The sequence below is a fragment of the Streptomyces sp. NPDC019937 genome (assembly GCF_040631655.1).
Classification (GTDB): Bacteria; Actinomycetota; Actinomycetes; order Streptomycetales; family Streptomycetaceae; genus Streptomyces.
The window spans coordinates 1-225,565 of sequence record NZ_JBEYAL010000003.1; the positions used below are offsets into that span (position 1 = coordinate 1).

At 71.6% G+C, this 225,565-nt stretch carries 214 protein-coding genes, 2 tRNA genes, 4 pseudogenes and 1 riboswitch (1 of these 221 cut by a window edge); of the genes and pseudogenes, 93 read left to right on the plus strand and 127 right to left on the minus strand.

The features are described from left to right. Nucleotides 1-182: 182 nt before the first annotated feature. Nucleotides 183-3,500 carry a molecular chaperone Hsp90 gene (locus ABZ562_RS03195; protein ID WP_361474013.1) on the minus strand — a complete coding sequence of 1,106 codons (3,318 nt, stop codon included), beginning with the start codon at nt 3,498-3,500 and terminating at the stop codon, nt 183-185. A 253-nt stretch (nt 3,501-3,753) separates the two neighbouring features. Further along, entirely contained in the window at nt 3,754-4,671 is a 918-nt protein-coding gene (locus ABZ562_RS03200) for a DUF3027 domain-containing protein (RefSeq protein ID WP_361473280.1), read from the minus strand. Nucleotides 4,672-5,062: 391 nt separating this feature from the next. Between ABZ562_RS03200 and ABZ562_RS03205 the strand changes: the two genes are divergently transcribed. The 4 genes from ABZ562_RS03205 to ABZ562_RS03220 all read left to right on the plus strand — a co-directional run bounded on the left by ABZ562_RS03205 (nt 5,063) and on the right by ABZ562_RS03220 (nt 9,054). Then, nucleotides 5,063-6,703 carry an MFS transporter gene (locus ABZ562_RS03205; RefSeq protein WP_361473282.1) on the plus strand — a complete coding sequence of 547 codons (1,641 nt, stop codon included), beginning with the start codon at nt 5,063-5,065 and terminating at the stop codon, nt 6,701-6,703. A gap of 137 nt (nt 6,704-6,840) precedes the next feature. Further along, entirely contained in the window at nt 6,841-7,347 is a 507-nt protein-coding gene (locus ABZ562_RS03210; RefSeq protein ID WP_361473285.1) for a hypothetical protein, read from the plus strand. 52 nt (nt 7,348-7,399) lie between these two features. Continuing rightward, on the plus strand, nt 7,400-8,179 hold the full coding sequence (locus ABZ562_RS03215) for a futalosine hydrolase (RefSeq protein WP_361473287.1): 780 nt from the start codon (nt 7,400-7,402) through the stop codon (nt 8,177-8,179). Next, nucleotides 8,176-9,054: a 1,4-dihydroxy-6-naphthoate synthase gene (locus ABZ562_RS03220; RefSeq protein ID WP_361473289.1), complete on the plus strand. Its 879-nt coding sequence runs from the start codon at nt 8,176-8,178 to the stop codon at nt 9,052-9,054. Before ABZ562_RS03215 ends, ABZ562_RS03220 begins: the two co-directional genes overlap by 4 nt. Before the next feature lie 37 nt (nt 9,055-9,091). On the opposite strand, the gene ABZ562_RS03225 is transcribed toward ABZ562_RS03220, so the two are convergent. After that, complete coding sequence (locus tag ABZ562_RS03225) at nt 9,092-9,475, minus strand: cold-shock protein (protein ID WP_361473292.1); 384 nt, start codon at nt 9,473-9,475, stop codon at nt 9,092-9,094. Nucleotides 9,476-9,620: 145 nt separating this feature from the next. Between ABZ562_RS03225 and ABZ562_RS03230 the strand changes: the two genes are divergently transcribed. After that, nucleotides 9,621-9,941, plus strand: a complete 321-nt coding sequence (locus ABZ562_RS03230) for a hypothetical protein (protein ID WP_361473295.1) — start codon at nt 9,621-9,623, stop codon at nt 9,939-9,941. Nucleotides 9,942-9,957: 16 nt separating this feature from the next. On the opposite strand, the gene ABZ562_RS03235 is transcribed toward ABZ562_RS03230, so the two are convergent. Further along, on the minus strand, nt 9,958-10,677 hold the full coding sequence (locus ABZ562_RS03235; RefSeq protein WP_361473297.1) for an HAD family hydrolase: 720 nt from the start codon (nt 10,675-10,677) through the stop codon (nt 9,958-9,960). A 91-nt stretch (nt 10,678-10,768) separates the two neighbouring features. Between ABZ562_RS03235 and ABZ562_RS03240 the strand changes: the two genes are divergently transcribed. Genes ABZ562_RS03240 through ABZ562_RS03250 form a run of 3 tightly spaced genes read left to right on the plus strand, consistent with a single transcriptional unit; the run spans nt 10,769 to nt 13,931 of the window. Continuing rightward, the gene (locus ABZ562_RS03240; RefSeq protein WP_361473299.1) at nt 10,769-11,803 is read left to right on the plus strand and encodes an iron ABC transporter permease; all 1,035 of its coding nucleotides are present in this window, start codon (nt 10,769-10,771) and stop codon (nt 11,801-11,803) included. Beyond that, nucleotides 11,800-12,948 carry an iron ABC transporter permease gene (locus ABZ562_RS03245; protein WP_361473302.1) on the plus strand — a complete coding sequence of 383 codons (1,149 nt, stop codon included), beginning with the start codon at nt 11,800-11,802 and terminating at the stop codon, nt 12,946-12,948. Before ABZ562_RS03240 ends, ABZ562_RS03245 begins: the two co-directional genes overlap by 4 nt. After that, entirely contained in the window at nt 12,945-13,931 is a 987-nt protein-coding gene (locus ABZ562_RS03250; RefSeq protein WP_361473305.1) for an ABC transporter ATP-binding protein, read from the plus strand. Before ABZ562_RS03245 ends, ABZ562_RS03250 begins: the two co-directional genes overlap by 4 nt. Nucleotides 13,932-14,009: 78 nt before the next feature. On the opposite strand, the gene ABZ562_RS03255 is transcribed toward ABZ562_RS03250, so the two are convergent. After that, nucleotides 14,010-15,308 (minus strand): hypothetical protein, encoded by a 1,299-nt coding sequence (locus ABZ562_RS03255; RefSeq protein WP_361473308.1) that lies wholly within the window; start codon nt 15,306-15,308, stop codon nt 14,010-14,012. Between the two features lie 113 nt (nt 15,309-15,421). Between ABZ562_RS03255 and ABZ562_RS03260 the strand changes: the two genes are divergently transcribed. Next, on the plus strand, nt 15,422-18,133 hold the full coding sequence (locus ABZ562_RS03260) for a helicase C-terminal domain-containing protein (RefSeq protein ID WP_361473311.1): 2,712 nt from the start codon (nt 15,422-15,424) through the stop codon (nt 18,131-18,133). A gap of 27 nt (nt 18,134-18,160) precedes the next feature. On the opposite strand, the gene ABZ562_RS03265 is transcribed toward ABZ562_RS03260, so the two are convergent. After that, nucleotides 18,161-18,907, minus strand: coding sequence for a VanZ family protein (locus tag ABZ562_RS03265; RefSeq protein WP_361473314.1), 747 nt, complete (start codon nt 18,905-18,907; stop codon nt 18,161-18,163). A gap of 262 nt (nt 18,908-19,169) precedes the next feature. Between ABZ562_RS03265 and ABZ562_RS03270 the strand changes: the two genes are divergently transcribed. Together ABZ562_RS03270 and ABZ562_RS03275 are read left to right on the plus strand one after the other, a co-directional pair. Further along, nucleotides 19,170-20,819, plus strand: a complete 1,650-nt coding sequence (locus ABZ562_RS03270; protein WP_055546617.1) for a DNA repair helicase XPB — start codon at nt 19,170-19,172, stop codon at nt 20,817-20,819. A gap of 411 nt (nt 20,820-21,230) precedes the next feature. Further along, nucleotides 21,231-23,345, plus strand: a complete 2,115-nt coding sequence (locus tag ABZ562_RS03275; RefSeq protein ID WP_361474015.1) for an ATP-binding domain-containing protein — start codon at nt 21,231-21,233, stop codon at nt 23,343-23,345. A gap of 112 nt (nt 23,346-23,457) precedes the next feature. On the opposite strand, the gene ABZ562_RS03280 is transcribed toward ABZ562_RS03275, so the two are convergent. Further along, nucleotides 23,458-24,186 carry a copper homeostasis protein CutC gene (locus ABZ562_RS03280; RefSeq protein ID WP_361473318.1) on the minus strand — a complete coding sequence of 243 codons (729 nt, stop codon included), beginning with the start codon at nt 24,184-24,186 and terminating at the stop codon, nt 23,458-23,460. A gap of 68 nt (nt 24,187-24,254) precedes the next feature. Here ABZ562_RS03280 and ABZ562_RS03285 point away from each other — a divergent pair, with 68 nt between their 5' ends. Continuing rightward, nucleotides 24,255-24,902: a hypothetical protein gene (locus ABZ562_RS03285; protein ID WP_361473321.1), complete on the plus strand. Its 648-nt coding sequence runs from the start codon at nt 24,255-24,257 to the stop codon at nt 24,900-24,902. 320 nt (nt 24,903-25,222) lie between these two features. Further along, entirely contained in the window at nt 25,223-25,588 is a 366-nt protein-coding gene (locus tag ABZ562_RS03290; protein WP_361473324.1) for a pyridoxamine 5'-phosphate oxidase family protein, read from the plus strand. Between the two features lie 99 nt (nt 25,589-25,687). Here the strand turns inward: ABZ562_RS03290 and ABZ562_RS03295 are convergent, their stop codons facing one another. Both ABZ562_RS03295 and ABZ562_RS03300 read right to left on the minus strand, forming a co-directional pair. After that, complete coding sequence (locus ABZ562_RS03295; protein ID WP_361473327.1) at nt 25,688-25,912, minus strand: DUF397 domain-containing protein; 225 nt, start codon at nt 25,910-25,912, stop codon at nt 25,688-25,690. Beyond that, entirely contained in the window at nt 25,909-26,739 is an 831-nt protein-coding gene (locus tag ABZ562_RS03300) for a helix-turn-helix transcriptional regulator (protein WP_361473330.1), read from the minus strand. The genes ABZ562_RS03295 and ABZ562_RS03300 overlap by 4 nt, the downstream gene beginning before the upstream one ends. A 171-nt stretch (nt 26,740-26,910) precedes the next feature. Here ABZ562_RS03300 and ABZ562_RS03305 point away from each other — a divergent pair, with 171 nt between their 5' ends. Then, the gene (locus ABZ562_RS03305; protein WP_361473332.1) at nt 26,911-27,249 is read left to right on the plus strand and encodes a hypothetical protein; all 339 of its coding nucleotides are present in this window, start codon (nt 26,911-26,913) and stop codon (nt 27,247-27,249) included. Here the strand turns inward: ABZ562_RS03305 and ABZ562_RS03310 are convergent. Continuing rightward, nucleotides 27,225-27,473 carry a hypothetical protein gene (locus ABZ562_RS03310; RefSeq protein WP_361473335.1) on the minus strand — a complete coding sequence of 83 codons (249 nt, stop codon included), beginning with the start codon at nt 27,471-27,473 and terminating at the stop codon, nt 27,225-27,227. The two genes, ABZ562_RS03305 and ABZ562_RS03310, sit on opposite strands and share 25 nt — an antisense overlap. A 9-nt stretch (nt 27,474-27,482) precedes the next feature. Beyond that, nucleotides 27,483-28,871: a DUF222 domain-containing protein gene (locus tag ABZ562_RS03315; protein ID WP_361473338.1), complete on the minus strand. Its 1,389-nt coding sequence runs from the start codon at nt 28,869-28,871 to the stop codon at nt 27,483-27,485. A 187-nt stretch (nt 28,872-29,058) separates the two neighbouring features. On the opposite strand from ABZ562_RS03315, the gene ABZ562_RS03320 reads away from it, so the two are divergent. Further along, nucleotides 29,059-30,300 (plus strand): Cmx/CmrA family chloramphenicol efflux MFS transporter, encoded by a 1,242-nt coding sequence (locus tag ABZ562_RS03320; protein WP_361473341.1) that lies wholly within the window; start codon nt 29,059-29,061, stop codon nt 30,298-30,300. A 61-nt stretch (nt 30,301-30,361) separates the two neighbouring features. On the opposite strand, the gene ABZ562_RS03325 is transcribed toward ABZ562_RS03320, so the two are convergent. Together ABZ562_RS03325 and ABZ562_RS03330 are read right to left on the minus strand one after the other, a co-directional pair. Further along, nucleotides 30,362-31,711 carry a cation:proton antiporter gene (locus ABZ562_RS03325; protein ID WP_361473344.1) on the minus strand — a complete coding sequence of 450 codons (1,350 nt, stop codon included), beginning with the start codon at nt 31,709-31,711 and terminating at the stop codon, nt 30,362-30,364. 252 nt (nt 31,712-31,963) lie between these two features. Further along, on the minus strand, nt 31,964-32,161 hold the full coding sequence (locus ABZ562_RS03330; protein WP_361473347.1) for a hypothetical protein: 198 nt from the start codon (nt 32,159-32,161) through the stop codon (nt 31,964-31,966). Between the two features lie 428 nt (nt 32,162-32,589). Here ABZ562_RS03330 and ABZ562_RS03335 point away from each other — a divergent pair, with 428 nt between their 5' ends. Both ABZ562_RS03335 and ABZ562_RS03340 read left to right on the plus strand, forming a co-directional pair. Next, entirely contained in the window at nt 32,590-33,567 is a 978-nt protein-coding gene (locus ABZ562_RS03335; RefSeq protein ID WP_361473349.1) for a histidine kinase, read from the plus strand. An 11-nt stretch (nt 33,568-33,578) separates the two neighbouring features. After that, nucleotides 33,579-34,238, plus strand: coding sequence for a response regulator transcription factor (locus tag ABZ562_RS03340; protein WP_361473352.1), 660 nt, complete (start codon nt 33,579-33,581; stop codon nt 34,236-34,238). A gap of 29 nt (nt 34,239-34,267) precedes the next feature. Here the strand turns inward: ABZ562_RS03340 and ABZ562_RS03345 are convergent, their stop codons facing one another. Both ABZ562_RS03345 and ABZ562_RS03350 read right to left on the minus strand, forming a co-directional pair. After that, on the minus strand, nt 34,268-34,558 hold the full coding sequence (locus ABZ562_RS03345) for a DUF4031 domain-containing protein (protein ID WP_361473355.1): 291 nt from the start codon (nt 34,556-34,558) through the stop codon (nt 34,268-34,270). Further along, nucleotides 34,558-34,914 carry a hypothetical protein gene (locus ABZ562_RS03350; RefSeq protein WP_361473357.1) on the minus strand — a complete coding sequence of 119 codons (357 nt, stop codon included), beginning with the start codon at nt 34,912-34,914 and terminating at the stop codon, nt 34,558-34,560. The genes ABZ562_RS03345 and ABZ562_RS03350 overlap by 1 nt, the downstream gene beginning before the upstream one ends. Nucleotides 34,915-35,027: 113 nt before the next feature. Between ABZ562_RS03350 and ABZ562_RS03355 the strand changes: the two genes are divergently transcribed. Together ABZ562_RS03355 and murQ are read left to right on the plus strand one after the other, a co-directional pair. Beyond that, nucleotides 35,028-35,960 (plus strand): MurR/RpiR family transcriptional regulator, encoded by a 933-nt coding sequence (locus ABZ562_RS03355; RefSeq protein WP_361473360.1) that lies wholly within the window; start codon nt 35,028-35,030, stop codon nt 35,958-35,960. Nucleotides 35,961-36,050: 90 nt separating this feature from the next. Continuing rightward, nucleotides 36,051-37,049, plus strand: a complete 999-nt coding sequence (murQ, locus tag ABZ562_RS03360) for an N-acetylmuramic acid 6-phosphate etherase (RefSeq protein WP_361473363.1) — start codon at nt 36,051-36,053, stop codon at nt 37,047-37,049. A 184-nt stretch (nt 37,050-37,233) separates the two neighbouring features. Here murQ and groL read toward each other — a convergent pair whose 3' ends face one another. The 4 genes from groL to thrC form a co-directional block, all read right to left on the minus strand. Next, entirely contained in the window at nt 37,234-38,859 is a 1,626-nt protein-coding gene (groL, locus tag ABZ562_RS03365; RefSeq protein WP_179935138.1) for a chaperonin GroEL, read from the minus strand. 319 nt (nt 38,860-39,178) lie between these two features. After that, nucleotides 39,179-39,385 carry a cold-shock protein gene (locus tag ABZ562_RS03370; protein ID WP_009716982.1) on the minus strand — a complete coding sequence of 69 codons (207 nt, stop codon included), beginning with the start codon at nt 39,383-39,385 and terminating at the stop codon, nt 39,179-39,181. Nucleotides 39,386-39,816: 431 nt separating this feature from the next. Beyond that, nucleotides 39,817-40,095 (minus strand): MoaD/ThiS family protein, encoded by a 279-nt coding sequence (locus ABZ562_RS03375; RefSeq protein WP_009716981.1) that lies wholly within the window; start codon nt 40,093-40,095, stop codon nt 39,817-39,819. Further along, nucleotides 40,092-41,408, minus strand: coding sequence for a threonine synthase (thrC, locus tag ABZ562_RS03380; protein ID WP_361473368.1), 1,317 nt, complete (start codon nt 41,406-41,408; stop codon nt 40,092-40,094). Before thrC ends, ABZ562_RS03375 begins: the two co-directional genes overlap by 4 nt. A gap of 17 nt (nt 41,409-41,425) precedes the next feature. Further along, nucleotides 41,426-41,567: riboswitch (SAM riboswitch) on the minus strand. Nucleotides 41,568-41,742: 175 nt separating this feature from the next. Here thrC and ABZ562_RS03385 point away from each other — a divergent pair. Both ABZ562_RS03385 and ABZ562_RS03390 read left to right on the plus strand, forming a co-directional pair. After that, a complete protein-coding gene (locus ABZ562_RS03385; protein ID WP_361473371.1) occupies nt 41,743-42,699 on the plus strand; it encodes a glucosyl-3-phosphoglycerate synthase in 957 nt (318 codons plus the stop codon). A 158-nt stretch (nt 42,700-42,857) separates the two neighbouring features. Then, nucleotides 42,858-44,321 (plus strand): trehalose-6-phosphate synthase, encoded by a 1,464-nt coding sequence (locus ABZ562_RS03390; RefSeq protein ID WP_361473374.1) that lies wholly within the window; start codon nt 42,858-42,860, stop codon nt 44,319-44,321. A gap of 13 nt (nt 44,322-44,334) precedes the next feature. Here ABZ562_RS03390 and otsB read toward each other — a convergent pair whose 3' ends face one another. The 3 genes from otsB to ABZ562_RS03405 form a co-directional block, all read right to left on the minus strand. Then, nucleotides 44,335-45,174, minus strand: a complete 840-nt coding sequence (gene otsB, locus ABZ562_RS03395) for a trehalose-phosphatase (protein ID WP_361473377.1) — start codon at nt 45,172-45,174, stop codon at nt 44,335-44,337. Between the two features lie 84 nt (nt 45,175-45,258). After that, nucleotides 45,259-45,492, minus strand: a complete 234-nt coding sequence (locus ABZ562_RS03400; RefSeq protein ID WP_055546588.1) for a DUF3263 domain-containing protein — start codon at nt 45,490-45,492, stop codon at nt 45,259-45,261. Next, the gene (locus ABZ562_RS03405; protein ID WP_361473380.1) at nt 45,489-46,769 is read right to left on the minus strand and encodes an extracellular solute-binding protein; all 1,281 of its coding nucleotides are present in this window, start codon (nt 46,767-46,769) and stop codon (nt 45,489-45,491) included. The genes ABZ562_RS03400 and ABZ562_RS03405 overlap by 4 nt, the downstream gene beginning before the upstream one ends. 258 nt (nt 46,770-47,027) lie before the next feature. Here ABZ562_RS03405 and ABZ562_RS03410 point away from each other — a divergent pair, with 258 nt between their 5' ends. The 3 genes from ABZ562_RS03410 to ABZ562_RS03420 all read left to right on the plus strand — a co-directional run bounded on the left by ABZ562_RS03410 (nt 47,028) and on the right by ABZ562_RS03420 (nt 50,479). Beyond that, nucleotides 47,028-48,098, plus strand: a complete 1,071-nt coding sequence (locus ABZ562_RS03410) for an ROK family protein (RefSeq protein WP_361473383.1) — start codon at nt 47,028-47,030, stop codon at nt 48,096-48,098. Next, nucleotides 48,098-49,261: an N-acetylglucosamine-6-phosphate deacetylase gene (gene nagA / locus ABZ562_RS03415; protein WP_361473386.1), complete on the plus strand. Its 1,164-nt coding sequence runs from the start codon at nt 48,098-48,100 to the stop codon at nt 49,259-49,261. Before ABZ562_RS03410 ends, nagA begins: the two co-directional genes overlap by 1 nt. A gap of 255 nt (nt 49,262-49,516) precedes the next feature. After that, the gene (locus ABZ562_RS03420) at nt 49,517-50,479 is read left to right on the plus strand and encodes a 1-phosphofructokinase family hexose kinase (protein ID WP_361473388.1); all 963 of its coding nucleotides are present in this window, start codon (nt 49,517-49,519) and stop codon (nt 50,477-50,479) included. Between the two features lie 54 nt (nt 50,480-50,533). Here ABZ562_RS03420 and ABZ562_RS03425 read toward each other — a convergent pair whose 3' ends face one another. After that, nucleotides 50,534-51,538, minus strand: coding sequence for a carbohydrate-binding protein (locus ABZ562_RS03425; RefSeq protein WP_361473391.1), 1,005 nt, complete (start codon nt 51,536-51,538; stop codon nt 50,534-50,536). 221 nt (nt 51,539-51,759) lie between these two features. Next, nucleotides 51,760-53,451 (minus strand): diguanylate cyclase CdgB, encoded by a 1,692-nt coding sequence (gene cdgB / locus ABZ562_RS03430; RefSeq protein ID WP_361473394.1) that lies wholly within the window; start codon nt 53,449-53,451, stop codon nt 51,760-51,762. 293 nt (nt 53,452-53,744) lie between these two features. Here cdgB and ABZ562_RS03435 point away from each other — a divergent pair, with 293 nt between their 5' ends. Then, nucleotides 53,745-54,320 (plus strand): flavin reductase family protein, encoded by a 576-nt coding sequence (locus ABZ562_RS03435; RefSeq protein ID WP_361473397.1) that lies wholly within the window; start codon nt 53,745-53,747, stop codon nt 54,318-54,320. Between the two features lie 90 nt (nt 54,321-54,410). Here ABZ562_RS03435 and arfB read toward each other — a convergent pair whose 3' ends face one another. Then, entirely contained in the window at nt 54,411-54,839 is a 429-nt protein-coding gene (gene arfB, locus ABZ562_RS03440; protein WP_055546576.1) for an alternative ribosome rescue aminoacyl-tRNA hydrolase ArfB, read from the minus strand. 219 nt (nt 54,840-55,058) lie between these two features. On the opposite strand from arfB, the gene ABZ562_RS03445 reads away from it, so the two are divergent. The 6 genes from ABZ562_RS03445 (at nt 55,059) to ABZ562_RS03470 (ending at nt 61,223) form a co-directional block, all read left to right on the plus strand. Beyond that, nucleotides 55,059-55,634 carry a TerD family protein gene (locus ABZ562_RS03445; protein WP_361473401.1) on the plus strand — a complete coding sequence of 192 codons (576 nt, stop codon included), beginning with the start codon at nt 55,059-55,061 and terminating at the stop codon, nt 55,632-55,634. Nucleotides 55,635-56,008: 374 nt separating this feature from the next. After that, the gene (locus ABZ562_RS03450; RefSeq protein WP_361473404.1) at nt 56,009-57,628 is read left to right on the plus strand and encodes a M4 family metallopeptidase; all 1,620 of its coding nucleotides are present in this window, start codon (nt 56,009-56,011) and stop codon (nt 57,626-57,628) included. Between the two features lie 120 nt (nt 57,629-57,748). Beyond that, entirely contained in the window at nt 57,749-58,834 is a 1,086-nt protein-coding gene (locus tag ABZ562_RS03455) for an S-(hydroxymethyl)mycothiol dehydrogenase (RefSeq protein ID WP_055546570.1), read from the plus strand. A 23-nt stretch (nt 58,835-58,857) separates the two neighbouring features. Continuing rightward, the gene (locus ABZ562_RS03460; RefSeq protein WP_361473407.1) at nt 58,858-59,496 is read left to right on the plus strand and encodes an MBL fold metallo-hydrolase; all 639 of its coding nucleotides are present in this window, start codon (nt 58,858-58,860) and stop codon (nt 59,494-59,496) included. 94 nt (nt 59,497-59,590) lie between these two features. Then, nucleotides 59,591-60,088 (plus strand): hypothetical protein, encoded by a 498-nt coding sequence (locus tag ABZ562_RS03465; RefSeq protein ID WP_361473410.1) that lies wholly within the window; start codon nt 59,591-59,593, stop codon nt 60,086-60,088. Nucleotides 60,089-60,203: 115 nt separating this feature from the next. Further along, complete coding sequence (locus ABZ562_RS03470; RefSeq protein WP_361473413.1) at nt 60,204-61,223, plus strand: zinc-binding dehydrogenase; 1,020 nt, start codon at nt 60,204-60,206, stop codon at nt 61,221-61,223. Between the two features lie 21 nt (nt 61,224-61,244). Here ABZ562_RS03470 and ABZ562_RS03475 read toward each other — a convergent pair whose 3' ends face one another. Together ABZ562_RS03475 and ABZ562_RS03480 are read right to left on the minus strand one after the other, a co-directional pair. After that, nucleotides 61,245-61,940, minus strand: coding sequence for a DUF4142 domain-containing protein (locus ABZ562_RS03475; protein ID WP_361473416.1), 696 nt, complete (start codon nt 61,938-61,940; stop codon nt 61,245-61,247). 176 nt (nt 61,941-62,116) lie between these two features. Then, complete coding sequence (locus ABZ562_RS03480; protein WP_361473419.1) at nt 62,117-62,482, minus strand: DUF6247 family protein; 366 nt, start codon at nt 62,480-62,482, stop codon at nt 62,117-62,119. A 347-nt stretch (nt 62,483-62,829) separates the two neighbouring features. Between ABZ562_RS03480 and ABZ562_RS03485 the strand changes: the two genes are divergently transcribed. Next, on the plus strand, nt 62,830-64,035 hold the full coding sequence (locus tag ABZ562_RS03485) for an acyltransferase (RefSeq protein ID WP_361473422.1): 1,206 nt from the start codon (nt 62,830-62,832) through the stop codon (nt 64,033-64,035). A 12-nt stretch (nt 64,036-64,047) separates the two neighbouring features. On the opposite strand, the gene ABZ562_RS03490 is transcribed toward ABZ562_RS03485, so the two are convergent. Then, entirely contained in the window at nt 64,048-64,932 is an 885-nt protein-coding gene (locus ABZ562_RS03490) for an NAD(P)-binding domain-containing protein (RefSeq protein WP_361473425.1), read from the minus strand. A gap of 96 nt (nt 64,933-65,028) precedes the next feature. On the opposite strand from ABZ562_RS03490, the gene ABZ562_RS03495 reads away from it, so the two are divergent. Then, the gene (locus ABZ562_RS03495; protein ID WP_361473428.1) at nt 65,029-65,370 is read left to right on the plus strand and encodes a helix-turn-helix domain-containing protein; all 342 of its coding nucleotides are present in this window, start codon (nt 65,029-65,031) and stop codon (nt 65,368-65,370) included. Nucleotides 65,371-65,390: 20 nt separating this feature from the next. Here ABZ562_RS03495 and ABZ562_RS03500 read toward each other — a convergent pair whose 3' ends face one another. Next, nucleotides 65,391-65,585, minus strand: coding sequence for a hypothetical protein (locus tag ABZ562_RS03500; RefSeq protein ID WP_361473431.1), 195 nt, complete (start codon nt 65,583-65,585; stop codon nt 65,391-65,393). A gap of 110 nt (nt 65,586-65,695) precedes the next feature. Continuing rightward, complete coding sequence (locus ABZ562_RS03505; protein ID WP_361473434.1) at nt 65,696-66,514, minus strand: helix-turn-helix transcriptional regulator; 819 nt, start codon at nt 66,512-66,514, stop codon at nt 65,696-65,698. A gap of 132 nt (nt 66,515-66,646) precedes the next feature. Between ABZ562_RS03505 and ABZ562_RS03510 the strand changes: the two genes are divergently transcribed. Next, nucleotides 66,647-67,381 carry an alpha/beta hydrolase gene (locus ABZ562_RS03510; RefSeq protein WP_361473436.1) on the plus strand — a complete coding sequence of 245 codons (735 nt, stop codon included), beginning with the start codon at nt 66,647-66,649 and terminating at the stop codon, nt 67,379-67,381. Between the two features lie 193 nt (nt 67,382-67,574). Here the strand turns inward: ABZ562_RS03510 and ABZ562_RS03515 are convergent, their stop codons facing one another. Continuing rightward, nucleotides 67,575-68,615 carry a hypothetical protein gene (locus tag ABZ562_RS03515; protein ID WP_361473439.1) on the minus strand — a complete coding sequence of 347 codons (1,041 nt, stop codon included), beginning with the start codon at nt 68,613-68,615 and terminating at the stop codon, nt 67,575-67,577. Nucleotides 68,616-68,795: 180 nt separating this feature from the next. Continuing rightward, nucleotides 68,796-69,266: an ArsI/CadI family heavy metal resistance metalloenzyme gene (locus ABZ562_RS03520; protein WP_361473442.1), complete on the minus strand. Its 471-nt coding sequence runs from the start codon at nt 69,264-69,266 to the stop codon at nt 68,796-68,798. A 78-nt stretch (nt 69,267-69,344) separates the two neighbouring features. Between ABZ562_RS03520 and ABZ562_RS03525 the strand changes: the two genes are divergently transcribed. The 3 genes from ABZ562_RS03525 to ABZ562_RS03535 are packed head-to-tail and all read left to right on the plus strand — an operon-like array spanning nt 69,345 to nt 71,279. Further along, nucleotides 69,345-69,746, plus strand: coding sequence for a metalloregulator ArsR/SmtB family transcription factor (locus ABZ562_RS03525; protein ID WP_361473445.1), 402 nt, complete (start codon nt 69,345-69,347; stop codon nt 69,744-69,746). Next, complete coding sequence (gene arsB, locus ABZ562_RS03530) at nt 69,746-70,858, plus strand: ACR3 family arsenite efflux transporter (RefSeq protein ID WP_361473448.1); 1,113 nt, start codon at nt 69,746-69,748, stop codon at nt 70,856-70,858. Before ABZ562_RS03525 ends, arsB begins: the two co-directional genes overlap by 1 nt. Continuing rightward, nucleotides 70,851-71,279 carry an arsenate reductase ArsC gene (locus ABZ562_RS03535; protein ID WP_361473451.1) on the plus strand — a complete coding sequence of 143 codons (429 nt, stop codon included), beginning with the start codon at nt 70,851-70,853 and terminating at the stop codon, nt 71,277-71,279. Before arsB ends, ABZ562_RS03535 begins: the two co-directional genes overlap by 8 nt. A 383-nt stretch (nt 71,280-71,662) precedes the next feature. Here the strand turns inward: ABZ562_RS03535 and ABZ562_RS03540 are convergent, their stop codons facing one another. From ABZ562_RS03540 to ABZ562_RS03550, 3 genes are all read right to left on the minus strand, one after another. Then, entirely contained in the window at nt 71,663-71,902 is a 240-nt protein-coding gene (locus ABZ562_RS03540; protein ID WP_361473454.1) for a hypothetical protein, read from the minus strand. Between the two features lie 373 nt (nt 71,903-72,275). Continuing rightward, nucleotides 72,276-73,022, minus strand: a complete 747-nt coding sequence (locus ABZ562_RS03545) for a hypothetical protein (RefSeq protein WP_361473457.1) — start codon at nt 73,020-73,022, stop codon at nt 72,276-72,278. After that, nucleotides 73,019-73,423 carry a hypothetical protein gene (locus ABZ562_RS03550; protein ID WP_361473460.1) on the minus strand — a complete coding sequence of 135 codons (405 nt, stop codon included), beginning with the start codon at nt 73,421-73,423 and terminating at the stop codon, nt 73,019-73,021. The genes ABZ562_RS03545 and ABZ562_RS03550 overlap by 4 nt, the downstream gene beginning before the upstream one ends. 489 nt (nt 73,424-73,912) lie before the next feature. Between ABZ562_RS03550 and ABZ562_RS03555 the strand changes: the two genes are divergently transcribed. Beyond that, nucleotides 73,913-74,311, plus strand: a complete 399-nt coding sequence (locus ABZ562_RS03555; protein WP_361473462.1) for a hypothetical protein — start codon at nt 73,913-73,915, stop codon at nt 74,309-74,311. A 239-nt stretch (nt 74,312-74,550) separates the two neighbouring features. Here ABZ562_RS03555 and ABZ562_RS03560 read toward each other — a convergent pair whose 3' ends face one another. From ABZ562_RS03560 to ABZ562_RS03570, 3 genes are all read right to left on the minus strand, one after another. Further along, nucleotides 74,551-74,889, minus strand: a complete 339-nt coding sequence (locus tag ABZ562_RS03560) for a hypothetical protein (RefSeq protein ID WP_361473465.1) — start codon at nt 74,887-74,889, stop codon at nt 74,551-74,553. 644 nt (nt 74,890-75,533) lie between these two features. Next, nucleotides 75,534-76,058 carry a hypothetical protein gene (locus ABZ562_RS03565; protein ID WP_361473468.1) on the minus strand — a complete coding sequence of 175 codons (525 nt, stop codon included), beginning with the start codon at nt 76,056-76,058 and terminating at the stop codon, nt 75,534-75,536. A gap of 342 nt (nt 76,059-76,400) precedes the next feature. Next, nucleotides 76,401-76,844 (minus strand): ATP-binding protein, encoded by a 444-nt coding sequence (locus tag ABZ562_RS03570; protein WP_361473471.1) that lies wholly within the window; start codon nt 76,842-76,844, stop codon nt 76,401-76,403. A 162-nt stretch (nt 76,845-77,006) separates the two neighbouring features. On the opposite strand from ABZ562_RS03570, the gene ABZ562_RS03575 reads away from it, so the two are divergent. Then, nucleotides 77,007-77,642: a hypothetical protein gene (locus ABZ562_RS03575; protein WP_361473474.1), complete on the plus strand. Its 636-nt coding sequence runs from the start codon at nt 77,007-77,009 to the stop codon at nt 77,640-77,642. Nucleotides 77,643-77,725: 83 nt separating this feature from the next. Here ABZ562_RS03575 and ABZ562_RS03580 read toward each other — a convergent pair whose 3' ends face one another. Then, nucleotides 77,726-78,667 carry a LysR family transcriptional regulator gene (locus ABZ562_RS03580; RefSeq protein WP_361473477.1) on the minus strand — a complete coding sequence of 314 codons (942 nt, stop codon included), beginning with the start codon at nt 78,665-78,667 and terminating at the stop codon, nt 77,726-77,728. Between the two features lie 103 nt (nt 78,668-78,770). On the opposite strand from ABZ562_RS03580, the gene ABZ562_RS03585 reads away from it, so the two are divergent. Then, complete coding sequence (locus tag ABZ562_RS03585; protein ID WP_361473480.1) at nt 78,771-79,214, plus strand: nuclear transport factor 2 family protein; 444 nt, start codon at nt 78,771-78,773, stop codon at nt 79,212-79,214. A 14-nt stretch (nt 79,215-79,228) separates the two neighbouring features. Then, complete coding sequence (locus ABZ562_RS03590; RefSeq protein WP_361473483.1) at nt 79,229-79,822, plus strand: short chain dehydrogenase; 594 nt, start codon at nt 79,229-79,231, stop codon at nt 79,820-79,822. 257 nt (nt 79,823-80,079) lie between these two features. Here ABZ562_RS03590 and ABZ562_RS03595 read toward each other — a convergent pair whose 3' ends face one another. From ABZ562_RS03595 to ABZ562_RS03605, 3 genes are read right to left on the minus strand one after another with little or no spacing between them, the layout of a single operon-like run. Beyond that, nucleotides 80,080-80,634: a DUF6262 family protein gene (locus ABZ562_RS03595; RefSeq protein WP_361473486.1), complete on the minus strand. Its 555-nt coding sequence runs from the start codon at nt 80,632-80,634 to the stop codon at nt 80,080-80,082. Beyond that, on the minus strand, nt 80,631-83,153 hold the full coding sequence (locus ABZ562_RS03600; RefSeq protein ID WP_361473489.1) for a site-specific integrase: 2,523 nt from the start codon (nt 83,151-83,153) through the stop codon (nt 80,631-80,633). The genes ABZ562_RS03595 and ABZ562_RS03600 overlap by 4 nt, the downstream gene beginning before the upstream one ends. Continuing rightward, entirely contained in the window at nt 83,150-84,238 is a 1,089-nt protein-coding gene (locus ABZ562_RS03605) for a tyrosine-type recombinase/integrase (protein ID WP_361473492.1), read from the minus strand. The genes ABZ562_RS03600 and ABZ562_RS03605 overlap by 4 nt, the downstream gene beginning before the upstream one ends. 268 nt (nt 84,239-84,506) lie before the next feature. On the opposite strand from ABZ562_RS03605, the gene ABZ562_RS03610 reads away from it, so the two are divergent. Further along, nucleotides 84,507-85,115, plus strand: a complete 609-nt coding sequence (locus ABZ562_RS03610) for a hypothetical protein (RefSeq protein ID WP_361473495.1) — start codon at nt 84,507-84,509, stop codon at nt 85,113-85,115. On the opposite strand, the gene ABZ562_RS03615 is transcribed toward ABZ562_RS03610, so the two are convergent. Together ABZ562_RS03615 and ABZ562_RS03620 are read right to left on the minus strand one after the other, a co-directional pair. Beyond that, a complete protein-coding gene (locus ABZ562_RS03615; RefSeq protein WP_361473497.1) occupies nt 85,112-85,654 on the minus strand; it encodes an NUDIX hydrolase in 543 nt (180 codons plus the stop codon). The genes ABZ562_RS03610 and ABZ562_RS03615 overlap by 4 nt on opposite strands. A 118-nt stretch (nt 85,655-85,772) precedes the next feature. Continuing rightward, nucleotides 85,773-85,845, minus strand: a tRNA-Thr gene (locus ABZ562_RS03620). A gap of 178 nt (nt 85,846-86,023) precedes the next feature. On the opposite strand from ABZ562_RS03620, the gene ugpC reads away from it, so the two are divergent. The 3 genes from ugpC to ABZ562_RS03635 all read left to right on the plus strand — a co-directional run bounded on the left by ugpC (nt 86,024) and on the right by ABZ562_RS03635 (nt 88,719). Further along, nucleotides 86,024-87,160, plus strand: a complete 1,137-nt coding sequence (ugpC, locus tag ABZ562_RS03625) for a sn-glycerol-3-phosphate ABC transporter ATP-binding protein UgpC (RefSeq protein WP_361473500.1) — start codon at nt 86,024-86,026, stop codon at nt 87,158-87,160. Between the two features lie 225 nt (nt 87,161-87,385). After that, a complete protein-coding gene (locus tag ABZ562_RS03630; RefSeq protein WP_361473503.1) occupies nt 87,386-87,805 on the plus strand; it encodes a hypothetical protein in 420 nt (139 codons plus the stop codon). Nucleotides 87,806-87,906: 101 nt separating this feature from the next. After that, on the plus strand, nt 87,907-88,719 hold the full coding sequence (locus ABZ562_RS03635; protein WP_361473505.1) for a nucleotidyltransferase family protein: 813 nt from the start codon (nt 87,907-87,909) through the stop codon (nt 88,717-88,719). A 71-nt stretch (nt 88,720-88,790) separates the two neighbouring features. On the opposite strand, the gene ABZ562_RS03640 is transcribed toward ABZ562_RS03635, so the two are convergent. From ABZ562_RS03640 to ABZ562_RS03670, 7 genes are all read right to left on the minus strand, one after another. Beyond that, on the minus strand, nt 88,791-90,407 hold the full coding sequence (locus tag ABZ562_RS03640; protein ID WP_361474018.1) for a DoxX family membrane protein: 1,617 nt from the start codon (nt 90,405-90,407) through the stop codon (nt 88,791-88,793). A 287-nt stretch (nt 90,408-90,694) separates the two neighbouring features. Further along, nucleotides 90,695-91,648, minus strand: coding sequence for a 23S rRNA (guanosine(2251)-2'-O)-methyltransferase RlmB (gene rlmB, locus ABZ562_RS03645; protein ID WP_361473508.1), 954 nt, complete (start codon nt 91,646-91,648; stop codon nt 90,695-90,697). A gap of 148 nt (nt 91,649-91,796) precedes the next feature. Further along, on the minus strand, nt 91,797-93,194 hold the full coding sequence (gene cysS, locus ABZ562_RS03650) for a cysteine--tRNA ligase (RefSeq protein ID WP_361473511.1): 1,398 nt from the start codon (nt 93,192-93,194) through the stop codon (nt 91,797-91,799). Nucleotides 93,195-93,300: 106 nt separating this feature from the next. Then, nucleotides 93,301-93,705: a PPOX class F420-dependent oxidoreductase gene (locus ABZ562_RS03655; protein ID WP_361473514.1), complete on the minus strand. Its 405-nt coding sequence runs from the start codon at nt 93,703-93,705 to the stop codon at nt 93,301-93,303. A 255-nt stretch (nt 93,706-93,960) separates the two neighbouring features. Beyond that, nucleotides 93,961-94,455 carry a 2-C-methyl-D-erythritol 2,4-cyclodiphosphate synthase gene (gene ispF, locus ABZ562_RS03660; RefSeq protein ID WP_055546539.1) on the minus strand — a complete coding sequence of 165 codons (495 nt, stop codon included), beginning with the start codon at nt 94,453-94,455 and terminating at the stop codon, nt 93,961-93,963. Then, on the minus strand, nt 94,445-95,218 hold the full coding sequence (ispD, locus tag ABZ562_RS03665; protein ID WP_361473517.1) for a 2-C-methyl-D-erythritol 4-phosphate cytidylyltransferase: 774 nt from the start codon (nt 95,216-95,218) through the stop codon (nt 94,445-94,447). The genes ispF and ispD overlap by 11 nt, the downstream gene beginning before the upstream one ends. 275 nt (nt 95,219-95,493) lie before the next feature. Then, entirely contained in the window at nt 95,494-95,976 is a 483-nt protein-coding gene (locus ABZ562_RS03670) for a CarD family transcriptional regulator (RefSeq protein WP_009716930.1), read from the minus strand. Nucleotides 95,977-96,554: 578 nt separating this feature from the next. On the opposite strand from ABZ562_RS03670, the gene ABZ562_RS03675 reads away from it, so the two are divergent. After that, on the plus strand, nt 96,555-97,256 hold the full coding sequence (locus ABZ562_RS03675) for a DUF461 domain-containing protein (protein WP_361473520.1): 702 nt from the start codon (nt 96,555-96,557) through the stop codon (nt 97,254-97,256). Nucleotides 97,257-97,421: 165 nt separating this feature from the next. Here ABZ562_RS03675 and ABZ562_RS03680 read toward each other — a convergent pair whose 3' ends face one another. Both ABZ562_RS03680 and ABZ562_RS03685 read right to left on the minus strand, forming a co-directional pair. Next, on the minus strand, nt 97,422-98,102 hold the full coding sequence (locus tag ABZ562_RS03680) for a response regulator transcription factor (RefSeq protein WP_009716928.1): 681 nt from the start codon (nt 98,100-98,102) through the stop codon (nt 97,422-97,424). Then, nucleotides 98,099-99,385 carry an ATP-binding protein gene (locus tag ABZ562_RS03685; protein WP_361473523.1) on the minus strand — a complete coding sequence of 429 codons (1,287 nt, stop codon included), beginning with the start codon at nt 99,383-99,385 and terminating at the stop codon, nt 98,099-98,101. The genes ABZ562_RS03680 and ABZ562_RS03685 overlap by 4 nt, the downstream gene beginning before the upstream one ends. Before the next feature lie 289 nt (nt 99,386-99,674). Here ABZ562_RS03685 and phoU point away from each other — a divergent pair, with 289 nt between their 5' ends. From phoU to ABZ562_RS03700, 3 genes are all read left to right on the plus strand, one after another. Next, the gene (gene phoU, locus ABZ562_RS03690) at nt 99,675-100,349 is read left to right on the plus strand and encodes a phosphate signaling complex protein PhoU (protein ID WP_361473525.1); all 675 of its coding nucleotides are present in this window, start codon (nt 99,675-99,677) and stop codon (nt 100,347-100,349) included. A gap of 115 nt (nt 100,350-100,464) precedes the next feature. After that, nucleotides 100,465-100,590: a hypothetical protein gene (locus ABZ562_RS03695; RefSeq protein ID WP_267892774.1), complete on the plus strand. Its 126-nt coding sequence runs from the start codon at nt 100,465-100,467 to the stop codon at nt 100,588-100,590. Between the two features lie 110 nt (nt 100,591-100,700). Next, nucleotides 100,701-100,925, plus strand: coding sequence for a hypothetical protein (locus tag ABZ562_RS03700; RefSeq protein WP_361473528.1), 225 nt, complete (start codon nt 100,701-100,703; stop codon nt 100,923-100,925). 28 nt (nt 100,926-100,953) lie between these two features. On the opposite strand, the gene ABZ562_RS03705 is transcribed toward ABZ562_RS03700, so the two are convergent. The 4 genes and pseudogenes from ABZ562_RS03705 to ABZ562_RS03720 form a co-directional block, all read right to left on the minus strand. After that, a complete protein-coding gene (locus ABZ562_RS03705) occupies nt 100,954-101,928 on the minus strand; it encodes a glycosyltransferase family A protein (RefSeq protein ID WP_361473531.1) in 975 nt (324 codons plus the stop codon). 137 nt (nt 101,929-102,065) lie between these two features. Beyond that, complete coding sequence (locus ABZ562_RS03710) at nt 102,066-102,488, minus strand: hypothetical protein (RefSeq protein WP_361473534.1); 423 nt, start codon at nt 102,486-102,488, stop codon at nt 102,066-102,068. A gap of 109 nt (nt 102,489-102,597) precedes the next feature. Then, the gene (locus ABZ562_RS03715) at nt 102,598-105,033 is read right to left on the minus strand and encodes a glycosyltransferase (protein WP_361473537.1); all 2,436 of its coding nucleotides are present in this window, start codon (nt 105,031-105,033) and stop codon (nt 102,598-102,600) included. Nucleotides 105,034-105,593: 560 nt separating this feature from the next. Beyond that, nucleotides 105,594-106,137, minus strand: a pseudogene (locus tag ABZ562_RS03720) (GNAT family N-acetyltransferase); the annotation flags it as partial. A gap of 244 nt (nt 106,138-106,381) precedes the next feature. On the opposite strand from ABZ562_RS03720, the gene ABZ562_RS03725 reads away from it, so the two are divergent. After that, nucleotides 106,382-106,900 (plus strand): HAD domain-containing protein, encoded by a 519-nt coding sequence (locus tag ABZ562_RS03725; protein WP_361473540.1) that lies wholly within the window; start codon nt 106,382-106,384, stop codon nt 106,898-106,900. A gap of 311 nt (nt 106,901-107,211) precedes the next feature. On the opposite strand, the gene ABZ562_RS03730 is transcribed toward ABZ562_RS03725, so the two are convergent. Continuing rightward, the gene (locus ABZ562_RS03730; protein ID WP_361473542.1) at nt 107,212-108,111 is read right to left on the minus strand and encodes a hypothetical protein; all 900 of its coding nucleotides are present in this window, start codon (nt 108,109-108,111) and stop codon (nt 107,212-107,214) included. A 505-nt stretch (nt 108,112-108,616) separates the two neighbouring features. Here ABZ562_RS03730 and ABZ562_RS03735 point away from each other — a divergent pair. Continuing rightward, complete coding sequence (locus ABZ562_RS03735; RefSeq protein WP_361473545.1) at nt 108,617-109,195, plus strand: hypothetical protein; 579 nt, start codon at nt 108,617-108,619, stop codon at nt 109,193-109,195. A gap of 970 nt (nt 109,196-110,165) precedes the next feature. Here the strand turns inward: ABZ562_RS03735 and ABZ562_RS03740 are convergent. Continuing rightward, nucleotides 110,166-110,654 carry a hypothetical protein gene (locus tag ABZ562_RS03740; protein ID WP_361473547.1) on the minus strand — a complete coding sequence of 163 codons (489 nt, stop codon included), beginning with the start codon at nt 110,652-110,654 and terminating at the stop codon, nt 110,166-110,168. A gap of 13 nt (nt 110,655-110,667) precedes the next feature. After that, a complete protein-coding gene (locus ABZ562_RS03745) occupies nt 110,668-112,125 on the minus strand; it encodes a helix-turn-helix domain-containing protein (RefSeq protein ID WP_361473550.1) in 1,458 nt (485 codons plus the stop codon). A gap of 164 nt (nt 112,126-112,289) precedes the next feature. Here ABZ562_RS03745 and ABZ562_RS03750 point away from each other — a divergent pair, with 164 nt between their 5' ends. The 4 genes from ABZ562_RS03750 (at nt 112,290) to ABZ562_RS03765 (ending at nt 113,611) form a co-directional block, all read left to right on the plus strand. Then, entirely contained in the window at nt 112,290-112,712 is a 423-nt protein-coding gene (locus ABZ562_RS03750) for a hypothetical protein (RefSeq protein ID WP_361473553.1), read from the plus strand. Then, entirely contained in the window at nt 112,712-112,903 is a 192-nt protein-coding gene (locus ABZ562_RS03755; RefSeq protein WP_361473556.1) for a hypothetical protein, read from the plus strand. Before ABZ562_RS03750 ends, ABZ562_RS03755 begins: the two co-directional genes overlap by 1 nt. A 322-nt stretch (nt 112,904-113,225) precedes the next feature. Next, nucleotides 113,226-113,438 (plus strand): hypothetical protein, encoded by a 213-nt coding sequence (locus tag ABZ562_RS03760; protein WP_361473559.1) that lies wholly within the window; start codon nt 113,226-113,228, stop codon nt 113,436-113,438. Between the two features lie 2 nt (nt 113,439-113,440). Continuing rightward, complete coding sequence (locus ABZ562_RS03765; protein WP_361473562.1) at nt 113,441-113,611, plus strand: hypothetical protein; 171 nt, start codon at nt 113,441-113,443, stop codon at nt 113,609-113,611. An 84-nt stretch (nt 113,612-113,695) separates the two neighbouring features. On the opposite strand, the gene ABZ562_RS03770 is transcribed toward ABZ562_RS03765, so the two are convergent. Beyond that, entirely contained in the window at nt 113,696-114,457 is a 762-nt protein-coding gene (locus ABZ562_RS03770; RefSeq protein ID WP_055546516.1) for a phosphoglyceromutase, read from the minus strand. Nucleotides 114,458-114,600: 143 nt separating this feature from the next. On the opposite strand from ABZ562_RS03770, the gene ABZ562_RS03775 reads away from it, so the two are divergent. Then, a complete protein-coding gene (locus tag ABZ562_RS03775; RefSeq protein WP_361473565.1) occupies nt 114,601-115,878 on the plus strand; it encodes an MFS transporter in 1,278 nt (425 codons plus the stop codon). Between the two features lie 17 nt (nt 115,879-115,895). On the opposite strand, the gene ABZ562_RS03780 is transcribed toward ABZ562_RS03775, so the two are convergent. From ABZ562_RS03780 to mshA, 7 genes are all read right to left on the minus strand, one after another. Beyond that, entirely contained in the window at nt 115,896-117,920 is a 2,025-nt protein-coding gene (locus tag ABZ562_RS03780; protein WP_361473567.1) for a M48 family metallopeptidase, read from the minus strand. Continuing rightward, nucleotides 117,917-118,582: a SigE family RNA polymerase sigma factor gene (locus ABZ562_RS03785; protein WP_361473570.1), complete on the minus strand. Its 666-nt coding sequence runs from the start codon at nt 118,580-118,582 to the stop codon at nt 117,917-117,919. Before ABZ562_RS03785 ends, ABZ562_RS03780 begins: the two co-directional genes overlap by 4 nt. After that, entirely contained in the window at nt 118,575-118,736 is a 162-nt protein-coding gene (locus tag ABZ562_RS03790; protein WP_361473573.1) for a hypothetical protein, read from the minus strand. Before ABZ562_RS03790 ends, ABZ562_RS03785 begins: the two co-directional genes overlap by 8 nt. A 181-nt stretch (nt 118,737-118,917) precedes the next feature. After that, a complete protein-coding gene (locus ABZ562_RS03795) occupies nt 118,918-120,630 on the minus strand; it encodes a glycoside hydrolase family 55 protein (protein ID WP_361473576.1) in 1,713 nt (570 codons plus the stop codon). 85 nt (nt 120,631-120,715) lie between these two features. Further along, nucleotides 120,716-120,850, minus strand: a complete 135-nt coding sequence (locus ABZ562_RS03800) for a hypothetical protein (RefSeq protein WP_361473579.1) — start codon at nt 120,848-120,850, stop codon at nt 120,716-120,718. Between the two features lie 76 nt (nt 120,851-120,926). Continuing rightward, the gene (locus ABZ562_RS03805) at nt 120,927-121,439 is read right to left on the minus strand and encodes a YbjN domain-containing protein (protein WP_361473582.1); all 513 of its coding nucleotides are present in this window, start codon (nt 121,437-121,439) and stop codon (nt 120,927-120,929) included. A 96-nt stretch (nt 121,440-121,535) separates the two neighbouring features. After that, nucleotides 121,536-122,900 (minus strand): D-inositol-3-phosphate glycosyltransferase, encoded by a 1,365-nt coding sequence (mshA, locus tag ABZ562_RS03810; RefSeq protein ID WP_361473585.1) that lies wholly within the window; start codon nt 122,898-122,900, stop codon nt 121,536-121,538. 185 nt (nt 122,901-123,085) lie between these two features. Between mshA and ABZ562_RS03815 the strand changes: the two genes are divergently transcribed. Continuing rightward, complete coding sequence (locus tag ABZ562_RS03815) at nt 123,086-123,898, plus strand: class I SAM-dependent methyltransferase (protein WP_361473587.1); 813 nt, start codon at nt 123,086-123,088, stop codon at nt 123,896-123,898. Between the two features lie 109 nt (nt 123,899-124,007). Here ABZ562_RS03815 and ABZ562_RS03820 read toward each other — a convergent pair whose 3' ends face one another. Then, nucleotides 124,008-125,231: an ROK family transcriptional regulator gene (locus ABZ562_RS03820; RefSeq protein ID WP_361473590.1), complete on the minus strand. Its 1,224-nt coding sequence runs from the start codon at nt 125,229-125,231 to the stop codon at nt 124,008-124,010. Between the two features lie 97 nt (nt 125,232-125,328). Between ABZ562_RS03820 and ABZ562_RS03825 the strand changes: the two genes are divergently transcribed. After that, nucleotides 125,329-126,807, plus strand: a complete 1,479-nt coding sequence (locus ABZ562_RS03825; RefSeq protein WP_361473593.1) for an APC family permease — start codon at nt 125,329-125,331, stop codon at nt 126,805-126,807. A gap of 16 nt (nt 126,808-126,823) precedes the next feature. Here ABZ562_RS03825 and ABZ562_RS03830 read toward each other — a convergent pair whose 3' ends face one another. Beyond that, on the minus strand, nt 126,824-127,429 hold the full coding sequence (locus ABZ562_RS03830; RefSeq protein WP_361473595.1) for a hypothetical protein: 606 nt from the start codon (nt 127,427-127,429) through the stop codon (nt 126,824-126,826). A 158-nt stretch (nt 127,430-127,587) separates the two neighbouring features. Between ABZ562_RS03830 and ABZ562_RS03835 the strand changes: the two are divergent. After that, nucleotides 127,588-127,695 (plus strand): annotated as a pseudogene (locus ABZ562_RS03835) (aldo/keto reductase); the annotation flags it as partial. Between the two features lie 10 nt (nt 127,696-127,705). Here ABZ562_RS03835 and ABZ562_RS03840 read toward each other — a convergent pair. The 4 genes from ABZ562_RS03840 to mshD all read right to left on the minus strand — a co-directional run bounded on the left by ABZ562_RS03840 (nt 127,706) and on the right by mshD (nt 133,345). Next, complete coding sequence (locus ABZ562_RS03840; protein WP_361473598.1) at nt 127,706-128,146, minus strand: NUDIX hydrolase; 441 nt, start codon at nt 128,144-128,146, stop codon at nt 127,706-127,708. Nucleotides 128,147-128,195: 49 nt separating this feature from the next. Further along, entirely contained in the window at nt 128,196-129,320 is a 1,125-nt protein-coding gene (locus tag ABZ562_RS03845) for a CHAD domain-containing protein (protein WP_361474021.1), read from the minus strand. Between the two features lie 643 nt (nt 129,321-129,963). Continuing rightward, complete coding sequence (locus ABZ562_RS03850; protein WP_361473601.1) at nt 129,964-132,219, minus strand: RNA degradosome polyphosphate kinase; 2,256 nt, start codon at nt 132,217-132,219, stop codon at nt 129,964-129,966. Between the two features lie 214 nt (nt 132,220-132,433). Then, a complete protein-coding gene (gene mshD, locus ABZ562_RS03855; protein ID WP_361474024.1) occupies nt 132,434-133,345 on the minus strand; it encodes a mycothiol synthase in 912 nt (303 codons plus the stop codon). A gap of 197 nt (nt 133,346-133,542) precedes the next feature. On the opposite strand from mshD, the gene ABZ562_RS03860 reads away from it, so the two are divergent. Beyond that, a complete protein-coding gene (locus ABZ562_RS03860) occupies nt 133,543-135,366 on the plus strand; it encodes a bifunctional metallophosphatase/5'-nucleotidase (protein ID WP_361473604.1) in 1,824 nt (607 codons plus the stop codon). A gap of 66 nt (nt 135,367-135,432) precedes the next feature. Here ABZ562_RS03860 and ABZ562_RS03865 read toward each other — a convergent pair whose 3' ends face one another. Further along, nucleotides 135,433-136,617: a macrolide family glycosyltransferase gene (locus tag ABZ562_RS03865; protein ID WP_361473606.1), complete on the minus strand. Its 1,185-nt coding sequence runs from the start codon at nt 136,615-136,617 to the stop codon at nt 135,433-135,435. Nucleotides 136,618-137,090: 473 nt separating this feature from the next. Beyond that, nucleotides 137,091-139,613, minus strand: a complete 2,523-nt coding sequence (locus ABZ562_RS03870; RefSeq protein WP_055546488.1) for an ATP-dependent Clp protease ATP-binding subunit — start codon at nt 139,611-139,613, stop codon at nt 137,091-137,093. 476 nt (nt 139,614-140,089) lie between these two features. Between ABZ562_RS03870 and ABZ562_RS03875 the strand changes: the two genes are divergently transcribed. After that, a complete protein-coding gene (locus tag ABZ562_RS03875) occupies nt 140,090-140,719 on the plus strand; it encodes an SCO3374 family protein (RefSeq protein WP_361473609.1) in 630 nt (209 codons plus the stop codon). 5 nt (nt 140,720-140,724) lie between these two features. On the opposite strand, the gene ABZ562_RS03880 is transcribed toward ABZ562_RS03875, so the two are convergent. From ABZ562_RS03880 to ABZ562_RS03925, 10 genes are all read right to left on the minus strand, one after another. Further along, nucleotides 140,725-141,060, minus strand: coding sequence for an Lsr2 family protein (locus ABZ562_RS03880; RefSeq protein ID WP_361473612.1), 336 nt, complete (start codon nt 141,058-141,060; stop codon nt 140,725-140,727). A 220-nt stretch (nt 141,061-141,280) separates the two neighbouring features. Beyond that, nucleotides 141,281-141,802, minus strand: a complete 522-nt coding sequence (locus ABZ562_RS03885; protein WP_055546482.1) for an amino-acid N-acetyltransferase — start codon at nt 141,800-141,802, stop codon at nt 141,281-141,283. 22 nt (nt 141,803-141,824) lie between these two features. Continuing rightward, nucleotides 141,825-142,301 carry a BlaI/MecI/CopY family transcriptional regulator gene (locus ABZ562_RS03890; protein ID WP_361473616.1) on the minus strand — a complete coding sequence of 159 codons (477 nt, stop codon included), beginning with the start codon at nt 142,299-142,301 and terminating at the stop codon, nt 141,825-141,827. 56 nt (nt 142,302-142,357) lie between these two features. Then, complete coding sequence (locus ABZ562_RS03895; RefSeq protein ID WP_361473619.1) at nt 142,358-142,552, minus strand: hypothetical protein; 195 nt, start codon at nt 142,550-142,552, stop codon at nt 142,358-142,360. A gap of 34 nt (nt 142,553-142,586) precedes the next feature. Then, nucleotides 142,587-143,462, minus strand: coding sequence for a hypothetical protein (locus tag ABZ562_RS03900; RefSeq protein WP_361473621.1), 876 nt, complete (start codon nt 143,460-143,462; stop codon nt 142,587-142,589). A 403-nt stretch (nt 143,463-143,865) separates the two neighbouring features. Further along, nucleotides 143,866-144,663: a type III pantothenate kinase gene (locus ABZ562_RS03905; protein WP_055546476.1), complete on the minus strand. Its 798-nt coding sequence runs from the start codon at nt 144,661-144,663 to the stop codon at nt 143,866-143,868. Nucleotides 144,664-144,747: 84 nt separating this feature from the next. Then, on the minus strand, nt 144,748-145,758 hold the full coding sequence (gene nadC, locus ABZ562_RS03910; protein ID WP_361474026.1) for a carboxylating nicotinate-nucleotide diphosphorylase: 1,011 nt from the start codon (nt 145,756-145,758) through the stop codon (nt 144,748-144,750). A 41-nt stretch (nt 145,759-145,799) separates the two neighbouring features. Next, a complete protein-coding gene (locus ABZ562_RS03915) occupies nt 145,800-147,530 on the minus strand; it encodes an L-aspartate oxidase (RefSeq protein WP_361474029.1) in 1,731 nt (576 codons plus the stop codon). A gap of 62 nt (nt 147,531-147,592) precedes the next feature. Continuing rightward, nucleotides 147,593-148,570 (minus strand): pantoate--beta-alanine ligase, encoded by a 978-nt coding sequence (gene panC / locus ABZ562_RS03920; RefSeq protein ID WP_361473624.1) that lies wholly within the window; start codon nt 148,568-148,570, stop codon nt 147,593-147,595. Further along, nucleotides 148,567-149,502: a DUF2520 domain-containing protein gene (locus ABZ562_RS03925; RefSeq protein WP_361473627.1), complete on the minus strand. Its 936-nt coding sequence runs from the start codon at nt 149,500-149,502 to the stop codon at nt 148,567-148,569. The genes panC and ABZ562_RS03925 overlap by 4 nt, the downstream gene beginning before the upstream one ends. Before the next feature lie 223 nt (nt 149,503-149,725). Between ABZ562_RS03925 and ABZ562_RS03930 the strand changes: the two genes are divergently transcribed. Then, nucleotides 149,726-150,922, plus strand: a complete 1,197-nt coding sequence (locus ABZ562_RS03930) for a beta-eliminating lyase-related protein (RefSeq protein ID WP_361473630.1) — start codon at nt 149,726-149,728, stop codon at nt 150,920-150,922. 69 nt (nt 150,923-150,991) lie between these two features. Here the strand turns inward: ABZ562_RS03930 and ABZ562_RS03935 are convergent, their stop codons facing one another. Further along, nucleotides 150,992-151,339: a hypothetical protein gene (locus ABZ562_RS03935; protein ID WP_361473633.1), complete on the minus strand. Its 348-nt coding sequence runs from the start codon at nt 151,337-151,339 to the stop codon at nt 150,992-150,994. A gap of 99 nt (nt 151,340-151,438) precedes the next feature. Between ABZ562_RS03935 and ABZ562_RS03940 the strand changes: the two genes are divergently transcribed. Beyond that, nucleotides 151,439-152,530 carry a DUF5937 family protein gene (locus ABZ562_RS03940; protein ID WP_361473636.1) on the plus strand — a complete coding sequence of 364 codons (1,092 nt, stop codon included), beginning with the start codon at nt 151,439-151,441 and terminating at the stop codon, nt 152,528-152,530. A gap of 16 nt (nt 152,531-152,546) precedes the next feature. Here ABZ562_RS03940 and ABZ562_RS03945 read toward each other — a convergent pair whose 3' ends face one another. Together ABZ562_RS03945 and ABZ562_RS03950 are read right to left on the minus strand one after the other, a co-directional pair. Beyond that, complete coding sequence (locus ABZ562_RS03945) at nt 152,547-153,242, minus strand: response regulator transcription factor (protein ID WP_361473639.1); 696 nt, start codon at nt 153,240-153,242, stop codon at nt 152,547-152,549. A 101-nt stretch (nt 153,243-153,343) separates the two neighbouring features. Then, nucleotides 153,344-154,540, minus strand: a complete 1,197-nt coding sequence (locus ABZ562_RS03950) for a sensor histidine kinase (protein WP_361473642.1) — start codon at nt 154,538-154,540, stop codon at nt 153,344-153,346. Between the two features lie 110 nt (nt 154,541-154,650). On the opposite strand from ABZ562_RS03950, the gene ABZ562_RS03955 reads away from it, so the two are divergent. Both ABZ562_RS03955 and ABZ562_RS03960 read left to right on the plus strand, forming a co-directional pair. Then, a complete protein-coding gene (locus ABZ562_RS03955; RefSeq protein WP_361473645.1) occupies nt 154,651-155,661 on the plus strand; it encodes an SAM-dependent methyltransferase in 1,011 nt (336 codons plus the stop codon). Nucleotides 155,662-155,724: 63 nt separating this feature from the next. Further along, on the plus strand, nt 155,725-156,867 hold the full coding sequence (locus tag ABZ562_RS03960; RefSeq protein ID WP_361473648.1) for an NADH-quinone oxidoreductase subunit D: 1,143 nt from the start codon (nt 155,725-155,727) through the stop codon (nt 156,865-156,867). 18 nt (nt 156,868-156,885) lie between these two features. Here the strand turns inward: ABZ562_RS03960 and ABZ562_RS03965 are convergent, their stop codons facing one another. From ABZ562_RS03965 to ABZ562_RS03980, 4 genes are all read right to left on the minus strand, one after another. Further along, nucleotides 156,886-157,992: a hypothetical protein gene (locus ABZ562_RS03965; protein ID WP_361473651.1), complete on the minus strand. Its 1,107-nt coding sequence runs from the start codon at nt 157,990-157,992 to the stop codon at nt 156,886-156,888. Between the two features lie 74 nt (nt 157,993-158,066). Next, on the minus strand, nt 158,067-159,026 hold the full coding sequence (locus ABZ562_RS03970) for an ABC transporter substrate-binding protein (RefSeq protein WP_361473654.1): 960 nt from the start codon (nt 159,024-159,026) through the stop codon (nt 158,067-158,069). A gap of 87 nt (nt 159,027-159,113) precedes the next feature. Then, a complete protein-coding gene (locus tag ABZ562_RS03975; protein WP_361473656.1) occupies nt 159,114-159,851 on the minus strand; it encodes an ABC transporter permease in 738 nt (245 codons plus the stop codon). Then, nucleotides 159,851-160,528: an ABC transporter permease gene (locus ABZ562_RS03980; protein WP_055546450.1), complete on the minus strand. Its 678-nt coding sequence runs from the start codon at nt 160,526-160,528 to the stop codon at nt 159,851-159,853. Before ABZ562_RS03980 ends, ABZ562_RS03975 begins: the two co-directional genes overlap by 1 nt. 129 nt (nt 160,529-160,657) lie before the next feature. On the opposite strand from ABZ562_RS03980, the gene ABZ562_RS03985 reads away from it, so the two are divergent. Next, nucleotides 160,658-161,824, plus strand: a complete 1,167-nt coding sequence (locus tag ABZ562_RS03985; RefSeq protein ID WP_361473659.1) for a betaine/proline/choline family ABC transporter ATP-binding protein — start codon at nt 160,658-160,660, stop codon at nt 161,822-161,824. 241 nt (nt 161,825-162,065) lie between these two features. Here ABZ562_RS03985 and ABZ562_RS03990 read toward each other — a convergent pair whose 3' ends face one another. Continuing rightward, complete coding sequence (locus tag ABZ562_RS03990; RefSeq protein WP_361473662.1) at nt 162,066-163,196, minus strand: alpha/beta hydrolase-fold protein; 1,131 nt, start codon at nt 163,194-163,196, stop codon at nt 162,066-162,068. 166 nt (nt 163,197-163,362) lie between these two features. Here ABZ562_RS03990 and ABZ562_RS03995 point away from each other — a divergent pair, with 166 nt between their 5' ends. From ABZ562_RS03995 to ABZ562_RS04020, 6 genes are all read left to right on the plus strand, one after another. Then, the gene (locus tag ABZ562_RS03995; protein WP_361473665.1) at nt 163,363-165,195 is read left to right on the plus strand and encodes a phosphatidylglycerol lysyltransferase domain-containing protein; all 1,833 of its coding nucleotides are present in this window, start codon (nt 163,363-163,365) and stop codon (nt 165,193-165,195) included. Nucleotides 165,196-165,266: 71 nt separating this feature from the next. Beyond that, entirely contained in the window at nt 165,267-166,169 is a 903-nt protein-coding gene (gene folP, locus ABZ562_RS04000) for a dihydropteroate synthase (RefSeq protein WP_361473667.1), read from the plus strand. Next, complete coding sequence (locus ABZ562_RS04005) at nt 166,166-166,645, plus strand: nuclear transport factor 2 family protein (RefSeq protein ID WP_055546441.1); 480 nt, start codon at nt 166,166-166,168, stop codon at nt 166,643-166,645. The genes folP and ABZ562_RS04005 overlap by 4 nt, the downstream gene beginning before the upstream one ends. Nucleotides 166,646-166,911: 266 nt before the next feature. Then, entirely contained in the window at nt 166,912-167,280 is a 369-nt protein-coding gene (folB, locus tag ABZ562_RS04010; protein ID WP_078510390.1) for a dihydroneopterin aldolase, read from the plus strand. Further along, nucleotides 167,277-167,870, plus strand: a complete 594-nt coding sequence (gene folK, locus ABZ562_RS04015) for a 2-amino-4-hydroxy-6-hydroxymethyldihydropteridine diphosphokinase (protein WP_361473671.1) — start codon at nt 167,277-167,279, stop codon at nt 167,868-167,870. The genes folB and folK overlap by 4 nt, the downstream gene beginning before the upstream one ends. Before the next feature lie 64 nt (nt 167,871-167,934). Further along, on the plus strand, nt 167,935-168,432 hold the full coding sequence (locus tag ABZ562_RS04020) for a DUF3180 domain-containing protein (RefSeq protein WP_361473674.1): 498 nt from the start codon (nt 167,935-167,937) through the stop codon (nt 168,430-168,432). Between the two features lie 19 nt (nt 168,433-168,451). On the opposite strand, the gene folE is transcribed toward ABZ562_RS04020, so the two are convergent. The 6 genes from folE to dacB form a co-directional block, all read right to left on the minus strand. Beyond that, nucleotides 168,452-169,057 (minus strand): GTP cyclohydrolase I FolE, encoded by a 606-nt coding sequence (gene folE / locus ABZ562_RS04025; protein ID WP_361473677.1) that lies wholly within the window; start codon nt 169,055-169,057, stop codon nt 168,452-168,454. Nucleotides 169,058-169,179: 122 nt separating this feature from the next. After that, nucleotides 169,180-171,222: an ATP-dependent zinc metalloprotease FtsH gene (gene ftsH / locus ABZ562_RS04030; RefSeq protein WP_361473680.1), complete on the minus strand. Its 2,043-nt coding sequence runs from the start codon at nt 171,220-171,222 to the stop codon at nt 169,180-169,182. A gap of 245 nt (nt 171,223-171,467) precedes the next feature. Next, a complete protein-coding gene (gene hpt / locus ABZ562_RS04035; protein WP_055547184.1) occupies nt 171,468-172,007 on the minus strand; it encodes a hypoxanthine phosphoribosyltransferase in 540 nt (179 codons plus the stop codon). 62 nt (nt 172,008-172,069) lie between these two features. After that, a complete protein-coding gene (tilS, locus tag ABZ562_RS04040; RefSeq protein ID WP_361473682.1) occupies nt 172,070-173,191 on the minus strand; it encodes a tRNA lysidine(34) synthetase TilS in 1,122 nt (373 codons plus the stop codon). Between the two features lie 201 nt (nt 173,192-173,392). Then, the gene (locus ABZ562_RS04045) at nt 173,393-174,532 is read right to left on the minus strand and encodes a zinc-dependent metalloprotease (protein ID WP_361473685.1); all 1,140 of its coding nucleotides are present in this window, start codon (nt 174,530-174,532) and stop codon (nt 173,393-173,395) included. A 106-nt stretch (nt 174,533-174,638) separates the two neighbouring features. Further along, the gene (gene dacB, locus ABZ562_RS04050) at nt 174,639-176,051 is read right to left on the minus strand and encodes a D-alanyl-D-alanine carboxypeptidase/D-alanyl-D-alanine-endopeptidase (protein WP_361474032.1); all 1,413 of its coding nucleotides are present in this window, start codon (nt 176,049-176,051) and stop codon (nt 174,639-174,641) included. Nucleotides 176,052-176,419: 368 nt separating this feature from the next. On the opposite strand from dacB, the gene ABZ562_RS04055 reads away from it, so the two are divergent. Beyond that, nucleotides 176,420-176,911: an inorganic diphosphatase gene (locus tag ABZ562_RS04055; protein ID WP_009716864.1), complete on the plus strand. Its 492-nt coding sequence runs from the start codon at nt 176,420-176,422 to the stop codon at nt 176,909-176,911. A 78-nt stretch (nt 176,912-176,989) separates the two neighbouring features. Here ABZ562_RS04055 and ABZ562_RS04060 read toward each other — a convergent pair whose 3' ends face one another. The 3 genes from ABZ562_RS04060 to ABZ562_RS04070 all read right to left on the minus strand — a co-directional run bounded on the left by ABZ562_RS04060 (nt 176,990) and on the right by ABZ562_RS04070 (nt 180,574). Beyond that, nucleotides 176,990-178,690 carry a threonine/serine exporter family protein gene (locus ABZ562_RS04060; protein WP_361473687.1) on the minus strand — a complete coding sequence of 567 codons (1,701 nt, stop codon included), beginning with the start codon at nt 178,688-178,690 and terminating at the stop codon, nt 176,990-176,992. Between the two features lie 251 nt (nt 178,691-178,941). Next, complete coding sequence (locus ABZ562_RS04065; RefSeq protein ID WP_361473690.1) at nt 178,942-179,637, minus strand: VTT domain-containing protein; 696 nt, start codon at nt 179,635-179,637, stop codon at nt 178,942-178,944. Between the two features lie 181 nt (nt 179,638-179,818). Continuing rightward, nucleotides 179,819-180,574 (minus strand): MerR family transcriptional regulator, encoded by a 756-nt coding sequence (locus ABZ562_RS04070; protein WP_361473693.1) that lies wholly within the window; start codon nt 180,572-180,574, stop codon nt 179,819-179,821. 125 nt (nt 180,575-180,699) lie between these two features. Here ABZ562_RS04070 and leuE point away from each other — a divergent pair, with 125 nt between their 5' ends. Next, complete coding sequence (gene leuE, locus ABZ562_RS04075; RefSeq protein WP_361473696.1) at nt 180,700-181,419, plus strand: leucine efflux protein LeuE; 720 nt, start codon at nt 180,700-180,702, stop codon at nt 181,417-181,419. A 64-nt stretch (nt 181,420-181,483) separates the two neighbouring features. Next, the gene (locus ABZ562_RS04080; RefSeq protein ID WP_361473699.1) at nt 181,484-182,896 is read left to right on the plus strand and encodes a glutamate decarboxylase; all 1,413 of its coding nucleotides are present in this window, start codon (nt 181,484-181,486) and stop codon (nt 182,894-182,896) included. 15 nt (nt 182,897-182,911) lie between these two features. On the opposite strand, the gene ABZ562_RS04085 is transcribed toward ABZ562_RS04080, so the two are convergent. The 7 genes and pseudogenes from ABZ562_RS04085 to ABZ562_RS04115 form a co-directional block, all read right to left on the minus strand. After that, complete coding sequence (locus ABZ562_RS04085) at nt 182,912-184,291, minus strand: hypothetical protein (protein ID WP_361473702.1); 1,380 nt, start codon at nt 184,289-184,291, stop codon at nt 182,912-182,914. A 77-nt stretch (nt 184,292-184,368) separates the two neighbouring features. Then, on the minus strand, nt 184,369-185,154 hold the full coding sequence (locus ABZ562_RS04090; RefSeq protein ID WP_361473705.1) for an ABC transporter permease: 786 nt from the start codon (nt 185,152-185,154) through the stop codon (nt 184,369-184,371). Continuing rightward, a pseudogene (locus ABZ562_RS04095) lies at nt 185,151-185,783 on the minus strand (ATP-binding cassette domain-containing protein); the annotation flags it as partial. The gene ABZ562_RS04090 and the pseudogene ABZ562_RS04095, both read right to left, overlap by 4 nt. Before the next feature lie 87 nt (nt 185,784-185,870). After that, complete coding sequence (locus tag ABZ562_RS04100; protein WP_361473708.1) at nt 185,871-186,500, minus strand: PadR family transcriptional regulator; 630 nt, start codon at nt 186,498-186,500, stop codon at nt 185,871-185,873. A 58-nt stretch (nt 186,501-186,558) separates the two neighbouring features. Further along, the gene (locus ABZ562_RS04105) at nt 186,559-187,131 is read right to left on the minus strand and encodes a DinB family protein (protein WP_361473711.1); all 573 of its coding nucleotides are present in this window, start codon (nt 187,129-187,131) and stop codon (nt 186,559-186,561) included. Nucleotides 187,132-187,267: 136 nt separating this feature from the next. After that, complete coding sequence (locus ABZ562_RS04110; RefSeq protein WP_361473713.1) at nt 187,268-188,725, minus strand: aldehyde dehydrogenase family protein; 1,458 nt, start codon at nt 188,723-188,725, stop codon at nt 187,268-187,270. A gap of 90 nt (nt 188,726-188,815) precedes the next feature. Further along, entirely contained in the window at nt 188,816-189,679 is an 864-nt protein-coding gene (locus ABZ562_RS04115; protein ID WP_361473716.1) for a helix-turn-helix transcriptional regulator, read from the minus strand. 308 nt (nt 189,680-189,987) lie between these two features. Between ABZ562_RS04115 and ABZ562_RS04120 the strand changes: the two genes are divergently transcribed. After that, the gene (locus ABZ562_RS04120) at nt 189,988-190,491 is read left to right on the plus strand and encodes an ATP-binding protein (protein ID WP_361473719.1); all 504 of its coding nucleotides are present in this window, start codon (nt 189,988-189,990) and stop codon (nt 190,489-190,491) included. 179 nt (nt 190,492-190,670) lie between these two features. On the opposite strand, the gene ABZ562_RS04125 is transcribed toward ABZ562_RS04120, so the two are convergent. Together ABZ562_RS04125 and ABZ562_RS04130 are read right to left on the minus strand one after the other, a co-directional pair. Beyond that, nucleotides 190,671-191,822 carry a site-2 protease family protein gene (locus ABZ562_RS04125; protein WP_361473722.1) on the minus strand — a complete coding sequence of 384 codons (1,152 nt, stop codon included), beginning with the start codon at nt 191,820-191,822 and terminating at the stop codon, nt 190,671-190,673. 55 nt (nt 191,823-191,877) lie between these two features. After that, nucleotides 191,878-192,111, minus strand: coding sequence for a DUF397 domain-containing protein (locus tag ABZ562_RS04130; RefSeq protein WP_361474036.1), 234 nt, complete (start codon nt 192,109-192,111; stop codon nt 191,878-191,880). Between the two features lie 395 nt (nt 192,112-192,506). Here ABZ562_RS04130 and ABZ562_RS04135 point away from each other — a divergent pair, with 395 nt between their 5' ends. The 6 genes and pseudogenes from ABZ562_RS04135 to ABZ562_RS04160 form a co-directional block, all read left to right on the plus strand. Beyond that, nucleotides 192,507-194,303 (plus strand): bifunctional 3'-5' exonuclease/DNA polymerase, encoded by a 1,797-nt coding sequence (locus ABZ562_RS04135; RefSeq protein WP_361473725.1) that lies wholly within the window; start codon nt 192,507-192,509, stop codon nt 194,301-194,303. Next, on the plus strand, nt 194,287-195,315 hold the full coding sequence (locus ABZ562_RS04140; RefSeq protein WP_361473728.1) for a rod shape-determining protein: 1,029 nt from the start codon (nt 194,287-194,289) through the stop codon (nt 195,313-195,315). The genes ABZ562_RS04135 and ABZ562_RS04140 overlap by 17 nt, the downstream gene beginning before the upstream one ends. 161 nt (nt 195,316-195,476) lie before the next feature. Then, on the plus strand, nt 195,477-196,073 hold the full coding sequence (locus ABZ562_RS04145; RefSeq protein WP_050799946.1) for a sigma-70 family RNA polymerase sigma factor: 597 nt from the start codon (nt 195,477-195,479) through the stop codon (nt 196,071-196,073). Then, nucleotides 196,070-196,885, plus strand: a complete 816-nt coding sequence (locus tag ABZ562_RS04150; RefSeq protein WP_361473731.1) for a zf-HC2 domain-containing protein — start codon at nt 196,070-196,072, stop codon at nt 196,883-196,885. Before ABZ562_RS04145 ends, ABZ562_RS04150 begins: the two co-directional genes overlap by 4 nt. Before the next feature lie 142 nt (nt 196,886-197,027). Then, on the plus strand, nt 197,028-197,582 hold the full coding sequence (locus ABZ562_RS04155) for an RNA polymerase sigma factor (RefSeq protein ID WP_361473734.1): 555 nt from the start codon (nt 197,028-197,030) through the stop codon (nt 197,580-197,582). 65 nt (nt 197,583-197,647) lie between these two features. Continuing rightward, nucleotides 197,648-197,722 (plus strand): annotated as a pseudogene (locus ABZ562_RS04160) (zf-HC2 domain-containing protein); the annotation flags it as partial. Between the two features lie 37 nt (nt 197,723-197,759). On the opposite strand, the gene ABZ562_RS04165 reads toward ABZ562_RS04160, so the two are convergent. The 5 genes from ABZ562_RS04165 to ABZ562_RS04185 all read right to left on the minus strand — a co-directional run bounded on the left by ABZ562_RS04165 (nt 197,760) and on the right by ABZ562_RS04185 (nt 202,818). Continuing rightward, nucleotides 197,760-198,416: a signal peptidase II gene (locus ABZ562_RS04165; RefSeq protein ID WP_361473737.1), complete on the minus strand. Its 657-nt coding sequence runs from the start codon at nt 198,414-198,416 to the stop codon at nt 197,760-197,762. Nucleotides 198,417-198,637: 221 nt separating this feature from the next. Then, the gene (locus tag ABZ562_RS04170; RefSeq protein ID WP_361473740.1) at nt 198,638-199,924 is read right to left on the minus strand and encodes a glycoside hydrolase family 5 protein; all 1,287 of its coding nucleotides are present in this window, start codon (nt 199,922-199,924) and stop codon (nt 198,638-198,640) included. Then, a complete protein-coding gene (locus ABZ562_RS04175) occupies nt 199,921-200,250 on the minus strand; it encodes a DNA-binding response regulator (RefSeq protein WP_361473742.1) in 330 nt (109 codons plus the stop codon). The genes ABZ562_RS04170 and ABZ562_RS04175 overlap by 4 nt, the downstream gene beginning before the upstream one ends. 321 nt (nt 200,251-200,571) lie before the next feature. After that, the gene (locus ABZ562_RS04180; protein ID WP_361473745.1) at nt 200,572-201,645 is read right to left on the minus strand and encodes a glycoside hydrolase family 6 protein; all 1,074 of its coding nucleotides are present in this window, start codon (nt 201,643-201,645) and stop codon (nt 200,572-200,574) included. Between the two features lie 15 nt (nt 201,646-201,660). Beyond that, nucleotides 201,661-202,818, minus strand: a complete 1,158-nt coding sequence (locus ABZ562_RS04185) for a S8 family serine peptidase (RefSeq protein WP_361473747.1) — start codon at nt 202,816-202,818, stop codon at nt 201,661-201,663. Nucleotides 202,819-203,199: 381 nt separating this feature from the next. Here ABZ562_RS04185 and ABZ562_RS04190 point away from each other — a divergent pair, with 381 nt between their 5' ends. The 10 genes from ABZ562_RS04190 (at nt 203,200) to ABZ562_RS04235 (ending at nt 214,603) form a co-directional block, all read left to right on the plus strand. After that, nucleotides 203,200-203,613 carry a GtrA family protein gene (locus ABZ562_RS04190; protein ID WP_361473750.1) on the plus strand — a complete coding sequence of 138 codons (414 nt, stop codon included), beginning with the start codon at nt 203,200-203,202 and terminating at the stop codon, nt 203,611-203,613. Beyond that, nucleotides 203,610-204,905 (plus strand): glycosyltransferase, encoded by a 1,296-nt coding sequence (locus ABZ562_RS04195; protein ID WP_361473752.1) that lies wholly within the window; start codon nt 203,610-203,612, stop codon nt 204,903-204,905. The genes ABZ562_RS04190 and ABZ562_RS04195 overlap by 4 nt, the downstream gene beginning before the upstream one ends. Continuing rightward, a complete protein-coding gene (locus ABZ562_RS04200) occupies nt 204,895-206,604 on the plus strand; it encodes a glycosyltransferase family 39 protein (RefSeq protein ID WP_361473755.1) in 1,710 nt (569 codons plus the stop codon). The genes ABZ562_RS04195 and ABZ562_RS04200 overlap by 11 nt, the downstream gene beginning before the upstream one ends. 24 nt (nt 206,605-206,628) lie before the next feature. Continuing rightward, a complete protein-coding gene (locus ABZ562_RS04205) occupies nt 206,629-208,074 on the plus strand; it encodes a hypothetical protein (protein WP_361473757.1) in 1,446 nt (481 codons plus the stop codon). 140 nt (nt 208,075-208,214) lie between these two features. Next, nucleotides 208,215-208,646 carry a hypothetical protein gene (locus tag ABZ562_RS04210; RefSeq protein WP_361473760.1) on the plus strand — a complete coding sequence of 144 codons (432 nt, stop codon included), beginning with the start codon at nt 208,215-208,217 and terminating at the stop codon, nt 208,644-208,646. Nucleotides 208,647-208,648: 2 nt separating this feature from the next. Beyond that, the gene (locus tag ABZ562_RS04215; RefSeq protein ID WP_361473763.1) at nt 208,649-210,568 is read left to right on the plus strand and encodes a PAS domain S-box protein; all 1,920 of its coding nucleotides are present in this window, start codon (nt 208,649-208,651) and stop codon (nt 210,566-210,568) included. Beyond that, on the plus strand, nt 210,565-211,242 hold the full coding sequence (locus tag ABZ562_RS04220) for a response regulator transcription factor (protein WP_361473766.1): 678 nt from the start codon (nt 210,565-210,567) through the stop codon (nt 211,240-211,242). Before ABZ562_RS04215 ends, ABZ562_RS04220 begins: the two co-directional genes overlap by 4 nt. A 162-nt stretch (nt 211,243-211,404) precedes the next feature. Next, a complete protein-coding gene (locus ABZ562_RS04225) occupies nt 211,405-212,094 on the plus strand; it encodes a response regulator transcription factor (protein ID WP_009716830.1) in 690 nt (229 codons plus the stop codon). An 83-nt stretch (nt 212,095-212,177) separates the two neighbouring features. Then, a complete protein-coding gene (locus tag ABZ562_RS04230) occupies nt 212,178-213,734 on the plus strand; it encodes a GAF domain-containing sensor histidine kinase (protein ID WP_361473769.1) in 1,557 nt (518 codons plus the stop codon). Between the two features lie 68 nt (nt 213,735-213,802). Next, a complete protein-coding gene (locus ABZ562_RS04235) occupies nt 213,803-214,603 on the plus strand; it encodes a polyprenyl synthetase family protein (RefSeq protein ID WP_361473772.1) in 801 nt (266 codons plus the stop codon). 37 nt (nt 214,604-214,640) lie between these two features. Here ABZ562_RS04235 and ABZ562_RS04240 read toward each other — a convergent pair whose 3' ends face one another. From ABZ562_RS04240 to ABZ562_RS04255, 4 genes are read right to left on the minus strand one after another with little or no spacing between them, the layout of a single operon-like run. Next, entirely contained in the window at nt 214,641-214,925 is a 285-nt protein-coding gene (locus ABZ562_RS04240; RefSeq protein WP_361473775.1) for a hypothetical protein, read from the minus strand. Further along, nucleotides 214,913-216,055 (minus strand): glycosyl hydrolase family 8, encoded by a 1,143-nt coding sequence (locus tag ABZ562_RS04245; RefSeq protein WP_361473778.1) that lies wholly within the window; start codon nt 216,053-216,055, stop codon nt 214,913-214,915. Before ABZ562_RS04245 ends, ABZ562_RS04240 begins: the two co-directional genes overlap by 13 nt. After that, complete coding sequence (locus tag ABZ562_RS04250; RefSeq protein WP_361473781.1) at nt 216,052-216,222, minus strand: hypothetical protein; 171 nt, start codon at nt 216,220-216,222, stop codon at nt 216,052-216,054. Before ABZ562_RS04250 ends, ABZ562_RS04245 begins: the two co-directional genes overlap by 4 nt. A gap of 39 nt (nt 216,223-216,261) precedes the next feature. Beyond that, complete coding sequence (locus ABZ562_RS04255) at nt 216,262-216,618, minus strand: PRC-barrel domain-containing protein (RefSeq protein WP_361473784.1); 357 nt, start codon at nt 216,616-216,618, stop codon at nt 216,262-216,264. 141 nt (nt 216,619-216,759) lie between these two features. Between ABZ562_RS04255 and ABZ562_RS04260 the strand changes: the two genes are divergently transcribed. Further along, nucleotides 216,760-216,927 carry a hypothetical protein gene (locus ABZ562_RS04260; protein ID WP_055547167.1) on the plus strand — a complete coding sequence of 56 codons (168 nt, stop codon included), beginning with the start codon at nt 216,760-216,762 and terminating at the stop codon, nt 216,925-216,927. A gap of 174 nt (nt 216,928-217,101) precedes the next feature. On the opposite strand, the gene ABZ562_RS04265 is transcribed toward ABZ562_RS04260, so the two are convergent. From ABZ562_RS04265 to topA, 6 genes are all read right to left on the minus strand, one after another. Further along, entirely contained in the window at nt 217,102-217,941 is an 840-nt protein-coding gene (locus tag ABZ562_RS04265; protein WP_361474039.1) for an RNA polymerase sigma factor SigF, read from the minus strand. 506 nt (nt 217,942-218,447) lie between these two features. After that, nucleotides 218,448-218,521 (minus strand) — tRNA-Thr (locus ABZ562_RS04270). A 96-nt stretch (nt 218,522-218,617) separates the two neighbouring features. Continuing rightward, a complete protein-coding gene (locus ABZ562_RS04275; protein ID WP_361473787.1) occupies nt 218,618-220,162 on the minus strand; it encodes an alpha/beta hydrolase in 1,545 nt (514 codons plus the stop codon). A gap of 143 nt (nt 220,163-220,305) precedes the next feature. Next, on the minus strand, nt 220,306-221,526 hold the full coding sequence (locus tag ABZ562_RS04280) for a DNA polymerase III subunit delta' (protein ID WP_361473790.1): 1,221 nt from the start codon (nt 221,524-221,526) through the stop codon (nt 220,306-220,308). Nucleotides 221,527-221,592: 66 nt separating this feature from the next. Further along, the gene (gene tmk, locus ABZ562_RS04285) at nt 221,593-224,805 is read right to left on the minus strand and encodes a dTMP kinase (protein ID WP_361473793.1); all 3,213 of its coding nucleotides are present in this window, start codon (nt 224,803-224,805) and stop codon (nt 221,593-221,595) included. 92 nt (nt 224,806-224,897) lie between these two features. Then, a protein-coding gene (gene topA / locus ABZ562_RS04290; RefSeq protein WP_361473796.1) for a type I DNA topoisomerase crosses the window boundary here: on the minus strand, nt 224,898-225,565 show its final stretch. The gene runs 2,266 nt beyond the window's last position; only the last 668 of its 2,934 coding nucleotides appear in the window; its start codon lies off the right edge, out of view; the stop codon is at nt 224,898-224,900.

The window sequence follows — 225,565 nt, forward strand, 5'->3', positions numbered from 1 at the left end:
AGCGAGCGGCGTCTGGTGCAGGGGGCACCTCCCAGCGGTAGCTGGGGGAGCCTCGCAACCCGCGTGAGGAGAGCGCGGCGGCGCTGCGTGCGACGCCGCCGCCGCCGCGAGGTGCCGCCCGCCGCGGCAGCGGCTGATGTCACAGCGGCGTCGGGAGCCCGGCATGATCCACACGACACCCCCTAGTCGAACCAGCGGGCCCGGGCCAGTTCCTCGGTGCGGGTGAGGTCCTCCAGGAGGGCCGCCACCTCGAAGCGGCGGGCCCAGTGGCCCGCCGCCCAGGACAGGCCCGCCGCCACGCCCTCCACCGTCGAGGCGTGCAGCGTGCTGTTCACATAGCGCCAGTCCAGCTCGGTGCCGCCCTCGATCAGCAGCTCCTCGTGCTCGACGTACGACAGCGGCGCGTCCGGAAGCAGCTCCCGGACCGCCGCCGGGACGTCGTGGGTCTCGCCCCGCGAGGTCACCGGGGCCGGGTACGCCTCGCTCAGCCGCCGCACCTGGAACAGCTCTGCCAGCTCCGCCGCCCGCGCCGGGCGCACCGGCAGCAGGGCGCGGCCGTCCGCCTCGGCCAGCGGCATCAGGTCCGGCGCGTCGGCGACCAGCACCCCGTCCGCGTCGACCACCCGCGGCTCGCCGTCCACCACGGCGCGCAGCTCGTCCGGCAGGGTCACCTGCTCGGGGTCGAGGTCCGCCAGCAGGCCGTAGAGCGCGTGCAGCTGGGCCGGGGTCACCGGGCGGTCCGGGTCGGCCAGCCGCGCCAGCAGCTCGGCCGCGCCGCCCGGCTCGTCCAGCAGCGCCGCCACGGAGGTCCGTACGCCGAGCGCCCGCAGCACCTGCTCGTCCTCGAACCCGGCCGCGTCCACCGCCTCGTACAGCCCGGCCAGCAGCGGATCGCCGCCGGCCGCGCGCAGCCCGGCGGGGCGGCGGCCGTCCAGCACCGGGTGGCCGCGCAGCCACCACGCGGTGTACGAGCGCACCGACTCCGTCGTGCCGTCCGGCAGCAGCACGCGCACCGGCGCGGTCAGGGCATCACGCAGCGGCGGCTGGGCGAGCATCGCCAGCGCGCGCGGCCAGGCGTCGTCGTCCACCAGGTCAAGGTCACGCACGGCGACGATCTCGGTGGCCACCGGCGGCACCGGGGTCTCCGGCAGCCGGTCCAGCGCGTCCTCGCACCACACGTCCACGGCGTCCAGCACGCCGACGTCGTCCGGCTCGGCGAAGTCACCCTCGCGCGGTTCCAGTTCGTCCGGGTCCAGCACCACGTCGGCCGCCCGGACCAGGGTGAAACCGGCCAGCACGCCCACCGCGGCCAGCGGCTCCTCGCCCCAGCGCTCGGCGAGGTCCGCGTCGCACGCGGCCAGCTCGCCCTCCCGCATCACCTGTTCGAAGGCACCACCGGGAAAGACCAGCTCACCTGCGGGCGCCAGCTCGCCGTCCTCGTCCGGCAGCGCGAGCGCGGCCAGCCACGGCTCGTCGCCGGGCGCCAGCCGGGCCTGCTGGACGAGCCCGAGCACCGTGTCGGCCAGGGTGTCCGGATCCAGCGCGGCGCCGGGCGCCGCGCCCTCCTCCAGATACGGGTCGTAGTCGTCCTCCGCCTCCAGCGAATGCGCGACGGCCGCCCGCACCTGCGGGGTGGTCAGCACCGCGCGCGGGGTGGCGGGGGTCGCGCCCAGCTTCTCCAGCAGCGGATGCGCGGCCTCCGGATGCGCGACCTTCAGGCCGAGGCGGGCCAGGGTGCGGTGGGTCTCGCCCGCCGAGCCCTCGCCGGTCTCGCCGCCTTCCGTGCGGGTCTCGCCGTCGACGTCGCCCGGCAGCGGCAGCAGCACCTGCCGGGGCCCGATCGTCGTCCGGCCGTCCGCCAGCGGCACCGGCAGCCCGCTCAGCCGGTCCGGGTCCGTACCGGCCAGCGCGTCGTACAGCCGCCGCCACCAGACCGGGGCGCGCTCGACGCCCGCCAGCCGGTCGATCACCTCGCCCAGCGGCACCCGGGCCACGTCCAGCACCCGCAGCTCCTGCCGCCGCTCGAGCCCGGCGGGCAGCAGCGTCGGGAACAGCTCGGCCAGCACCTCCACGGTCTCCGCGCCCGCACCCTCCACGATCTCCGCGTCCCGGGGGCGCAGCGCGTACGGCTCGCCCTCGAAGGTGCCGCGCGCGAGGATCGCGGCGTCCCGGCCGAGGCCCGCGTCCGCGTCCGGAGCCGCCGCCTCCGGTTCGAGCGTGTCCGGCGCGGCCGCGCTCGGCAGGAACGGCACCCGCGGCAGCCGCTCCAGCACCCGCGCCCGCAGCTCCCCGTCCAGCTCGCCCTTGCCCAGCGGGCCCGGGACCAGGCCGATCGTGCCCGTCCCCACCGGATGCCAGTCGCGCAGCAGGGTCGCGTACGCCTCGGCCGCGCGCTCCACCAGGAACGCGGTGAGCGGGCCGGGCGCGGTGTGACGGCGGGTCGGCTCCAGCGGGAACGAGGCGATCAGCAGCGCGGGCAGCCCCAGCGGCTCGTCGGTCGGCGTCGGCGCGTGCACGACCGGCGCCGTCGCGGGCCGCACCGGCGCGCCCTCCGCGTCCACCGGCACCGCCCAGGTCACCGACCACACCGGGCGCAGCCGCTCCTCCACCGGGCGGTCGGCGAGCAGTTCCGGGTCCAGCCGGCCGCTCGCGCGCTCGGTGCGCCAGCGCGTCGTACGGCGGCCGGTCTGGCCGGTCTGGCCGGTCTGGTCCCTCTGGTCGGTCTCGTCCTCGATGACCGCGTACGGGCCCTCCTCGCGGCGCCGCAGCGTCCGTACGCCCTCGGCCGTCTCGACCACGACCTCGGCCAGCCCCGGCAGGGTCAGCAGCAGCGCGTCGTCCACCGCCGCCAGCAGCCGCTCCGCCACGTCCAGCGCGGCGCCGTCGCGCAACGGCAGCACCACGACCGTGTCGTACCCCTCGGGCGCGGAGCCCTCGGCGGGCAGCGGCAGCCGCAGCAGCGGTACGTGACCGTCGCGGCGGCGCAATTCGTCGGCGAGGCCGGGGCTGCGCAGCGCCGCCTTGTGGGCCAGTTCGCGGGCCTCCGCCAGCGACCAGCGCACCCCGCCCGAACGGCCCACGACCGCGGGCTCGTCGCTCACCGCGAGCACCGCCGCGAAGCCGACGCCGAACCGGCCCACGGCCCGCCCCGGGTCCTCGTCCCGCTTGGCGGACGCGCGCAGCGTGGACAGCGACTCGGCCCCGGCGGCGTCCAGCGAGGCGCCGGTGTTGGCGGCGACCAGCACGGCCGGTTCGCCGTCGGTCGCCGGGCGCAGCGTCAGCCGCAGCCGCCCGGGGGCGCCGATGCGGGCGGCGGCGTCGGCCGCGTTCTGGGCCAGCTCCACGACCAGCCGGTCGCGGTGGCCGCCGAGCGCCAGGTCCTCCTCCGCGTTGGCGTCCTCCCGGAAGCGGGCGGGCGACGCGGCCCAGGCGTCCAGCACGCCGCGCCGCAGCCGCGCGGTCCCGAAGGGGTCCACGTCCTCGGTCGCGCCTCGCACCATCGCCGTGCTGCTCACGTATCGCCTCCGGGTCCTGTGGGTGCCCCCACATTCCACATTGCTAGACCGCGAACGTACCCCTATCGCGGGCACGCACGCGTTCCGCCCTCCCGCGGCGAACGCGACCAACGCCGCGACCATGGCCAATGCGGCGGGGCGGGCGGGGCGGGGCAGGTGTGACGGGCGCGACGGGCGCGACGGGCGCGACCGGTACGACCGGCGCGACCGGCGCGGGCGCCGGTCGTCCCGGGAGGGCTCAGGAGTGGCCCAGCTCCTCCGCCGGGGCGTCCGGCTCCACGGAGCCGCCGGTGCGGTCCGGGTGGAGGGGCATCGGTTCGACGACCGTCTCGTCGACCACCGGCGCGGCCGGACGCGGGGGCTTGGGCATGACGGCCGCCTCGGAGTGGGCGCCGCAGCCGTACGCCAGGGAGACGACCCGGCCGTCCGCCGGGCTGAACTCATTGGCGCACACACCGAACGCCTGCTTCAGCGAGCCCGCGAGGGGCATCAGGAAGCCGCAGCTCACGCACGTGCCGGGGGCCGCCTGCGCCATCGAGGACTTGGCGCCGTACGCCTCGTCCCAGCGGTCGGCGGCGACGTGCAGCCCGTAGCGGGACAGCACCCGGGCGCGGCGCATGCCCAGCTCCTCGGCGAGGGCCGCGATGGTGCCGGTGCGGGGCACGGCCGACTGGGCGGACGGCGGACCGGCCGTCACATCGGCCTCCTCCACCGCCGCGAGCTGCTGCATCTCCTCGGATACGGCGGAGTTGGGCGGCGGGACGTCCTCGCCCGAGTAGCCGGGCTCCAGGCGCAGGTCGTCGGCCTCGGTGGGGAGCAGATCCCCCGGGCCCATGTCGCCGGGGCGCAGCCGCTCGCTCCACGGCACCCACTCCGGCGCGAGCAGCGCGTCGGGGCCGGGGAGCAGCACGGTCTCGGCCAAGGTGACGATCTTCGCGCGGGAGGCGCGGGTGACGGTGACCGCCCAGCGCCAGCCGCGATAGCCCGCCTCGGCGCTCTCGAAGAAATGCGTGACGACGCGGTCGCCCTCGGCGACCGCGCCCACGTGCTCGCCGACCGTCCCCGGGTGGGCCGCTTCCGCCGCCGCCTCGCGGGCGAGTTCGACCGCCTCGGCGCACAGGCGGTCGGGGGTACGGCTCCGCATCGCAGCACTCACAGGATCGATTCTCTCTTCCACGCCGTCTCAGCCGTCGTCTGACGAGTGCGCCAGCCGTACGGCCGGACGGCGGGACTGCGGACGGAGCGGACCGTAGGACCGCGTCGACGTCCGCACCCGATCCGGCCTCGGGCGCACCTTGTACGTCCCATTCTGCGGGATGGCGACTCGGCGCATGGCCAGGAACGACCGTGGATGGCGCGTAACGCACGCTACCTTGTCCGGCCGCGCCGCCCCCACCCCCGTCTCATGTCCGGCGTTCGTGCACCCACCCGCCGGATGGTCGTTTCCGCTGGCCAGAAGGGTTTGCGCGGGTGGGAGAAGAGGGAGTCATGGCCGGAAAGCCGTCGTAGGTCTCACGTTGCGGGCGGCTTGGCGGCACCATGGTCGGGTGGCAGGCATGCGGTTCCACGACGGCGGTCCGATCAGACGATCGGGCCGCCTGCTCGGCCGCGCCCTCCATCTGCCGTTCACCGCGACCGGCCGCGGCATCCGGCGGGCCACCCACGCCCACGGGGCGGGTGAGTCCGGGCTCGGCAAGCTGATCGAGCTGCACGCGGTCAACTCGGCCGGTGACATGCTGATCACGGTCGCGCTCGCCTCGACGGTCTTCTTCTCGGTGCCGACGGACGAGGCGCGCGGCCGGGTCGCCCTCTACCTGGCGATCACGCTGGCCCCGTTCGCCGTGCTCGCGCCCGTGGTCGGCCCGCTGCTGGACCGTATCCCGCACGGCCGCCGCGCGGCGATGGCGGGCTCGATGCTGACCCGCGCGCTGCTCGCGCTGACCATGGCGGGCGCGGTGGTGGGCGGCGGCCTGGAGCTGTATCCGGCGGCGCTGGGCGTGCTGGTGGCGTCCAAGGGGTACGGGGTCGTCAGATCGGCCGTCGTGCCGCGGCTGCTGCCGCCCCGCTTCTCGCTGGTCAAGGCGAACTCCCGGGTGACCCTGGCCGGGCTGCTGGCGACCGGCGCGGCGGCCCCGGTGGGCGCCGGGCTGCATCAGGTGGGACCGGGCTGGCCGCTGTACGGGGCGTTCGTGATCTTCATGGGCGGGGCGTTCCTGTCCTTCACCCTGCCGCACAAGGTGGATTCGTCGAAGGGCGAGGCCAAGGCGCGGCTGACATCGGGCGAGCACCACTTCGGGCACCGCGCGGCGGCGCCGGAGGCGGTGCCCGCGAAGGCGCCGACGGTGGTGACGGTCGCCGACCCGAAACCGGGCGGCACCGCGAGCCCGGGCCCGGGTGGTGGGCGGTTCTGCGGCGCCGGGCGGTTCGCCGGTGCCGGGCGGTTCGCCGGTGCCGAGCGGCGGTCCGGCGGCGGGCGGCGGTCCGGCGGCGGGCGGCGGTCCGGCGGCGGGCGGTGGTTCGGCCGGGGATTCGGCGGGATGTTCGGCTTCGGCCGGGGGATCGCCGGGGGGTGGGCCGGGCGCGGCAAGAAGCCCGGGCTGCGGACGGTCGGCCCGTCCGTCCTGCACGCCCTCCAGGCCTGCGCCTCGCTGAAGGCGCTGTCCGGATTCCTCACCCTCTACCTCGCGTTCCTGCTCCGCGAGCATCCGGTGGGCGGGCTGTCCCCCGAGTTCTCGCTCGGCCTGGTCGCGGTCGCGGCGGGCGGCGGCAACGCGCTGGGCACGGCGATCGGCGCCTGGCTGCGGGCGCGCGGCCCGGAGCGGATCATCGCCGTGGTGCTGACCTCGGCCCTCGGCGTGGCCGTCTTCGCGGCGGTGCTGTACGGCACGGTGACGGTCGCCGCCGTGGCCGCGGCCGCGGGCATCTCGCTGGCGCTGGGCAAGCTGTCGCTGGACGCGCTGATCCAGCGGGACGTACCGGAAGAGGTCCGCACGTCGGCGTTCTCCCGCTCCGAGACCACCCTGCAGATGGCGTGGGTGGTCGGCGGCGCGGTGGGCATCTCGCTGCCCCTGAGCGGGGTGGTGGGCATGGCGGCCGCCGCGGCGATGATCGCCCTGGGCGCGGCCGTGAGCGTCCGGGGGCTGCTGTCCGCGGCCCGGGGCACCGCCGCGCGCCCCCGGGTGGCGTGACCCCCGGTTCCGTACGGGCGGCGTGACGTCCCCGGTCCGTACGGACGGGCGTGGGTCCGTGCAGGCGGGCGAGGCCGGGCGCCGCGAATGCGCCACCCCGGCGCCGGGCGGCCGGAAGGGCCCGATAGCCTGCCCGCATGACCGCTGCGCTGTTTTCCAGGGGCAAGGGCCGCCGCGCCACCACCGCCGCCTGCGCCGTTGCCCTCGGGCTCATCGCCCTCTCCGCCTGCGACAAGCCGACTCCGCTCGCGACGGTGACGGTCGGTTCGAGCACCGTGACGGCGGAAGCGAGCAAGGGCTGCTTCGGCGACGGAAAGAACCTCGGCTCCGGCACGTTCAAGAAGTGCCTGTCCGCCAAGCCCGCCGAGACCGTCAAGGTGGGCGCCGGGGACAAGGTGCGGATCGGGGTGGACCCGGAGATCGCCGACTCCAGCTGGGGTCTGATCGCCAACAACCCGGTCATGGCCGAGGCGAGCAAGGAGACGTACCGCAGCTTCGACAGCGACACGCTCTTCGCGCAGCAGAACCCGCAGACCGGGCAGACCACCATGTCCAAGAGCGTCACCATCACCGTCGCCCAGCTCGGCGACGGCACCCAGGGCGTGAAGGGCATCTGGCGCTTCAAGCTCGAACGGGACAGCTGACGTCACCTCGCCTCGTTCACTCGGTTCGCGGCACGACAGCCGGGAGGCGCTGATGCGCGTACTCATCGTCACCGCCGTACCCGCGGAACGGGACGCCGTGGTGCGCGGTACGGCTGATCCCGCCGAGGTGGCCGAAGTCGCCGTGCCGGGCGGGGTGCTGCACCGGCTGGAGGTGGGCGGCCCCGACGGGCCGCCGCTCACCGTCGACGTGCTGGCCGCCGGGGTCGGCCCGGCCGCGGCGGCGGCCGGGACCGCCACCGCGCTGACCGTCGCCGCCGTCCGAGGGGCCCCGTACGACCTCGCCGTATCGGCCGGTATCGGCGGCGGTTTCGCGCCCCGCTCCCCGCTGGGCTCCGTCGTGGTCGCCGAGGCCGTCGCCGCCGCCGACCTGGGGGCCGAGACCCCCGACGGCTTCGCCGCCGTCACCGAACTCGGCTTCGGAACCGCCGAACACCGGCCGCCGCCCGCGCTCGTCGCCGCCGTCGCCGCGGCGACCGGGGCCGTACGCGGCACCGTGCTCACCGTGTCGACCGTGACCGGCAGCGCCGAGCGGGCCGACGCGCTGATGCGGCGCCATCCGCACGCCGCCGCCGAGGCGATGGAGGGCTTCGGGGTGGCCGAGGCGGCCGCCGCCCAGGCCGTGCCCGTACTGGAGGTGCGGGCCGTCTCCAACCCGGTCGGCCCGCGCGACCGGGCGGCCTGGCGCATCGGCGAGGCCCTGGACGCCCTGGCGGAGGCGTTCGCACGGGCCGTGCCCGCCCTCGTCACCGCCCTCCGCACCCCGCACCCGGACGCCGCCCCGGACTTGGATCTGGAAGGAAGTCAGCAGTGACCCCGTCGGCAGAAACCCAGTCGGCAGCCCAGCCGCTCACCATCTCCTACTCGCCCTGCCCGAACGACACCTTCGTCTTCGACGCCTGGGCGCACGGCCGGATCCCGGGCGCCCCCGCACCGGACGTCACGTTCGCCGACATCGACATCACCAACGGGATGGCCGAGCGCGGCGAGTCCGACGTGCTGAAGGTGTCGTACGCGGTGCTGCCCTGGGTGCTGGAGGAGTACGCGCTGCTGCCGTGCGGCGGGGCGCTCGGGCGCGGCTGCGGCCCGCTCGTACTCACCAGGGAGCCGGGCGCGGCGAAGGACCTCGCGGGGAAGACGGTCGCGGTGCCGAGCGAGCGTTCGACCGCGTATCTGCTCTTCCGGCTGTGGGCCGCCGACGAGGTGCCGGGCGGGGTCGGGGAGATTCGGGTGCTGCCGTTCCACGAGATCATGCCCGCGGTACGGGACGGCCTGGTCGACGCCGGACTCGTCATCCACGAAGCCCGGTTCACCTACCAGAATTACGGGCTGCACTGCCTCGCTGACATGGGCGAGCACTGGGAGCTGACCACCGGGCTGCCCATCCCGCTCGGCGCGATCATCGCCAAGCGCTCGCTGGGCGCGGAGCGGCTGCGGGAGCTGGCCGAGACCATTCGTACGTCGGTCCGGATGGCGTGGGACGACCCGGAGGCGTCGCGTCCGTATGTCCTGGAGCACGCCCAGGAGATGGACCCGCGCGTCGCGGACCAGCACATCGGGCTGTACGTGAACGAGTTCACCGCGGACCTGGGCGAGGACGGTTACGCGGCGGTGCGCGGTCTGCTCACGCGCGCGGCGGCCGAGGGACTCGTACCGCCCCTCGGCCCGGACGCGCTGGAATTCGCGTAATTCGCTTTTACGTTCGCTTATGGGAGCGGCTTATGCCTCAGACATCGAGCTGATCGGCCACCGCCCGCAGCATCCCCGCGATCTTGTGGCCGTGCGCCTTGTCGGGATAACGGCCCCGCTCCAACTGCTGCGCCACGTTCTCCAGCAGCGTGGTCAAATCCTGGACGATCGAGGCCAGCTCATCCGGCTTACGCCGCTGAGCGGCCGCCACGGACGGCGCCGGGTCGAGAAGCGTCACCGAAAGTGCCTGGTCACCGCGGTTTCCCGCCACGACACCGAATTCAACGCGCTGCCCCGGCTTCAGCGCGTCCACGCCGTCCGGAAGCACCGACGAGTGCACGAAGACGTCACCGCCGTCATCGCGGGAGAGAAAGCCGAAGCCCTTCTCACTGTTGAACCACTTGACCTTGCCGGTAGGCACGTCTGTCCTCGTCCTCGTCGCTCGTCGGAAAACACGGAAAACAGCTCTGGATAGCACTACAGCGGGTCGTAAGACCCGCCACCACCAAGGCTAATGGTCCCGAGCCTGGTGACAAGACGTACCCGGGTGGTTCCGGGTGGTTGGTATGCGCGCTCTGGCACCGATCTACCCTGGAGCGGTGAGCAACGAAACCCCGCACCGTGGAACCGGTGAGAGCGCGCCCGGCGACCGGCTCGTACGCATCGGCGTGATCGTCTTCGCCGTCGGCGCGGTCGCCACCCTCGCCACCGTCGCGCCCCTGTTCCTGGGCGCCGATCCGCTGCCGTCGGTGGCGTACTTCGTGTGCATGCTGATGGGCGTCGGCTTCGCGCTCGCGGCGGCCGGGATGCTGCGGTCGATCGCGGCGCAGCGGCGGGAGGCCGCGCGGGTCGCGCAGATCGCGCGGGCCGCGCGTAACGGTTCATAACTCCCCCGGCGCGGGGTCAGGCGGCGGTGTGGGCCTCCAGCCACGCCGGGAACGCGGTCAGGTCGTCCAGCACGACATCCGCCCCCGCCTCGCGCAGTTCCTCCGCGGCGCACGGCCCGGTGGCGACCGCCACCGACAGCGCCTCCGCCGTCCGCGCGCCCCGTACGTCACCGGTGTGGTCCCCGACGTACACCGACGCCCCGTACTCGCGCAGCGCCTCCGCCTTGGCCTCCGCCCACAGCCAGCCGATGACCGCGTCCGCCTCGATGCCCAGATGGCTCAGGTGCAGCTTGGCGTTCGGCTCGTGCTTCGCCGTGACGACGATGGCGCGCCCGCCGGCCCGTCGCACCGCCGCCATCGCCTCCCGGGCGCCGGGCATGGCGAGGGTCGGGGCGATCGCGAACTCCGGGTACAGCTCCCGGTACAGATCGCCCATCTCCTCGATCCGCTCGTCCGGGAACCAGTGCGCCAGCTCCTGTTCCAGCGGCGGGCCGAGCCGGGTGATGGCGAGTTCGGCGTCGATGGGGGTTCCGGTCCGGGCGGACAGCTCCTCGTAGGCGGCCTTGATGCCGGGGCGCGAGTCGATGAGCGTCATGTCGAGGTCGAAGCCGACGGTCAGCGTCTGCGTGCTCGGTGCGGTGGTTGTTGCGGCGCTTGTTGCGGTGCTCGGTGCGGTGGTTGTTGCGGTAGCTGCTGCGGTGCCCGGTGCGAGGTGCGAAGCGGTGTGCGAAGCCATGCCCGTCATTGTGCCTGGCCCTTGCATACACTTAGCCTCGCCTAACCTACGACGACCTCACGCGCGAGAACCGAACGAGCGAACGGAAGCGATGTCTGCCGACCGGACCAGCAGCCGAAGTCCCAGAGCCGCGTTGGTCCGGCGCCGTATCGGCTGGACGACCGCGGCCGTCGTCGCCCTCCTCTTCGCGGTGCTGCTCAGCCTCGCCCTCGGCAGCCGCCAGATCGCGCCGAGCCAGGTCCTGGACGCGCTGCTGCACGGGGGCACGAGCGACGCGGCCGACATCGTGCGGTCGCTGCGGCTGCCGCGTACCGTCGTCGGCCTGATGGTCGGCGCGGCGCTCGCCCTGGCGGGCACCGTGATGCAGGGCGTCACCCGCAACCCGATCGCCGACCCCGGGGTGCTCGGCATCAGCCAGGGCGCCTCGGTGGGGGTCGTCCTCGCGATCGCCTTCGCCGGGGTGCACACGCTCACCGGGTACGTGTGGTTCGCGTTCGCGGGCGCGGGCCTCGCCTCGGTCGCCGTCTACGCCATCGCCGCCGGCGGGCGGGGCGGCGCGAGCCCGGTCAAGCTCGCGCTCTCCGGGGCCGCCGTCAACGCCCTGCTGGTGTCCATCACCTCGGGCGTGCTGACGACGAAGGCCGCGGCGCTGGACGAGTTCCGGTTCTGGCAGATCGGTTCACTCGCGGGGCGCGACGCCGAGATCGTCGGCCAGATCTGGCCGTTCCTGCTGGTGGGCACGGTGCTGGTGGCCGCGGTCGCCCGCGGCCTGGACGCGCTGGCGCTCGGCGAGGACGTCGCGAAGGGGCTCGGCCAGAACATCGCCGTCGTCCGCGTCCTCGCGGGCCTCGGCGCCACGGTCCTCACCGGCGTCGGCGTGGCCGCCGCGGGCCCGATCGCCTTCGTCGGCCTCGCCGTCCCGCACCTCGCGCGCGCGGTGGTGGGGACGGACCACCGCTGGGTGCTCCCGATGGCCGCCCTGATCGGCCCGGTGATGCTGCTGATATCGGACGTGGTGGGCCGCCTCGTCTTCCCCCCGAGCGAGGTCCCGGCGGGCGTCATGACGGCCCTGATCGGCGTCCCGTTCCTGGTCACGCTGGTGCGGCGCAGGACGGTGACGGCATGAGCCCGGTCGAGAGCGGCGTGGTGGAACGAACCGCCCGCCCTGGCCGTCCCGCCCGCCCCGTCGCCCGTCCCGTCGGCTACGGCCTGCTGCGCACCGGCCGCCGCGCCTCGTTCCTGCTGCACCGCCGCGCCGCCGTCGTCGCGCTCACGCTGGCCGCCGCCACGGCGGCCGTGAGCGTCGCGTACCTGTGCCTCGGCGAAAGCCTCATCGGCCCCGCCGACGCCGTGAAGGCCGTCCTGCACACCCAGTACGGCATCGGGCAGCCCACCCCGAACGACCTCGTCGTCGGCACCCTCCGGCTCCCCCGCATGACCCTCGGCCTCCTGGTCGGCGCGGCCTTCGGCATCGCGGGCGCGCTCATCCAGACCGTGGCCCGCAACCCGCTCGCCAGCCCCGACATCATCGGCGTCACCCAGGGCGCGAGCGCGGTCACCGTCGGGGCGATGACGTACGGCGTGACGGCCTTCAGCGTGCTGCCGTACGTCTCCGTCGCGGGCGGCCTGGCCGCCGCCGCCCTCGTCTACGCCTTCGCCTGGCGCGGCGGTCTCCAGGCCACCCGCTTCGTCCTCATCGGCATCGGGTTCGCCGTCGCGCTGCGCTCCATCACCCAGCTCTTCCTCACCAAGGGCGACTATCTCGTCGCCCAGCAGGCCAAGGTGTGGATGACCGGTTCCCTCAACGGGCGCGGCTGGGACGAGGCCACCCCGCTCGGCTGGGCGCTGCTGGTCCTGCTGCCCGCCGTCCTGTGGGCGGCGCGGGCACAGCGCATCGTCTCGATGGACGACGACACCGCGACCGCGCTGGGCGTACGGCTCGGGCGGGTACGGCTCGGGCTCGCCACCCTCGGCATCGTCCTCGCCGCGATGGCGACGGGCGCGGCGGGCCCGGTCGACTTCGTGGCGCTGCTCGCCCCGCAGATCGCCCGCCGCATGACCCGTACCGCGCAGATCCCGCTCCTGTGCTCGGCGCTGACCGGCGCGTTCATCGTCGTCGCCGCCGATCTGCTGGCGCGCAAGCTGTTCGCGCCGACCGAACTGCCGGTGGGGGTGCTGACCGCCGCGGTCGGCGCCCCGTATCTGATCCACCTGCTGCTGACGTCCGGGGGACGTGGCCGCAGCGGCCGCAACGGAGGCACCACGGCATGACCGCATCACCATCCACGTCCGGGGCCACCTCTGGCCGGCTCGCCGCCCGCGAACTGACCCTCGCCTACGAGGACCGGACCGTCGTGGACGGCCTCGACCTGGTGATACCCGACGGCGAGGTCACGGTCATCGTCGGCCCCAACGCCTGCGGCAAATCCACCCTGCTGCGCGCCCTCGGCCGTCTCCTCAAGCCGCGCGGCGGCGCCGTCCTCCTCGACGGGACGGATCTCGCCCGCATCCCCACCAAGAAGATCGCCCAGTCGGTCGGCCTCCTCCCGCAGACCCCGGTCGCCCCCGACGCGATCACCGTCGCCGACCTCGTCTCGCGCGGCCGCCAGCCACATCAGCACTGGTGGCAGCAGTGGTCCGACGAGGACGAGCGCGCGGTCGGCGACGCGATGGAGCGTACGGACGTGACGGCGCTCGCCGACCGGCTGGTGGACGAGCTGTCCGGCGGCCAGCGGCAGCGCGTCTGGATCGCGATGGCGCTCGCGCAGGAGACCGGCCTCCTGCTGCTGGACGAGCCGACGACGTACCTGGACATCTCCCACCAGGTGGAGGTGCTGGACCTGGTCCGCCAGCTCAACCACGAGCGCGGCCGCACGGTGGTGGCCGTCCTGCACGACCTCAACCAGGCGGCGCGGTACGCGGACCACCTGATCGCGATGAAGGCGGGGCGCGTCGTCGCCCGCGGGCGCCCGTCGGAGGTGGTCACGGCGGAGCTGGTGCGGGAGGTGTTCGGGCTGGAGTCGGTCGTCGTACCGGACCCGGTGGCGGGCAGCCCCCTCGTCGTCCCGGGCGCGCCCTGGCAGCCGGAACGGCCGGCGGACGACGCGGCGGGGGACGATCGTGCGGGGGACGGCGCGGCGGCGGGCGCGGGGACGGACAACGCGGCGGCGGGGGACGGCACGGCAGCGGACAACGCGGCGGCGGGGGACAACGCGGCGGCAGACGGCACGGCGGTAGGGGCGGAGCGCGGCTAGGGAGCTGCCGCGACGGTCAGGGCCGAGCGCGGCTAGGGGGCTGCCGCGGGGAGGGGCTGCCGCGGCAGCCGAGCGCCGCTAGCCGGTTCCGCCGCGGCGGCGCGCCCGCCACAACAGGAAGAGCACCGTGGCGACGGCCGCGCCGCGCACGACCACCGGCCAGGTCTCGGTGAGCACGTCCTTCATCCCGTCCTCCGGGATCGGGTCGCCCCACTTGCCGCTGGTCCGGCCCCACAGCCAGACCATCGCCCCGGCCGCCACGAGACCGGGCATGCCCATCACCGCCCACTTCGCCTCGGCGCGGGACAGCTTGCCGGTGCTGTACGTGAGCACCCAGCCGAAGGCGAGCAGGACGATGTTGCCGATCACGGCGCCCGCGACGAGCAGCGCGATCGCGAGCAGCAGCACCGGGCTGAGTCCCGCCGCCCAACCGGCCCGGGCGCCCGCCGTGCCGGTGCCGCCCTCCGCCCCGGCGGACTTGCCGGGGCCGAGCAGGGTACGGCGCACCAGGCCGCGTCGGCGCGGCCCCTTCCCTCCGGTGTCCGCCCCGGCGTCCTCGACCGCCTCGGCCGCTTCGGCCTCGGCCGCCTCCTCCGCCGCGCGCTTCTCGGCCTCCCGCTTCTCCCGCTGCTCCTGCTCGGCCGTCTTGCCGTTGCCGAGCAGTTCGGGCAGTTCGATACCGCCGACGAATCCCTCGACGAAGCCGAACTGGCCGTCCGGGTGCTCGGGCTGGGCGAACGGGCCGGGCTCCACGTGCCACCAGTCGGGGTTGGACTCGCGCGGGCCCAACTCGTCCTCACCCGCCAGATGAGGCGGGGACGCGGCGGCGGGCGAGCGGCCGGGGGGCTTCGCCCGGGTCGTTTCCGGCGCCTCGGGGGTCACGGGCATGTGCTTGGCGAGGGAGAGCGGGGTGTCACCGCCCGATGTGCCGCCCGACGTGCCGTTCGGCTCGCGCGGCGAGGGCACCTTGTTGCTGAGGCCGGTGCGTTCGGCGAGCCCGGCCAACTTGTCGCGGGCCGCCCGCGCCGCACCCGACGTACGCGTACTCTCCCCAGCCAGCCCGCCACCGGAGCCACCGGAACCGCCGGAGCCACCGGAACCGGCCGCCGTGCCGGACCCACCTGCCCCACCGGAGCCGCCCGCCCCACCGGAACCGCCCGCGGCGGCGACCACCTCGGCGGGCGTGCCCAGCTTGGCCAGAATCCGCTTCACCCCGGCCGGGCTGTCCGTACCGCCCGTCGACCGCCGGTGGTCGATATCGGCCCGCAGTCCGGAGACCAGCCGCATCCGTTCGCCGGACGGCAGACCCTGCTGCTGAGCCAGGTCCCCGACACGGCTCAGATAGTCGTAGACGAGCTTTTCGCTCTCGATCCCCACCAAGACCCCTGAGAATGCGCATGGTCGGCGTGCCAGACGGCACGACGGTACCGTGCGGAGGCTGGATTCCGCCGCACCCCCGACGCCCGGCACCCCCGGGTAGTGTGGATCGAATGAGCAGCTCGCGTAATCGGGAGGCATGCGTGACCGCAGGGACCGGCCCAGACGCCAGCGGCCGCGCGGCGCCCCGCACGCTGGCCGAGGAGCTGCGCACGCGCCCCGACGAAGCCCTCGCCGCGCTGCTGCGCGCCCGCCCCGACCTGCTGTCCCCCGTCCCGGGCGACCTCACCCAGCTCGCCACCCGGGCGGGCACCCGCGCCTCGGCCGTACGGGCGGTCGAACGGCTCGACCGCTTCGCCCTCCAGACCGCCGAGGCCCTGGCGGTCGCGCCGGACCCGTGCCCGTACGAGACGTTGAGCGCCCTGATGACGGGGGACGACGCCGCCGCTGCCCCCGCTACCGCTGCCCCTGCCGTAGATGACCCCGCTGCCGCTGCCCCCGCTGCCGCTGCCCCCGCCGCCGACGACCCCGAGCCCGCTGCCCCCGCCGCCGCGCTCCGCGACCGGGTCGCCGCCGAGCTGCCGCGCGCCGTCGCCACGCTGCGCGCGCAGGCGCTGGTCTGGGGCGGGGACGACCGGCTCCGCCTGGTCCGTACCGCCCGCGAACTGCTCGCCCCCTCCCCCGCCTCCCCCTCCCCGACCGGGCTCGGGCCCACCGTGCACGAGGCCACGGCCGGGATGTCACCGGGTCGGCTTCAGGAACTGCTGGCGGCGGCCGGGCTTCCGGCCACCCACGATCCGGTGACGGCCGTCGCCTCGTTGACCGAGCTGTTCGACGACCGCGACCGGATGGCGGCGCTGCTCGCCGGGGCACCCGACGACGCTGCGGCCGTGCTCGCCAAGCTGACCTGGGGCCCGCCGTACGGGGAGGTGTCCGTCGCCTCCCCCACCCCGCCCGTCGCCTGGCTGCTGGACCGCGGTCTGCTGCTGCCGTCCGGGCCGCGCAACGTCGTCCTGCCCCGCGAGGTCGCCCTGCATCTGCGCGGCGGCCGCGCCCACCGCGTCCCCGAGCCGGTGGCCCCGCCGCTGGCGTCCACCGCCCAGCACGATCCACAGGCTGTGGACAAAGCGGCGGCCGGGCAGGCGTTCACCGCCCTGGCCACCGTCGAGGAGCTGCTGGGCGAATGGGAGAGCGCCGGGCCGCCGGTGCTGCGCGCGGGCGGGCTGAGCGTGCGCGACCTCAAGCGGACCGCCGTCGCGCTCGACGTCTCCGAGCCGGTGGCCGCCTTCTGGATCGAGCTGGCGTACGCGGCCGGACTGCTGGCCTCCGACGGTGAGACCGACGAGCGGTACGCGCCCACCCCCGCGTACGACGACTGGCTGCGGCTCCCCGCCGAACAGCGCTGGGCCGCGCTCGCCACCGCCTGGCTCGCCGCGACCCGTACGTCGGGCCTGGTCGGCGGGCGTGACTCCAGGGGCCGTACGTTCTCCGCCCTCGGCACCGACCTGGACCGCTCCCCGGCCCCCGAGGTCCGCCGCCGGGTCCTCGAACTCCTCGCCACCCTCCCACCCGGCGCCGCCCCCGACCCCGACACGCTGCTGGCCCGGCTCCGCTGGGAACGGCCGGCCCACCGAGCCCCGGCCGGAGCGGCGGCCTCTGCGGGGGCCGCGGGGCTGACCGCCCCCTCCCCCGCCCCCAGAAACGATCTACGGTCGCGGCTGGCGCGCTGGACCCTCGGCGAGGCCGAACTGCTCGGCGTCACGGGCCGCGCCGCGCTCTCCGCCCACGGCCGCGCGCTCCTCGGCCCGGCGGCCGGGACGGCCGAAGCGACCACGACCCCCGCCGAGGCCGCCGCGCTCGCCGCCGAGGCGGGACGGCTCCTCGCCCCGCTGCTCCCCGAACCCCTCGACCACGTGCTCCTCCAGGCCGACCTGACCGCAGTCGCCCCCGGCCCGCTGGAGCGGCCGCTCGCCGACGCGCTCGGCATCCTCGCCGAGGTCGAGTCCAAGGGCGGCGCGACGGTCTACCGCTTCACGCCCGCCTCCGTACGCCGCGCGCTCGACGCCGGGCAGGCCGCCGACGACCTGCACACCTTCCTCGCCGCGCACTCCCGCACCCCGGTGCCGCAGCCCCTCACGTACCTGATCGACGACATCGCCCGTAAGCACGGACACCTCCGCATCGGCGCGGCCTCCGCCTATCTGCGCTGCGACGACGAGGCCCTGCTCGCCGAGATCCTGGCCGACCGCCGCTCCTCGGGGCTGCGGCTGCGCCGCCTCGCCCCCACCGTGCTGGCCGCCCAGGCACCGCCGGACGCGCTGCTGGAGGGGTTGCGCGCCATGGGGTACGCACCGGCCGCCGAATCCGCCGAGGGCGATGTCCTGGTCACCCGCGCCGAGGCCCAGCGCACCCCGCCCCGTACGCCCCCCGCGCCGGTCCCGGACGGCCCGCCCGTCCCCGACGCCACCCTGCTGGGCGCGGCGGTACGCGCCATCCGCGCCGGCGACCTCGCCGCGACCGCGCCCCACAAGCCCCCGGCTACCGCGGATGCCACGGCCGCCACCTCTGCTCCTGCAACCGGCGGCCGTCTCCCCCGCACCACCTCCGCCGACACCCTCGCCACCATGCAGGCCGCCGCCCTCACCGGCTCCGCCGTCTGGATCGGCTACGTCAACGCGGATGGCGCCGCCAGCCAGCGCGTAATCGCGCCGGTTCGCGTCGAGGGCGGCTACGTCACGGCGTACGACCACACCGCCGACGAGGTCCGCACGTACCCCCTCCACCGCATCACCGGCGTCGCGGAACTGGCCGACGAACCGGGCTAGGCGAAGCGGGCCAAGGAGACCGCCGGGTCAGGCGGAGCTGTCCCGCCGCTGCCACCAGTGCCGACGGCGCGGGTGAAGGGCATGACCGAGGCGGCGGCCGATGAGGACGTAGCCGAGCAGGGCGCCCGAGGTGTTCAGGATGACGTCATCGACGTCGAAGGCCCGGCCCTCGACGATCGCGCCCTGTGCGGTCTCGACCAGCACCATCACCAACGACGTCACCAACACCACCCGCACCGCGCCCCGCGCCTTCGGCACGAGCATCGGCAGCAGCACCCCGAAGGGCGCGCCGAGCAGCACGTTGCCGCCGATCTGCTTCACGGTGTCCCGGAAGGCGGGCTGGTCGAGGTAGGCGCGCAGTGAATCACCCGGGCGCAGATTGGTGTGCACGAGGTCGCTGGACCCCGGCGACGGTACGAGGGTGGCCTTGGCGAGCGCCGCCGCGAACCCGACCATGCAGACGAACGCCAGCAGCAGCACCAGCACCCGCCCGGCGCGGGAACCGAACGAATCGCGCTGCAGGGGCGGGGACGCCGAGGGCGCGGAGGGGGCGGGTGAGCCCTGCGGCTTACGGCCGGCAGCCTTGGCGGCCGCCGCGCCGGTCTTCTTGGCGGGCGCGCCGAACGGCTTCTTCTTCGCCGCCCCGGCCGCCGCGCCACCCGGCTTCTTCTTCGCGCCCGGCAACTTCGCGTCGGCCGACGCCCCGGCCTTCCCCTTCGAAGTGCCCGTCGCACCCTTCGCACCCGTCGCACTCTTCGTCGGCGCGCCCTTCATAGACGCACTCTTCGTAGACGCGCTCTTCGTAGACGCGCTCTTCGTCGGCGTCCGCTTCATCGTCCGCCGGATCTCCCACCCAGCGATGCTGATCACAGGGACCTACCTCCCACCCTCGTTCCGGCCCTCTTCTGTGTCCCCGCTTGCCCCTAGCCGTGCGGAGTATCCCTGTGGCCCTCCGCCTTGCCCGGCCGATGAGGGACACTGGGGCTTTGGCCCCGGCGACCCGAAGGCCCCCGGCGACACGAAAGGACTCAGGCGCGTGAACGGACCGCTCATCGTCCAGAGCGACAAGACGCTCCTGCTCGAGGTCGACCACGAGCAGGCGGAAGCGTGCCGCCGCGCCATCGCTCCCTTCGCCGAGCTGGAGCGCGCCCCCGAGCACATCCACACCTATCGGGTGACCCCGCTCGGCCTGTGGAACGCGCGCGCCGCCGGGCACGACGCCGAGCAGGTCGTGGACGCGCTCGTGGAGTTCTCGCGCTACCCCGTACCGCACGCCCTGCTCGTCGACGTCGCCGAGACGATGGCCCGCTACGGGCGGCTGCGCCTGCTCAAGCACCCCACGCACGGGCTGGTCCTGGAGACCAGCGACCGCCCAGTGCTGGAGGAGATCCTGCGGTCGAAGCGGGTCCAGCCGCTGGTCGGGGCGCGTATCGACCCGGACACGGTCGTCGTGCACCCCTCCGAGCGCGGCCAGATCAAGCAGACGCTGCTCAAGCTGGGCTGGCCCGCCGAGGACCTGGCCGGTTACGTGGACGGCGAGGCGCACGCCATCGAGCTGCGCGAGGACGGCTGGGCGCTGCGCCCATACCAGACGCAGGCCGTCGAGGGGTTCTGGCACGGCGGCTCGGGTGTCGTCGTCCTGCCCTGCGGGGCCGGGAAGACGCTGGTCGGGGCGGGTGCGATGGCCACCGCGAAGTCGACCACGCTGATCCTGGTCACCAACACCGTCTCGGCCCGCCAGTGGAAGCACGAGCTGATGCGCCGCACCTCCCTCACCGAGGAGGAGATCGGCGAGTACAGCGGTACGAGGAAGGAGATCCGCCCGATCACCATCGCCACGTACCAGGTGCTCACCACCAAGCGGAAGGGCATCTATCCGCACCTGGAGCTGTTCGACTCCCGCGACTGGGGTCTGATCATCTACGACGAGGTGCATCTGCTGCCCGCGCCGGTCTTCAAGTTCACGGCGGACCTGCAGGCCCGCCGCCGCCTCGGCCTGACCGCCACGCTCGTACGGGAGGACGGCCGCGAGTCCGACGTCTTCTCGCTCATCGGCCCCAAGCGCTTCGACGCGCCCTGGAAGGAGATCGAGGCGCAGGGCTACATCGCGCCCGCCGACTGCGTCGAGGTCCGCGTGAACCTCACCGAGACCGAGCGGCTGGCGTACGCGACCGCCGAGACCGAGGAGAAGTACCGCTACTGCGCCACCACCGCCTCCAAGCAGCGGATCACGGAGGCGCTGGTGGCCAAGCACAAAGGGCAGCAGACGCTGGTCATCGGCCAGTACATCGACCAGCTGGACGAGCTGGGCGAGCATCTGGACGCGCCCGTGATCAAGGGCGAGACGACCAACGCGCAGCGCGAGAAGCTGTTCAACGCCTTCCGGGAGGGCGAGCTGTCCGTCCTCGTCGTCTCGAAGGTCGCCAACTTCTCCATCGACCTCCCCGAGGCCACCGTCGCCATCCAGGTCTCCGGCACGTTCGGCTCCCGCCAGGAGGAGGCCCAGCGGCTCGGCCGGGTGCTGCGGCCGAAGGCCGACGGCCACCCCGCGGTCTTCTACTCGGTCGTCGCGCGCGACACCATCGACCAGGACTTCGCGGCGCACCGCCAGCGTTTCCTGGCCGAGCAGGGGTACGCGTACCGGATCGTGGACGCGAGCGCGCTGCTCGCCGACGAGGACGTCTGAAGATGCCGCCCGCGCCCATGACGTGTGTCATGGGCGACTGGTGATGACCGACCCTGCCCCCAGCGGCCCCCGCCCGGAAGAATCCGAAGCCGGAAGACACATGGCAGTGGCAGGCGTGGCCGCGTCATAAACCGTTCGCGCACCGTCCACGCCCTGGCTACAATCCCCCGTCTGCCGCCTCCCGCCGGGGAGAGCCGCCGCCCGGACGGAAACCGGTCGGCATCTCGTCGGTACGTACCGACGTACGCGCTGACGTACGTGCCGACGTACGCACCGCCGTGCCGCAACCCGCTTCGTGTACCCGCCGGAGGCTACGCCGTGCCCTCGCACGCCCCTGACCAGCCAGGACCCCTGCCAGGACCCCTGCCAGACCCGCTGCCGGAACCGCTGCCGGACCAGCTGACCGACCAGCTGCCAGACCCCCCGCCCGACCCGCTGTCAGACCCGCTCGCGAACCCCCTGGCGCGGGAACGCGCCCATCTCGCCGCCTCCCGCGCCGCCCTGCGCGCCATGCGCGCCGACGTGGAGGCCCTCGACCTCCGGGACGTCGCCGCCAACTGGGTCAACGCCGCGGCCCTGCACCACCAGGTCGCCGAGCGCATCAAGGCCCTCGCCGACCTCTCCCACACCCCGCTCTTCTTCGGCCGCCTCGACTATCTGCACGCACCGGGCGCGGAAGCGGCGGAGGGGGCCGACGGCGAGCCCGCCGCCGGAGGCGGCTCGACGGACACTTTCTACATCGGCCGACGCCATGTGCACGACGCCGACGGCGACCCCATGGTCATCGACTGGCGCGCCCCCGTCTCGCAGCCCTTCTACCAGGCGTCCAAGAAGACGCCCATGGACATCGCACTGCGCCGCCGCTTCGGCTACACCGGCGGCGAGTTGACCGCGTACGAGGACGAAAGGCTCTCCGACCCCGCCGAGGAAGAGCAGACCAGCAAGCTGCTCCAGTCCGAGATCGAACGGCCGCGCGTCGGCCCCATGCGGGACATCGTCGCGACGATCCAGCCCGAACAGGACGAGATCGTCCGCGCCGGAATCGGCGGCACCGTCTGCGTCCAAGGGGCGCCGGGCACCGGGAAGACGGCGGTCGGACTGCACCGCGTCGCCTATCTGCTCTACGCCCACCGCGAGCGGCTGGCCCGCTCCGGCACCCTCGTGGTGGGCCCGAACCGCTCCTTCCTCCACTACATCGAGCAAGTGCTGCCCGCGCTGGGCGAGTTGCAGGTCGCCCAGGCCACCGTCGAGGACCTGGTGGCGCGCCCCGCCACGGGCGTCGAGGTGCGCGGCGCCGACCCCGCCGACGTGGCCCGCATCAAGGGCGACGCCCGCATGGCCGAGGTGCTGCGCCGGGCCCTGCGTTCGCACGTCACCCCGCCCACCGAACCGTGCGTCGTGGTCCGCGGCTCGCGCCGCTGGCGGGTACCGGCGTATGAGATCGAGGAGATCGTGGCGGAACTGCTGGCCCGTGACATCCGCTACGGCGCGGCCCGCGACGCCCTGCCGCAGCGCATCGCCCACGCCGTCCTCGTCCGCATGGAGCAGGCGGGCGAGGCCCCCGACGACCGCGTGCAGGACGCGGTGGCCCGCAACCCCGCCGTGAAGGCGGCCGTCAAGACCATCTGGCCGCCCGTCGACCCGGCCAAACTCGTGCTGCGGCTGCTCTCCGACGCCGACTTCCTCGCCGCTCACGCCGACGGCATCCTCACCGACGACGAGCAGAAGGCCCTCCTGTGGGCCAAGCCGCCGCGCAGCGTGAAGTCCGCGAAGTGGTCCCCGCCGGACGCGGTGCTCGTCGACGAAGCCGCCGACCTTATCGAACGCACGCATTCCCTCGGCCACGTGGTCCTGGACGAGGCGCAGGACCTGTCCCCCATGCAGTACCGCGCCGTCGGCCGCCGCTGCACCACCGGCTCCGCCACCATCCTCGGCGACCTCGCCCAGGGCACCACCCCGTGGGCCACGGACAGCTGGGAGGAGGCCCTCACCCACCTGGGCAAGCCCGGCTCCGCCGTCGAGGAGCTGACCCAGGGCTTCCGGGTGCCGCGCGAGGTGATCGCGTACGCGTCGCGGCTGCTGCCCGCCATCGCGCCCGGCCTGTCGGAGGCCACCTCGATCCGCGAGGCGGCGGGCGACTTCGCCGTACGGGCCGTGGATCCGGCGGAACTCGACGCGGCCGTGATCGCCGCCTGCCACGAGGCGCTGACGCACGAGGGCTCCATCGGCCTCATCGCGGCCGACGCCCGCATCCCGGCCCTGGCCGCCGCCCTCGCGGCGGAGGGCCTGACCCACCTCGCACCCGGCGAGGAGACCAGCCCCGAGGCCCGGCTGACCCTGGTGCCCGCGACGCTGGCGAAGGGTCTGGAGTACGACTACGTGGTGCTGGACGAACCGGCCGCCGTAGTCGACGGCGAACCCGACGAACGCACCGGCCTGCGCCGCCTGTACGTCGCCCTGACCCGAGCCGTCTCGGGCCTGACGGTGATCCACGCGGCGCCCCTGCCGGAGCGCCTGGCGCCGTAGCCCCCGCGGTGGGCGGGGATGGGCGCGGGCCCGAAACGGGCCGCTCAGCACACCAGCACCGGGCCGCTCAACCCCCGGCACCGGACCGCTCAGCCCACCGGCACCGGGTCGCTCAGCCCACCGGCACCGGGGCGTCGAGCGCGAGGCGCCACTGCCCGACGGCGACCGCGTCCACCGAGCCGTGCCATCCGCCGGGCCGGGCCGCGCTGCCGATGTGGAAGGCGGTGATGCCCGCGGCGCGCAGCTCGGGGAGGTGGTCGAGGCGAAGCCCTCCCCCGACCATGATCCGCGCCTCGTACCCCGGCGCCCCGCCACGCGCGGCCTCGGCCCGGAGGGTCGGCAGCCCGTGGTCGACGCCATGGGCGGAACCGGCAGTGAGGTACGTATCCAGACCAGGCAGCCCGGCCAACTGCCGACGGAGCACGTCGCGGTCGGCGGCACGGTCGATGGCCCGGTGGAAGGTCCAGCGGCTCTCGTCCACGCCCGGCCCGGCGCCGATGACCTCGACCAGGGTGGCAATGGCGTTCAGGTCCGCCAGACCGTCGGCATCGAGAAAGCCGAGCACGAACTCGTCCGCACCCTCGGCGTGCAGCGCGGCGGCCTTGCGGCACAGCGCGTCGACGGCCGCGGGGTCCCCTGCCGCGAACCCGTCGCAGGCGCGGAGCATCACCCGCACCGGCAGATCCACCGCCGAACGGACGGCGGCGAAGGTCTCCCGGGACGGCGTCAGCCCATCGGCGGCCATATCGGTGACCAGCTCAAGACGGTCCGCCCCTCCGGCCTCCGCCGCGATCGCGTCCTCCGGGTGGAGGGCGATAACCTCGAGAATTGGTCTAGACATGCCGCATAGCTTGCCACACCCCCCACCGCCCGCAACCCCGCACCCCCGCACCCCCGCACAATGGGGCCATGTCCGACCACCCCGCGCTCCTCAACCGCTGGACGCTCCTCCTCAACAGCGCCCGCGACACCACCACCCCCGACCCGGACCCTTACGGCCGCGACCTCCTCTCCCGCTGGGCCGAACCCCAGCGCCGCTACCACACCACCGACCACCTGATCGCCGTGCTGGACCGCGTGGACGAGCTGCTGGAACACACCGAGGCGCCCGACCCCGACGCGATCCGCCTGGCCGCCTGGTTCCACGACGCGGTCTACCTCCCCGACCGCTCGACCAACGAGGAACGCAGCGCCCGCCTCGCCGAACGCGCCCTCCCGGAAGCGGGCGTCCCGGAGGCCCGCGTGACCGAAACCGCCCGCCTCGTCCGCCTGACCACCGACCACGACCCCGCCGAGGGCGACACCAACGGCGAAGTGCTCTGCGACGCCGACCTGGCCGTGCTGGCGGGCTCGCCCGAGGCCTACAGCGCGTACGCGGCAGCGGTTCGCGAGGAGTACGCCTTCGTCCCCGACGACACCTTCCGCGAGGGCCGCGCCAACGTCCTCCGCCACCTCCTGGGCCTGCCCTGCCTGTTCCGCACCCGGATCGGCCACGACCGCTGGGAACCGGCGGCCCGCCGCAACATGACCACGGAGCTGGAGCTGCTGGGCGCGTAGCCATTTCGGCGATCAGCGGGCGGCGGGCCAGACGTACAAGGCTATGAGTCGCGTTCATGGCCGGACGCTAAGCCTTGACCCATGGGTCAAGGGCAAGGCTCAGCGCTACATTGGCATTGACGAGTCGACGCCGGCGACTTCAGTCTGCCGCTCATACGCGTCGCAGGAATGACGGTTGCAACCCAAGCTAAGCGGTCGTTTCTATTGGCTGCTGAGACCTAGGACGTTGGTCCGCGCTACAGCCCGATGTGCTTCATCGGGAGTATTGGTCGAATGGACGGGTGAATGATCTTGCGAGTGTGCCAGGGTCAGCCGTCCGCATGCGCTTGGCCAAGGAGAGGAACGTCTGGCTGTGCACTGTTCGTCCGGATGGATCTGCGCATGTGACGCCCGTCTGGTTCGTCTACGACACCTCCAGATGGTGGATCGGTGTCGATCAGAACTCAATCAAGGTCAGGAATGTCCAGACCGAACCGCGCGTCTCCCTCGCCTTGGAGGACGGCCGGTTCCCGGTCGTCGCCGAAGGCGACGTATCGCTGATCGGCGACCGGTTCCCGCCTGAGGTCGTGACCGCGTTCAAGGAGAAGTACGGGTGGGACGTAACCGCTCCCACTCGCCCAGGAGGTACACGGATGCTACTGGAGGTGCGTGTACGTCGTTGGTTGCTGACCGGCACGGCCCAGTGACTGCGACAACGGCTGCCTCAAACAACCGGGTCGCCAAGTCCGCCGTACACCGATGAACGAACTACAGCACCATGACAAGCAACGTCTAAGACACCTGAGTCAAGCGGCGACAAACACTTCGCGTATGAGGCCGGAGACGAACGACGACCAGCCCTCTGCCGGGAAGGTCAACACCGGGCCGTGCGGGGCCTTGGAGTCGCGGACCGGGACGGTGCCGTGGGTCTGGGCGAAGGTGCGGGAGAACTCCACGCACTGGCCGCCACTGGCGTCGCTGTAGGAGGACTTGCTCCACTCGGCAGCGGTGAGATCCAAGTCGGCACTCATGCGCGGTACTCCTTCGCCAAGGTCTTGATCAGGGTGAGTGATCGGTCCGGGGATAGCGCATGCGCCCTGAGCAGATCATAGTCATCCAGGGCTGATGTGATCGCCTGAGGAGAGTCGTGCATCCTGCCTCCTACCCGGGTCTCGGTGTAGAGCACCGTGGGAGAGTCCGTGAAGCGCAACACAGTGAAGGGTTTCGCGTGTGCTGCTGGAGCGCCTGCCGAGAACGGCAGGACCTGAAGCGTGATGTGCGGTGACGCGGCAGCCGTCAGCAGGTACTCAAGCTGCCCGCTCATGACGTCGGCACCGCCTACCACCGTTCGTAGGCACGCCTCGTTGAGGATGACCCACAGGAGCGGCGGGGTTTCCAGTTCGAACACTTCCCGCCGACTCAGTCGCGCCGCGACCTTGCCCTCGATCACCTCGGCCTCTTCCTGCGAGAAGTACGCGCGGAAGATCGCCTCTGCGTAGTCCTTCGTCTGAAGGATGCCGATCACGAGGTTCGCCGAGTAGTCCAGCACCCGTGACGCCTTGCGCTCCAGGTTGAGATACGGGGTGAACCACGAGGGGTGGTCGCCCTCGTCGATCCTCCGGAGCATGTCCGCGAACAACTGCCCCGTGCCGAATGCGGTGTCGCAGCCCTTCGCGAACTTCTCGCTCGGTCTGGGCAGAAGCTTCCCGGCCTCCACCCTGCTGACGTACGCCTCCGAGTAGCCGGCGGCCTGCCCCAGGCGCTTCTGCGTGAGCTTGCGTGCGAGACGCACCTGCTTGACGTCGCGGCCGAAGCGCTGGAGCGGATTCAAGTGAGCGGGTGGGGTGGTCTCGTCCACTGCTGTGACCTCTCGCTATCTGATCACGGCCAGCATCACAGCAGGTCACAGACTTGCGCACGGCCGTTCAAGGCGTTTCATTCTATTGGCTACCGCGTTGCCCTGGTCACCAATTGACTACACACGGTGCCCATCTGGGGCTTCCGGAAACAGCTGAGTGGAGCTGATGTCATGGACGGCCTACGCCTCCTGCCGTGGTCCAGCCCTGAGGGCAAGCCCTGTTACTTGTCGACTGACGACGACAACAGCCGGTTGAGCCGGAGGGCAGACGAGATCGAGGCACTGCAACTCGACATGGGTGCCCAACTCCTCAGCCACGCCAAGGTGCTGCTCGACGACGAGAAGGTGGGCATCGGGGAACTTCGCTTCCTGGCCCGCCGACTGGTCGAAGCTTTGACGGACGCGTTGCGGGTCGCCGAGAGCAGGGGTGGACGACTCCTCGCATATGTCGAGGACGGTGCCCATGAACATGAAGTGGACACGAGTCATCCCGAACGGCGGCCCGGGTAGCGGATCGGCTGGCGGCAGTCCGGGGCGGCGGTGGGCGGCAGCTGGCCGTCGAGCGCGTAGCACAGGGCCGCGTGCAGGTGCTCCGCCGCGGTGGGGGTCAGCCGCAGCTCGGCGGTGCCGAGGCGCTGATCGCCTCTGCTGATGTGGAGCGGGAGGGCAAGGCCGCCGTCCTCGATGCGCCGCACCTTCCACTCCGGGGCGTGGTTGATCTGCCATTCCGTCATGCTGGTCCCTCACCGGTAATCGTGCGGGTGGTTGGTGTAGGTGTGGCCGGTGGGGGCGGTCCACGTGGTGGTGCCGGATTCGGAGTCGCGTTTCAGAGCCCAGCCGGGGTGGTGGGTTTTCATCAGGTGGTGGCGTCTGCACAGGGTGGTGAGGTTGTCGGGGGTGGTTTGGCCTCCTGCGGTGGGGTCGGTGTGGTTGAAGGGTGCGACGTGGTCGAGGTCGCAGCGGTGGGCGGGCATGTTGCAGGTGGGAAAGGTGCAGTGGGCGTCGCGGGCGACGACGTGGCGCTCGACTTCGGCGGTGGGCTTGTAGGTGGTGGGGTCGGTTTTGATCAGCATCCCGGTGGTGGGATGGGTGATCAGGCGACGCCAGACGGTGCCTTCTGCGAAGGCGACCCCGCGGGCCTGACCGGCGGTGATGTACCCATGGCCCTTGAGGTGGGCGGGGTCGTCGGTGTCGCCGATCAGGACGTCCAGGGGAACGGTCACCTGGACCACCGCCGCTGAGCGACCGCCCGAGGGTTCGGGGGTGCTTGCGGTGCTGCGATTGACGACGAGGTCGTAGAGGGCGTCGACCCGCTTCTGCTCGAGGGTGCGACCCTCGTCGGGGAGGGTGGCGGCGTGGCTGTCCACGGCGGCGGTCATGGCCGCGGCCTGTTCGGCCGGGAGGACCGCGCCCCACATGGCCATGCCGTCGTCCTGCGGGTAGTGGACCATCTGCCGCTGTCGCTTGCGCGCTTGGTGGCGCTCCTCGGCGCCGTCGGGATCGGCCCGGACGATCTCGCGGGCCAAGGCGCGGCGGGTCTGGCCGGTGGTCATGGCCGGCAGCTTGTGCAGCACGGCCGCCTCGACCTGCTCCGCGACCTCGGGAGCGAGGACGGCGCAGGCCTCGGTGACCGCTGCGGCCTGGAGGTAGGAGATCTCACCCTGGGCCAGGAGGGCGCGTGTGGGCGGGTAACGGCCGGCCAGCTGGCGCGCCACTTCCAGGCGCTTGGCGGCCGTCGTGCCGGACAGCTTCAGGGCACAGGCCACTTCCTCACAGGTGAAGTTCCACGCGGCCTCGGTATTGCGATCCCATCCTGCCGGTGGCATCGAGGTCCAGGCGTCGGATTCCAGCGCGGCGAGAATGTCCGCCTGCTGGGCCTGGATCCAGGCGGCGTGGCGTTCCAGTGCCTTCAGGGCATCGATGCGGCCGGTGTGCGACAGCTCCTCCGCGCGCAGGACCGGCAGAACCGATGCGGTGTGCGGGCCCGGCGCGGTGGCGGCGAGGTGGGCGGCCCATTCGTCCAGGCGGTCTGGGCCGGCGGCCCATTCGTCCAGGCGGTCTGGGCCGTTCAATTCGTTGGTCGTGTTCTCGGTCGCGTCCTCAGTGATGTCCTCGGCCATGGCGGTCGGCATGGCGATCGCTCCCCCCGTAATGCCTCAACACCCACCTCCCCTCGGCGGGTTCACATCTCGATTCTTCATCACTCTCCGTGATGTCACCAGCTCATAGCCGCCCTACCATCACTTCGAGTGAATGTTCGGGAGATGCGGAACGCTCCAGCCGAGGAATGGCCAACAACCCAGCGGTGTTGACGTCGGCATGCCCATCGCCGTTTATGTACTTGGCCTGTCCGTCTTCGCCCTCGGGACCTCCGAATTCATGCTGTCCGGGCTGCTGCAACCTGTCGCAGCAGACATGGGGGTGTCGATCCCCACGGCCGGGCTGCTGATATCGGCGTTCGCGGTCGGGATGGTGGTCGGGGCGCCGGTGCTGGCGGCGGCCACCCTGCGGCTGCCGCGGCGGACGACACTGATCGCGCTGCTCGCCGTCTTCGGGCTCGGGCAGGTCGCGGGCGCGGTGGCGCCGTCGTACGGGGTGTTGTTCGCGTCACGGGTGGTGAGCGCGCTCGCGTGTGCCGGGTTCTGGGCCGTGGGGGCCTCGGTGGCCGTGTCGTTGGTGCCGGTCAACGCGCGGGCGCGGGCCATGGCGGTGATGGTCGGCGGGCTCAGCATCGCGAACATCGCCGGGGTTCCGGCCGGGGCGTTCCTGGGGCAGCACGCCGGGTGGCGGGCGGCCTTCTGGGCGGTGGCCGGGCTGTCGGTGGTCGGGCTGATCGGGGTGATCGCGCTCGTACCGCGGACCGAGGCACCGACCGGGGAGGACCAGCCGCGGCTGCGGGCCGAATTGCGGATCTACCGGGACCGGCAGGTCTGGCTCGCGCTGGTCACCACCGCGCTGAGCGGAGGCGCGGTCTTCTGCCTGTTCTCGTACCTCGGGCCGCTGCTCACCGACGTGGCGGGGCTGGACGAGGGCTGGGTGCCGACCGTGCTGGCCCTGTTCGGGGTCGGCGCGCTGATCGGCACGATGGTCGGTGGGCGGATCGCGGACGCGCACCTGTTCGGGACGATGTACGGCGGCATCACCGCCTCCACGGTGGTGCTGAGCGTCCTGGCGCTGACCGCGCACAGCCCGGTCGCGGCCGTGGGCCTGGCGCTGCTGCTCGGCTTCACCGCCTTCTTCACCGCGCCCGCGCTCAACGCCCGCATGTTCAACGTCGCGAACGCCGCCCCGACGCTCGCGGGCGCGACCACCACGTCCGCGTTCAACATCGGCAACACGCTGGGCCCCTGGCTCGGCGGCCTGGTCATCGACGCGGGCTGGGGCTATCCGGCGGTGGCCTGGACGGGCGCCGCGCTGGCCGGCACGGGCATCGTGACGACGGCGTTCGCGGCGCGGCTGCACCAGAGCCGGGGCGCGTCCCGCGTCATCGTGACCTCGCCACCGGCCGACTCCTCGACCACCGCGGAGTCCTTGCCGTCGTCGCCGTCGCGGACCCGGTAGGTCCCATCGCCCCCCCCACAGGCCCCGCGGGCCCCCGCAGCGGCCCCGTGCCCGGTCCAGGTCACCCCGGCGGCCGGGCCTCGGCGCCGGGGGCCCCGCGGCCGGTGGCGCAGGGCGCGTCCGGTGCCGCGGGGACGGCCGCCGGATCGCTGCGCCGGGCAGCGGCAGCGTACGGGTCGCTGCGCGGGGCGGCGTACGACCCGTCGGCCGTGGGAGTGAGGGCTGGACGACGGCCGGGCAGGGCCGCGCGCGCCGACCGCAGGCCGCGGGCGAGCAGGTGCGCGCGCCCGGCGACGACCGGGCCGAGGACCGCGAGGACGAGGACGTAACCGGCGATGAACGGGGCCAGCCGGGCGTCGAGTCCGGCGCTGGTCGCCATGGAGGCCAGGATCAGGGCGAACTCCCCGCGCGCCAGGAGCGTGGTGGCGATCTCGGCGGCGGGCTCGGGCCCGTAGCGGTACAGGCGCGCCACGAGCAGTCCGGCAACGACGTTCATCACGATGGTCAGCGCCGCCGCGGCGGCCACCGGGGCGGCGACGGACGCGATGTCCCCGGGGTCGATGGCCAGCCCGAAGGCGAAGAAGAAGATGGCGGCGAAGGCGTCGCGCAGCGGGTGCACCAGTTCGCGGATGCGCGGTCCGGAGGGGGTTCCCGCCAGGATCAGCCCGGCCATGAAGGCGCCGATGGCGTCCGCGACCCCGAGGACTTCCGAGACCCCTGCGACGAGGACCGCGGTGCCGAGAAAACTGATGACCAGCAGTTCGTTGTCGCGGACCATGATCATACGACCGACCAGCCGGGTGCCGTAGCGGGCCGCGGCCGCCAGCGCCAGCAGGAACGCGAAGGCCTTGCCCGCCTGCAGGACCGTCTCCTGGACGCCCTGGGCGCCGCTGATGACAGGCTGGAGCGTGGCCAGGTAGAGCGCCAGAAAGATGTCCTCCACGACGATGACGCCCAGGATCAGGCGCGTCTCGGGATGGGAGATACGGCCCAGGTCGATCAAGATCTTGGTGACGATCGCGGAGGACGAGATGCCCAGCACGCCCGCGAGCACCAGGGCTTCCCGGGCGCCCCAGCCAAGGGCGAATCCGAACCCGAGGCCGGCGCCGACGTTCAGCAGCAAGTAGATACCGCCCGCGGCCAGCAGACGCCGACCGCCGCTCCTGAGGTCGTCGAGGTGGAACTCCAGCCCCAGGTAGAACAGCAGCAGCACCAGCCCCAGGGACGAGAGCATTTCGAAGTCATGCGCGTTCTCGACCAGGACGAGCCCCGGGGTGTGCGGGCCCAGCAGAATCCCAGCGAGCATGAACAGCGGGATGGTCGGAAGCCCGATCCGGCTGCCCAGGCGGGCGAGGAAGGCGGCGGCGAGGAAGGCGCCGCCGAGGGCGAGCAGGGTGTCAGCGTGTCCCACGGGTCACCACCTTCGTCGGCGGACGGAAGGCCGGGGTGTCGCGTCGAGCGGGGTGGATGCGTCCTCCTTCGTCAAGGGGCGGTCGACTTCATCAAGGGGCGGTCAACTTCGTCGAAGAGCGGTCATTCTTCGTCAAGGGACGGTCATTGGTGTCCGGCGTGACGGGGAGCGCCGCTTCGGACGCCCGCCGCCGCGGGTGGGGGCGTGGCGGGGAGCACCGCTTCGCACGCCCGCCGCGGCGGTGGGGCCCGGTCACCGTCGCCCGTCGTCGCCCTCCGGGCGCAGCGGCAACCGGGGCCAGAGCCGGCCCGGCCGGTGGCCGTGCGGGGTCACGAACAGCCGCGTGACCGTACCCGCCATGACCAGGCCCGCCGCGAGCAGCAGGCCCTCGGGCAGCAGCATCCCCGCCACCTGCATCACCAGGGAGACGACCAGCAGCGACCACGCCACCGCACGCCGGTACTCCCGAGGCCGACGTGGCCAACGTGACCGACGTGACCGACGTGACCGACGTGGCCAACATGACCAACGTGACCGACAACGTGACCGACGTGGCCGTCCCGCCCCCAGGCCATGGGCGAAGCGCGGTTCGCGGCGCGCCGTCCGCTCCTCGAGTTCGTGCAGCGGGGGGTCTCCGGGCTCTGCCATCGCTCCTCCTCCCACCGGGTGGCGGCTTTCCGGGGTGTCGCTGCCAACGATCACATTGCACGCGTACGCCCCACCATCGGTGCCGACACCCATTTCCGCCGGTGACCAACCCTCATCCCGGGCCCGGCCAGGACAAACCCGCCCCACCGGCCGGGCGGGGCCGGCCGGGGTGGTGATAGAGAAGAGGCGGCCACCGGGCCACAGGACCAGCGGGAGGGAGGCGGCACGGAGTGTCCTTGTTCTGGCGGATCTTCCTGCTCAACGCCGTGGTACTGATCGCGGCCGCCGCGCTGCTGCTCGGACCGGTCACCGTCTCCACCCCGGTCCTGCTCACCGAGGCCGCCGTCCTCACCGGAGGGCTGGGCGTGATGCTGATCGCCAACGGCGTGCTGGTGCGCATCGGCCTCACTCCGCTGAAGCGGCTCACCCGGGCCATGACCACCACCGACCTGCTGCGCCCCGGACAGCGGCCCGCCGTGGGCGGGCAAGGCGATGTCGCCGAGCTGATCATGACGTTCAACGCCATGCTCGACCGGTTGGAGGCCGAACGCGCCACCAGCGCCGCCCGCGCCCTGTCCGCCCAGGAGGCCGAACGCCACCGGATCGCCCAGGAACTCCACGACGAGATCGGCCAGACCCTCACCGCCGTCCTGCTCGAACTCAAACGCGTCGCGGGTCACGCGCCGCCCGGCCTACGCGATGACCTGCGTCAGGTCCAGGAGACCACGCGCACCAGCCTGGACGAGATCCGCCGCATCGCCCGACGGCTACGCCCGGGCGTCCTGGAGGAACTGGGCCTGACCAGCGCCCTGAAGGCGCTCACCAACGAGTTCACCAGCGCCACCTTGGTCGTACGCCACCGCATCGCCGGCGATCTGCCGCCGCTGGACGACAAGACCGAACTCGTCCTCTACCGCGTCGCCCAGGAAAGCCTGACCAACGCCGCGCGCCACGCCGACGCCCGCCGCGTGGACGTCGCTCTCACCCGCACCCCCGCGGGTATCGAACTGCGCGTCCGCGACGACGGTCGGGGCCTGGGCACCACCGAGGGCGCCGGCATCCGCGGCATGCGCGAACGCGCCCTGCTCATCGGCGCCGAGCTCGCCCTCGGGCCCGCCCCCGGAGGCGGCACCACCGTGACCCTGACGGTCCCCGCCCCCACCGGAGCCAGTGCCCCTGACCGTCCCCGCGCCCACCGGAGCCAGTGACCATGCCCGACATGCCCGAGGCGCACCCCACCCGCATCCTCCTCGCCGACGACCACGCGCTGGTCCGCCGCGGGGTCCGCCTCATCCTCGAGGGCGAGCCCGGCCTCACCGTCGTCGCCGAGGCCGGAGACGGCGCCGAAGCGGTCGAGGCCGCCCGCGCACACCGGCCGGACCTGGCGATCCTCGACATCGCCATGCCCCGGCTGACCGGGCTCCAGGCCGCCCGTGAACTGGCCCGCAGCCGACCGGAGACGCGCATCCTGATCCTGACCATGTACGACAACGAGCAGTACTTCTTCGAGGCGCTGGCGGCCGGGGCCTCCGGCTACGTCCTGAAGTCCGTCGCCGACCGCGACCTCGTCGAGGCCTGCCGCGCCACCATGCGGGGCGAGCCCTTCCTCTATCCCGGCGCCGTCAACGCCCTCATCCGCAACTACCTGGGCCGGCTCCGGGAGGGCGAGGACATCCCCGAACGGCCCATCACCAGCCGCGAGGAGGAGATCCTCAAGCTGGTCGCCGAGGGGCACAGCTCACAGCAGATCGCCGAACTGCTCGTCATCAGCGTCAAGACCGTCGAACGCCACCGCGCCAACCTGTTGCAGAAACTCGGCCTGAAGGACCGGCTGGAGCTGACCCGTTACGCGATCCGCGTCGGTCTGATCGAACCGTAGCCCGCCGTAGCCCGGCCGTGCCGGAGCACTCACTCCCCCGCCCGGTCCCTGTGGTCCGCCCCGCGCGCCCGGCGGCGGCGCAGGCCCGCCGCCGTGAGCCTGCGCAGCAGCTCCTTGCTGCCGACCTCCTCAGCGCCCGCCCGCACCGCCCGCGCGTAGAGGTCGCTGGGGACGTCGTAGTGGTCGCGGTCGAAGCCGCGGCGCGGGGCGCCGATGCGGGTGGCGAAGGCGTGGAGTTCGTCGTACGAGACGTCGCTCACCAGGTGGGACCACATGCGGCCATGGCCCGGCCACGAGGGCGGGTCGATCAGTACGGCCATCAGAGGGTGGTCCCCAACGAGCCCACGGGGGCCACCGCGACCGCGGTCTTGCCGCAGACCCAGTGCGGGTCGGGGCCCAGTTCGGGTTCCACATCGAGGGCGTGGAGATCGCCGCCCCGGGTGCAGACCGGGCACAGGGGCCAGCGGCCGTAGCGCTCCAGCAGGGCGTCCTGGACGTCCTGGGCGACCAGACCGGCGACGTACGCCACGCCTTCCGGCCATTGCTCGACCCACCAGCGGCGGTGCGTGATGGCGTCCTCGACGAGCGAGACGATGTCGGCGTGGGCGACGTCTCCCGCCGCGAGGTCGGCCAGGACGAGCGCCCGTGCCGCGTGCAGTGCGTGTTCGAGCTTCATGGGTCCCATTGTCACCTTTGCTTCGTCGCGCCGCCTTCCCGCGCGGGGGAGGCGCATGAAAGCCCTCCGCGCGCAGTCTTGACGGGCCTCCTGGCCGGAAATAGTTTTCAGATGTGAGTAGCAAGTTGAAGGAAACTTTCACTCCCCTCACCGACCCCGCCGTGCCCGCCCCCTCCGCGCTCGCGGCGAAGGTCCGCACCCTGGGCCCCTCCATGACCCGCTCGATGCAGCGGGTCGCCGAGGCCGTCGCGGGCGACCCGGCGGGCTGCGCGGCGCTCACCGTCACCGGGCTCGCCGAGCGCACCGGTACCAGCGAAGCCACCGTCGTGCGCACCTCCCGGCTGCTCGGCTACCCCGGATACCGCGATCTGCGCCTGGCGCTCGCCGCGCTCGCCGCGCAGCAGGCCGCGGGCCGGGCCCCGGCCGTCACGGCGGACATCGCGGTCGACGACCCGATCGGTGACGTCATCGCCAAGCTCGCGCAGGAGGAGCAGCAGTGTCTGGCCGACACCGCCGCCGGGCTCGACACCGGCCAGGTCGAGGCCGCGGTCGCCGCGGTCGCCGCCGCCCGCCGGATCGACGTGTACGGCATCGGCGCGTCGAACCTGGTCGCCCAGGACCTGGTCCAGAAGCTGCTGCGGATCGGCCTCATCGCGCACGCGCACGCCGATCCCCACCTGGCCGTCACCAACGCCGTACAGCTCCACTCCCGCGACGTCGCGCTCGCGATCACCCATTCGGGGCGGACCACGGACGTCATCGAGCCACTGCGCGTCGCCTTCGAGCGCGGCGCGACCACCATCGCGATCACCGGCCGTCCCGACGGCGAGATCGCGCAGTACGCGGACCTCGTCCTCACCACCTCCACCGCGCGCGAGAGCGAGCTGCGCCCGGCGGCCATGTCCAGCCGCACCAGCCAGCTGCTGGTGGTGGACTGCCTGTTCATAGGCGTGGCGCAGCGCACGTACGAGAGCGCGGCGCCCGCCCTGTCCGCCTCGTACGAGGCGCTCGCGCACCGGCACGACCCCCGCCCGCGCCACCGCTGAAAAGCCACCGCTGAGACCGACCGGCGCTCGCGCGCCGTCGCCACCACCCCCCCCACCGTCACGCTCACGTAGGGAAAGAGCCGCTTCGCCATGACGTCCGCCGCCGAGCAGCAACCTCAACAACACCAACCTCAACAACCGCGACCTCAACAACCGCAGCAACAGCTCCGCGCCCAGCTGGAGACCCTCACCACCGAGGCCTTCCGCCCCGAACTCGCCGAGATCGACCGGCTCGACACGGTCGAGATCGCCCGGGTCATGAACGCCGAGGACGCCGGGGTCCCCGCCGCCGTCGCCGCCCAGCTCCCCCGGATCGCCGCCGCCATCGACGGCATCGCCGCGCGCATGGCGGGCGGCGGGCGGCTGGTCTACGCGGGCGCGGGCACCGCCGGGCGGCTCGGGGTGCTCGACGCGAGCGAGTGCCCGCCCACCTTCAACGCCCGGCCGGACCGGGTGGTCGGGCTGATCGCGGGCGGGGAGACCGCCGTGGTGTCGTCCGTGGAGGGCGCGGAGGACAGCGCGGAGCTGGCCGCCGAGGACCTGGACCGGATCGGGATCGGGCCGGACGACGCGGTCGTGGGCGTCTCGGCCTCCGGCCGCACCCCGTACGCCGTGGGCGCCGTCGAGCACGCCCGCCGCCGCGGGGCGCTCACGGTCGGGCTGTCGTGCAACGCGGGCTCGGCGCTCGCCGCGGCCGCCGACCACGGCGTCGAGGTGGTCGTCGGACCGGAGCTGCTCACCGGCTCCACCCGGCTCAAGGCGGGTACGGCGCAGAAGCTCGTGCTCAACATGATCTCGACCATCACCATGATCCGGCTGGGCAAGACCTTCGGGAATCTGATGGTCGACGTGCGCGCCTCGAACGAGAAGCTGCGGGCGCGCACCCGCCGGATCGTTTCGCTGGCGACCGGCGCCCCGGACGAGCGGATCGAGGGCGCGCTGGCGGCCACCGGCTGGGAGGCCAAGAACGCCATCCTCACGATCCTCGGCGGCGTGGACGCGCCCACCGCCGAGAAGCTGCTCGGCGAGGCGAACGGCCATCTGCGGGCCGCCCTCGAAGCGGCGGGGTACGACGACAAGAAGCCGTAACGACAAGAAGCCGTAACGGCAAGAAGCCATAGCCACACAAAGCCACAACGGCAAAAGGCCACAGCAGCAGAAAACACAGCAGCGGAAAACACGGCGGCGGGGCGGCACCCCTGGGAGAAAGGGTGCCGCCCCGCCGTCGTCAGTGGACGGTATGACCGACCGGCGCGCGGGGCGCCGAAGCCGATCAGAAGTCCATGTCACCGCCCGGCATGCCGCCCGGGGCGCCCGCCGGAGCGGCCTTCTCCGGCTTGTCGGCGATGACGGCCTCGGTGGTGAGGAACAGCGCGGCGATCGACGCGGCGTTCTGCAGCGCGGAGCGCGTGACCTTGGCCGGGTCGATGATGCCCTCGGCGATCAGGTCGATGTACTCGCCGGTCGCGGCGTTGAGGCCGTGGCCGGGGGTCAGGTTGCGCACCTTCTCCACCACGACGCCGCCCTCGAGGCCGGCGTTGACGGCGATCTGCTTCAGCGGGGCCTCCAGGGCCAGGCGCACGGCCTGGGCACCGGTGGCCTCGTCGCCCTCGAGCTCCAGCTTCTCGAAGACCGAGACGGTCTGCAGCAGGGCCACGCCACCACCGGCGACGATGCCCTCCTCGACGGCGGCCTTGGCGTTGCGCACCGCGTCCTCGATGCGGTGCTTGCGCTCCTTCAGCTCGACCTCGGTCGCGGCACCGGCCTTGATGACGGCCACGCCGCCGGCCAGCTTCGCCAGGCGCTCCTGGAGCTTCTCGCGGTCGTAGTCCGAGTCGGAGGACTCGATCTCGGCGCGGATCTGGTTGACGCGGCCCTGCACCTGGTCGGTGTCGCCGGCGCCGTCCACGATGGTGGTCTCGTCCTTGGTGACGGTGACCTTGCGGGCGCGGCCGAGCAGGTCGATGCCCGCGTTCTCCAGCTTGAGGCCGACCTCCTCGGAGATGACGGTGCCACCGGTGAGGATGGCGATGTCACCGAGCATGGCCTTGCGGCGGTCACCGAAGCCCGGGGCCTTGACGGCGACGGACTTGAAGGTGCCACGGATCTTGTTGACGACCAGGGTCGCCAGCGCCTCGCCCTCGATGTCCTCGGCGATGATCAGCAGCGGCTTGCCGGACTGCATGACCTTCTCGAGCAGCGGGAGGAGGTCCTTCACGCTGGTGATCTTCGAGTTGACGATCAGGATGTACGGGTCGTCGAGCGACGCCTCCATACGCTCCATGTCCGTCGCGAAGTACGGGGAGATGTAGCCCTTGTCGAAGCGCATGCCCTCGGTGAGCTCGAGCTCGAGCCCGAAGGTCTGCGACTCCTCGACGGTGATGACGCCTTCCTTGCCGACCTTGTCCATGGCCTCGGCGATGAGCTCGCCGATCTGGGTGTCGGCGGCGGAGATGGAGGCGGTGGAGGCGATCTGCTCCTTGGTCTCCACGTCCTTGGCCTGCTCGAGCAGCTGGGCGGAGACGGCCTCGACGGCCTTCTCGATGCCGCGCTTGAGGGCCATCGGGTTGGCGCCCGCGGCAACGTTCCGCAGACCCTCCTTGACCAGCGCCTGGGCGAGGACGGTCGCGGTCGTCGTGCCGTCACCGGCGACGTCGTCCGTCTTCTTCGCGACCTCCTTGACCAGCTCGGCGCCGATCTTCTCGTACGCGTCCTCGAGTTCGATCTCCTTGGCGATGGACACACCATCGTTGGTGATCGTGGGGGCGCCCCACTTCTTCTCGAGGACGACGTTACGGCCCTTGGGGCCGAGGGTGACCTTGACGGCGTCGGCGAGCTGGTTCATCCCGCGCTCGAGGCCGCGCCGCGCCTCCTCGTCGAACGCGATGATCTTGGCCATGTGAAGTGGTCCTCCCAAGACGGGGTGGATTGCTCCGGACCGCGCCTGGCGCCCGCGACGGACGGCCTGCCTACCGTGCGGTTCCTTGCCCCGCGCGGCGTCGGCGAGCCTCACCGACCCGATCCTTCTGTCACTCTCACCTTCAGAGTGCTAACGCAATAATTAGCACTCGCCCCATGAGAGTGCAAGCGCCCGACGGGCGTCAAGGGAGCCACGGGAGAGCCCGGGGGCCGGACTCCCGCGGACATGCCAGAGGGCCCGCCCCCTCGCGGGGTACGGGCCCTCCGGCATTTCAGTCAGCTGCCTCGCGTTCGGCGCGTCAGCCTACGGCCACGCGGACCATGTCCGCCTGCGGGCCCTTCTGGCCCTGCGAGATCTCGAACTCGACCCGCTGGCCTTCCTCGAGGGTGCGGTAACCGTCCATCTGGATCGCACTGTAGTGGACGAACACGTCCGCACCACCGTCGACCGCGATGAAGCCGTACCCCTTCTCCGCGTTGAACCACTTGACGGTGCCCTGAGCCATTCCTAACTCCCCTATTGCTGGCCCTTGCGCAGGACCGCACTCCGCGGACCCGGGTCAGACCTCACCCCCCGAGTCGAGGGGGGTGTGCGCCGGAACGCGTCGACCGCCGCTGAATGTATCCGTCCCAACGCCCTCTGCAACAGGTCAATTGGACGAGAATTCTGGGCACGGCCGATCGGTAATAAGTGGAGAATTCTTGTGAAGTTCGGGCAAACCCGGCGGGACATAGGGTACCAACCCGACAAATCGCGCACACAGTTTGCGCACAAGTTGACGAGTTCTCATATGCGGTTCCGGCGCCGGGGCCGATGGGGAAGCCCGCGCCCCTTGGTCGGGGCGGGGCAACTCTATCGCGATTCCACACGCGGAATCGCCCCGTCCGTTTCTTCCCGGACGGGGCGATTTCCAGAGGTGAGAGGGGTGATGGGGCGTCAGCAGCCACCCGCGACGGCGGGGATGATCGACACCCCGGCGCCGTCCGGCGTGGCCGTGCCCAGGCCCTCGGCGAACCGCACGTCGTCGTCGTTGACGTAGACGTTCACGAAGCGGCGCAGCTTGCCGGTGTCGTCCAGGACGCGGGCGGAGATGCCCGCGTGGTTCTTCTCCAGGTCCGCCAGGACCTCGGCGAGGGTCGCGCCCTCGGCGCTGACCTCGGCCTGGCCGCCGGTGTAGGTACGCAGGATGGTCGGGATTCGGACGTTGACGCTCATGCGAGGCCAGCCTCTCGGAACGAGTCAAGGGTGGGTCGGATGATGGCGGAGGGGCCCGTGGTGGGGGCCACCGCGTCGAGGGTCTTGAGGCCGTCGCCGGTGTTCAGGACGACGGTCGTCAGGGACGGGTCGAGCAGTCCGTCCTCGATCAGCTTCCTGGTCACGCCGACGGTCACACCGCCCGCGGTCTCCGCGAAGATCCCCTCGGTGCGGGCGAGCAGCTTGATCGCGTCGACCACCTGCTCGTCGGTGACGTCCTCCACCGCCCCGCCGGTGCGGCGCGCGATGTCCAGGACGTACGGGCCGTCCGCCGGGTTGCCGATGGCCAGCGACTTGGCGATGGTGTTCGGCTTCTGCGGGCGCACCACGTCGTGGCCCGCCTTGAAGGCGGTGGAGACCGGGGAGCAGCCCTCGGCCTGGGCGCCGAAGATCTTGTACGGCTTGTCCTCGACCAGACCGAGCGCGATCAGCTCCTTGAGCCCCTTGTCGATCTTGGTGAGCTGGGAGCCGGAGGCGATCGGGATGACGATCTGGTCCGGCAGCCGCCAGCCGAGCTGCTCGCAGATCTCGTACGCCAGGGTCTTGGAGCCCTCGCCGTAGTACGGCCGCAGGTTGACGTTGACGAAGCCCCAGCCCTCGCCCACCGGGTCGCCGATCAGCTCGCTGCAGAAGCGGTTGACGTCGTCGTACGTGCCCTCGATGCCGACCAGGTCACCGCCGTAGACGGCGGCCATGACGACCTTGCCCGCCTCCAGGTCGTGCGGGATGAAGACGCACGAGCGGAAGCCGGAACGGGCGGCCGCGGCGCCCACCGCGCCGGCCAGGTTGCCGGTGGAGGAGCAGGACAGGGTGGTGAAGCCGAAGGTGCGGGCCGCCTGGACGGCGATGGCGACGACCCGGTCCTTGAAGGAGTGGGTCGGGTTGCCGGAGTCGTCCTTGACGTGCAGCTCACCGGTGATGCCCAGCTCACGGGCGAGCCGGTCGGCCTTGACGAGCTGGGTGAAGCCCGGGCTCAGGCTGGGGAGCGTGGCCACGTCGGCGGGGACGGGCAGCAGCGGCGCGTAGCGCCAGATGTTGTCGGGACCGGCCTCGATCTGCCGCCGCAGCCCCTCGGGGTCGCCGCTCGGAAGGTCGTACGCGACCTCCAGCGGCCCGAAACACGACGCGCACGCGAAGATGGGACCGAGGTCGAAGCGCTCACCGCACTCGCGGCAGGACAGGGCGACGGCGGGACCGAAGGCGGCGGAAGCGGAGGACGCCGGGGAATCAGCGGCGGCGGAGTTGGTTGAGCTTTCTACGGATTGCACAGCCATGGAGGCGAGGCCCTTTCTCCTCATCTTCCTCGGGACGCATTTCGCCACGAGACGGAATTGGCACCTTCCCGAGCTGGGAGCCTCGCCGCAGTGAACGAGACCAGCTGGAGGGTTGCCGGGGCTTCAACGGGCCGTTCCCTCTGCCCCTCTGGATGAGCGGTATGGCCGCCGGGCCGGACCCGGGGCGTTTGTCCGCACGGTGCCCCCGACATACGAAGGTCATGTGCGCTGTTCAAGACTGTAACCGACGGCCCGGAGGGTTGAGCCAGCCGTCCGAACCGCGAGATGGATCACAACGATCACGGCAAGCGATCACAGCAGGGAGACGAAACAGGTGCTGGATGAGGTGGAGCGCTGGCTGGAGCACCGCTCCTGGTCGGCCGACGACCGTCCGCTGGACCACCTGCTGGCCGCGAAGCGCCACACGGCGACCAGCGTCAGCGTGGTGCTGCCCGCGCTGAACGAGGAGGCGACCGTCGGCGAGATCGTCGCCGCGATCCGCCGCGAGCTGATGACCGAGGACATGCCGCTCGTCGACGAGCTGCTGGTGCTGGACTCCGGCTCCACGGACCGCACCGCCGAGGTCGCCGCCGCGGCCGGGGCGACCGTGGTGCACCGCGACACGCTGCTGCCCCGGCTGCCCGCGCTGCCCGGCAAGGGCGAGGTGCTGTGGCGTTCGCTGCTGGCGACCAGCGGCGACATCGTCTGCTTCATCGACGCCGACCTGCGCGAATTCGACGCCCGCTTCGTCTCCGGGATCGTCGGGCCACTGCTCACCGACCCCGGGGTGCAGCTGGTCAAGGGCATGTACGACCGTCCGCTGCGCGACACCGCCGGCCAGGGCGGACGGGTCACCGAGCTGGTCGCCCGGCCGCTGCTGAACCTGCACTGGCCGCGGCTGGCCGGGTTCGTCCAGCCGCTGGGCGGCGAGTACGCGGCCCGGCGCTCGCTGCTGGAGCGGCTGCCGTTCCCCGTCGGGTACGGGGTCGAGCTGGGCCTGCTCGTCGACGCGCTGCACACGGTCGGGCTCGACGCCCTCGCCCAGGTCGACATCGGCGTGCGCAAGCACCGCCACCAGGACGGCAAGGCGCTCGGCAGGATGGCCGCCGCGATCTACCGCACCGCCCAGCTGCGGCTGGCCCGCGGCCATCTGGTGCGGCCGCGGCTGACGCAGTTCGAGCGCGGCGAGAACGGCTTCGAGCCGCGCACGACGGCGGTCGACACGGAGGAGCGGCCGCCGATGGTCGAGATCCCGGAGTACGCGGAGCGCGGGCGGCACAGCGTCGCGTAACGCTCAGGGGCACAAGAAGGCGCCGTAACCTCCCGGGCAGAAGAAACCGCACGAACACCTCCCCCGGACGCACAGCCCGACGCGGGCGCCGTAACCCTCCCGGGCAGAAGAAACCGTACGTACGTTTGCGCACGGTGCCCGATGGCTAGGCTCGCGACATGGCCGTTGAACGCAGCGCACCGATCCTCGTCGCGTCCAACCGCGGCCCGGTCTCGTACGCGCTGGACCAGGACGGTTCGCTCGTCCCCAAGCGCGGGGGCGGCGGGCTGGTCTCCGGGCTGAGCGCGATCGGGCCCGACGCCGGTGCCGTATGGGTGTGCGCCGCCCTCGGCGACGGCGACCGCGAGGCGGCGCGCCGCGCCGGGGCCGGGCACCTCGACCCGGACCACACCGGCGGGCAGCAGGTGCGGATGCTCGACATCGCGCCGGACGTGTTCGCCGCGGCGTACAACGGCGTCGCGAACTCGGTGCTGTGGTTCGTCCACCACCTGCTCTACCAGACCCCCGTCGAGCCGGTCTTCGACGCGGAGTTCCGCGCCCAGTGGGCGGCGTACGAGACGTACAACGCGGCGTTCGCCGACGCGCTCGCCCAGGAGGCGGCCGAGGGCGCGGTCGTGCTGGTGCAGGACTACCACTTGGCGCTGGTCCCCGGGCTGCTGCGGGCGCGCCGCCCCGATCTGCGGATCGGCCACTTCTCGCACACGCCCTGGGCACCCCCGGACTACTACCGGCTGCTGCCGGACGATGTCGCGGCGGGCGTGCTGCGCGGCATCCTCGGCGGCGACCGCGCCGCCTTCCTCACCGGGCGCTGGGCCGCCGCGTTCGCCGACTGCTGTGCGGCGGTGCTGGGCGCGGAGGTCGTCCGGGGGACGGACGGCTCCGCGACCGCCGTGCGCTTCGAGGGCCGGGAGACCCGGCTCGGGGTGCACGGCCTCGGCGCCGACGCGGACTTCCTGCGGGAGCGGTCGCGGGCGGCCGATGTCGACGAGCGGCTGGCGGCGCTGCGCGAGCAGATCGGCCCCGGCCGGAAGACGATCGTCCGGGTGGATCGCACGGAGCTGTCGAAGAACATCGTGCGCGGGCTGCTGGCCTACCGCCGCCTGCTGGAGACCCGCCCCGAGTGGCGCGAGCGCGTCGTCCACGTTGCCTTCGCCTATCCGTCCCGCCAGGACCTCGCCGTCTACCGCGACTACACCGAGCGGGTGCGGGTGCTCGCCGAGGAGATCAACGCGGAGTACGGGACGGAGGGCTGGCAGCCGGTCGCGCTCCATGTGAAGGACGACTTCGCCCGCTCCCTGGCCGCCTACCGGCTGGCCGACGTGGCGCTCGTCAACCCGATCCGGGACGGGATGAACCTGGTCGCCAAGGAGGTGCCGGTCGTCTCCGAGCGGGGCTGCGCGCTGGTGCTGTCGCGGGAGGCGGGGGCGTACGAGGAGCTGGGCGCGGACGCGGTCGTGGTGAACCCGTACGACGTGGAGGGCACGGCGCGGGCGCTGGACGAGGCGCTGCGGACGCCGGAGGACGAGCGGGCGGACCGCACCAAGCACCTGGCCGCAGCGGCGACGGCGCTGCCGCCCCGCGACTGGTTCCTGGCGCAGCTGCGAGCGCTGCAAGAGGGGTAAGGCCCGGGGGCCCTCAGCCGATCGCCCCGGCCAGCGCCTCCAGCAGGGCCACCACCCCGGCCGGGCCGTCGACCACCACGTCCGCGCGCTCGGCCAGCTCGGTCACCTCCGTGCTGCCGCTGCACACCAGCAGCCCCGGCACCCCTTCCTTCCGCAGCCGCTCCACGGCGGCGAACGCGGCCAGGTCGCCGAGGTCGTCGCCCGCGTAGAGCACCGCGCCCGCGGACGTCTCGCGGACGTACTCCCGCAGCGCGACGCCCTTGTCCATGCCCGGCGGGCGCAGTTCCAGGACGAGCCGGCCCGGTTCGACGATCAGGCCGTGGCGCTCGGCCAGCGCGTGCAGCGGGGCGCGGAGCTGGTCGAATGCGGCCTGGGGGTCCTCGGTGCGGCGGGTGTGGACGGCGACGGCACGGCCCTTGTCCTCGGTCCAGGTGCCCTGCCAGGCACCGTTCGCCTCCAGCACGCCCGGCAGTTCGGACCGGACGGCGGCGATGCCCGGGTGGGGTTCGGGGGCGCGGACGGTACGGCTGGACGCGTCCCAGCGCTCGGCGCCGTAGAGGCCGAGGACGACGAGGTTGGCCGGGGCGCCGCTGTCCGCGAAGCCGCCGTAGCGCACGGCGACCTCGGCCGGGCGGCCGGTGATCACCGCGAGGGAGCGCAGTCGGGGGCCGAGCGCGGAGAGGGCCGGGACGGCGCCGGGGTGGGCGCGGGCCTGGTCGGGGTCGGGCACGATGTCGGCGAGGGTGCCGTCGAAGTCGACACCGACGACGGCCCGGTCGGGCCGGTCCAGGAGGGCGGCAAGGCCCTCGCGGCCGGCGGCGGTGACGGGTACGGGAAGGGGGTGGCTGCCCATGCGGCGACCCTACCCGCCCCCGTCCACCGGCATCCGTAGCGGCGACCGGCGTCGGCCACCCGGGGACACCGATATGAGCGACCCTCAGCGGCGTTCGCGCCGCTCGTCGCGCAGGCGGCGCAGCCGGTTGACCGTCACCGGGTCGTGCTCCAGCGCGCGCGGGTCGTCCAGCAGGGCGTTGAGCAGCTGGTAGTAGCGGGTCGGGGTGATGCCGAGCCGTTCCCGTATGGCCCGCTCCTTGGCGCCAGGCCCCGGCCAGCCGCCGCGCTCCACGGCGAGCACGGCCAGGTCCTGTTCGGAGAGTTCCTCGGCGGTCACGGCTTGGCCGTCTCCATGGCGTCCGCCGCGCGCTGGATCTCGCCCAGGACGCTCGCCGGGTCGCCGCCGCTGTCCACCGTCGAGCCGATCTTCTCCTTGATCATCTTGCTGATGGTCGCCCAGGAGGTCTTGTCCGCCGGGTAGAACTGGGCCCGGTCCATCTGGTCGAGGAAGCGCCACAGCTTCTTGTGCTCCTTCTCGTGGCGCATCGTCGCGGAGACGGACGTGGTGACCGGCAGCAGGTCGTACTGGTCGGCGAAGTCCAGTACGTTCTTGTCCTGGTAGAGGAAGTCGAGGAAGTCGCCGATCTGCTTGCGCTTGCCGTTCGCCTTGAAGGCCATCAGCCAGTCGGCGACGCCCATCGTCGAGGACGACTTGCCGTTGCGGCCGGGCAGCGGGGCGGTAGCGTAGTCGATGTCGTGGCCGGACGCCTGCTGCATGAGGGTGGGGTGGCCGTTGAGCATGCCGACCTCGCCGCGGGTGAAGGCGTCGAAGACGTCCTGGCGGTTGGTGCGGCCCGGGGAGCGCGGCCCGGTCAGGCCCTCGCCGACCAGCTCGTCCCGCAGCCATTCGAACGTCTCGATGTTGGCGGTGGAGTCGATGGTGTAGCTGCCGTTGGAGTCGGTGTAGCCGCCCCCGCCGCCGAGCATCCACATCAGGGTCTCGGCCTGCGACTCCTCGGGGCCGAGCGGAAGCCCGTACGGGATCTTCACCCCGGCCGACTTGAGCTGCCGCGCCGCGTCCTTCAACTCCGCCCAGCTGGTGGGGGCGGAGGATATGCCCGCGTTGTCGAACAGCTTCTTGTTGTAGAAGAGCAGCCGGGCGCTGGAGACGAAGGGCAGCCCGTACTGCACCCGGCTGACCTCGCCCGCCTGGGCGATCGAGGTGATGAAGGAGGCCTGGGTGGGGATGGAGAGCATCTGGTCGGCGCGGTAGAGCTTGCCCGCGGCGGCGTAGTCGGCGTACGCGCCGATCTGCGCGATGTCCGGGCTGTCACCGTCCTTGACCATGTCGGCGACCTTCTTGTCGACTTCGGTCCAGCTGTAGACCTTGGCGTCGACCGTGATGCCGCTGTTCTTGGCCTCGAAGGCCCGGGCCAGCTTGTCCCAGTACTTCTGGGAGGTGTTCTCGGCGTTGTCGCCGTAGTCCGCCGCGATCACCTTCAGGACGTTCCCGTCCGATCCGGAGCTGTCACTGCCGCACGCCGACAGCGTGGGCAACGCCACCGCCGTCGCGGCCCCAGCCGTCGTCAGACTCAAGAACCGTCGCCGCTGCACTGCCTTTTCCCACCCTATGGCTTGATTCATCCTCCGCGGGTGCTTCTCGCGAAGGTCGAGCGAGTCTGCCTTGCAAACCTCCACAAGGTCTACACCATGGGCGTATCGCTTCGGTATCGGACCTCTCCTTACCAGGTCAGACGTATCGCACACCCCGACGTGTGATGTGTCACGTCGTCACAACTCGCTTACCCGCACGCGAGAACCTCCCGGCGAGTGGACTAGACCTCTCATGGTGGATCGCGGGAGACTGTCCCCGTGAAACACGTCATCGCCCTCGATGTGGGCGGCACCGGCATGAAGGCCGCCCTGGTCGGGGCGGACCGCACACTCCTGCACGAGGCTAGGCGGCCCACCGGGCGGGAGCACGGGCCCGAGGCCGTCGTCGCCGCGATCCTCGACTTCGCCGCCGAGCTGCGCGCCATCGGCGAGCGGCGGTTCGGCGAACCCGCCGCGGCCGCCGGGATCGGCGTGCCCGGCCTGCTGGACCACGACCGCGGCGTCGCCGTCTTCGCCACCAACCTCGGCTGGCGCGACGTACCGCTGCGCGCGCTGCTGTCCGAGCGGCTGAGCGGCGTCCCGGTCGCCCTCGGGCACGACGTACGGACCGGCGGCCTGGCCGAGGGGCGGCTGGGGGCGGGCCGGGGCGCCGACCGGTTCCTGTTCGTGTCGGTGGGCACCGGGATCGCGGGCGCCATCGGCATCGAGGGCCGCCTCGAACCGGGGGCCCACGGCGACTCCGGCGAGATCGGCCACATCGTCGTACGGCCCGGCGGGGCCCCGTGCGCCTGCGGCCAGTCCGGCTGCCTGGAGACGCTGGCCTCGGCCGCCGCGGTGGGCCGCGCCTGGGCGGCGGCCGGCGGCGGGCCCGGCGCGGACGCGGCCGACTGCGCCAAGGCCGTCGAGTCCGGCGACCCGCGGGCGGCAGTGGTGTGGCACGAGGCGACCGGCGCCCTCGCCGACGGCCTGGTGACCGCCCTCACCCTGCTGGACCCCGAGCTGCTGATCATCGGCGGCGGGCTCGCCGAGGCCGGGGAGACGCTGCTCACCCCGCTGCGCGCGGCGGTCGAGGAGCGGATCACCTTCCAGAAGCTCCCCCGCGTCGTCCCCGCGGCCCTCGGTGACGCCGCCGGCTGCCTGGGCGCGGGACTGCTCGCCTGGGATCTCATCGCCACGCCGTCGCCGCACCCCGAGCAGACGTCACAGACCGAGCAGACGTCACAGACCGAGCAGACGTCACACCCGGAACAGACGTCACACCCCGAGCAGTCCTCCACGTCCCCCTCTCCCCACGCGCGGTCCGCGCAGTCCACGGAGGTATCCGGCTGATGGTCCAGCGAACGGTTCTCACAGGCGCCCGGGTGGTGCTGCCGACCGGCGTGGTCACCGACGGACGGCTGACGGTCGAGGGCACCCGCATCGCCGGGACGGCCGCCGGGGCGCCGGCGGACGCGGGCGACGCCGTACGGGATCTGTCCGGCTGCTGGATCGTCCCCGGCTTCGTCGACCTGCACCTCCACGGCGGCGGCGGCGCCTCGTTCTCCACGGGCACCGCCGAGGAGGCGCTGACCGTCATCCGGACCCACCGCGCGCACGGCACCACCACGATGCTCGCCTCCACCGTCACCGGCGACCTCGACGACCTCGCCCGGCAGGCCGCGGTGCTCTCCGAGCTGGCCGAGGAGGGCGAGCTGGCGGGCATCCACTTCGAGGGCCCGTTCATCTCCCCGCACCGCTGCGGCGCCCACCAGCCGTCGCTGCTGCGCGACCCCGACCCGGCGGACGTGCGCAAGCTCCTCGACGCGGCGCGCGGCACCGCGCGCATGATGACGCTCGCGCCCGAGCTGCCGGGCGGTCTTGAGTCCGTGGCGCTGCTGGCCGACAGCGGCGTCCTGGCGGCAGTCGGCCACACCGACTCGACGTACGAGGCGACCCGGGACGCCGTGGAGGCGGGCGCGACCGTGGCGACCCACCTGTTCAACGCCATGCCGTCGCTGCTGCACCGCGAGCCAGGACCGGTGGCCGCGCTGCTGGAGGACGAGCGGATCACCGTCGAGCTGATCAACGACGGGACGCATCTGCACCCCGCCGTGCTCCAGCTGGCCTTCCGGCGCGCGGGCGCGGACCGGGTCGCCTTCATCACCGACGCGATGAGCGCGGCGGGCATGAGCGACGGCAGCTACGCGCTCGGTCCGATGGAGGTCGAGGTCGAGAACGGCGTGGCGCGGATCAGCGACGGCCCCACGGCCGGGTCCATCGCGGGCTCCACCCTCACCCTCGACCACGCCTTCCGGCGGGCCGTCACGGTCGACGGGCTCGGCGTGGACGAGGCGGTCCGGGCGCTGTCCACGACCCCCGCGAGGGTGCTGGGCCTCGAGGACCGGGTGGGGGCGCTGGAGGCGGGCAAGGACGCGGACCTCGTCGTCCTCGACGCCGACTTCCACCTGCGGGGCGTCATGCGGCGCGGCACCTGGGTGGTCGACCCGGGCTAGGGGTGTCTTGTGGATCAGGCCCGGCATGATCCACAGGGCACCCCCTGGACCCGCCGTTCCCGCTCGCTGGTGCCCCGTCGACCCCGAATTGGCCGATTCCGCGCCATGATTGGGCGTCCCGGTCACCCCAAAAGGGTGGGCCGGGCGCCGCGCCTTTGGCATGATCGCTCACGCGCGGGGCGCCGCTCGGCACCCGGCCACACGCTTCAGCACAGGAATCTCCGTCCGGCGGGGGGACGGGAAGGGAGATGCCGGGTGATCCTGACGGTCACGCTCAACACCGCCCTCGACATCACCTACCGGGTGCCTCGGCTGCGTCCCCACGCCAGCCACCGCGTGACCGAGGTCACCGAGCGGCCCGGCGGCAAGGGCATCAACGTCGCGCGCGTCCTCGCCGCCCTCGGCCACCACACCGCCGTCACCGGATTCGCCGGAGGGGTGACCGGCACGGTGGTCCGTGAGCTGCTGGCCGCGGAGCCCGAAGCGGATCCGGACGCGGGCACCGGCGGCGGGCGGATCACCGACGCGCTGGTGCCGATCGCCGGTACCACCCGGCGCACCCTCGGCGTCGTCGACACCACGTCGGGCGACACCACCCAGCTCAACGAGGCCGGACCGGCCGTCACCGCCGCCGAATGGGCCGCCTTCATGGACGCCTACGCCCGGCTGCTGCCCGAGGCCTCGGCGGTCGCCCTGTGCGGCAGCCTCCCGCCCGGCGTGCCCGTAGGTACGTACGCCCAGCTCATCCGCGAGGCCCGGGCCGCGGGCGTCCCCACCCTGCTGGACACCAGCGGCGAACCGCTGCGCCGCGGCGTCGCCGCCCGCCCGGACATCGTCAAACCCAACGCCGAGGAGCTGGCCGGGCTCACCGGCTCCACCGAGCCGCTGCGCGCCGCGCGCGACGCCCGGCGGCGCGGCGCGCGCGCCGTGGCCGCCTCGCTCGGCGCGGACGGGCTGCTCGCGATCACCGCCCAGGGCGCCTGGCGGGCGGCCCCGCCGGAGCGCCTGACGGGCAATCCGACGGGCGCCGGGGACGCGGCGGTGGCGGGGCTGCTGTCCGGGCTGGTGGACGAGGTGCCCTGGCCCGAGCGGATCGCCCGCGCGGTGGCCCTGTCGGCGGCGGCCGTACGGGCACCGGCGGCGGGCGAGTTCGACCGGGCGCTCTACGCGGAGCTGCTGGACCGGATCGAGGTCACCGAGCACCCGACGGCGGCCTGAGGCGGCGGGACGGACCCGCCGCCGGGTCTGCCTCAGCCCTGGCTGAGCCCTGCCTCAGTCCCTCTTCAGCCACATCTGGTCGAGGTTGACGTCACACTTGTCGCCCTCGCCGCACGACAGGGTGATCGTGTTGCTGCCCTGGCTGAGCTGCACGATGGACCACGAGTACGTCCAGCCCTTCTCGTAGTCGCCCTTGGGCGCGTTGGAGAAGTTCTTCATGCTGATCGGCCGGTCCGACTTCTTGCCGTTGACCGTCAGCGACAGGCTCTGGTCCTCGCCGGGCACGCCGTAGCGCACGTACAGCTTGTACGCCTTGGCCCGGTCGACGTCCACGTTCCAGGTCGCCGAGGAGCCCGGGCTGTTGAGGCCGCCGACGTAGGTGCCGCCCTTGCCCTTGGCGCCCTTGACGTCGCTCGCCGGGGCGGCGCCGCCGCCGAGCTGCATGCTGGCCGCGTCCTCCTTGGGCAGCTTCCCGGCGGGCTTCTTGGAGGACTCCGGCTTGCCGCTGGGCTCGACGCTGGACGCCGCCGTGGGCTTCCCGCCCGCCTGGTCGCCCTGGTCCTTCTTGTCGTCACCATTGGTGAGCATCGCGACGCCGATGCCGACGACGACCACCGCCACCACGGCGACGGCGCCGATCAGCAGCCCCCGGTTGTTGGGGCCCCGGCCGCCACCGCCACCGCGCGGGGCGGCGGACTGGCGGGGGCCGTTGCCGCCGGGCAGCGTCTCGGGGGCGGCGTAGTGGGCGTTCTGCTGGCCGTACCCCTGCTGACCGTAGCCCTGCTGACCCTGCTGACCGTAACCCTGCGGCTGCTGGTTCGGGATCTGCTGGCCGTAGTTGCGCTCGCCGACCGCGCGGACGTGGTTGTACGAGGTGCGGGGCACCCCCGGCTGCTGCTGCCGACCGGCCGGGCCCGGGTAGCCGTACCCACCGGTACGGGCGGAACCCGGCTGACCCGACTGGCCACCCTGTCCGCCCTGATCGCCCTCCGAGCGGTACAGATAGGCGAACGGGTCGTCGTTCTCCGGTGTGTCCGAGCCGTTGTTGCCGGCCGTCATCCCTGGTCACTCCCCTATGCATATGGCCATCGGCGCTCAGGTGTGCGTACGCGCCACGACAGCTCATATCAGGGCCGACAGGGCCTCAACAGGGCGTGGGCTATCCGGATGGCCAATATTCATGATCGGTTCACTGTCGGCGGCAGGGCCGCATCGACGCAGCGTACCTCGATCGGAGCGGGCCGGGCTCCCGCCCGTCCCGGACGCGCCCCGCACGGACCTCACCCGGCCCGTCTGCGCTCCTTCGAACGGGCCCGCTTCTCGACGTACATGCGCTGGTCGGCGGAGTGCAGAACCTCCTCGGCCGACATGCCGCAGCCCGCCCAGCCGATCCCGAAACTGGCCCCCACGCGCACGGCACGGCCGTCGACCCGGATGGGCGGCAGGATCGCGTTGCGCAGCCGGACGGCCAGGTCCTGGGCGTCCGCCCGGCCGAGGCCGTCGGCGAGGACGACGAACTCGTCACCGCCGAGCCGGGCGACGGTGTCGCCGTCCCGCACCCCGCTGGTGAGCCGGCGGGCGACCTCGATGAGGACCGCGTCACCCGCGTGGTGACCGAACCGGTCGTTGATCGACTTGAAGCCGTCGAGGTCGCAGAAGAGGACCGCGAGCCCCTTGTGGCCGTCGTCGACGTCGTCGTCCTCATGGGGCGCGAAGGTGTGCACATGGTGGTCGAACTGGACGCCGCCCGCGGCGAGCGGGGGCCGGGAGCCGAAGCTCTCGTACTGGTCGAAGCCGCGCGGGAAGCCGTCGGCGGCGGACGCCGCCCCCTCACCGCCGTCCGCGGGTCGCGGCCCGTCGGCGAACTCCGCCCGGCCCCCCGGCGGCGGATGGGCGCACAGCCTGCTGCCGAGGCGGGCGCGCAGCTCGGCGCTGTTGGGCAGGCCGGTCAGCGAGTCATGGCTGGCGCGGTGGGCGAGGGCCAGCTCATGGCGCTTGCGCTCCTCGATGTCCTCGACGTGGGTGAGCAGGAAGCGCGGGCCGTCGGCGGCGTCGGCGACCACCGAGTTGCGCAGCGACACCCAGACGTACGTGCCGTCGCGGCGGGCGAGCCGCAGCTCGGAGCGGCCGCCCTCGTGGGAGGTGCGCAGCAGGGTGCCGATGTCCTCGGGGTGGACGAGGTCGGCGAAGGAGTAGCGGCGCATCGCCGAGGCGGGGCGGCCCAGCAGGCGGCAGAGGGCGTCGTTGGTGCGCAGCAGATGGCCGTTCTGGTCGCCGCCCATCTCGGCGATGGCCATGCCGCTGGGCGCGTATTCGAACGCCTGCCGGAAGGATTCCTCACTGGCCCGGAGGGCCTGCTGCTCGCGCTCCAGGCGCAGCAGGGCGCGCTGCATGTTGCCGCGCAGCCGGGCGTTGCCGATCGCGATGGCGGCGTGGAAGGCGTACATCTGCAGCGCCTCGCGCCCCCATGCGCCGGGGCGGCGCCCGTTGCGCGGCTTGTCGACGGAGAGGACCCCGATCAGCTCGCCGCCGGAGGCGCCCGCCGCGTGCAGGGGGGCGAACAGGCGGTCCCTGGAGTGCCACTCGTCGGCGAAGCGGGGCTCGGGGCCGGTGGTGTGCCACTGCGGCACGTCGTCGTCGTCGAGGACCCAGCCCTCGGTGTGCGGGATGAAGCGCAGATCGCCCCAGCGGTCGCCCATCGACAGCCGGCGGTCCCAGGAGGCGCGGGAGCCGACCCGCCCGGCCATCAGCGCCTCGGCGCCCGCGCTGCCGCCCACGGCGGCGACCACGAGGTCACCGTCCGGACGGACCAGATTGACGGCCGACAGCTCGTAGCCGAGCCCGGCTATGACGCCGTCGGCGACGGTCTGCACGGTGTCGGCGAGGCTGCGCGCGGTGTTCAGGTCGGCGACCACCTGATGCAGCTGCCGCAGGGTCGCAAGGCGGATATAGGGCTCCGACTCGGCCTCCATCGCTCGCACTCCCCCGAGACCTCGACAGCAACTCCTGGCTTCCTTTGTCGTCCGATTGCCAACGGCCACTGAATCACAGCGAGCTGCCCACCCGGTACACAGGGTCAACAATTACCGGCTGCTGTGACTCATGTCACAGACCGTGTTCGCGCCCCGTCAGAACCGCATGGGAGCGCTCCTCTTTTTTCTGAAAGCAAATTCCGCAAGCGGGCCGCCTACGGCCGCAGACCTACGTCCGGACTGGTCCGGCGGCCCGATGCGGAGGGCGGCCGGACCTGACTAGCGTGGAGAACGTGTTCCAGACGACGCCTTCCGCCCCCGCCCCCGCCCCGACCCCGGCCGGGCCCGCCGTCCCGCATGCTGGTGGGGTGAGTGAGGACGACTTCCGCGCCGCCCTGTCGCGACTCGCGGCGGGCGTGGTGCTGGTGACGGCGCACGACCCGGAAGAGGGGCCGAGCGGTGAGGACGTCGGCATGACGGCCACCGCGTTCATGTCGGTGTCACTTGACCCGCCGCTCGCGATGGTGAGCGTTCGCAACGGCTCCCGGCTGGACGAGCTGCTCGAACGACAGCCGCTCTGGGCGGTGTCGGTCCTGTCGGAGAGTCAGCGGACCACAGCGGGACGATTCGCCATGAAGGGGCGCATCAGCGACAGGCTGTTGTTCGCGGACATGGCCGTGACGCGCGGCGCGGAGTCCGGCGCTCCGCTGGTGTCCGGGGCGCTGGCGACGATCGAGTGCCGCACCGAGCAGCGGGTGCCGGCCGGGGACCACACCCTGGTGATCGGCCGGGTGCTGGCGGCGGCGACGCCGAGCACGGAGGGCGGCCCGCTGACGTACTTCCGCGGCCGCTACCGCACCCTCGAATAGCCGCTGCCGCGCTCTGGGGCTACCGCGCCCTCGCGCTACGACGCCCTCGCGCCTTCGCCTCCTCGAACAGGGGGAACCGTCCCCGTCCCCTCAGTCCCAGCCGCGTCCCGAGCGACCGCGCTTGGTGTCGCTCCGCTTCTTCTTCTCCCGCAGCCGGCGCTCGTTGATGCCGCGCGGGATCCGGGTCGGGCGGCGCGGCTTGGGCGGCGGCGCGCTCGCCTCCGCGAGCAGCGAGGCGAGCCGGACGGCGGCCGTCTCGCGGTTGCGCCACTGGGAACGGTGCTCGGACGCCCGTACGGTGAGCACCCCGTCGGCCAGCCGCCCGGCCAGCCGCCGCAGCGCGCGCTCCTTCCATACGGGCGGCAGCGCGTCGGTGGCGGCCAGGTCGAAGCGCAGCTCGACGGAGGTGTCACTGGTGTTGACGTGCTGTCCGCCGGGCCCGGACGACCGGGAGAAACGCCACATCAGCTCGGCCTCCGGCAGGGAGACCGCACCACGGATGACATAGGGCCCGGACATGGCTCCATGGTCACCCGCCGACCCCCGCGCCGTCATCCCGTTTTGGCGGAGCGCGGGACGGGGCCCACGGACCCCCATCAGAGTTTGGCAAAGAAAGTAAAGGTATCTGGAACCTGCCGGTGCCCTGATGGCGTTGTGGAGGGTGACGGCGGCTTCGCCCGGAGCCTTGAGGACGAAGCCCGCCGACTCGAACCATCGAGACCACGAAAGGGACTCCCCATGGCTGTAAGCCTGTCCAAGGGCGGCAACGTCTCGCTCACCAAGGAGGCACCGGGCCTGACCGCCGTCACGGTCGGCCTCGGCTGGGACGTCCGCACCACCACGGGCACCGATTTCGACCTGGACGCGAGCGCCATCGCCGTGAACGCGAACGGCAAGGTCTACTCCGACCAGCACTTCGTGTTCTTCAACAACAAGGCCACCCCGGACCAGACCATCGTCCACACCGGTGACAACGTCACCGGTCAGGGCGAGGGCGACGACGAGCAGATCAACGTCAACCTGGCGGGTCTGCCCGCCGACATCGACAAGATCGTCTTCCCGGTCTCGATCTACGACGCCGAGTCCCGCAGCCAGAACTTCGGCCAGGTGCGGAACGCGTTCATCCGCATCGTCAACCAGGCCGGCGGCACCGAGATCGCCCGCTACGACCTGAGCGAGGACGCCGCCACCGAGACCGCCATGGTCTTCGGCGAGCTGTACCGCAACGGCGCCGAGTGGAAGTTCCGCGCCGTCGGCCAGGGCTACGCCTCGGGCCTGGTCGGCATCGCGCAGGACTTCGGCGTCAACGTCTGAGGTTCCCAGCGCGCAGGGTTCCCAGCGTTCCCAGCGCTTCACGCGGCGAGGGCCGCCCCCACCCCAGGGGGCGGCCCTCGCCGTATTTGCGGACACGTACGCATCAACCGGGCATTGCCACGCCATGCCTGACTGACCGAAATTTGCCCTGCTTGAATAACGAACGGTCAAATTCTTGTTACGCACCTGTCAGAACAGATCGTTCGATGACAATCTCTGCTCGGCTCGCCGCGCGTCGCTCCTGACTCCGCGGTAGCCCTGGTTTGCATTTGGCACCTCACGCACCACTCCTGCTCGACCGGGCAGTCCACCCACGGCTGTCCGCACCCCCTACGCAGGGCCGCGATCCCGCGGCCCCTCAGCAAGGAGACCGAGTGAGACCTCACGCTTCCTCCCCCCGCAAGCAGGCCATCCGCGCGGCAGCGTTCGTCGCCTCCGCCGCCATGGTCGTCATCGGCGTCCAGACCGGCTCGGCCACCGCCCAGCCGGACAACTCCCGCGAGGCAGGCGCGACCGCGCTGCAGCTGTCCCCCGCGGAGCGCACCGCCTCCATCAAGGCGGCGCAGGCCGATGCCTCCGCCCAGGCCGACCACCTGGGGCTCGGGGCCAAGGAGAAGCTCCTCGTCCGCGACGTCATCAAGGACGCCGACGGCACCGTGCACACCCGCTACGAGCGCACCTACGACGGGCTGCCCGTCCTCGGCGGCGACCTGGTCGTCCACGAGAAGCCCAGTGGCGCGCGCACCGTCACCAAGGCGACCAGCGCGACGATAACCGTGCCCGGCACGGACGCCGCGGTGTCCGCCTCCGCCGCCTCCAAGGCGGCGCTGAAGGCCGCGACCGCGTCCGACTCCGGCGAGAAGGCCAAGGCGCCGCGCAAGGTGGTCTGGGCCGAGTCGGGCAAGCCCGTCCTCGCCTGGGAGACCGTCGTCACCGGCACCCAGAAGGACGGCACGCCCAGCGAGCTGCACGTCATCACCGACGCCGCCACCGGCAAGAAGCTGGCCGAGAACGAGGCCGTCGAGACCGGCACCGGAACCAGCAAGTACAGCGGCACGGTCACCCTCGGCACCACCAAGAGCGGTTCCACGTACAGCCTCACCGACTCCACCCGCGGCAACCACAAGACCTACGACCTCAACCAGGGGTCGTCGGGCACCGGCACGCTCTACACCGACGCCGATGACGTCTGGGGCGGCGGCCGCCAGACCGCCGGGGTGGACGCGCACTACGGCGCGGCCGAGACCTGGGACTTCTACAAGAACGTCCTGGGCCGCAACGGCATCAAGAACAACGGCGTGGGCTCGTACTCCCGCGTCCACTATGGCAACAGCTATGTGAACGCCTTCTGGCAGGACTCCTGCTTCTGCATGACCTACGGCGACGGCTCCGGCAACTCCAACCCGCTCACCTCGATGGACGTGGCGGGCCACGAGATGTCCCACGGCGTCACCGCCGCCACCGCCAACCTCAACTACAGCGGCGAGTCCGGCGGCCTCAACGAGGCCACCTCGGACATCATGGCCACCGCGGTGGAGTTCTACTCGGGCAACTCCTCCGACCCCGGTGACTACCTCATCGGCGAGAAGATCAACATCAACGGTGACGGCACCCCGCTGCGCTACCAGGACAAGCCGAGCAAGGACGGCGCGTCCAAGGACTACTGGTCCTCGACGCTCGGCAACGTCGACGTCCACTACTCCTCCGGGCCCGCCAACCACTTCTTCTACCTGCTGTCCGAGGGCAGCGGCGCGAAGACCATCAACGGCGTGAGCTACAACAGCCCGACGTACGACGGCTCGACGATCACCGGCATCGGCCGGGACAAGGCCATCAAGATCTGGTACAAGGCCCTGACCACGTACCTGACCTCCACCAGCAAGTACGCGCAGGCCCGCACCGCCACCCTCAACGCCGCGCGCGACCTCTACGGGGCGAGCAGCACCGAGTACAACACGGTGGCCGCCGCCTGGACCGCGATCAACGTGAAGTGATGTACGACGCGAAGTAAGCGGAACGGGCCGCACCGGTGATTCCGGTGCGGCCCGATGCGCGTCTCATGCGGTCGCCCTGAGTTCCTGTCGTAGCCGCTGATCGGCCCTTACGCTGCTTCCATGACTCAACACGTACGCGGCGTGGTGGCCCCCGGCAAAGGCGAACGGGTCCGCATCGAGACGATCGTGGTGCCGGACCCCGGCCCCGGCGAGGCGGTGGTGAAGGTCCAGGCGTGCGGCGTCTGCCACACCGATCTGCACTACCGGGAAGGCGGCATCAACGACGACTTCCCGTTCCTCCTCGGGCACGAGGCGGCGGGCGTCGTGGAGTCCGTCGGCGACGGCGTCACCGAGGTGGCCCCCGGCGACTACGTCATCCTCAACTGGCGTGCGGTGTGCGGCCAGTGCCGGGCCTGCCGCCGCGGCCGCCCCTGGTACTGCTTCGCCACCCACAACGCGTCCCAGCCCATGACGCTCACCGACGGCACCGCCCTGACCCCCGCCCTCGGCATCGGCGCGTTCGCCGAGAAGACGCTCGTCGCGGCGGGCCAGTGCACCAAGGTCGACCCCGCCGCCTCCCCGGCCGCCGCCGGGCTGCTCGGCTGCGGAGTGATGGCCGGCATCGGCGCCGCCATCAACACCGGCAACGTCGGGCGCGGCGACGCGGTCGCGGTCATCGGCTGCGGCGGAGTCGGCGGCGCCGCGATCGCCGGGTCCCGGCTCGCCGGCGCCGCGAAGATCATCGCGGTGGACGTGGACGACCGGAAGCTGGAGCAGGCCCGCTCCCTCGGCGCCACCCACACCATCAACGGCAAGACCGCCGACGTCGTCGAGGCCGTCCGCGAACTGACCGACGGCAACGGCGCGGACGTGGTGATCGAGGCCGTCGGCCGCCCCGAGACGTACCAGCAGGCGTTCTACGCCCGCGACCTGGCCGGGACCGTCGTCCTGGTCGGCGTGCCCACCCCGGAGATGAAGCTGGAACTGCCGCTGATCGACGTCTTCGGACGCGGCGGCGCCCTCAAGTCCTCCTGGTACGGGGACTGCCTGCCCTCCCGCGACTTCCCCCTGCTGATCGACCTCTACCAGCAGGGACGGCTCGACCTGGACGCCTTCGTCAGCGAGACCATCGGGCTCGACGACATCGAGGCGGCGTTCGACAAGATGCACCGAGGCGACGTCCTGCGCTCGGTGGTGATGCTCTGATGATCCCTGGTGGTGACTCCGCGATGACCCCTCCGCCCGTACGCATCGACCATCTGGTCACCTCCGGCACCTTCTCGCTGGACGGCGGCACCTGGGACGTCGACAACAACGTCTGGCTCATCGGCGACGACCACGAGGTGTACGTCATCGACGCCGCCCACGACGCGGACGCGATCGTCGAGGCCATCGGCGACCGCCGGCTGCTCGGCGTCATCTGTACGCACGGCCACGACGACCACATCGACGCGGCCCCGGACGTCGCCGACCGCACCGGCGCCCCGATCCTGCTGCACCCGGACGACGAGGTGCTGTGGCGGATGCGCCACCCCGACCGCGCCCCGGACAAGCCGCTGGCCGACGGCGACGTGCTCACCGTCGGCGGTGCGCAGCTGCGCGTCCTGCACACCCCCGGCCACTCCCCCGGCGCGGTCTGCCTGCACGCCCCCGCCCTGACCACCGTGTTCTCCGGGGACACCCTCTTCCAGGGCGGGCCGGGCGCCACCGGGCGCTCGTACTCCTCGTTCGACACGATCATCGAGTCCATCCGGGAGCGGCTGTTCGCCCTGCCGCCCCAGACCGTCGTCCGCACCGGGCACGGCGACCCGACCCTGATCGCGGACGAGGCGCCGCACCTGGAGGAGTGGATCGCGCGCGGCCACTGAGGCAACGAGACGACGTCGCCGAGGGCGCCCGGCCCCACCACCCGGGCGCCCCTGCCGCCGTAACGGCCAGGCCCCGCATGACACCATCAACCCCGTGATCGACCTGGGCTACTCCCTCTCCCGCCGCTTCCCGGACCCGCCGCAGACGGACTACCGGAGCGCGGACACCCACGCACTGCGCCACGACCTGTTCTGCGGCGACGTCTATCTCGCCGACACCGTGGCCGACCGCGAACTGTCCACAGCCTGGGGATGGGTTCCGGTGCTCGACTTCGCGTGGGCCCTGTGCGACATCGTGGAACGGCTGGACCGCGACCCGCGCGGCAGCCGGTCCGCCCGCCGCATCCACGAGGAGCTGGACTTCACCGAATCCGCCGACCGCATGCTCTTCGAGCGCCGCTTCGGCTGGGTGGACATCACCGCCGACTGGGTACCGCTCGAAGAGGCGCCGCTGACCTTCCAGCACTCCGCGCTGCGCCGCGAGGCCCGCGACTTCCTCCAGGACCTGATCGCCGACCTCGTCGACATGCACGAGGGGCTGGGCGACAACCCGGCGATCTGGGACCTTCAAGCCCGCTTCCCCCGCGTCTGAGCCCCCGCGCCCCTGCCCCACGAACCCCTTGACCTGAACCAAGGTTGAAGTCGGAGGCTGACGGCATGCCGCGCACCACCACCGCACGGTGCGCCTCAAGCCTCCGGGAGACACCATGCACGCCGTACGCCTGCACGCCTTCGGCCCCGCCGCGAACCTGACGTACGAGCGGACCGACGACCCCGAGCCCGGCCCCGGCCAGGTGCGCGTCGCGGTCGCCGCCGCCGGGGTGCATCTGCTGGACACCGCGCTGCGCGAGGGCCTGAACACCGCCGTCCACGCCGCCCCGGAGCTGCCCACCATCCCCGGCCGCGAGGTCGCGGGCACCGTGGACGCCCTGGGCGAGGGCACCGACCCGGCGTGGCTCGGCAGACGCGTCGTCGCCCACCTCGGCATGGTCCCCGGCGGCTACGCCGAACTGGCCGTCACGCATGCCGCCAAGCTGCACGCCATACCGGAAGCACTGGACGCGGCCCAGGCCGTCGCCATGATCGGTACCGGGCGCACGGCCATGGGCATCCTGCAGTTCGCCGAGCTGACGGCCGGCGACGTGGTCCTGGTGACCTCGGCGGCGGGCGGCGTCGGCCAGCTCCTGGTCCAGTACGCGAAGCACGCGGGCGCCACCGTCGTGGGGCTCGCGGGCGGCCCGGCGAAGCTGGCGCGCGTGCGCGAACTGGGCGCGGATCTCGCCGTGGACTACGACGACCCGGCCTGGCCGCGGCACGTACGCACCGCGCTCGGCACCGCGCTTGACGCGGACCGTCCCGCCACCGTCCTGTTCGACGGGGTGGGCGGCGAACCGGGCCGCGCGGCCGTGGACCTGCTCGCTCCCGGCGGCCGCCATCTCGTCTTCGGCTGGTCGTCGGGCGGCCCGCACGGCGGCGGACCGCTGGAGTTCACCGAGGCGGAACTGGCGGCGCGCGGCATCACCTCGCGGTCCGTCCTCGGCCCCCCGATGCTGGAGAAGGCGGGCGGTCCGGACCCCATGCGCACTCTGGAGGAGCGCTCGCTCGCGGAGGCGGCGGCCGGCCGCCTCGTACCCTCCGTACACCGCTTCCCCCTCGCCGAGGCGGCCGAGGCGCACCGCGCGCTGGAGACGCGGGCGACGATGGGGAAGGTGGTACTGATCCCCTGAGCCGAGCGGCTCACCGGGGCCCTACTTCGGCACGCTGGCCCCGACGTCGTCCAGCACCGCGTCCGTCACCAGCCCGGTGTCCTCCAGCACCGTCATGTGGTCCATCACGGTGTCGTTGGTCACCTGGGCCAGCCGCCGGATCAGATGGTTCTTGGTGGCGGCGCGGACCTCGCCGATGGTGATGAAGATCTTCCCGTGCGAGGCGCGCAGCAGATCCACGAAGAGCTGGTCGAACTTCTCGCCGTCGGCGGCCTTCAACTGCTCGACCCATTCCTGCTGTTCGGCCGAGGCCTCGTCCGGTATGGGCGACGACAGCGCCTTCGCGTCCTCCCGCACCAGCTGGTCGAGCTTGCTGTGCCCGTCGAGCAGATGCGTCCCGGCCCGCTTGATCGCCTCGCTCGACGCCTGGGTCTGCGCCATCCGCCCGGCCGGGATCTCCCACAGCCCGGCCTGCCGGACCTTGACCAGGAACGTTTTGTCCAGCTCGCTCATCGGCCCGGAGTTGGCGGCCTCCGCCCCCGACGCGGCGGCCGCCCCGGCCCCGGCCCCACCGTGCGCGGACGGCATGCCGCTGTCCGTCACCGACTGGCTCCCCCCGTCATCCGCCTGGGAGACCCAGATCCCCGCCCCCGCGACCACCGCCGCCAGGGCGACACCGCCGGCCATCATGCGGCTGCGGTTCGATGCTGCGCGGCTGCCACGCCCGTGAGTCGTCATCGTGCCTCCTGGTGGGGGGTGCTGGAGTACGCGAAACACTAAACTTTGCCTGCTGCAAAAAACTGCGTTCGTCAGGAGTGCACAAAGGCACCCACACCGCGCCCGGCTTCCCCCTACACTCCCCACGCCCCCAGGGGGGCGCCATGGCCGACACCCCTCGGCCATGCGCGAGGCGGCTATCGCCCCACCGCGGGCGTCTCCCGGTGCGCCGCGTCCATGATCTGCCGCATCTCGGCCAGCGCCGACCCCAGCGCCTCCCGGTTGGTCGCCTCCTCCGCCACGGCCTCCAGCTCCCGCAGCCGCGCGGCCCGGGCCGGATACCGCTGAATCGCGACGAACTCGCCCCACCACTGGAGGAAGGTACGCAGCGGAGAGATCGTGCCGTTCCGCGCGGCCTGCTCGACGGCCCGGTCCAGATGCTCGACGAAGGTCGGCAGCTCCCCGGGCGCGATCTGGGCGACCGCCGCCCGCAGGGCCGAGGGGGTGAGGACCGGCATCGGGATCAGGGGCCCGTCCTGGGCGGAGGAGGACTGCTCGGTCATCACCAAATCTCCTGACACACCATCAAGCGATCGCCGTTCGCGAGCCTACGCCCGCGTCCCATCCGCCACACGCCTCTGACCTCTATTGATCGTTTCCCCTCGCCCCGGAAGCGGAAATTGAACGCCCCGGACGACCTTTGTCCGCCTCGCGAACCGCTGGGCGGATGAAACGTCGGCGAACACTGCGCGGCGCATCCACGAGGGTTTCTGGAACGACGGCTCCGCGCCATCCGAATTGCCGCCGTCTGTCCGGGCTGGGCGGGCTTCGACGGCCGTAGCGTGAGCCGCCCGTGGCCGTTGAGCCCGAGGTTCCGTCGGTTCCCCCTCGTGAGGATGACGCAGGTCTGATGCAGGTCAGGTTTCAGCAGCCGCTTCCCCCGGCCGTCGACTCGCCCGGACGCGGTGGGACCGCCGTGGCCGGGCGCACCGGCAGCGACTCCCCACCGCGGACGGCCCCGACGCGAAAGGTGGCCACCGTCGGGCGGGCCCGGCCCCGGCTGTACGTCGTCGACGGCATCCGCCTGGTCGCCGCGCTCATGGTGGCCCTGCACCACTACGCGGGCACCAACCGGGCCAACCAGCCGGGCAACGCGATCTGGGGCCGCCCCGCGTCCGAGATCATGCCCACGCTGTTCCACTTCGCGTCCTTCGGCTGGATCGGCGTGGAGATCTTCTTCGTGATCAGCGGCTTCGTCATCTGCATGTCGTGCTGGGGCCGCACGCCGAAGGACTTCTTCGTCTCCCGCGTGATCCGCCTCTACCCGGCGTACTGGGTCGGCGTGGCCTTCACCACGGTCTCCATGATCGTCCTGCCGGGCGTATGGGACCGGCCGCCGGGGCGGGACATCCTGCTCAACTTCACCATGCTGCAGTCGGGTTCCGACGTGCCCGACGTCGACCTCGTCTACTGGACCCTCTGGTCGGAGCTGCGCTTCTACCTGCTCTTCATGGTCGTGGTCGCCATGGGCCTGACCTACCGCAGGGTCGTCGTCTTCTGCTGCGTATGGGGCGCGGCCGCGATGCTCGCCCCCGTGTCCAAGTTCCCGCTGCTGGTCCTGGCGGCCGACCCCAGCGGCGCCTGGTACTTCATCGCGGGCCTCGCCCTCTACCTCATGCACCGCTTCGGCCAGGACCTACTGCTCTGGGGCATCCTCGCCATGGCGTGGCTGATGGGCCAGCGCGAACTGGCGATGCGGGTCGCGTTCGAAGACGTCTCCAGCTGGCGCGGCTCCGTCCTGATCTTCACCGTCTTCCTGCTCGTCATGGTGGCCGTCGCCCTCGGCTTCACCGACCGCATCCGCTGGAAGTGGCTGGTCACCGCGGGCTGCCTGACCTACCCGCTCTACCTGATGCACTACGTCGCCGGCGTGTCCCTGCTCAACCGCCTGCACGACACCATGGACCCCCGCCTGCTCCTCGCCCTCGTCATCTCCGGCTTCCTGGGCCTGAGCTGGCTGGTGCACCGCTTCGTGGAACGCCCGGCGGCGCGGCTGCTGAAGCGCGGGCTGGAGTCCTCCTTCACCAGACTCCGCTCCTTCGGCCGCGCGGCCTGACCCGCTTCCGTCTCAGCGAAGCAGCAGGTCGATCACCCCGGTCGTCCCCTCGTCGCCGTGTCCCGCGGCGAGACGGCGTTCCATCAGCGCCATGAACGGGCTCAGCAGCTCCGGGCTCACGCCCTGCTCCTCGGCGGTGCGCAGCAGTGTGCCGTTGCCCTCCACCATCATGGCGAGGTTCGACGTCACGCCGAGGGTGTAGTCGCCGGTCTCCAGGTGCGTGGCGACCCCGTTCGCGTACGGGGCCATGGCGGTGAGCCACTCGATGAGCAGCGCCGCGAACTCCCGCGGGGCGGCCTCCGTCCCCCTGGCGCCTTCGCGCATCAGCGCGAAGGCGTGCGACACCCCGGCGAACATGCCGGTCATGGCGCTCAGCAGCGCCACGTCGTGCAGAGCGGCCGAGCCGGGGTCCACGCCGACGTACCGGGTGGCCGCCGGGACGGCCAGCGCGTCGCGGTGCGCCGCGAACAGCTCCGACGACCCGCTGTAGAAGACGTACGCGCCGGAATCCGGGACCCCGATCATCGGCGGGACGGCCATGATCCCGCCGTCCAGATAGCGGGCGCCGCGTCCCTCCACCCACGCGGCTCGCTCACGGGCCTGGCCGGGGGTGCTCGTGGTGATGTTGACCAGGTCCTTGCCCCTCAGCTCGGCACCGTCGAGCACGACCTCGACCGAATCGTCATCGAGCAGGCAGACGACCACCAGCCCACCCGCGTCCACCGCCTCGCGGGCCGTCGCCGCGACCGCCGCCCCCTCGGCGGCAAGCGGCTCGGCACGGCTCGCGGTGCGGTTCCACACCGTCACCTCGTACCCCGCGCCCAGCCACGCCCGAGCGATCGCGGCGCCCATCGCGCCGAGTCCGAGCACGGTGATCTTCTTTCCGTCATCTCTCATGCGGCTCAGGCTCGTCGCTGGGCGCTGGGATACTCAAGTACCCACTGTGGAGTGGGTGGTTACTCTGGGGTGAGCGACGAGGTGGAGGGGTTGGGCATGCGGACCACGCGGCGGCCGGGCTCGTACGAATGCGGGATCGACGCGGCGATGGACGTGATCGGCGGCAAGTGGAAGGTCCTGATCCTCTGGGCCCTCGAGGTCCGCCCGCACCGCTTCGGCGAGCTGCGCAGAGGGCTGCCCGGGGTGACCGAGAAGGTCCTCACCGACCAGCTACGGGAACTGGAGCTGGACGGCATCGTGCACCGCGAGGTCTACGACGAGGTGCCGCCGCGCGTCGAGTACTCGCTGACCGCGCTCGGCACCTCGCTCAACGAGGCCCTGGCCCCCCTCGGCGCCTGGGGCCGCGAGAACATCCTCGACGGCGCCCGCCACGACTGACTCCGGCTTCTCCGTGGCCCTCAGCTGCCCGGGCCCACCGCCGCGCCATCCGCTTGCTGCGGCTCCACCGCCCTCCCCGGCACCAGGACGGCAAGGGTGCTGCGCGCTTCACGCCGCAGCGAGCGGCGCCGCGCGAAGGTCGCGGTGAGAGCGAGAATCGAGATCGTGGCCCCGTAGAAGACGGCAACGATCGTGGAGAGGAGCCCGATCGTCATCGGGCACGCACCTTTCTTCCCCCGCTCGGCCCGCCCAACTCACGCTTCGGGGCGGGGCGTTGATGCGTTTCCCCTCCACCATACGTCCGCCGTCAACCGGTCGGTACCCGTTACTGGATGGAGGAAGCCAGGAGCGCCAGCTTCTCCGCGCTGTCGGTGCCGGGGTCCGGGTGGTGGACGACGAGCATCTGGCCATCCGCGCCACCGATGCCCAGCCGCTCCCGGTTGAGCAGCAGGCCACCGACCTGAGGGTGGTCGATGCGCATGGGCGCGCCTTCGCATACGTGCACGTCGTGGCGGGCCCAGAGCCGGCTGAAGCGGGGGCTGGCGAGGGAGAGTTCGCCGACCAGCTCGATGAACCGGGGGTCGTCCGTGTCGGTGCCGACGGACTCGCGGAAACCGGCGACCAGTCCCGTGGTGGCGTTCTCCCAGTCCGGATAGAGGGCCTGCTCGGCGGGGTCGAGGAACAGGTCCCGCAGCCGGTTGGCCCCCGCCACGAGGCGCGGTGACAGCGCCGTCGCCAGGGCGTTGGCGGCGAGGACGTCGAAGCAGCGGCCCTCGACGTACGCGGGCAGCGGGAGCGTGGCGACGAGCTTGGCGGTGCCCGGAGGGACGGCCTCCGCCGGCGGCCGGGCCCGACGCCGACGGGGCCTGCCGGCGCCCAGCCGCAACAGATGCGCCGTAGCGTCGTCGTCGAGCAGCAGTACCCGGGCAAGGGACTCCAGGACCTGCACGGAGGGGTTGCGGTCGCGGCCCTGCTCCAGGCGCAGGTAGTAGTCGGCGCTGATGCCCGCGAGCATCGCGACCTCTTCCCGGCGCAGCCCCGGCACGCGCCGCGGCCCCAGGGCGGGGATACCGGCCTGTTCAGGGGTGACGAGCTCGCGGCGGGCACGCACGTAGTCGCCCAGCAGATTCGGTTCGCCGGTCATGCCCCGACCGTAATGCGTCTTCTCGCGCAGTGCCTGGCCCTGTCACCCCCAGGACCACGGGGACCCTGGCCCGCCCGGAGCCCGGGCACCAGCCTGATCAGCGACCCGGACATCCACGGCGAGGAGCAGCCCATGTCCACGTATCTACTGATCCACGGCGCCTGGCACAGCGGCCGATGCTGGGAGCGGGTGGTTCCGCTGCTGACATCGGCCGGCCACCGGGTGCTCACGCCGTCGCTGACGGGCTACGGCGACAAGGCGCATCTGCTCGGCCCCGAGGTAGGGCTCGACACACATGTCGACGACATCGTCGGCCTGATCACCGAGGAGGACCTGACCGAGGTGATACTCGTCGGCCACAGCTACGCCGGGCTCGTCATCTCCTCGGTGGCCAACCAGCTCCCGGACCGGATCGCGCGCTTGGTCTACCTCGACGCGATGGTCCCGGAGGACGGCGAGAGCGCGGCCGACATCATGCCCGTCACCCAGGGCCTGATCGACCTCGCCGTCGCGTCCGACAGCGGCTGGCGGGTCCCGCCACTCCCCGAGCTGCCGCCACCCGCGGGCCTGTTCGGGGTCACCGACCCGGCGGACGTGGCGTGGCTGCGTACCCTGCTCTCGGATCAGCCCGTGCGCTGCCTCCAGCAACCGGTCCGCCTGGACAACCCGGCCGCGCGCGCGATCCCCCGGACACACATCCACTGCGTCGCCGGCAAGCCGGAAGGCTACACCCGGCGCCCGGTCCCCCCGATACAGCCCAACGGCACCCCGGCCCAGGTGTGGGAACTGCCGACCGGCCACGACTGCATGATCACGATGCCGGTAGAGCTGACCGAGCTGCTGCTCAGGCTCGCCCGGCGTCGGTAGCGCCGAGAACGCCGCTGACCGCGCCCCCGTCCAAGGCGCGGTCGGCGAGCGTACGCGTCACGGGCGCGGACCTCTCGACCAGCGGCTCAATGAGCAGCCGGACGCGCGCAGAAGGGCAGGACCCGGTGAGTGGGCCCCGCCCTTCTGCGTCGTTGTGGTCAGGAGCTCATGGCCGCGGTTCGGATCAGGCGGCTCACTTGGGGTCTTCGACGTCGTCGTCGGACCGGAGACCTTGCTTGGGGGGCAGGTCAAGAGTCCCGGTGGGGTTGGTGCATCCGGGGACGCTGCCTTCGGGGGCGCAGTTGTCCGGGGTGTTGTTGACGACCTTGGTGCGGGTGAGCGTCACCTGCCCGCCCGACTGGTTGTCGATGCCGCCGCCAGCGGTGATCGCCGTGTTACGTGTGATCAGGCTGTCGACCAATGTCGCGGTGGCGTTGGGGCCGAGGTTTGAGAGGCCCGCGCCTCTCACGGCGATGTTGTCCTTGAGGGTGGTCGACTTCAGGTTCAGGGTGGAGGTGTTCACGTTGCGGATGCCACCACCCTCAATGCCGGTGTTGCCCCTGATCGATACGGACTCCAGGGTCGCGGTGCCCAGTTGGTTCTCCAGACCGCCACCATTGCTGGTGACGGCTCGGTTCTTGATCAGGGCCCCGCCCTTCATCGTCATGGTGCCGTTGCCGGTGGGTGTGCCGTTACCGGTGTTGAGGACTCCGCCACCGAAGCTGGCCGCGGTATTGCGTTCGACGGTGGTGCGGTCGAGGTGGAGCTGTCCACCGTTGTTGGAGACGCCACCACCGGTAACCGCGAAATTATCCTTGAAGACGGTGTTGTTCAGATTCAGCGTGCCCTGCTCGTTGAGGGCTCCGCCGCCAGAGTCGCTGCTGACGCCGCCGCTGACCGTGAGCGACTTCAGGGTGAGCGTGCCACCGGACACCACATGGAAGATGCGGAAGCTGTCCGTGGCGTCCGGGTCGCGTCGGATGGTGGAACCGTTGCCGGAGATGGTGACATCACCGGTGATCTCGGGAAGCCCATCGTCCGGGTTGTCCGGCGTGGTCAGTGTGTAGGTGCAGCGGGATGCAAGCGTGATGCGACCACCGTTGGCGTTGGCCTGGTTGATCGCATTCACCAGGCCGGGGATGTCGTTGCACCGCACTCGAATGTCTTGGGCGGCACTGGCCGACCCGGTCTGCAGGACCACGAGGGAGAGCCCCGCACCGACCGCGACGGTCATGGCGCCGGACCGCGAAATGAACCTCATCGCTACGCCTTCCTCAGCGCTGGAGTGAAGCGGCGCATCACCGGCAGCAAGCAGCCACGCTGGTCAACCGGGATGGCTAGATGACGTTCTCTTTCTAACGACAGGTGATCGCGCCCTCACCTGGTGTGCCGCCAAACGGGTCCGGTCGTTGCCTCAGTGTTCGCTGCTCGTGGCGGCCTGAGGGCCCTCCGTCGGGGCAGGCTCGCCGGCGCAGCATGCGTCGGCGGTGTCGAGCGCGGCGCTCTTGCCCATCTGGTCGGCATCGCCCTTGACGACGTAGACCTCCCACGGCTCCTTACCGGGGCCGTGGACCCAGACCTTGCCCTGGAGGGCGTAGCAGCAGGAGGTGTCGTTCTCCTCGAAGGTGGCGAGCCCTGCGCCCTTGAGGCGATCGGTGGCGGCGCTGACCTGGTCGGTGGAGGTGACCTCGACGCCGAGGTGGTCCAGCCGGGTTTCCTGGCCCGCCTCGCCCTCGATCAGGACCAGCTTCAGCGGCGGCTCGGTGATCGCGAAGTTGGCGTACCCGGGGCGGCGCTTAACTGGCTCCACACCGAAGAGCCTCGAGTAGAACTCCACCGAAGCGTCGAGGTCGGGCACGTTAAGGGCGAGCTGCACGCGAGACATGACCGTCCCCCATCTCATTACATCGATGTTCTTCGATTCAAGATTGCACCTTGGATCGAAAGACGTCAACATAGAAGCATGTCGAAACAAGACCTCACGGTGGTGGGCCAGGACAGCGTCGACGGATGCTGCCCAGGACTGCTGACCGCCCCCCTGGACGAGGCGCAGTCGGTCGAGCTGGCCAAGGTGTTCAAGGCGCTGGGCGACCCGATCCGGCTCCGGCTGCTGTCGATGATCGCCTCCCGGGCCGGGGGCGAGGTGTGCGTGTGTGACCTCACTCCCGCCTTCGACCTGTCGCAGCCGACGATCTCCCATCACCTGAAGCTGCTGCGGCAGGCCGGGCTGATCGACTGCGAACGCCGGGGCACCTGGGTCTACTACTGGCTGCTGCCGGAGATGACCGACCGGCTCGCCGGCATCCTCACCCGCCCCACCGGGCAGCCGCTGCCCGACCGTGCCGGGACGGCGGTGGACGCCTGATGACCGCCGAATCCATGACGGCGCCGGTTGCCGCGCGCCTGTCCTTCGTCGACCGCTTCCTCGCGGTGTGGATCCTGCTGGCGATGGCCGCCGGTCTGGGCCTGGGACGGCTCGTTCCCGGGCTCGGTGACGCCCTGGCGAAGGTGACCGTCACCGGCGTCTCCCTGCCGATCGCGCTCGGCCTGCTGGTGATGATGTACCCGGTCCTGGCCAAGGTCCGCTACGACCGCCTCGACACGGTCACCCGGGACCGACGCCTGCTGATCCCCTCGCTCGTACTGAACTGGGTCCTCGGCCCGGCGATCATGTTCACGCTCGCCTGGCTCCTCCTGCCGGACCTGCCGGAGTACCGCACGGGCCTGATCATCGTCGGCCTGGCCCGCTGTATCGCCATGGTCATCATCTGGAACGACCTGGCCTGCGGCGACCGTGAAGCCGCCGCCGTCCTCGTCGCCCTGAACTCCGTCTTCCAGGTCATCGCCTTCTCCGCGCTCGGCTGGTTCTACCTCACCGTGCTGCCCGGCTGGCTCGGCCTGGAACAGACCGGTCTCGACGTCAGCGTGTGGGATATCGCCCGCAGCGTGCTGATCTTCCTCGGCATCCCACTGGCGGCCGGCTTCCTCACCCGGCGCCTCGGCGAGAAGGCCAAGGGCCGGGCCTGGTACGAGACCGAACTCATCCCCAGGATCGGCCCGTTCGCGCTCTACGGGCTGCTGTTCACGATCGTCGTGCTGTTCGCCCTCCAAGGGGACGCGATCACCTCCCAGCCGATGGACGTAGTCCGGATCGCGCTACCGCTCCTGATCTATTTCGCCGTGATGTGGGCCGGATCCATGGCACTGGGCAAGGCCGTGGGCCTGGACTATCCCCGCTCGACCACGCTGGCCTTCACCGCCGCGGGCAACAACTTCGAACTCGCCATCGCCGTCGCCATCGCCACCTTCGGCGCCTCCTCCGGGCAGGCCCTGGCCGGAGTCGTCGGCCCGCTCATCGAGGTCCCCGTCCTGATCGGCCTCGTCTACGTCGCCCTGGCCGCCCGCCGCCACTTCCCCCACCCCACCGCCGCGACCGCCGAGCACACGCCCAACGAGGAAGGCGCCGCCCATGTCTGACCCCTTGAAGCACGGGAAGCCGTCCGTGCTGTTCGTCTGCGTCCACAACGCGGGCCGCTCCCAGATGGCCGCCGCCTTCCTCATCCACCTCGCGGGCGACCACATCGAAGTCCGCTCCGCCGGCTCGGCACCCGCCGAGCACGTCAACCCCGCCGTGGTCGAGGCGATGGCGGAAATCGGCATCGACATCGCGGCGGAGATCCCAAAGGTCCTGACCGCCGAAGCGGTCCAAGCCTCCGATGTCGTCATCACGATGGGCTGCGGCGACGCCTGCCCGTACTTCCCCGGGAAGACCTACCTGGACTGGAACCTCGAAGACCCGGCCGGCCAGGGCGTCGCGGCGGTACGGCCGATCCGCGACGAGATCCGCACCCGCGTCCAAAGCCTGATCGGCGAGATCGTCGCCGGAGACCCCCGGTGACCGGCATACGGAGTCGACCATGAGCTGCGCACGGCCATGAGGGCCGCGGTCTCAGCCCACCCACCCTCCACGCTTGTCCGTTGCGGATGCGCTCGACGCCGGGCACCCTCACAGCCACACCGACCGCTCGCGGATATCGAACGCCCCGGACGGGAGGCCGTCCGGGGCGCAGTCCACAGCCCGTTCGAGCCGGGCCAGTGAGGGGAGTTTCATCGACTAGCCGTACCCCCTGCTACAGGCCCTGAGCTTGGGAAGCTAAGGCATTTAGGGCTGACTCCGGAGTTGACCTGCTGCGGAGGGATGCAGACGCCTGGTGGAGGGTCGGCTGATTCCCCGCTATTCCCTGTGGTTCCCCGGACGATCTGGCGCGCGTCCGGCCCGAGTCATTCGTCGTCGCACCTCTCCAGGATCAGGCTTGCTGAGCCCTCTTCAAGTCCGTTGTTCTCTTCCAAGTGGAGGTGAACGCCGTCCGGTGTGCCGTCCTGGGCGAGTGTGAGAAGGTGGCTGGCCAGGGTCTTCAGCCCAGCGGCGTTGGCCTCGATGACGATCTCTCCGCCGAGGTTGCGAACCTCGATGCGTGCGCCCTCCTCCCACCTGAAGTCTCTGGTGGTTCCATCAGCCACGACACTTACGTGAGTGGTCGTCGGCGGAACAGTGCTGAGTTCAGGGGCCATACCCAAGCATCTCGTACCTCAGCGACCCTCAGGTGCCGAGGGCGCACGCTTTCCAACTGTGGTGGTGGGGTGGCGGGGTGCGCGCGGGGGCGTTCATCTGCGTTCATGGGCGGTTGGTCGGTGTGCAGGAATGGGCCTCTGGTCTCGCCTGAACGTCCACGAACGGTGTTGAATGAGACGGAAACTGAGACCGTGGCGATCTGGCTGAGTGCTTACTCCTGCCCAGGTGGGCGTCTCCGGGATAAGATCTTCTCCCAGGTTTCTCCCAGCGACTTGGGTCCCATGATCGAGACCACAAGTGAGTCCGTCACGGCCCTTCGCGCTACGAGTAGGTCGCGACCACGATCGATATGGCGATCCCAAAAAGGACGCCTATGCCAAGCCAACGCCACCGCCCTTCCCAGTCGGGCAGAACCACCGGCGGGGGTGGGGTAACCCTTGCCTCTACGCGCCTCGCAATCTCAGCGAGCGACATGGTCACCTGCTCTAGCTTGCCCGTCTGAGGGCTGCGTCCCTTCAGATTTCCAACCCGGTGCGTTTCCTCGCTGAGCTCGCTCAGACTGCCCTCCAACCGGGTGGCAACCCTGTGCAGATTGTTGCCGCCTTGAGGGCCGAGAAGCCCTTCCAGACGCCTGACCATGTGGTCGAGCTTGTCAAGGTCGAGCTTCTTGGAGGCGCTGGACAGCTGTTCCGCGGCGAGACTCAGTTGGTAGGCGACGTCTTCGTTGATGCTCTTGCTTGCATGACCGAGTAGGCCAGCGACGTCTTCGTTGATACTCCGGGAAGCGCGCGAGATCTGGCCGGCGACGTCCTCGTTGATACTCCGGGCGGCCAATGAGAGCTGGCTTGCCGTTTCAGGGGAGATGACGCCGTCTCGCAGGGCCTGTTCGAGCATCTGGGACAGCCCAGGCGCGATCCTCCCAATTTTCGTGAGCGTGACCCTGGTTTGCGGGTCGATCTCGTGATGGATATTAATGTCACCGTGGTGGTCGCGGCCGACAAAGGCCCCGTCGCCGGAGTTGATCTGGACGTGGCGTTGTTCTGGAGGCGCCGCGTCGTCGGTGGTCATCGGCCGTCTCGGGTGTTGATGTTGATGTCGCCGTAGTGGTCGCTGCCGATGAAGGCCCCAGAACCGTGGTTGTGCTGTGAGCCGATGTTGACCGTCTTCGTCGGTGCCGTCGTTTTGAGTTCCTCGATGTCGGCTCGGGCGTCGGGGTGAGCCTGGAGAAAGGCGGCAAGCAGTTCGGTCCAGGCGTCTGTGACAGTGCGCCCCGTGATTTCATGCCGGGCCAGGGCTTCCACCTGCTCGTTCAGTACCTGTAGGGCAGCGGTCTCCTCTTGAGGGTTGCCACCGCGACGGAAGATAGCCGAGATCCGAGTGCGCAAAGCGTCGGCCTGGCCTTGGAGCAGGTAGGAGAGGACTCCGCTGGCAGCTCCTGTACTCACGGCCATGACTGCTTCTTCGTACATAAGCTGCTTCCCCCTTCGGCTGGCGGATGGCGCGCTCGTGCGGGTCGGTGCGACCTAGTTGGGGTCGTTGCGCGCGCCAGAACCGATTGACTGTACTGGCCATGCCATAGCAGGGGCTGGGCAATGCAGGGCGCTGACCGAAAACCGCTGTTGAAGGCGTGTTCGCAGCTAGACGGTTGCCCCCGGCCGCTTCGACTCCTTCGTCCCGAAGCAACTTGGGCGAGTGCTCGGCCTTGGGCTGGTGTGCCGCTTACCCGCGCTGAGGGTCCAATGGCGTTCGCGTCCGTCCGTCGTTGTCCGCTGGCGTTGTCACGCAGTTAGACCCTCACCTGAGGGCGGCGCGGACTCCCGCGGGGCCTGCCCTCAGGAACCGAGCATGTTAAGCGCGTCGAGTGTGAGGCATGCGGCACCGAAGAGGAAGAAGACTTGATCGGGCGATGTCTGACGATTGCCTGACAAGTAGGGGAGGGGTCCGGTAGATGTGTGCGGGTGAAAGACTCCACGCTCAGCGAGCCCACCTCCGAGGAAGGCGAGCCCACCTCCTTCGTCGAGAAGACGAAGAACTGGTACGGGAAGCACAGGACGACGATCCGCGCCGTGGGCGGCGCAGTCGGCGGCATGGCCGTGGCCGTGGCAATCGTGGTCGCCAGGCAGGCCATGGAGCAGAAGGACACTGAGGACACTGAGGGTGCCGAGGACATCGGGTCGGCCGCCGACTCTGTGGAGGAGGACGAGCAGCGGAAACCGCCCGTCAGGCACTCGGTGTCCGGATACACGAGGAGGCTCGCTGACGGCCGCGAAATTCCTGTTTCGGGTTATGAGCGCGGCGGCTCCTCGGAAGACGAGGACGAAAACGAGGACGAGGGCCCCGACGAAGCCGCAGCCTGAGCGCGGACGAAGGTCACACCGTCTTCGGTTGCGGCGCTGTCCACCGAGCCGTAGGTGCAAGCGATCTTGAAAACCGTCGTGGCGGCGATGTCACCGTGGGTTCAAATCCCACACCCACCGCAGGTGAGCGGCCCCTGACCAGGAACATCGGTCGGGGGCCTTCACCATGCGTGGTGCCTGCTAGTGACCGTGATCCCCCGTGAGTTCCCGGTCGATCGGGCACGGATGGGGCACGAACTTCAGTCGCCCTGGAACCACAGATAGCTGCCTGGAGTGCCGGCGCAATGCTCCAGCAACCTTGCAAGATCGTCCAAGGCAGCGAGCTGACGCTCATCGGTGCACCGTTGCCGTAGATCGGGGATCTCACCGAGAGCAGCGGCGGACTCTTGCTCGTTCATCAGAGCATCCCCGTACGGATCCACGGCGGTCAGCCGCCCAGGCACTCCGAGCAGCCGGAGCGAGCCGATCGCATCGGCCAACGCGTCCCCGCGCCCGTACGAACTCTGCAGCAGCGTCGCTCGGGACTTGCGCCAGTTACGCGTTGGCCGTGCTGAGTGCAGCTCCACGTCGATCCCCACGGGCCCATGATGCCCTGCTGCAGAGGCTCAGCATCTGATCCGTAGCTCTATGTGGATCGGTCGACTGCGGTCATACCGGTTGCGCTACGGCCGTACAGAGACGCCGTCGGCCGGAGTCGGTTGCTGTACCTGGCTGCTGTACTGCTGGTGCATCCGCCGGAGGCAAAGACCGCTTCGTCCCGAAGCAACTTGGGTGGGGGTGCCGCCTTGGGTCGGTGCGCTCCTCACCTGCGCTGACGGTCCGCAGGCATTCGCCCATGTTCGCCGCTGTTCGTGGCCCACTCCACCAGCCAGTACCTGGCTGCAACGTGCATCCGAAGGCACATCCCACCGGTGTTCCAGCCGCATGGCCGACCACCGCCCCGAATCCGGGGACTTCCGTGTTCCATCCCAGCCGCTCGTCGAAGCGCTCCACACTGTGGAACTCATCGCCCAGCCGATCCGCGTACACGGACAACAGTTCCGAGCAGACCTCTGCGAGCCCAGCAGCGTCACGGCACTCGATCGTCAGGCCTTCCATGTCACCCCTCCATGCCGCGTCCGCTGTAAAAAGTCCGCTGCCGCTGATATGCGTTGCTGTCGGCCGATCGCACGTCGCAGGTCCACGAACCTGTCCCGTACGCGTTCGCTTCGCACCCGATCATTCATGGCAGAAGCTCGGGAAACCTCCGAAACGGCTTGTTCAAGACTCGGAGGCCGACCGCCACCAGCCACCGACCCCGGGCGCATCTGAGGGTGGCACGAGTGGCTGTGACCTGCGATGTCAGGCTCAGGCTGCGGCGTGCAACGGCGAGGAACTCCGCCTTGAACGGCTCCAGGCGCTCGGCCAGGCTCGTCCCGTCGCCCTCCTGCCAGACCGCCTGGTTCAAGGCACGAGCGTAAGCGGTCGTCGATGAGTGAAGGCCGGCCGGGCACAGCAGTTGGACGCCGTTCTCGGCTATACGCAGACCGTCCATCGCTGGCCTGGCCGTCCGGTACCACTCATCACCGACCTCCCACAGGGACGGTCGTGCATGAGCCACACCTTCGGCCTCCAAGGCGAAACGAATGAACTCCAGCACGGTCCTGATCTGCTCGGCACGTCGCTCCTCCGCCAGCGCCGCAGCCCGTCGTTGTTCCTCAGCCCGGTCGGCCGCCCGCTGCGTCGTGCGCTGGGTCAGATACCTCATTGCCCCTCCCACACCCACGCCCACCATCGAAACCACCGGCGTCCACAGGTCGAACGCCGTGCCGCGCCGATATCCGTTTCCAAAGCACGCTCTAGCGGGCCAACTGGGCGCGTGGATCTGGCCGTGCTGCTACGTCGGAGTGTCCGCTGTGCGGGAGGGGGCGCCTCAGCGAGGCGGTTTGAGTTGCTGACTGCACCTGACGGGCCACTGCTTCGGATTGCGCGCCGAGTGTCACGGGGGGGCGCTGAGCGGGGCGGTAGGCAGGAGCACAGGCCCGGCCGGGGCCGGGCCGCGCGGCGGGTGCGGAGGGTCGCCGCCGGTGAGGAGAGAGCAGCCGTTAGTTCATAGGTTGGGCTCCTCCTCCGGCGTATCCAGGACGAGGCGGGCCCAGACGGTCTTGCCGATCGGGTCTCGGGGGTGGTGGCCGACTTCCTCGGACAAGGCCAGAACGAGTTCGAGGCCGCGGCCGTGCTCGTCGTCCTCGTCGGCCTTCACGCAGTGGGGCAGACGGCGACTTGCCGCGTCGGAGACCTGGACGAGGCAACTGGCGCCCTCGTCGTGGAGACGGACTTCGAAGAGGTGACCGCGCTCGTGGCCATGGCGTACGGCGTTGGTGGCCAGCTCGCTGCACACCAGGAGCAGCCGGTCGATGGCTTCCTGCGCGTAGCCCCAATCGTGGAGCGTTCTGCCTGCCTGATCACGGGCGAGGCGGACGGATCTGGGCGTGGACGGCAACTGCACCTTCCATTGCCGCGCAGCAGGCTGCTGTGGAGTACGGATGGTCATCGGGAGCATGGCGTCCCCTTGTCACGTGGTGGTTCAAGGGGGCCAGCCCACCGCAACGGAGACTACGGAAACAGGCCATGGTGATTACCCAGCGTGGGTAAAATCGTCAGCGGTTCACTGCCCGGATTGCCCGCTGTCGCGGGACGAGGAAGAGGGGCCCGAGTGCCCGATTCGCAGCCTCACCCTGCGCTTCCAGCAGCGTTGTTGGCCAGCCCGGAGTGGCAGGACGCATGCCGGAGGCGTGATTTCGCGCGTATCTTCCGGCTCGTCAAGCTGAAAGCTGGGATTTACCCTTCGCGGATCGCCGCCCGGTGCGGGATGACGCCGAGCAGGGTGGGCGAGATCATGGCCGGACGGCGCGCCTTGGCCCACATCGATGTGATCGAGCGGGTATCCGACGGGCTTCGTATCCCCGGAGGGATGTTGGGCCTCGCTCACCGACCGTGGGAGATTCCCTCCTCAGCTCCTGAACCCGCGACCGACCAGCCCGACCAGAGGCCCGAGCCGGCGTCGTGGCCCGCTGACGAACATCCGTCGGCCACCTCCACGCCCGGCGATGGCCTCGACGAGGTCCTGGCGCTGGCCGATGGGCGGGTCGGTCCCTCCACCATCGTCGCGCTGAGGTCCGCCGTGGAGGACTACTGGCGCCACGACGACGAACACGGCGGGACATCTCTACGGCCCGCCGTTCTGGGCCACCTCAGGTACGTCACCCAGATGTTGCGCTCGGCCTGCGACGCGCTGAGGCCGCAGCTTCAGACTCTCGCCGCCGAGTTGGCCCGCCTCGCGGTTATCTAGAGTTGTAAGGGATCCTGGCAGGTCAAGGCGCTGTATCGGTAGTAGGCACGTAAGTCACGTTGTGCTGTGGTCCCATGATGTTGTCACTGTGGAGGGTGAGTCTCGTCTGAGGACCACCGGTCTGCGAGGCGGCCGCCGTTGCATACGGCGCGGCAGCTGAGGACGAAGGCATCGGCGGTGTCGTCAACCGGTTGGGTGCGGGGCCAGGCGACACCGATCTGGCTGGGGCTGACGCCCGTCACGGGTCGGTAAACGACGTCGGGGCGCTGGTAGAAGCGGGCGGTCGCTTCGGGGGTGAGGCTGACGCATTGGCCGTGGGCGATCGCGTTGAGCCATTCGTCGGGGTGGTGTGCGACCGCGCCGATACGAACTGGGTGGCCTTCGCGCTCATCGGTCGCGAGCCAGTAGTCGCGCCATGCCCCCGATTCAGCGGGGGTCGCCACGAACGGTTCGTCGTACACATCCTGGAACCTGATGTGGTCCTTCGCCGCAAGGTGATGGCCTGCAGGCAAGGCGATCCAGCGTGGCTCGGTCAGCAGAACTTCGAGGTTGAGGTCGCTCTTCTCGGGCACTGGCAGGCGGAGCAGCGCCACGTCGGCCTCGCCGGTGGCCAGCCCGGCGGTGGGGTCGGTCCATTCGGCCTGCCGCATCTGGACCCGCCAACCAGGTCGGCGTCGTGCGAAGTCGGCGATGATCAGCTGGGTGTGCTCATTGGCGGCGCTGGCGACGAAGCCGACCCGTAGCGTGCGTGCGGCCCGGGTCGTGGCGGCTCGCGTGACCCGCAGAGCATGTTCCCAAGCGGTCAGCACGGCGGCGGCGTGTGCGGCTAGAGCCTCCCCGGTCTCGGTGGGGGTCATCCCGGCGCGGGAACGGACGAACAGGCCCACGCCAAGCTGGGCTTCCAGTCGCCGGATCTGCTTCGTCAGCGCGGGTTGCGAGACGTAGAGCCGTTCAGCGGCCCGCGTGAGGTTGCCTTCCTCGACCACTGCGGCGAAGTAGCGCAGCAGACGGGTGTCGATATCCATGCCGCCAGGTTATGGAAGCAGGTATTGGACGACTGCGGCGGACTGGCGGGATCGTTGATCACGCGACCGGGCAGCCGGTACAAACCCATCGGGGAGCATCCAGGTGACGACGAGTAAAGCCGTGTCCGACCCCAAGGTCGAGGCCATCAACCACTTCTTCTCTGCCTACGCGGCCAATGACGTCAAGGCGATGAGCGCGATTCTGGCTCCGGGCATCGAGTGGAGCATCCCGGGTCACCACCCGCTCTCGGGCACCAAGCGCGGACTGGACGAGGTGGTCAGCTTCTTCGACCAGCTCGGTAAGGCGGGCTTTCAGGCCGAGCCCGTGTTCCTGGGCAGCAACGGTGATTACGTCGTCGACGTCCACCGAGGTTGGACGACCCAAGGCGTGGGCCAGGTCGACACGATGTGGGCATTGGTGTGGCATTTCGACGCCGACGGCCAGGTCGATCGAGTGGTCAACCTCAGCGGTGACCAGCACCAGATGGACACCTACGTCTGGGCCAACTTCCCGCTGGCGCCCCTTCCAGCCTGCCTCGCCCGATAACGGGCGGAATCGACGTGAAGGTCATTGTTATCGGGGCGACAGGCACCATCGGCCGCGCGGTCGCCGACGCGTTGGAGACCAAGCATGAGGTGATACGGGCTTCACGCAACGGCAGCACACGGGTAGACCTGGAAATACCGGGCTCCATCGACACCCTCTTCGACACTGTCGGCGAGGTGGACGCGGTCATCTGCTGCGCGGCCAGCGGTCAGCTGACGCCGCTCGCATCCCCTTCCGACGAAGAGTTCACTCTCGGTCTGAAAGGCAAGCTGCTGGGGCAGGTGATGCTGCTGCGCCGGGCTTTGAACCACTTGCGGGATGGCGGTTCCGTCACACTCACCAGCGGCGTCTTCAAGGAGCCGACGCGAGGCGGCTCGTTCGGTGCTCTCGTCAATGCCGGCTTGGAGGCCTTCGTCCAGGCTGCGGCCATCGAGATGCCCCGCGGGCTGAGAGTGAACGTCGTCAGCCCAGGCTGGGTTAAGGAGACCCTCGAGAAGCTCGGCATGGACAGCCAGGGAGGCACGCTGCTGAGCGATGTCGTCCATGCCTATCTCCAGGTGGTCACAGGATCGATGCAGGGGCAGACCTTGACCCCGTCGCCCCGCTGACACTCGGAGAGTCGGCAGTCAAAGGTGACGTCGCTACCGACGCTCAGGAGGTCCCCGCCCCATGAGCAGGGCAGTTAGGACAAGGCCTCCGGGGGCGAGACGGATGGTGCGCGGTTGCCGTGTCCGGAGGCGTGTGGGCCTGGGCTTGTTGTCCGTCGCGGCCTGTTCGACGGGATGCGGTGCGGCACGCGGTGGCCGGGGCCTGACCAGCATGGAAAGCTGCTGGCCAGGCCCCGGCGCAGAGGCGGATGTGTGGGTCAGGCGTTCTCCGCGCGGATCATTTTGCGCAGACTGCTGCGGGCAGCTGCCAGGTCCTTCGCGAGTTCGTCGACTCGCTCCTGCAACGGCTGAAGCTGGGCGATCTCCTGTTCAAGTCGCCTGTTGGTACTGGTGAGTTCGGAGATGCGCGCGGTCAGCTGCTGGTTGCCGACCTGGTCGAGTTGCCGACCGAGTTGCTGGCGGACGGCTTCGCGAAGGCGGTCACGTTCCTGGCGGAGGGCGGTGATCTCCTCGCGGGCCATGAGCAGGTCGGACTTCAGGCTGGCCGGGCTGGCCTGGCGACCGTCTGATCGTGCGACGACAGGTTCGTGTTCCTGCTGGCGGATGGCCGCTTCAACGTGCTCGCGCACGCCTTCGGCATAGACGAGCCAGGTGGAGACCTTCGCGGTGCGGGCGACTGTGGTGAAGGTGATGGGCTCGCCGTCGGCGAGCATTCTCTGGACGACGTCCAGGGCTCGCTGCCGTTTTTGGAGGCTGTCGGCCCTGCGGGAAGCCGCGAGGACCTCGGTCGGGGTACGTGCTGCGGCGCTCACTTCTTGCCCTGCTGAATCACGGTGAGGGGCAGCAACTTGCGGCTTTCGCCTGCCCGCAGACGACGCAGGACCGCGGCCGCTTCTTCCAGTTCTGCGCGTTCTTCGTCCGGCATGCTCGCCATCCGCTGGCGCATCCTCTCCGTGACCTCCTCGTAGGAGACGATCTGGGCGGTGAGGTTGTCGACGACGAAGTCGGCCGCGTCCATGGCCAGCGCGGTCTCGCGGTCGGCTCGCAGGCTGTTGATGTGGTCCTCGATGGTCGGGAGGTAGGACGGGTCGGGGCGGTAGAACCCGCAGCCAGAGCACTGGAAACGGATCGGGCATGCCTGGCCGCCGGCCTTGACATTGGATGGCTCGGTGCAGCCGCCGAACGGGACGGCCACCGATCTTTGTTCATAGGCCAGCGGCGAGCACGGAGAGGCGGCTCCGCGCCGGTCGACGACCTGGAGGCTGAGTGTCTTGACGGCCTCGCGCTTCCGCTTCAGGGAGACGCGGTAGTAGCCGAGCGTGGTGCGGGGATCGTCGTGATCCATGAGGTCCCGCAGCACGTCGAGCGGGGTGCCGGCGTCCGCGTGCCGTTGGGCGAACGAGTGCCGGAACGCGTAGGGAAAGATCAGCGATTTGTCGAACGGCAGCGGATTGCCGTCGGTGTCGAAGGTTCCGCTGCCCAACTCGGGCAGCGAGTCGACCCACTTGCGCAACGTCGCTCCCAGAGTGATCCAGCTCAGGTGCGGCAGACCGGCCACGTCGGTGGCCGCCGGGAAAAGGTGGGCTTCGCTGTGGGAAGGTGCGTCGACCTGGTCGCGGATCTTCTGCCATCGCTCGATCGTCTGCACTGTCTCAGTGACGATCGGCAGGCGCCGTCGCATCCGGCGGCCCTTGTTGTTGTTCCAGATCAAGGACACCTCATCGCCCTCGCGCTCCAGGCAGTTCCTGGGCAGGGAGGCCACTTCGGTCGGGCGGCGGCCGCAGTCACGCAGGACGACGTAGACGGCGCGGAACATCGCCCGCACCTCTTCGGGATCAAGGTCTCCGTAGTGGGCGTCGACGGGGAAGGAGTCGAGCTGGGCGTCGAGCTGGCGGATGACGTGCTCCGGGATGGCCCGGCCGATCTCGTCTTCGTTGGTGTCCTCCTGGGGGATACGGTGCGAGGAGTGGCGGGCGAACATCCCCGGAGCTTCTTCGAGTTGACCCGTGAGCCGACCGAAGTCCAGCAAGGCGAAGAAGCAGCTGAGCATCTTGGTGCGGTAGCTGGTCGCGCAAAGCTTTCCGGTCCTGCTGTTGCGGGCCGCCGCGATCTCCTCGAAGGCGGCCTGGATGTGGGTGAAGTCGAGTTCGGAAATTTCGGCTCCGCCGCCGGGCAGTCGGTTCATGCCCTGGGCGGCCAGCACGGTACCTCGATGCCATCGGTTGAACTCGTTGCTGGAAGGGCGCTCGGCCTCGGTCCACCGTCGTAGCAGTTGCCGCAGCCATCCCTGCGGGATTCCGGTCAGATCAGCGGTCCCGGCCTGCTTCCGGCGCCCGGTCCTGGTCCGCGATTTCAGCCCTGCGGCCCGCAGGTCGATGACGGTGTCTGCCCACGGGTCGTCGCCGGAGAAGGCGACGAAGCCGCGGCGGACCGACCAGGCCAGCTGACGGAACACCGCGTGCGGGCTGAGCTGTGTCTCGTAGAGGCCGCCGAGATGGTCATCGCGGAGCACCAGACTGGTGTCTCTGATGACCAGACCGGCAACGATCTGGCGAATGGTGCGGGGATCGAGGTTGTGCCCCAACTCGTCCCGGTGCTGCATCGCGTAGGCGATCTCCAGCCGTAGCAGCGGCGGCAGCTCGATCAGCGAGAAGCGGTGGGAACTCAGAAACGGTGGCTGGTTCGCGGACCAGGCCAGCATCTCGCGTGTGGCGGTGTTCCCGAGGCCGCTTGCCTTCTTCCAGCGGCGTAGGTGGTAGATGCACAAGGGTGTCCGTTCATGCAGGGCCTTGTTGCCGCAAGCCCCCACCGAGCAGGATGGCGGAACGGGAAAGGGAGTGGCGCCGCCCTGGCGCCCCCAGTCAATGGCGCTGTCCCACCCCTTGGGTCGGTAGACGTCACGCCAGAGTTGCAGATGGGTCAGGCAGACGCCGTTCGACAGCGCCGTGCGTCCACACCGCTCGCCGTCCCGCGTGACAGCGCAGTCCTCGGGATCGTCGCCGCGGCGCTGGCCGCGCTCGGGAATGAACGAAGCGTCGAACTCGTCCCAGCTTTGCCCGCTGGCGCGGTGGTCGCGTGTGCAGGGTGCGCAGCGGCTGCGTCGTCCGTAGAGACCGCTGGGGCAGGCCGGCGTGAGGCACTTCCAGACCGTGGTCCGCGGGTTGGCGAAGTCCCCGGTGAACAACCACTGTTGCGCATTCCACTCCCCGGGGCGCCAGTGAGGATCAAGCTGATCGCCCAACCAACGTCGCCAGCCGACCCAGTCGACGGAGAACGGCAGCGGACGGGACGCGTGGACATCCGTTACGGAGCCGATCGGGGCGGCGGTCATCGCGCTCCCGCCGCAACGCGTTCGACGGCTTCCCGCTTCCGCTTGTCGCTGGTGTGCAGGTAGGGCTTGAGCGAAGACGGTGAGACCTGACCAAGGAGGGCCTGTACGACGTCGGGCGGGACGCCTTCGGCGACCCATTCAGTCGCTGCCGTGTGACGGAGCATGTGCGGCCTGGCGACGATCTCAGCCCATTTGCCCAGCCGGTCGAACATCTGCTTCGCATTGGGGTAGCTCATCGGCCGGCCCAGCGGGGCCCGGTAGAGGTTCACGAAGACCATGTCGCTCTCGGCGGCGGCCTCCCCGACGCCGTCGCGTTCCCACTGGTATTCGCGGTAATGGTCGGCAACCTCGTCCGTGACGGGGATGACTCGTGACCTGTGCGACTTGGCGAGTGCCCCGTTGACGTTGTCGCGGCGTCGATGGACATGAACGTGCGGACCGCGAACGTGGCAGCCCAGCACGCGGGAGTCGGCCAGCAGATGGATGTCCTCGCGGCGCATGCCGAGGGTCTCGCCGATGCGCATTCCTGTCGCGCGCATCAGCACGACCATGAACCGGTCCCGGGCATTGCGCGCCAGCCGGATCATCAGTTGGACCTGTTCGGGAGTAAAGCACTCGATGCCCGGATCGGCGGTCTTGAACCTCAGCGTTCGCGTCTGGACCTGGCGGAAGCGCCCGCCCTCGCCCGTCTCGAAGTCGGCCGGGAGAAACCGCAGACGACGCGGCTGGGACAGCGAATCGGCGACCCCCGCCGGCACCCAGTTCCGACCGACACCGAAGCGGAGGAACTCCGTCATCGTGACAAGTACGGCGTCCGCGCTGGAGTCCTTGCGGAACCGGGGACGGACTGGGGGTTTCGCTCCACGAGGCGGAAGCGGGGTGCTGACAAGCCAGTCCCGGAATCTCAGCAGATTCTCGAATCCCGGGTCGGCCCAGTCCAGTCCTCGCTCGTCGCACCAGGTCAGGTACAGGGCAAGGCGGCTGGCGTAGGTGCGTTCGGTGTTCACCGAGCGGCTCTGCCCCCGTAGAGCCTCCAGGTAGGTACTCGCCTCCTCTTGCAGTTGATACAGCTCATCGACGACCACCCAGGCCACTCCAGGTACAGCTCCGGGCAGCACGGCCTTCTCCGCATGAAACTTCACGGACGGCCTAACGAGCCAGACGTACCAACGACCTATCAGATATTGATGAGCCACACGGAAGAGTGAGTCCTGCCCGAATGTCCCTCACGCCAAGACCCACCTCTAGATAACCGCGAGCTGGGCGTACTTCGATGCGCGTCAGTACAGCACCGCCCGGCTCTACTTCGCCCAAGCTCTGACGCTCTCCCACGGGCAGGAGGATCGCCTTTTCATGGCGAACGTACTCTCCTGCATGAGCTTGCAGGCGACCTACGACGGCAACCCCCTGGATGCGGTGGCCCTGGCGTGCAGGGCTCAGGACGCCGTGCGAGCCGTTGGTGACCAGCCGTTGGTGATGTCTATGCTCCACATGCGCGAGGCGTTCGGCCACGCGGCCCTGGACGACGCCGCCGCCTGCCACGAGGCGATCGGCCGCTCCCGCGCCGCGTACGAGCTCGCCCGGGGCTGTGAAGACGAAGCGCCCTCCTGGGTTCAGTACTTCGACGAAGCCAAACTTCTGGTTGACGCGGGTATCGCCCTGGCCCGGCTCGGCGAGGCACAGCAAGCCGAACCTCTGATCGCCGAGGGGCTGCGCCGGGAGACGGCGTCCCGGCAGCGCGGCCGGGCGCTCCACGCTTTCTGGCTGGCCAGCGCTCAGCTCCAGCAGGGAAAGCTCGACGACGCCTGCGGCAGCGCGGGGCTCGCGCTCGACCTCACCGCCGTCATCGACTCACCCCGGGTCGTGCGACACATCCACGAGTTCCACCGTCGGCTGACGCCCTACTCCCGCGAAACATCGGTCATCAGGTTCGAGCAGCGCATGCGTGAGGTGCTGGGCTAGACAGCGGGCTGGGTGGCCTCGTCCAGGAGCAGGTACAGCAGGCCGACCAGGCTGCCGCTGCTGACGATCTCGCGGCGGTCGATCATTCCGCGGATCTCCGAGAGCGGGATCCACTCGATGCGGTCCGATTCGTTTTGCTCGGTCGGCGGGCCGATGTACGTCGCGCCGTCGGCGCGAAAGACGTGGTGTTCGGAGTCGGTGATGCCGTTCGCGGGCTGGGCGTACACCAATGGCTTGACCGCCTCCACCCGCCAGCCCGTCTCCTCCTCGACCTCGCGCGCGGCAGCCTGCTCCGGAGTCTCGCCGGGCTCGATGAGGCCCATGGGCAGTTCCCAGCCCCAGGCGTCGGTGATGAAGCGATGCCGCCACATCATCAGCACCCGCTTGTGCTCATCGACCACAGCGGCGACGGCCAGGTGCCGCATCCGCACCACGTGGTGCTCCCAGCGCCGCCCATCGGGCTGCTGGACGTCCACGAGCCACAGGTTCACCCACGGGTTGCTGTAGATCTGCCGCTCGCCATGGACAGTCCACCGCATGAGCCCACCCCTCTTCGACGACACAGGGCTCAGCATGTCACCGCCGCTGATGTCGGCTGGAAATGTCAGAAGCCCCGGACGGGAGGCCGTCCGGGGCGTTCGCGCAGCTCTCGCGCAGAGCCGACTGTCGGGTTCGAACCGACGACCTTCGCTTTACAAGAGCGGTGCTCTACCAGCTGAGCTAAGTCGGCGTCCCCAGCAGTGTACCCACCACACCGGGGTGCTCCGTTCGAAAATTGTGGTGTCCGGAGTAGAGACAGGGTGGGGGTGGGCGGTATAGCGTCACGCCAATCCACTTCAAGTGGACTAGACCCCTACCTTTACTCGGATCGTCCGGCACGTTCCTGCCGGTGAAGGGACCAGATCACCATGGCCACTGTCACGTACGACAAGGCGACCCGGATCTACCCGGGCACCGAGAAGCCCGCTGTCGATCAGCTCGACATCGCCATCGAGGACGGGGAGTTCCTCGTACTCGTCGGTCCCTCCGGGTGTGGGAAGTCCACGTCGCTGCGGATGCTCGCGGGGCTGGAGGACGTCAACGGCGGGGCGATCCGGATCGGGGACCGGGACGTGACGCACCTGCCGCCGAAGGACCGGGACATCGCCATGGTGTTCCAGAACTACGCGCTGTACCCGCACATGACCGTCGCGCAGAACATGGGCTTCGCGCTCAAGATCGCCGGGGTCAACAAGACCGAGATCCGGCAGAAGGTCGAGGACGCGGCGAAGATCCTGGACCTCACCGAGTACCTGGAGCGCAAGCCGAAGGCGCTGTCCGGTGGTCAGCGGCAGCGGGTGGCGATGGGGCGGGCCATCGTACGGGAGCCGCAGGTGTTCCTCATGGACGAGCCGCTGTCGAACCTGGACGCCAAGCTGCGTGTGCAGACCCGTACGCAGATCGCGAGCCTGCAGCGGCGGCTGGGGATCACGACGGTGTACGTCACGCACGACCAGGTCGAGGCCATGACCATGGGCGACCGGGTGGCCGTCCTCAAGGACGGGCTGCTGCAGCAGGTCGACACGCCGCGCAACATGTACGACCGGCCGGCGAACCTCTTCGTGGCGGGCTTCATCGGGTCCCCCGCGATGAACCTGGTCGAGGTGCCGATCATCGACGGCGGTGTGAAGTTCGGCAACAGCGTGGTGCCGGTGAACCGGGACGCGCTGTCCGCCGCGGCCGACAAGGGAGACCGTACGGTCACCGTGGGTGTCCGGCCCGAGCACTTCGACGTGGTGGAGGCGGGTGGCGGCGCGGCGAAGACGCTGTCCAAGGCCGCCGACGACGCCCCGGCCGGTCTCGCGATCACCGTCAACGTGGTCGAGGAGACGGGCGCGGACGCGTACGTCTTCGGTTCGGCCGAGGTCGGCGGCGAGAGCAAGGACCTGGTGATCCGGGTCGGCAGCCGCCAGGTGCCGGAGAAGGGCGCGCAGCTGCACGTCGTGCCGCAGCCGGGTGAGGCCCACGTCTTCTCCACCTCCACCGGGGAGCGGCTCAGCGACTGAGCCGGGGCTTGAGGGAAGGCGTCGTCCACCGCGGTGTGCGGGGGCGGCGCCTTTCTCGTGCGGGGAAGCCAGACACATGGCGTTGTGGTGTTGTCGATAAATTCCTCGACATTTCGGTCTTTTCGATCGTGTTCGTCAACACGTCTGCGACCGACTACGGGTTTCCATCACCCGGCACGGTGACTCAATGTCGCCAAATCATCGCTCCTCGCTACGATCCCTCCCGTGAACACCGCAGCCCGCCGTATCGGCAGAACCCTCGCGCTCGTCCTCCCCGTCGTGCTCGTCCTCTCCGGAACGCTCGCCGTCACCCGCGTCCCGTGGGCCTCGCCGAGCGCCGAGTCGCAGATCCTCACCGCCTCCTCCGACCGCGCCTCCACCCGCGCCGTCCACCGCGCCCCGCACGAGCTGCTGCGCGACCGGCTGCTCGCGGAGTTGCAGGAGAAGGACCCGGCGGTGGCCCTCACCCACCTCCAGGTCGCCACGAACGAACGGCCCTCGCTGGCCAGGCACTGCGCGGACATCGCCCGTGCGCTCGGCCGCGCCGCGGTCGCCAAGTACGGGGGGACGAAGCAGGCGCAGGCGTACGCCCGTCCCGTCTGCGACACCTCGTTCGCGTCCGGCATCACCCAGGCGTACCGCTGACCAGACCGCCGGGCACCGGATCACCGCGCACCACACCTCCGCCGGCCACACCCGGCTCCACTCCCCGTGCGGTCACCGCGCCACCGCATATGGTGCGATCCATGACCGATGACCTCCACAGGCCGGGGCACCACGCTCACCACCCGCACCCCCCGCGCCCCACACAGGCCGTCGTCCTGGCCGGAGGCCAGGGCTCGCGGCTGCGTCCGTACACCGACGACCGCCCCAAGCCGATGGTCGAGATCCCGGGCACCGGGACCCCGATCATCGGCCATCAGCTGGCCTGGCTGGCCGCCGAGGGGGTCACCGACGCCGTCGTCTCCTGCGGCCATCTCGCCGCCGTCCTCCAGGACTGGCTGGAGTCGGCGGAGCTGCCGCTGCGCGTCACGACCGTCGTCGAGAAGGAACCGCTCGGCCGCGGCGGTGGCCTGAAGTTCGCCGCCGCCCGGCTCCCTCACCCCGATCAGCCCTGGTACGCCACCAACGGCGACATCTGGACCCGCTTCTCGCTGCGCGAGATGGCCGACTTCCACCATGAGCGCGACGCCGTCGCGACGCTCGCGCTGGCCCGGCCGCGCATCCCCTGGGGGGCGGTGGAGACGGACGAGTTCGGTCACGTCCTCGACTTCATCGAGTCGCCGCCCTCCCCGTACCTCATCAACGCGGGCGTGTACGTCTTCTCCGCCACCTTCACCGGACTGCTGCCGGGGCGCGGCGACCATGAGCGGACGACGTTCCCGCGGCTCGCCCGGGAGCGGCGGCTGGCCGGGTTTCCGCTGCCCCACGGGGCGTACTGGCGGGCCATCGACACCGCCAAGGACCTCACCGAGGCCGCCAAGGAACTCTCCGCCGGCCCTCCCCCGACCGGTCGCGGCTCGCTGGAATCAACACCGGTCAAGCCGCTGCACGATTGAGCCCCCGTACGTCACGTACGGGAAAGGGCCCTCCGCGCGGAGGGCCCTTTCGCGTACGCAGCGTACGGCCGTCAGCCGAGGAGGCCGCCCAACGCCGCCTCCTCCTGGGCCGGTTCGCCCTCGTCGTAGGAGTCGGCCGCCGGGGCGCCACCGCCCAGACCGCCACCCTCCGAACTCGTACCGCCCAGGCCGACGCCCGTGCCGTCGAGGTCCGGGCCGCCCGGGGTCGTCATCGGGGCGGCGGGCCGGTTCGGGGTACGGGGGGCCGTACGGTGGCCGCGCCTCGACTCACCGGGGCTGCCGGAGCCGCTCGCCGGGCCCGTCGCGCTGGGGCTGCCGGAGGTGGCGGAGGCCGACGGGGAGGCGGAGTGGGTCGGACGGCCCAACGGGGCGCGGTGCGAGGGGGTTCCGGGGGTGTCCACCGCGCCGCCCACCCCGCCGCGCGGGCTGGTCTCGGGCTTCCGGGGCAGCGGCGAGCCGGGGAGGCTGTTCCTCGGCACCTCGCGCGGCTCGGGCGCGCGCACCGTCTCCGAGGACCGTACGGCGCCGCCGATCATCGAGCCGAGCAGCAGGGTGAGACCGGCCACCACCATCGCCATGACGGTGCCCCGGCGCAGCACCCGCCGCCGCAGCGCCCAGAGTTCGACGCGCGGGCCGAGCCGCCGCCAGGCCTCGCCCGCGAGGCGGGCGTCGGCCGAGTAGACGGGGGCGCCCGCGATGATCAGCGGACTCCAGGCGGCGAGGTAGATGATGTCGGGCGCGTCGTAGACGGGTACGGTGCGCCAGCTCACGGTGAGGATCAGCGCGGCGGACAGCACCGCGCCGACGCAGGCCGCGAGCCGCTGCCACAGCCCGAGGACGGTGAGCACGCCGACCACGATCTGCAGGAACGCCACGGTCAGCCCGGCGCCCACCGGATGTTCCAGGGCGAGGTCGCGCAGCGGCTCGGCGATCGGCCAGGGGTGCAGGGACTGCAGCCAGGTGACCATCGAGCCGCGCTCGCCGCCGTCGAAGTAGACCGGGTCGGAGAGCTTGCCCATGCCCGCGTAGACGGAGATGAAGCCGAGGAAGACACGGAGCGGGAGGAGGACGACGCCCAGGTTCATCCGGCGGTCGGGGTAGTACGCGTGCCGCACCTGCTCGGAGGGGCGCCGGGGGCGCGGGACCTGGGGGGTCCGGTGGGGGTGGGGAGTTCGGTGGGCCGGCTGCGGCATCCGGCGGGCCGGCTGGGCCGCGTGGGGCCGGGGGACGCGTGGCGTCGGGCCGGTGCGGTGCGTGGCGTCCGACTCCCGCGGCCTCGGCGGCCGTCCGGTCTCCCCCGGCCTCGGCGGCCGTCCGGTCTCCGGCGCCGGGTCCCGGCGCGGGCTGCGCGGCCCGATGACCGTGGGCGGGCCGTCGTCGAAGGTGACCCGCGGCAGCACCTGCGTGGTGCCCACGTCCTCGGGGCCGTCCACGGTTTCGGAGTACCGCACGGCCTGCAGCAGTCGGGTCGCCGCCGTGTCCCCGCCGGGCCGGGTGCGGCCGCTCCACACCACGGGCGGGCGGCGCCGGGGCACGGCCCCGGTCCCGATACCGGCGTGCCGGGCCGTGTCCGCCAGCGCGCTGCTCACGACCGGGGAGGCGAGCTGCACCCGGAAGCTGGGGGGATTGACGGCGACCTTCGCAGGATCACACGGCACCTTGGCCATGGTCAGCTGCGGTTCGTCGTCGAATCCCGGCGCGCGTCCCGCCAGGGGCGTGCGGAATTTTCTGGTCTCCACGCTCAACTAACCGAGTGACCGGCGGGAAAGACACTGCCGGGGACGGTGTGATCTGTCGGGGGACCGTCAAGATCGTCCGGAGTGGGGGCTGGTGGGGACGTACGCCTCGCCCGGCGTACGCCTCACACCGCCCGACGCACGCCCCTCCCCGCCCGGCGTACGCCTCACACCCGCCCGATCACAGCGGAACGGGCGGGGCGAGGCCGGCCACGCCGTTACGACCGGCGCCGCGACGCCTCGTACAGCACCACGCCCGCCGCGACACCCGCGTTGAGCGACTCCGCGCCGCCCGGCATCGGGATGCGGACCCGGAAGTCGCAGGTCTCGCCGACCAGTCGGGACAGGCCCTTGCCCTCGCTGCCGACGACGATCACGACCGGGCCGTCCAGCGCCTCCAGGTCCTGCAGCTCCGTCTCGCCGTCCGCCGCGAGGCCGACGACCGTGAGGCCCGCCTTCTGGTAGGACTCCAGCGCCCGGGTCAGGTTGGTGGCGCGCGCCACCGGGGTGCGGGCGGCGGTGCCGGCGGAGGTCTTCCAGGCGCCGGCGGTCATCCCGGCCGCGCGCCGCTCCGGTACGACCACGCCGTGGCCGCCGAAGGCGGAGACGGACCGCACCACGGCGCCCAGGTTGCGCGGGTCGGTGACGCCGTCGAGGGCGACGATCAGCGGGTCCTCGCCCTCGTCGAAGGCGGCCGCGCTCAGGTCCTCGGGGTGGGCGTAGTCGTACGGCGGGACCTGGAGGACGAGGCCCTGGTGGTTGAGCCCGTTCGTCATCCGGTCCAGCTCGGCCTTCGGGGCCTCCATGAGGTGGATGCCACCGCGGTCGGTGGCGATCTTCAGCGCCTCGCGCACCCGGTCGTCGCTGTCGATGAACTGCTGCACGTACAGCGTGTTCGCCGGGACGCCCTCGCGCAGCGCCTCGACCACCGGGTTACGGCCCACCACCAGCTCGTTCGTGCCCTTGGCGCCGCCGCGGCGCGGGACCGGGCGCTTGGCGGCCTGCCGGGTACGGGCATTGGCGATGCGCTGCTTGGCGTGTCCCTTGCGCGCCTCGGCGGGCGGGGTCGGGCCCTTGCCCTCCAGGCCCCGGCGCCGCTTGCCGCCGCTGCCGACCGTCGCGCCCTTCTTGTTGCTGGTACGGCGGTTCCTGCGCTGGCTGTTGCCGGCCATGAATGTCACCTATCTCTTCACTGCTCAGCGCTGCTCGGCAAACGGCAAACGTCGAACGCCACACGCGTCTATGGTCTACGGTCACATATTCGGTCACCAGTGTGCCGCCCGGCTCGGCGGACGGCACAAGTGTCCACAAAGGACGAGGTCAGCGGGTGCCCAGCTCCCAGCGCGGGCCGGACGGGGTGTCCTCGATGACCAGCCCGGACTGCTGCAGCTGGTCGCGGATGGCGTCCGCCGTCGCGTAGTCCTTGCGGCCCCGCGCGGCCTGCCGCTGCTCCAGGACCAGCCGCACGAGCGAGTCGACCACGCCGTGCAGATCCTCGCCCCGGTCCGAACCGCCCGACCAGTGCTCGTCGAGCGGGTCCAGGCCCAGCACGCCGAGCATGGCGCGCAGCTCGGCCAGCCGCGCGACGGCCGCCTCCTTGTCGTCGGCGGTGAGCGCGGAGTTGCCCTGGCGGACGGTGGTGTGGACGACCGCGAGCGCCTGCGGCACCCCGAGGTCGTCGTCCATCGCCTCCGCGAAGGCGGGCGGCACATCGGCCGCCGGCTCGACGTGCCCGGCCTTCTCCACGACCCGCTGGATGAAGCCCTCGATGCGCGCGAAGGCGGACTCCGCCTCGCGCAGCGCCTCCTCGCTGTACTCGATCATGGAGCGGTAGTGCGGGGTGCCCAGGTAGTAGCGGAGCACGATGGGGCGCCAGCGCTTGACCATCTCCGAGACCAGCACCGAGTTGCCGAGCGACTTGCTCATCTTCTCGCCGCTCATGGTGACCCACGCGTTGTGCGCCCAGTACGTGGCGAAGTCGTCGCCGAACCCCTTGGCCTGCGCGATCTCGTTCTCGTGGTGCGGGAAGATCAGGTCGACGCCGCCGCCGTGGATGTCGAAGGCGCTGCCCAGGTACTTGTGCGCCATCGCCGAGCACTCCAGGTGCCAGCCGGGGCGGCCGCGCCCCCAGGGGGTCTCCCAGCTCGGCTCGCCGGGCTTGGCCGCCTTCCACATGGCGAAGTCGCGCGGATCGCGCTTGCCGGTCTCGCCCTCGCCGCTGGGCTGGCGCAGCCCGTCCAGATCCTGGTTGGAGAGCCGGAGGTACTCGGGGTACGAGCGCACGTCGAAGTAGACGTTGCCCTCGGCCGCGTACGCGTGACCCCGGTCGATCAGGCCCCGCATCATCTCGATCATCTCGGGGATGTGACCGGTCGCCCGCGGCTCATAGGTCGGCGGCAGGCAGCCGAGGACGTCGTACGCGGTGGTGAAGGCGCGCTCGTTCGCGTAGCCGATCGACCACCACGGGCGGCCCTGCTCGGCCGACTTGGCGATGATCTTGTCGTCGATGTCCGTGACATTACGGACAAACGTGACGTCGTAGCCGCGGTGCGCGAACCAGCGGCGCATGATGTCGAAGTTGAGCCCCGACCTGATGTGCCCGATGTGCGGGGCAGCCTGCACGGTCGCGCCGCACAGGTAGATCGAGACGCAGCCCGGCGTGAGCGGGGAGAAGTCACGGATCTGCCGGGCACCGGTGTCGTACAGGCGAATAGTCACGCGTCAAGGGTAGTCGGAACCCGGCAGTGCCCCGCGACCCGTCGGCCGCAGGGACACAGAAGCGTGACACTTCTCCGTGACGCTTGCTTCTCCGTGGCACGTCTCCTCAGAGGCTGCCGACGACCTTGCGGGGAGCGATCCGTACGACGATGCGCTCGCTGTCCTGGTCGGCGGCCGGGTTGAACTCGGCGTACTTCTTGCCCGCGTACTTCAGCGACAGCTCGTCGATCAGGTCCTGGCCGCCCTCGGTGGTGTAGCTCGCCGTGCCGCGGATCTCGGCGTACGTGTACGGCGAGTCCGCGGGCTGGACCAGGACCGTGACGCGGGGGTCGCGCTCGATGTTCTTCTGCTTCCGCCGGCCCATGGTGGTCGAGAACAGCAGCTCGTCGCCGTCGCGCTTCACCCACACCGGTGACAGCTGAGGGCTGCCGTCGGGCTGGGTGGTGCCGATGATGACGAAGACCCGGGTGTCGAGGACGCGCTTGAGGTCGTCGGAGAGTGTGGTGGCCACGGGGTGCTTCCTTTCCTCGCGCCAGCCGGGCGGTGGTGCGGCTGAGCGGTGGTACGGATGGGGTACGGGTTACCCGATCCGTACCCCACACACCGTCAGGGCATTTCGGTTCCGGGCGCGGAACGGCCCGTACGGCGGAGAACCAGCGCCGCACCACCAGCGCGTCAGCCCCGCACCACCAGCGCGGTCGCCACCGCCGCCAGGCCCTCGGCCCGGCCGGTCAGGCCCAGCCCGACCGCCCGTACAGCGGAGAACTCAGCGCCGCACCACCAGGGCGGTCGCCACCGCCGCCAGGCCCTCGGCCCGGCCGGTCAGGCCCAGCCCGTCCGTCGTCGTACCGGAGACCGAGACCGGGGCGTCGATCGCCGACGAGAGCGCCTTCACCGCCTCGTCGCGGCGCTTGCCGATCTTGGGGCGGACGCCGATCACCTGGATCGCCACATTGCCGATCTCGAAACCGGCCGCCCGCACGATCCGGGCCGCCTCCGCCAGCAGCGTCACCCCGGACGCGCCGGACCACTCGGGGCGGTCGGTGCCGAAGTGGGCGCCGAGGTCGCCGAGGCCCGCGGCGGAGAAGAGCGCGTCACAGGCGGCGTGAGCGGCCACGTCGCCGTCGGAGTGCCCGGCCAGGCCGTACGCCTCGCCCTCCCACAGCAGACCGGCGCACCACAGCTCGCGGCCCTCCTCGAACGCGTGCACATCCGTGCCGATGCCCACCAGGGGGAGCGCCGCCTGAGCGTCAGAAGCCATCGTTCGCCCTCCTGCGCGCGAGGACCGCCTCGGCCAGCACCAGATCCAGGGGCCGGGTCACCTTGAACGCCTCCTCGTGGCCGGGCACGACCACGACCTCGACGCCCATCCGCTCGACCATGCCCGCGTCGTCCGTCGCGCCGTCGCCCTCCAGGACGATCTTCTCGTGCGCGGCGGCCAGCGTGGCCCGGTCGAAGCCCTGCGGGGTCTGCACGGCGCGCAGCAGGGCGCGCTCGGGGGTGCCGACCACCGGCTCGGGCTCTCCGGCCCGGTCGCCGGTGCGCGGCTCGACCCGCTTGACGGTGTCGGTGACCGGCAGGGCCGGGACGACGGCGGGCGACCCGTCCCGTACGGCGGCGACGACCGCGTCCACGGTGTCCACGGGGACGAGCGGGCGCGCCGCGTCGTGCACCAGCACCGTCGTGACGGTGTCGGGGACGGCGGCCAGGCCCAGGCGCACCGACTCCTGGCGGGTCTCACCGCCGGGGACGACGACGACCTCCGTGGTCCCGGTGAGCGGGTACGCGTCGAGCAGCCTGCGGACCTCGTCGGCACCGTCCGGCGGGGCGACCACGACCACCAGGGAAACGGCGCGGGATCCGGCCATCGCCCGAACGGCGTGGACGAGCATCGGCGTACCGCTCAGCGGGCGCAGCGCCTTGGGGGCGCCCGGGCCCAGCCGCACGCCACGACCCGCCGCGGGGATCACGGCGGCGGTGCGGGCGGGACGCTCGGGGTCACCGGCAGGCGGGGTTACGGACATTGCGTTGGCGTTCAGGTTTGCTTCCTCGGCCGAAATGGGTATGGCCACAGCGTGCCGGGCGCGATGCCCCGACCGGCCCCTTCCGTGACGACTGGTCGAGCCAGCTGCCCGGGCCCGGCACACTTTGCACCACAACAGCGACACCACAAACGGTCTTGCGCCATGGGCTTCGATGTGGTGGGCTGAGGTGCCTGTGTGCGAACATGCCGCAGCGCCCGGCGAACAGACTTACAGGGAGCAGGTCTGAATCACTCGGGCACCGCGGCATCTATGCGTCAGGACGCGAGTACCTCATCCAGCAGGGCCTCGGCCTTGTCCTCGTTGGTGCTCTCGGCGAGGGCGAGCTCGCTCACGAGGATCTGGCGCGCCTTGGCGAGCATGCGCTTCTCGCCGGCGGACAGTCCGCGCTCCCGCTCTCGGCGCCACAGATCACGCACGACCTCGGCAACCTTGATCACATCACCGGAGGCGAGCTTCTCGAGATTTGCCTTGTAGCGACGGGACCAGTTCGTGGGCTCTTCCGCGTACGGTGCACGCAGCACCTCGAAGACTCGGTCCAGCCCGTCCTGGCCGACCACATCACGCACACCGACGAACTCCGCATTGTCCGCCGGTACACGAACCGTCAGGTCACCCTGAGCGACCTTCAGCACCAAGTAGGTCTTGTCCACGCCTTTGATCTGACGAGTTTCGATGGCCTCGATCAGCGCGGCCCCGTGATGGGGATAGACCACGGTGTCGCCTACCTTGAACGTCATGTGACAGGTACCCCTTCCGTGGCTATCCAGGGTAACACGTGAACGCCTTCTTCTGAATGGCGTTTTCGCAGGTCAGGGCATATCTCGGGGCTTGACAACAGCGGCTGGGACGTGCTGGGCACGGTGGGCGGAACCGGGTATTCGCAGGTGGGAGCGGTTGTCCGGGCGGCGCGAAACCGGCCCGTTACGTGCCCCGAGAACATCATGCGGGTGGCCGTACGTCCCGTTTTGCCGGAGTCCGGTCGATGGACTTCCGCTACTCCGTTCGGCCGAGGAGCGACAGATCCGGCCCCGATTCCCGAATTGATCACGGCCGTGCTGATCATGTCTGTGAGACATCCGTGGTCAAGTGCGTGATCAATTCTCCGGACGTCCACGGATTCCTTACCGATAATCTCCCCGATCTGTCACCGAACCGATATTCAGGGTGGTCGGGAGGGTCGTCGCGGAAGCGCGGTGAGGGGCGCACGGGGCGGCTGCGCCCCCAGGAGGCGGGTCGGGTGCGGGGCCAGAAGGGCGGATCGGTAACCTAAGCGCGCTGATCCAACTTTTACCTCGTCCTAGGAGATGCCGCCGCCGTGAGCAGCAGCCTTCGACGCGGCGCCCTCGCCGCAGCCGCCATCGTGGTCTCGGTCGCCCCGCTCTCCGCCTGTGGAGCCGGGAACGACGCGCAGACGCTGGAGGTCAAGCCCGACAACGCCGCGACGTCCGTCGGCGATATCAAGATCCAGAACGCCAGCGTGGTGACCCAGCCGGACCGGACGGCGAAGGGCCCGGCCGTCGTCACGGCCCGGATCTTCAACAACGGCGACCGGGACGAGACGCTCACCGCCATCACGCTGCCCGACGCGCACGGTGCGAAGGCGAAGCTGCACCCGGCCGGCAAGGCCGCGGGCAAGGTCGTCGTCCCGGCCGGCGGCTCCGTCATCCTCGGCGGCAAGGGCAACGCCTCCGCCGTCCTCACCGACGGCCGCGAGGCCGCCAAGGACGGCGACGCCCAGCGGGTCGTCTTCGACCTCAGCTCGACCGGCGACGTGCCGATCACGGCCTTCGTCGTGCCCGCGACGAGCTACTTCGAGGGCTGGGGCCCGTCCAAGGTGCCGGCCCCGTCCTCGCCGGCGACGCCGGGCGGTACGCCCTCCGGCAGCCAGACGGCGAAGCCGGGCGACCAGCAGCCGAGCGGCAAGCCGTCGGACGGCGCCTCCGGCGCGGCGAGCAACAAGCCGGGCGGCGGCCAGAGCAACGGCATCGCCTCCGGCGAGCCGACGCCGAACCACTGAGCACGCGCTGAGCACACGCTGACCACACGCGAGGGCGGCCCCGGAGTTCCGGGGCCGCCCTCGCGTGGTGTTGCGAGCCGTGAGTTCACGGCTCGGACTTGTCACGGGCTTCGGCGCGCTGCGCCGGACTCCGTCCGGCGAACCCCGGCCCGAGGCCCGTTCGGTTTACGGTTCGAACTTGTAGCCCAGGCCGCGCACCGTCACCAGGTAGCGCGGCGCACCCGGATCGGGCTCGATCTTGGCTCGCAGCCGCTTGACGTGGACGTCGAGGGTCTTCGTATCGCCCACGTAGTCCGCGCCCCACACCCGGTCGATCAGCTGCATCCGGGTCAGCACCCGGCCCGCGTTGCGCAGCAGCATCTCCAGCAGGTCGAACTCCTTCAGCGGGAGGTCCACCTTGCCGCCGCCGACCGTGACCACGTGCCGGTCCACGTCCATCCGGACCGGGCCCGCCTCCAGGGCCGCGGGCGTGACCTCCTCCGGCTCGCCGCGGCGGCGCAGGACGGCCCGGATCCGGGCCACCAGCTCACGCGACGAGAAGGGCTTGGTCACGTAGTCGTCGGCACCTATTTCCAGGCCGACGACCTTGTCGATCTCGCTGTCCTTGGCGGTGACCATGATCACCGGGACGTTGGAGCGGCCGCGCAGCTGGCGGCACACCTCCGTACCGGGCAGTCCCGGCAGCATCAGGTCGAGCAGCACCAGATCGGCGCCGTTCCGCTCGAACTCGTCGAGCCCCTCGGGTCCCGTTGCCGCGATGGCGACCTCGAATCCCTCCTTGCGGAGCATGTACGACAGCGCGTCGCTGAACGATTCCTCGTCCTCGACGACCAGAACTCGGGTCACGGAAGGACCTCCGGGGCAGAAAGTTGATCGTTGGTGAAGGTCTCGTACGGTCGGTCGCCGTCCTCCCCATCGAGGTCGGATCCTGAATCGTACGGCTCGCGCGGCCCGCCGGCCGAGCTATCCCGGTCCCGCGCCGCACCGGCCTCCGGGAGCCTCAGGGTGAACGTGGAGCCCTGTCCCTCGGCGCTCCACACCGTGACCTCCCCGCCGTGCGAGGCGGCCACGTGCTTGACGATGGCGAGACCGAGGCCGGTCCCGCCGGTCTGCCGCGAGCGGGCCGGGTCGACCCGGTAGAACCGCTCGAAGATCCGCTCGCGGTCCTTCTCCGAGATGCCGATGCCCTGGTCGGTGACGGCGACCTCGATCAGATCGCCGCCCGTCGCGGGGATGCGGCGGGCCGCGATGCCGACGCGGGTGCGGGCCGGGCTGTAGTTGACCGCGTTCTCGACGAGGTTGCCGAGGGCGGCGGCCAGCTGGCCGCGGTTGCCCCACACCCGCAGATCGGCGGTGCCGCCGGCGGCCATCGTGATCTGCTTGGTGCCCGCCTGGTGGCGGCAGCGGTCGATGGCCTCGGCGACCAGCTCGTCCACCCGGACCGGCTCGGCGTCCTCCAGCGGGTCGTCGTTCTGGACCCGGGAGAGGTCGATGAGCTCCTGGACGAGGCTGGACAGCCGGGTCGCCTCGACCTGCATCCGGCCCGCGAAGCGGCTGACCGCCTCCGGGTCGTCCGACGCGTCCATGACGGCCTCGGAGAGCAGGGAGAGCGCGCCGACCGGGGTCTTCAGCTCATGGCTGACGTTCGCGACGAAGTCGCGCCGTACGGCCTCGATCCGGCGGGCCTCGGTGAGGTCCTCGACCAGCAGCAGGACCAGCCGGGAGCCGAGCGGAGCCACTCTGGCGGACACGGCGAGGGCGTCGCCCCGGCCGGTGCCGCGCCGCGGCAGGTCCAGCTCGATCTGCCGGATCTCGCCGTCCCGCCGGGTGTCGCGGGCCATGGCCAGCATGGGTTCGACGGCGAGCTTGCCGCCGCGCACCAGGCCCAGCGCGTACGCGGCCGAGCTGGCCTTGACGACGGCGTCCGCCTCGTCGAGGACGACGGCCGAGGAACGCAGTACCGAGAGCACGGTGTCCACGCCGGGCGGCAGGGCGGCATCGGTGTGCAGCGATGAGCGCGTAGGCTTCGCCTGTTCGCGCTCGCTCCAGCGGAACGCCAGCATGGCGATGACACCGGTGCACAACCCGGCGAGCGCCGCCACTGCGGCGATCGCCGCGTTCACGTTCATGCGTCCAAGGTTATGCGGGCGGGGAGCGGCCTCCACAGCCCCGCACGGGATCCCTCGAACAGACGTTGCCGAGAGTTCACCGGTGGGTTGGCGCCGGTTCACCCCCGGCGCCGCGGCGACCGGCCGCCGCACGGGGTGGCGTGGGGGACGTTGCCGAGAGTTCACCTCGACGTCCGGGGCGGTTAACCGAGGGGCGCCGAGCCGGACGCGTTCCGATCCGAACGTGGCAGGGTGGGTCACACGAGTCCACGAAGATCCGTCAGCGAGAGTCAGTGAGAGAAGGTCAGTGATGCGCGACGCGTACCACGAGGAGCTGGATTCGATCGGGGAGGGCCTGGTCGACATGGCCCGGCTCGTCGGTTCCGCCATCGGCCGCGCCACCACATCCATCCTGGACGCGGACCTGAAGCTCGCCGAGAGCGTCATAGCCGCCGATGAGAAGGTCGACGACCTCCAGCGCGACCTGGAGAACCGCGCGATAGCGCTGCTCGCCCGGCAGCAGCCGGTCGCCACCGATCTGCGGATCGTCGTCACCAGCCTGCGCATGAGCGCCGACCTCGAACGCTCCGGTGACCTGGCGCAGCACGTCGCCAAGCTCACCCGGCTCCGCTTCCCGGACAACGCCGTACCGCACGACCTGCACGCCACCATCCTGGAGATGGGCCAGCTGGCGCAGCGGCTGATGGCGAAGGCGGCCGAGGTCATCGTCACCAAGGACGTCGACCTCGCCGCGCAGCTGGAGCAGGACGACGACGCGATGGACCTGCTGCACCGCACCCTCTTCCAGCACCTGATGGACGACCGCTGGAAGCACGGCATCGAGACGGCCGTCGACGTCACCCTGCTGGGCCGCTACTACGAGCGGTTCGCGGACCACGCGGTGTCGGTGGCCAAGCGCGTCATCTACCTGGTCACCGGTGAGCACGCGGACGAGATCGGCGCGTCGACCAGCCAGGAAGCCTGAGGCGGGCGTGGCGGCATCACGGCGGCGTGCCTCCGCGCGCCGTCGATGCGCCCCTGTGGGCGGGCCGTGGACCGGGACCATGAGCAGCAGGTGTTCCCTCCCGAGGAGACGACTCATGGCGGACATCACCCGTCCCGAACCCCACCCCACCCACCCCGTCGGCGCCTGCGGCTGCGGCTCGGGCTGCGGCTGCGGCTGCCAGTCCGGCGGCTCCTGCTCGTGCGGCGGCAACTGCGGCTGACGCGGCGGCGCGGCCACGAACGACCGGGGCCCGGGACCGGTGATTCGGTCCCGGGCCCCGGTCGTCATCTCCAAGGTGCGGGCGGCGGCCACTGCGGCGAATCTGGTCGTATGAACGATGAGACCCCCGCCCGCCCCCGCGTGGTCGTCGAGGAACCCCTCGACGGCCGCCGTCGCGTACGGGTCGACGGCAAGGACGTGGGAGTCGTGGTCACCCCGGACGAACTCCGCCGCCTCCTGACCCGCGCGGGCCTGACGGACGAAGCCGCCCCCATCGACGACCCGAACCTGATCGACTGGCAGGGCGGCGGCCCCGACGACTGGCCCGCGGCGTAGGGCTGCCGCGGAGGGCTGACGCGGACGACTAAACGGTGGGAACCGCCGTCGGGGCCGGGTCCTTCTCCTCGACGGGGGAGCCGGCCGCGCGGCGGTGAGCCGCCAGTTCCTCTTTCAGCCGCTGGATGTGGTAGTGCTGAACCCGTGCCGTGCGCTGCAGGGCCATCACCGCGGTGAGGAACTGATCCATCTCGGCGGCCCGGGTGAGGATGTCGTCGGGCACGTGGTCGTCGTCCCGCAGGCAGGCTTCCGCCTTCTGGCTGAGGACGGCCCCCGCCCAGCCACGGGTGATCGGCTTGAACAGGCCCGGGTGGTTGGCCACGATCCGCGCCCGGATGGCCAGGTCGTTCTCGGCGGCCTCCACGTGCAGTCCCGTGTCCTTGTTGCGCGCTCCGAACAGCGGCTCATGGATGTGGTGGGCGTCGAAGCCGTGCTCGACGCAGCCGACCCAGAAGTCCCAGTCCTCTCCGGCCCGCATGCTCTCGTCGTAACCGCCCACGGTCCGCCACACCTCCCGGCGGTACAGCGAGCAGTAGAACATGATCAGCCGCTGGAGCATCAGTTCGCGGCTGTAGGCGGGGAGGGACATCGCCTGCGGGGGCAGATCGTCGTCGGTGAAGGTGAACACGTCAGTGGAGGCGATCGCGATGCCGGGGTTGCCGTCCAGGACCGCGACGGTCTTCTCGAGCATCGTGGGAGCGATCACGTCGTCGGCGTCCAGCGGAAGGACGTAGCGGCCGGTGGCCGCGTCGATCCCGGTGTTGCGGGCGGCCGAGACGCCGCCGTTCGCCCGCTGGACGAGCCTGATGCGCCGGTCGGGGTGGCGGGCGATCAGGGACCGGGTCACCTCGACGGTGTTGTCGGTGCTGCCGTCGTCGACGACGAGGAGTTCCCAGTCCTGGAAGGTCTGGGCGAGGACGCTGGACACGGCCTCGGGCAGATAGCGGGCGTAGTCATGGCAGGGGATGACCACCGAAACCACGGGCTCGGGATTGTGGCGCATGCTCGGTCTTTCGGTTCGGGACGGGCACGGGCGGGTGAGTGGTGATCGGGCGGGCCGGAATCCGGTGCGCCGGGCGCCGGCCGTCCCCCCGGGGCCACATCCGCGGCCCACGGCCGGGCGCAGCGACCGACCCCGTGCTAGCTGTGCGCGCGCTCCCCGCGCTGGGGGCCGTAGGCGTCGTCCCCGTACTCGCGGTGGTGGCCGATCCCGTGCTCGCGCCCGGGGTCGTCATCGACCCGGCAGAACCATCCGTAGTCGGGCATGGTGACGTTGCCGACGTTGCAGCAGTGCCCGTAGTCGGTGATGGTGATGTTGCTGACGGGCGGGCAGCAGTGCCCGTAGTCGGTGATCGTGACGTTGCCTATCGGCTCGCAGGGGTGACTGGTCCCGGGCGTGAGGGTGACGTCACCGCTCACCGGGTGTGCTGGGTACCCGTACGTCGCCGTCGCCGCCTGGGTGTCCGGAGCGATGGCGGCGTAGGCCGCCTCCGCGGTGCTGAGCAGTCCGGCCGTGGCCAGCGCGGCAGGCAGCGCAAGTGAGGTCATGACACGGGATTTCACGGTGGCACCTTTCCTTTGGGTGCGGGGGAGCTGCCCCGGAACGCCGGTGTACGGCGCGGCGCGGGCAGTAAAGCCACCGTAAATTCGGTCACTCAATGCGGCAACACGATTACCTACCGTGCGTGACGGTCGGAGTGGCGGCCTCCGGCTGTGGTGCGCCGTGGTGCGGATGCACCACTTCCAGATCGGGCAGCGCCCAGCAGGCGGTTCCCATGTCCAGGGCCATCGCGGCCAGCCCCTCGGTCTCGATGACCTGCCGGTAGGGGAAGGACGGGAAGGTGAGGCCGTCGCGGTGCAACTCCGCACGGACGAGCAACGCGGTGCCGCCGACCGAGTCGACGCGGACGAGTCCGCGTCCGCGCAACTCGTCGAGGTACGTCCGGCCGAAACCCCGGGGAGGCTGAAGGATGCCGTCGCGCAGCCACTGGTCCCAGTTGAGCCTGCCGGCTCCGGGCTTGAGGACGAAGGTGTTGAGGTCGTACGTCGGCCCGCCGGGCGCGGTGGCGCAGTGCGGGACGACGATGTCCTTGCGGGCGCCGAGCAGGCGCTGGACGAGGTCCGCCGGGTAGCCGGTGACATCGACGTCGAGCCACAGCACCCACTCCTCGTCGGCCAGGGCCCGGGCGAGCAGATGGTTGCGCACCTTGGCCAGCACCGCCCGGCGCCTGCGCTGGATGCCCGGCGCCCAGCGGGGTCCGGCCAGCTGGAGGCCGAAGTCACGGTGCACGAGGGTCACCCGCCGGAACTCCGACTCGATGCCGGGCAGGACCTGCCGGAGCAGTTCCGGGGTCGAGTCCCTGCTGTCGCCCTCCAGCAGGCCCAGCGAGATCGCCTCGCGCGGGTAGTCCAGCGTGCGCAGGCGGTCCAGATAGCCCGGCAGGAACGCGGCCGCGTCCTTGAGCGGCGTGAGCACCAGCACCGGGGGCCGCTCGCTCGCCGGCGCCGGGGCGGGCTCGGGGGCCGGCCGCGGCTTCCGCTCGTACGTGCGCGCGGCGGCGGCCTCATTCCCGGTCCCGGTCTCGGCCTCGGTCTCGGTCCCGGCCTCGGTCTCGGTCTCGGCGTGCGCGATGTCTGCCGGCTCGAGCGGCAGCCGGGCCGCCATGGCGAGCAACTGCCCGACGTAGGCGCCGGGTTCGGCCCATGCCTGGGTCGCCACCTCGAAGTGCTCCGCGAAATGCGACTCGTCGAAGGTGTTGTTCCCGTGGCACACGTAGGTGTACAGGTCGGGCGCGTCGATCGAGACGACCCGGCAGCTTCGGACGATCTCCTCGGCCACCGGGGTGTCCTCGCCACGGCGCTCGGCCGGATAGCGCGGGAGCCGGCCCTTCGCGCACACCATCGACCCTTCCCAGACCCGCGCGCAGGAGATGGCCAGCTTGCGGCGGGCGGGCCACCACAGCCGCTCACGGGCGAGGAAGCACGCGTCGGCACCGAGCGCGAGGATCGCCGCCATCTGGCTCTCCACCCGCTCCGGGTCGTACAGGTCGTCGTCGTCCCACTGGCACACGTACGCCCCGGTGGCCCGGTCCACCGCCTCGTTGCGCAGCTCCCCCAAGGTCCGTCGCTCCGGGGGGAGCCGGTGATGGCGGATCCGCGGGTCGCCCAGGTCACGGATGTGCCGCTCGAGCGCGTCATCCGTGCCGTCCTCCAGGACGACCAGCTCCAGGTCCGGGTAGGTCTGAGCGGTGAAGCACCTGATCGCGCGGCGTGCCGTGGCCGACCGGTCCTTGGTCACCATCAGACAGGACACGGTCGGCGTCGGCACGCCCGACGCCCAACGGCGCCGCTGCGCCTCCAGATTGAGCAGACCGTCGGCGACCGGCTGCCGCTCCTGGCTCACCCAGAACGGGAACCGTCTGCCCGCCGAGACCCTCGGCGCGCTCGCGGTGTCGCAGGCCCAGCTGCCCGACCAGTGGTGCACGGCGTAGGCACGGTCGTAATCGGCCTCCTGCGGGCCGAACAGCTCCGTCGCGTGCGGACTCACCTCCGGGTACAGGACCTCCGGGCCGACCACCGTGATCGAGTCCGGCTCCGGGGCGCTGTCGACCGCCCTGGTGAGGAAGAACGGACCGGTCGCATCGAGCGTGCCCGGCAGCTTGTGGGCGCCGACCAGCCGACGGTGCACATGGGCCGCCCAGAAGGGGTGTCCCGGCCGTGAGGCGATGAACGCGTTGCCGACGATGCGGGTGAATCCGCGCTGCCGGGCCAGCGACAAGCGGGTGTGCGCCTCGGGTTCGCAGCCGAGGACGAGTTCGCGCCCGTCGAGGAGATCGGTGACCGGTTTCAGGCACTCGAAATCCAGATCCACGTAGAGGCCGCCGAAATGGTCGAGCAGGAAATAGCGGATCGCGTCGGCCCGCATGATCGGTTCGGGGTAGCCGTCGTAGACCGGCAGGAACCACGGATAGTGCTCCTGCAGAAAGGCGCGATTGTCCGCGTCCGTCCACAACCGGTAGCCCCAGCCGGGGTGGTGCAGCCGCCAGGACTCGGCCCACTTCTGCCACGCCGGAGGGAGGTCGGCGTCCTTCCATGTCTGGTGAATCAAGGGGGGAATTGTCTTCTGTGTATCCATTCACGCAGTATGTCGGGCTGCCCGGCGGCCCGGATATCCGGTGATGCCCGTCGCCGGAGCAATCACCCGAACGGTGGGCTACCTCCCGTGACGGGCCACCGGTCGGCCGGCTGCTCCCGGCAAGTGATGATCAGCGAGCGAGCCGTCTGAACTCGCCGCTTTTTCGATTGTGGGGCTGGAGGGCCACAGGAAATCCTGGGCGCATGACTCCTGGATTACGCCGCATGACTGGCGTAGCAATCGTGCTGGTCGGCGCCGCTGTTGCCCTCTGGCTGGCCTTCGGTCCTCCTGAAGACTGGGAGGGCGGCATGAGGTGGCTACGTCACGGCCTGGCATGGGGGTCCCTGGGGGCGATCATCTTCGCCGCCCGGCTGATATGTGCTGACCCTCAGGAAGGCACCACGGACAGTGAGTCCGACTAGGTCCCATAAGCTTCCGGCGCATCGGGGAGCATGCGCACCTGCCCCCGAGGGGCACGACGCTGACGGCCCAGAGACGGCCCAGGCCGCAGGGCCTCGAGCGGACCGTGTGGCCGGGGACCACACACCGAACCATTGCTCGGCGCCGTAGTCCTGGAACCGCTCCACCTCGGTGAACCCCGGCTTTGCCGCGAGGCGCATCGAGCGCTCGTTGGCGGTCTGGGTGCGCAGCACCACCGGCTCGCCGGGAAGCGCGTCGGCGAACCAGTCGAGTGCCGCCGCGCACGCTTCGGCACCGTACCCGCGTCCCCACGTCTCCGGCAGGAACAAGTAGCCGAGTTCGGCCTTCCCGACATCCGGACGGATGCGTCCCGGAGTCTCCGCGTCGTGCCGATCGAGCTTGACCGTGCCGATCATCGCTCCGTCGAGATCGATCACGAAAAGGCTAGGCCGCCGTTTGGATATTTCGGGCACCTCGCGTTCGAGCTCATCACGCGGTCCAGGGCCACCGAGGTAGGTGTGCACCTCCGGTGAGGCGAGCAGCTCGGGTGAACGCCGCACGGTCCCGAGCCTCGGGCTCACAGAGCGCGAACCGCTCAGTTCTGATCGGGGCGAGTGGCCAGGCGACGGGACCGAGTTGCGTCTCTGTGAAGTTGATGCGAAAGAAGTCCCGATCCGCGCCATACGCGCGGGTCGGGGGCCTGATCACAAGGGCTACTTCTTCTTGCCCTGGGTCTTGGCAGGAATCTTGGTGAGCTGGGTTTTTGCTGGTGAGAGGGCTGATCATCCCGCCCTTAGCGGCCATCATCGGTCGTTGTCGGCCACTGTCGAGCGGCCTCGGACGGCCCAGAGACGGCCCAGCAACGAGGGAACCGCTTGCCAAGCCGGGCTATCTTGCTGCCGTGACAAGCGCGACCGAGCGTCCCCTTCTCTTCCTCGACGTCGACGGTCCACTCATCCCGTTCGGTTCATCGTCCTGCTACCCGCAGACCGCTGCCGCCGACTCCTCCACGTTTCCCGATCAGGGGAACCCACTACTGGAGCGGCTCGACCCTGGGCTCGGATCGCGTCTCACGGCCCTGGGCTGCCATCTCGTGTGGGCGACGACCTGGATGGAGGAGGCGAACGAGGCTGTCTCCCCACGAATCGGACTGCCGAGGCTGCCCGTGGTGGAGTGGCCGGCCCCTTGTGCCGACGAAAGCCCTCGCGGCCTGCACTGGAAGACTCGGCACCTTGTCGAGTGGGCAGACGGCCAGCCGTTCATCTGGGTCGATGACGAGATCAGCGCCATAGGCCGCCTGTGGGTCGATGCCAGTCACCTCGGGCCGTCATTGCTCCATCGCGTCGACCCGACCAAGGGCCTCGTGGACGCCGACTTCTCCGCGCTCGCCGACTGGCTCCGTTCCGTCATGCTGAGATGAGCGCCGCATTAGGAGTTCGATCTCCCCTTCGCCTGGCTTGCGGCCTGCCTCGTGCTCCCGTGCCACATGTGGTTGCTGCCTGTCGCCGTTGTCCGTGGTCGTTGATGTCAGCGTTGGGTGTCAGTGAACAGTCCCGGCACTGGGCAAACCACCAAAGGCTCATCCAGCCGATCGGCCCAGCCCCACCGAACATGCTGACCGGTGCACTTCCATAGCGTCAGGCAGGTCCGTCGGACATCATCCTCCCACCTGGACAGAGGGAAGCTGGCGGACTTCATGGGCTTGCTGCACTTGGGACAGCCGGACGGGGATCACCATCGGCTGGCCAGTTCCTCGTCCTCGATGCGGCGCCGACAGTCGCCGCACAGCATCTGTGCAGTCCCATCATCGGCGCCTTCGTACGGCCACAGGCATCCGCACCCCCCGCAGTTTGCCAATTCTTCCAATTTGTAGCGGGCTTGGCAGGTGAAGCAGTAATACAACTCCTCGCCAGCGCCGTCCATGAAGGCGAAGCAGGCCAGGGTCGGGTTGCAGCACCGGGGGCATTCGTTGGCCGGATGTCCAGGCTCGAACTCTTGGAAGACCAGAGCCAGGGCCTCGGCGCTTTCCGTGACGCCGCAGAAGTGGCAGTGAGCACCGTTCTGAATGACAGCGAGAGCCCACTGCCCGCACACGGAGCAGGGCAGCAGTGAGTCAGTCGTTCCCTTGAGTTCGTTACCGCGCAGTCGGTTCATGCGTTCGACGACGAACGCCTCGATGGTGTTCAGGCCGCTGCGCACTCGCGACATGTCTTCCTTGATGCTGTCGCGCTCCTGCGCGTCGAGCAGCGGTAGCAGTTCGGCGTCGAGGAAGCGGAGTAGGAAGTCGAGCACCGCGCCGGCTCGTGACTCCACGGCTTCTGCGCTGTGGGTTAGCCCGTAGTGCTGCAGAGCGTTGCGGTCCTTGCCAAGGTCCTTGAGGGCCGCGACGTCCTTCTTGCTGAAGTCAAGACCGCAGATGTTCTTCAGCCGTTCCACGGCGGCGTCCGTTCCGCAGCTGTTGAAGTCGGAGGCTGAGAACTTCTCGGACGTGGCCCTGGCGGGGTCGCTGAACACCAGGCTCCAGTGTTCCCGCAGCAGGCGCGACTTCAGTAGGACCTCGGCGGCGGCCTGGAGGTGCAGGACGGCGTACTTGAGTTCGCGGGGGCCTGTGTCGGCGTTCAGGTGTTCCACGACGCTGACGAGGTAGTCAATACCGTTGCGAACGGGCGGGAAGTCGACTTGAGAGGGAGCAGTCCTGCGCCATTGCAGCCGGGACCACTGGCGAGAAGCTATAACGCCAGATTCTTCGGACACCACTCAACCCCCGTCCTCGCTGGCTAGCACTTGACGTTACGCCAGCGATCTTCCTCGCAGGCTACAGGAAAGCCGATGATTTTTTAGGCGAAAGGGAACATCGTGTGCAAGTTTGACTTGCCGCTCGCGGCTGTAACCCTCACGCTGCCTGACCTGCCTGTCACACACTGGAGATGTACAAGGGAGCGACCGCTTTCGTCCCGAGCTACGGGCGGGACGGTCGTTGAGGTCTGCCCGGCTGGTCAGCCGGTCGACTGGGGCCGGAGACGGTCGACTGTGGTTGCTGTACTTCCCTGCTGTACCCGCTGACCAGCGAGGTTCGGCGATCACACCCTTGGCCTGCGCAGTCGCTCGTCCTGCGACGGGTCGGCATGATGTCTTTGTGGAGATAGCTAAGTTAGTGCTTGAGTTTCTCAAGGTGCTGGTCTGGCCTGCGGTGACGCTGTTCGTCCTCGTGTTCTTCCGAGCGGAGACTCGGGACCTGTTCCAACGTCTCCGCTCCCTCAGGGGCGGCATAGCTGAAGCTGAGTTCGCGGAGCAAGCTGCACAAGCCCGGGAAGAGTCCGAGCTTGCTGTCGCGGGTGCAGCCCCGAGCACGGACGTAGTTCTTCCCTTTCGCGATGAACTGCTGAGCGCCGCTCGAAGCAAACCAGAAGGAGCGGTGCGGCAGGCTTGGCAGACACTTGAGCGACAGCTTGAGGACGTTGTCTTCGCTCTCGGACTCAAGCGTCGGGCAAGAGGGCACATTGGACCGCTGAACGTCGACTACGTTGCCAGTCGCCTCGTGGCTCTTGGACTACCCCAATCAGCGGGCAGCGCTCTCGTGGACTTGCGCCGAGCTCGCGCCCAGATATACGAACTCGGTGCGAGCTCGGAGGGCGCGCGTGACTTCATCGAGGCCTGCAACAACATCTACCGTCAGGTTGCGGAGTTCTTGGCCTCTCAGGAAAAGGCTGCTTGAGGTACTCGCCTGGGCGGGGTGTCGGACTTGACTGCACTGACAGCTGTGCGGGCTCTTGAAACGGGCACCCACCACTTTCCCCAGCTCCCATCCCGTCTGCCGTCGACCCACACACCGTGGAGCGGGCGTGGGCCCTGGCGCCCAGGTGGAGCGCGCCACTGTACGAACGACCTGGACGCCAGGGGCCGCGTCTGCTCGGCTCTGCCTGGGTCGACGGCAGGCGGGATGGGAGCTCCCCGCGCGCCACATTCGGCCGGCACTCGCGTACGGCGCCCCATCCATCCCGGAGTCGGAGCGCCCCCGCCGGAGGCATCGTCTTTGACGGTCATTGCCGCCGCTTGTCGCACGCGGCACCCGGGCGGGCCGGGCGCCGGAGCGGGACGTAGGCAGGAGCGGCGGCGCGTGGGCCGGGCGGGTGCCGCGCCGCGCTTGCGCGGCGCCTTGAATCCGTAGAGAACGTTGTAACTCGCCGTCGGACATTCGGCGTGTCCGATCCCGGTAGATGCTTGACACTTCGATCCCAGCTGATGGTTGACGGTGGCCGTGATCGGCTTTGCTGTGCGCGTCGTTGCGGCGCGTGTGGGGAGGCCGGGATTGGCTCTGGTGGAGTTGTCGGTTGTCGAGCAGAGATACCGGGCTGTGCTTGCGTTGCTGGCGGGTGCAGCGGCGGGTCAGCGCGGTCGGCACGGTCATGGTCTGCCGGCAGGTCGTGTCCCTCGGCCGCCCGTACGCAGGCCAGACCGTGACCGTGCACGTGTCGGACACCACGATCACCGTCGAGCTGGACGGACAGATCCGGGTCATCCGCCGCACGACCGACGTTCCGGTCCGTAACGTGAAAGCGAACAAGCCCCCACGGTGCTTCCGATGTTGTCTAGGCCCACCGACAAGCATCAGTTGGGATCCAACAGTCGGACATTCGGCGCTGTCCTGCCGTGTCTGGTTTTCGGGCCGGGCAAGGGGGCTTTCGTCATGCCCGGCGGGATGCGCCGTTCGGCCAGATGACGTCCACCGGGATGTCTGCCTCGCGCGCCTGGTGCACCACGTCCGCCGTGCCGCCGCCCTTGCCGGTGGGCGGCTGGCCATTCCATACCGCCACCAGGCGGTCGGCACGGTCCAGCAGTACCGCGTTCGCCCCTTCGTACGCCTGCCGGTTCGCCGTCTCGTGCGGCATTACAAGTACCTCGTCAGCCGCCTCCACGAGCCGGTCGAAGGTCTCGGCGTGGTCCGGCTTCACCTTCGCCTGCCGGTAATCCTGCGACGGAATCACCACGACCAAGCGTCCCCCGGCCGCCAGGACCGCCTCGGCGAACAGGCTGTCGCTGCCCTTCGCGATGCATGACACACCGACCAGCCCGGAGGGCTCGTAGGCAGCAAGGACCTTGTCCAGTTCGGCTCGTACCAGCGGGACCGACTCGTCGGTGAGGTCCATGTGCCCGGTCACGGAGATCGTCGTCATCGCGGCTTCCTCGTCATGTGGTGAGCAGGGTGCGGATGCTATCGCGCACGTCGGCGACGGCCCGGGGCACGCTTTCCCCCACCGTGTATGGGTAGAGCTGCGCCAGTCGAGTGCGCACGCGCCCGGAGTGGAGGCCGTACGCGACCTCGACAGCTCGGTGTGAGTGGTCGGCGGCACTGGTGATGTCGCCGAGCAGGAAGGCGCATTCGGCGAGCCCGATGCAGTCCAGAGCGTGGCCGCGACCACGCTCCGGACTGCGCTGGTCCAAAGCGGTACGGATGTGGTCGGCGGCTTGGTCGGCGTAGGCGCGCGGGTCCGAGCGAGCCATGTCCAAGAGTCTGCCGCCGGTGACGCCTGCGAGTTCGGCGTCGTCGAAGTAGCCGATCCAGTAGGGCTCATCGAGTCGGCCAGCGTCGCTGAGGGCCTCGGCGGCCTGTCCGGTTGCGCGGCGGAAGCTGGACGGCCGGTTCATGCGGGCCAGGGCCCACGCTTCCCGTGTGTGGAGCATCGCCCGCAGGCGCGGGCCCGCTGTGTGCCGGGCTCCGTCCTGGGCGAGCCGGACCAGTTCGAGAGCGTCCTGCGGGCGGTCGTTGTAGAGCATTTGCCGGGCCATACCGGCCAGCACGTTGGCGCCGAATCGAGTGTCGCCACCTGCGTGCGCTGCGCGGAGCGCCAGCCGGTAGTAGTCCTGAGCGCGGCGCTGCTGGCCGACGTCCCACGCCATCGAGGCTGCCGTTCCAGCGAGTTGGGCCATGACTCCGTAGAGGCGCCGTTCAATGGCCGGGGCCTGGTGCTCGTCAAGAACGGCCGCTACCTCGGCGAGCTGCCCTGCAACGGCCTTTCTGCGAAGCCCGCCTCCGCCGGTTCGGCCCCACTGGCGGAAGGCACGGGCGGTTGCCTCTAGTTCCTCCACTTCACGCGTGCCTAAGCGGCCGGGGCGGCGGGCTCGGCCGTCGTCGGCGGAGGGTGCGTGCCACCCGTCGAGGGCATCGAGGAGTGGGGCGCCGGTGACGGCGGCGCCTGCAAGGGCGCGCGTCGCGGCTCGGCGGTCCATCACGAGGTCACTCCTGGTCAGGTCGGCGGCCATGCCGGTGGTGGCGTCCGGCCGCCACGGTACGGCGTCTGTATCTGCTGGTCCGGTGTGGGGTTTGGACGTCTGCGGTGCTGGTGGTGCGGAGGGCGCTCTTTCCCAGGGGCGGGGCGCAAGGCCGACCAGGTGCCCTGGGATGCGGAGTCCGTCTGCGATCCGGCGGATGACCTCCATGGAGGTGACCCGGCTGGCCCCCGTCATGATCGTGCTGACCTTGCCGGGGGTGAGCTGACAGGCCGCGGCGATCCGGTTCTGTGACAGACCGCCCCACTTCTTGATCAGCGAAAAAGCTGCGGCGAAGTCGTGCTCTTCCAGGGCTCGACGCAGGTCGTCTCTGTCGAGGACGTCTGGGGCGAGCGGGCCGGGGGTGGTGGCGTCCATGGGGCCAACTTCCAGTTGATCGTAGGCGCACCGATGTTGTGTACCGAACCAACAACGAGCCTATTACCGCCTTGGTAACACCTGTCGGTTATGCCGTGATTGCGGTCGCACGGCCAATCTCGACGTTGTGCTCGAGAACTACGCCGATGAGTCCGGGGGCTGATGTGCCAGAGAAATCTGAAGTCCTGAAGTGGACACCACCGACCGGGCCGGATCCCGAAGCCTTACCGACAGGCAGGTGGTGGGATGCGGTCCGCGCGGCAGAGGGTGTCGGCGAACGCGCCCTCGCCGTCCTCGGCACCCAGTCCGGCGCCGTCATCAAGGACCGCTGCAACACGCTCTACTGGCTCATCGCACCGGGCACGGCTACGTCCTGGAACCTGCGCGGAGTCAACGTCCTCACCCAAACCGAAGGCGTCGCCACCTACCTCGGCGTGCCCCCGGCCGACCGGCTGACCCGGCCCGGCTCGTACTGGCGTGTCCCGTTCACCCGCGGCCGCTACCTCACCGACCCGCACCTCCTGTACAAGGCGCTGGTCAGCGTCCTGCTGGCAGACCCCGGCGAGGGACAGGAGGGCGACCGGTGATGCCTCAGGTCTGCGCCCGCTGCCAGACGACCACCCGCGAGCCGGTCGTGGTCGCGATCGAGCACGGCGCCAGCGTCGGCGGCCGCACCCTCTACGCCTGCCCCACCTGCGCGCCCACTTTCCCGAAGCAGCGCTGCCCGTTCGACGGCAGTCTCCTCGATCGGTACGAGCCCGTCAGGCGGCAGCCATGAGAGCCCCCTGGGTGGAGGGGCGCCGTAAGGCCTCAGCACACCGCGCTCAGTCAACGGCATGGAGCCGCTTCCTGGACCACGCCGTGGAGTGCGTCATCTGCCGGACCGGCGAGCAGTGCGCCTTCGGAGACCAGCTGCACCGCGCGGTAAGGGCAGCCCTCGCCGCCGCCCCATAGGCCGGGGCCCTGTCCCGCGCCCCCTCTGCCCCTCTGGTCGGCTGCGCGGACGTCGGAGGGCCACAGGGAGACGGGACTTCGACACCGGCCAGGCACCCAGCCCGGAGTCCCGTCAACACCACTCCTCGATATCCCCTGGAGACACCGTGAGCGACTACAGCGAGTACCAGGACAAGGCCGCTGGCATCAGCAAGGGCAAGCACAGCAAGAACAACAACGCCGGCCGTCACCGCGAGCCGCCCCCGGGCGGCGATCAGGGCGTGGCTGGCGGGTCGAGCGGCTGCATGGTCGTCGGTCCGGTGGTGGGCGCGTTAGCCGCTACCCTCGTGACCGCTCTCATCTGGACTCGGAGACGGTGACCATGAAGATCCGCAGTGTGCACATGTGCCAGGACCCGGCGTGTGCCGAAGGCGAGCCGCATGAGGACGACAACGGCACCCGCTTCTTCGGAGTGCCCGCATGGGTGATCTGCCTGGTGCTGTGCGCGGCGATGCCGGTTGCGCTGCTGGCCTACACCTACGCCAGCCGTTGACCGCGTAATGCCCACAGTGGGCCCGGCCGTGAGAATGCCCCCGATCCGCGCCGTACGCGCGGGTCGGGGGCGTGATCACAAGGGCTACTTCTTCTTGCCCTGGTTCTTGACCGCCTCGATGGCCGCCTTCGCGGCGTCCGGGTCGAGGTAGGTGCCGCCCGGGTTGGTGGGGCGGAAGGCGGCGTCGAGCTCGTAGGAGAGCGGGATGCCGGTGGGGATGTTGAGGCCCGCGATGTCGGCGTCGGAGATGCCGTCGAGGTGCTTGACCAGGGCGCGCAGGGAGTTGCCGTGGGCGGCGACGAGGACGGTGCGGCCGGTGAGGAGGTCCGGGACGATGGCGTCGTACCAGTACGGGAGCATGCGGACGACGACGTCCTTGAGGCACTCGGTGCGGGGGCGCAGCTCCGGGGGGATGGTGGCGTAGCGCGGGTCGGCGCTCTGGGACCACTCGGCGCCGTCCTCGAGCGGGGGCGGCGGGGTGTCGTACGAGCGGCGCCACAGCATGAACTGCTCCTCGCCGAACTCGGCGAGGGTCTGGGCCTTGTCCTTGCCCTGGAGGGCGCCGTAGTGGCGCTCGTTGAGGCGCCAGCTGCGGGCGACCGGGATCCAGTGGCGGTCGGCGGCCTCCAGGGCGAGCTGCGCGGTGCGGATCGCGCGCTTCTGGACGGAGGTGTGGACCACGTCGGGGAGCAGGCCGGCGTCGCTCAGCAGCTCACCGCCGCGGACTGCCTCCTTCTCGCCCTTTTCGTTGAGGTTCACGTCCACCCAGCCGGTGAACAGGTTCTTCGCGTTCCACTCGCTCTCGCCGTGGCGGAGGAGGATCAGCTTGTACGGTGCGTCGGCCATGCGGTCGAGCCTACTGGACCGGTCCGAGGGGGTCGTTTGACGGACCTGATCAATTGAGTGGCTGCCCGGAGGCCGCGGTCGGTAACTTGCGGATACCGCTTGCGCCTCTTACATGAGGGGCGCGCAGTCACGGGGGGTTCGGGATGTCCGTTACTCGGTTGGGAGAGGCCGCGAAGGGGAGCGTGTCGGGGTTGCCCCGGGCGTTCTGGTGGCTGTGGACGTCCACGCTGGTGAATCGGCTGGGCGGGTTCGTGGCGACGTTCCTTGCCATGTACCTGACCGTCGACAGGGGGTACTCGGCGACGTTCGCCGGGCTGGTGGGGGCGCTGCACGGGCTGGGCGGGGCGGTGTCGGCGGTGGTCGCGGGGGTGCTCACCGACCGGCTGGGGCGGCGGCCCACGCTGCTGGTGGCGCAGGTGTCGACGGCGGTCACGGTGGCCGTGCTGGGCTGCGTGCGGGATCCGGTCGCGATCGCGGTCATGGCGTGCCTGGTGGGCATGGCCAGCAACGCGTCGCGGCCCGCTGTGCAGGCGATGATGGCCGACATCGTGGCGCCCGAGGACCGGGTGCGGGCGTTCTCGCTCAACTACTGGGCCATCAACCTGGGCTTCGCCTTCTCCGCGATGGCGGCGGGGCTGATCGCACGGCACGGCTATCTCACGCTGTTCCTGGCCGACGCGGGGATGACGCTGCTGACCGCGCTGATCGTCTTCGTCAAGCTGCCGGAGTCCCGGCCGGAGGGGCAGAGTCCGGGGCGTGGGGCGGACGGAAGGGCGGTCGGGCTGGGGACCGTGCTGCGGGACCGGCGGTTCATGGCCTTGGTGGCGCTGACGTACCTCGTCGCGACCCTCTTCCAGCAGGGCTACGTCGCGCTGCCGGTGGCGATGGGCGCGGACGGGCTGTCCAGCGCGGACTTCGGGCTGGCGATCGCGACCAACGGGGTGCTGATCGTGGTTCTCCAGATCCCGGTCACGCGGTTCATCGAGCACCGGGACCCGGCGCGGCTGCTGGTCGTCGCCGCGCTGCTGACCGGGTACGGGTTCGGGCTGACCGCCTTCGCCGGGTCGGTGGGCACGTACGCGCTGGCCGTGGCCGTCTGGACGCTCGGCGAGATCATCAGCTCGCCGACCCAGATGGGGCTGGTGGCCCGGCTCTCACCGGCCCAGGGGCGGGGCCGCTACCAGGGGATGCACATGCTGGCGTGGTCGCTCGCCTCGCTGACCGCGCCACTGGCGGGCGGCGCGGTGATCGACCGCTTCGGGGCGGCCACGCTGTGGGCGGCGAGCGCGGTGGTGGGCACGGTGGCCGCGGTCGGTTACGGGGTGCTGGGGCGGCGGTTGCGGGGCGATGAGGCGGAGGGGGCAGGGGCGGAGGCCGCCGGTGTGCGGGCGGAGGAGGTGGCGGGGGTGACGGCCGCGTGACGCCCTCGCGGGGCGGGTCAGGGCGTGGCCCGGGGCAGGAGCGGGGCGATGTCGAGGCTCGGGCGCGGGATCGCCGTACGCCAGGGCGGCGGCGCCGTGGGCAGCGCCCCGGTCGGGTACGGGGTCGCGTACGGGTTCGGCAGGAGCGGGGAGTACGGGGGCGGGGAGTACGGGGGCGGGGTGAGGCCATCACCGGGCTGGTTCCAGGGGGTTACGGCGGTGGCGGGGACCCGGGGGTAGCCGGGCTCGTCGCGGTTCGCCCACACCCCGTACGACACGGCCGTCAGCCCCAGCAGCACGGTGAGGGCCAGCGCCCGGACCGAGGTGATACGGCGACGGGCGGGCTCGGAAACGGCGGGGGCGATGCTGATCTCGGGCGGGGTGCCGGGGCCCAGCTCCGGGGTGCCGGGGGCTGAGGAGGTCCGGGGCGCGGGGGTTCGGGTCGGGGCGGGTGGGCCCGGGAGCAGCGGGGCGTGTTCGTCCACTCCCAGGGCGGCCAGGTGCAGCCCGAGCCGCCGGGTCTGGCCGGGCTGCCGTACGGCGGCGTCGGCCCAGTCCCGGATGTCGTCGGGCGCGGTGCCCTCGGGCGGGACGAGGATGCCGGGCCCGGTCCAGTGCATCGCCCAGTACGCGGTGCCGTTCGCGACGAGCTGCGCCCCGATCAGGGCGGCCAGGGCGGTGGACAGCGGGCCGAGTGGGTCCCGTTCGGCGTCCTGCGAGACCTCCGAGGGTGGGAGGGCGCCGTTCAGGGCGCGGGCGAGCGGCATGCTGCGGCCGCTGTCCAGCAGCCGCAGCACCCGGTGGATCGTCAGTTCGGCGGTGGGCGGCGGCGCGCCGCGTTCGACGGTACGGACCGCCTTCGCCAGCGGCGCCAGGGCCCGGGTCGCCCGGTGTTCGGCGAGGAGGCCGAGCCACTCCCGCCACGGCACCATCGTCCCGTCCGGCGTCCCCGCCGCGCGGGCCAGCCGGACCGCGTACCGCGACGGTACGGAGAGGGGTTCGGCGGGCGGCGGCGAGCCCTCGGGCAGGCGGGCCAGCCGGGCCAGGCGGGTGGCCAGATCGGGGTGGGGGTCGTCGGGGTCGGCGCGGTGTTCGGTGGCGCGGGCGCGCAGGGCGGCCAGGGGCTCCCGTAACTCGGGCGCGTCCACCATGTGCCCGAAGGCCCGGAAGGGGTCGTCCGGCACACATCCGTACGCGCGGCGCATGGGCGTCAGGTGGGTCGTGGTGAACTCCCGCCACGCCGCTTCGAGCGCGAGTGCGGCACGCAGCGCGTCGGCGACGGCACGGGGCCCGGCCGCGCGGGCGGCCTCGCGGTCGGCTTCCAGCTCCTGCCGCCGCCGGACCGGGCGGGTGAGCCCGGCGAACACACGGGTGTAGAGGCGGAGGAGAAGCAGGGGGCCGCCCGCGTACATCCGGACCAGGTTGTTGGCGGTCGCCGCCTCCACGATCGCCTGCCGGGCTGCGAGGAGCCCCGCCGTACCACGGTGGGCGAGGACGCCGAAGCGGCCGTGGCGGCGGGAGAAGTGGCCCAGTTCATGGGCGAGGACGGCACGCAGTTCGGCGGGGGTCAGACCCATGAGGAGGGGCAGCCCGAGGTAGAGCGTGCGGCCACCGGGGGCCAGGCCGAGGAACGGGGCGTCGTCGGTGACGGACGCGTTGACGTCGGCGGTCAGCCGGACGCGGTCGGGCGGCCGGGTGCCCACGGCGCTCGCCAGCTCCTCGACCACGGCCCACAGCGCGGGCGCCCCGCGCCGGGACACCGTCACCGCGTCGGTGCGCGGGGCGGCGGGCCGGGCGGTGCGCACCACCGCCCAGAGCAGGGCGACGACGACCGGCGCGAGCGCGGCGCACAGCATGATGACGTTGGTCGGGGGCGTCGTGGCCGTCGGCTCTCCGGCGCTCCACACCGCGGCCACCAGGGCGGCCACCCACAGCAGGACGACGACCGCGACCAGTGCGTAGAAGCCGGCCAGCAGGGTGAGGGCGAGGACGGCACGGGCGGCCGCCGTCATCCCGGCGCCCGTCATCCCGGCGCCCGTCATCCCAGCTCCTGCCGGGCAGCCAGCGCCTGCCGCCGCCGGGCGACGTGGCGGTCGGCGCCCAGGCCGTCGCGCAGCCACGCGGCGGCGCCGCGCAGCGCCCCGGAGAGCGGGTCCAGCTGGTCGGCGGACAGCAGGCGCTCGCCGTCGGGGCGAACGTCCCCGGAGAGGTCGAGCAGCAGGGTGAGCCGGGCGCGGGCCTTGTGCAGATTGCTGCCGACGCTGCCGGTGGAGATGCCGAGTTCGGCGGCGATCTCCGCGTAGCTCATGCCCTCCAGCGAGTGCATCACGACCACCTGGCGCTGCCGCGGCGGCAGGGTGCCGAGCGCGCGCAGCACGGCCAGCGCCTCCGCGGTCTCCTCCACGGTGGCGGTGGTGGCGGCCGGAACGGTCAGCTCGACCGGCTTCCAGCGGAACCACCAGCGCCGCCCGTCGCGCGAGAGCTTGCGGCGCATGGTGGTGTCCACCCAGGCCTCGGGCGAGGCGCACGCCCTGACGTGCGGCCAGCGGCGCATCGCCTCGATGTACGCCTCCTGGACGGCGTCCTCGGCGTTCTGCCGGTTGCCGCTGAGCATCACCGCGCGGGCGGCGAGCACCGGATACGTACGGGCGTAGAACGCGTCGAACTCCTCGCCGCGCGTGGTCTCCTCGGCCGTGTCACTCATGGCCGCCCCCTCGGTGCACGGTGACCGCGGCGCCGTCGGCGCGGCGGTCGGTGAGCACCGTGCCCGGCTCCGACCTGTCCAGCATCTCGATCAGCATGCGCGCCCGGACGCGTTCGCCCGAGCGCGCCGCCAGCCAGCGGACGACATCCCCCATCAGCCGTAGCACCCCCACTGTCACGACCGTTGCCACCGTGAGCCACGGATTGTCCATGAGCACCGCTCGTCTCCCTCGTATGGTTCCCGGCTGTCGGCGCCGGTTCACCAGAGAGAGTCATCGGGGGGCGGTTTTCTTCACCGCTGAGCCGGGGGGATTTCGCGGGACGGGACGGGATCGGTCAGCGCAGGGCGCGCTGGGCCTCGTACAGATTGCGCGGGCGGACGGCCTCGGGGTGGCCGTAGGACTCGATACGGGAGTGGAGCGGACCCTGGAAGTCCGGTACGTCGGTCTGGCCGAACTCCCGGACCTCGCTGATGCCGACCGTCGCGCTGTACGGGGCGATGCCGTCGATCCTGACGCAACCCGCGCGCTGATTGGTGACGGTGACGTTCCAGTGGGTGAACCGGGCGCCGTACAGAGGGCCCGCGACCGCGTCGCCGCCGTGCGCGCCGGTGTTGTCGATGGTGATGTCGGTGCGGACATTGGCGAACGGCATGCCGCGGTGGGTGTCGAAGGTGCCCATCTCCATCCGGCCGCGTGACCAGACGTTGTAGCTGGACAGCCCCTCGACGTTGATGCCGTGCAGCTGTGTCCCGGCGGGCGCGGGCACGGTGCGCTGTTTCAGCGCGAAGTCCTCGACCAGGTTGTCGTGCGAACCCTCGCGGCAGCAGTACGGATGGTGGCTGCCGCGCCCGGAGACGGTGACCCGGCGCAGGGTGCACGCCTTGGCGGCGACGAGCAGGAAGCCGTTGTCGACGTTGTTGACGGTCACGTCGTCGACCCAGCAGTCCCACGCGCACTGCAGCGCGACGCCGTTGTAGCCCTTGTCGAGCAGATGCTGCGCCTGCGGCGTCTCGACGACGTCCAGGGTGATCCCCTCGACGCCGGAGCCGGTCACCGGCCGGATCAGGGTGGTGAACCGGGGCTTCCAGGCGGGCCGGGCGTCGAGCGGCAGCGGACGGTCCAGGGTGACCCGGCGGCGGCGCCGGTCGACGGCGGTGACGCGGCACGGCCATTCGTACGGGACGTACGAGGCCAGCTTGGTCTTGTCGGCCCACGGGTACCCGCCCGAGCCCTCGACGTCCCCGGCCATGTGCCGCAGCAGGGTGTGCGCGTCGTCGTCCGCGAGCTGGAGCAGCACCCGGTCGCCGCGCCGGAGGGCGGCGGTGCTCTCGACGGGCACGGTCCAGTCGCCGCGCCGGGCGGGGCGGTCGATGGCGGTCAGGGTGCGCCACTCGTCGCGCTCGTTGCCGGTCCAGCCCTCGAACGGCCACGCCTGGGCCTTGATCGCGGCGGTGAGGGAGCGCCAGCGGGCGTCCGGGCACATCCAGATGAGGCCGCCGGCCCAGGACCAGGACGACTTGGTGCCGCCGTAGCGGCTGCCGTACGGCCCGATCAGCTCGGTGAGGTTGCGGGTCGCGTGCAGCGTGGTCCGCCCGCTGCCCGCGCCGCGCAGCACGACGTTGTCGTAGCCGATGCGGATGATGCCGTCGACGCGGTACGTCCCGGGCGGCACCACCACCGTGCCCCCGCCGCGCCGCCCGACGGCCTCGATGGCGCGGTTGATCGCGGGGGCGGCGTCGGCCGAGCCGTCGGGCCGGGCGCCGTAGCGCCGTACGTCGGCGGCGACCGGGTAGCGGGGTAAGTCCCGGCGCCCGCCCCGGAATCCGGCGCGGCCGACGTAGGGGACCTGGGGGTGGTGGTACGGGTCGGCGCGGAACTCGCGCCAGAGGGCGGAGCCCGCCGTCCGGTCGGCTGATGGTCCGGCCGCCGCGGCGGGGGTCGCGCCCAGCAGCCCCACGGCGGCGGCCCCGGCCGCGCCCGCGGCCGCGCCGAGCAGCGTGCGTCTGCCGATTTCCCCGCCGCTTTCCCCGTCGATTTCCCTGTTCATGAGGCCCACACCTTCCATGGATGTGAACGTCGTTCAGATGAGCGACGGCGTGAGCATGCCACGGGAGTCTCCGGCGCGGAAGGGGTCAGCGCGCGGACAGCCGGTGGGCCGTCCTGCCCGCCCACCACAGCCCCGCCGCGTCGCCGAGCCCGTGGGCCAGCGCCACCAGCATGAGGTGCTCGCGCACGATCAGGTCGGGGTAGTGGGCGCCGGGGTCCACTCCCCCGACCTGACCGCGCGCAGCACCTCACGGTCGCCGTAGGAGCGGCTGACGCCGTCGAGCCGGAGCAGGGGCGTCACTCGGCGGCCACGTCGCGGGTCAGATTGGTGAACGCCTCCAGGTTGCGGGTGGATTCGCCACGCGAGGTGCGCCAGGCGTACTCCTTGCGGATCGCGGTCGCGAAGCCCATCTCCAGCAGGGTGTTGAAGCTGCCGTCCGCGTTCTCCAGGACGGTGCCCAAGAGCCGGTCCAGCTCCTCCGGGACGACGGCGGCGAGGGGGAGGCGGCCCACCAGGTAGATGTCACCGAGCTGGTCGATCGCGTAACTCACCCCGTACAGGCGGGTGTTGCGCTCCAGCAGCCAGCGGTGCACGGCCTCGTGGTTCTCGTCCGGGTGGCGGACGACGAAGGCGTTGATGGAGAGCGAGTGGCGCCCGACCCGCAGGGAGCAGGTCGTCGACAGCTTGCGGGTGCCGGGGAGCTTGACGACGTACGTGCCGGCCTCCGGGCTCTCCCACTCCAGCTCGGCGTCGTTCAGCGTCCGCTCGATGACGGTGTGGGCGTCGGCCTGGGGGGTGGTGTCAGCCATGGGCCGATCGTAGGCGACGCCGCTCACGCGTCGCGGCCGTACGGGCCCCGGCGTCGGCCGCCAGACCCGTATCGGCCGCCAGACCGGAGACCGGTGTCAGCCGGAGACCGACCGCAGGCGACGCCGCTCGCGCATCGCGTCCGTGTAGACGTCCGCCGTCGCCGCCGCGGCCGTGTCCCAGCCGAAGGACTGGGCGTGGCGGGCGGCGGCCATGCCCATGCGGGCCGTCCGGCCGGGGTCGTCCGCGAAGGGGCGCAGGGCGCGGGCGTAGTCGGCCGGGTCGTGGCCGTCGACCAGGGTGCCGCTGACCCCGTCCCGTACCGCCACCGGAAGGCCGCCCACCGAGGCCGCGACCACGGGCGTGCCGCAGGCCTGGGCCTCGACCGCGACCAGGCCGAACGACTCGCTGTACGACGGCATCACCAGCACCGAGGCCGCCCGGTACCAGTCCGCCAGCCGGTCCTGCGCGACCGGCGGCTGGAAGCGGACGACGTCGCCGATGCCCAGGCGCGCCGCGAGCTTGTGCAGCCGCTCGGGCTTCGCCAGGCCGGTGCCGCTGGGACCGCCCACCACGGGGACCACGATCCGCTCGCGCAGCGACGGCTGCTCCTCCAGGAGACGGGCGACGGCGTGCAGCAGGATGTCGGGGGCCTTCAGGGGCTGTATGCGGCCCGCGAAGAGGGGGATCAGCGCGTCGGGCGGCAGCCCGAGCCGGGCCCGGGCGGCGGCGCGGCCGTCGCCGGGGCGGAACCGGTCCAGGTTCACCCCGGGGTGGACGACGGCGACCAGGTCGCGGTCCGCCTCGTAGTGGCGCACCAGCTCCTCCGCCTCCTCGGCGGTGTTCGCGATCAGCCGGTCGGCGGCGCTGACGATCTGCTGCTCGCCGATGACGCGGGCGGCCGGTTCGGGCGTGTCACCGGCGGCGAGGGCGGCGTTCTTGACCTTGGCCATGGTGTGCATGGCGTGCACCAGCGGCACGCCCCACCGCTCGGCGGCCAGCCAGCCGACGTGGCCGGAGAGCCAGTAGTGGGAGTGGACGAGGTCGTAGTAGCCGGGCCGGTGCCCGGCCCACGCCTGCATCACCCCGTGCGTGAACGCGCACAGCTGCGCCGGAAGCTCCTCCTTGGCCAGCCCCTCGTACGGGCCCGCGTCCACGTGCCGCACGAGCACGCCCGGCGTCAGCTCGACGGTCGGCGGGAGGGCGCCGGTGGTGGCCCGCGTGAAGATCTCCACCTCGATGTCGATGGCGGCGAGGCGGCGGGCCAGCTCGACGATGTACACGTTCATCCCGCCCGCGTCGCCGGTGCCCGGCTGGTGCAGCGGCGAGGTGTGCACGCTGAGCATCGCGATCCGCCGCGGACGGCGTGGAACGCGTCGAAGGCGCTGATGGTGGGCCGGGCCGCCGAAAGGTGCATGGGACCGGCCACGCAGGCCGCCGAGCCGGTACGGGTGCTGGCTCACCGCGCGATACCTCCTTTTCGGGGCAGGCTTCCCCTGCGCCTCCCCCTTCCAGGCCACAACACCGGAGCCAGTCATTCCCATTTCCGCTTTGCCAAAGTGTGACGTTCGGCGCTCCCGCGGCGCCCTGACCACACACTGACCACACATGGTCAGAGCACGTCCACACAGCGCATAGGCTGCTGGCCATGTATGCCCGCGTGCCTCCGCCGATCCGCCCCATCGGAACGGCCACGCGCGGGACCACCAACCCCAACCGGCTGCGCCGCATGGACCGCTGGATCGCCGCCGTCCACGGCACCACGCTGCGGCGCGCCGAGACGGCGGTGGCCGTCGACCTCGGGTACGGGGCCGCGCCCTGGACCGCCGTGGAACTGCTGCACCGGCTGCGGACCGTACGGCCCGGGGCCCTCGTGGTCGGGGTGGAGATCGACCCGGCGCGGGTCGCCGCCGCGCGGCCGTACGAGCGGGACGGGCTCGTCTTCGCGCACGGCGGGTTCGAGGTGCCGCTGCCGGGCGGGGTGCGGCCCGTGCTCATACGGGCGGCCAACGTGCTGCGGCAGTATGACGAGGACGAGGTCGCGGGCGTATGGCGGCGGCTGTGCGGGCGGCTGGCGCCCGGGGGCGTCCTGGTGGAGGGCACCTGCGACGAGGTCGGCCGACGGCACGTCTGGGTCGCGCTCGGCCCGGAAGGCCCCCGTACGGTCACCTTCGCCGCCCGGCTCGGATCCCTGGAACGCCCCTCCGACCTGGCCGAACGGCTTCCGAAGGCGCTCATCCACCGCAATGTGCCGGGCGAACCGGTGCACACCTTCCTCCGCGACTTCGACCGCGCCTGGGCCGCCGCCGCGCCGTACGCGACGCTGAGCGCCCGGCAGCGGTGGATCCGCAGCGCCCAGGCGCTGCGCGCGGCGGGCTGGCCCCTGACGGACGGTCCCACCCGCTGGCGCCAGGGCGAGATCACGGTGCGCTGGGAGGCGGTGGCCCCGCGCGGCGCGTGACCGGCTGGCGGCCCCGCGCGGCGCGTGACCGGCTGGCGGCCCCGCGCGGCGCGTGACCGGCTGGTGTCTCCGCGCGGCGCGTGACCGGCTGCCGAAACGGGCGGCCAGGTCAGGGGGTCTCGCGGGAGCGGGTGAAGACCCGCTCGCGGGCCTCCTCCGTCGCCGTCGCCACCGCGCCCAGCAGGACCGCGTCCTCGCCGAGGGTGCTGGCGCGGACCCTGGGGCGCAGCGGGCCGATCCGGTGGAGCGTCGCGGTCACCGGGGGCAGCAGCAGGTCCGCCCCGCCGCCGAGGCCGCCGCCCAGGACGACCAGGTCCGGATCGAGTACGGCGGCGACGGCGGCGATCACATGGGCCAGCCGCTCCGCCTCCTGCCGCACGGCCGCCACCGCCGGTGCGACGCCTTCCCGGGCCGCGTCGAAGACGTCCTTGGCGGACCCGGGGTGGGCCATGCCCAGCTCCCGCGCGGTCCGGACGACCGCGCCGCCCGCCACCGCGTCCTCCAGGTCCCGCCCGCCGCTCGGCAGCGTCGGCAGGAAGCCGATCTCCCCCGCCGCGCCGTGCGCGCCGGTGAAGAGGCGGCCGTCGGCGACGACGCCCATGCCCAGGCCGGTGCCGACCATGATGGAGACGAAGAGCCTGCTGCCCCGGCCCGCGCCGAAGGCGTACTCGCCCAGCGCGGCCAGGTTGGCGTCGTTGTGGACGGACAGCGGCGTGCCCAGTTCCTCGCGCATCCGGTCCAGCAGGCCCGCCCGCCCCCAGCCGGGGAGGTTCACCGCGTACCGCACCCGCCGCCGCGCCGGGTCGTACACGCCGGGCGCGCCGACGACCGTGTGCACGACCAGCGCCGGGTCCACCCCGGCCTCCGCGACGACCCGGCGGGCGGCGGCGACGGTGAGGTCGGCCATGGCGGCGGCGCTGCGGCCGCGGTTGCGGACGTCGGACCGGGCGACGACGGTCCCGTCCAAGTCGGCGGCGGCCACCCGCAGCCAGGACCGGCCGATGTCCAGGCCGAGGACGTACCCGGCGGTCGGGTCCGGTTCGTACAGCACCGCGACCCGCCCCCGCTCCGGCGGCGCCTGCCGGCCCGCCTCCCGGACCAGGCCCGCCTCCTCCAGGGCGGCGAGCGCGGTGGAGACGGTCGGCTTGGACAGGCCCGTGTCGCGGGCGAGCTGGGCGCGGGAGGCGGGGCCTTGGGCGCGGAGCCGGGCGAGGAGCAGGCGTTCGTTGTTGCTGCGCAGCCGCCGGCGGTTCCAGGGGCGGGCGTCGTCACCGGGCGTGCCGGACCCGGGCGTGCCGGACCCGGGCACGTCGTCACCGGGCACGTGGGTCATCGCGTCGCCTCCCCAGTGGTGTCTCCGAGACCTTGAGCATGACCCTTGACGGCATCAAGTAAGGCTCCTTAACTTAATCCATCCTACGGAGGTGGACATGTCCGGCACCGGGAGCGGATTCGTCCGCCGCATCGGCCTCTTCCAGGCCACCGCCATCAACATGAGCCAGATGTGCGGCATCGGGCCGTTCGTCACCATTCCGCTCATGGTCGCCGCCTTCGGCGGGCCGCAGGCCGTCGTCGGCTTCGTCGCGGGCGCCGTGCTGGCCCTGGCCGACGGGCTGGTCTGGGCGGAGCTGGGCGCCTCGCTGCCCGGCGCCGGGGGCAGCTACGTCTATCTGCGCCAGGCGTTCCAGTACCGCAGCGGCAAGCTCATGCCGTTCCTCTTCGTGTGGACGGCGATGCTGTTCATCCCGCTGATCATGTCCACGGGTGTGGTCGGTCTCGTGCAGTACCTGGGCTATCTGTGGCACGGGATGAGCCAGACGCAGGGCGATCTGGTCGGGCTCGGGGTCATCGCGCTGGTCGTCGGGCTGCTGTGGCGCGGGGTCGAGCACATCGCCCGGATCACGGCCGTGATGTGGTGCGTCATGATCGCCTCGGTGGTACTGGTGATCGCCGCCGCGTTCAGCCACTTCGACCCGGGGCAGGCGTTCACGTACCCCGCGCACGCCTTCGACCTGGGCAGCGGCCAGTTCTGGACCGGCTTCGCGGCCGGGCTGACCATCGGCATCTACGACTACCTCGGCTACAACACGGCCGCGTACATGGGCGCCGAGATCAAGGACCCCGGACGCACCCTGCCGCGCGCGATCGTCGCCTCCATCCTCGGCATCATGGGCATCTACCTGCTGCTCCAGATCGGCACGCTCGGCGTCGTCGACTGGCACCAGATGCTCGACCCGGACTCGGTCGCGTCCCGGTCCGTCGCCTCCGCGGTGCTGGAGGAGACCTGGGGGAAGACCGCGGCGAACGTCGTCACCGTCCTCATCCTGATCACCGCCTTCGCCTCCGTCTTCGCCGGGCTGCTGGGCGGATCGCGGGTGCCGTACGACGCGGCCCGCGAGCGCGTCTTCTTCCGCCCCTACGGCACGCTCCACCCCCGGCACCGCTTCCCGGTGCTGGGGCTGGCGACGATGGGCGTGGTGACCGCGGTCGGGTTCCTCATCGGCCGCCACACCGATCTGGCCACGCTCATCCAGCTGCTGACGACGGTCATGGTGATCGTGCAGGCGCTGGCCCAGGTCCTCGCCGTGACCGTGCTGCGCCGCCGCCAGCCGACGCTGCGGCGGCCGTACCGGATGTGGCTCTACCCGCTGCCGAGCGTGGTGGCGCTGGTGGGCTGGCTGGTCATCTACGGCTACGCGGACAAGAACTCCCCCGGGCGGCACCCCATCGAATGGTCGCTCGCCTGGGTCGCGGCGGGGTGCGTGGCGTTCGTGCTGTGGGCGCGGGTGGAGAAGGTGTGGCCGTTCGGCCCGAAGGAGATCAGCGAGGAATACGTGGAGGACGGGGCCGGGGGCGACCCCGGCGCGGCGGGCCCGGCGGGCACGCGGGGCGGCGCCGCCTCGGTGTGACGCCCGGGGGCGGGCGTCAGACGGGGGCGACGCCCGCGCCCACCTCCGCGCCCGGCACCTCCGCCTCCGCGACCGGCACCTCCACCTCCGCGCCGGCCTCCGCCTCAAGACCCGCCGCCAGCGCCCGCAGCGCCCGCTCCGACGCGGCCCCCTTCTCCGCCGTGTACGTGCACAGCGTCTGCCCCGGATCGGCCGGGAGGACGAGCGCCTCGAACGTCACCACCAGCTCCCCCACCTCCGGGTGCCGGTAGAGCTTCGTACCGCGCATCCGCTCCTGCACCGCCTGTGCCTCCCAGCGCAGCCGGAACTCCTCGCTCCGCTCCCGCAGCTCGTGGACGACCCGGCACAGCCGCGCGTTGTCCGGGGTGCGCCCGGCCTCGGCGCGCAGACCGGCCACCGTGTCGTCGGCGACCTCGGACCAGTTCGGGTGCAGCTCCCGCGTCCGGGGGCCCAGGAAGATCAGGAACGCGCCGTTGCGCTCCTCCTCCGCCATGGCGTCGAAGTCGAGGCCGATGCGGGCGCCCAGCCGGTTCCAGGCCAGGACGTCCGTGCCGGGGCCGAAGACGAAGGCCGGGATCCGGCCGTCCATCGCCTCCAGCAGCCGGAGGACCTCCGGCCGCACGCGCGGGCGCGGGTCCGTGCCCGCGCGGCCGTGCCGCCGCGGCAGGGTGATGTTGCGCAGATAGGTGGCTCGGACGGGGTCAGCCGCAGCGCCCGCGCCAGGCCGTCCACCACGGAGTCCGAGACGGCCGGGGCGCGGCCCTGTTCGATGCGGGTGTAGTCCTGGACCGCATCGACGAGATCGTGCCGCCGGGCACCGACCTCAACCGGGCGGACAGCTACTACGTGCCGCCGTCGCTCGCCGACAAGAACCTGCGCCGGCGCTGAGGCCGGCCCTTCAGGACGCGTCGAGCGCGGTGAGCAGCGCGTCCACGAGCGTGCGGTCGTGGTCGTAGGTGAGGCGGCCGCGGGCCGCGCGCGGGGGCAGCCAGAGCAGCCGGTCGACCTCCCGGTTCGGCACGAACGTCTCGTCGGGCACCGCCTCGGCGGCCCAGTAGCGGACCTCCTTCGGGCGGCCCCTGGCGACGTAGTGCAGGGTGGGCAGCTCCACGCCGGGCGTGCAGCCCATCCCGGTCTCCTCCGCCACCTCGCGCACCGCGCAGCGCAACGCGTCCTCGCCGCGCTTGAGCTTGCCCTTGGGGTGCGACCAGTCGTCGTACCGGGGCCGGTGGACGAGGGCGATCTCCAGCCCGTGGGTGCCCCGCGGGGGGTGCCGCCAGAGCACACAGCCCGCCGCCAGCACGGTCGTCACGTCGTCCCGGGCATCACGCCGGCTCATCCCGCCGTCCCGCCTCCCCTCGCATCCGTCGTGTGTCGTGCGTCGTGCGTCAGGAGGTCTGGCCCGCGACGCGCCGCCACGTCCGGCCGAACGCGAACCGGGCCGCCTCCACCTCGTGCCGCTGGTCCGCGTGCAGCACGCCGAGCGCGTACGCCGTCGCCGGGGCGATCCGCGGCGTACGGGCCGCGGCCGCCGCCGCCGCGGCCGCCTCGGCCGCGTCGCGGTGCCGCTCCAGCGCCTGCCCGGCGGCCCGCAGCCGCGTGGCCTGGGACGGTTCCCCGTCCGCCGCCGAGGGCGCCCCCGCCATCAGGTCCAGCACTTCCAGCGCGTAACGCCGCATCCGCACCAGCCGCCGCACCTGATGCCAGGGCGCGTCCTGCCGGTCGCTGGCGGGCGGCGCGTCGGCGGCGGGCGTCGCGGCGAGCCCGTGGACCAGCGCCTCCGCGTTGTACGGATGCCCCGCACGGCCCAGCGGAAGCGCCTCCACCGCCTCGATCAGCCGCCGGTTCGCCAGCTCGGCGAGCGGCGGCAGCACCTGCCCGGCGGGCCGCCCGGCGGTCGCCTCGTCGAGCGGCACCTCGGAGGCGAGGAGCGCGACGGTGTCGGCGACCGCGTGGAAACGGGACGAGCCGAGCGCCTGGAGCGCGGCGGTGTGCGCACGGGTCCGGGCCAGGGTGAGCTGGCGTTCCAGCAACGCCCCCGCGCGGGCGGCCCCCACCGTCAGCGCCCCGCCCCGGGCCTCCTCCGCGTCCCCGGCCCGCTGGTGCGCCGGCGTGCGCGCGCCGCGCGCACGTCCCCCCTCGGCGCCGTTGCGCGCACCGGCACGGCCCGCCCGGCCGGCCTCGCCCTCCGGGCCGGGCACCTCCGTACGCCCGTCCGTACCGCCGTCCGCCCCGGCCGGTTCCGCACCGGGCCCATGCGCACCGCCCGCACCCGCGCCCTCCGACGGGGCGGCGCCGCCCCACTCCTCGCAGCCCTCGTACGGGCGGCGGGGCGCCGTGTCCCCGTCCGGGGTGCCGGAGGCGGCGCTCCGCGCCCGGGCGGTGCGTCCGCCCGCCTCCGCCGCCTCGTCGCGCGTGGCGCGGGCCGACGGGTCCGGGGCTCCGGTGGCCAGGGAGACGCTGCGGCGGGCGGTGCGGGACGAGCGGGGGGCGGCGCCCGTGGGGCCGTCGATCCCGGCCGTGACCCCGCCGCGCGCGGTGCGGGCCGCGAGGGTGGTGGATCCGGAGGCCCCCACAGCCTCCGGATCCACGCCGGTGGGCGCCGGTTCCCCGGCCGCCGCGTCCCCCTCGGCCGTCCGGTCCGGCGGTCCCTCCGCGCCCGAGAGCCGCTGCAGGGCGTCGCGCAGGCGGGCCAGCCGCCGGGCGTACGCGTGCTCCAGCGCCAGGGTGCCCGACAGCCACGCCAGCTCGGCGCGCAGCTGGTCCGACCAGGCCGTGTCGGTGATGGGGCGGTAGACGGAGAGCGCGCCGCTGATCCGGCGGGCGGCGCGGCGCAGCAGGCGGGCGGCCTCGGCCGCCTCCTCGACGTCGGCGCCGCTCTCGCGCTGCAGCCGCAGGCTGCGCAGGAAGTCCCCGGCCTGGGTGTGCAGATACTCCGAGAGCACCTCGCCCGCGGTGCCGGGACCGGTGGCGGGACCGGTTCCGGGCGCGGTGGCGGGACCGGTGCCGGGCGCGGACGCCGCCACGGGCACCTCCGCCACCCGGTCCGCCGCGTGCTTCGTCATGTCGTACCCCCCGGGACCCACGGCTGCGGCGGCGGTGCGGGGCGGGGCGCCGGGTGCCCCTCCGGCCCCGGTAATCCCGACCAGCGGCAGGTCATGTCGTTGAACCACGCCGTCGCCTCCGGGCGTCTATGAGCATCTCCTGTACGTTCCGCAGCGGCTGTCCGTCCGCGTCCGTCGCGTGCCGGGTCCAGCCGCCGTCCGGGCCCAGGTGCCAGGAGGAGGTGGAGTCGGACACGCCGGTCTCCAGCAGCCGGGTGAGCGAGGCGCGGTGGGCGGGGTCGGTGACCCGTACCAGCGCCTCGATGCGGCGGTCCAGATTGCGGTGCATCATGTCGGCGCTGCCGAGCCACACCTCCGGCTCGCCGCCGTTCCCGAACGCGAAGACGCGCGAGTGTTCCAGGAACCGGCCCAGGACGGAGCGGACCCGGATGTTCTCCGACAGCCCCTCGACGCCCGGCCGCAGCGCGCAGATGCCGCGCACCCAGATGTCGACCGGCACCCCGGCCTGCGACGCCCGGTAGAGGGCGTCGATGATGACCTCGTCCACCATCGAGTTGACCTTGATCCGCACGGAGGCGGGGCGCCCGGCCCGGTGGTGGGTGATCTCCTTGTGGATGCGGGTGACGAGCCCGTCGCGCAGCGACTTGGGGGCGACGAGCAGCCGCCGGTAGTTCTCGCGCCGCGAGTAGCCGCTGAGCCGGTTGAACAGGTCGGAGAGGTCCGCGCCGACCTTGGGGTCGGCGGTGAGCAGCCCCAGGTCCTCGTACAGCCGGGCCGTCTTGGGGTGGTAGTTGCCGGTGCCGACGTGGGCGTAGCGGCGCAGCGTCTCGCCCTCCTGGCGGACCACCAGCGACAGCTTGCAGTGGGTCTTCAGCCCGACCAGGCCGTAGACCACATGGCACCCGGCCTCCTCCAGCTTGCGCGCCCACTTGATGTTGGCCTGCTCGTCGAACCGGGCCTTGATCTCGACCAGCACGAGCACCTGCTTGCCGGACTCGGCGGCGTCGATGAGCGCGTCGACGATCGGCGACTTGCCCGACGTCCGGTAGAGCGTCTGCTTGATCGCGAGGACGTCCGGGTCGGCGGCGGCCTGCTCCAGGAACGCCTGGACGGAGGTCGAGAACGAGTCGTACGGGTGGTGCAGCAGCACATCGCGCTCGCGCAGCGCGGCGAAGATGTCGGGCGCGGAGGCGGACTCCACCTCGGCCAGGTCGCGGTGGGTGCCCGCGACGAACTTCGGGTACTTCAGCTCGGGCCGGTCGGAGGCGGCTATGTCGAACAGCGCGGTGAGGTCGAGCGGGCCGGGCAGCGGGTACACCTCGGCGTCGGAGACCTTCAGCTCGCGCACGAGCAGGTCGAGGACGTACGGGTCGATCGACTCCTCGACCTCCAGCCGCACCGGGGGCCCGAAGCGGCGCCGCAGCAGCTCCTTCTCCAGGGCCTGGAGCAGGTTCTCCGCGTCGTCCTCCTCGACCTCCAGGTCCTCGTTGCGGGTCACCCGGAACATGTGGTGCGCGAGCACCTCCATGCCGGGGAACAGCTCCTCCAGATGCGCCGCGATCACGTCCTCCAGCGGGACGTACCGGTGCGGGGAGGCCTCCAGGAACCGCGACAGCAGCGGTGGAACCTTCACACGTGCGAAGTGATCGTGACCGCTCACCGGGTTGCGGACCACCACGGCGAGGTTCAGCGACAGTCCCGAGATGTAGGGGAACGGGTGCGCCGGGTCCACCGCGAGCGGGGTCAGCACGGGGAAGATCTGCTGGCGGAACAGGGTGAAGAGGCGGGACTGCTCCTTCTCGGTGAGGTCCGCCCAGCGGATCAGGTGGATGCCCTCCTCGGCGAGCGCCGGGGCCACGTCCTGCTGGTAGCAGGCGGCGTGCCGGGCCATGAGCTCGCGGGACCGGGTCCAGATCAGCTCCAGCACCTCCCGGGGCTGCAGCCCGGAGGCGGAGCGGGTGGCCACGCCGGTCGCGATGCGCCGCTTGAGCCCCGCGACCCGCACCATGAAGAACTCGTCCAGGTTGCTGGCGAAGATCGCGAGGAAGTTCGCCCGCTCCAGCAGCGGCGTCGCCGGGTCCTCGGCCAGCTCCAGCACCCGCTCGTTGAACCCCAGCCAGCTGCGCTCACGGTCCAGGAACCGGTTGTGGGGCAGCTCGGTGCCGTCCGCGTCCGGACCGCCGCCCTCTTCCTCGTAGGTGTCCGGATCGGCGTCGAGATCGGGATCCAGGGCCCGTACGGGCGGGGCGGCGACCGCGTGCGGACGGTGCGCCGCGATGGACCCGACCGACGGCTGGGGCTGGGGCTGGGGAACGTGGACCGGTGCCTGACCGCTGGACTCGTTCATGACCTCATTGTTCCGCGCCGCGACGAGACGCGGCGTGGCGGAAGGCGGCGCGAGAGCGGCACGGAGCCTCCGGTTCGAGGGATCGGGCACAGCGGGCTGCATTCAGTGATGTTTGCAACCGAGGTTGAACCGTCGGTAACGGAGACATGTCGCTTGGGAAATCGGGACTCGACTCGCGGGAGTCCCGACCGCCCCTCCCGGATACCCCTTGCCCTCAGGTTTCGGTTCGATACATCAGATCCGTCTCGTGCGTGACGAAGCCGAGCCGGTCGTAGACGGAGACGGCGGCGAAGTTGTCCGCGTCGACGTAGAGCATCGCGGTCGGCAGCCCCTGCGCCGCCAGATGCCGCAGCCCGATCGCGGTCAGCGCCCGGCCCAGACCGCCGCCCTGCGCGTCCGGCCGCACCCCCACCACGTACACCTCGCCCAGCCGCTCCTCGCCGTGCACCTTCGTCCAGTGGAAGCCGACGATCTCGCCCGCGCGCTCGGCCAGGAAGAACCCGGCGGGGTCGAACCACACCTCGCCCTTGCGGTCGTCCAGGTCGCGCTGGGTGAGCGAGCCCTGCTCGGGGTGGTGGGCGAAGGCCGCGGCGTTCGCGGCCAGCCAGGCCGCGTCGTCCGCGCCGGGCCGGAAGGTCCGTACGGTGATGCCCTCCGGCAGCGTGGGCTCCGGAATGCCCAGCTCGTCCGGCGGCCCCAGCGGCCGCCGCATCTGCCGCAGCTCACGGAACAGGGTCAGCCCCAGCACCTGCGCCAGATGGCGCGCCGAGGCGTGCCCGCCGTGTGCCCACACCCGCAGCCGCTTCCCGGACTCCTTCAGCAGCGTCACGCCCAGCGCCCGGCCGTGCCCCCGGCCGCGGTGCGCCGGGCTCACCACCAGCTCGGCGGCCGGGGCCTCCACCGGGTCGGTGTCCTCCAGTTGTGCGTAGCCGACCAGCTCCCCGCTGGGCTCGCGCAGCACCAGATGCCGCACCCCCTCCCGGCGCCCCCGCAGTTGCAACCGCCCCTGCTCGGACACCGCCTGCTGCCCATCGGCGCGCGCGGACTCGGCGATCAGCCGCAGCACGTCCTCCACCACGGCGGGGGCCAGCTCGTCCAGCACCTCGATCCGGCGCGCACCGGGCATCTCGTTCACCACGTCATCCATGGGACCGAGCCTACGACCGCCCCCCGGCCGGGCAAGCTGCCGGACTCCCCGTCCCCGGCGGGTCACCCGGTTGACCACCGGCAACCAGCTCGTAACCTCCATCCCCCTGCCCCGCTACGCGCGTTGACCGTAAGCTGCGGCCCACCAAACACCTACGGGGCACACAAGGGGACGACATGTCAGCGAGACTTGGGCGGCGCGGTGCGGCACGCCGTTTGGCCACGGGAGTCGCGGTGCTGGCCGCCGCGGCCGGGGTGCTGTCCACGGCGAACCCGGCCGGGGCCGACGCCAGGGAGGCCGACGCCCAGCGGCACCGGCCCGGCCGCACCGTCGACGTACAGCTGCTGTCCTTCAACGACCTGCACGGAAACCTGGAACCCCCGCAGGGCTCCTCCGGCACCGTCACCGAGGCCCAGCCGGACGGCACCACGAAGGCCGTCCCGGCCGGTGGCGCCGAATACCTCGCCACCGCGCTCCGCCAGGCCCGCACGGGCCACGACTACTCCGTCACCGCCGCCGCCGGCGACATGATCGGCGCGAGCCCGCTGATGTCCGGCCTCTTCCACGACGAGCCGACCATCGAAGCCCTCAACAAGCTCGACCTCGACGTCACCTCCGTCGGCAACCACGAATTCGACGAGGGACGCGCCGAGCTGACCCGCATGCAGAACGGCGGCTGTCACCCCAAGGAGGGCTGCTACGAGAAGGGCAGGACCTTCCGCGGCGCCGACTTCCCCTACCTGGCCGCCAACGTCACCGACGAGAAGACCGGCAAGCCGATCCTCAAGCCGTACACCGTCTGGCAACACAAGGGCGTCAAGGTCGGCTTCATCGGCGTCACCCTGGAGGGCACCCCCGACGTCGTCACCGCCGAGGGCGTCAAGGGCCTGAAGTTCCACGACGAGGTCGAGACGATCAACAAGTACGCCAAGGAGCTGCAGCGCAAGGGCGTGAAGTCGATCGTCGCGCTCATCCACGAGGGCGGCCTGCCCGCCTCCGCGGCGTACAACGCCGACTGCGACAACGGCGGCGCGGGCAAGGGCATCTCGGGTCCGATCGTCGACATCGCCAAGAACGTCACCCCGACGGTCGACGCCCTGGTCACCGGCCACACCCACCAGGCCTACGCGTGCACGATCCCGGACCCCTCCGGCACCCCGCGCACCGTCACCTCCGCCGCCTCCTTCGGCCGCCTCTACACCGACACCACCCTCACCTACGACCGCCGCACGAACGACATCGTGCGCACCACCGTGAAGGGCGCCCACGCGGCGAACCACGTCGTGGACCGCGACCGGCCCAAGGCCGCCGACATGACGTCCCTCATCGGCCGCTGGAACAAGCTCGCCGCCCCCGTCGCGAGCAAGCCCGTCGGCTATGTCTCCGCCGACATCAACGGCCGGGGCGCCTCGACCTACGAATCCCCGCTGGGCGACGTCATCACCGACGCCCAGCTCGAAGCGCTCGCCCCGGACGGCGAGGGCGGCGCCCAGATCGCCCTCATGAACCCCGGCGGCATCCGCTCCGACCTCGCCTACAAGGCGTCCGGCGGCGAGGGCGACGGGGTGGTGACGTACGGCGAGGCGTTCACCGTGCAGCCCTTCACCAACATGATGAACGTCATCGACCTGACCGGAGCCCAGCTCATCACCGCGCTCCAGCAGCAGGTCAGCGGCTCCAATGAGGCATCCCCCAAGATCCTCCAGGTCTCCAAGGGCCTCACCTACACCCTCGATCTGACCAAGTCCGGCAAGGACCGGATCGTCGCCGGCACGGTGAAGCTGAACGGCGAGCCCATCGACCCCGCCAAGACCTACCGCGTCGCGATGAACGAATTCCTCGCGGGCGGCGGCGACGGCTTCGCCGCCTTCAAGGACGGCAGGAACAAGCTCGTCGGCGCCTCCGACCTGGAGGCGCTGACGGCCTACCTGGGCGCGCACTCCACGGCGTCGGCGCCCCTGGACCCGCCGAAGGCGGACCGCATCACCATCGTGAAGTAGCCACACCGGCCGCGCCCGCGGCCCGGCCCGGGGGACCGGGCCGGGCCGCGGGCGTGCGTCAGAACCTCAGCTCAGCATCTCCTCGATCAGGTCCGCGGCCCGCGCCGTGCCGCCCTCGGCCCGCGCCTGATCACGCACCTCGGCCACCCGCCGGGCCACCGCCTCGTCCGTGGTCAGGTCGAGCAGAGCGGCACGCAGCACCTCGGCGGTCGCGTCCGCCGTGTCGACACGGCGGGCCACGCCCAGCTCCACGAGCCGGTCGGCGTTCATCGGCTGCTCGGACGCCTGCGGTACGGCGATCATGGGCAGCCCGCAGTACAGACCCTCACCGCTGCTGCCCATCCCCGCGTGGGTGACGAACGCGTCGGCCTGCTTCAGGATCGCCAACTGCGGTACCCAGGAACGCACGTCCACATTGCCCGGGATCTCCCCCAGCTCGGCCGGGTCGACGTGGCGGCCGATCTGCAGCACGACGTGCCAGCCGGGCAGATCCCCGAAGGCGGCCAGGCACGCGCGGTAGAAGTCGGGCTGCCGGGTGAAGGCCGAACCCAGCGAGACCAGCAGCACCCGCTCGGCGCCCGCGGGGCGCTCCCACCGGCCCTGGTCGGCGCGGTCGCCGAGACAGGGTCCGACGAACGTCACCACCTTCTCGTCGACCCGGTCGGCGTTCGGCTGCATGGCCCGGGGGATCAGCGCGACCGCCCGCCCGGGCGGGCCGCAGAAGGCGTTCACATCGGTGGTCACCGCCCCGCAGCCGGCCAGCCACGCGGCGAACTTCGTCTGGTACCCGTCGGCCCCCGGCAGCGCCATGATGTGCGCCGCGACCTCCTGTTCGTAGCCCTCCCAGGCGACGAACGTCGGGGACAGCTGCACGGCCGGGCGCCCCTGCCGCTCGGCGAGCGCGCGCCCGGCGTACGCGCCGATGTCGTACAGGTACAGATCGGCCGGGTCGTCGTCGTACGCGGCACGCAGCTGCGGCAACGCCTGGATCGCGTCGTCCAGGAAGACGGTCATCTGGGCGATGGGGCCCTCGGGCCAGTCGTGGTGTGCGACGGGCAGGGTCGAGTCGTACGGCACCAGCTCGGCACCGGTCGGCTCGATGACATCCGCCAGGTAGGAGTCGTTGGCGTACGTCACGCGGTGACCGCGCGCCACCAGCTCCCGGATCACCTCGAGGCTGGGAAGGGTGTGGCTGATGGCGGGAATGCCGACCATCGCGATATGGGCACGGCGACGGGACGGTCGTGACATGAGAGATCACTCGATTCAGGTCTGCGGCGAAATGGACACGACGGACCGGCACAGCGGCGATCTTCGCCGGTGTGCCGGAGGAAGCGGCGTGTCAGCCGTAGATCTGACGGAATGAGTCCATGCGCGCACCCTACCGTCGACCGTTCGCCCGGCGGACTGATTTTCCTCCCGGCTCAGCCCGCCATAAGCGCCCGCTCAGCGCCCGGCCATAGGGTCACCCCTGCGACGGGCCGCCCGTTCTCCCCCCTCTCCCGGCGGGCCGTCGCCCCCAAAGGCCACGGGCGCCGGAAGCCGCGCGTTCCGCCACGCGGCCGAAACGCGCCGCATAACGCCGGTCGTTTCCCTTTCCCGGTGGCCGACGGCGCTTTATCGCATGCGCCTTTCGAAGTGATCGGAATGGCGCATACGACAAAGGGGCCGCCGGACCGTATCGAAACGGTCCAGCGGCCCCTCAGCCGCTCACAAGGTGACGCTTACGCGTCCTTGCTCAGGTTCGGGCCACCACCGGCGGCGGACTCGATCGGCGGGGTGTCCGGCAGCGCGGACTTCTCCTCGCCGCGGAAGGTGAACTTCTTCTCCTCACCCTCGCCCTCGGTGTCCACGACCACGATGTGGCCCGGACGCAGCTCGCCGAAGAGAATCTTCTCCGAGAGCACGTCCTCGATTTCCCGCTGAATCGTCCGGCGCAGCGGCCGGGCGCCCAGCACGGGGTCGTAGCCCCGCTTGGCGAGCAGCTTCTTGGCGTCACCGCTGAGCTCGATGCCCATGTCGCGGTCCTTGAGCCGCTCGTCCACCTTGGTGACCATGAGGTCGACGATCTGGATGATGTCTTCCTCGGTGAGCTGGTGGAAGACGACGGTGTCGTCGACACGGTTCAGGAACTCGGGGCGGAAGTGCTGCTTCAGCTCCTCGTTGACCTTGGCCTTCATCCGCTCGTAGCCGGTCTTCACATCGCCCTGGGCGGCGAAGCCCAGGTTGAAGCCCTTGGAGATGTCCCGGGTGCCGAGGTTGGTGGTCATGATGATCACCGTGTTCTTGAAGTCCACGACCCGGCCCTGGGAGTCGGTCAGCCGACCGTCCTCCAGGATCTGCAGCAGCGAGTTGAAGATGTCCGGGTGGGCCTTCTCGACCTCGTCGAAGAGGACCACGGAGAACGGCTTGCGGCGCACCTTCTCGGTGAGCTGGCCGCCCTCCTCGTAGCCCACGTATCCGGGCGGGGAGCCGAAGAGCCGCGAGACGGTGTGCTTCTCGCTGAACTCCGACATGTCGAGCGAGATCATCGCGTCCTCGTCGCCGAAGAGGAACTCGGCGAGAGTCTTGCTCAGCTCGGTCTTACCGACACCGGACGGGCCCGCGAAGATGAACGAGCCGCCGGGGCGCTTGGGGTCCTTGAGGCCCGCACGCGTGCGCCGGATGGCCTGGGAGAGCGCCTTGATGGCGTCCTTCTGGCCGATGACGCGCTTGTGCAGCTCGTCCTCCATGCGCAGCAGCCGGGAGGACTCCTCCTCGGTGAGCTTGAAGACCGGGATGCCGGTGGCCGTGGCCAGGACCTCGGCGATCAGCTCCTCGTCGACCTCGGCGACGACATCCATGTCGCCGGCCTTCCACTCCTTCTCCCGCTTCGCCTTCGCGGCCAGGAGCTGCTTCTCCTTGTCGCGCAGGCCCGCGGCCATCTCGAAGTCCTGCGAGTCGATCGCGGACTCCTTCTCCCGGCGCACGTCGGCGATCTTCTCGTCGAACTCGCGCAGGTCCGGCGGCGCGGTCATCCGGCGGATCCGCATCCGGGAACCGGCCTCGTCGATCAGGTCGATCGCCTTGTCCGGCAGGAAGCGGTCCGAGATGTAGCGGTCGGCCAGGGTGGCGGCAGCGACCAGGGCCGAGTCCGTGATCGAGACGCGGTGGTGCGCCTCGTAACGGTCCCGCAGGCCCTTGAGGATCTCGATGGTGTGCGGCAGCGACGGCTCGGCGACCTGGATGGGCTGGAAGCGGCGCTCAAGGGCCGCGTCCTTCTCCAGGTACTTGCGGTACTCGTCGAGCGTCGTCGCGCCGATGGTCTGCAGCTCGCCCCGCGCCAGCATCGGCTTGAGGATGCTCGCGGCATCGATCGCGCCCTCGGCGGCGCCCGCACCCACCAGGGTGTGGAGCTCGTCGATGAACAGGATGATGTCGCCGCGGGTGCGGATCTCCTTGAGGACCTTCTTCAGGCGCTCCTCGAAGTCGCCGCGGTAGCGGGAGCCGGCGACCAGGGCGCCCAGGTCCAGGGTGTAGAGGTGCTTGTCCTTGAGGGTCTCGGGCACCTCGCCCTTGACGATGGCCTGGGCCAGTCCCTCGACGACCGCCGTCTTGCCGACGCCGGGCTCGCCGATGAGGACCGGGTTGTTCTTGGTGCGGCGCGAGAGCACCTGCATGACCCGCTCGATCTCCTTCTCGCGCCCGATGACCGGGTCGAGCTTGGATTCGCGGGCGGCCTGCGTCAGGTTGCGGCCGAACTGGTCCAGGACGAGCGAGGTGGAGGGCGTGCCCTCCGCCGGGCCGCCGGCCGTGGCGGCTTCCTTGCCCTGGTAGCCGGAGAGCAGCTGGATGACCTGCTGCCGCACCCGGTTCAGATCGGCGCCCAGCTTCACGAGGACCTGGGCGGCGACGCCCTCGCCCTCGCGGATCAGGCCGAGCAGGATGTGCTCCGTACCGATGTAGTTGTGACCGAGCTGAAGGGCTTCGCGGAGCGACAGCTCCAGCACCTTCTTGGCACGGGGGGTGAAGGGGATGTGCCCGGACGGGGCCTGCTGGCCCTGACCGATGATCTCCTCCACCTGCTGGCGGACCGCCTCGAGCGAAATCCCGAGGCTCTCCAGGGCCTTAGCGGCGACACCCTCACCCTCGTGGATCAGGCCCAGGAGAATGTGTTCGGTGCCGATGTAGTTGTGGTTGAGCATCCGGGCTTCTTCCTGAGCCAGGACGACAACCCGCCGCGCGCGGTCGGTGAACCTCTCGAACATCGTTAATCGCTCCTCAGAGCGGTCAGAAAGATCGGGGACGATCCCCTCCCTGTCCTTCCGCATGCTAGTCCCGCAACCCGGGACAGCTCATTCCAACTGCCGACAACCGTCCGGATCGGCCCCACTCTCACAGGGCTCACAGCAGATGGCCTCCTGCCCGAACAGCCGACAACTGCTCCAACCCGATGGTGCGAGACGATGTTCCCGCAGGCCAGGCATATACGCCCACCGTCACTACGCCGATGGCGAACGCCCCTTTCTCCCGACTCGCGGACCGCCCCTCCCACTAGGGATGTCTTACCCGCAAGCACGGACACTCCATGCCGCACGGGCCGGTTCCCTCCGCTACGGGCGAACAACCTTGCGCCGGTTCACCACCCCTGCAGCCCCCCGCCCGGTCACGCCGCGCGCCGGTTCGGCCACGCGACGTACACGGCGGGACGTAACCTTCGGCCGGGGAGACAGTTGCTCTGGGCATGATCTCCACCGCCGCGGCGCCGTCCGGCCGCTCACAGGACCGCTCGGCCCCCGGTCCGGGGGCATCGGGGTGTGCGCGGTGGTACGAGCGGGAGCTGGGGTGGCCGACGACCGGCAGCGGTCCCGTCGAGCTGCTCACGGGGGTGGCATTCGACGTACTGGAGCTGCCGGCCGTCGCCGGATTCGCGCTGCTGCGGCGCGTACCGCGGACCGGTCCGGTCGCGGTGGAGGGCCCCTGGATGCGGCTGCTGGTGGCCGCGGGCAGCGCCGACGAGCTGCCGGGGCTGCTCGACTGGCTGGAGTGGGGCGGGATTCCGCTGGATCTGACCGCACTCGGCGCCGGCGGCCGGATCACCGCTCCGTGTCCCTCCGCCTCGTGGCCTCCGCCCGGAGAACCCGGGACGCCCCAGGCGCCCGGTGAGCGGTGCCCGCAGGAGGCCGCCGTATGGCTGCGGCCTCCCGAGCCGGGGGGCGGGGTGGAGCCGACGCTGCCGGTGACAGCCTTCGGGGGCGATGGGGACGCCCCCGACCTCGTGCGGCTCGTGGGTGCGGCGGCCACGGAGTGCCACCGAGCCCGGTTGCTGCGCGCCCGGCCACTGCCCAGACAGCGGCGAGCCGGGAAAGGGTGACGTGCTCAGCCGTTGGCCTTCTCGTACGCCTCGCGAACGGTCGCCGGAACGCGGCCGCGGTCGTTGACCTCGTAGCCGTTCTCCTTCGCCCAGGCGCGGATCTTCGCGGTGTCCTGACCGCTGCCCGACGCCGCACGCGCCTTGCCGCGGCCACCGGAGGCCCGGCCACCGGTGCGACGGCCACCCTTGGTGAACGGCTCCAGGGCGTCACGGAGCTTGTCCGCGTTGGCCGTGTTGAGGTCGATCTCGTAGCTCTTGCCGTCCAGCGCGAACGTCACGGTCTCGTCCGCCTCGCCGCCGTCGAGGTCGTCGACAAGAAGGACCTGAACCTTCTGTGCCATGGGGTTCCTTTCAGGGAAAACGGGGGGCTCGGGGCGCGGCCTTAGCCGCTGATGTCACACCCCCCAGGTAATTACACTACGGGAGAATAGGAAACCGCTTTTCCCGGAAAAACACAAACCCTCCGGGAAGGTTCGACCGATCGACCATGCGGGAAGGCTGATGGAACCCACTGTTCCGGAGCTATGTGATAGGGGCGCGATTCGGACATAGGGCCCGCGATCACAGTTGCAGAAGCATCCGGCTGTTGCCAAGGGTGTTCGGCTTCACCCGTTCGAGACCCAGGAACTCGGCGACGCCCTCGTCATAGGAACGCAGCAGCTCGCTGTAGACATCCCCGTCGACCGGCGTCTCGCCGATCTCCACGAAGCCGTGCTTGGTGAAGAAGTCGACTTCGAAGGTGAGGCAGAAAATGCGCCGGACGCCGAGCCAGCGCGCCGTCTGCAACAGCTTGTCGAGCACCAGGTGGCCTACACCACTCCCCTTCGAAGCGGGATCCACCGCGAGAGTACGAACCTCCGCGAGGTCTTCCCACATGACGTGGAGTGCGCCGCAGCCAATGACCTCAGCGTCCTCGTCCCGCTCCGCGACCCAGAACTCCTGGATGTCCTCGTAAAGGGTCACCGTGGCTTTGTCGAGCAGGATGCGATCGCTCACGTAGGAGTCGATGAGCCGGCGCACCGCTCGTACATCGCTGGTCCGGGCGCGGCGGACGGTGACTACTTTTGATAGTGCAGAGGACATGGCCGGACGCTATCGCCCCGGCTCATCGCTCCGACTCACCGGGGCTCTCCCCGGGCTCACCGAGTTGTGCGACCCGCATGGCATCCCGCAGTGCATCTCGCTGCTCTTCGGACATCATCCCGAAGAACGCGACGAGGGCCGCCGCCGGGTTGTCACTGGTCGACCACGCTTCGTTCATCAGTGCGGCCGAGTAGGCGGCCCTGGTGGAGACCGCGGCATATCGATAGGCGCGGCCTTGCACCTCCCTGCGGAGCCAGCCCTTGTGATGGAGGTTGTCCATTACGGTCATGACCGTCGTGTAGGCGATCGAGCGTTCTCGTTGAAGGTCTTCCAGCACTTCTCGGACCGTGACCGGGCGGTTCCACTTCCACACCCGCGTCATGACCGCGTCTTCGAGCTCTCCCAATGGCCGAGGCACATGTGAATAATAGTGGGAGATGTACCGAATGTCGGGGGATGTGGGCGCCGAAAGGCCGCACGCCCCGGGATGCGGGCGCATCCCGGGGCGTGGCGGTGAAGAAGGGGTGGCGAAGCGGGGGCGGCCTGGGGCCCGTGTCAGGACGCGTCGTCGACCGGCGCCTGACCGGCCGGTGCCGTGCGGTCCGCCTCGGCGCGGGCGATCGCCGCGTCCACGAGGTGGTCCTCCTTCGCCTTGTTGGCGCCACCCTGGCTCTTGATCATCGTGACGATCAGAAAGGTGAAGGCCACGGCCATCACCAGGGGCGGAACCAGCGCGGAGACGTAATCCATGGCTATCGGCCTCCTTTTGCTCGATGCCCCCAGATTACGCGGCGCCCGCGTCGGCCCCCGCGCCGGGCCTGACGCCGGGCCTGGCGTTGGGCCTGACGCCGGGCCTGGCGTTGGGCCTGACGCCGGGCCTCGGGCCGGGGCCGAGGCGGGACTCGTGGTCCGGCGGCGGGGAGGGGCGGCGGCGCTTGGGCGGGAAGACCTCGGCGGGCGTCGGCACCGGCCGCTGCGGGCGCCGCGGGGTGCCCCGGCCCGGCTCCCGCCGCTTCGGCTCCTCGCGGTCGCCGCGGTCGGGGGCGGGGGTGGGCTTCTTGCGCGGCTCCTGCTTCGGCTCCTCGTCCTTCAGCAGCGGCCCGGGCACTCCCCGGGGCACGGCTGCTCCCCGGGCGGCTCCGACGCCGCCCGGCAGGGCGCGCAGCCGGACCTCCGGGGGGCTGGAGCCGGCCGGCGCGGAGGGCACGGCACGCGTCGCGAGCCGGGCGCGTACGCAGCGCTCGGCCAGGCGCTCGCAGTGGCTCAGCAGCGCGCGGCGGCGCTCGGCCTCGCCGTCCGACGCGGTGGCCCGGCACAGCGTCCGCAGCGCTGCCAGGTCCTCCGGGAGCGGCTCGTAACCGGCGGCCAGGGCGCCCTCGAGCTGCCCCAGATAGCCGACGGCGGCACCGGGGAGGGCGGCGCGGTAGCGGGCCAGCTCGTCGAGCAGGAACGCTCGCAGCCGCCCGCCCTCGCGGACCGCCTCGTCCACGGCCTCGGCGAGCCGGTAACAGTCCTGGACCTCCTCCGCCCGGTCCGGGCCGAGAGGGCCGGGGGGAGTGACGGGTTCGGGTTGGAGGGCGATGGCGAGGGCGCGTCGGAGCACACGCAGCTCATCCGCACTGAACGCCATTCCGCCGCGGGATCCATAGGGCGTGGGCATGGGAGGACTTTAAGTGCTAAGCGGACAAATTTCGCTGAGCGGCGGGCGGTGCGGCGCGTTGCGGGGGCGGCCATTCGGCGGTGGGAGCCGGGTCGCGGGTCCGCCGCGGCGGCGGAGCCCGCGGAGGCCGTCCGGAGGCCGGACGGGCGGGATCGGGGGCGGCCGGGCGGGTTCCGCTTGTCGATCCCGAATTCGACGGGACGGCATTCCTCGACTGCGCCTCGGCAGTCGGTGGAGTGCCCTCCGCGCCGCCCCGCCGAATGGACAGTGCGATGAACCGTGCGAGGAACACCGCGACGAACACCGCGCGGAATTCGTTTCGTAATGCCGCCAATACCGCCGAGTTCGCAGGTGAACGGTCTTTTCGGCGCGATCGGGCGCCGAACGGCCCGATCGGCGCCGATCAGCCGCGCGCGACGTTGCGCTCGTAGACCAGCCGCAGCCCGATGAGCGTGAGCCAGGGCTCATGCTCGTCGATGACCGAGGCCTCGCCCAGCACCATCGGGGCCAGACCGCCGGTGGCGATCACCGTCACGTCCTCGGGGTCCTCGGCCAGCTCGCGCGCCATGCGCCGGACGATCCCGTCGACCTGACCCGCGAAGCCGTACAGGATGCCGGACTGCATGGCCTCGACCGTGTTCTTGCCGATCACGCTGCGCGGCCGGGCCAGCTCGATCTTGCGCAGCTGCGCGCCGCGCACGCCCAGCGCCTCGACCGAGATCTCGATACCGGGCGCGATCACCCCGCCTACGTACTCGCCGCGCGAGCTGACCGCGTCGAAGGTGGTCGCGGTGCCGAAGTCGACGACCACGCACGGGCCCTCGTACAGCTCGACGGCGGCCAGGGCGTTGATGATCCGGTCGGCGCCGACCTCCTTCGGGTTGTCCATCAGGATCGGCACGCCGGTCTTCACGCCCGGCTCCACCAGCACGGACGGCACATCGCCGTAGTAGCGGCGGGTGACCTCGCGCAGCTCGTGCAGGACGGAGGGGACGGTGGAGCAGATCGAGATGCCCTCGATGCCGTCCCCCAGCTCCTCGCCGAGCAGCGGATGCATCCCCATCAGCCCCTGCAGCAGCACGGCCAGTTCGTCGGCGGTGCGGCGGGCGTCGGTGGAGATCCGCCAGTGCTCGACGATCTCCTCCCCGTCGAAGAGGCCGAGGACGGTGTGCGTGTTCCCGACGTCGATGGTCAGCAGCATGGGCGACACCGCTTCCGGTCGGCCTCACCGCAGAGGGCGAGTTCTGGGGTGGTGGGCGGGGCGATGGTCAGCAGCATGGTTCAGTCACCCCGCGTCGCGCAGGTCCAGGCCGATGTCGAGGATCGGGGACGAGTGGGTGAGCGCGCCGACCGCCAGGTAGTCGACGCCCGTCTCGGCGTACGCACGGGCGTTGGCGAGCGTCAGGCGGCCCGAGGACTCCAGCGCGGCCCGGCCCGCGACCAGGGCGACCGCCTCGCGGGTGCGCTCCGGGGTGAAGTTGTCCAGCAGGATCAGATCGGCGCCCGCATCCAGGACCGGCGGGATCTGGTCCAGGGTGTCGACCTCCACCTCGATCGGCAGGTCCGGGAACTCGTCCCGTACGGCGTTGAACGCCTGGGCCACGCCGCCCGCCGCGACCACGTGGTTGTCCTTGACGAGCGCCGCGTCCGACAGCGACATGCGGTGGTTGACGCCGCCGCCGCAGCGCACCGCGTACTTCTCCAGCGCGCGCAGCCCCGGCGTCGTCTTCCGGGTGTCGCGGACCTTCGTCTTCGTCCCCTCCAGGGCGTCGGCCCAGGCGCGGGTCGCGGTCGCGATGCCGGAGAGACGGCAGAGCAGGTTGAGCGCGCTGCGCTCGCCGGTGAGCAGGTCGCGGGTGCGGGTGCGGACGCTCAGCAGCTTCTGGCCGGGCTCGACCCGGTCGCCGTCCTCCACATGCCGCTCCACTTCGAACTCGTCCGTACAGACGACGGACAGGATCGCCTCGGCGATGCGCAGCCCGGCCACGGTGCCCGCCTCACGGGCCGTGAAGTCGCCGGTGGCGAAGGCGTCCTCGGGGACGGTGGCGACGGTCGTCACGTCCACGCCCTGGTCGAGGTCCTCCTCGATCGCCATGTGCGCGATGTCCTCGACCTGGACGGGGTCGAGTCCGGCCGCGTCCAGCAGCTGGGCCAGGTCGGGGTCGAGGCCGCACTCCATCGGGTCGAGCCCGTACGCGCCGTCGTCGTCGGCGCCGCTGCCACAGCCGCAGGCGCTGCCGCAGCCGCCGACCTCGCCGCCGACCGGGCCGCCGATCTGGAGCAGCGGAAGGGCCACGGGCTGCGGGGGACTCTGCTGGCGGTCGTCGGAGGTGCTGCTCACGGGTGGGACTCCGTCTCGGATCGGGTGGTGGGTGAGGGGAACGCCGCGGAGTCCGTCGTACGGACGTCGAGCGAGCCGTCGGGGCCGAGGGTGACCAGGAGGTGCCGCCGCCAGGCCGCGTCGTCCCGGTCGGGGCGGTCCTCCCGCCAGTGGCAGCCTCGGGTCTCCTCGCGCCGGAGCGCGGCGGCCACCAGGACCCGGGCCACGAGGAGGAGGTTCGTCGCCTCCCAGGTCTCGACGCCGGGCTCGGCCGTCTTGCCGTCGCGGCGCAGCGTCTCGACGGCGTCGTCCCGGACGCGGTCCAGCTGCCCGGCGGCGTGGGCGAGGCTGGTCGCGGAGCGGAGGACTCCGGCGCCGGCGGTCATGATGCGCTGGACGGCGTACCGGGCCTCGGGGGCGAGCAGGGGCCCTCCCCCGCCCTGTCCCGCCCCGGGGGCGGCCGTGTCCCGGGGTGCGGGGTCCGGTATGCGGGCAGGGCCGGCGATGTCCGCCGGGTCGCGCTCGGCGATGTCCGCCGCGATGCGCTCGGCGAAGACCAGGCCCTCCAGCAGCGAGTTGGACGCCAGCCGGTTCGCGCCGTGCACGCCCGTGCAGGCCGTCTCCCCGCACGCGTACAGCCCCGGCACCGTGGTGCGGCCCCGCAGGTCCGTCCACACCCCGCCGCTGGCGTAGTGCGCGGCGGGGGCCACCGGGATCGGCTGGGTGACCGGGTCGATGCCGTGGGCCCGGCAGGCGGCCAGGATGGTCGGGAAGCGGTGCTCCCACATCCGGGCGCCGAAGTGCCGGGCGTCCAGGTACATGTGCTCGGTGCCCTGCTCCAGCATCCGCCGCGTGATGCCCTTGGCGACGATGTCGCGGGGCGCCAGCTCGGCCAGCTCATGCTGCCCCATCATGAAGCGCACGCCGTCCGCGTCCACCAGATGGGCGCCCTCGCCCCGCACCGCCTCGGAGACCAGCGGCTGCTGCCCCTCGGCCTCCGGGCCAAGCCACAGCACCGTGGGGTGGAACTGGACGAACTCCAGATCGCTCACCTCCGCCCCGGCGCGCAGCGCGAGGGCGACGCCGTCGCCCGTGGAGACGGCGGGGTTGGTGGTGGCGGAGAAGACCTGGCCCATGCCGCCGGTCGCGAGGACGACGGCGCCCGCGTGGACCGCGCCCACGCCGTCCCGCGCGCCCTCGCCCATGACGTGCAGGGTGACGCCCGCGGCGCGGCCGGAGGCGTCCTTGAGGAGGTCGAGCACGAGGGCGTTCTCGACGGTGTCGATGCCGGCCGCGCGCACCGCGTCGACCAGGGCGCGGGAGATCTCCGCACCCGTCGCGTCGCCGCCCGCGTGGGCGATGCGGCGGCGGTGGTGGCCGCCCTCGCGGGTCAGCAGGATCTCGCCGGTGTCGTCGTCGGCGTCGAACCGGGCGCCGGTGCCGATGAGGCGGCGGACCGCGTCGGGGCCTTCGGTGACCAGCATCCGCACGGCCCGCTCGTCGCACAGCCCGGCGCCCGCGACGAGCGTGTCGTCGAGGTGCTGCTCGGGGGTGTCGCCCTCGCCGAGGGCGGCGGCTATGCCGCCCTGGGCCCAGCGCGTGGAGCCGTCGTCGAGGCGGGCCTTGGTGACGACTGTGACCTTCGCCCCGGCGGCGGCGCAGCGCAGCGCCACGGTCAGGCCCGCGACGCCCGAGCCCACGACCACGACGTCGGCCTCGGTGGCCCAGCCGGGCGCGGGGGCGCGCAGGGCGGCGGCCGGGGTCGTGGTGGCCGGGGTCGTGGCGGCGGACGGCGCGGTCGTCGGCCCGCTCACGCGTCCGCTCCGAACCGCAGCCGGATGTTGTCGATCAGCCGCGTGGAGCCGACCTTGGCGGCGACGGCCAGGACGGCCTCGCCGGTGTGGTCATCGGGCGCCTCGGTGAAGCTCTCCGGGTCGATCAGGTCCAGGTAGTCGAGGGCGAGGGGTGGTTCGAGGAGGGCCGCCTCCTCCAGCACCGCGCGCGCCGCGGCCCGCACCGCGCCGGGCGAGCCGACCCGGACGAGGCCGTCCGTATCGCCGCCTCCGGTGCCCCCGGCGCCCCGCGCCGCCAGCAGCCCCGCGTCACGCCCCGCGAACAGCGCGCGGGACAGGGCCAGCGCGGTGTCCCGCTCCGGCGCCGACAGGTAGCGGTTACGGCTGGAGAGCGCGAGCCCGTCGCCCTCCCGGACCGTGGGGACGCCGACGATCTCCACCGGGAAGTCCAGGTCCCGCACCATCCGGCGGACCAGCACCAGCTGCTGCGCGTCCTTCTCGCCGAAGAAGGCGAAGTCCGGGCGGGTGAGGTGGAGCAGCTTGGCGACGACGGTGAGCACCCCGTCGAAGTGGCCGGGCCGGGAGGCGCCCTCGTACCCCTCGCCCATGGCCCCGGCGGCCATCCGTATCCGCGGCTCGCCGCCGCCGTACACCTCCTCGGCCGAGGGGGCGAAGACGATGTCCGCGCCGGCGGCGGCCGCGACCTCCAGGTCGGCGTCGAGCGTGCGCGGATAGCGGTCCAGGTCCTCGCCCGCGCCGAACTGCAGCGGGTTGACGAAGACGGTGACGGTGACGAGACCCTTGGCGCCGACCCGGTCGCGCGCGGCGCGGATCAGCGAGGCGTGCCCGTCGTGCAGCGCGCCCATGGTCATGACGACGGCCATACGCCCCGGCGCGGCGAAGTGCGCCAGCGCCGCGTCGAAGTCCGCGCGGCGCGCGAACAGCTCGACGTCCGGCTCACCGGGGCTCGGCTTGGTCCACAGCTTCGGGCTCACGATTCCGCTCCTCCCCGGCCCCGGGCATCCGAGACATCCGACAGAACGCCCAGCAGGTTCTCCGCCAGCTCCGGCTTGAGCATCCCGTGCGCGAGCGCCCGGTCCGCCGTGGCCCGGGCCATCGCGAGATATCCGGCGACGGTCTGCGGCGCGTGCCGCCGCAGCTCTTGGACGTGCGCGGCGACCGTGCCCGCGTCGCCGCGCGCGACCGGGCCGGTGAGCGCGGCGTCGCCGCTGCGCAGCGAGTTGTCCAGGGCGGCGCCGAGCAGCGGGCCGAGCATCCGGTCGGGCGCCTCGACCCCGGAGGCGCGCAGCAGCTCCATGGCCTGGGCGACCAGGGTGACCAGGTGGTTGGCGCCGATGGCGAGGGCCGCGTGATACAGCGGACGGGACTCCTCGGCGACCCACTCGGGCTCGCCGCCCATCTCGATGACCAGCGCCTCGGCCGCGAGCCGCAGCTCCTCGGGGGCGGTGACGCCGAAGGAGCAGCCCGCGAGCCGCTGGACGTCGACCGGGGTGCCGGTGAAGGTCATCACGGGGTGCAGCGCGAGCGGCAGCGCACCGGCCCGCAGGGCGGGCTCCAGCACGCCGGTGCCATAGCGTCCTGAGGTGTGCACCAGCAACTGGCCGGGGCGCACCGCGCCGGTCTCGGCGAGGCCCGCGACCAGCTCGGGCAGGGCGTCGTCGGGGACGGTGAGCAGCACCAGCTCGGCCCGCGCCAGCACCTCGGCGGGCGGGACGATCGGGACCTCGGGGAGCAGGGCGGCGGCCCGGCTCACGGAGGCGTCGGAGACGCCGGAGGCGGCGACGGGCCGGTGCCCGGCCAGCCGCAGCGAGGCGGCGAGCGCCGGGCCGACGCGACCGGCGCCGACGACGCCGACGGTGAGCCGGGCCGGGCGGTCTTGTGGCTCGGGAAGTGGATGTGCGTTCACGCGACTGCGGCCTTCCGTTCCAGTCCTCAGGGGGTACCGGACGATTCCCCGCCATGCTACGCGAGTGCCCCTGGGGGAACCGGGTGTCTCCCCAGGCCTGTGGACAACCCCGCCGGCGCCGCCTGCCACTGCCTGTGGACAACTCCGGGGGTGACCTGTCCGTGGGTCATCATCGGGTCATGGCCGACATGGCGGATGTGGGGGATGTGGTGGTGTGGTGGACGTGACGGATGAGGCTTCTGCGGCGGAGCGTACGGAGCAGGCGGCACGGGCGCGCCGGCTCGCGGCCTGGCACGGCTCCGGGCGGACCCTCGCGCGCGGCCCGGCGGAGCAGCGGATCGGCGAGCGGCTGGCGGCCCTGACCGCCGCCGCCCCGGGCCTGGACGGCGCCCTCGACGACTGGGTGGACGGGTACGGGGACGGGGTGGTGGAAAGGCTGGAGCGCCGGGTCGCCGACCTGCTCGGCATGGAGGCCGCGGCCTTCTTCCCCACCGGCACCATGGCCCAGCAGATCGCGCTGCGCGCCTGGGCGGGGCGCACCGGCAATCCGGTGGTGGCCGTCCATCCGCTGGCCCATCTGGAGGTGCACGAACGGGACGCGTACCTGACGGTGAGCGGGCTGCGCGCGGTGCGGCCGACCAGCGAGCCCCGGCTGCCCACCGCCGCCGAGATCCGCGAGCTGGACGAGCCCTTCGGCACGCTCGCCCTGGAACTGCCGCTGCGCGACGCGGGCTTCGTGCTGCCCGAGTGGGACGACCTGGTCGCCGTCGTGGAGGCCGCCCGCGAGCGGGAGGCGGTGGTCCACTTCGACGGGGCCCGGCTGTGGGAGTGCACCACGCGCTTCGGGCGCGGGCTCCCGGAGATCGCCGCGCTCGCGGACACGGTGTACGTGTCCTTCTACAAATCGCTCGGCGGCATGGCCGGGGCCGCGCTGGCGGGTCCGGAGACGCTGATCGCGGAGGCGGTGGCCTGGCGCCACCGGTACGGCGGTCAGGTGTTCCAGCAGTGGCCCACGGCGCTCGCGGCCCTGGCCGGTCTGGACGGCGAACTGCCACGGCTGCCGTCGTATGTGGCCCACGCGGCGGTGGTAGCGCGGGCGATGCGCGAGGCGTTCGCGGCGGCCGGAGTGGCCTGGTCCCGGGTGCACCCGGAGGTGCCGCACACCCATCAGTTCCAGGTGTGGCTGCCGTATCCGGCGCGGGTGCTGGACGAGGCGGGGATACGGCTGGCCGAGGAGACCCGGACGACGCTGTTCCGGCGCTGGTGGGAGCCGGGGCCGCCCGGTCTGGCCATGTCCGAGGTGACGGTGGCCGCGCCCGCGCTGGACTGGACGGCGGAGGAGGTGACGGAGGCGGTCGCCGCGTTCCTGACGCGGGTGCGGGCGGTGCCGGCGGAGGACGGCCCGGAGGACGACGCCTGAGCCGCGGGGACGGACGGGCCGGATGAACCGGATGAACCGGATGAACCGGACGGGACGGTCAACCGGCGCTCAGCCGGTGGTCGGGCACGAGGACGGGTCCGCGGCCGGGCGGGTGGGAGCGGCCCCGCGCAGCGGCCCGGTGGCCGACGGCTGTGCGGGGCGTACGGCGCGTACGGAGCGTACGGCGCGTACGGCGCGGGCCGTTCCCGCCGCTGCCGCCCGCAGCGCCCGGAGCGCCCGCAGGACGGCCCCGCGGCGGCGCCGGGCCGGGCGTTCGGCGATCACGGTCTGGAAGTCGCGGTACTCGCGCAGCGTCCGGAGGGCGCGCCAGTCGCCGTGGCCGGGGGCGGGCGGGGCGGGCTCGCCGCGCTGGGCGGCCCGGTACAGGTCGAGTGCGTACTGCTGGGTGATGGACATGCCACGAGCGTCGGGCCGCCCGCCGCCGCCCGTCACCTCGATTGACGATCGCCGTCAATCGGGGTCCGGGTGGGGCGCGGGGTGCCGCACCATGAGGGCATGGCCAATGTCGTGGACATCACCGGGCTGCCGCCCGAGCGCATCGTCTTCAGTCCGTCCCCGCTCGCGGAACTGGGCGCCGCGCTGCACGTGCTGTACGAGCCCGGCCACCACCCCGGGCTGCACGGCTGGGCCACCGCGACCGCGGCCTCCCTCAAGCCCGATCTCGCCGACCGGCTGTGCGAGGCGGACTTCCTGTGGGGCACGGCCCGCTCCGACCTGCTGCTGCCGTCCGCCCCCGGGGCGACGCTCGCCGAGGAACTGGACGCGCTGGACCGGATCGACGACGAGGCGTTCGTGGCGGCCGCCTTCGAGATCAGCTGCTCCGCCAGCTACGACCGGCCGACGCCGTCGCCGCTGGTGGACCGGGGCGAGCGGGACCGGATCCGGGACCTGGCCCGGGCCCGTGGGCCGCGGCAACTGGCGTTCGTGGACCGCATGCTGGTGGACCCCGACGGGCTGCGGGTGTGGCTGCGGCGGCTGCTGGAGGACTGCGATCAGGCGTTCTTCGCGGACACCTGGCGGCGGGTGCGGGTCCAACTCGCCGCCGACGCCCGCCACAAGGGCGAGCTGTTGCAGCGCAAGGGGCTCGCGGAGGCGCTGACGGCGGCCTCGGCCGCGCTGTCGGTCGAGGAGGGGGCGGACGGGCGGACGCGCGTCCTGGTCGACAAGCTGGCCGCGGGGCGTACGACGGCGACCGGGAGCGGGCTGACCCTCATCCCGACGACCTTCGGCTGGCCGCATCTGCTGCTGGTGCACGCGCCGGGCTGGCAACCGGTGATCCAGTACCCGGTCCCCGGGCCCGAACTCGCCCCGCCCGCCGCCCTGCAGCTCGTCCAGCAGCGGCTGGAGGCCCTGGCCCACCCGATGCGGATGCGCATCTGCCGCGCGCTGGCCCGGGGGCCGCACACCACGGGTGAGCTGGCCGAGGCGTATGCCATCACGCCCCCGGAGGTCTCCCGGCACATCGCCGTCCTGAAGAAGGCCGGGCTGCTGCAGACCCGGCGGCGCGGGCGGTACGTCCTGCACCAGCTGGAGTTGGCGGCGGTGGCGCGGCTGGGGAGCGACTTCCTGGAGGGCGTGCTGCGGTAGCCGGACCCCGCGCCCCTCAGCGGGGGGCGCCTCCGGCCCGCACGAGGCCCGTCTCGTAGGCCATCACCACCACCTGCACCCGGTCCCGCAGCTCCAGCTTGGTGAGGATGCGGCCCACGTGCGTCTTCACGGTCGCCTCGGACAGCACCAGGCGGCCCGCTATCTCACCGTTCGACAGCCCCTGGGCGACGAGCAGCATCACCTCGCGCTCGCGCTCGGTGAGCCGTTCCAGCTCGGGCCGGGCCGCCGCGGCGGACCGGGAGCCGAGGCCGCCGCCCGTGCCCGGGAGCATCGGCGCGAAGCGGTTCAGCAGGCGGCGCGTGGTGCTGGGCGCGACGACCGCGTCACCGCTGTGGACCGCGCGGATCGCGGTGAGCAGTTCGCCCGGCGGCACGTCCTTGAGCATGAAGCCGCTCGCGCCCGCCTTGAGCGCGGAGAAGGCGTACTCGTCCAGGTCGAAGGTGGTCAGGATGAGCACCCGCGGCGCCCCTTCGCGCTCACAGATGCGCCGGGTCGCCTCCACTCCGTCCAGCTTCGGCATCCTGACGTCCATCAGGACGACATCCACCTCGGCGGAACGCACCGCCTCCAGCGCCTCGAGACCGTCGCCCGCCTCGGCGACGACCTCCATATCGGGCTGGGCGGCGAGCACCATGCGGAAACCGGTGCGCAGCAGCACCTGGTCATCGACGAGCATGACGCGGATCGACATCCGGTCGGTCCCTTCCCTCGGCTTCCTCGGCGCGCGCTCCGTACGGCGCTCACCACCTACGTACACACAGCCCCACGTACGCGCGGACGGGTGCCCGCGGCTCATCCCGCCGGTTTCAGCGGCAGCAGCGCGCTGATGCGGAAGCCGCCGCCCGGGCGCGGGCCCGCGTCGAGCGTGCCACCGACCATGCCCACGCGCTCGCGCATCCCGATCAGACCGTGGCCGCTGCCGTCGGCGCCGCCGTCCTCGTACAGCTCGCGCTGGGCGCCCCGGCCGTCGTCCTCGACCAGCAGGCCGAGCCCGTCGTCGAAGTAGGTGATGCGGACGCTGGCGCCGACATCGGGGCCGCCGTGCTTACGGGTGTTGGTGAGCGCTTCCTGCACGATGCGGTACGCGGTCAGCTCCACGCCGCTGGGCAGCTGGCGCGGGCTGCCGACGACCTTGAAGTCCACCGGGAGCCCGGAGCCGCGGGCCTGCTCCACCAGTTCGTCGATCTGCTCGACGTCCGGCTGCGGGACGTAGTCGCTCGCCTCCCCCGGCTCCCCGGTGCGCAGCACGCCCAGCAGCCGCCGCATCTCGGCGAGGGCCTGGCGGCCGGTGCCGGAGATCGTCTCCAGCGCCTGCCGGGCCTGGTCCGGGGAGGCGTCCATGACATACGCGGCGCCGTCCGCCTGAACGACCATCACCGACACGTTGTGCGCGACGACATCGTGCAACTCGCGCGCGATCCGGGCGCGTTCGGCGGCGACCGCGACCTTCGACTGCGCCTCGCGCTCCTTCTCCAGCCGGGAGGCGCGCTCCTCCAGCTGGGCGTAGTAGGCGCGGCGGGTGCGGATCGAGTCGCCGAGCACCCAGGCCAGGACGAAGGGGATGGTGATGAAGACCGTCGAGACGGCGGCCGCCCCCGCGGACTCGTGTTCGTCGGGCCAGCGCAGGGTGGCGAGCGACGGTGCGCAGATCGCGGCGGCCAGGGCCAGCCGGGAGGTGCGGCGCCCGGCGGTGCACGCGGCGGTGTAGACGATCACCAGCATCGCGAAGTCGACGACGTTGATCCTGACGTCCAGCGCGAGTTGGGCGATGCCGCACGCGATGACCAGCCACAGCATCATCGCGGTGGCGCGGCGGCGCAGCGCGACGGCCGCGCACAGCGCCAGCGTGATCGGCACGGCCGCGAGCGGTGGCTCATAGCCCGGGGTCGCCTGTACGAGCCACAGGAGACCGCAGCCGAAGAGGAGGACGCCCCAGAAGGTGTCCACCCCTGTCGGATGGCTGCGGAGGAAGTCGTAGAGGCGCTGCACGTCACCCAGCGTAGGCAGTGCGGATACCCGCGCGGGTCAGCCCGAGGGGCGATCCGTACCGCCCCGCCCTACTCCCCAAGGTGGATACCACTCCGCTTTAGCGTGGGGACGTGGCGAGTGAACAGTGGGAATGGTGCGGGTGGCGGGCGGCCGCCGAACAGGCGCTGTACGGGACGGACGGCTTCTTCCGGCGCGCGGAGGGGCCGGCCGGTCACTTCCGCACCTCGGTGCACGCCTCGCCGCTGTACGCGCGGGCGGTCGCGGAGCTGCTGCGCCGGGTGGACGAGGCGCTGGGGCGGCCGCCGGAGCTGGCGCTGGTGGACGTCGGCGCGGGGCGCGGCGAGCTGCTGACCGGGGTGCTGGCGGAGGTCGCCGCCCTGCCGCACGGGCCGGCCGCGCGGCTGCGGCCGTACGCGGTCGAGCGGGCGGACCGTCCCGCCGGGCTCGACGGGCGGGTGGAGTGGCGGGAGACGGTGCCGGAGGGGTTCACCGGGCTGCTGTTCGCCAACGAGTGGCTGGACAACGTCCCCGTCGACGTCGCCGAGACGGACCCGGACGGCCTCCCGCGCCGGGTCGAGGTCCGGGCGGCCGACGGCGCCGAACGGCTCGGCGCCGAGGTGACCGGCGAGGACGCGGCGTGGCTGGACCGGTGGTGGCCGCTGGCGGGCGCCGAGCCCGGGCTGCGGGCCGAGATCGGCCGGCCGCGCGACGCGGCCTGGGCCGGGGCGGTGCGGTGCGTCGGGGCCGGGCTGGCGGTCGCCGTGGACTACGGCCATGAGCGCGCCGACCGGCCGCCCTTCGGCACGCTGACCGGCTTCCGGGACGGGCGGGAGGTGCGGCCGGTACCGGACGGCTCCTGCGATCTCACGGCGCATGTGGCGCTGGACGCGTGCGCGGCCGGGACGGACGCCCGGCTGATCGCCCAGCGGGACGCGCTGCGCCACCTGGGCCTCGACGCGGGCCGTCCGCCGCTCGCCCTGGCCTCCACGGACCCGGCGGCCTACGTACGGGCCCTGGGCGCGGCGGGCGAGGCGGCGGAGCTGCTGGACCCGGCGGGTCTGGGCGGCTTCCGGTGGCTGGCCCACCCGGTGGGCGTCCCGTACGGCGCGCTGCTCCCGTAACGGGCCGGTCCAGGGGCCGGACCCGGTTTCCGGCCGGGGCGGGTGTCGAGACAAACTGTTCCCATGACGGAGACGACAGTCGGCATCGGAGGCGCGGCGGAAAGCACCGACATGGTGCTGAACATCGGCCCGCAGCACCCGTCCACCCACGGCGTGCTGCGGCTCCGGCTGGTGGTCGACGGGGAACGCGTGCAGCACGCGGAGCCGGTGATCGGGTACATGCACCGCGGCGCCGAGAAGCTGTTCGAGGCGCGCGACTACCGCCAGATCATCATGCTCGCCAACCGCCACGACTGGCTGTCCGCCTTCTCCAACGAGCTGGGCGTCGTGCTCGCCGTCGAGCGGATGCTCGGCATGGAGGTCCCGGAGCGCGCCGTGTGGATGCGCACGCTGCTGGCCGAGCTGAACCGGGTGCTCAACCATCTGATGTTCCTGGGGTCGTACCCCCTGGAGCTGGGCGGCATCACGCCGATCTTCCACGCGTTCCGGGAGCGCGAGGATCTGCAGCACGTGATGGAGGAGATCTCCGGCGGCCGGATGCACTACATGTTCAACCGGGTCGGCGGGCTCAAGGAGGACCTGCCCGCGGGCTGGCTCGGCCGGGCCCGGGCGGCCGTGGCCGAGGTGCGGTCGCGGATGGACGTGTACGACGGGCTCGTGCTCGGCAACGAGATCTTCCGGGGGCGCACCCGAGGGGTGGGCGTCCTGTCCGCGGAGGCCGTACACGCCTACGGGGTCAGCGGCCCCATCGCCCGCGCCTCGGGCGTCGACTTCGACCTGCGGCGCGACGAGCCGTACCTGGCGTACGGGGACCTCCAGGACACCCTGAAGGTCGTGGTGCGCGAGGAGGGCGACTGCCTCGCCCGCTTCGAATGCCTGCTGGAGCAGACCCACAACTCCCTGGCGCTCGCCGACGCCTGCCTGGACCGGCTCGACGGGCTTGCGCCGGGGCCGATCAACCAGCGGCTGCCGAAGGTGCTCAAGGCCCCGGAGGGCCACACCTACGCCTGGACCGAGAATCCGCTCGGCCTCAACGGCTACTACCTCGTCTCGAAGGGCGAGAAGACGCCGTACCGGCTGAAGCTCCGCTCGGCCTCGTTCAACAACATCCAGGCGCTCACGGAGCTTCTGCCGGGCACGCTCGTCGCCGACATGGTGGCGATCCTGGGATCGCTGTTCTTCGTCGTCGGCGACATCGACAAATAAGCAGCGCGGCGGCGGCCTTCAGGAGATCGCGCTGCGCAGCTCCTCGGCCCCGGCGGGATCGCTCTCCTCGTCCTCGTGCGCGGTCAGGTCGATGACCTCGCCCACCGCGCCCTTCCGGGTCTCGGCGAGGGTTTCCGCGCCGATCACGTCGGCGAGGTCCTCCTCGGCCTCCGACCCGGGCTCCTGCTGCTTCGGCGGGGTCTTCTGGGTGCCGAAGTAGTCGAAGCCGCCCTCCGACCGGGAGGCGGCCCGGCGTGCCGCGGCATACGGCACCACGGCGGAGGCGGCCGTACGAGCGTGCGGAGGCGGCACCGGGGAGCTGTCCGGGCCGTCACGCTCGTCGGCCGCCGGGCGCTTCCCCGGGACGGCCGCACCGTCCTCGTCCGGGTCCGCGGCCGCTCTCCCGGCCTTGCTGTCCGTCGCTTCCGCTTTCTCCTGCTCCTTGGCCTCGGCGGCGGCCTTCTCCTGCTCGGCCGCGAGAGCACGCGATTCCGCTTCGGCCCGCTCCCGCTGCTGCCGCGCACTGGCGACGAGACGGCTCAGCGCCTCGTCGGCGCGCACGTACGCGCTGAGGTCGAGGCCGTCGCCGATCACGGAGTCCGCCGGGTCCCCGTCGGTCTCGGCGGTCTCGCCGGACGACTCCGCCGCGGTCAGCGCCTTCGACGGGGTCGCGGCCTCCAGGGCGAGCCTGCGGCGCCCCTCCAGGGCGCTGGCGCGCTCGGTCTCGGCCGTGGCGTAGCGGCGCAGCAGCTCGGCGTGCTCGTTGCGCAGCCGGGCGAGTTCGGCCCGCTTGGCGCGCAGCCTGGTGTTGAGCGCGGTGCGCAGCTCGGCCGCCTTCTCGGCGTCCGCCTCCAGCTCCGCGATCCGCTCCTCGTACTTCATCTCCTGGCGGGCGGTCTCGCTCGCGGACTCCGCGACCCGGCGACCGGCCGCGCGGTCCCAACGGCGGGTCAGGACCGAGCCGACGACCGCGGCGGTGGCCGCGGTCGCGGCGAGTCCACGGATCACCACCGTGTCGCCGACCAGCCAGGCACCGGCGGCGCAGGTTATTGACGCGGCTGCGACCGACAGAGGGGGAAGTAGCCTGTGCAGGGGTGGGGATTGGCGGTGGCGTCCACGTGGCATGGGCCGAAACTTACCGTGCGTACGGCTCCTTTGGGGGGTCGGCAGGCCACATCCGTTGTCAATCCGTTGGCAAACTACTTCACGAGCCCCTTCTCCTTGAGGTAGTCCGCCGCGACATCGGCGGGCTTGAGCCGCTCGGCGTCAACTTTCTTGTTGAGTTCGGTGAGATCGGCCGTGGTGAGCACGCGGCCGAGCTTGTTCAACGCGTTTTCGATCTTGGATGATCCGGCGGACTTCGCATTCACCACGGGAAGTACGTTGTCGGCATTCTGCAGCTTTTTGTCGTCGTCGAGCAGGACAAGGCCGAACTGGTCGAGCGTGGCGTCCGTGGTGGTGGTCAGGACCATCTGGTCCTTGCCGTCCTTGACCGCCTGCTTGGCCTGCACACTGCCGATGTCGAGCGGGTCGATGCCCGCGATGTCGATGCCGTAGCGCTTCTCCAGGCCGGGCTGGCAGAACGGCCGCTTCGGGCATTCGTCACCCGCCGCCAGCTTGACCTTCTGCCCGGACTTTCCCAGATCGGAGAGCGTCTTGAGGTCGTGCTCCTTCGCGAACTCACCGCTCACCGCGAAGGCGTTCTGGTCGACCGCCTTGCCGACGTCCAGCACCTTCAGCCCGCGCGGCTCGGCGAGCTTCTTCAGCGCCTTCACCGTGTCGTCCACATCGGAGGAGGCCACGGGCTCGGCATTCGGCCCGTTCTTCTTCTGGTTGAGGAATTCGGCGAGCGTCGCCGCGTACTCCGGTACGACATCCATCTGACCCTTCTCCAGGGCCGGTTCATATAGTTCGCGGGTGTCCACGGTCTTGATGGAGGTCGAGTAACCGGCGTTCTCCAGCAGCCCCGCGTACAGCTCCGCGAGGATCTTCGACTCGGCGAAGGACGCGGTCCCGATCACCAGCGAGCCCTTGCCCGGCTTGCCGGAGCTGTCGCCACCACCGGACTTCTCCAGGCTGTCGCCGCCGCATCCGGTCGCGCCGACCGCCAGCGCCACGGCGCTCGCCGTCGCCCCCACCACTCTCAAGATCTTGCTCATGGGTTCCCCATCCATAGATATACGTACAGATATACGTACGACGCGCCCGCGTCACGGCACGCGTGAGGACGAGCGCGACGACGAGCCCTACGACGTCAACGCGGGCGCCTTGGGCGCCTGGTCGGCGGGCGGGCGCCGGAACGCGGCCGCCGGCCGCCCCGTCTTCCGCCGCATCGGGTCCAGCACCAGACCCAGCACCACGAACACCCCCTCGACCAGCAGCGCGAGCCCCGCGACCAGCACCGCTCCGGCCACCACCTGCGGGGTGTCGGTGAGCCGGAAGCCCGCCGTGATGATCCGGCCGAGCCCGCCGCCGCCGGGCAGCGCCGCCAGCGTCGCGGTGGCCACCACCTGCACCGCGGCGGTCCGCACGCCCGTCATGATCAGCGGGAACGCGAGCGGCAGCTCCACCCGGCGGATCAGCTGACCGCCCGTCATCCCCATGCCCCGGGCCGCCTCGACGACCTCCCGGTCCGCCTCGCTCACCCCGACGTACGCGTTGGTGAGCAGCGGCGGGACGGCGAACAGCACCAGCGCGATGATCGTCGGCCACTCGCCGTGCGTGCCCAGCGGGCTGAGGAGCAGCAGCACCAGCACGGCGAAGGTGGGCACGGCCCGGCCCGCGTTGGAGATGTTGACCGCGATCGCGCCGCCCTTGCCGATGTGGCCGAGCAGGACGGCGACCGGCAGCGCGACCGCGCACGCGATCCCCAGACAGACGAACGTCAGGAACAGGTGCTCGCCCAGCCGGTGCCACACCCCGTCCCCGCCCGACCAGTGCGACCCGGTGGCCAGCCAGTCCCACGCCTCACCGATGACGCCCATCAGGCCCTCCTCCTCTTACGCGCCCAGGGCGTCAGCAACCGCTGGACGCCGAGCAGCAGCAGATCCGCCACGACCGCCAGCGCCACGCACAGCACCGAGGCGGTGAGCACCTGCGCCTTGAAGAAGCTGTGCATGCCCTCGTAGATGAGGTTGCCGAGCCCGCCGTAACCGATGATCGCGCCGACCGTGGTGAGCGAGACGGTGGAGACCGTGGTGATGCGCAGCCCGGCCATCAGGGCGGGCAGCGCCAGCGGCAGCTCGACGCCGAAGAGCAGCCGCAGCGGCCCGTACCCCATGCCGCGCGCGGCCTCCCTGGCGTCCTCCGGCACGGAGGCGAGGCCCGCCATGATGTTGCGCACCAGGATGGTGAGCGAATAGAGCACCAGCCCCGTGATCACGACCGCCTGGGACACCCCGAAGACGGGCAGCAGCAGCGAGAACATCGCGAGCGACGGCACCGTGTAGAGGATCGTGGTCAGCCCCAGCACCGGGCCCGCCACACCCTGCCGGCGGCGGGCCAGCAGCGCGAGCGGGAAGGCGATCACCAGACCGATCGCGACCGACGCGAGAGTGATCCCGACATGCTGAAGCGTCGCGTCCGTCAGCTCCTGACCACGGGTGCGCACATACTCGCCGCAAATCCATTCGTTACTGATCAGACAGTTCTGGTCCGCCATACGCTCACCTCCCCCGGGCACGTGGTCGTCCAATTCCTGGGTGACCCTATCCCCGGGAGATGACAATCTCGTCCGATCGCCACACAACAGCAACAATGTCTGCCACGAATGCGGCAACAATGGGGAGCCATGATCCGTTTCGAGCATGTCACCAAGCGCTACGCCGACGGCACGACCGCCGTGGACGACCTGTCCTTCGAGGTCGCGGAGGGTGAGCTGGTCACGCTCGTCGGACCCTCGGGGTGCGGCAAGACCACCACGATGAAAATGGTCAACCGGCTCATCGAGCCGACCTCCGGCCGGATTCTGGTGGAGGGCGAGGACATCGCCGAGACCGATCCGGTCGCGCTGCGCCGCCGCATCGGCTACGTCATTCAGCAGGTCGGTCTCTTCCCGCACAAGACCGTGCTGGAGAACACCGCGACCGTGCCGCATCTGCTGGGGTGGCAGCGGAAGAAGGGGCGCGAGCGGGCCGCCGAGCTTCTCGATCTGGTCGGACTCGACCCTTCCGTATATGCCGACCGCTACCCGGACCAGCTCTCCGGCGGCCAGCGGCAGCGGGTCGGGGTGGCGCGGGCGCTGGCGGCCGACCCTCCGGTGCTGCTGATGGACGAACCCTTCGGCGCCGTCGACCCGGTCGTACGCGAACATCTGCAGACGGAATTCCTCCGCCTTCAGTCACAGGTGCGGAAGACCGTGCTGTTCGTGACGCACGACATCGAGGAAGCGGTCCGGCTCGGCGACCGCATCGCGGTCTACGGCTCCGGGCGCATCGAACAGTTCGACACCCCGGCCGCCGTCCTGGGCGCGCCCGCCTCGCCGTACGTGGCCGACTTCGTCGGCGCGGACCGGGGCCTCAAGCGGCTCTCGGTGACCCCCATCGAACCCGGCGACCTCTGGCAGCCCCCGGTCGTCCACCTCGACGACCCGCTCACCAAGGCCGCCGCCCGCCTCGCCTCGGACGGCGCCCGATGGGCCGTCGTCCTGGACGACGCGGACCATCTGCACGGCTGGATCCCGGCGGACGCGGCCGACGGGGCGGAGGGGACGGACGGGACGGTACGGGACCACGCCCGCCGCATGGAGGCGTGGCTGCCGGTCGGGGCACCGCTCAAGCAGGCGTTCAGCACGATGCTCCAGCACGACGCGGGGTGGATCGCCGTCCTGGACGGCGAACGCTTCCTCGGCGTCCTCACCCCGGGCCGCCTCCACGAGGCCCTGCGCCGCTCGATCGACGCCGACGCCGGCGGCATCGCCCGAGGCGACGTGAACCTCCAGACGGTCGCCGACACCTGAGCCACCGCACCGGGGCCGGGGCTTCGCCCACAGTCCGCCGCATGCGGGGTCGCCCGGACGCGGTGGGCGGGTCAGTCCCCTATCCCGCCCCTTCCCGAAACCGGGGCAAGCCCCGGACCCCGGCTCCGGCGGGGCGGCGCCCCGGCAGCCCGTGCGCGCGACAACCGCCGCGCAGAACGGCTCGGCGGCGGTGAGGACGCCCCCCGGCACGCGGCAGCGGCCCGCGCTCGCGGCGCAGCTCTCAGCGGGACTGGAGGCGGGCGCCCAGCCACTCCAGGGCGGGAGCCACCTCGCGCTTCCAGGTGTTGAAGTTGTGGCCCCCGGTGCCGAGGATCATCGACGAGATGCGGGTCGGCGCGCCCCGCCGGTTCAGCTCGCGCACCTTCGCCACGAACCGCATCGTCGCCCCGTAGTTCTTCTCCCCGCGCTCGCTGCTGCTCACCAGCAGCGAGACCGGCGGGGCGGGCAGGTGGTCCAGGCGCCACATGAGGTTGTTCTCGCACTCCAGCCGCCTGCTGCCGCCGAAGAGGTCGCCCGTGGTCGCGTCGAGGGGGGCCTTGTAGAAGGGGGACAGCCCGGCGGCGGCGGAGAACGCCCCGGGGTGGCGCATCGCCATCTTCAGGGCGCAGTAGCCGCCGGTGGAGTTGCCGATGACGCCCCAGTTGCGGGCCCGGGTGCCCACCCGGTAGTGCGCGGAGACGGCCTTCGGCACATCCTTGGTGAAGAAGGTCTCGGTCCGCGGCCCCCCGGGGATGTCCATGCACTCCGTATCCCGCGGCGGCGCCACGGTCGGCCGCATCATGACCAGGATGGTCGGCTGCATTCTCCCCTCTTTGACCAGCTTCTGAGACTTCTGGGGGTATTTCAGGCCATTGATGAGGGCTTCGGTAGTACCGGGGTAACCTGTCAGGACGAGGGCGGCGGGAAACCGGCGCTCGGCGTAGCGGGGCTGGAAGTACTCCGGCGGCAGATAGACGTAGCCGGGACCGGCGATCCGCGAGATTGGCCCCCGGAAGGTGACCTTGTCGACGCGCCCGCCGGCCTCCGGCGACGAGCCGCCGGAGACGTTGAGGCTGCGGGTCTCGGTGACCTTCACCCTGGTGCCGGGGGTGTCATGGTCCACCACCACGCCCACCTCGTCCTCGGCCCCGAAGAGGTCGGCCCAGGAGCCGTAGAAACCGAATGACTGATTGGCGAACAATCCGAACGCCGCGAACACCGACACCTGGGTTCCCAGTAGCATGCCGACCCGGCCGAGCACGGCGGTCACCCCCCGTCCGGCCAGCCGCGGCCACAGCCATATCGTGGCCGTGAACAGCAGTAGCGCCCCGACGACAGCCATGATCACGACATTGTTGCTCGTGAGACCCATCACTATCTTTCTGTCGGGCGGCCGGTCCTCCGTACCGCGGGGGCGCCCCCGACGGGAGCCGGAGGCGGAACCCCGCCGCCTCGAATCGCATCTAGATAGACGCAAATCGTGCGGAAGCTGCGTCAGAGAACCAAAGATCCTCTTGACCGAAGCGACGGGAATGCGAATGTCTGACAGTCCAGATGCCGAAAAGTCCGGAGGGGTTCCCAACCGGATACGGCGCGTGCTGCGCGGCCCGCGCCCAGAGGCGGTGCCGACGGCCGTCGGCACCGCCTGCATGCTGATCGGGCTCGTGGACATCGTCTTCCCGCGGCTGAGGCACAGCAGGGTGCACGCGCTGGCGGAGCTGCTGCCCGGCGCGGTCAGCTCCCTGGCCGCCGCGGCGTCGATCGTGGTCGGGCTGCTGCTGCTGATGCTGGCGCACGGCCTCAAGCGGCGTAAGCGCCGCGCCTGGGTCGCGGCGGTGGCGCTGCTGCCGGTCGGCGCGGCGGCCCAGCTGCTGTACCGGCACTCGGTCCTGGGCACCGTCTTCTCGCTCGTCCTGATGGGCGTGCTGATCCGCTACCGCCGCGAATTCGCCGCGCTGCCCGACCCGCGCAGCCGCTGGAGGGCGCTGGCCAACTTCGTGGTCATGGGCGGGGTGAGCGTCGGGCTCGGGCTGCTCATCGTGCGGTCGCACCCGGACGCCATCGAGGGCCGCCCGTCGCTGTCGGCGCAGCTGGCGCACGTGCTGTGGGGCCTCTTCGGCTTCGAGGGTCCGGTCGGCTACCGCGACGGCGCGGACTACACGGTCGGCTACTCGCTGGGCGCGCTCGGCCTGCTGACCGTCGCCACCACCGCGTACCTCGCCTTCCGCCCCGAGCACCCGGCCGCCCGGCTGACCCCCTCCGACGAGGAGCGGCTGCGGGACCTGCTGGCCACCCACGGGCACCGTGACTCGCTCGGTCACTTCGCGCTCCGCCGCGACAAGGCGGTGATCTTCTCGCCCAGCGGCAAGTCCGCCGTCTGCTACCGCGTGGTCTCCGGCGTAATGCTCGCCAGCGGCGACCCGGTCGGCGACGTGGAGGCGTGGCCGGGCGCGATCGCCGCGTTCATGGAGGAGGCGCGGGCGCACTCCTGGACCCCGGCGGTGATGGGGTGCAGCGAGACCGGCGGCGAGGTGTGGACCCGGGAGACCGGCCTGGACGCGCTGGAGCTGGGCGACGAGGCCATCGTGGACGTCGCGGGCTTCACCCTCTCCGGGCGCGCCATGCGCAACGTACGCCAGATGGTCAAGCGCATCGAGCGGGCCGGATACGAGACCAGGGTGCGGCGCGTCGCCGACCTGGACGCGGAGGAGCTGGAGACCGTCCGGCGCGCCGCGGCGGACTGGCGGGGCACCGACACCGAGCGCGGCTTCTCGATGGCGCTGGGCCGGATCGGCGACCCGGCGGACGGCGCATCGGTGATCGCCACCGCCCACAAGGCCGCCGAGGAGGGCGCCGACGAGGGCCCGTTCGGGGACCTGAAGGCCGTCCTGCACTTCGTGCCCTGGGGCCCGGACGGGATGTCGCTGGACCTGATGCGGCGCGACCGCAGCGCCGACCCGGGCATGAACGAACTGCTGATCGTCGCCGCGCTGGAGGCCGCCCCGGCCCTCGGCGTCAGCCGCGTGTCGCTGAACTTCGCGATGTTCCGCTCGGCGCTGGCGCGCGGCGAGAAGCTGGGCGCGGGCCCGGTGCTGCGCGGCTGGCGGGGGCTGCTGGTGTTCCTGTCCCGCTGGTTCCAGATCGAGTCGCTGTACAAGTTCAACGCCAAGTTCCAGCCGCGCTGGGAACCGCGCTTCGTGGTCTTCCGCACCACCCGGGACCTGCCGCGCATCGGCCTGGCCGCGATGCAGGCCGAGGGGTTCGTCTCCCTCGCGCTGCCCCGGCTGCTGCGCCGCGGACGGCGCGCCGAGCCCCGGCCCTGCGCGCACCAGGCCCCGGCCCGGCGCCGCGAACTGGAGCAGGCCGCCTAGGAGGTGTCCGAGCGGGCACCCCGCCCCCCGCGTCCCCCGCCCGGACTGCCGGTACGTCTAGCCTTAAGGTCATGAGGACGTTGCGCGAGCGGGGCCGAGTGGCCGGACTGCCGGAATGGGACCGGTGTGCGGTCATGGGCGTGGTGAACGTCACCCCCGACTCCTTCTCCGACGGCGGCCAGTGGTTCGACACCGACCTGGCCGTCAAGCACGGTCTGGGCCTGGTCACGGCCGGGGCCGACCTGGTGGACGTCGGAGGCGAGTCGACCCGGCCGGGCGCGGCGCGCGTCGACGAGGCCGAGGAGCTGCGCCGGGTGATCCCGGTGGTGCGGGAGCTGGCCGGCGCGGGCGTCCTGGTCAGCGTGGACACCATGCGGGCCACGGTCGCCGAACGGGCGATCGCGGAGGGCGCGCTGCTGGTCAACGACGTGAGCGGCGGCCGCGCCGACCCGGCGATGGTGCCGGTGGTGGCCGCGGCCGAGGTGCCCTTCGTGGTGATGCACTGGCGCGGCCAGTCGATCGACATGAACGGCCGCGCGGTGTACGAGGACGTGGTCGGCGAGGTCGTCACCGAGCTGCGCCGAAGCGTGGACCGGGCCGTCGCGGGCGGTATCGCCCCGGAGCGGATCGTGCTCGACCCGGGGCTGGGCTTCGCCAAGAACGCCGAGCACGACCTGGCGCTGGTCGCGCATCTGCCCGCGCTGGGCGAACTGGGCCGCCCGCTGCTGGTCGCGGCCTCCCGGAAGCGGTTCCTGGGCCGCGTCCTGGCCGGGGACGGGGACACCCCGCCGCCCGCCCGGGAGCGGGACGCCGCGACCGCCGCGGTGACCGCGATCGCCGCGCGCGAGGGCGCGTGGGCGGTGCGGGTGCACGAGGTGCGGGCGAGCGCGGACGCGGTGCGGGTGGCCCGGGCCATCGAGACGGCCGAGGCCGGGTACTCCGAGAACACGGCGAACGCGGCGGGAGCGCTGTGACTTCCCTTACGGACAACGAGCGAGTGGCGCTGGTCAACACCGCGCTGTACGAGGCCATGGAGCAGGGCGACCACGGGGCGCTGGACCGGCTGTGGCTGGATTCCGCCGAGACCGAGGTGTCCTGTGTGCACCCGGGCTGGCCGGTGCTGCGCGGCCGGGGCGAGGTCTTGCGGTCGTACGCGCTGATCATGGCGAACACCGACTACATCCAGTTCTTCCTGACCGACGTCGAGGTGTCGGTGATGGCCGACACCGCGCTGGTGACCTGCACCGAGAACATCCTCAGCGGCGCCCCGGCGGAGGAGGAGGGGCAGCTGGGCCCGCTGGTCGGCCAGCTGGTGGTGGCCACCAACGTGTTCCGGCGCACCGACGACGGCTGGAAGGTGTGGTCACACCACGGCTCCCCGGTGCTCGCGGAGCGTGACGACGAGGGCCCGGAGGGTCCCGAGGACGACGACCGGCTGATGCCGGGCTGAGGGCGCCGTTCACGGCCCTCGTCCCGCCCTTCTTGCCACCCCTGTTCTCGGCCCCCTGATGGCTCGAATGGGTGCCGTTCGAGCCGTGCGAGGTGCGGGTAGGTGAAGGTGGCGCGGGCTGTGGGAGGCACCTGCCGCGACCCCGTGGGCATGTGCCGCCGACATTCGCAGGTAGATTCGAGGAGGTTCCCCCGCCGACGGCAGGGGGTCACTGGTGCGCTCCGGACCGGCCGGGGTGTGCCCGCGTAAACCGACGACCAGCAGGAGTGATTCGGGTGGATCGTGTCGCGCTGCGCGGCCTGAGGGCTCGTGGGCACCACGGCGTGTTCCCGGAGGAGCGCGAGGAGGGCCAGACCTTCGTCGTGGACCTCGTGCTGGGCCTGGACACCCGTCCCGCCGCCGCCGACGACGACCTGACCAAGACCGTCCACTACGGCGTGGTGGCGGAGGAGGTCGTGGACGTGGTGCGGGGCGAGCCGGTCGAGTTGATCGAGACCCTTGCCGAACGGATAGCGGACACCTGCCTGAAGCATGATGTGGTGCGCGAGGTCGAGGTCGTCGTCCACAAGCCGCAGGCCCCGATCACCGTTCCCTTCGACGATGTCACCATCACCATTACCCGGAGCCGAGTATGAGCAGCAGCGACCCGACCGTGCAGCCCGTTCCCGCCTCCGTGGTGGAGAAGGTGGACGCCGCCGATGTGACCCTGTCCAACCCCAAACGGGCAGTGATCTCCCTCGGCAGCAACCTGGGCAACCGGCTGGAGACCCTTCAAGGCGCGGTGGACGCGCTGGAGGACACCCCGGGCCTGCGGGTCAAGGCCGTTTCCCCGGTGTACGAGACCGAGCCGTGGGGCGTGGAGCCGGGCACCCAGGCGACGTACTTCAACGCGGTGGTGCTGGTGAAGACCACCCTGCCGCCGTCCTCGCTGCTGGAGCGCGGCCACGCCATCGAGGAGGCGTTCGAGCGGGTGCGGGACGAGCAGTGGGGCCCGCGCACCATCGACGTGGACATCGTGGCCTACCAGGACGTGGTCTCCGACGACCCGCTGCTCACCCTGCCGCATCCGCGCGCCCACCAGCGGGCCTTCGTCCTGGTGCCGTGGAACGACGTGGACCCGCAGGCAGAGTTCCCCGGGCGCGGCAGCGTCTCGGCGCTGCTGCACGAGGTCGGCCAGGACGGCGTACAGGTCCGCGCGGACCTGGAACTGCGACTGCCCGAATAGACGTTGACCCCGGTAGATGACCGGGGATGGCAGCTTGACGGATGTATGGAGGGGCGACCGCTCGGTGAGGCAACTTCGGATCGGGGTGCTGGTCGGGCTGTTCGCCGTGGCCGGTGTGGTGTCGTGGGCGGGCGCCCGGCTGTGGGACACGCTGGGGTCGCTGCCGAGCGTTCCGGTGGCGGCGCCGATCGTGCTGGCCCTGATCGCGGTCGTGCTGGCCGCGACCGCGATCTCGCTGCGGGCGCGGCTGCGCGCCCAGCGGGAGCGGGAGCCGGACGCGAAGGGCGTGGACCCGATGGTGGCCGCCCGCGCGGTGGTTTTCGGCCAGGCGAGCGCGCTGGTGGCGGCGCTGGTCTCGGGGATGTACGGCGGGGTGGGTGTCTTCCTGGCCCTGGAGCAGCTGGACGTGCCGGCCCGCCAGGACCAGGCCATCTACGCGGGGGCGTCGGTGCTGGCCGGGGCGGGCGTGGTGGCCGCCGCGTTCTTCCTGGAGCGGGTCTGCAAGCTGCCGGAGGACGACGACGAGGGCGGTTCGGGCCCGGGCGCCTCGGCCCGGGCCTGAACGAAGCGCAGAGGGCCCGTCAGCGGGCCATGATGAGGCTCATGGCCTCGGCCCGGGTGGCCGAATCGCGTAGCTGGCCGCGCACGGCCGAGGTGAGGGTCTTGGCGCCGGGCTTGCGCACCCCGCGCATGGTCATGCACATGTGCTCGCACTCGACGACGACGATCACACCGCGCGGTTCCAGTATCCGCATCAGCGACTCGGCGATCTGCGTCGTCAGCCGCTCCTGCACCTGGGGGCGGCGGGCGTAGACGTCCACCAGCCGGGCCAGCTTCGACAGTCCGGTGATCTTGCCGTCGTGGGACGGGATGTAGCCCACGTGCGCGACCCCGACGAAGGGCACCAGGTGGTGCTCGCACGAGGACATCACCTCGATGTCCTTGACCAGCACCATCTCGTCGTGACCGAGGTCGAAGGTGGTGGTCAGGACGTCCTCGGGCTCCTGCTGCAGCCCGGCGAAGATCTCCTTGTACGCGCGGGCCACTCGCCCCGGGGTCTCCCGCAGCCCTTCCCGGTCGGGGTCCTCGCCGACGGCGATCAAAAGCTCGCGGATCGCGTTCTCGGCTCGCTTCTCGTCGAACACGCCGATGGTGCCTTCACCGTCCAGCGTCACCGGGTCCGTCATGGAGCTGCCTCGTTCCTCATGTGCACATAACGCGGAATGCCGCGTCACCAAGGCTAGAACCTGGGTGACGCGGCATTCATTCCGGGTCCCCCCGGGGCTTGTGAGCCCCGGGGAGGCCGGGATCAGCTTTCGGAGCCGGAGCCCGACTCCTCGGGCCGCTCGGCGCCGTCCTCGGGCGTGGTGGCCTTGGTGAGCGAGGCCGCCGAGGTGGGCTGGGCACCGTTCGCCGGGGCGAGCTCCCGGGGGGAGAGCACCGGCGGGCGGGTGGAGGGCGTACGCCGCGAGGAACCGGTCCACGCCGGGCGGGCCGGACGCTTCACGATCGGGGCGAAGATCTCGGCGATCTCCTCCTTGTTCAGCGTCTCCTTCTCCAGCAGCGCCAGCACCAGGTTGTCGAGGACGTCGCGGTTCTCGACGAGGATCTCCCACGCCTCGTTGTGCGCGGCCTCGATGAGCTTCTTGACCTCCTCGTCCACCAGTGCGGCGACCTCTTCCGAGTAGTCGCGCTGGTGGGCCATCTCACGGCCCAGGAACGGCTCGGAGTTGTCGGAGCCGAACTTGATCGCGCCGAGCCGCTCGGTCATGCCGTACTGCGTGACCATCGCGCGGGCCGTCGCGGTCGCCTTCTCGATGTCGTTCGAGGCGCCCGTGGTCGGGTCGTGGAAGACCAGTTCCTCGGCCGCCCGGCCGCCCATCATGTAGGCGAGCTGGTCCAGCATCTCGTTGCGCGTGGTCGAGTACTTGTCCTCGTCCGGCAGGACCATGGTGTAGCCCAGGGCCCGGCCTCTGGAGAGGATCGTGACCTTGTGCACGGGATCGCTGTTCGGAGAGGCCGCCGCGACCAGGGCGTGTCCGCCCTCGTGGTACGCGGTGATCTTCTTCTCCTTGTCGCTCATGATCCGGGTCCGCTTCTGCGGGCCGGCCACGACACGGTCGATCGCCTCGTCCAGGAAGTGGTTGTCGATCAGCTTCTTGTCGCTGCGGGCCGTCAGCAGGGCGGCCTCGTTCAGCACGTTCGACAGATCGGCACCGGTGAAACCGGGGGTACGGCGGGCGACGGCCGACAGGTCGACGTCCGGCGCGACCGGCTTGCCCTTCTGGTGAACCTTGAGGATCTCCAGACGGCCCTGCATGTCCGGGCGGTCGACGGCGATCTGCCGGTCGAAACGGCCGGGGCGCAGCAGCGCCGGGTCCAGGATGTCCGGCCGGTTGGTGGCGGCGATCAGGATGACGCCGCCCTTCACGTCGAAGCCGTCCATCTCCACGAGCAGCTGGTTCAGCGTCTGCTCGCGCTCGTCGTGACCGCCGCCCATGCCCGCGCCGCGGTGCCGGCCGACGGCGTCGATCTCGTCGACGAAGACGATGGCCGGGGCGTTGGTCTTGGCCTGCTCGAACAGGTCACGGACCCGGGAGGCACCGACACCGACGAACATCTCGACGAAGTCGGAACCGGAGATCGAGTAGAACGGGACGCCCGCCTCACCCGCGACAGCGCGCGCGAGCAGGGTCTTACCCGTACCGGGCGGGCCGTACAGCAGCACACCCTTGGGGATCTTGGCACCGACGGCCTGGAATTTCGCCGGCTCCTGCAGGAACTCCTTGATCTCCTGGAGTTCCTCGACCGCCTCGTCCGACCCCGCCACGTCGGAGAAGGTCGTCTTCGGCGTGTCCTTGGTGATCAGCTTGGCCTTCGACTTCCCGAAGTTCATCACCCGGGAGCCGCCGCCCTGCATCTGGTTCATCAGGAACAGGAAGACCACGACGATCAGCACGAACGGGAGCAGCGAGAGCAGAATCCCGACGAACGGGTTCTGCTTCGACGTCGAGACGTTGTACCCGTCGGGGATCCCGTTGTCCTTCTGGGCATTCGCCTGAAGGGTCCTGGCGAGGTCGACGCCCTGGTCACCGATGTAGGTCGCCTGGAGCTTGTTGCTGCCCGAGACCTTGGCGACGTTGTCCTTGAGTTCGACCTTGATCTTGTGCTCGTCGCCGGTCGTCAGCTCGGCGGACTGGACCTGGTTCCTATTGATCGCCTTGACGACCTGGCTGGTGTCCACCGACTTGTAGCCGCCGGACGAGCCGACGACCTGCATCAACACGACCACGGCGAGGACGGCCAGCACGATCCACATGACCGGCCCACGGAAGTAGCGCTTCACGTCCATCCATACGGGGCGAAACCGCCCCGTCCCTCCTGCCACAGTGAGGCACGGCAGCCCTGGAGGGGCGCCTGTGCGTGCGGTGTATTTAGTGGTGTATGAGCTGTGTAATCCTCAGTCTCGAAAAAGACTGACCTTCGGACGGTACCCCAGCATTGTCACCCGACGCCGCCGTGGAGTGTTAACACATCCGCCTTCCCCTGCTCCAACGGCGGAAAACCGCGCCAGGTTCCCAGGGGAAGGCGGTGCTCTCAGCCGCCGTAGACGTGCGGGGCCAGGGTCCCGACAAACCGCAGGTTGCGGTACTTCTCCGAGTAGTCGAGGCCGTATCCGACGACGAACTCGTTCGGGATGTCGAAGCCGACCCACTTCACGTCGATGGCGACCTTGGCCGCCTCCGGCTTGCGCAGCAGCGTGCACACGTTCAGCGAGGCGGGCTCGCGCGACCCCAGGTTCGACAGCAGCCAGGACAGCGTCAGACCGGAGTCGATGATGTCCTCGACGATCAGGACGTGCTTGCCCTTGATGTCGGTGTCCAGGTCCTTGAGGATCCGCACCACGCCCGAGGACTGGGTGCCCGCGCCGTACGACGACACGGCCATCCAGTCCATGGTGACCGGCGTGGACAGGGCTCGCGCCAGGTCCGCCATCACCATCACCGCGCCCTTGAGGACGCCGACGATGAGCAGGTCCTTGCCCTCGTACTCGGCGTCGATGCGGGCGGCCAGCTCGGCCAGCTTCGCGTTGATCTCTTCCTCGGTGATGAGGACCGACTTGAGGTCGGTGCCCATGTCCTTGTCGTCCACCCGCGCCACTCTCGTTCGACGTAACCGGCTCATCTGGCTCGGGCGGATCAGCCCTGCCGGATCACCAGTCTGCCACCCTCCCGGCGGACCTCGACGCGGCCGGGGAGGTTGATGGCCCGCTGGCCCCGCCAGCCGGTGATCAGCCGGTCGACTTCCTCGATGTGGCGGGCGAAGAGCGAACCCGCGGGCGCGCCCGCGGCGATGGCGGCGCGGCGCAGCACCCGGCGGCGGACGGCGGGGGGCAGCCCGTGCAGGCCGACGGTGTCCAGCTCGACCGCGTCGGGGCCATCGGGCCCGGCCCCGGGGGCGGGGGCCGGGGTGGTGCGCAGGACGTCGGCCTCGGCGCGGGCGGCCCAGGCGTCGAGGGCGTCGGCGTCGTCGCGGGAGAGCTGCGCGGTGCGGGCGAGGGCCTCGACGACGCCCTTGCCGAGGGCCTTCTCCAGGACCGGCAGCGCCTCGTGGCGGACCCGGGAGCGGGTGTAGGCCGGGTCCACGTTGTGCGGGTCGTCCCAGACGGGCAGCGACTGGGCCAGGCAGGCCTCGCGGACGGTGTGCCGGTCGAGCTGGAGGAAGGGGCGGCGGTAGCGGCCGCCGGTGCCGGAGACGCGGGCCATGCCGGACAGCGAGCGGGTGCCGGAGCCGCGGGCGAGGCCCAGCAGAACCGTCTCGGCCTGGTCGTCGCGGGTGTGGCCGAGCAGCACGGCGGCGGCGTGGTGGCGCTCGGCGGCGGAGTCGAGGGCGGCGTAGCGGGCGTCCCGGGCGGCGGCCTCGGGGCCGCCGTCCCGGCCGACGGACACGGCGATGGACTCGACGGGGGCCAGGCCCAGCTCGCGCATCCGCTCGGTGACCTCGGCGGCGCGCAGCTCGGAGCCCGGCTGCAGGCCGTGGTCGACGGTGACACCGCCGGCGCGCAGGCCGAGCCGGGGGGCCTCGAAGGCGAGCGCGGAGGCCAGGGCCATGGAGTCGGCGCCGCCGGAGCAGGCGGCGAGCACGAGGGGGCGGCCGTCGCGGGGGGCGGAGCCGCGGGGGGCGGGCGCCTGGGCCGGGGAGGCCGGGGCGGCCGGGGGATGCTGCGCGGAGGCGGGGGTGGCCGGGGAGTCGACGAGGACGTCGTGGAGGACGCGGCGGACCGCCAGGCGTATCGCGGCGACCGCTGGATGGGGACCCATGTCCGTTTCCCATCTGTCATGCGAGGGGGTGCCTCGGGGGGCGTACGAGAAATGTCGTCACGCGGGGGGATTCGTCACGCTGTGTATGTCGATGGTGACAGAAGCGAGCTGTTCCCCGAGCATCGCACGCCTACCCGTCGCTAACGGTCCCTCGGACGAGTGATTAACGGGAGCATTCATCCGTTCCCGAGTGAGCCGGTTCTACGACTCCGCCTTACGGTGCACCCGCGCGACCCACTCCGCGGGTTTGCCGATCTCCGACTTGGTCGGGAGCGTGTTCGGGGAGGTCCAGATCCGGTTGAAACCGTCCATGCCGACCTGGTCCACCACGGCCCGCACGAACCGCTCACCGTCACGGTACTGCCGCAGCTTGGCGTCGAGCCCCAGCAGTTTGCGCAGCGCCTGGTCGAGGCGGCCGGCACCGCTGGCCCGCCGCTTCTGGAACTTCTCGCGGATCTCGGCCACGCTCGGCACGACGTCCGGCCCGACCCCGTCCATCACGTAGTCCGCGTGCCCCTCGAGCAGCGACATCACGGCGGTCAGCCGGGCCAGGATCTCGCGCTGGGCCGGGGTCTGGACCAGCTCGATGATGCCGGCCGCGCCACCGCGCCCCGCGGCCTCCTCGCCGTCCGGCCGTCCACCGCCCAGCGACTGGACGGCCTCCCGGATCCGCTCCAGCAGGGTGGCCGGATCCACGTCGGTCTCGCCCAGGAACGCCTGGATCTCGGACTCGATGTGGTCGCGCAGCCAGGGCACCGCGGTGAACTGGGTCCGGTGCGTCTCCTCGTGCAGCGAGACCCACAGCCGGAAGTCGTGCGGGGCCACGTCCAGCTCGCGCTCCACGTGGACGATGTTGGGGGCCACCAGCAGCAGCCGGCCGCCGCCCGGGGCCCCGGCGGGCAGGTCGCGGGTGGCGGGCGCGAAGGTCTCGTACTGGCCGAGCACCCGGGAGGCCAGGAACGACAGCAGCATCCCCAGCTCGACCCCGGTCACCTTGCCGCCGACCGCGCCCAGCACCGCCCCGCCGGGCAGCCCGCCGCGCCGGTCCTGCATCTTGCCCAGCAGCGGCGACAGGATCTGGCGGAAACCCGCGACGTTGGCCTTGATCCAGCCCGCGCGGTCCACGACGAGGACGGGAGTGTCGGAGGCCGGGCCGCCGGGGACGGCCATCCGGGTGAAGCCGCGTACGTGCTCCTCCGACGATTTCGCGTGCCTGCGCAACTCCGCGACGACGGCGCGCGCCTCGTCCCGGCTCACTTCGGGGCCCGGACGCACCAGCCGGGTCGCGGTCGCGACGGCCAGGTTCCAGTCGACCATCTCCACACCACCGATGCTCGTCATGGCTTCACGGTACGTGGCCCGCGCCCCATCCGGGAGGAGACGGCTCCCCCGCACACCCGGCCGCCCCCGCCCGGCCGGGCGACGCGTCACCCACGTCGCCCCCGCCTCACCGGCATCCGCAGTTGGCGAGCGCCGAGGCCATCGTGTCCAGGGCGCGCTGGGCGCCCGCGGCGTCGGTGGTGCCGTTGGTCATGAACGCGAAGACCAGCAGCCGGCCGTCGGCGTCGACGACGCTGCCCGCCAGGGTGTTGACCCCGGTCAGGGTGCCGGTCTTGGCGCGCACCACGCCGCGGCCGACGGTGTCCGCGCCGTAGCGGGTGCGCAGGGTGCCGCTGAATCCGGCCACCGGCAGCCCGGTGAGCAGCGGCCGCAGCTCGGGGTGGCCGATGTCCGCGGCCCGCACCAGCACCTGGGCGAGCAGCGCGGCGGAGACGTGGTCGTCGCGGTTCAGCCCGCTGCCGTCCGCGATGCGGGCGCCGGAGACCGGCAGCCGGAGTTTCTGCAGCCGGGCGGTGACGGCCTTCGCCGCGCCGGCGAAGCTCGCGGGCTCGCCGGAGGCGACGGCGGTCTGCCGGGCCAGGGCCTCGGCGATGTCGTTGTCGCTGTTGGTCAGCATCCGCTCGACGAGCGCGGACAGCGGCCGGGAGCGGACGGTGGCCAGCGGCCGGGGGTGTTTTCCGGCCTCCGTGGCCCGCGGTTCCCCGGTCACCTCGACGCCGCGCTCGCGCAGCATCGAGGCGAACGTTCCGGCCGCGTCGGCCGCGGGGTCCTCGGAGCGCGCGGCCGGGCCGTGGTCGCTGTCGTCCAGGCGGCCCTCGTCGGCCATCAGCGGGGTGACGGGCGAGATGTTCTCGTTGGGGCCGATGGGGTGCAGCCCGGGCCCGGAGTACAGCGAGGTGTCGTACCCGAGCCGGACGGACGTCGTGCCGCGCTTCTTCAGCGCCCGGGCGGTGCCGTCGGCCAGGGCGCGCAGCGAGGCGGGGCGGTCCGCGCCCTTGGCGGCGCGGGCGGTGAGGGTCGGGTCGCCGCCGCCGACCAGCACGATGCCGTCGCCGCCGTCCCCCACGACGGTGGTCTTGATCCGGTAGTCGGGGCCGAGGGCGGACAGCGCGGCGGCGCCGGTCGCCAGCTTGATGGTCGACGCGGGCACCACGGCACCCTTCGCGCCGGTCCCGAACACCTGCCGGCCCGTCGTCACGTCCACCACGGACGCCGCGCGCTCGTCGCCCAGTGCCGGGTCGTCCAGCAGCGGTTCCAGGGCGTCGGCGAGGCCGCCGCCGGTGGGCGGCGGGACCGCGTCCTCGCCGCTGTCCGGTGACGGTACGGCGCCGGGCGCGCCGAGGGCGGCCAGCACGGGCGCGGCGCTGGGGGCGCGGCCCCCGGGGTGGCGCTCGCCGCCCGCGCCCGGCCCACGGGCGGCGCGGGCGCGTTCGGCGTCGCGCTGACCGGCGTCCCAGGGCCCGGCGACGAGCACCGATCCGGCCGCGACGGCGAGGCCGACCGTGCCGGAGACGGCCACCAGCCGCCAGGTCGCGCGCTGTTGGGCCGGGGTGCGCTGCCAGCGCGTCCCCGTCCGGCTGTGCCGCCATCGGGTGCGGAGGCGTTCGTGGAGCGGTTCACGGACCGGGGCGTTCCACCACCGTTCGCGAAGCTGTTCGAGGGCCCGGCCGGGCAGCCACCGCCCGCGGGCCCCGCCGTACCGCCGGCGTTCTCGGAGCCGGGCGCGGCGCCACTGGTCCCGCACGAGGGTCCGCCCGCGCGCGAGCAACTCCCTGAACTGCCGTGATCTGGCTTCAGGCACGACGGACCAGCCCCTTTCGCCACCACACACCTGCGTGGGGGACACTTAATCACCAGACGTATGTGTTGATCATGGAGGAGCCACCCGTGGAGTTCGACGTCACCATCGAGATCCCGAAGGGTTCGCGGAACAAGTACGAGGTGGACCACGAGACGGGGCGCATCCGTCTCGACCGTCGACTCTTCACTTCGACCAGCTACCCGGCGGATTACGGCTTTGTCGAGAACACCCTCGGCGAGGATGGCGACCCGCTGGACGCCCTGGTCATTCTCGACGAGCCGACGTTCCCCGGCTGCCTGATCAAGTGCCGTGCCATCGGCATGTTCAGGATGACCGACGAGGCGGGCGGCGACGACAAGCTGCTGTGCGTGCCCGCGTCGGACCCGCGGGTCGAGCATCTGCGTGACATTCACCACGTGTCCGAGTTCGACCGCCTGGAGATCCAGCACTTCTTCGAGGTCTACAAGGACCTGGAGCCCGGCAAGTCGGTCGAGGGGGCCAACTGGGTGGGACGCGCCGAGGCCGAGGCCGAGGTCGAGGCGTCCATCAAGCGCCTGGAGGCGTCCGGCGGCCACTGAGCCCCGATACGCGAACGGGCCGGTCCTTCAGGACCGGCCCGTTTGCGTTTCCGCAGGTCAGAGCGGGACAGCCGCAGATCAGAAGCCGCGGGTGCGCTTGGCCGCGCGACGGCCCGAGGGGTCGTCCGCGCCGCCCGGGACCTTGAGGAACAACCGGGCCGCCTCGCCACCCAGGTTCACCCCGATGGCGATCGCCAGGGCCAGTGCCGCCGCCTGGGTGAGATGGGGGATGCCGCGGTCCAGATTTCCCTGCGCGAGGGCGAGCAGTCCGAAGTACGTGGCGCTACCGGGCAGCAGCGGTCCGATCGCCGCCGTGACGTACGGCAGGGCGGACGCGTAGCGGTAGCGGGAGAGCAGCTGGCCGAAGAGGCCGACCAGCCCGGCGGCCACGGTCGTGGCGGCCACGGGCGGCACCTGGGCGGTGTCCGCGAGGGAGCCGTAGACCACCCAGGCGACCCCGCCGTTGAGCGTGGCGAACAGCACGGTGTGACGTTCCTGCTGGAGCAGGATGCAGAACGTCAGCGCCAGCAGCATCGCCGCCAGGGTCTGGGTGACCGGCCGCACGTCGTGGCCCAGCGCCGCCTCCGGGTTCAGCTTGGCGTTCAGCTGGAGCCCCCCGTACAGCACGGTGAGCACGCCGCAGACGATGCCGACGATCAGGTAGCCGACCTCCAGCAGCCGGGCCGCGGCGGTGATGTAATACCCGGTCAGCCCGTCCTGGACGCTCGCCACCAGGGCCCGTCCGGGGATCAGCGCGAACAGCCCACCGGTGATCACCGCGGACGACTGGAGTCCCGCGCCCAGGAGGCTGAGCGCGATCCCCATCACCGCGGGCGGCATCGCCGCGACCACGAACTGGTAGAACTCCGGCAGCCCGCGCCCGGACGCCAGCCACGCCAGCCGGTCGCCGAGTATCGCGCCGATCGCCGCCGCGAAGAACACCGGCCACGCGCCGCCGACCAGCATGCTCGCCGCGCCGGCCAGCCCGCCGGCGGCCACGGTGAGCGCCCAGCCGGGGTACGGGTGGCGGTTACGGCGGATCTCGGCGAGCCGCCGGTACGCCTCCTCCAGGGTGAAGTCGTCCTGCGAGGTGATGTCGTCGACGAGCCGGAAGACGGCGGCCAGCCGGGTGTAGTCGGTGCCCCGGCGGCGCACCGTACGGCTGGCGGTGACCGGGTCCTCGACCAGCGAGGGCTGGTAGCTGACGGACAGCAGGGTGAAGGTCACCGTGGGCTCGCAGCGGTCGAGCCCGTACGCGTGCGCCACGCCGAGCATCGCCGCCTCGACGTCCTCGGCCCCCTCGCCGCCCGCGAGGAGCAGCTCGGCGATACGGAGGGTGAGATCGAGCACACGGGGCACGGCGGGGCCCGTGTCGTCCGGCGGGTCGGCGCGCTCGGGCGTCGGGCGCTCGCTGATCGGCATGCGCAGCATCGTGCGCATCCGGTCCTGCCAGGGCGCGTCCTTGGTCAGCCGGACCATGGGTATGCCGTTCGGCGGCGTGAAGGCGAAGCCGCCGGTGGTCTGGTTGGACGTGGTGACCCCGGGGGGCGCCACGAAGGCCGAGCCCTCGGGCTCGGGCGCGGTCGGCTCGGTGGCCAGCCCCTCGGGGATGGCGAACTCCGAGGTCGGGTGCTCGCCATCGGGCGAGGGCGGCCTCGGCACGCCCTGCGGCGGCGTGAAGGCACTGCGCGCCTCATCGGACTGCGGCTTGCGGTTCTCCGCCGTGTCCGCGTCCTGCGTGCCGGCGCCACGCTGCACGTACTGTCGCTCCGTCCCCACTCCGCCTCGCTCCTCGACCGCCTCCCCGTGCACTGTAGCCAGCAGCCACGATGCAACATCGGCGGCCACCGAAGCCCATTGTGCGGGGCGGTGGCCGCCGGGTGGGAGTGGGGGCAGCGTGCGCGACGGGTGTGTAGTGGAGTGACCCCTGTGAAGTGAGCGTGAAGATTCGCGGTGGGGGCGGCCGGCGCTCGGCATGCCGCCCGGTAGTGCTCGGCGTGCCGCCGGTCAGCGCTTGACGTGCCGCCCGGTCAGCGCTTGGCGTGCCGGCCGCGCGGGCCCTGCTGGTCGGCCACCGGCCCGGCCGGCGCCTGGGCGGCCTCCTTCTTGGCCTTGCTCCGGGCCCGCAGGAACTCGATCGCGATCGGGATGACGGACAGCAGGACGATGCCGACCAGGATCAGCTCGATGTGCTTGTGGACGAAGTCGACCTTGCCGAGCGCCGCGCCCAGCAGGGTGACGCCCGTGCCCCACAGCACACCGCCGACGATGTTGAAGATGATGAAGGAGCGGTAGTTCATCCGGCTCACGCCCGCGATGATCGGCGTGAACGTCCGCACGATGGGCACGAAACGGGCCAGGATCAGCGACTTCGGTCCGTGCTTCTCGAAGAACTCATGCGCCTTCTCCACGTTCTCCTGCTTGAAGAGCTTGGAGTCCGGGCGCTTGAAGAGTGCCGGGCCGACCTTCCGGCCGAAGAGATATCCGACCTGGTCACCGACGATCGCCGCGACGGCGACGGCCACGCACACCAGCCACAGCTCCTGCTTGATCACCTCGGTGGTGACCAGCAGACCGGTGGTGAACAGCAGCGAGTCGCCCGGCAGGAAGAAGCCGATGAGCAGGCCGGACTCCGCGAAGACGATGGCCAGCACGCCGAGCAGCCCGAAGGTTTCGATCAGGTAGTCCGGGTCCAGCCACTGAGGGCCGAGCGCGAGGGTGGTCACGGGTCACAGGCTCCTGGGTCGAGGGGTGCAGGCTCGTGCTCGTGCGAGGCCCGGCCGCAGGGTCGGGGTACGGACTGCTGCGGGGTTCATCGCTTCGCAGTGTGCCGCCCAAAGCTATCAACGCCGTGTGCGTCCCCGTGGTTCCCGCTGTCCGTCCGTCCCCTCCCCCGTACGGCACCCGCTACCCGTGGCGCTCCGCGTTGGCCACGATCGCACCCCGCAGGTAGGCGGCGAGCCCCGGCTTGGCCTTGTCGATGTTCTCGGTGAAGCGGTGATCCGTCACATACATCTCGGCGATACAGGCGTGCAGCCGGTGGGGGCAGTCGTAGTGGTTCCGGCACATCCACTGCCGGTGTTCCTCGGCGAGGTCCATCGCCGCCCCGGACTCCGCCGCCGCGCCCGTCTCCATCAGCGCGATGAAGCGGTCGTTGATCGCGTCGCCCTCGGCCTTGATCCGCTGCCAGTCCTCCTTGGTGTACGTGGCCGCCCGGCGCTGGGACTCCCGGTACGCCTCGGTGTTCCCCCAGCGCTCCTCGACCTCGTCCGCGTACTGGTCCGGGTCGCCGCCGAAGACCTCGAACTTCTCCTCGGGGGTCAGGTTGATGCCCATCTTCCGTGCCTCCATGGCGCGTTCGACGGCGGCGGCCATCTTCTCCAGCTGCTCGATCTGGCCGGTCAGCAACGTGTGCTGGCGCCGCAGGTGGGCCTGCGGGTCCGCGTCCGGGTCGTCGAGGAGGACCGCCACCTCATCGAGCGGAAAGCCGAGTTCCCGGTAGAACAGGATGCTCTGCAGCCGGTCGAGGTCGGCGTCGTCGTACCGCCGGTGCCCGGCCGCGCTGCGGGCGCCCGGACGCAGCAGCCCGATCTCGTCGTAGTGGTGCAGCGTGCGCACCGTGACGTTCGCGAAGCCCGCGACCTGTCCCACCGAGTAGCTCATGACCTGGTCCGCTCTCCCTGGTGTTCCGTACGGGCTCCACGGTGGCGCCTCACGTCGCGTGAGGTGCAAGTCCGGATGCCGAAATCCTGCGGGGCCGATCCGCGCTCCCTGGCATCCTGCCGTCTGTGCTGGGGATAACCGATCTTTCGACGTATCTGGCGGGCCTTGCCCTGATCATCCTGCTGCCGGGCCCGAACTCGCTCTATGTGGTGTCCGTCGCCGCGCGCCGCGGCCCCCGGACCGCCTACCGGGCGGCGGCCGGGGTGCTGTGCGGGGACGCGGTGCTGATGGCGCTGTCCGCGGGCGGGGTGGCGTCGCTGCTCCAGGCGAGCCCGGCGCTCTTCGCGGTGGTGAAGTTCGCCGGCGCGGGCTATCTGACCTGGCTCGCGGTGGGCATGCTGCGCGGGGCTCGGAAGCTGTGGCGCCAGGGGCCGGGCGCCGCGCGGGCCGCGACCCCCGGGGCCGCCTCCTCCGGGACGGCCGCGCCCCCCGGGACGGCCGCGCCCTCCGGCGAGGAAGGGAACGGCGCGGGCGCGGCGGTCGAGCGGCCGTACCGCCGGGCGCTGGTGGTGAGCCTGCTGAACCCGAAGGCGATCCTGTTCTTCATCTCCTTCTTCGTGCAGTTCGTGGATCCGGAGTACGCCCACCCGGCGCTGTCCTTCGTGGCGCTGGGCGCCTGGGCGGAGCTGTTCAGCATCACCTATCTGTCCTTGCTGATCTTCGGTGGCACCTATCTCGCCGCCCTCTTCCGGCGGCGCAAGCGGCTCACGGCCGGGCTGTCGGCGGGCGCGGGGGCGGCGTTCCTGGGCTTCGCGGCGAAGCTGTCGCTGAGCAGCGCGGGCTGACGGCGCGGGGTCCGGACGGCGCGGGATCCAGCGATTCGCCGCATATGTCCGTAATTTGATGGGCATGGCACTTCACGGCGGCAGGCGCGGCACGGCAAAGCGGCCCGACATCTCGGTCAACCCCCTCTACGGCGTGGCCGACCCGGTCAGCGGCATGTCGACCAACCCCCCGCGCCGCCGCCTCCCGGACGGGCCCATGGCGCCCTCGGCCGCGTACCAGCTGGTGCACGACGAGCTGATGCTCGACGGCAACGCCCGTCAGAATCTCGCCACCTTCGTCACCACCTGGATGGAGCCGCAGGCGGCGCGGCTGATGTCCGACTGCCGGGACAAGAACATGATCGACAAGGATGAGTACCCGCGCACCGCGGAGCTGGAGCGCCGCTGCGTGACCATCCTGGCCGACCTGTGGCACGCCCCCGACCCGGAGACCGTGATGGGCTGCTCCACGACCGGGTCGAGCGAGGCGTGCATGCTCGCCGGGCTGGCCTTCAAGCGGCGCTGGGCCAAGCGGAACCCCGTCCGCTATCCGGCCACCGCCCGGCCCAATCTGGTCATGGGGATCAACACCCAGGTGTGCTGGGAGAAGTTCTGCGCGTACTGGGAGGTGGAGCCGCGGCACGTGCCCATGGAGGGCGACCGGTTCCACATCGACCCGCGGGCCGCCGCCGAGCTGTGCGACGAGAACACCATCGGGGTCGTCGCCGTGCTCGGCTCGACCTTCGACGGATCGTACGAACCGGTCGCCGAGGTGTGCGCGGCGCTGGACGACCTCCAGGAGCGCACCGGACTCGACGTACCGGTCCATGTGGACGGCGCCTCGGGCGCGATGGTGGCGCCGTTCCTCGACCCGGAGCTGCTGTGGGACTTCCGGCTGCCCCGCGTCTCCTCCATCAACACCTCGGGGCACAAGTACGGCCTGGTCTACCCGGGCCTGGGCTGGGCGCTGTGGCGCACGCCGGAGTGCCTGCCCGAGGAACTGGTCTTCCGGGTCAACTACCTGGGCGGCGAGATGCCGACCTTCGCGCTCAACTTCTCCCGCCCCGGCGCCCAGGTGGCCGCCCAGTACTACACCTTCCTGCGGCTCGGCCGGGACGGCTTCCGCGCCGTCCAGCAGACCTCCCGCGACGTGGCCTGCTCGCTCTCGGCACGGATCGCGGAGCTGGGCGACTTCCACCTGCTCACGCGCGGCGACGAGCTGCCGGTGTTCGCCTTCACGACGGCGGAGGAGATCACCGCCTTCGACGTGTACGACGTGTCGCGGCGGCTGCGCGAACACGGCTGGCTGGTGCCCGCGTACTCGTTCCCCGCCAACCGCGAGGACCTGTCGGTGCTGCGGGTGGTGTGCCGCAACGGCTTCTCGGCGGACCTGTCCGACCTCTTCCTGGACGATCTGCGCACGCTCCTGCCCGAACTGCGCAAGCAGCCGGGGCCGATGGGGCGGCCCGAGGACGTCGCCACGGCCTTCCACCACTGAGCGCCTGGCAGGGGCTCAGCCCGCCTGCGCGGTAGCGCGCAGCAGCTCGACCCTGCGCCGTACGGCCTCCAGGGCGCCCGGCCTGCGGCCCGGCACCCGGCCCCGCAGGTCGATCAGCATCGGCGCGAGGGCATGCGCCCGGGCCGGTTCCTGGACGAACTGCCACTGGTGGTGGGCCCGGTCCACGGCCCCCTCCACCTCGGGGTGTCCGGCCGGCTCGCCGTTGCCCAGCCGGGCGTCGGCCACCGCCAGCCACAGCTCACACGCGCGGGCCGGATCCCCGGCGAGCCGGGCGAGGTCGGCGCGCACCTCCAGCCAGTGGATCGCCTCGGAGGAGCGCGGGCCCGCCGACCGAAGGGCCTCCTGCTCCCAGGCGGCGGCCATCGAGGCGGCCTCGCTGTGCCGTCCGGCGTGCGCGGCCTCGAAGATCGCGGCGTGCGGATCGGGGACGGACGCGGAGGCCCGTACGGGCTCGGCCCGCCGGGCCGGTATCGGCTCGGGCGCCGGGGCGCTCCCGGGGGCGGGCGGGGCGGCCGGGGGCGGCGGCCCGGGCGGGGGCGGCGCGGCGGATGGCGTCGCCCGGCCCGATACGGCCGGTGCCTGGGGCTGCTGGGGGCTCTGGGGCTGCTGGGTCCCGTGCGCGCCCTGCGGCTCGTACGCCGCCGGAACCCCGTACGTCCCCGACGCGTCGTACGCCGCGTAGCCCTCCACCGGCGCGCCCAGCAGCAGCCCGGGCCCTGCGCCCAGCCCCGCCTCGGCGGCGGCCTGCTGGTGCAGCAGGGCGAACGGCGGGCTGTCCGCGGCGCCGCCGCGCAGCAGCCCGGCCAGCGCGCGGCTGTAGGCCGGTGCCGCGAGCCGGCGCTTGGGCGGGGCCGGGGCGATCGTCCCGTAGAGCGTCAGCCCGGAGGCGAGCGTGTCGACCGGCAGCCGCCCGTCGGACAGCCGGGGCCAGGCCGTCTCGTCGGCCACCAGGTCGGCGAGCACGGTGGTGCCGCCCGGCGGCCGCTGGGCCAGCTCGGCGGCCAGCCAGTGCCACGGCAGCGCGGTGTAGCGGGCGGTCCTCGGCGTCGTACGGGCCAGCGCGAGGTGCGGCAGCCGCTGTTTGTGGTCGAGGGTGAGCTGGCCCGCGAGATAGATGAGCACCGGCCCCGGATGGGCGGCCGCCGTCCGCAGATGCGTCAGCACGGTCTGCGGGTCGGCGGGATCCACGAGTTGGACGACGCTGGCGCCGCCGGGCGTCCCCAGCAGCGCGGCCGGGGGCACGGCCGCGAGCTGTGGCAGCGCGGCGGCCGCGTCCATCAGCCGCTGCTTGCCCACCGGTCCGGCGGCGAGGAGCAGGGCATAGCCCGGTCCACGTGTCCGTGCCGCCCCCGTGCCCGCCGTGTCGTTCCCCATACGTGCACCGTATCCGCATCCGGCGACGGCGGGTGGTGGTGTGACATAGGCGGCATCGGGGGCGGCGGTCCGGCGGCTCAGCGGCCGAGCCCCCGGTAACGGCCCACGGCGAGCGGGAAGAAGACCACGAGAAGCGCCAACGGCCAGCAGACGGCGAGGAGTCCGGCGTGCTCCGCGGCCCAGGAGCCGCCGACGCCCCCGGGGCTCCCGAACAGGTCACGGACGGCGGTGGCCGTCGCCGACATCGGGTTCCACACCGCGATCGCGCCCAGCCAGCCGGGCATCGACTCGGGCGAGGCGAAGACGTTGGACAGGAAGCCGATCGGCCAGACCAGGATCTGCACGGCCTGGACGAGTTCGGGGCGCCCGGCGAGCAGGCCCAGCCAGACGCCGATCCACAGCATCGCGAAGCGCAGCCAGAGCAGCAGCCCGACCGCGGCCAGTGCCTCGCCCGCGCCGCCGTGCCAGCGCCAGCCCATGGCGAGCCCGACCCCGATGAGCAGCAGCAGGCTCAAGCCCGACTGGAGCATGTCCAGCACGCTGCGCCCGATCAGCACCGCGGAGGAGGCCATCGGCAGGGAGCGGAAGCGGTCGATGACGCCCTTGTTGAGGTCCTGGGTGATCGCGAGCATGGTGGCTTCGAGGCCGAAGGCCATGGTGAGGGCCAGCATGCCCGGCACCAGGTAGTGCTTGTAGTCGCCGCCGCCGGGGACGGTCATCCCGCCGCCGAGGAAGTACGCGAACATCAGCAGCATCAGCACCGGGAAGACCAGGCCCACGACCACCTGCACGGGCTGCCGGGCCCAGTGGGCGAGGCCGCGGCGGGTCATGGTCCAGGAGTCGACGAGGGTCATGGCGGTCATACGGGCGTCTCCTCTTCGGCCTTCGTCAGGTGCAGGAACACCTCGTCGAGGGTGGGGCGGCGCAGGGCGATGTCCTCGGCCTCGATCCCGGCCGCGTCCAGCGCCCGTACGGTCTCGGTGAGCGCGGCGACCCGGTCGGTGACCCGGGCGCCGATCCGCCGCCGGTCGGGGTCGGTCTCGACCGACGCGGCGCGGGCGGCCGTGCCGATCAGCGAGGCGGCGGCGGTCAGCTGACCGGCGTCGCGCAGCACGACGTCGATGCGGTCGCCGCCGATGCGGGCCTTGAGCTGGTCGGTCGTGTCGTCCGCGACCACCCGGCCGTGGTCGACCACGCAGACGCGGTCGGCGAGCTGGTCGGCCTCCTCCAGGTACTGGGTGGTGAGCAGGACCGTCGTACCGTCGCCGACCAGGGAGCGCACCGACTGCCACACCTCGGTGCGGCCGCGCGGGTCGAGCCCGGTGGTGGGCTCGTCCAGGAAGAGCACCCGCGGCCGCACGATGAGGCTCGCGGCCAGATCCAGCCGCCGCCGCATGCCGCCGCTGTACCGGCCGACCGCCTTGTCGCCGGTGCCGTCGAGGCCGAACCGCTCCAGCAGCTCGTCCGCGCGGGCCGCCGCCCGCCGCCCGCCGGTCTCGCTCGGATGAGCACACCATTAGTCAAACTTGACTACGAGCTTCCGGAAGGTACTCCCCGGCGGGGGCCTAGTCAAACTTGATTACTCGTGGGACTCCTCCGCGTACGGGTTCGGCGCCCCGTCCGGCAGGACGTCCACCGAGCGCTCTCCCTCGCCCGCCATGACGTACGCCCCGCCCTCGAGCCGCTCGATCAGCCCACGGGTCCACTCGGCGCCGCTGTCGGCCGAGTGGACCCAGAACTTCATGATCTCGCCGATGTGGCCCCACTGGTCGGGGGCGCCCTGCGGCGGCGACCAGTGCCGGGTGACCTCGGCCCGCCACGCCTCCAGCGACGCCACCCGCTCCTTCAGGAGCGCGATGGCCTCGCCGCGCGGCAGGTCGACGATGAACCCGACCCCGGCCGTCAGCTCGTCGATCTTCTGGTCGTGCCGCAGCAGCGCGTCCCGCAGCAGCCTGAAGTACTCCTCCTCGCCCGCCGCGGTCAGCTCGTACTCGGTGCGCGGCGGGCCGCCGACCGTGCTCGGGGCCACGTCGTGGGCGCGCATCAGTCCCTGCTTCGCCATCTGCTTGAGCGCGTGATAGATCGATCCGGGCTTGGCGTTGGACCACTCGTGCGCGCCCCAGAACTCCAGGTCGTTACGGACCTGATAGCCGTGCGCCCGCCCGTGCTGACGCACCGCTCCCAGCACCAGCAGCCGGATCGCTGACATGTGCCCGTCTCCCCATCTTGCCCCCGCCTGACCTGCGCTGGGGTCCAGAGTAGGGGTGTCAGCCCTCCATGAGCGACCAATCGGGCTCGGGCATCGCGCCGGTCTCGAAGACCAGATCGAACGCGCCCTTCCCGTCGATCGTCTCGCGGATGACGTCCGCGTGCCCCGCGTGCCGGGCGACCTCCTCGATCAGATGGAGGACCAGCCAGCGCCAGGTGCGGGTGCCGCCCTCGTCCCAGGGGTAGCGGGGCGACTCGAACGTCGCGTCGAGTGAGGGCAGCGCCCGCACGACCGCCTCGGTCTCGCGCGCCGCCGCCTCGTACCGCTCCAGCAGCACCGGCACCGTCTCGTCCTCCGTGGGGACGAAGCTCTTCTCGAACTCCGCCACCGCCTCGGGCGACAGCCGGGTCTCCCCCTGGCCCTGCCCCCTGCGCACCCAGCCCAGTTCGGCGGAGGTCACGTGCTTGATCAGCCCGGCCAGGGACAGCGCGCTGGCGCTGGGCGCGCTACGGGCCTGCTCCTCGGTCAGACCGTGCACGGCACGCCGGATGCCGCCGCGCTGTGCGTCCAGAAAGGCCAGCAGCGCGGAGCGCTCGTCCTTGCCGGCTTCGGAGCTCACGATGATGGGCATGGCTGCCGCCTTTCACCAGGGCGGCCGGGTCGGCCGCCGTTCGATGGACCCCACGCTAGGAAGGCTTGCGGTCAGCTTCTGTCCGCAAGCCCGTAAGAAGCCCTGTAAGCCTCGTAAGCCCGTAGGCGGACCCCGATCAGAACGGGAACTGGCTGCGGCCGTGCTGGATCGAGATCCACTTGGTGGTGGTGAAGTCCTCGATCATCGCTTCGCCGTTGAGCCGCCCGAGCCCCGAGTGCTTCTCGCCGCCGAACGGCACGATCGGCTCGTCGTGCACGGTGCTGTCGTTCACATGGATCATGCCGGTGTGGACGCGCTTGGCGAGGCGGACCCCGCGCTCGATGTCGCCGGTGTGCACGGCGCCGCTGAGGCCGTAGTCGGTGTCGTTGGTGATCCGGATGGCCTCCTCGTCACCGTCGAACGGGATCAGCAGCACGACCGGGCCGAAGACCTCCTGGGTGAGGATCGCCGCGCCCTCGGGGATGTCGCCGAGCACGCTCGGCTCCATCAGGGTGCCCTGGACCCGCCCCCGGACCAGCGCGGTCGCGCCGTCGGCGATCGTCTGGTCGACGAGCGCGGTGATGGCCTCGGCCTGGCCCTCGTTGATCAGCGGGCCGATGTGGGTGGCCGGGTCGCCCGGGTCGCCCACCTTCAGCGACTTCACCTTCGCCACGAACTTCTCGGTGAACGCGCGCTCCACCGCCCGGTCCACCAGCACCCGGTTGGCCGCCATGCAGACCTGCCCCTGGTGGACGAAGCGGCTGAACACCGCGGCGTCCACCGCGTAGTCGAGGTCGGCGTCGTCCAGCACGATGAGGGCGCTGTTGCCGCCCAGCTCCAGGATGGAGCGCTTGAAGTGCGAGGCGGCGACGGTGGCGACATGGCGGCCGACCCGGTCGGAGCCGGTGAACGAGATGACCTTCGGGACCGGGTGCTCGATCAGGGCGTCACCGATCTCCGCGATGTCGGTGACGACCACATTGAGCAGCCCGGCCGGCAGCCCGGCCTCCTCGAAGATCTTCGCGACCAGACCACCGCCGCATATCGGGGTGTTCTGGTGCGGCTTGAGGACGACGGAGTTGCCGAGGGCCAGCGCCGGGGCGACCGACTTCAGCGACAGCAGGAAGGGGAAGTTGAACGGGCTGATCACGCCGACGACGCCGACCGGCACCCGGTAGAGGCGGTTCTCCTTGCCGTCGTCCGGCGACGGCAGGATGCGGCCCTCGGGGCGCAGCGCCAGCTGGACCGCCTCACGCAGGAACTCCTTGGCGAGGTGCAGTTCGAAACCCGCCTTGACGTGGGTGCCGCCGCACTCCGCGATGATCGCCTGGGTCAGCTCCTTCTCGCGCTCCTCGATGACGCGCAGCGCCCGCTCGAAGACCGCCCGCCGGGCGTACGGGTTGCGGGCCGCCCACTCCGGCTGGGCCCGCTCGGCGGCGCGGTAGGCGAGGTCGACCTCGTCGACGGTGGCCACGGTGATGGAGGCCAGCTTCTCCCCGTCGTACGGATTGAAGTCGACGATGTCCCAGGAACCGCTGCCGGTGCGCCACTCACCGCCGATGTACTGAAAGGCCAACTCGGAGAAGTAGGACATGCCATCCCTATCTGGAGGACGCGGGACCGCATCCGGACACCCGCGAACGCGTGGGGGGTATTCCTGACGACACGTCATCCTACTGATCGGTCAGACCTCGCGCAGGAGCCCCCTGAGCAGGTCACGGCTCTTCTCCGGAGACAGGCCGTCCACCCGCAGCCGCCCCAACACCCGCTCGTAGTGCGCCACTTCATCGGGTTTGTCGAGGTAGAGGGCGCTGGTGAGCTGTTCCAGATAGACGACGTCCGGGAGATCGGACTCCGGGAACCGGAGCAGGGTGAAGGCACCGCTCTCCCCCGCGTGCCCGCCGAGGGCGAACGGCATCACCTGGAGCCTCACGTTCGGCGCTTCCGAGACGGAGATGAGGTGCTGGATCTGGGCGCGCATCACCTCCGGTCCGCCGTAGGGGCGGCGCAGCGCGGCCTCGTCGAGCACCACGTGGAACGCCGGTGCCCGCTCGGAGACCAGCAGCTTCTGCCGCTCCAGCCGCAGCGCGACCCGCCGCTCCACCTCCGCGTCGCACGCCTGCGGCTGGCCCCGGGTGACCACGGCGTGGGCATAGCCCTCGGTCTGCAGCAGGCCGTGAATGAACTGGACCTCGTAGACGGCGATGTGCGAGGCCGCGCCCTCCAGGCCGACGTACGTCTGGAACCAGCCCGGCAGGACGTCGCCGTAACTGTGCCACCAGCCGGTGAGGTTGGCCTCGCGGGCGAGTCCGAGCAGCGCAGCGCGCTCCGTCTCCTCGGTGACCCCGTACAGGGTGAGCAGGTCCTCGATGTCGCGCGCCTTGAAGCTCACCCGGCCCAGTTCCATCCGGCTGATCTTGGATTCGGAGGCGCGGATCGAGTAGCCGGCCGCCTCGCGGGTGATGCCCCTGGCCTCGCGCAGCCGCCTGAGTTGGGAGCCCAGGAGAATGCGGCGCACCACCGATCCGCTCGACTCGCTTGCGGTCATCTGTCCGTGACCCTCCCTGTACGGAATGCGCACTTCCGGCGATGGGCCCCCGCAACCCGGCAGGCCGAAGTCTGCCACTTTCCGGGCTCCGGGCTGTGCTCAAGTAGTGACCCGAGCGGGAGACCTACGCACATGTGCGTAGGGAGAAAGTGCGGCAAATCCGGATGCGATGCCCCAATCATACTGCGTGCACGTGCATTTGCCCTTGCATCTGCTGTCGGCATTCGAAACCATGGGTATCGCGCACGTGCAAGCTCGTACGAGATCTGGCCAGGATTCGTCAGGGCCACGGATGCAGGAGTGCTCGCATGGGGAGCGAAGGTTCGGCCCTGCTGGAACCGCTGTGGAGAGGGCTTCCCGCGATCGATCCTTCCGCCGTCTCCGGCGCCGTCTCCTGTTCGCTCCCCGCGCGCTACGACGCGGTCAAGGGGGCACGGCAGTTCACCGGGGCCACGCTGCGGCAGTGGGACCTCCCCGAGCTGCTCGACGAGGTGGCCCTCGTCGTCTCCGAACTGGTCACCAACGCGCTGCGGCACGCGATCGCCGGAGTGATGCCGGGCGGCCCGCCCGGCGACGGACACGAACCGCCCCTGGTGCGGCTCCACCTGATGTACTCCGCCTCACGACTGGTGTGCGCCGTACGCGACCCCAGCGAGGCGGGGCCGGTCACCGGGGAGGCCGGGGACTGCGCGGAGTCGGGGCGGGGGCTGTATCTGGTGGAGTCCTTCACCGACGGCTGGGGCTGGCATCCGCTGGCCGGAACGCTGCCCGGCAAGATCGTCTGGGCCCTCTTCCGCCTGCCCCGCGCCTAGTAGTGCTTCGTCAGTCAAGGTTTGCCCGGTAGCGAGGCGCCCTGGTGCGGTCAGATGCAAGGCGCCGGATCGGCCTCGTAGTGGGACCCGGTCGATTCGGCAACGCGGCAGATGGCCGTGCCAGGGCGGCGAGCGGGGTGAACCTTGGCTGACGCGGCACTGGTCTTCCAGCGCGTCGCTCAATGGGGCGTGGTCTCCGGCGGCGCCGTCGTGATGCCCAGCGTGTGCAGCTGGAACAGGCGCCCCACATCGTGGGAGGTGACGATCCCCGCCAGATGCCCGTCGTCCACCACCAGCACCGGCATCCCCCCGGCCCCCGGCCGGGCCCGCTCCAGCACCTCGCTCAGCAGTTCGTCCGAGACCGCGACCGTACACCGCTCCAGCGGCGTCGCCACCTCGCGCACCCGCCGGTCCTCCCGCATCCCGGCCGGCACCGCGGCCAGCGCGCGCAGCTCCACGACACCACTGGGCCGGCCCTCGAAGTCCAGCAGGGGCAGCACCGAATGGCGTGAGTGCGCCGCCACCTCGTCGATGAACCGCCCCACCGGAAGCCAGTCGGCGCCCGTCGCGACCGGGGACGACATCGCGTCGCCCACCCGCACCCCGCGCAGCGCCGTGTTGATCCCGGCCCGCCGCCGCTCCGCGTTGGCGATCACCAGCATGAACAGCCCGACGAGCGCGATCCACAGCCCGCCGCCTTGCCCGCGCACGAACGAGAACCAGCCGACCGCGACGAGCAGGATCCCGAAGATCTGGCCGCTGCGCCCGGCCGCCCGCTCGGCCCGTTCCCGGTCGCCCGTACGCCACCACAGCAGCGCCTGCACCACCCGGCCGCCGTCCAGCGGCGCGGCGGGCAGCAGGTTGAACACTCCCAGCAGCAGATTGGCCCAGCCCAGCCAGATCAGCAGCGCCGCGGGCAACCCCCATCCGGCCAGCGCGTTGGCCCCCACCCCGGCGCCCACGGCGACACCGCCGATGACCAGGCTGGTGAGCGGGCCGCTGACGGCGACGAGCAGGGCGATCCCGGCGGTGCGCGGCCGCCCCATCTGGGTCACGCCGCCGAGGGCCCACAGCGTGACGTCCTCGACGGAGACGCCCTTGCCGCGCGCGGTGACCGCGTGCGCGGCCTCATGCAGCAGCAGGCTCCCCATCAGCAGCAGCGCGCCGATCACGCTGGCGACGGCGTACACGAGTCCGGTCCGGCCGGGCGTCCAGGCGGGCAGCGTCTGGCGGCCCAGCCCGTAGGCCAGCACGACGATCAGCACCGGGGCGCTCCAGTGCATCCGCAGGGGCACCCCGAGGACATGACCTATGCGGACCGAGCCGTTCATCGCTCATCGCCCGTCTCACCTCAGCAGGACCCCCACCGATCACTACCAGTGTCGCTCACACCTGGCCGACCGGGTCGTGCACCAGGTGATCGAATTCCCCGTCCTTGACGCCGCGCAGCATCGCCTCGACCTCGGCCGGGGTGTAGACGAGCGCCGGTCCGTCCGGGAAGCGGGAGTTCCGTACGGCCACGTGTCCGCCGGGCAGCTTGGCGAATTCGACGCAGGACCCCTGGGAATTGCTGTGCCTGCTCTTCTGCCAGACGACCCCCTGGAGGTCCGCGGCCGCCATGCCGTTGTACGGGTGGTCGCGCACAGGGTTCTCCACTGTTCGTGCATTAGTGCAACGGTCAACTGCCTCGGATCATAGCCGCGTTTCTTTACTTGTGCATGGGAAAATGCATGAGCAGATGCACGTGCATCTCTCTGTGATCACTGGGGCACGGCGTCTTCTGCCCCGCGCGGCGCGCGTCAGTCGTCATGGCCGGTCGTCATGGCCGGTCGTCATGAAGGACGACGAGGAAGCCCCGCGGGTTGGCCCGCGGGGCTTCCTCGTCGTCAGGTGGTGCCGGGCGGCGGCCGCCCGGTCGCGGGGGCAACCCCTGGCGCGGCGCTCGCCGTTGCTCCCGGGGCGGTTGCCGGACCGTTGCCGGGCCGTTGTCAGACCCCCCTGACAGACTCACGGTCATGAGGTGGGCAGCGGCGGAGACGGGCGACGGGGGTGTTCGTCTCTGCCCGCTGGACGCCTCCGGAAAGGCCGCCGGGCCGGTTGCCGAGGTCCCGGCGGCGCGGGGCGGGATCGCCGAAGCCGTGCGGTCCCGCCCGGAGGCCGACCGGTGGGTGTGGCGGTCCACCGCCGAGGTCTATCCACGGCTGCTGGCGGCCGGGGTCCGGGTCGAGCGGTGTTACGACATCGAGGCGGCGGAGGCCCTGCTGCTCGGCCACGAGGGGCGCTCGGGCGCCCCGCGCTCCCTCGCCGCGGCCTGGGCCCGGCTGCGCGGGCTGCCCGTCCCCGAGGACCCGCCGGTGCGGGCCGCCCAGACCCAGCCGTCGCTGTTCGAGCCCGGCCCGCCGCCGCTGCCGCCCGGCACCGACCCGCTCGACGCGCTGCTGGCGGTGTACCAGGCCCAGCTGGCCCGCACCGAGGCGGCCGAGCACCCGGGCCGGATGCGGCTGCTGACCACCGCCGAATCGGCCGGGACCCTGGTCGCCGCCGAAATGCGCCGCGCCGGGGTGCCCTGGCGGGCCGACCGCCACCGGGAGCTGCTGGACGAGCTGCTCGGCGAGCGCTATCCCGGCGGTCTCGAGCCCCAGCGGCTGGCCGAGCTGGCCGACGAGGTGTCCCGCGCCTTCGGCGACGGGGTGCGGGTGCGGCCCGATCTGCCCGCCGACGTCATCCGGGCGTTCGGGCGCGCGGGCATCACGCTCACCTCCACCCGGGCGTGGGAGCTGCGGGAGATCGACCACCCCGCGGTGGAACCGCTGTTGCGGTACAAGAAGCTCTACCGGCTGCACACCGCCCACGGCTGGTCCTGGCTCCAGTCCTGGGTGCGCGACGGCCGCTTCCGCCCCTCCTACCTGCCCGGCGGCACCGTCTCCGGCCGCTGGACCACCCACGGCGGCGGGGCCCTCCAGATCCCCAAGGTGGTGCGGCGCGCGGTCGTCGCCGACCCGGGCTGGCGGCTGGTCGTCGCCGACGCCGACCAGATGGAGCCCCGGGTGCTCGCCGCGATCTCCCGCGACCGGGGCCTGATGGAGGTCGCCGGCACCGGCCGGGACCTGTACGCGGAGCTGTCCGACCGCGCCTTCGCGGGCCGCCGCGACCAGGCGAAGCTCGCGCTGCTCGGCGCGATCTACGGGCAGACCTCGGGCGACGGGCTCAAGCACCTCGCCGCGCTCAGGCGCCGCTTCCCGGCGGCCGTGGCGTACGTGGACGACGCGGCCCGCGCGGGCGAGGAGGGCCGCCTGGTGCGCACCTGGCTGGGCCGTACCTGCCCACCGGTCGGCGGCGCCACCGCCGACCCGGCCGATGAGGCGGGCCTGCCGCGCGACTTGGGCGAGGAGCCGGGCTACGGCAGCACACCGGGCGCCCGCGCCCGCGGCCGCTTCACCCGGAACTTCGTCGTCCAGGGCAGCGCCGCCGACTGGGCGGTGCTGATGCTCGCGGCGCTGCGCCGCGCCCTGGCGGCCGCCGGGCTCCGCGCCGAGCTGGTCTTCTTCCAGCACGACGAGGTGATCGTGCACTGCCCGGAGCCGGAGGTGGCGGCGGTGCGGCAGGCGATCGCGGAGGCGGGCGAAGCGGCCGGCACCATCGCCTTCGGCCCCACCCCGGTCCGCTTCCCCCTCACCGTGGCGGCGGTGGAGTGCTACGCGGACGCCAAGGACCAGCCGAAAGACGAGGGACCGCATCGCCCGACCGGCGCACCTCCGGAGGCAGCGGCCGCGCCCCGGCGCACACGATGGCCCCATGAGCATCAGCCTTGAGCGGCTGCGTCGCTGCTCCATCGCCGTGGACCTCGGAGCGTCCAGGACCCGCGTCTACCTCAAGCGCACCGGCCTGATCGTCGACGAGCCCACCGTGGCCGCCGTCAACACCCGCACCGGCGCGGTGATCGCGGTCGGGGCGTTCGCCGAGCGCATGACGGGCCGTACGCCCGCCCACATCAGGGTGGTGCGTCCCGTCGCCGGTGGCACCGTCGTCGACATCGCCATGGCGCAGCGCATGCTGCGGCTGCTCCTCGGCAACAAGCTGCGCCGCGCCTGGCGCCGCAAGCCGCTGCCGAGCGCCGCCGTCTGCGTCCCGCACGACGCCGATCCGCTCGCCCAGCGCGCCGCCGTGGAGACGCTGTCCGGGCTCGGCGCCCGGCGGGTCGAGCTGGTGGACACGCTGATCGCCACCGGCGTGGGCTGCGGGCTGCCCGTGGAGCGGCCCGAGGCGACGATGATCGTGGTGTGCGGCGCGGCCACCACTCAGGTCGCGGTGCTGTCGCTGGGCGCGATCGTGGCCGCCGAGCGGGTGCCGGTGGGCGGCGAGACCGTCGACCACGCCGTCGTCCAGCACCTGCGCAACGCGCACGCCCTGATGCTGCCGAGCCAGGCCGTCCGCCCGCTGCACCTGGTCCTCGGCGACACGGCGCTGGCCTCCCTCGGCACCGAGGTGCACGGCCGCGACGTGGCCACCGGGCTCGCCCGGTCCGTAACGATCGACGTCGAGGGCGTACGCAACGCCATCCGCACCCCGCTGACCGCCGTCATCGACGCGATCAGCGCCGTACTGCGCCGCTGCCCGCCCGATCTGGTGGCCGACCTCGCCGACCGCGGCATCGTCCTGGCGGGTGGCAGCGCGGTGCTGCCCGGGCTGGACACCCTGCTGCGGGAGGCGACCGGCGTCCCGGTGAACATCGCGGACAACCCGGACGTGTGCGCGGTGGAAGGGCTCGGCGCGATGCTGGAGGGCAAGGTCCAGCCCCATGTCCTCAGCTCGGCCGTCACCTGAGGACACCGCTCACCACCTCTCCCTCCGGGCAACTCCAGGAACTGATCGGAACTTTCTTCCCGACGCGTTGAGTGGCCGCCCCCTCCCGTCCGTACGAAGGGAGGAAGAGGCCGACATGGCCACCCCACCCCCCCGGGGCACAGACCGGGAGTCGTCAGTTGATGTTGTCCAACTCAGGTCCTGTCCTGGAGGTTCTGGTGCACGACGACGCCGCCGTGGCCGATGAGCGTCCGTCCAGATCGCAGCGCGGTACACCGGACGAGCAACTCATGCGTGCGCTCTACCAGGAGCACGCCGGACCGTTGCTCGCGTTCGTACTGCGCCTGGTCGCGGGCGATCGCCATCGCGCGGAGGACGTCGTGCAGGAGACCCTGGTCCGCGCCTGGCGGAATGCGGACCAGCTGTCCCGGGCCACCGGCTCCATCCGGCCCTGGCTGGTCACGGTCGCGCGGCGCATCGTCATCGACGGGCACCGCAGCAGGCAGGCCAGGCCTCAGGAGGTCGACCCCTCTCCACTGGAGCTGATGCCTGCGGAGGACGAGATCGACCGGGCACTACGGCTGATGACACTTTCCGACGCGATGCACGACCTCAGCGACGCCCATCGCGAGGTGCTCGTCGAGACCTACTTCAAGGGCCGTACGGTCAACGAAGCGGCGGAAACGCTCGGCATACCCAGCGGGACGGTTCGGTCCCGGGTCTTCTACGCGCTGCGCTCCATGAAGCTCGCGCTTGAGGAGAGAGGAGTGACGGCATGACAGCGCAGGCGCACCACGCGGGACACGACGCCGTTGGCGCGTATGTGCTCGGCGTGCTCGACGAGGCGGACGCCACCTATTTCGAGGAGCATCTGGCCGGTTGTGACCAGTGCGGACGGCAGCTCGACGAGCTGACCGGACTGGAACCCCTGCTGGCGGACCTCGCGGCGGACATCCCCGGCATCCACGGGGCACCCGGCCGGACCGCGATCACGGGCCACACCCCGCACGCGTTCACCGCCACCCCGACCGCCATCGACACCCTGACCGCCAAGCCCGGCCCCGCCCTGCTGAACCGCATGGTCGGCGAGGTCGCCGCGGCCCGCAGCAAGCGCAAGCGGCGCGGTCTGTACCTGGTCGCCGCGGCGGCCGCCCTGATCGTCGGCGGACCGCTGGGCACGATGGCCGCCACCTCCGGCTCCGGCTCGGAGACGCCCGTCGCGGCGAGCCCGACCGACAGCGCGCTCTTCGCCAAGATGCCGATGAAGATGGAGGGCACCGACCCGACCACCAAGGTGTCGGCGGCGGTCGCGCTGCAGGACAAGATGTGGGGCGTCGACGCCGTACTGCGGCTGAAGAACGTCAAGGGCCCGCTCAACTGCAGCCTCGTCGCGATCTCCAAGGACGGTCATGAGCAGACCATGATGACCTGGGCCGTGCCCAAGTGGGGCTACGGGATCGAGAACAGCACCGAGGAGATCGCGAAGAAGCCGCTGTGGGCGCACGGCGGAGCGGGCATGAAGAGCGACGACATCGATCGCTTCGAGGTCCGTACGAGCGACGGCAAGCGGCTGGTCTCCGTCAAGGCGTAGCCGGCCCTGCCCGAGCAGCTCCGCCCGCCGCCGTGTCACCCGGATCGCCGACCACCCCGCGCGACGCCGTGAGCGAGATGTTACACAGAGTGTGATATGTCGCTTTCGCGTCCCCGGGGGGTCCGGATCCGAGGAGGCACACGTGGCTGACCCGGACGCCCATCAGCAACGCATGTTCACCCAGTACGTGCTGCCCGAGATCGAGGTGCTGCTGCGCGTGGCGATGTCTCTGACCGCTCAGCGCGCCGACGCCGAAGATCTCGTGCAGGACACGTTACTACGGGCGTACCGGGCAGTCGGCCGTTTTGACGGGAGACATCCACGGGCCTGGCTGCTGACGATCATGCGGCACGCGGAGGTGAGCCGGCGCCGCCAGCGTCGGCCCCGCCTGCTGGACGACCCGGACACCGAGCTGGAACGGCTCTCCCCGGCCCGCGACGCCACCCCGGAGGAACTGGTGGTGGACACCGCGTTCGACGAGGCCGTGGACGCCGCGTTCACCGCACTGCCGCTCCGTGACCAGCAGGTCGTACGGCTGGTCCATGTGGACGGGCTGTCGTACGCGGAGGCGGCGCGGGTGCTGGACGTCCCCAAGGGCACGGTGATGAGCAGGCTGCACCGGGCCCGAAGGCGGATCCGGAACCAGCTGCTGGCCGCGGGGCGCACCGGACGGGAACCCGAGCGAGGTGAGGCATGAGCCGATGGACGTGGTGGCGCGACACCGAGCGGCGCCGGACGAGAGAGTGCCCGGTGGGCGCGCCGATGCTCCAGTCGTACCTCGACGGCGAACTGGACGCGCCGGACGCGAGCCGGGTGCGGGCCCATGTGGCGGAGTGCCACGCGTGCGCCCGTGAGCTGTCCCTCTACCGGCGCATCACCAGCGCGCTGGCCTCCCGGGGGGTGACCGACGAAGCGGCGCTGGCGCGGCTGAAGGAGTTCGCGGCCTCGATCGCGGAGCGGGAGAGCACCCGGGATCCGGGGCCGGACCCGGGTCCGGGGTCGGGCCCGAGCGCGGTGCGCAAGTCCGGAGGCTGACGCGGGGCCGCCGCGCGGCCGAGCACAGCAGTACGGCCGCGGTGAGCAGGGTCCCGGTGACGAGGGCGACATCGGCCAGGTTGAACACCGGGCCGCGCCCCGCCACCGTGATCCAGTCGACCACGGCGCCGCGCAGCGGGCCCGGCGCCCGCACCACCCGGTCGGCGCCGTTGCCGACCGAGCCCCCGGCGATCAGCGCCATGCCGCAGGCCAGGCCCCGGCCGTGGGCCCGCAGCCCCGCGCACACGGCGGCCAGGGTGGCGACCGCGCCGGTGAGAGTGATCATGGTGATCAGCGCCGGGCGGCCGTTCCCCAGCCCGAAGGCCACGCCCGCGTTGTGCACCAGCACCGCGCGGAACGGCCCCAGCCGGGCCTGCGGCCCCCAGGTACCGCTCCAGGCCGCCACCGCGAGCGCCTTGCTCACCTGGTCGGCCGCGATCACCATGAGCGCGGCCAGCGGAAAGAGCAGTCGGCCGGTGTACTGGTGGGGGTTCATGGGCGGCCTCCCTGGATGCCGGGGCCGGTCCGTGGCACGGTCCGGGCCCGGGAGGGAAACCCGGCGGGAGCGCGTCCCGCTTCCCTCCATCCGTGACTTTCCAGACGTTCGGCACGTTCCAGGCCTTACGCGCAGTGGCACGACACGACGGAGGGCCCGCAGGCGGCTGCCTGCGGGCCCTCGCTGTCACGTCACCGTGCTCGGCCGGTGGCCGGAAGGGGTCACTCCGACGTCTTCCCCTTCGGCTGCAGCAGAGGCATCTGGTACTTGGACAGCATCTTCATCTTGTTCTTGTCGATCGTCTTCCAGTCCTTGTTCAGCACACCGCCGGTGTCACCCGAGTCCGGGTTCCAGGTCCAGTAGGTGTAGCTGATGCCGTTCTTCTTGAGGTAGTCCATCAGGGCGTTCTGCCAGATGGCCTCGGTGCTGTTGCCCGCGGTCTTGCGGCCACCGAACTCACCCAGCAGCACCGGAGCGATGTTCTGCTGCTTGATGTACGCCCAGTGCTTCTTCCAGATGGCGGGCATGTTCTTCGGGAAGTCCTTCGCCTGGAACCAGTTCTGGTTGAAGACGCCCGGACCGTAGTCGTGGGCCGAGTAGACGACCTTGTTGCCCTCGTCCAGCTTCACCGGGTACTTCTTCACACCCTGGAGGTCGCCACCCCACCAGAACTGCTCGTTCTTGTGCCGGTCGGTGCCCTCGACGAAGATCAGCCAGTTCTTGTTGACCTTGTGGATCGCGTTACCGGCCTTGGTGGCCGCCAGGCGCCAGTCGGTCTTCGGGTTGCCGTCGCCCCACGTGGCCTGGCCACGCGGCTCATTGTGCAGGTCGGCGCCGATCACCCGGTCGTTGTTCTTGTAGCGCTCGGCCAGCTTGACCCAGTCGCTCAGCCACTTCTTCTCGGAGAGGTTCTGGGAGTACCACAGCTCACTCTGGCCGTACTGGTCCGGGCGGTGCTGGTCCAGGATCACCATCATGCCCCGGTCGGTGGCACCCTTGACGATCTTGTCCATGATCTGCTGGCCGGTGAGGCCCTTCAGGTCGGGGTTCTGCTTGAAGTCGATCCCGTTGGGCTTGCTCTTGGCGTCGAACATCTCGTTCGAGTAGGGGAAGCGGATGGTGTTGAACCCCTGCTTCGCCATCTGGTCCAGCATGGACTCCCAGCTGCGGGTCCACAGGCCGTGCGGCGCGAAGGTGCCGGTCTCGGAACCGAACCAGTTCACACCGGTCAGGACGACCTTGTGGCCCTGCGAGTCCACGATGTCACCCTTCTTGGTGGACAGCGGGAACTTCACCTGCGAACCGGCGGGCTTGCCCGCGGCGACCGAGGACGAGGAGCCCGAGTCGTCGGAGTTCATGGTGAACGCCGTGACGGTGCCACCCACGGCAGCGACAGCGACGACGGCCGCGGCGATACCCATACGCAGACGGCGGGAGCGCGGAGCGCGCTTCGTCTCGGTGGTCTCGGGGTTGGTCGGGACGTTGTTCTGGTCCATGGGGGAATTCATTCGGTGATACTCCTGAGGAATTCGCGTATTTCGGTCTTGAGGATGCTGGGGGTGTTCGTCGGAGATTCCAGGCATTCCATTTGGGGGTCGGATACGGCGGTCAGCCGGACAATCCGCGCCTGCGGGAGGAGGTCGCCGATGAGGCGGTCAAGGCCCTGGACCTTCCAGCCGGGCCCGTCCACATCGATCAGCACCACATCCGGTTGCGCTGCTCGGGCCAGGGAAATTGCCTCCCGGGCCGATCCGGCAATTCCGGACAACTCCAGTCCCGGCTCCTCGATCACGAGATCAGCGAGAGCACTCAACACTTGGGTGTGGTGCTCCACGACGAGAACTCTTTGCATCGATGGAGCTCCTTCGGGCTTTTTTGTCCTGTCGCTCACCGACATTAGAAAAGCCCGGGGCTCGAAACACCGTACGCACGACCGAAATCTGGATACCTCAATTGCAGGAATTCAGGGCACGCCAAACGGCCGAATTCCGACTACCTCAGTTGAGGTAGCGGAATTCGGCCGTTTTATATGGGGTATGTCCGTTTTGCGGGGGTGGTGGAGGGTGCGCGAGGGCACACGAGGGAGCCTGCGAGGGCACACGAAGGGGCCCCGCGGAGGTCCGCGGGGCCCCTGAAGATGCCTACCGGGCGAGGATCAGCCGGTCAGCCGGTACGCGTAGCCGGGGACGAAGACGCCCGCACCGGCCGCGCAGCCGTCCGCCTGCCCCGGCTGCTTGATCCACAGGAAGGCGTCGACCCCGGGGATCCCGGTGGCCGCGGTGGGGGTCCGGCCCAGCCTGCGGCCCGGCGGATCGCAGAACTGGTGCTTGGGGGTGGGTCCCGCCCCGTTGCGGCTGGTGTCGACCACGACCCCCAGCCGGGGGCGGCGCAGCTCGCGCAGCACGGTCAGGCCGTAGCGCACCTCGTCGCCGGTGGCGTTGAAGTTGGAGACGTTGACCGCGATGCCGTCCCCGTACCGGTCGATACCGGCGTGCCGCAGCCGCCCGGCCATGGTGCGCGCGGGCTGCCAGCCGGAGTTCCCGGCGTCGTAGTAGACCCGGGCGCGCGGGGCCCGCGCCTTGAGCGTCCGGGCCGCGTACGCCAGGGCGGCGAACCGCTCCGCACGCTGCCGCTTGCGCAGACAGCTCAGATGGGCGAGGGCGTCCGGTTCGAGGACGACCAGGGCGGGCCGGTCGCCGACGCCCCGGGTGAAGGCGTCGATCCAGCGCCGGTAGGCGACGCCCGCGTCGCCGCTGCCGCCGGAGCTGTACTGCGCGCAGTCCCGCTGCGGGATGGCGTACGCGACCAGGACCGGCAGCCGCCGCTGGGCCGCGGCCGTGCCGACCAGGCCCCGGACCTGCTCCTCGACCAGCGACTCGTTGGTCTCGGTGAACCAGGCGGCCTGCGGCTGGTCGGCGATGCGCCTGCGGATGGCCGCCGCCCGCCGGTCGCGCGGATGGGCGCGCACCCAGGACGCGGCGGGGTTGTGCGGGTCGGTGTAGAAGCGGGTCGTCGCGGGATAGAACGGCTTGGCCACGGAGAGTGAGGGCTTGTGGGCAGGGGTGTCCGCGGGCCGCAGCAGCGTACGCACCGTGGTGACGGCCATCACGACCTCGGCCACCAGCACCATGACCAGCACCTGGGCCATGCCGCGGCTCAGCCATGAGGCACGGCGCGACCGCGCCGGCGGGCGGGCCCGGTCGGCGCGGTCGCGGGGTTCGGTGAACATCGCCACCTCCGCCGGTCAGCCGTGGTGGGAGTCGCCGGGCGGCGGGCGGCGGCGGCTGATGAGCACCACGGCCAGCACCGCGAGCACGACCAGTACCCCGGCCACCACCCCTATCGCGACCAGGGCGGATTCATCCCCCGCCGCGCGAGAGGCGGCGGCCGGTTCGGTGCGGTGCGGGGAGGGGGCCGCGGTGGGCTCGGCGGAGGGCGGCGGCGTGGTCCGGTCCGCGAGCGCCCTGGCGGGGGCGATCACCCCGTAGCCGTAGCGCGGATCGTGGCCCGCCGAGCCCTTCCGGTCGGCCGTGTCGATCAGCTTCCGGACGATCTGGCGGGAGTTCCAGCGGGGGTGCTCCGAGCGCAGCAGCGCCGCCCCGGCGGCGACCCAGGGCGCGGCGTAGCCGGTGCCGTCACCGGTCCAGTAGTCGTTGTTGCCCGCCGTGGTGAGGATGGCGACGCCGGGCGCGGCGAGCGTGATGCCCCTGCCGTGGTGGGACGAGGTCCACACGGCGCCCTTCTTGTCGGTGGCCACGACGGCGACCACCCCGGGGAGGGCGGCCGGGTACGTGGGCCGGTTGCCGTCCTTGCCGTTGTCCCCGGCGCCCGCCACGACCACGGCGTCCTGGGTCGCGGCGTACTTCACCGCGGACTTCAGGGCGGGGCTGGGGTGCTTGAAGGACACGGCCACGTGGATGATGTGCGCGCCATGGCTCGCCGCGTGGCGGATGGCCCGGGCGGTGGCCGCGAGCTGGGGTTTTCCGTTGCGGTACACCCCGAGCGGCATGACCCGGGCCCGGGGCGCGAGCCCGTACACCCCGTCGCCGCGGTAATTGCGGCCGGTGCCGACGATGATGCCCGCGGCGTGAGTGCCCTGCTCGTCCGCGTTTCCGTCGTCCCGGGTGACGGGGCTGCCGCCGCCCGCGAAATCCTTTCCGGCGGCGACCCGCCCGCGCAGATCCGGATGGGTTGCGTCCACCCCGGTGCCGACGACCGCGACGGTCACTCCGGCACCCTTGCTGAATTTCCACGCACGCTCCGCCTTGAGCGTGGTGAGCGCCCATTCGGAATCGTGCAACGCACCGCTGCCGGAATCACTCGCCGCGGCCGGCGTGGCCAGCGCGAGGGTCATCGCTGCGATGACCACTCCGGCCCGGCCGGCGCATGGATGGCGTGACATCACGTGACCTGACATTACGTCACCTACTCTCGTCGCACGGGACGCAAGGCCGTCGGGCCCCTTTCATCTTGGACAGCCCCCGGAAGTACTGACACCCGCGGGCGAGGGATCCGCCCTTCCCCTCTTCGGGGGAAAGGTCCGGGGCCCAAGAAGCCGGCGCTCCCCGAAATGGGGGAGGAAAGAGGTCCGCCGAAGGTGCACTCACCGCTCCCCCGGGCGCGGGTACTACCTCCTTTGCGGGTGACGCACTCTGGGTCTCGACGGCGATAAGAGCCTCCTGTCGAGGGAGTCGCGATGCAGCGTTTCCGAACGTTCAGTGAGCGCACGGGAGAGCCGGGCGATCGAGCGGACGTGACCACCCACCGGCGAAACGGGAGCCCTGTGCGGACCCGTTCGCCGCGGCGGAGGACGGCGGGTCTGCCCGGTCTGGCGCTGCGGTTCGCCGTGGTCGGCGGGGGCGGTGTGCTGGTGAATTCGGCGGCGCTTTTCGCGCTCTACCACTGGGTGGGGCTGCCGCTTCTGGTGGCGTCCGGCATCGCGGTGGAACTGGCCGTGGTCCACAACTATCTGCTCAACGACCGGTGGACCTTCGCCCTGCGCACGCCGTCGGCCGGACGTTTCGTCAAATTCAACATATCCGTGCTCGGCGGACTCGCGATCAACGTCGTGCTCGTCTGGTCGCTGGTGCACGCCGGAATGCATCTCCTGCTGGCGAATTGCCTCGGCATCGCCGCCGCGTTCGCGGTCAACTTCGTGTGCAGTACCGGCTGGGTGTGGGGGAGGCGAAGCCGATGATGATCCCGATCGTCTATCTGGTGCTGGTGTCGGTCTCGGTGCTGCTCACCGTGCAGTCGAGCCACGTCCTCTACCTCATGCTCTACACCTGGGACCGGGCGGACGCCGAGCGGAAGGCCCGGGCGCCGGAGACCTTCATTCCGCCGCGGCTCTCCTTCAGCGTGCTGCTGCCCGCCCGGCATGAGGAAGACGTCATCCAGTCCACGATCGAGCGGGTGGTGCGCGCCGACTATCCGGCCGAATTGCTGGAGGTCTTCGTGATCTGCTCACAGGACGACGACGGCACCGTGAAAAAGGCCGAGGAGAAGATCGACCAGCTGGCCCGGGAAGGGCTGCACAACGTGCGGGTCGTGGTCTTCGACGACGGGCCGATCAACAAGCCGCACGGGCTCAACACCGCCCTGCCGCAGACCGCCAACCAGGTCGTGACCATCTTCGACGCCGAGGACGACATCCACCCGAAGATATTCCGGCTCGTCAACACCGTGATGGTGCAGGAGCGGGTCCGGGTGGTGCAGGCAGGCGTCCAGCTCATGAACTACCAGTCCAACTGGTATTCCACGCTGAACGTCCTGGAGTACTTCTTCTGGTTCAAGAGCCGGCTGCACTACCACGCCCACCACGGCTCCATCCCGCTCGGCGGCAACACCGTCTTCTTCTCCCGTGCCCTGCTGCTGAAGCTCGGCGGCTGGGACGACCGCAACCTCACCGAGGACGCGGACATGGGCCTGCGGATCTCGGCCATGGGCGAGCGGGTGCGCGTGGTCTACGACGACCGGTATGTGACCAAGGAGGAGACCCCGCCCACCCTCGGCCACTTCATCCGGCAGCGCACCCGCTGGAGCCAGGGCTTCATGCAGACGCTGAAGAAGGGCACCTGGAAGAAGATGCCGACGCGCAAACAGCGCTGGCTGGCCTTCTACGTGCTGGTGTTCCCGCGCGGGCAGGCGCTGCTCGGCCTCTATCTGCCGATCTCGCTCGGCATGATCCTGATCCTCAAGGTGCCGGTGCTGATCGCGCTCTGTTCGTATCTGCCCGTACTGCTGCTGGTCGCGCACTTCCTGGTGCAGATGGTCGGCCTGTACGAGTTCACCGACGCCCATGGCCTCGAAGCCTCGCCGAAGGCCGTCGTCCGGATGGCGATCGCCTGGTTCCCGTTCCAGATGGTCCTCGCGTACGCCGCGCTGCGGGCCATGCGGCGGCAGATGGCCGGCCGCCACGACTGGGAGAAGACACAGCACGTGGGCGCCCACCGGGGCCCGACCGAGGAGGCGGAGTCGCGTGTCGCATGACCCCGTGCCCCACCGGGCACCCTCGAACCCGGCCACCGCCGACCAGGACCGGGCCGCCCCGCAGCGGCCCCCCGCGCGGCGCCGCCGCCGGTTCTCCGTGGAGCGCGGCTGGTTCCCGCCGCTGGGGAACGCCGGGCGGATCGCCCTGGTGCTCTCGCTGCTGACCGGAGCGCTCACCCACGGCTACCACCTGTTCCGCTACCCCCTCTACCTCACCGACGAGGGCATCTACATGCAGCGGGCCTGGTCGCTGGTGCGGGAGACCAGCCTGTCCCCCTACACCTACGACTACGACCACGCCCCGGCGGGCTGGATCACGCTGGCCGGCTGGGTCTTCCCGCTGCCGAAGCAGTTCGAGACGTTCGGCAACGCGATCAACACCGGTCGCTTCCTGATGCTGCTGGTGCACGTCGCGAGCGTCTATCTGCTGTTCGAGGTCACCCGGCGGCTGTCGGGCAGCACGCTGGCCGCCACCATCGCCGCGTTCTTCTTCAACGTCTCGCCGATCGCGGTCTACTACCAGCGCCAAGTGCTGCTGGACAACCTGATGATGTTCTGGCTGCTGCTGAGCCTGTTCGCCCTGCTGCGCCGGGAGACCACCATCAGATCGGTGTTCGGCGGCGGGTTCGCCCTGGGACTCGCGCTGATCACCAAGGAAAACGCGATCTTCTTCGTGCCGAGCTTCACCTATCTGCTCTACCGGCGGATCAAGGGGTCGGCGAGCCACCGGTTCCTCCGGACCCTCTGGCCGTTCGCCGCGGCGGCTCCGATCGGCGCCTATGTGACGTACGCGCTGCTCAAGAACGAGCTTCTGCCGACCGGTTTCGACTTCGACCTGAACAATCCGCCCGCGGACCACGTCTCGCTGCTCTACACCCTGTGGTGGCAGCTCAACCGCAGCCAGGGCACCCTGCTCAGCCACCACGGTCTGCTCTACACGAGCTGGCTGATGCGCGACTCGTTCATGCTGATCGTCGGGTTCACGGCGATGCTGCTGTGCCTGTGGTGGGGGCTGCGGGACCGGCAGCGCAACCTGGGCTATCTGATCGTCGGCACCCTGGCCTTCGGCTACACCTTCTACCTGCTGCGCGGCAGCGTGGTGCTGGACTTCTACGTCGCGCCGCTGATCCCCATGTTCGCGATCAGCATCGGCATGGCCGTGGACCGACTGCTGAAGGCCTCTTTCCAGAGTCGTTTCATGCGGCAGGCACATTCCCTCGTACGGGTCGGCGTGCCGTCGCTGGTCGCCGTCGTCCTGGTGATGTCACCGTCCTCCGGATATCTGGTGCACACCAATACCGAGGGCCATGTGCAGATAGCGGACCAGTACCAGTCCAAGATCAATCTCACCAAAATGCAGCACGACCAGATCGCCTGGGTGCGTAAACACGTCCCGCCCAATTCGCGCATCATCATGGACGACGACCTATGGGGAGAGCTGCACGATGTGCGTCCGTTCTACCCCTACGCGCATTCGCACTGGAACGCCTCGTCCGACCCCGATGTGCGCGACAAGCTGTTCAAAAAGAGATGGCAGAACATCGACTACATCATCATGTCGAACAAAATGCGCAAGTCGATGGCGACGAATAACGCCGACGGCCGCGAAAACTGGATCCTCAAGGCCCTGCAGAATTCCGACCGGGTCTGGTCGGACATCCAGGGCAACATCAAGCTCGAAATCTACCGGGTGCAATAGCCGCGGGAAGAGGAGGTGAAGGCCATGCCTGAGTACGACGACTGGGATGTTCCGGAGGACAGGGATGTTCCCGAGTACGAGGAGGAATCCCCGGCCGGGAACGACCCGGGCGACAAGCCCAAGAAGAAGCTCACCTGGAAGACGGTCCTGCTCGCTCTCGTGGTCTTCGCGATCGTCGGATCGCTCGTGCAGGTGATCGCGCGCGGTGGCTTCGGTGGCGCCCTCGACACCACCGGCAACGGAGGCGGCGGCGCCCCGAAGAAGGGGCATCCGCACGAGCGGCAGGAGGTACGGCCGCCCAAGCAGCCCAAGACCATCAAGCTGGGCAACCAGCGCGTCCCGCAGGCGTCCGGCCCGATCATCGTGCTCAACCCGGGCCTGGTGACCCCAGGCGGCAAGGCGACGGTCGAGGGCGGCGGCTTCGGCAAGAAGTCCACCGTGGACCTGCTGCTCAAGGCCCGGGCGTCGGACACCAAGGGCCGGGCCATCGGCAGCGTCCGCACCGACCGCTACGGCTCGATCTACGCCCGGTTCACCGTGCCCGAGTCCAACAGCGGCCGGCCCGCCACCCTCGTCGCCCAGCAGCGCGGCAGCGCCAACGCGGCCGAGGCCAAGGTGATCACCGGCGGCGCGGTCGGCACCGCGCGGATCAACAAGCTGGTCGGCCGGCCGGGCGACACCGTCTCGGTCAGCGCCCACGGCTTCCGGCCCGGCGAGTCGATCGACGTGTTCTGGGGACGGACCACCGGCGTCCCCGTCACCACGCTGCACACCGACAGCGGCGGCAGCGTGGGCCGCGCGGACATCAAGGTCGGGGTGGCCCCGACCGGCAACAGCACGCTGGTCCTGGTGGGCAAGCGCAGCAAGACCACGGCCACCGCGCCCTTCCAGATGCTGGCCATGTACCCGTCGATGAAGTCCAAGCCGTACGCGCTCAAGGCCGGTCAGCGGATCACGCTGTCCGCCAACAAGTTCGCGCCCGGCGAGCGGGTGCTGGTCTACATCAACCGCAACAGCGGGCTGCCCGCCTTCACCGCCCAGGCGAACGGCATGGGCCAGATCCGCGACGTGGCGTTCAACGTGCCGTTCGGACTCAAGGGCCGGCAGACGCTGATGGCGATCGGCGACCAGAGCCGGGCCGTGGTGCGCTCGGGGTTCACGGTGCTGCCGTACACCCCGTCCGCCGAGCCCAGCGCCTTCGGCGGCCGGGCGGGCACCACGCTGAGCTTCTACGTCGCGGGCTTCGCCCCGGGCGAGACGGTGACCGCGTACGCCGGTTCCGGCTCCACCGGGCAGCGGAAGATCGCGACCTTCCAGGTCGACAGCCGCGGCAAGGCGTCGGCGGTGGGCTCGTACCGGATCACCCCGGCCGACGAGAACGGCGTCGCCTTCCAGCTCATCGGCCAGAAGAGCGGCGGCATCGCCAAGGCGAGCATCAACATGTCCTCGGGCCACGGACAGAACGATTAGGTACGACGGTGACGCCGGTGACGTCGGCGAAGACGCCCGAAGCGGGAACGTGGGCCGGCAGGTCCGTCCGGCCGCCTTCAGGGCCCCTGGGCCCACGTTCGCGATAGTCCGGAGATGTACCATGCGTCCTGGAGTGTCCTATGAGTATTATTTTCGGCCCCAACTCGCGAAGAGTCCTCCAGTTCCTGACCCATATCGAGGACCTCTCCCCCGAAGAAATCGACCGGGTGGCCGATCTGTGGAAGCAGACCTCCAGCCAGACCCGGGCCGAGGGATGGGCGGAGGTCCACCGCACCACGACCGACGAGGAGCGGTACCGCATCCTCGTGGCCGCCGCCGTCGCGCGCCGCGCCGCCCTGGACGCGGCCCGTAACCACCGCCGTCACGACTGGGCCTTCTGGGCCGCGGTGTGGGACGCCGCGGCGGCGGTCGCCGTGTGCGACCGCATCGGAAGCCACTACAACGTGCTGGTCGCGCCGCTCGCCGCGGTCATGCCGTCGCTGGCGCACTGCCGGCGCGATGAACTCAGCATCCGCGAACTGCAGGGTGCCGTCCTCAAGGGAGGTGGGTAGCGATGGGTGACGACCGGATCGACGTTGTGGTGGCCGATGACGACCCGGCAGTCCGGGAAGCCCTCGCGGACCTCATCGACTCCCACCCCGACCTGGAGCTCGTGGGGCTGGCCATCGACCACGAGCAGGCCGTGCGCGAGGCGGTCGAGCACCACCCCCGCGTCGTGATCATGGATGTGCACATGCCCAAGGGCGACGCCCCGGGCAGCGTCCGCGCCATCCGTGACCAGGCCCCCGGCGCCCGCGTGGTCGCGCTGTCCGCCCACGGCGACCGCGAGACCGTCCTCAACATGCTCGCCGTCGGCGCCACCGGCTACCTGGTCAAGGGCACCCCCGCCGAGGAGATACTCGAGGCGATCAACCGGGCCGCCCGCGACCAGTTCTCCATGTCCGCCGACCTCCTCACCGACTGCGCCGAACCCCTGCGCCGCGCCGACCGCGCCTCCTGGCGCTTCGAGGACCTGGTGGGCGGCCGGCTGGAGGAGTCGTATCTGGACCTGCTCGGCCACGCCCCCTGCGGCGTGCTGGTCCTCGGCTCCCGCGGCCGGATCGAGTTCGCGAACGCACACGTACGGCACATGTTCGGCTACAGCTCGTCCGAGATGCGCGACAAGCGGCTGCGGGACCTCGTCCCCGAGCGCTACCGCACCGCCTCCGAACAGCTCGTCGGCCGGGTGTTCAGCGCGCCGTCGGCGATGGCGGGCCGCCGCCGGGACGGCACCGAGTTCCCCGCCCAGTTCAGCGGCGGCCATCTGCAGGGCAAGCGGGCCCGCGGCGTGGTCTTCGTCGCCGACCTGAGCCAGCTGCGGGCCGCCGAGAGCCGGTTCCGCCAGCTCATCGAGTCCTCCCCGGACGCGATGATGATCGTGGACACCGCCGGGCGCATCCAGGCCGCCAACAACCGCACCGAAGCCCTCTTCGGCTACGACCGCGACCATCTCATCGGCCGCGCCGTCGAGGCGCTGCTGCCCGACCAGCCGCTGACCATCTCGCTGCGCGAATGGGACGAGACCGAGGAACCGCTCGGCCACAGCATGGAGCTGGTCGGCCGGCGCAGCGACGCCAAGCAGTTCCCGGCCGACGTCAGCATCAGCCCGCTGCGCACCGAGGAGGGGCTGCTGACCGTCCTGACCGTCCGCGACATCACCGAGGTGCAGCGCGCCCAGTTCGTCCTGGAACGCAGCCTGGAGCTGCTGGAGGTCACCGACCGGGACCGGCAGGCCCTGCTCAGCCATCTCGTGCACGCCCAGGAGGCCGAGCGCGGGCGGATCGCGGCGGACATCCACGACGACACCATCCAGGTGATCACCGCGGCCAGCCTCCGGCTCCAGCAGCTGCGGCGGCGGCTGCGGGACCCGGAGGAGCAGCGGGTGATGGACAAGCTGGACGAGACCCTGAAGCTGTCGCTCAGCCGGCTGCGCCAGCTGATCTTCGATCTGCGGCCGTCCAGCCTGGAGCACGGCTGCCTGGCCGCCGCGCTGCGCGGACTGCTGGAGCAGATCCGTACCGAGACCGGCCTCACCTACCGGCTGGAGGACCGGCTCGCGGCCAAGCCGCCCGCCGAGACCATGGCGCTGATCTACCGCACCGCGCAGGAAGCCCTGATGAACGTGCGCAAGCACGCCCGGGCGAAGACGGTGCACGTCCAGCTGCTCGGGCTCGACGAGGGCTGTCTCGTACGGATCGTCGACGACGGCCAGGGCTACAACCCCCTCGAGGTCGAATCCCGCCCGGGCCACCTCGGGCTGTCCCTGATCCAGGAACGGGCCCAGATCGCGGGCGGCTGGTGCCGTATCGAGAGCGCCCCGGGCGCGGGCACCACCGTCGAGTTCTGGGTGCCGCTGGGCGACCCTCCGCCGATCCCGGCCCTCGGCGCGCCATCCCTCGGCTGCCCGTCCCCGGAAGGGGAACCGGAGCCGTGACCGCCCCGGCGGAGCTGACCAAGGTCCTGATCGTCGAGGACCACCGGGTGGTCGCCGAGGGACTGTGGGCGCTGCTGGCCGAGTACGGCGACCTGACCGTGGTCGGCTGGGCGGACTCGGTCGCCGAGACCGTGCCCATGGCCAAGGAGCTGTCCCCCGATGTGGCCCTGGTCGACTTCCGGCTGCCCGACGGCACCGGGGCCGACGCGGCCGCGGGCATCCGGGCCCATGACCCCTCCACCGCGATCGTGATCCTCAGCGCCGACGCCAGCGACTCGGCGCTGCTGGCCGCGGTGGAGGCGGGCGCCTGCGGCTATCTGCTGAAGTCGGCGAGCGGCGACGAGATCGCCTCCGCCATCCGCTCCGCCGCCGAGGGCGAGACGCTGATCCCGGCCGGCACCCTGGTGGAGGTGCTGTCCCGGCACCGCGAGTCGGCGCGCTCGACCGCCGAGCAGACCGGGCGGCTGGAGAGCCTGACCCGGCGCGAGCAGGAGATCCTCACCCTGATGAGCCAGGGCCTGGACAACCGGGCCATCGCGGAGCGCTTGCTCATCAGCTACGCGACCGTCCGCACCCATGTGCGCAAGATCCTGGAGAAGCTCGAGGTCCGCTCGCAGCTGGAGGCCGTCGCCAGGGCCACCGAGTGGGGTTTCCGGCCCGTGGAACCGGAGTAGCGCCTCGGTCAACCGGGGGCGGACGAATGGGGGACAAAATCCCCCCGCTGTTGGAATTCCGGACAGCACTCACCGAGTTCCCTTCCCGTGCGCGTAGCTGGACCTCCGTTCCGTCGTTCCCGTCCGTTCCGTCGCTCTCGTTCCATGGGCAGGTGAGTCAACGTGGCGCTTCGCGTTCTGATCGCAGACGATCATGCGGTGGTCAGGCAGGGCCTGCGCATGATCCTCGGGCTCGACAACGAGATCAAGGTGGTCGGCGAGACGACCAACGGCCGGGAGGCCGTACGGCTGGCCCGCGAGCTGTGCCCCGACGTCGTCCTCATGGACCTGCTGATGCCCGTGATGGACGGAGTGTCGGCCACGGCGGAAATCCGCCAGGACATCCCCGAGGTCGAGGTGGTCGCGCTGACCAGCTCCCTCGACGACGCCATGGTGATGGGCGCGGTACGGGCCGGGGCGATCGGCTTCCTGCTGAAGAACGCCGAGGCCGACGACCTGAGGAACGCGGTGAAGGCCGCGGCCGCCGGCCAGATCCATGTCTCCCCCGCCGCGATCTCCCGGCTGATGGGCCAGGTCCGCGAGCCGAGCGGACCCGAACAGCTCACCGAGCGGGAGACCGAGGTCCTGACGATGCTGGCCCGCGGCAAGGCCAACAAGGAGATCGCCCGCGACCTGCGCATCGGCCAGCAGACCGTGAAGACCTACGTGAGCCACATCCTGACCAAACTCGGCGTGCACAGCCGGACCCAGGCGGCGGTGTACGCGGTGCAGTCGGGCCTGGTGCCGGCCGGTGAGCTGACCCCGCCCGAGGCACTGGAGTCCACGACGAGGGAGCAGTGGTGGTCGGCGTGATCGCTTTTGGGATACATGGGCACCGGTACGGGCACGGCTTCACGCCGGTGAGGTGGCGGCGCCGTCGCACCGCGCTCGCCGAGGTGACCGAGCAGGTCCTCGTCGGCGAGCCGGGCGACGAGGTGCTGCGGCTGATCGCCCACCGGCTGCGCGAACTGCTGGGCGCCGACCTGGCGCGGATCATGGTGCTGGAGCCGGGCGACATCCTGGCGGTACGGGCCACCGACGGCGCCCCGGAGGCCGTCCCCCGTGGGCTGCTGACCCCGGGCGGGTCCGCCCCCGCCCGTCAGGCCATCCGCGCCGGACGCCCCACGGTCTCCGGGGGCGAGCCCAAGCGCCCCACCCTCTTCGGCCTCTTCCAGCGGGTTCCGCACGACGCGGCCCTGGCCTGCGTACTGGACGCGCCACTGCTGGTGCGCGGCCAGACCGCGGGCGTGATCGAGGTGGCGACACGGCGCGGCGGCCGACGGCTCACCCGGGCCGATGTGAAGACCGTCCGGATGTTCGCGGAGCCCGCCAGGCTCGCCGTGGCCCGGCTCCGCGGCCGCGAACAGCTGCGCCGGGTGGCCGCCACCGCCGCCGCGGGCGCCGGGCAGAATTCCGTACGGCGGGCCCTGGACTCCCTGGCCGCGGCCGCGGTGGCCCGTACCACCGCCGCGAGCTGCACCGTCTACCTGCTGGAGCCCGGGCCGGGCGCCGTCCTGCGCATGGCGGGCGGCGGCCACGGGCACACCCCGCCGTCCCGCAGAATCGCGCTGGAGGCGATCGCGGGCGCCACGCCGGTGATCCACCAGGGCGGGACCGGGACCGGGGAGGCTCCGGCGCGGGGTGCGGTGGCCGCCTGGCCGCTGCTGCGCGAGACCACCGTGATCGGCGCGATGTGCTGCCACTTCCCGGCGGGCCGCCGCCCCGGCGAGACCGACATGACCGTCCTGGAGGTCATCGCGGGCCACGCGGCGTGCGCCGTGGAGACCGACCGGCAGCGCGCCGCCGCCCGGGAGACGGCGGTACGGGAGGAACGGCAGCGGGTCTCCCGGGAGCTGCACGACTCGGTCTCGCAGGCGCTGTACGGCATCGCGCTGGGCGCCCGTACCGCCCGTGAGCTGCTGGAACGCGATCTGGCCGAGCCGACCGGGGTGGTCCAGCTGGCGCAGCTCGCCGAGCCGATCGAGTACATCCGGCGGCTCGCGGACGTCGCGATCGCCGAGACCCGGACCCTGCTGTGCCAGCTGCGGCCCGAGTCGCTGGAGGCCGAGGGCCTGGTCGCCGCGCTCACCCAGCACGTGGAGACGCTGCGGGACCGGTACGGCATCACGGCCGAGGCGACGCTCGGGTCCGAGCCGGAGACCACACCGGAGGCCAAGCACGCCCTGTACCGGATCGCGCAGGAGTCGCTGCACAACATCGCCAAGCACTCCCGGGCCCGGAAGGTCACCCTCCACCTGCTCAGCGGCCCCGACACGGTCACGCTGACCGTGGCCGACGACGGCGTGGGCTTCGACTCCCAGGGCACGTTCCCCGGCCATCTGGGGCTGCTGTCGATGCGCGAACGGGCCCGGGAGGTGGGCGGCACCCTGCTCGTGGACAGCCGCCCGGGGCAGGGAAGCCGGATCCGGGCCACGGTCCCGGCCGAGCCGTGAGCCGAACCCGAGCGACATATGAGACATTACTGCCCCTCCATGTCGGACTCCGTGAAGGGAAAACCGGGGTGATCGTCGTCGGGAACCACACGCGGGAACCGGATCTGCGGGCCGCGCTGGCGGCGGTCGAGGACGGCCTCGTAGGGGCCACCCGCAGCGACGTGCCGTTCATCAGCGAGGCCGCCCGCCATCTGGCCCGCCCGGGCGGCCGCCGGTTACGGCCGCTGCTGGTGCTGCTGGCCGCCCAATTCGGCGATCCGGACGCGCCGGGCGTGGTGCCCTCGGCGGTCGTCGTCGAACTGACCTATCTGGCGACGCGCTACCACGACGACGTACGGCACGAGGCGAACGCCTCGGTCGCCGTGCTCATCGGCGACTTCCTCTTCGCCCGGGCCTCGCGCCTGCTGGCCGGGCTGGGGCCACGGGCCGTACGGCTCCAGGCCGACGCGTTCAAGCGCCTGGTCAGCGGCCAGATCCTGGAGACGACCGGCCCCCGCGACGGCCACGACCCGGTCGCCCATCACCTGCGGACCCTGGCCGCCCGCACCGGCGCCCTCACCGCCGTCTCCGGCCGTCTCGGCGCGCTGGCCTCGGGCGCCGGCGAGGAGATCGCGGACGCCCTCGCGGTGTACGGCGAGCGACTGGGAGTGGCCCGCCACCTCGCCGCCGAACTGCGCTCCCCGGTCCAGGGCGCCCCCACGCTGCCGGTCCTCCTCTCCGGCGACGCCTCGGCCCCGGCCGTGGCCGAGGCCCGCCAGGAGGTGCACCGCCAATGCGCCGCGGCCCGCAAGGCCCTCACCGACCTCCCCGAGGGCCCGGCCCGCGAGGCCCTGGCGGACCTGTGCGACACGGTGATCCAGGACGGCTGACGGCTCAGGGCCACTGCCCCCGAGGACCACTGACGGCTCAGAACGGCCGCTCGCCCCGCGACAGCGCCTCCCCGAATCGCCGCAACCGTGCCAGCGCCCCGGGGTCCAGCGCCTCCCGCCGCCGTACCAGCGCCCGCGCAACGGCGCGCCGCGCCCCCGCGCCACGGCGCCGGCACTCGCCCGCGCCACCGCACCGGTACGCGCTCGCGCCCGCCCCCTCGCCCTGTCCCCTGTGCGTCTCCACCCCACGGAAACCCCGGCCCCGCGCCACCCGATTCCACCCCACGTCCCGGGCCGCCGGGACGACCGCTACGGCGGCCACCAGTTGTGGCTGACCACCAGCATCACCTGAAGCTGCACGCTCGCCGAGTAGTACCGGTCCGGTACCGGCGGCGACGCCGCCATCCACTCCCACAGCGCGTCCAGCCACTCCTGCCCGCCGCCACCCACCATCGCGGCCACCCCGAAGGGGGCGACGAACGCCCCCGCCGCGCCCTCCCCGTACGCCGCACCGTCCAGCCGGTATCCGCACCGGATGCGGCCCGGGTCGCCGTGCGTCGCCGCTCGCATCCACCGCCCCATCCGCCCGGCCACCGCCCGCGCCCGGGCATCGCCGCTCACCACCGCGTCCACCCCGATCCGCCAGGGGACACGGCAGGCGTTCCAGTGGTGATCACCGTCGTGCGCGCTCTCCAGCACCTGCCCCGGCGCGGGCTTCGGATCGGTCCTCGCATCCACCACGAAGTCCGGCAGCAGCCCGGTCTCCGGCGCGTACTGCCGCTGCAGCGCCCCCGCCAGCGACAGATGCGCGTCCAGCGCCTCGCCCCACCGCGGGTCCCCCGTCGCCGCCCGGAACGCCCTGAAGTGGCCGGGCATCCAGTCCGAGGTGCGGGAGACCTCGTCGAAGTGGCCCGAGGACCAGTCGCCCAGCTTGATCGGCCCGCCCGCCGCGGGCAGTCCGGTCTCCCGGACGGCCTCGATCCGCCGTATCGCCCGCGCCAGGTAATCGCCACCCCACTGCCGGTCCGCGAGCAGCAGCCCGTAGGCGATGTCCAGGTCACCGTCGGTCGCGGAATTCGCCCCGCCGACGTCCCGCCCCGCATCGTCCTGCTGGGCGGCGTGCAGTTCGGGATGACCGGCGGAGGGATGGTCGAGGACATACCGGAGGATTCCGTCGAAGACATCCCGCGCGTCGGGGTCGGCGCCCGCCATCAGCGCGCTGATCACCATGCCGTACCCCTGCGCCTCGGCGACGTACGGATACGCCGCGTCGGGGGCGTACACCGCGCACGAGCCAGCGCTCCGGGACCGTACGAAATGGCTCTTCCACAGCAGGTAGTGCTCCAGCACCCGCCGGTCCGCCGCCACCGGATCGCCGGAGAGCCGCAACGTGCCGGGGGCGTACGGGAACGCATGGCCGCCGAACGGCACGACCGGCCCACCGGCCCTCATCGCAGCGGCCGCCGCCGCGCCCGCCGCGACCAGTGCACGGCCAGGAAGATCACATCGGCCACGAACACCGCCACCCCGACGACCAGCAGGTATCCCAGCCCGTGCACCACCGTGCCGATGAGCCCGAGCACCATCGCCACGATCACGAAGAAGAGGAAGAGAGCCACCGCGCGACACCTCCCCGGCCCCTCGATCGAGGGCAGCCGTCAACGGCGGGCGAGCCGCCGCTGACCGCCCGCGCCCGCCTGGTACGCCTTGCCGTAGTACTGGAAGATCGCGCCCTCCTCGTCGGCGGGCAGCACATCGTCCACACCGAGCGACGGGGCCTTCTTCACCAGCGCCCGCGCGTACGACACCTTGACGTAGCCCGGTCCCACGATCGCGTCGTCCACGGGGACGAAAACCAGACGGTGCCGGGTGGGCATCCCGGTACGGACCGTCGCCATCTGCGGCTCGTCGTTGGCCGTGGACACATAGACCGACTCCAGCGCGCCGATCTTGCGGCCTTCGTCGTCCACGACATCGCGGTCGCGCCACTCACGGATATCAGCCGGCTGGATCATGACCATCACCCTCCGCCCTGGCGGCCCTGACCGCCCTGTACACATCCAGGCTGCGCCTCGAGACGGTGTTCGACAACTGACCGAAATGATCAGGCGTGTGCCCTCGGCGGAGGGGTACTCGGGCGTCGGAGGTTGATAATCATGGTCCCCCTTCTCGTGGTACTGCTTCTCGCGCTCCTTCTCTTCGGTGCCGGGTTCGCCCTGAAGGCACTGTGGTGGATCGCCGTGATCGTTCTAGCTGTCTGGCTCCTCGGATTCATCATCCGTCCCACGACGGGCGGCCGCCGAGGCCGCTGGTACCGCTGGTAGCACGGCCATAAGGAAGGAGTGGGGCCCGACCGGATTCCCGGTCGGGCCCCACTCGTGCGTGCGCGCTCGTACGGTGCTGCTGAACCAGGGCGGACACGCGCCAGGGCCGAGCCGTGATACGGCTCGGCCCTGATCAGTCGGCGATCAGTCGGCTTTGGCCGGCGCCCAGGCCGGTCAGTCGGCCAGCAGACCGCGTCGCAGCCGCGTCAGCGCCTTCGTGAGCAGCCGCGACACATGCATCTGGGACACACCCAGCTCGGCACCGATCTCGGACTGGGTCATCTCCTCGCCGAACCGCATCTGGAGGATGCGCCGGTCGCGCTCGCCCAGCTGCTCCATCAACGGCTTGAGGGCGTGCAGGTTCTCCACGACCTCCATCGCGGGGTCGACCTCACCGATCCGGTCCGCGTAGGTGGTGACGCGGGTCGTTCCGGTCTCGGGGTCGGCGGGCGCGTCCAGCGACGAGGTGCTGTACCCATTGCTGGCCACCAGCCCGTCGAGGACCTCCTCCTCGCTCAGGTTCAGATGCTCGGCCAACTCGGTCGTCGTCGGCGACCGGTCCAGCCGCTGGAACAGCTCCTCGTTCGCCTTGGCCAGATCGATCCGCAACTCCTGCAGCCGGCGCGGCACGTGCACCGCCCAGCTCGTGTCACGGAAGAACCGCTTGATCTCACCGACGATGTACGGAACGGCGAAGGTCGTGAACTCCACCTCGCGAGTCAGGTCGAACCGGTCGATCGCCTTGATCAGCCCGATCGTCCCGACCTGGACGACGTCCTCCATCTCCACCGAACGATTACGGAATCGCCGGGCGGCATACCGCACCAGCGAAAGGTTGAGCTCGATCAGGGTGTTGCGCACGTACTGGTAGTCGTGCGTCCCCTCTTCCAATTCCGTCAGCCGGTCAAGGAAGACCTTGGTCAGCGCACGAGCGTCCTGTGGCGTCACCTTGGTCGGGTCCGCCACGGCCGGCAGTCCGACCACCGCGCACGCCTGCTCAGCCTCCCCTGCCATCAGCTCCGACGAGTCCACGGTTGCCGTGCCGTTCACTTCGCCCTCCCTGCCCATCGGCTTGTTGCAGCTGAACGAGGAGCCGCCTACCCACCATTCACACCTCCATGCTTTTTTCTTCGAGCGCCGACGAGGGCACCGTGGCATAACCGGGCAAATCGACCCCCAACTGACCTGGACACCCGGACCCGTTGACCCCCTCCCCGAAGCCCCGGCCCCACTGCCGACCACCGACCCTCCCCAACTCGTCCGCGACGGAGACCGGCTGGGGAAGCAGGGGCTCGATGGGTCCCCTGTTCAACGTGGTGATGATCGCCGCGCCTGCGCGGCGATCATCCTGCTCGTCGCGAAAGCCGCCAGGGCCGGATCGAGGGGCAGCCCCCTCGCCACCCACGGACGCGCCCGCCGCTCCGACGGCCGGGGGTCCGGAGGCGGCGGATCCTCCTGCGGCGCACACGGGCCACCCAGCAAAAAACCCAGGTCACACGAGGTGACCTGGGCTTCTCATGAGCCGCCTAAGGGAATCGAACCCTTGACCTACGCATTACGAGTGCGTCGCTCTGGCCGACTGAGCTAAGGCGGCATGCTGGTGGCGCCTGATCGGCAGCAGCAGCTTCGCCAAGTCTACACAGTCCCGGGGGGTGCTCCGTACGGGGTTCCGGGGCGGCGGACCGGGAGGTCAGGTGCAGCGGCGGTGGGCCGGGGCGGGGGGCCGACCGGTGAGGAGGTAGGTGTTGATCGCCGTGTCGACGCAGCGGCTGCCGCGCGCGTAGGCGGTGTGGCCGTCGCCGTCGTACGTGAGGAGGGTGGCGGAGGTGAGCTGGGAGGCGAGGGCGCGGGCCCAGCGGTACGGGGTGGCGGGGTCGCGGGTGGTGCCGACGACGACGATGGGGGCGGCGCCCTCGGCCCGGAGGGGGTGGGGGCGGCCGGTCGGGGGGACGGGCCAGTAGCCGCAGTTCAGGGCGGACCAGGCCAGGGACGCGCCGAAGACGGGGGAGGCCTTCTCGAAGGCGGGGAGGGCGGCGCGGACCTCGGCGGGGGTGCGGAACGCGGGCGGGAGGTCGAGGCAGTTGACGGCGGGGTTGGCGTACATGAGGTTGGCGTAACGGCCGTCGGTGTCGCGCTCGTAGTAGAGGTCGGCGAGGTTCAGCAGGCCCTCGCCGTCGCCGCGCCGGGCCGCGCGGAGGGCGGTGCGCAGCTGGGGCCAGGCGCCCTCGTCGTACATCGCGGTGATCACGCCGATGGTGGCGAGGGATTCGGTCAGCGTCCGGGAGCCGCCGGTGGGGACGGGGTGGGAGTCGATGCGGCGGAAGAGGGCGCTGAGCCGCGTGCGGGCGGATCCCACGGCGCCGGCGCCGAGGGGACAGCCGGAGCGGCGGAGACAGTCCCGGGCGAAGGCGGTGAAGGCGGTTTCGAAGCCGGCGGTCTGGTCGCGGTTCATGCGCCGGGAGGTCAGCGTGGGGTCGAGGGCGCCGTCGAGGACGAGGCGGCCGACGCGGGCCGGGTAGAGGTCGGCGTAGGTCGCGCCGAGGAAGGTGCCGTAGGAGGCGCCGACGTAGGCGAGTTCGCGGTCGCCGAGGGCGGCGCGCAGCAGGTCCATGTCGCGCGCCGCCTCGACGGTCGAGACATGACGGAGGATGCGGCCGGAGCGGGCCGCGCAGCCGCGCGCGAACGTCTTGTACGCGGCGACGAGCCGACGGGTCTCGGCGGAGTCGTCGGGGGTCTGGTCGGTCCGGGTGAAGGCGTCCATCTGCCGGTCGTTCAGGCAGGTGACCGGTTCGCTCCCGGCCACGCCGCGCGGGTCCATCGCGACCAGGTCGTACCGCGCGCGGACCGCCGCCGGATAGCCGATCGCCGCGAAGGTCTGCAGATAGCCGATCGCGGAGCCGCCCGGGCCGCCCGGGTTGACCAGGAGCGAGCCGATGCGGCGGGCGGGGCGGGCCGCCTTCTTCCGGGAGACCTCCAGCTTGAGGTCGCGGCCGGCGCCGGGCTTGGCGTAGTCGAGCGGGGCCTTCAGCGTGGCGCAGTCGAAGCCCGCGCCGCCGGGGCACTTGTGCCAGCTCAGGGACTGGCCGTAGTACGGCTTGAGGGCGCTGGGGACGGCCGTCGGCATGGACGCGGCGCGCGGCGCCGAGGCTCCGGCGGTGCAGCCGGAGAACAGCAGGGCGGCGCCCGCGACGGCGACGCCGATGGTGGTGAGCGTGCTGCTGCGGCTGGTGGCCATCGGCGGATCCCTCGGGTCGCGGGCGCTGGCGAGGAGCCACCAGCGATACGGAGGGTATCCGTCCGACTACGCTCCATGCGCCGACCGGCTCACTCGTACGGGTGAGGAACCGGCCCGCGCCCGCGGAGCACGGGTCTTTGGGCTCAGCCCGCGCGCAGCGCCATGGTCATCGCCTCCACCGCCAGCAGCGGCGCCACATTGCGGTCCAGCGCCTCGCGGCAGGCCGAGACCGCCTCGATCCTGCGCAGCGTCCGCTCCGGCTTCGAGCCCGCCGCGACCCGCTCCAGGGCGTCCCGTACGTCGGTGTTGGCGAGCGCGACCTGGGAGCCGAGCTGGAGGGCCAGCACGTCCCGGTAGAAGCCCGTCAGCTCCGTCAGGGCCAGGTCAAGGCTGTCGCGCTGGGTGCGGGTCGCACGACGCTTCTGGCGGTCCTGGAGGTCCTTCATGGCCCCGGCCGTGCCGCGCGGCAGCCGCCCGCCCGTACCGGCGGCGGCGCCGAGCGCGGCGCGCAGCTCCTCGGTCTCCTTGGCGTCGACCTCCTCCGCGACCTGCTTGGCGTCCTCGGCCGCCGCGTCGACCAGCTCCTGCGCTCCCTTGAGGCAGCCGCCCACGTCGTCGATGCGCAGCGGGAGCTTCAGCACCGCCCTGCGGCGGGTCCGGGCCCGCTCGTCGGTGGCCAGCCGCCGGGCGCGGCCGATGTGCCCCTGGGTGGCGCGGGCGGCGGAGGCGGCCAGCTCGGGGTCGATGCCGTCGCGGCGGACGAGGATGTCCGCGACGGCGTCCACCGGGGGCGTACGCAGGGTGAGGAGGCGGCAGCGGGAGCGGATGGTGGGCAGCACGTCCTCCAGGGAGGGCGCGCACAGCAGCCACACGGTGCGCGGCGCGGGCTCCTCGACGGCCTTCAGCAGCACGTTTCCCGCGCCTTCGGTGAGCCGGTCGGCGTCCTCCATGACGATGACCTGCCACCGGCCGCCCGCGGGCGAGAGCTGGGCGCGGCGGACGAGCTCGCGGGTCTCCTTGACGCCGATGGTGAGCATGTCCGTCCGCACCACCTCCACATCGGCGTGCGTACCGACCAGGGCGGTGTGGCAGCCGTCGCAGAAACCGCAGCCGGGGACGCCGCCGAGCGCCCGGTCGGGGCTCACGCACTGCAGCGCGGCGGCGAAGGCGCGGGCGGCGGTGGCCCTGCCGGAACCGGGCGGCCCGGTGAACAGCCAGGCGTGGGTCATCTTCGACGACGCCATGGACGGGGAGCCGGGCTCGGCCGACGCGCCGGCCGTGACCAGCGCGTCCGCGTCACGCGCGGCAGCGGTCAGCTGGGCCGCTACGCGGTCCTGCCCGACCAGGTCGTCCCATACCGCCATGACTGCCTCCGTTCGTGCCCGACGCGTCCCATTGTGGGGCACCCCACCGACAACGCCGCGAGGCGGTCAGCGGCGGCGCCGGCCGCCGCCGCCCTCGTCGTCACGGTCGCGCTCCCGGTCGCCGAGGAGTTCGTCGGCAAGGGTCGGCAGGTCGTCCAGCGGGGTCTCCTCCGCCCACTCGGGGCGCGGGCGCCGACGTCGCGGCTGGTCCTGGTGCTGGTCCTGGTGCTGGTCCTGGTCGAACTGCGGCAGCTCGCGCGTCCGGTCGTTCTCCTGCGCCCGGCCCTGGTCCTGCCCCGGCTCCTCCTTGCGGAACATCCACGGCGGAACCCGGTCGGCCGGATCGGCGGACCGCTCCTCGCGTACGGGCGGCTCGTCCCGTACGGGCGGCAGGACAGCCGTCTCATCGGTCGCGGAGGACTCCGGGGCCTGCGGCTGGGGAAGGACCGTGGTCTCCTCGACGTCCGGATCCTGCCCGGGACGCACCGGCGGGAGCACGGCCGTCTCGTCGGCGTCCGCGTCACGCGCGCGGGGATCGCGGGCGGCCCGCGGGTCGAAGCGCGGCGTCCGGACCGTCTCGGCCGCGTCCGGGGCCGCATCAGCCGCCGCACCCGATGCCGTGTCAGCCGCCGTGTCAGCCACCGCATCACCAGTCGTATCGCCCGCCGTACCGGCCGACCCCGGGAGCTCGGTCTCCACGGTCGGGGCGTCCGACGCCATCCGCGCCTGCTCCGCCCGCAGCAGCGCCTCCTCCGCCTTGCGCTGCTCCTCCTGGCGGCGCGCCGCCGCCTCGGCCCGCTCCCGGGCCTGCACCTCCGCCTTGCGGCGCAGCCGTTCCTGCTCGGCGGCGCGGGCGCGGTCCTCGGCCTCGATGCGCTTGCGGTCCTCCTCGGCCCGGCGGCGCGCGTCCTCGGCCCGCTTACGGGCCTCCTCCGCCTGCCGCTCGGCCTCGCGCTGCCGCGCCTCCTCCAGCTCGCGGCGCTTGCGCTCCTCCTCCTCGGCGCGGGCCTTGGCCAGCGCCTCCTGGCGCTCGCGCTCCAGCCGCTCCTCCTCCGCCTTGCGGGCGGTCTCTTCCTCGGCCTTGCGGCGCGCCTCTTCCTCCGCCGCCTTGCGGGCCTCCTCCTGGGCCTTCACCTCCGCCTCCGACAGCGGCAGCATCTGGTCCAGGCGGTGGCGCACGACGGAGGTGACCGCCTCCGGCAGCTGCCCGGCGTCCACGACCAGATAGCGGGCCGGGTCGGCGGCGGCGAGGGCGAGGAATCCGGAGCGCACCCGCTGGTGGAACTCGGCGGGCTCGGACTCCAGCCGGTCCGGGGCCTCGGTGAAGCGTTCGCGCGCGGTCTCCGGGGAGACGTCGAGCAGCACCGTCAGATGCGGCACCAGGCCGTTCGTCGCCCAGCGGGAAATGCGGGCGATCTCGGTCGCGGCGAGGTCGCGGCCCGCGCCCTGGTAGGCGACGGAGGAGTCGATATAGCGGTCGGAGATGACGACCGCGCCGCGCTCCAGGGCCGGACGGACCACCGAGTCGACGTGTTCGGCGCGGTCCGCCGCGTACAGCAGCGCCTCCGCGCGGTGCGAGATGCCCGCGGACGAGACGTCGAGCAGGATCGAGCGCAGCCGCTTGCCGATGGCGGTCGCGCCCGGCTCGCGGGTCACGACCACCTCGTGGCCCTTGGCCCTGACCCATTCGGCCAGCGCCTCGACCTGCGTGGACTTGCCCGCTCCGTCGCCGCCCTCGACGGCGATGAAGAATCCGGTCGCGGCCGGGGCCTCCTCCGCGCCCCCGCCGCGCAGCAGCGCCTCGCGCAGATCGCGCCGCAGCGGCACGCCCTGCCGGTCGTCGGTGCGGCCGAGGACCAGCGCCGCGATGGGCAGCAGCAGCGCGCCGACGAGCATGAGCGTGAAGGCGGCGCCGCCGTGGGCGAACACGAAGTCGCCGCTGCCGAGCCGGTGCGGCCCGATCACGGCGGCGAGCAGCGGGGCGACGACCGCGCCGAGGCCGACGGCCACGCGGACGACGGCGTGCAGGTGCTCGGTCATCCGGGGCCGGCGGGCCTCCTCCAGCTCCTGGTCCAGGAGGGAGTGGCCGGTGTTCGCCGCGACTCCGGCCGACAGACCGGCGAGCAGCGCGATCATCAGGACGGTCGTCGCGTCGTGCACCAGACCCGCAGTGAGCAGCGCGAGACCGGTCAGCGCGACCGACAGGGCGAGCAGCCGCCGCCGCGAGAGCCCCGGGAGGACCTTGGGCGCCGAGCGGATGCCGACCGCCGGGCCACCGCTGAGCACGAGCACGAACAGCGAGAAGCCGACCGGGCCACCGCCGAGGTCGACGGCCTGCAGCGCGGCGACGCCCACGGCCGCGGCGATCGCGGCCGCCACTCCGGCGCAGGCGAGGATCAGCAGCGGTACGGCGCCGGTACGGCCCTTGTCGGCACCGGTGCCGGAGACGGCGCGCGGACGGCGCAGCCCTTCGAGCGGGGAGCGCGTACGGGGCGTCTGCGCGCCGGGCAGCTCCACGAAGTAGAGGACCGAGATGGACGCGGCGAACAGGCCGGCGCCGACGTACGAGCCGAGCGCCGCCTGATGTTCGTGGAACCAGCTGACGCCCGTCCCCAGCAGCCTGCCGATGAGCATGACAACCAGCAGCCCGGCGGCGGCAAGCGGCACGCTGAGGAAGTTCGTCCGCAGCGACAGGCGGCGCAGCGCATCCATGTGGTCGGGCAGCGGGCGCACCGCGGCGCCCTCGACGGGCGGCGCGGGGAGCAGCGCGGGGGCCGCGTCGTCCTTGGCGATGGTCCAGAGGCGCTCGGCGACGCCCACGACGAAGGTGGTGATGAGCAGCCAGGCGACGGCGTCGTCGGGCGTCCAGTCGATCCACAGCGGCGCGATGAGCAGCAGGACGAGCCGCAGCCCATCCGCGCCGATCATGGTCCAGCGGCGGTCCAGCGGACCGGACGGGCCGATCAGCGCGGAGAGCGGGCCGAGGAACACCGCCCCGAACAGCAGCGTCGCGAGGAGCCGCACGCCCAGAACGGCCGCGACCGCCAGCGCCGCTCCGCGATAGCCGCCGCCGAACGAGCCCGCGGACACCGCGGCCTGCAGCGACAGCAGGACGAGCACCAGCACGGCCAGCCCGTCCGCGGCACCGCTGACGAGTTGGGCGCTCCAGAGCCGGCGTAGCGGCGGATAGCGCAGGAGGGCTCGGACGGCACGCTCGCGGGAGTCCGCGGCAAGGGCGCCGGAAGTGGGGGTCACGTCCGAAGGCTGCTCTCGCGTCATCCCGCCAGCCTATCCGGATCACGTGAATCCACGTCCCCCCGGCCGAACAAACGGGCGGGGGGACGCGGATGACGTGGGGACGAGCCGGGTGGCTACTCCGCCTTGGCCGCGGTCTTCGTGGCCGCGGTGGTCTTCTTCGCGGCCGTCTTCTTGGCCGCGGTCTTCTTCGCCGCGGTCTTCGTGGCCGCGGTCTTCGTGGCGGCCGTCTTCTTCGCGGCCGTCTTCTTCGCGGTGGTCTTCTTCGCCGCCGTCTTCTTGGCCGTGGTCTTCTTCGCCGCCTTCTTGGCGGTCTTCTTGGCCGGGCCCTTGGCGCGCTTCTCCGCCAGCAGCTCGTAGCCGCGCTCGGGCGTGATCGTCTCGACGTCGTCGTCCCGGCGCAGCGTCGCGTTGGTCTCGCCGTCCGTGACGTACGGGCCGAAGCGGCCGTCCTTGACCACGACCGGCTTCTCGCTGACCGGGTCGGTGCCCAGCTCCTTCAGCGGCGGCTTGGCCGCGGCCCGGCCGCGCTGCTTGGGCTGCGCGTAGATCGCCAGCGCCTCGTCGACCGTGATGGTGAAGAGCTGCTCCTCGCTCTCCAGCGAGCGCGAGTCGGTGCCCTTCTTCAGATACGGGCCGTAGCGGCCGTTCTGCGCGGTGATCTCGGTGCCCTCGGGGTCGGTGCCGACCACGCGCGGCAGCGACATCAGCTTGAGCGCGTCCGCGAGGGTCACCGTGTCCAGGGACATCGACTTGAAGAGCGAGGCGGTGCGCGGCTTGACCG

Bases quoted from the DNA above. Each gene is read 5' to 3' on its own strand.
- ABZ562_RS03875 (WP_361473609.1), top strand. From the start codon at position 140,090: ATGATCTCCACCGCCGCGGCGCCGTCCGGCCGCTCACAGGACCGCTCG.
- ABZ562_RS03945 (WP_361473639.1), bottom strand. From the start codon at position 153,242: ATGTCGATCCGCGTCATGCTCGTCGATGACCAGGTGCTGCTGCGCACC.
- ABZ562_RS03685 (WP_361473523.1), bottom strand. From the start codon at position 99,385: ATGAACGTGAACGCGGCGATCGCCGCAGTGGCGGCGCTCGCCGGGTTG.
- folK (WP_361473671.1), top strand. From the start codon at position 167,277: ATGAGCAGCAGCGACCCGACCGTGCAGCCCGTTCCCGCCTCCGTGGTG.
- ABZ562_RS04265 (WP_361474039.1), bottom strand. From the start codon at position 217,941: ATGGCAGGGGAGGCTGAGCAGGCGTGCGCGGTGGTCGGACTGCCGGCC.
- ABZ562_RS03515 (WP_361473439.1), bottom strand. From the start codon at position 68,615: ATGACCGTCGCGGTCGGTGCGGGGCTCTCCCTCGTGGTCCTGCAGACC.
- ispF (WP_055546539.1), bottom strand. From the start codon at position 94,455: ATGGCTTCTGACGCTCAGGCGGCGCTCCCCCTGGTGGGCATCGGCACG.
- ABZ562_RS03740 (WP_361473547.1), bottom strand. From the start codon at position 110,654: ATGACGACGATCTCCGTGACCGGGCACATGGACCTCACCGACGAGTCG.
- ABZ562_RS03375 (WP_009716981.1), bottom strand. From the start codon at position 40,095: ATGAGCGTCAACGTCCGAATCCCGACCATCCTGCGTACCTACACCGGC.
- ABZ562_RS03445 (WP_361473401.1), top strand. From the start codon at position 55,059: ATGGCTGTAAGCCTGTCCAAGGGCGGCAACGTCTCGCTCACCAAGGAG.
- ABZ562_RS03490 (WP_361473425.1), bottom strand. From the start codon at position 64,932: ATGAGAGATGACGGAAAGAAGATCACCGTGCTCGGACTCGGCGCGATG.
- ABZ562_RS03765 (WP_361473562.1), top strand. From the start codon at position 113,441: ATGAAGATCCGCAGTGTGCACATGTGCCAGGACCCGGCGTGTGCCGAA.
- ABZ562_RS03790 (WP_361473573.1), bottom strand. From the start codon at position 118,736: ATGGGGGATGTCGTCCGCTGGCTGGCGGCGCGCTCGGGCGAACGCGTC.
- ABZ562_RS03965 (WP_361473651.1), bottom strand. From the start codon at position 157,992: ATGCCACGTGGACGCCACCGCCAATCCCCACCCCTGCACAGGCTACTT.
- ABZ562_RS04165 (WP_361473737.1), bottom strand. From the start codon at position 198,416: ATGAACCCCCACCAGTACACCGGCCGACTGCTCTTTCCGCTGGCCGCG.
- ABZ562_RS04130 (WP_361474036.1), bottom strand. From the start codon at position 192,111: ATGGCGGCCGCGGACCTCCAGGGGGTCGTCTGGCAGAAGAGCAGGCAC.
- ABZ562_RS04245 (WP_361473778.1), bottom strand. From the start codon at position 216,055: ATGAGGGCCGGTGGGCCGGTCGTGCCGTTCGGCGGCCATGCGTTCCCG.
- mshD (WP_361474024.1), bottom strand. From the start codon at position 133,345: ATGCCCGGTGCGCGCCGGATCGAGGTGCTGGACGAGCTGGCCCCCGCC.
- ABZ562_RS03850 (WP_361473601.1), bottom strand. From the start codon at position 132,219: ATGAACGAGTCCAGCGGTCAGGCACCGGTCCACGTTCCCCAGCCCCAG.
- nagA (WP_361473386.1), top strand. From the start codon at position 48,098: ATGGTCCAGCGAACGGTTCTCACAGGCGCCCGGGTGGTGCTGCCGACC.
- arsB (WP_361473448.1), top strand. From the start codon at position 69,746: ATGACCGCCGAATCCATGACGGCGCCGGTTGCCGCGCGCCTGTCCTTC.
- ABZ562_RS03990 (WP_361473662.1), bottom strand. From the start codon at position 163,196: ATGGGTCTCACGAGCAACAATGTCGTGATCATGGCTGTCGTCGGGGCG.
- ABZ562_RS03900 (WP_361473621.1), bottom strand. From the start codon at position 143,462: ATGCCCACGCCCTATGGATCCCGCGGCGGAATGGCGTTCAGTGCGGAT.
- groL (WP_179935138.1), bottom strand. From the start codon at position 38,859: ATGGCCAAGATCATCGCGTTCGACGAGGAGGCGCGGCGCGGCCTCGAG.
- ABZ562_RS03755 (WP_361473556.1), top strand. From the start codon at position 112,712: ATGCCTCAGGTCTGCGCCCGCTGCCAGACGACCACCCGCGAGCCGGTC.
- tmk (WP_361473793.1), bottom strand. From the start codon at position 224,805: ATGACGCGAGAGCAGCCTTCGGACGTGACCCCCACTTCCGGCGCCCTT.
- ABZ562_RS03195 (WP_361474013.1), bottom strand. From the start codon at position 3,500: ATGGTGCGAGGCGCGACCGAGGACGTGGACCCCTTCGGGACCGCGCGG.
- ABZ562_RS03780 (WP_361473567.1), bottom strand. From the start codon at position 117,920: ATGACGGGCGCCGGGATGACGGGCGCCGGGATGACGGCGGCCGCCCGT.
- ABZ562_RS04100 (WP_361473708.1), bottom strand. From the start codon at position 186,500: ATGTCAGCGATCCGGCTGCTGGTGCTGGGAGCGGTGCGTCAGCACGGG.
- ABZ562_RS03880 (WP_361473612.1), bottom strand. From the start codon at position 141,060: ATGGCACAGAAGGTTCAGGTCCTTCTTGTCGACGACCTCGACGGCGGC.
- ABZ562_RS03485 (WP_361473422.1), top strand. From the start codon at position 62,830: ATGCAGGTCAGGTTTCAGCAGCCGCTTCCCCCGGCCGTCGACTCGCCC.
- ABZ562_RS03815 (WP_361473587.1), top strand. From the start codon at position 123,086: ATGTATGCCCGCGTGCCTCCGCCGATCCGCCCCATCGGAACGGCCACG.
- ABZ562_RS04135 (WP_361473725.1), top strand. From the start codon at position 192,507: ATGAGGTGGGCAGCGGCGGAGACGGGCGACGGGGGTGTTCGTCTCTGC.
- ABZ562_RS03890 (WP_361473616.1), bottom strand. From the start codon at position 142,301: ATGCGCCCGCATCCCGGGGCGTGCGGCCTTTCGGCGCCCACATCCCCC.
- hpt (WP_055547184.1), bottom strand. From the start codon at position 172,007: ATGGGCACCGACCTCAAGTCGGTCCTCATCACCGAGGAAGAGATCAAC.
- ABZ562_RS03235 (WP_361473297.1), bottom strand. From the start codon at position 10,677: ATGGCTTCGCACACCGCTTCGCACCTCGCACCGGGCACCGCAGCAGCT.
- ABZ562_RS03640 (WP_361474018.1), bottom strand. From the start codon at position 90,407: ATGGCCAAGGTGCCGTGTGATCCTGCGAAGGTCGCCGTCAATCCCCCC.
- ftsH (WP_361473680.1), bottom strand. From the start codon at position 171,222: ATGGACGTGAAGCGCTACTTCCGTGGGCCGGTCATGTGGATCGTGCTG.
- arfB (WP_055546576.1), bottom strand. From the start codon at position 54,839: ATGTCCGGGCCCTATGTCATCCGTGGTGCGGTCTCCCTGCCGGAGGCC.
- ABZ562_RS03580 (WP_361473477.1), bottom strand. From the start codon at position 78,667: ATGGATATCGACACCCGTCTGCTGCGCTACTTCGCCGCAGTGGTCGAG.
- ABZ562_RS03525 (WP_361473445.1), top strand. From the start codon at position 69,345: ATGTCGAAACAAGACCTCACGGTGGTGGGCCAGGACAGCGTCGACGGA.
- ABZ562_RS03610 (WP_361473495.1), top strand. From the start codon at position 84,507: ATGGCGAACGTACTCTCCTGCATGAGCTTGCAGGCGACCTACGACGGC.
- folE (WP_361473677.1), bottom strand. From the start codon at position 169,057: ATGACGGACCCGGTGACGCTGGACGGTGAAGGCACCATCGGCGTGTTC.
- ABZ562_RS03565 (WP_361473468.1), bottom strand. From the start codon at position 76,058: ATGAGGTATCTGACCCAGCGCACGACGCAGCGGGCGGCCGACCGGGCT.
- ABZ562_RS03670 (WP_009716930.1), bottom strand. From the start codon at position 95,976: ATGACGTTCAAGGTAGGCGACACCGTGGTCTATCCCCATCACGGGGCC.
- ABZ562_RS03475 (WP_361473416.1), bottom strand. From the start codon at position 61,940: ATGACGACTCACGGGCGTGGCAGCCGCGCAGCATCGAACCGCAGCCGC.
- ABZ562_RS03985 (WP_361473659.1), top strand. From the start codon at position 160,658: ATGATCCGTTTCGAGCATGTCACCAAGCGCTACGCCGACGGCACGACC.
- ABZ562_RS03500 (WP_361473431.1), bottom strand. From the start codon at position 65,585: ATGACGATCGGGCTCCTCTCCACGATCGTTGCCGTCTTCTACGGGGCC.
- ABZ562_RS03350 (WP_361473357.1), bottom strand. From the start codon at position 34,914: ATGAAGCTCGAACACGCACTGCACGCGGCACGGGCGCTCGTCCTGGCC.
- ABZ562_RS04145 (WP_050799946.1), top strand. From the start codon at position 195,477: ATGTTGTCCAACTCAGGTCCTGTCCTGGAGGTTCTGGTGCACGACGAC.
- ABZ562_RS04110 (WP_361473713.1), bottom strand. From the start codon at position 188,725: ATGTCCTACTTCTCCGAGTTGGCCTTTCAGTACATCGGCGGTGAGTGG.
- ABZ562_RS03265 (WP_361473314.1), bottom strand. From the start codon at position 18,907: ATGAAGGGCGCGCCGACGAAGAGTGCGACGGGTGCGAAGGGTGCGACG.
- ABZ562_RS03315 (WP_361473338.1), bottom strand. From the start codon at position 28,871: ATGCCGACCGCCATGGCCGAGGACATCACTGAGGACGCGACCGAGAAC.
- ABZ562_RS03310 (WP_361473335.1), bottom strand. From the start codon at position 27,473: ATGACGGAATGGCAGATCAACCACGCCCCGGAGTGGAAGGTGCGGCGC.
- ABZ562_RS03520 (WP_361473442.1), bottom strand. From the start codon at position 69,266: ATGTCTCGCGTGCAGCTCGCCCTTAACGTGCCCGACCTCGACGCTTCG.
- ABZ562_RS03210 (WP_361473285.1), top strand. From the start codon at position 6,841: ATGACCGCTGCGCTGTTTTCCAGGGGCAAGGGCCGCCGCGCCACCACC.
- ABZ562_RS03935 (WP_361473633.1), bottom strand. From the start codon at position 151,339: ATGTCCATCACCCAGCAGTACGCACTCGACCTGTACCGGGCCGCCCAG.
- ABZ562_RS03615 (WP_361473497.1), bottom strand. From the start codon at position 85,654: ATGCGGTGGACTGTCCATGGCGAGCGGCAGATCTACAGCAACCCGTGG.
- ABZ562_RS03775 (WP_361473565.1), top strand. From the start codon at position 114,601: ATGTCCGTTACTCGGTTGGGAGAGGCCGCGAAGGGGAGCGTGTCGGGG.
- ABZ562_RS03390 (WP_361473374.1), top strand. From the start codon at position 42,858: ATGGCCGTTGAACGCAGCGCACCGATCCTCGTCGCGTCCAACCGCGGC.
- ABZ562_RS03535 (WP_361473451.1), top strand. From the start codon at position 70,851: ATGTCTGACCCCTTGAAGCACGGGAAGCCGTCCGTGCTGTTCGTCTGC.
- ispD (WP_361473517.1), bottom strand. From the start codon at position 95,218: ATGTCCGTAACCCCGCCTGCCGGTGACCCCGAGCGTCCCGCCCGCACC.
- ABZ562_RS03975 (WP_361473656.1), bottom strand. From the start codon at position 159,851: ATGGGCGTCATCGGTGAGGCGTGGGACTGGCTGGCCACCGGGTCGCAC.
- thrC (WP_361473368.1), bottom strand. From the start codon at position 41,408: ATGGCTGTGCAATCCGTAGAAAGCTCAACCAACTCCGCCGCCGCTGAT.
- ABZ562_RS03805 (WP_361473582.1), bottom strand. From the start codon at position 121,439: ATGGCTGACACCACCCCCCAGGCCGACGCCCACACCGTCATCGAGCGG.
- ABZ562_RS03700 (WP_361473528.1), top strand. From the start codon at position 100,701: ATGAACGATGAGACCCCCGCCCGCCCCCGCGTGGTCGTCGAGGAACCC.
- ABZ562_RS03495 (WP_361473428.1), top strand. From the start codon at position 65,029: ATGCGGACCACGCGGCGGCCGGGCTCGTACGAATGCGGGATCGACGCG.
- ABZ562_RS03305 (WP_361473332.1), top strand. From the start codon at position 26,911: ATGGACGGCCTACGCCTCCTGCCGTGGTCCAGCCCTGAGGGCAAGCCC.
- ABZ562_RS03510 (WP_361473436.1), top strand. From the start codon at position 66,647: ATGTCCACGTATCTACTGATCCACGGCGCCTGGCACAGCGGCCGATGC.
- ABZ562_RS04280 (WP_361473790.1), bottom strand. From the start codon at position 221,526: ATGGCGGTATGGGACGACCTGGTCGGGCAGGACCGCGTAGCGGCCCAG.
- ABZ562_RS03505 (WP_361473434.1), bottom strand. From the start codon at position 66,514: ATGACCGGCGAACCGAATCTGCTGGGCGACTACGTGCGTGCCCGCCGC.
- ABZ562_RS03250 (WP_361473305.1), top strand. From the start codon at position 12,945: ATGACCGCATCACCATCCACGTCCGGGGCCACCTCTGGCCGGCTCGCC.
- ABZ562_RS04080 (WP_361473699.1), top strand. From the start codon at position 181,484: ATGGCACTTCACGGCGGCAGGCGCGGCACGGCAAAGCGGCCCGACATC.
- ABZ562_RS04205 (WP_361473757.1), top strand. From the start codon at position 206,629: ATGCCTGAGTACGACGACTGGGATGTTCCGGAGGACAGGGATGTTCCC.
- ABZ562_RS03370 (WP_009716982.1), bottom strand. From the start codon at position 39,385: ATGGCTCAGGGCACCGTCAAGTGGTTCAACGCGGAGAAGGGGTACGGC.
- ABZ562_RS04115 (WP_361473716.1), bottom strand. From the start codon at position 189,679: ATGACCGCAAGCGAGTCGAGCGGATCGGTGGTGCGCCGCATTCTCCTG.
- ABZ562_RS03980 (WP_055546450.1), bottom strand. From the start codon at position 160,528: ATGGCGGACCAGAACTGTCTGATCAGTAACGAATGGATTTGCGGCGAG.
- ABZ562_RS03320 (WP_361473341.1), top strand. From the start codon at position 29,059: ATGCCCATCGCCGTTTATGTACTTGGCCTGTCCGTCTTCGCCCTCGGG.
- ABZ562_RS03970 (WP_361473654.1), bottom strand. From the start codon at position 159,026: ATGAGCAAGATCTTGAGAGTGGTGGGGGCGACGGCGAGCGCCGTGGCG.
- ABZ562_RS03545 (WP_361473457.1), bottom strand. From the start codon at position 73,022: ATGACCACCGACGACGCGGCGCCTCCAGAACAACGCCACGTCCAGATC.
- cdgB (WP_361473394.1), bottom strand. From the start codon at position 53,451: ATGGAGGCCGAGTCGGAGCCCTATATCCGCCTTGCGACCCTGCGGCAG.
- ABZ562_RS03285 (WP_361473321.1), top strand. From the start codon at position 24,255: ATGTCCGACCACCCCGCGCTCCTCAACCGCTGGACGCTCCTCCTCAAC.
- ABZ562_RS03480 (WP_361473419.1), bottom strand. From the start codon at position 62,482: ATGACCGAGCAGTCCTCCTCCGCCCAGGACGGGCCCCTGATCCCGATG.
- ABZ562_RS03770 (WP_055546516.1), bottom strand. From the start codon at position 114,457: ATGGCCGACGCACCGTACAAGCTGATCCTCCTCCGCCACGGCGAGAGC.
- ABZ562_RS04210 (WP_361473760.1), top strand. From the start codon at position 208,215: ATGAGTATTATTTTCGGCCCCAACTCGCGAAGAGTCCTCCAGTTCCTG.
- ABZ562_RS03895 (WP_361473619.1), bottom strand. From the start codon at position 142,552: ATGGATTACGTCTCCGCGCTGGTTCCGCCCCTGGTGATGGCCGTGGCC.
- ABZ562_RS04185 (WP_361473747.1), bottom strand. From the start codon at position 202,818: ATGTCACGCCATCCATGCGCCGGCCGGGCCGGAGTGGTCATCGCAGCG.
- ABZ562_RS04070 (WP_361473693.1), bottom strand. From the start codon at position 180,574: ATGAGCTACTCGGTGGGACAGGTCGCGGGCTTCGCGAACGTCACGGTG.
- ABZ562_RS04195 (WP_361473752.1), top strand. From the start codon at position 203,610: ATGATGATCCCGATCGTCTATCTGGTGCTGGTGTCGGTCTCGGTGCTG.
- ABZ562_RS04120 (WP_361473719.1), top strand. From the start codon at position 189,988: ATGGGGAGCGAAGGTTCGGCCCTGCTGGAACCGCTGTGGAGAGGGCTT.
- ABZ562_RS03795 (WP_361473576.1), bottom strand. From the start codon at position 120,630: ATGAACAGGGAAATCGACGGGGAAAGCGGCGGGGAAATCGGCAGACGC.
- ABZ562_RS04085 (WP_361473702.1), bottom strand. From the start codon at position 184,291: ATGGGGAACGACACGGCGGGCACGGGGGCGGCACGGACACGTGGACCG.
- ugpC (WP_361473500.1), top strand. From the start codon at position 86,024: ATGGCCACTGTCACGTACGACAAGGCGACCCGGATCTACCCGGGCACC.
- murQ (WP_361473363.1), top strand. From the start codon at position 36,051: ATGACGTCCGCCGCCGAGCAGCAACCTCAACAACACCAACCTCAACAA.
- ABZ562_RS03745 (WP_361473550.1), bottom strand. From the start codon at position 112,125: ATGGACGCCACCACCCCCGGCCCGCTCGCCCCAGACGTCCTCGACAGA.
- ABZ562_RS03425 (WP_361473391.1), bottom strand. From the start codon at position 51,538: ATGACGGCCGGCAACAACGGCTCGGACACACCGGAGAACGACGACCCG.
- rlmB (WP_361473508.1), bottom strand. From the start codon at position 91,648: ATGGCCGGCAACAGCCAGCGCAGGAACCGCCGTACCAGCAACAAGAAG.
- ABZ562_RS03635 (WP_361473505.1), top strand. From the start codon at position 87,907: ATGACCGATGACCTCCACAGGCCGGGGCACCACGCTCACCACCCGCAC.
- ABZ562_RS03290 (WP_361473324.1), top strand. From the start codon at position 25,223: ATGCGCTTGGCCAAGGAGAGGAACGTCTGGCTGTGCACTGTTCGTCCG.
- ABZ562_RS04090 (WP_361473705.1), bottom strand. From the start codon at position 185,154: ATGACCGCCATGACCCTCGTCGACTCCTGGACCATGACCCGCCGCGGC.
- ABZ562_RS03345 (WP_361473355.1), bottom strand. From the start codon at position 34,558: ATGGCCGTACTGATCGACCCGCCCTCGTGGCCGGGCCATGGCCGCATG.
- ABZ562_RS04275 (WP_361473787.1), bottom strand. From the start codon at position 220,162: ATGGCCACCAGCCGCAGCAGCACGCTCACCACCATCGGCGTCGCCGTC.
- ABZ562_RS03960 (WP_361473648.1), top strand. From the start codon at position 155,725: ATGACGGAGACGACAGTCGGCATCGGAGGCGCGGCGGAAAGCACCGAC.
- ABZ562_RS04105 (WP_361473711.1), bottom strand. From the start codon at position 187,131: ATGCCCATCATCGTGAGCTCCGAAGCCGGCAAGGACGAGCGCTCCGCG.
- ABZ562_RS03245 (WP_361473302.1), top strand. From the start codon at position 11,800: ATGAGCCCGGTCGAGAGCGGCGTGGTGGAACGAACCGCCCGCCCTGGC.
- ABZ562_RS03865 (WP_361473606.1), bottom strand. From the start codon at position 136,617: ATGTCACGACCGTCCCGTCGCCGTGCCCATATCGCGATGGTCGGCATT.
- ABZ562_RS03260 (WP_361473311.1), top strand. From the start codon at position 15,422: ATGAGCAGCTCGCGTAATCGGGAGGCATGCGTGACCGCAGGGACCGGC.
- ABZ562_RS03230 (WP_361473295.1), top strand. From the start codon at position 9,621: ATGCGCGCTCTGGCACCGATCTACCCTGGAGCGGTGAGCAACGAAACC.
- folP (WP_361473667.1), top strand. From the start codon at position 165,267: ATGAGGACGTTGCGCGAGCGGGGCCGAGTGGCCGGACTGCCGGAATGG.
- ABZ562_RS03825 (WP_361473593.1), top strand. From the start codon at position 125,329: ATGTCCGGCACCGGGAGCGGATTCGTCCGCCGCATCGGCCTCTTCCAG.
- ABZ562_RS04045 (WP_361473685.1), bottom strand. From the start codon at position 174,532: ATGACGAGCATCGGTGGTGTGGAGATGGTCGACTGGAACCTGGCCGTC.
- ABZ562_RS03340 (WP_361473352.1), top strand. From the start codon at position 33,579: ATGCCCGAGGCGCACCCCACCCGCATCCTCCTCGCCGACGACCACGCG.
- ABZ562_RS03870 (WP_055546488.1), bottom strand. From the start codon at position 139,613: ATGTTCGAGAGGTTCACCGACCGCGCGCGGCGGGTTGTCGTCCTGGCT.
- ABZ562_RS03460 (WP_361473407.1), top strand. From the start codon at position 58,858: ATGACCCCTCCGCCCGTACGCATCGACCATCTGGTCACCTCCGGCACC.
- phoU (WP_361473525.1), top strand. From the start codon at position 99,675: ATGCGCGACGCGTACCACGAGGAGCTGGATTCGATCGGGGAGGGCCTG.
- ABZ562_RS03860 (WP_361473604.1), top strand. From the start codon at position 133,543: ATGTCAGCGAGACTTGGGCGGCGCGGTGCGGCACGCCGTTTGGCCACG.
- ABZ562_RS03550 (WP_361473460.1), bottom strand. From the start codon at position 73,423: ATGTACGAAGAAGCAGTCATGGCCGTGAGTACAGGAGCTGCCAGCGGA.
- ABZ562_RS03570 (WP_361473471.1), bottom strand. From the start codon at position 76,844: ATGACCATCCGTACTCCACAGCAGCCTGCTGCGCGGCAATGGAAGGTG.
- ABZ562_RS03785 (WP_361473570.1), bottom strand. From the start codon at position 118,582: ATGAGTGACACGGCCGAGGAGACCACGCGCGGCGAGGAGTTCGACGCG.
- ABZ562_RS03455 (WP_055546570.1), top strand. From the start codon at position 57,749: ATGACTCAACACGTACGCGGCGTGGTGGCCCCCGGCAAAGGCGAACGG.
- ABZ562_RS03885 (WP_055546482.1), bottom strand. From the start codon at position 141,802: ATGTCCTCTGCACTATCAAAAGTAGTCACCGTCCGCCGCGCCCGGACC.
- tilS (WP_361473682.1), bottom strand. From the start codon at position 173,191: ATGGGTCCCCATCCAGCGGTCGCCGCGATACGCCTGGCGGTCCGCCGC.
- ABZ562_RS04255 (WP_361473784.1), bottom strand. From the start codon at position 216,618: ATGATCCAGCCGGCTGATATCCGTGAGTGGCGCGACCGCGATGTCGTG.
- ABZ562_RS03705 (WP_361473531.1), bottom strand. From the start codon at position 101,928: ATGCGCCACAATCCCGAGCCCGTGGTTTCGGTGGTCATCCCCTGCCAT.
- ABZ562_RS04260 (WP_055547167.1), top strand. From the start codon at position 216,760: ATGGTCCCCCTTCTCGTGGTACTGCTTCTCGCGCTCCTTCTCTTCGGT.
- ABZ562_RS04170 (WP_361473740.1), bottom strand. From the start codon at position 199,924: ATGAATTCCCCCATGGACCAGAACAACGTCCCGACCAACCCCGAGACC.
- ABZ562_RS03295 (WP_361473327.1), bottom strand. From the start codon at position 25,912: ATGAGTGCCGACTTGGATCTCACCGCTGCCGAGTGGAGCAAGTCCTCC.
- ABZ562_RS03280 (WP_361473318.1), bottom strand. From the start codon at position 24,186: ATGTCTAGACCAATTCTCGAGGTTATCGCCCTCCACCCGGAGGACGCG.
- ABZ562_RS03470 (WP_361473413.1), top strand. From the start codon at position 60,204: ATGCACGCCGTACGCCTGCACGCCTTCGGCCCCGCCGCGAACCTGACG.
- ABZ562_RS04140 (WP_361473728.1), top strand. From the start codon at position 194,287: ATGAGCATCAGCCTTGAGCGGCTGCGTCGCTGCTCCATCGCCGTGGAC.
- ABZ562_RS03215 (WP_361473287.1), top strand. From the start codon at position 7,400: ATGCGCGTACTCATCGTCACCGCCGTACCCGCGGAACGGGACGCCGTG.
- ABZ562_RS03905 (WP_055546476.1), bottom strand. From the start codon at position 144,663: ATGCTGCTGACCATCGACGTCGGGAACACGCACACCGTCCTCGGCCTC.
- ABZ562_RS03600 (WP_361473489.1), bottom strand. From the start codon at position 83,153: ATGACCGCCGCCCCGATCGGCTCCGTAACGGATGTCCACGCGTCCCGT.
- ABZ562_RS03240 (WP_361473299.1), top strand. From the start codon at position 10,769: ATGTCTGCCGACCGGACCAGCAGCCGAAGTCCCAGAGCCGCGTTGGTC.
- ABZ562_RS03840 (WP_361473598.1), bottom strand. From the start codon at position 128,146: ATGAGCCGGCGTGATGCCCGGGACGACGTGACGACCGTGCTGGCGGCG.
- ABZ562_RS03995 (WP_361473665.1), top strand. From the start codon at position 163,363: ATGTCTGACAGTCCAGATGCCGAAAAGTCCGGAGGGGTTCCCAACCGG.
- ABZ562_RS04150 (WP_361473731.1), top strand. From the start codon at position 196,070: ATGACAGCGCAGGCGCACCACGCGGGACACGACGCCGTTGGCGCGTAT.
- ABZ562_RS03695 (WP_267892774.1), top strand. From the start codon at position 100,465: ATGGCGGACATCACCCGTCCCGAACCCCACCCCACCCACCCCGTCGGC.
- ABZ562_RS04180 (WP_361473745.1), bottom strand. From the start codon at position 201,645: ATGTTCACCGAACCCCGCGACCGCGCCGACCGGGCCCGCCCGCCGGCG.
- ABZ562_RS03820 (WP_361473590.1), bottom strand. From the start codon at position 125,231: ATGACCCACGTGCCCGGTGACGACGTGCCCGGGTCCGGCACGCCCGGG.
- otsB (WP_361473377.1), bottom strand. From the start codon at position 45,174: ATGGGCAGCCACCCCCTTCCCGTACCCGTCACCGCCGCCGGCCGCGAG.
- ABZ562_RS04215 (WP_361473763.1), top strand. From the start codon at position 208,649: ATGGGTGACGACCGGATCGACGTTGTGGTGGCCGATGACGACCCGGCA.
- ABZ562_RS03940 (WP_361473636.1), top strand. From the start codon at position 151,439: ATGGCCAATGTCGTGGACATCACCGGGCTGCCGCCCGAGCGCATCGTC.
- ABZ562_RS04125 (WP_361473722.1), bottom strand. From the start codon at position 191,822: ATGAACGGCTCGGTCCGCATAGGTCATGTCCTCGGGGTGCCCCTGCGG.